We start from the raw sequence: 225,687 nt of genomic DNA, 5'->3' as shown, positions 1-225,687 counted from the left end.
TGTCGATGCCGTCGAAGACGTCGGCCCAGCGCGGGTCCTCGACGAGGTCGTGGCAGGACCGGGCGAAGTCGGCGGGGTTCTGGGCGGCCTGGGTGAAGCCGCCGGACCAGGTCCAGCCGCCGAAGGACCACAGCACCTTCAGGCCCGGGTGGAGCTTCTTGAGCTTGCGGAGCTGGTTGAAGTTGCCGCGCAGCGACTGGTCCCAGGTGTCGGCGACACCGTCGACGCTCTGCTCCGCGGTGTAGGCCTTCTCGTACGCGGGGAACGCTTCGCCGACCGTGCACTTGCCGCCCTGGACGTTGCCGAAGGCGTAGTTGATGTGCGTCAGCTTGTCGGCCGAGCCCGATGTCTCGACGTTCTTGACGTGGTAATTGCGGTCGTAGACGCCCCACTCGGTGAAGTAGCCGATCACTTTGTCGTCGGCCGCAGCGCTGCTGTCGGCCTTGCTGTCGGCGGCCGGCTTCGGGGGCGCCTCGCCGGCGGAGGCGGGGCCTGCGAGCAGCGTCGCGGCGAGCGCGGTGATGCATACGGCGGCGAGGGCGGCGACGAGCGCACGTATGCGAGCGGGGGGACGGTCCGGACGGGGCATGGGGGTCTCCTCGGGTGGGGGAGGGGGACGGGGGAGTCAACCTCGTTGTGGCATGGGCATGTTGAGCGGTTGCCGGAACCGTAGAAGGACTAGACCACTGCGTCAATGGTTCGGACCAATTTACGATGTCGTGGTCCTCGGCGCCGCAGTCACCGAGTCCGCCGAACGGGCACACTCCCTGCGCCACAGCCACTGGTCGGACCGTTCCGCGACCCGGAGCGGCAGCATCGGCTCAGCACGACCCGGCGACGCCGCCCCACCCCAGCGCGCACGCCGCAGCCCCCGACCGGGAGGAGAGCGCCGCGATGCCCGACCACGCCCCGCATCCGGTGGAACGCCAGGCGCCCACCGAGGAGGCCGGAGACCTGTACGCGCTCGTCCGCGACCTGGCCGAGCGCGAGATCGCCCCGCACGCCGCCGAGGAGGAGGCCGCGGGCCGCTTCCCCCGTGACGTGTTCGCGCTGCTGTCGCGGTCGGGGCTGCTCGCCCTCCCCTACGCCGAGGAGTACGGCGGCGGCGACCAGCCTTACGAGGTCTACCTCCAGGCCCTCGAAGAGCTCGCCATGGCACGCCTCACGGTCGGCCTCGGCGTCAGCGTGCACACCCTCGCCTGCCACGCCCTCGCCGCCTTCGGTGCCAAGGAGCAGCGGGCCGAACATCTGCCGCGCATGCTCGGCGGCGGCCTCCTCGGCGCGTACTGCCTCTCCGAACCCACCTCCGGCTCCGATGCCGCCGCGCTGCGCACGCGCGCGGTGCGCGACGGCGGCGAGTGGGTCCTCGACGGCACGAAGGCATGGACGACCCATGGCGGTGTCGCCGACTTCTACACCGTGTTCGCGCGCACGGGCGGCGAAGGAGCGCGCGGCATCACGGCGTTCCTCGTGCCCGGGGACGCCGAGGGCCTCTCGGCCGCCGCGCCGGAGCGCAAGATGGGCCTCAAGGGGTCCCCCACCGCGCAGATCCACCTCGACGGGGTACGTGTCGCGGACTCGCGTCGTATCGGTGACGAGGGGCAGGGCTTCGCGATCGCCCTGGCCGCGCTCGACTCCGGCCGTCTCGGCATCGCCGCCTGCGCGATGGGCGTGGCACAGGCGGCGCTCGACGAGGCGCTGGGGTTCGCCGCGGAACGGCGGCAGTTCGGGCGGCCGGTCGCGGACTTCCAGGGGTTGCGGTTCATGATCGCCGACATGGCGACCGGGATCGAAGCGGGCAGAGCCCTCTACCTCGCGGCTGCCCGGCTGCGGGATGCGGGGAGCCCGTACGGGAAACAGGCGGCCATGGCCAAGCTCTTCTGCACGGATGTCGCGATGCAGGTGACGACGGACGCGGTGCAGCTTCTCGGCGGATACGGCTACACGGCGGACTTTCCGGTGGAGCGGTACATGCGCGAGGCCAAGGCGCTGCAGATCGTCGAGGGCACGAACCAGATCCAGCGGATGGTCGTCGCCCGGCATGTGGCGGGGCCGGAGAGCCCGTAGGCCGCAGTGGCGCAACGGCCCGGTGGCCGGGTCCCGTGGAGGGACCCGGCCACCGTGGCGCACGGACGTCGGTGAGGAGCCGGCGTCGGTGAGGGACGGGAATGCGCTGAAGGTGCCGACACCGTCGTGTGTCCGGACGGCGCGGGCGGCTCAGAAGTCGTAGTCGAAGAAGTCCAGGGCGAAGAGCTGCAGCAGCTCATCGAGAAGGGCGGCTTCCTTCTTCTCGTCGTCCTTCTTGACGAAGGCCTTCTTCTCCAGCGCCTTCTCTTCGTGCGTCTTGGCCGCGTGCTCGTCGTGCTTCCACGCGGTGGCTTCGTCCTCGTGCTTCCACGTCTTCGCGTGGTGCTTCTTCCACTCGGCCACCCACTCGTCCTCGTGGGCCTTCTTCTCCTCGGCCTTGTGCTCCTTCTTGGTGTCCTTCTTCGCGACGGCCTTGTGGTCCTTCTTGTGGTCCTTCTTCCCCTTCGACGGGTGGTCCTTCTTCGCGTCGGCCTTGGGGTCCTTCTTCGCGTCGGTCTTGTGGTCGGCCTTGTGACTCTCCGGCTTCCCGTTGTCCTTGTGCTCGAGCTTCCCCTTGGCTTCCTGGTGCTTCTTCCAGGCGTCCTCGTGGTGCTTCTTCCACTCGGCCTTGTGCTCGTTCTTGTCCTGGTCCTTCTTGCCTTCGTGCTTTTTGCCGTCGTGCTTCTTGTCCTCGTGCTTGCCCGAGTGCTTGTGGTCCTTGGGCTTGTCCTTGCTCTCCTCGTGCTTCTTGTGGTCCTTGGCGTGCTTGCAGTCCTCGTGGGCGCTGTTCTTCTTTGCCTTGGCGTCGTGGTCGGTGCCGGCGGTGTGGGCCGGGGCCGCGTAGGAGGTGCCGGCCAGGGGCGCGACCGCGGTGGCGACGGCGAGACCGGTGACGGCAAGCAAACGCCGAACGGGCAAGGGCATGAGCTTTCCTTTCCTTGAGCGCAAAAGATGACAATCCCCCTAGCTAAGGACATTAAGGGGAGTTGTCTCTCTGCGCTCCTCACGCCACTCCTGCAGCGGCAACCGGATGAGTGAGGGAACGGCGGATCGCGTGATATCGATTCTGACTGTGCCTCAGATGCCCGACGCCCGGCCCGATTCGTCCGGGGCCCACGGCTGTGCCGGCCGGAGTTCGGCGCTCGCGGCCCCGCACCGCATCACCCTCCGACGCGGCGTCAGCCGGCCTGCCCCTCGGCGGGCGTCCGGGCGCCCGGGCCCATACCACTGCCGCCGTCGCCGGGGGTGGCTTCCGGTCCGGTCCCCGCCTTCGCGGTATTCGGCTCTGCGCCGGATGCGGTGTCCGGAGTCTCCCCGCGCCCGCCCGGGAGGTGGTTGAAGAGCACGTTCAGGGCGATCGCGGTGAGGCAGCCCGCGCTGATGCCGCTGTCCATCACCGTCTGGAACCAGTCCGGGAACTTGGCGTAGATGTCCGGTACGCCCACCGGCAGCAGCCCCACCGCGACCGACACCGCCACCACCGTCAGGTTGTGGTTGTCGCGGAAGTCCACGCTCAGGAGTGTGCGTACGCCGCTGGCCGCCACCGTTCCGAACATGACCAGGCCCGCACCGCCGAGCACCGGTGCCGGGATCGCCGCGACCACGGCGCCCAGCTTCGGCAGCAACCCCAGCAGCACCAGCATGCCGCCCGCGGCCGCGACCACCCACCGGCTGCGCACCCGGGTCATGCCGACGAGGCCGACGTTCTGGGCGTACGCGGTGTAGGGGAAGGTGTTGAAGACGCCGCCCAGCACGGTCGAGAAGCCGTCGGCGCGCAGCCCGTCGGCCAGCCGCACCGGCTCGACCCGGCGGTCCGTCATCTCGCCGACGGCGATGAAGTCCCCCGTCGTCTCGGTCATCGTCACCAGCGCGACCACCAGCATCGACACGATCGCCGCGCCCTCGAAGGTCGGGGCGCCGAAGTGGAACGGTGTGCTCACGCCGAGCCAGTGGGCGCCACCGACCCCGTTGAAGTCGGTGTAGCCCAGCGGTATCGCGACGGCGGTGCCCGCGACGATGCCGACGAGGACCGCGACCCGGCTGAGGAAGCCCGGCGCGAAGCGCTGCACCGCGAGGACGGTGAGGAGGACGCCGGCGGCCAGCGCGATGTTCTTCGGTGCGCCGAAGTCGGGGGTCCCGACGCCGCCCGCGGCCCAGTTGCCGGCCACCGGCAGCAGCGAGAGTCCGATGATGAGGATCACCGTGCCGGTCACCAGGGGCGGGAAGAAGCGCAGCAGACGGCCGAAGACGGGGGCGAGAAGGATCATGGCCAGGCCGGCGACGATGACCGACCCGTAGATCGCGGTCAGGCCGCCGCCCCCGGTGCCGATGAGCACCATGGGCGACACCGCCGCGAAGGTGCACCCCTGCATGATCGGCAGCCGTACGCCGAACCGCCACCAGCCCACGCACTGCAGGATCGTGGCCAGCCCGCACACCAGCAGGTCCGCGTTGATCAGATACGCCAGATCGGCCGGCGGCAGCTTCATCGCGCCGCCGACGATCAGGGGTACCGCCACCGCGCCCGCGTACATCGCCAGCACATGCTGCAGGCCGAACGCGCCGAGCCGGCCGGCGGACGGGACCTCGTCCACGGGGTGGGCGGAGCCGGGTGGCAGGAATCGCTGGGTGGCTGTCGACATGGAGACTCCTCGACGCGGGCGGCGAAACGTAGGCCCGATTGTGTGACACCGATGGGCCGCTTGAACAGATTGTTGAAGCAATGTGTTGCGGCGGATGTCCCGGGGTGTTGCGGCCGGATGACGGGAGGCGTGCGCCGTACCGTGGGTGACGCGGAGTCCCTCCGCGTCACCAGGGCGTTTCAACTCCCGCCCCGCATCGCCCACTTCCCCCGTGCGAGGGTGTCTGAGACTCTCCTGTGACCGATCCTGGCCGAGACCGGACCACCCCCTGGAGACGCCATGACCGCAACCCCCTTCACCCGCCGCAACGGCATCAGAGCCGCCGCCGCGGCAGCCCTCTCCCTTCCGGTCGCCGCCCACGCGGCTCCCGAGGCGCGCGCCGCAGGGCCCGCCCCGTCATCGGCCGGGCCGTCGTGGGCGGCCGCCCCGTCGGAGTACACCGAGCAGGAGGAGGCGACCCGTCCCGCCTTCGGGGACGGCGACCGCGAGCTGCGGACGATGACGTTCAACCTCCGCTACGCCAGTGACACCCAGCCCAACTCCTGGGCCGAGCGCCGCCCCGTGATGCGGGAACTGCTGCGCCGTGAGAGACCCCATCTGCTCTGCACCCAGGAGGGGCTGTACGCGCAGCTCCAGGACATCGAGTCCGACCTCGGGCCGCGCCACGACTGGATCGGCACCGGGCGCGAGGGCGGGAGCCGCAGCGAGTTCATGGCGGTCTTCTACGACACCTCCCGCCTGGCCCCGCTGGAGTACGACCACTTCTGGCTCTCCGACACTCCGTATGTGATCGGCTCCAACACCTGGGGCGGCCAGATCCCTCGCATGGTCACCTGGGTCCGCTTCCAGGACCGGCGCACCGGCAGCCGCTTCTACGCCCTCAACACCCACTTCGACCATGTCGGCCAGCACGCGCGGGAGCGGTCCGCCGCCCTGATCTCCGAGCGGCTCGGGCAACTCGACCCCGCCCTGCCCCGCATCGTCACCGGGGACTTCAACGTCCCCGCCCACGCCAACCCCGTCTACGACGCCCTGCTGGGCGGCGGCAAGCTGGTGGACACCTGGGACACGGCGGTGGAGCGCAGCCCGCAGTTCGCGACCTTCCACGGCTACCGTCCGCTCGTCCCGGACGGCGATCGGATCGACTGGATCCTCGCCTCACGGGACGTCCTCACCCCCTACGCCGCCATCAACACCTTCGCCCGCGACGGCCAGTTCCCCAGCGATCACCTGCCCGTGCAGGCGGTCCTGGTCCTCTGACAGTTCGGGGAGCGGCGCGGCTCGCGCCGTCACGGCGTGAAGTCATGGTCGGGCTCCACGGCCACCTCCAGCAGATACGGCTGACCGCGATCCGCGGGGCCGGGCAGCAGCGCGTCGAGTTCCGCCAGCAGTGAGGCGTGGTCCTCGACCCTGCGCGCTTCGGCTCGTACGCCGCGAGAGGCCCCGTTCGTGCGCGGGCGGCTCACCGGTCACGCCGGCTCCCGCGCCGCCGGGACCGGGTGGTGCCCGTACGGATGGCCGAGCAGCCATGTCCACAGCTCGATCGGGTCCGACGCCTCGCGCGTCGCGCCGCAGTGGCAGGTGCCCAGCAGCCGGTCGGTTCCGGGGATCCAGCGCACCCGGTAGATGGTCGTTGCCGTCTTCGTCATGGCGTGGCCGCCCCCGCGGGAAGGATTCCGGCCCCGGCGCCCGCATCGGCGCCCCCGGACCGGCCGTGCGCGTGCGAGGCGTGCGTTTCGCTTCCGGCGGCGGGGCGTGCGCGTGCGGTTCCGGAACAGAGCCGTTCGAGGATGCGCCGTGCAGCAAGGCCACCGGTGTCGATGTTGATGCTCAACTCCTGGTAGCCCTCGGGCTCGGAGGAGATGACCTGCTCGAGAAGGGTCAGGGCGTCGACGTCCTGCATGACCACGGTCCGGTTCTGGTCATGGAGGAAGGTGCTGACTTCCTCGTCGTCCTGGGCGAAGTCGCGTGCCACGGCCCAGAATTCGTACGTCGTGGTCCCGGTCGACGGGGTGATCGCGTGGACGACCTCCACATGGAACGCGTCGCCGTCCTCGCCGTCGGGGCCGGGCAGCACCCCGACCGGGGCGACCCGGCTGTGCAGCACGTACAGGCTCGGGGCGGTGTACTCGATGTCCTGCCAACGGGTGATCCGGCCGGTGATGCCGGTGGACTGTGCGTAGAAGGGCGGGCACGCGGCATCGTCCATGCGCCGGCTCACCCGGACGATCCCCGCGTCCTCGTCGACCTCCGTGGTGATCGGCGTCTCTGCGACCTCCGGGGTGTCGATGCAACCGCCGTGCAGATACGTCTCGTGGGAGAGGTCGAGAAGATTGTCGACCAGCAACTCGTAGCGGGCGTCCAGGGGTTCCATGCCCGAGACCGTCCGCCATTCCGGGTCCGCGAGCCACGGGGCGCGCGGAACGGGATCGGACAGTCCGGGCTCGCGGTCGCCGATCCACACCCAGACGAAGGAATCCTGTTCGACGGCCGGGTAGGAACGGACGTGGGCGGTGCGCGGGATCCGCTTCTGGCCGGGCACGGCGACGCAGGCGCCCCCGGGCTCGTAGGTGAAGCCGTGGTAGCCGCAGACGATGTTGTCCCCGTCCAGGCGGCTCTCGGACAGCGGGTAGCGCCGGTGGACGCAGCGGTCCGCCAGCGCGACGGCGGAGCCCTCCTCCGTGCGGTACAGCACGAGGGGCTCTCCCAGGATCGTCCGGGCCAGCAGCTCCCGGCCGACGTCCCTGCCGTACGCCGCCACGTACCACTGGTTCCTGGCAAAGGTCATGGGGGCTCCTGTCCGTCTGCGGTGGTGTCCCGCTCGCCGCGACTCGGGGAAACCCCCAACCTTTCGAGGGCCGCCGGACGGCGGCAACAGCGCTTCCACCTGATGGAAGCGCGGCTGACCGCGCTGCCGGGAAGGGGCGGGCGGGCTGCCGGGAGGGGGGAGCGTGTCAGGCAGTGCCGCCAGGGCGACCCGGTCGCGTCGCCGCGGTCATGCCTTCGGGGCTATGTCCACGTCCACGCGTGGCCGTTGAGGACGCCGGGGCGGTCGAGTGAGCGCGAGATGCCCCGCGCGGCCACCTGGACCGCGGGGACCAGCGTGCTCGTGCGCGCGTCGTCCGCGCGCACCACCACGGACACCGCGGCCATGACGTCCCCCTGCGGACCCCGGACGGGGGCGGCGACGGAGACGGCGTCGTCGGTGATCTGCCGTTCGCTGATCGCGCAGCCGCGGTGCCGGACCTCGGCGAGAGTACGGCGCAGCAGCGCCGGGTCGGTGATCGTGTGCGGGGTGAAGGCACGGAGCGGTCCCGCGCACACGCGCTCCTGCAACTCCGGTGCGCTGTGGGCGAGAAGGACCAGTCCCACGCCGGTGGCGTGCAGTGGCCAGCGGGCGCCGACCCGGCTGAGTACGCCGACCGCGGAGCGGCCGGAGAGACGCTCGACGTAGACGGTGTCCGTACCGTCGAGCACCGCGAGATGCACGTTCTCGTGGGTGGCTTCGTAGAGGTCCTCCAGGAACGGCAGCGCCGCGTCGCGCAGGCCGATCCCGCGAGGCGCCAGCGCTCCGACCTCCCAGAGCCGGAGTCCGATGTGGTAGTCGCCCGCCCCATCGCGCTCCAGAGCGCCCCAGCTCACCAGCTTGGCCACCATCCGGTGCGCGGTGGCGAGCGGAAGTCCGGCCCTGCGGCTGATGTCGGTGAGCGACAGCGCGGGCCGCTCCAGGTCGAAGGCGTCGAGAACCCTCAGCAGGCGGTCGGCCACGGATCGGTCGCCCTGCCGGGGCGGGGCGACGGTCTCTGTTGCGGCCTCATGCGCGGCGTCATGCATGGGCGACTCCGTCCTTGCTCCCTTGCATCGTGCCCCCGCCCGCGGCGGCGGACAATGCCCGGCGCGGCAGCAGGCGTGACCGCGGGGGAGTGCTGCGTCGCGGGTGTGGCGTACGCGGCCGGAGTGCACGGTGAGGCGCGGGACGGGACCGGCGGAGTGCGCTCGCTCCGGGACCGGGCATCGCTGGCGCGGGCATCGAGGACGCGCGCGAGGGGGATCACGGACCGCTGGGAGCCGACGGGGCCGCGTCCGGCTCGACAACGCCCGCGGCACGGCGGGCGGCGGCTGGTGGTCCGGCGATGTGCGAATACGGTGACGTCAGCCCCCGGTCACCCGGTCACCCGGTCACGCAGGCACCCGGTCACGCAGGCACCCGGTCACGCAGGCACCCGGAGACCCGGGCACGGACACGTACGGAGGTCAGGCGGCCCGGTCCGCCACCGGAGGGAGGCTGCGGACCGGCTGCGAACCGGGGCCGCCCACGTGCGAGAACGGCTGCATGCGCCAGTCCAGCCCCTCCGGGAGCGTGAGCAGCAGCCCGGCGTCCTGCTCGTGCGCGTCGAGCGACGCGTCGGCGGGCGTGGCCTCGGTGACGGCGCGGCCCGTGCCGGGGCAGACCGTGAGGCCGAACGGGTTCCACGGCGTGTGGACCACCGCGTGTTCCGGCAGGACGGTTTCCTCCGCCAGCAGCGCGATCGGCCGGGTGCAGTCGGGGCACACCACCCTGAACATCTCGAAGGTCTCGTCGGTACTGTCCTCGTCGCTCTCGTCCGCCGCGCCGATCTCCGCGGGATCCACGACCGTGTCGGCCGGTACGGACTGGGTGCGGTCGCTGCGACCGGAACGCTTCAGGCTGCGCATGGTGTAACTCCCCCTCGGTTGGGCCGACAAGGCGCTGCGGCCTCGACCACAGCAAGCATTTCCCTGAGCGCGCTCCGGGTAATCGCGGCACTCCGGTGGACAGTTGACGGATGGTGTGGCGTTCGTCACATGCCGCCCACGTGTGCCCGGCCCGGTCGGACACCTCCCCGGCCAGGCCGTTCTCCGACTCCGACTCCGACTCCACCGGGCTCGTGCCCGCACAGCTCGTGGGCGCATCCCGGAGGCGTCCACGGCTCGCGCCCGCAACCCGGGGTCGTCCCGGCCCTCGCCCCGTCCCGAAGGATGCCGCTCATATCTCGGGGACGACGGCCCAGCGTGCATGCCGACCGTCCGCCCGCCGGACGCCTGTCTCGTCGCAGATCGCCTCCACGATCCGCAGCCCTCTGCCCCGCTCGTCCAGATCCCCTCCGGGGAAGATGCCCGGGCACTCCAGCGGGCCCCCGTCCACGACCGTGATCCGCACGACCGGACCGGCCTCCGACAACTCGCGCCCGACCCGTACCGTCACCTGGGGCTTGGCGTGGCATACGGCGTTGGCCACGAGTTCGGAGACCACCAGTACGGCGTGGTGCATCGCCTCGCCGCTCACGCCCCACTGCTCCAGGGCCGCGCGCGTGCGGGTACGGGCGAGAGCAGAGGCCTCGGGATGGTGAGGGACCTCGAAATCTCGGGGGCCGGGAATGTCCACAGTCATGGCCTCCCCTGTGAGGGGATTCGACTCGACCTTGCCCCTCCACGGAATCACCGGCCCGTCCGACCGTCGTGAGCAAGAAATACCCATATCTCGCACCGGTGGCGTACTCACCGTCCGTGTCGGCATACCACTGGCCGTGGCCCCGGGCGGACCTGCGCCCCACCGACCCCATCCGCACCATCGAGGCGTACGCCGGACATCCACCGCCATGACGGCACATGGTCTCGCACCGCAGGGTTCACCACGGGAGGTGCCGGACCTATGCTGAGGGCGTCGTGAGCGTCGCTAGATCCCCCTACGCCTCCGCCGCTGCACGCTGGCCGCTGGTCGCCAGAAGCGGTGAGCTCGATGCAGTGGCGGCCGGCCTGTCCGACCGCCGGTGCCGGGCGGTCATCCTTCACGGTCGGGCCGGAGTCGGTAAGACACGGCTGGCGGAGGAATGTCTCGACCGGGCCCTGGGTGTCGGACACCCCGGTGGCCGGGCGGTCGCGAGTGCCGCCGCGGCGGCCATCCCCCTCGGCGCGGTCGCCCACCTCCTGCCGGGCAAGCCGGTCGCCGACGACCCCGTCGCCGCGTTCGCCCGCGCCGTTGTCACACTGCAGACAGGCCAGGGGACGCGCCGTTACGTCCTGCTCGTCGACGATCTCCATCTCCTCGACACCACCTCGGCCACGCTGATCAGCCAGCTCCTGCAGACCGATCACCTCTTCCTCATCGCCACCGTGCGCGAGGGCGAGCCGCGCACGGCCGCCGTCAGCTCCCTCGACAGCGGCGACCGGGTCCGCCGTCTTTCCCTCGGCCACCTCGGGCCCGGGGACGTCGAAGCCCTCCTCGAGCACGTCCTCGGCGGCCCCGTCGAAGGACAGACGCTGCAGATGCTGTCCGAGGCGAGCGGGGGGAATCTGCTGTATCTGCGGGAACTGGTCCTCGGCGCGATGTCGGCCGGCACGCTGAACGCCTACAACGGGGTGTCCCGCCTGACGGAGCTGCCGGTCGGAACGGGGGCGCTGGCCGACCTCATCGACGTACGGCTGTGCTCCGCCGGGCCCGAGGAGCGGGACGCGCTGGAGATCCTCGCCCTGACCGGCCCCCTCGAACTGCGTCTCGCCGAGGCGCAGATACCCTCCGCCACGCTGGAGCGCCTCGAGACCCGCGGCCTCGTCCAGGTGCGGACGGACGGCGGACGGCACTCCATCGACCTGGCCCATCCGCTCCACGGCCAGGTCCTGCGGCGCCGTATCCCCGGCCTCCGGCGCCGCCGTCTGCTGCTCGCCCAGTCCCAACTCCTGGAGTCCTCCGGCTGCCGCCGCCGCGGTGACCCGCTCCGCGTGGCCACCTGGCGCCTGGAGGCCACGGGCGCCGCCGACCCCGCGCTGCTGCTCCGGGCCGCGTCGCTGGCCCGCTACGCCTTCGACTACCAGCACGCCGCCCGTCTGGCCCGGGCGGCCCTTGCCCAGGAGGAGAGCTTCCAGGCGTGCCTCCTGCTCGGTGAAACCCTCTACGAACTGGGCGAGTTCGAGGAGTCCGACGCCGTGCTGCAACGGGCGGGCACCCTGGCGAAGTCGGACAAGGAGCGCCTCCTCGGCGTACTGCAGCGCGTCAAGAACCTCTTCTGGGGGACTCTGCGGATCCCCGAGGCCCTCGATGTGAACACCCGCGCCCGGGAGTCGCTGACCTCCCCGGGAGCCCGTGACGCGCTGAACGTCTCCGAGGCCACCGTCAAGGCGTTCGGCGGCGCCCCTCACCCGGCGCTGGAGCTCCTGGAGGGGCTCGACGACATGGACCCCCGCAGCCAGGTGATGGGGGCGCTCGCCCGGACCGCGGCGCTCGCCGAGGTGGGCCGCACCGCCGAGGCCCTGGACCTCTCCGAGCGCGCCTACCGCGCCCATGCGGAGGTCACCGACCTGGTGGCCGTCTCCCACCCCTCCTCACAGCTCATCTCCCGCGTCTACGCCCTGTGCGAGGCCGGACGCCTGGATGACGCCGTCGCGGTGGCGGAGCGGGGCTACCGCGACGCCGTCGCCGACCGCGCACCCATCCCGCAGGCCTGGCTCGCCCTCAACCTCGGCCGCAGCCACCACCTCGCGGGCCGGGCGGCCAGCGCCCGTCGCTGGTACGCCGAGGCCGCGCAGATCAGTGCCGTCCACCACTTCACCGCACAGCGCCGGCTCTCCGTGGCCGGCCTCGCCCTCGCCGAGTCCCTGCTCGGCGACGTCGACGCGGCCGACTGCGCCCTTTCGGAGCTGAGCGACCTGACCACCGCGGGATGGGTCCGCCCCGACGCCCGCGTGGCCCCGGCCTGGCGCATGGCGGCCGCGGGCGATCTGACCTCCGCGCGCGAGGTGCTGCGGGACGCGGCCGCCGACGCCCGGGGGCAGGGCCTGTGGACCATGGAGGCCCAACTGCTGTCCGAGATCGCGCGGTTGGGCGATCCGGCAGGCACGGTGGACCGTCTGGCCGAGCTGGCCGAACTGTGCGACGGGGCGTTCGTCCGCGCCCGGGCCGAGCACGCCGCGGCACTGGCCGACCGCGACCCGCACGGGCTGGCGGAGGTGACCTGCCATCTGGAGGACATGGGGGCGCACCTCACCGCGGCCGAGGCCGCCGCCGCGTCCGCCGCCGCGCACCGCCGCCTGGGGGACTTCCGGTCGGCCAACGCCATGTCCGTACGAGCCAGAAAGCTCGCCGCCCAGTGCGAGGGCGCGCGGACACCGGGGCTGGCCTGGCTGGACTCGGCCATGCCGCTGACCGGGCGTCAGCAGGAGATCGCGCTCCTCGCCGCAGGCGGCCTGACGAGCAAGGAGATCGCGGCGCATCTGGTTCTCTCCATCCGCACCGTGGACAACCACCTGCAACGGGCCTACGCCAAGCTCGGGGTCACCTCGCGTGCGGAGCTGGCCGGGGCCCTGGAGATGCCGCCCCCCGACAGTTCGTGACGTCGCCCGCCCGGGTGGTGCGGGCTCGGCCGGAAGGGGCGCGTGCGTGCGTACGCTGGGCACCTCACCGTTATGGGATGACGCCCGAGCACGATCGGAGTCCCGGATGACCGGCGCCGAGTCCGGACAGGTAAGCGTGGAGCTCTACGACGGCAGCCAGGACGCCGCCGAGACCGTCCTCCGTGCCATCGGGCAGGCATTCCCCCCGCCGCACGAGGCGTCGGTTCAGGGCATGATGCGGGACGCGGCCGGGACGGCCCAGCGCTGGTGGTGCACCGTCGAGGCGCGCCGGTCGTCGGTCACCGTCTCCGCCGATCTCGCGCCGCCGGACGCCGGTGACATCACCACGGTCCTCCGAGCGGTCAGGAGCGGCGACGCCGAGCGGGTCGCGAACGAGCTGAAGAGCCAGTTCGCGGTCGACGAGGTCGGCGCGAGCACCCACCCCGACAGAACCGTCGTCCTGCTGTGCATCAGCCCCGGCGCACGTCCGCCCCAGCCGGAGGGCTGACCGGCCGCCCACCGGGCCCGGATGCGGTGCGCTCGGGCGCGTACGGAGACCGCCCCGTACGTAGACGGAGTACGCAGATGATGTACGCGTCGGCAACCCTTCCTCGGAGCCCAGGTGTGCCGAGGCAACCAGGTCGCTGTAGGTTTTTGCGCTGTGGAGGAATTGGACCGGCAAATCGTGGAACTGCTCGTCAAGGACGGGCGCATGAGCTACACCGATCTGGGCAAGGCGACCGGCCTGTCCACTTCGGCCGTGCATCAGCGCGTCCGCCGTCTGGAGCAGCGCGGCATCATCCGTGGCTATGCCGCCGTGGTGGACCCCGAGGCCGTCGGGCTCCCGCTCACGGCCTTCATCTCGGTCAAACCCTTCGACCCCAGCGCACCGGACGACATCGCGGACAGGCTCGCCGACGTGCCCGAGATCGAGGCGTGCCACAGCGTCGCGGGCGACGAGAACTACATCCTCAAGGTGCGGGTGGCCACGCCATTGGAGCTGGAGCACCTGCTCACCCGGATCCGCTCCCGGTCGGGTGTCTCCACGCGGACGACGGTCGTGCTGTCCACCCCGTACGAGTCCCGGCCGCCCCGCATCTGACCCGCCCCGCGCGCCTGCGCCCGCCCCCGCGCGCCTGCGCCGGGCCCCGCGCACTCGTCAACGCGCGCCTGCGCCTTCCGGCCACGCGCGTGTGCGCCGGGCCGCGCCGCAGGCCTCTCCCCGGACCCCGCGCGGTGACCGGCGCCGCGGACGGGAGAAACTGGCCGTCATGAGCGAGAGCCCCGCGAACCAGGACGTCCCCCGCACGGTGCTGCTGCGCGGCGGCACCGTCCACAGCCCCGCCGACCCCTTCGCCACCGCCATGGTCGTCGAGCGCGGCCAGGTCGCCTGGGTCGGCTCCGAGGGAGCCGCGGACGCCTTCTCCGACGGTGTCGACGAGGTCGTCCGGCTCGACGGCGCGCTCGTCACCCCGGCCTTCGCCGACGCCCACGTCCACACCACCGCGACCGGGCTCGCCCTCACCGGCCTCGACCTCACCCGGACCCGTACGCTCGCCGAGGCGCTCGGCCTCGTCCGCGCCCACGCCGCCGCACGCCCCGGCGACCGGGTCCTGCTCGGCCACGGATGGGACGCCACGCGCTGGCCGGAGCAGCGGCCCCCGTCCCGGGCCGAACTGGACGAGGCCGCGGGCGGCCGGCCGCTCTACCTCACGCGCGTGGACGTGCACTCGGCCGTGGTGACCACGGCACTCCTGGAGCTTGTACCGGGGCTCGCGGGCCACCCCGACGCGCCGCTCACGGGCGGGAACCACCATGCCGTCCGCCGTACCGCCCACGCCGCGCTCACCCCGCAGCAGCGCACCGAGGCCCAGCGCACCGCCCTCCGCCACGCCGCGTCCCTCGGGATCGGTTCGGTGCACGAGTGCGCCGGGCCCGACATCTCGGGCGAGGAGGACTTCACCGGGCTGCTCGCGCTGGCCGCCGCCGAGCCGGGTCCGCGCGTCTTCGGCTACTGGGCCGAGCAGGTCGCGGGTCCCACGGACGCGATGCGCATCCGCGAACTCGGTGCGGTCGGCGCGGCCGGGGACCTCTTCGTGGACGGCGCCCTCGGGTCGCACACCGCCTGCCTCCACGCCCCGTACGCCGACGCCGACCACACCGGCACCGCCTACCTCGACGCCCATGCGGTCGCCGCCCACGTCGCGGCGTGCACCGAGGCCGGACTCCAGGCGGGCTTCCACGCCATCGGGGACGCCGCCGTGACCACCGTCGTCGAGGGCGTACGAGAAGCCGCCGGGAAGCTCGGCCTCGCCCGCATCCGCGCCGGCCGCCACCGTGTCGAACACGCCGAAATGCTCACGCCCGGGACCGTCGAGGCCTTCGCCGAGCTGGGGCTCACCGCATCCGTCCAGCCCGCGTTCGACGCGGCGTGGGGCGGCGAGGACGGGATGTACGCGCGGCGGCTCGGCCCCGAGCGTGCGCGCACCCTCAACCCGTACGCCGCCCTGCTGCGCGCCGGGGTCCCGCTCGCGCTCGGCTCGGACAGCCCGGTCACGCCGCTCGACCCGTGGGGCACGGTGCGCGCCGCGGCGTTCCACCGCACGCTCGACCACCGTGTGTCGGTGCGGGCCGCGTTCACCGCGCACACGCGCGGCGGCTGGCGGGCCGTCGGCCGCGACGACGCGGGCACGCTCGTGCCCGGCGCACCGGCCGACTACGCGGTGTGGCGCACCGGCGAACTCGTCGTCCAGGCACCGGACGAGCGGGTCGCCCGCTGGTCGACCGATCCGCGCTCCGGCACACCCGGTCTGCCCGATCTCACCCCGGGCGCCGACCTGCCGGAAGTCGTGCGCACCGTTGTGGGCGGACACACGGTCTTCGCACGGCCGAACGAGTGACGTACCGGGGTGGCGCGACGCGGAACCGGGGGCCGGGGGCCCTCCGCGCTACCTGCGGATCTTTCCCACTGACCTGGCAAATCCTTGAATGTCCGCAGGTCAAACGGCTGTTGACAGAAAGCGGTCGACGGCCGGTAGGTTCGGCCGAGTCCACCACAGGACGTCCGACCGGGGAATTTCCACGGAGTCACCGAACGCCGCTGGGCCATGGGGTGGTGCGCCGCACGGTGCGCCACCACTGGGAGCCAGGTCCAGCGCCCGCGCCACGGGGGCGAAGGAAATTTCCGACCGGCCGGCTGGTGTGACCCGGGTGGGGCCCGGGCGTTCAGTAGACAACGGCTTTCGGTCGACCCGCAGCCAGCGGGTCCCAGGTCGGCCCGAAGGGCGCCGGGCCCCCATCCGTAGCGAACGTCCCCGGGCGAACCCGCTGTTCGACGCGAGCGGGCCGGACACCGGACCACGGCCCACCGCCCGTTCCCGCGGTGCGCACTCTCCCTCCCCGCCCCTCCCGCCCTCCGGCCGACTCGGTGGTGTCCCGGCAGCTCGGGGCGTGGCAGAAGCACCTTCCCGGCTGCCGTCCCCGGTGGGGCGGGCGGCGCGGAAGATATGACTCCGGCGGCTGCGACCGGCCCGGGGTCCGGATCCCCGGCGCGGCGAGGTACCGTCGCTTCACAGCACCGCTCGACCTGCAGGAAGGCCGCGACCTTGCCACCGGGCCCCCACACCACCGCCGCGAACTCCTCCGGCAGTGCGCCGCGCGCCGGCCGCGCGGCGGACACCCAGGGAGGGACGCAGGCCCGTGCGGGCCGGTCCGCAGAAGACGAGACCCGGAGCGAGCCGGTGGCAGAAGCCGGAGCCGGCGACTCCCAGGAGCCCGGCTCCCAGACCCCCGGCACCCCGGAGCCCGCGCATCTCGGGACTCCGAAGCCCGGCTCCGCCAACTCCGGCCCCGCGTCCGAGAAGGCGCATCAGGCCGCGACCGACGACACGCATCAGCCCGGGACCGGCGGCGCGGGCGCCGTCGCACGTCCCGGCCGCGCCGTACGCCTGTACCGGCTCGCGCGTCGCGAGGCACCCCGCACCGGAGCCGCCGCGCTGGCCGGTGCGGCCCTCGCCGTGGCCTTCCCGCCGTACGGCCTGTGGCCGGTGTCCCTCCTCGCCGTCGCGGCGCTCAGCCTGCTGACGCGAGGGAGGACCGTGCGCCAAGGCGCCTGGACCGGGCTCGCGTTCGGGCTGCCGTTCTTCTTCGTCCTGCTGCGCTGGCTCCATGTGGTCGGCTACGACGCGGTGTTCGGCCTCGCCCTGATCGAGGCGCTCTTCGTCGCCGCGCTCGGCGCCGGTCTCGCTCTCACCTCCCGTCTGCCGCTGTGGCCCCTGTGGGCGGCCTGCCTGTGGGTGGCGGAGGAGTGGGCGCGCGACCGCACACCGTTCGGCGGATTCCCGTGGGGCCGCCTGGCGTTCGCCAACACCGGCTCGCCCTTCACACCGCTCGCCGCGCTCGGCGGCGCCCCGCTCGTCACCTTCGCCGTGGCCCTGAGCGGCGCCCTGCTCGCCGCCGCGGCGGTCGCCGCCTGGCGGCTGCGCCACGCCCCGCGCACGGTGCGAGCGGCGCTTCCTGCCGGAGGGGCCGTGGTCCTCGCGGTCGCGGTCGGTGCGGCCGGGTTCGCCGTGCCGGTCCCGACCGCCGCCGACGACCATGTGAACATCGCGGTCGTCCAGGGCGGCGTCCAGCAGGCCGGCATGGACTTCCTCGGCCGGCCCATGATGATCCTCAACAACCACGTCGAGGCGACCCTGGATCTCGCCGAGGACGTGAAGGCGGGCCGTACGGAGAAGCCCGACCTGGTGATCTGGCCCGAGAACGCCTCCGACCTCGACCCGTACCAGTACCCCGAGGCCCGCGCGCGGATCGACGAGGCGGTGAAGGCGGTCGGCGTGCCCGTGCTCGTAGGAGCCCTGGTCGACCACCCGACCAAGAAGGGCTACGTCGAGAACCAGGGCATCGTCTGGGACCCGAAGACCGGCCCCGGCGCCTCGTACACCAAGCAGCACCCGGTGCCGTTCGGCGAGTACGTGCCCTTCCGCGACCAGCTCAGCAAGGTCATCTCGCGGCTGCAGCGGGTGCCGCGCGACTTCTACCCGGGCGATCACAACGGCGTCCTCCAGACCGGGCCGGCGCGCCTCGGCGACGTCATCTGCTTCGAGATCGCCTACGACGAGATCGTGCGCGACACCGTCAACGACGGCGCCCGCGCGATCGTGGTGCAGACCAATAACGCCACCTACGGCCGCACCGGGCAGCCCGAGCAGCAGCTCGCCATGTCCGAGCTGCGCGCCGTCGAGCACGGCCGCGCCATCGTCACCGCGGCCACCAGCGGGATCAGCGCGATCGTGGCCCCCGACGGCACGATCGACCAGCGGACCGAGGAGTTCACCCGCGACGTCCTCACCGCACGCCTCCCATTGCGTGATCACACGACCGTCGCCGACCGCGTCGGCGCCGGCCCGGAGTGGGCGCTCGCTATGGTGGGCCTCCTGTCCTGCGCCGGAGCGATCGTGCTCGGCCGCCGGGACAGGACACGGGGACGCACGGAAGCGAAGGGGCAGCAGTGAACGAGGGCGTACAGAGGAAGTACGGGCCGCTCGGCACGGTCTTGGTGATCATCCCGACCTACAACGAGGCCGAGAACATCAAGCCGATCGTCGGCCGCGTGCGGTCCGCGGTGCCCGAGGCGCACATCCTCGTCGCCGACGACAACAGCCCGGACGGCACGGGCAAGCTCGCCGACGAGCTGGTGGCCGAGGACGACCATGTGCACGTGCTGCACCGCAAGGGCAAGGAAGGCCTCGGCGCCGCCTATCTCGCGGGCTTCCGCTGGGGCATCGACAACGGCTACGGCGTGCTCGTCGAGATGGACGCCGACGGCTCGCACCAGCCCGAGGAGCTGCCCCGGCTGCTCACCGCGCTGAAGGGCGCCGACCTCGTCCTCGGATCACGCTGGGTCCCCGGCGGCCGCGTGGTCAATTGGCCCGCGTCGCGCCAGTTCATCTCGCGCGGCGGCAGCACGTACTCACGGCTGATGCTCGGCCTGCCGCTGCGGGACATCACCGGCGGCTACCGTGCCTTCCGCAAGGAGACCCTGGAACAGCTCGGCATCGACAAGGTCGCCTCCCAGGGCTACTGCTTCCAGGTCGACATGGCCCGCCGCGCGATGAAGGCGGGATTCCGCGTCGTCGAGGTGCCGATCACCTTCATCGAGCGTGAGCGTGGCGACAGCAAGATGAGCCGCGACATCGTCGTCGAGGCGCTGTGGCGGGTCACGGCGTGGGGCGTCGGCGAGCGGGCGGACCGCATCCTGGGACGGAAGCGCTCCGGGCGGTAGGTCCTGCTTCCGCGCCGCGCATGACGCGGGCTTTGCACCGTGTCCGTCGTGAAGGGTTCCGGAGCCCCGCTGAGGTACTGCGGGTTCCGGGCCGCCGGTGAAATGGCATTCCGTGGCGGGGAATTCGGAACACCACCCTTGCGTCCTGCTCATACGATGATGCGTGGAGCGTGCGCTGATGAGCCTTGAGGCAATGGGTAGAGCCTCGCGAAGGGTGGAGCGGAAACGCGACCACCCGGCCGTCGAATCGCCGCAATTGCAGGAGCAGTTTTCTCCGTGTCATTCGACTACCGGCAGCGATGGGTGAAGTTCCGGTGCACCGTCGAGCCGGGGGACATTTCCCGGTCCGGTGAGGCGATGACGTGAACGCACTCCCGTGACGGGCGGCCGCCGCACGAGCCGGGGCCGGCCGCTTCAGCGCTCCCCGGCCGTCGTCGCCGAAGTTCCGCAGCGGGGGCGCGTTCATCGCACACAGTGCGGGCGCGGCAGCGCTCGACCAATTCACGAACGGCCAACGGTTGCGCTGAGCAACGGACCATGCGTCGCTCGACGGCGGGCAACTCCAGTGATCCGGATATGGATTGCTGTCTCATCCGCATTCCTCGGCGCGCATTCCCCATGGGCGTTGTCCGCTTGGCGCGGAGCGGCGCATTTCCGTGAGCCGAGAACGAGCCCAAGTGCGCTGCGCCGGGCGGGTGATGGGGAATGCATCCATCTAGCCCGCCCGGTCCACCGAGCTGCCTACTGGAGGCATCGACAGGTGGACGGCCACTTCCCCCGACGGGGGTCGCAGCCCGCCCGCACCGGCGCGTGATCGCCGGTCCGCGTACCGGCTGCGACACACCGCCGCCCGGGAAGCTCAGGCTTCCCGGGCGGCGCCATGACGTCCACGCCGAGACAGGGGCGCCGTGGTCGAAATCCAGGACACGACCGCCCGGACACACCAGCCCGGACGACCCCCCGTACAAGCACACCTGGACGCCAGGCGTACGTACGGACTCGGTTCGCATACGTGCCCGGCGCGCGGCCCGGCACGGGCAGCCGGTGTGTCAGTCCGTGGGCTCCACCGGCGACGGGCTTTCCTCGTCGCCGTCCTCGTGCGCCTCGGTGCCGCGGCGGCCCGTGCCCGCCTCATCGGTGTCGGGGAGCTCCTCCTCGTTCTGCGCGAGCTCCGCCTCGGCCTCTTCCTTGCGGTCCAGATCGTCGGCGTACCACTGGTCGGGCGTCTTGGCGCCGCCCTCCTGCTGGTCCGGCATGTCGCGGGGGACCTGGCCGGAGTCGGCGGCGCCTTCCGGTGAACGTTCGCTCATGCCTCCATCCTTACTCGCTCGCGGGGATCGTGCCGGACAGCCGGTGCGCCCGGCCGTCGGACCCTTCGGGTACCCGCTGAGCCCCGGGGCATGACCCCGGCCGAAAGGCGGATGTCCCGGCCGGGCGGGGCTGCTCCACGAGCAACAGGCGGTCGGCCAGGCGCACTTCGCGCGCCCGGCTCCTACGGCTGACGGCGACGGGTGGCCGGTGCAGCGGGCGTGTGGCCTGTTGTCCGCCGTATGTGAGGTGCCGGAGGGCAGGGCGCGACCGGCGTGCGGCCGCCGGCACCTGTCTCGGCGAGTGCACCCGCTCGCGAATCGCCGCGCCGCGCCGCTGCCCGACGCCGTCACCGCCGCTGCGTCGCCTCGAGGGCGGCGCGTGCGGTGACGTCGGCGGAAGCAGTGGTAGCGGTCGTGTGCGGCCTGCCCGGCCCTCCGCGCGAAGATCTCCGGCGGGTCTCGTCATGGGCTCAGGCACCCCCTCGGTGGGGAAGGGTGAGCCCGGTGCCACCTGCGGGGTCAGGTCCGCGCCCGCGTGGCACGGCGGGCCGTACGGCGGCGCAGTGCGCGCCGCTCCATCTCCTCCATTCCGCCCCAGACCCCGGAGTCCTGGTTGTTCTCCAGAGCCCATTGCAGACATTCCGGCTGTACCGGACAGCTGTTGCAGATGGCCTTCGCCTGCTCCACCTGATGGGTGGCGGCGGGGCCTGTGGTGCCGATGGGGAAGAAGAGTTCGGGGTCTTCGTCACGGCAGGCGGCGCTCTGGCGCCAGTTCATGAGATCCACTCCTTCCGCGCCCGGGGTCTGGGCGCAGCGTGTTGCCGTACGGGTCGTGGGCGTGATCCGCAGGCCCGCGTACCCGAGAGAACCGTGTCAATGCACACTGGGAGACATGACGACCGGCTCGCCACCCCAACAACCGCCCGCTCGCCCCCGGCGTTCGCGCGCCCGCACCTTCGTTCCGCTGGGCATCGCTGCCTGGCTGGTTCTGGAGATCTGGCTGCTCACCGTGGTGGCGGACGCCGTCGGCGGTCTCACCGTCGTGCTGCTGCTCCTCGGCGGGGTCCTTCTCGGCGGATACGTGATCAAGCGCGCCGGCCGCCGGGCCTGGCGACGACTGGCCGAAAGCGTCCAGGCGGCGCAGGCGGCCGCGTCGGAGGGGCGGCCGATCGACGACGCCACGGGCGGGGACAACACCGGCCACACGCTGCCCATGCTGGGTGGACTGCTGCTGATGATGCCGGGATTCGTGTCCGACGCGATCGGGCTGCTGTGCATCTTCCCGCCGACGCGGGCGGTGCTGCGACGGTCGCTGGAACGGTCGCTGAGCCGCCGTGTCGCGGCGCCGCGGCCGGGCACATTCGGCCAGGCGTACCAGCAGGCGCGCATGCACCGGCCGGACGGCAAGGTCGTCCCGGGAGAGGTCGTTCGCGAGGACCACCCGGGCGGCGAGCCGCCGAGCGACGGGGAGCAGCGCCCGCCGCTGACGCGCTAGCCGAGCGCGGCCGGCGGACGACGCATGGGCGGAAGCGCCGCTCGCGGTTGACGTGCTGGGCGACAGCACTTGCCAACCGCCGGCCACGCTCTTTGATCACCCGGCGTCCCCGTCCACGCGCAGGGCACATCGGCAGTTCCCGCGCCAGGCCGCGCTCGCCGGGCTCGGCCTGGCGCGACCCGCCAGGGAGCGGCGCCGGTTGTTCTGGTTCCCCGCGCGATCATGAGCCATCGGCCATATGCCGGGCCATGGGCCGTCCGGCGGCATCCCAGGCTGGGCACCCGGACCGGGCTCCCGGACGGAGCCCCGGGACCTGGCGGCCCCCGTGCGATCACGCTCCTGGTCGCCCACCACTCCCCGTCGACGCCCGCAGGCGTCCGCTGCACACCCTCGCCGATCGTGCCCCCGGCCGTCCGCTCGTCATCGCGCCCGCCCGACATCGCGCGTCCGCCGCCGCGTCCGTCCGCCGCCGCGTCCGTCCGCCGCCGCGTCCGTCCGCCGCCGCGTCCGTCCGCCGCCGCGTCCGTCCGCCGCCGCGTCCGTCCGCCATCGCGCCCGCTCGTCGGAGGGGCCGGCGGGACCCGACGCCGTCCCGCACGCCATCGCGTCCGTCTCCCGGCATGCTCTGCGCGCCCCGTCGCCGTGGACGTCACGCCCTCGCCGCCCGCACCGCCGCCCGCGCGTCGCCGTGGGACAGCCCCGTGTGCCGCCGTGCACGCGGCCCCGCAACGTCCGCGCGCATAGGACGAGGCCGCGGGCTGCGGTCGACACCAATGGTGTCGACCGCAGCCCGCGGCCTCGCTCTGTACTGTTGTGCCGCTTCGCGCCGCCGGCGCGTTACGCGGACTTGCGGTTGTCGCGCGGATGCACGGCGATGTTCATCGCCCCGGAGCGCAGGACCGCCAGCCGCTCGGCCAGCACCTCCTCGAGTTCCTCGCGCGTGCGCCGCTCCATGAGCATGTCCCAATGCGTACGCGCGGGCTTGCCCTTCTTCTCCTCAGGGCCCTCGCCATCCACCAGGAGTGCTTGGGCGCCGCAGGCCCTGCACTCCCACTCCGGCGGAATTTCCGCCTCTACCGAGAACGGCATCTCGAATCGATGGCCGTTCGGGCATGCGTACTCCACCGCCTGGCGCGGGGCCAGATCGATGCCACGGTCGGTCTCGTAGCTGGTAACCACGAGGCGCGTGCCGCGGAGAGCTCGCTCACTCATGAATCGTGCCTCCCGGGCTTGTCGCCCACAGGACAGGTGTCGCTGTCGTCGTCATCCGGTCAACGTCCGGTCGGCGGTGAAGATTCCCGTTCCGGGACATGCGTCGCCCGTCGTGCCGCCCCTTGTTGTACCCACCAGCGCCCGGTTTGTCACATCTGGCAGCAGATGTCACCCAACGCTTTCGCTTCTTCAGCGTGCAGTAACGGTCCATCCGGTGAGCCAAAGGCGTACACTACCGTCCTTCGGCCCTGGACCCTAAATCGTGCCTAGATCCGGTCCGGTACGGGATTGCCCGCGGCGGCCACGGCGCGCCGCACCGGAACCCTTGTGAGCAGGGCGAATCCCACCGCGAAGAACAGTACGAGCGAGATGATCGCATCCCGGTAGCTGCCGGTGAGCTGGTAAGTCAGTCCGAAGAGAAGCGGCCCGAGCCAGCTCGTCCCGCGGTCGCTCAGCTCATAGGCCGAGAAGTACTCCGCCTCCTTGCCACGGGGCACGAGATGCGAGAAGAGCGACCGGGACAGCGCCTGGCTGCCGCCGAGCACCAGGCCGATGGCCGCGGCCAGAGCGAAGAACCACGCAGGTTCGCCCGCGGGCAGGAACCAGCCGGCGCCGATCGTCAGCGTCCAGGCTGCCAGGGAGCCGAGAATGGTGCGTTTCGCGCCGTAGCGGCGGGCCAGTCGGCCCATGCCGAGTGCGCCCGCCACCGCGAGCACCTGCACCAGCAGAATCGCGGTGATCAGAGTCGTCTGGCCGAGGCGGAGCTCCTCCGAGCCGTAGACCGAGGCCTGTGAAATCACCGTCTGCACACCGTCGTTGTAGACGAGAAACGCGAGCAGGAACATCAGCGTCAGCGGGTAGCGGCGCATGTCCCGCAGGGTCGCGACGAGTTGCCGCCAGCCCCCGCCCAGGGTGGCGCCCTCGCCGCCGGTGCGCGCGACGGCCCGGTCCCGCAGTCGCCGCAGTGGGACGATCGCGAACGCGCCCCACCACAGCCCCGCCGTCGCCAGGCAGATCCGGACCGCCGTGCTCTCGGACACCCCGAAACTCTCGTGGCCGGAGTACAGGACGAGATCGGCGATCAGCACCAGGGCGCCCGCCGCATAGCCGAGCGCCCAGCCGCGCGAGGAGACCGCGTCCCGCTCGTCCGGCTCGGCGATCTGCGGCAGGTACGCGTTGTAGAGCACCATCGAGACCGAGAGCGAGGCATTCGCCACGATCAGCAGCGCGCCGCCCAGCAGATAGCGCTCCCCGTCGAGGAAGAACAGCCCCGTCGTGGCCCCCGCGCCCAGATACGCGAAGGTCGCCAGCAGCGGCTTCTTGCGCCCCGTACGGTCCGCTATCGCGCCCACCAGGGGCATGGCCAGCACGGCCAGCAGGATCGACGCCGACACCGTGTAGGCGAAGAACGAGCCCGCGCGCACCGGCAGTCCGAGCGGGTGCACATAGCCGTCGGCGTCCGCCGCCGCCCGCGCGACCGCCGTGAGGTAGGGGCCGACGAAGACTGTGAGCACGCTCGTCGAGTAGACCGAGACCGCCCAGTCGTAGACGTACCAGCCGCGTTGTTCGCGCCTCCGCTCGGCGGCCGGTCTGCCGGCCGCCTCGCCGCTGATGGTGTCGATCCCCATGCCGGTCCCTCGTTCTCCCCGTGGCCGCACAGGTTTCGGCCGGGGTGCGGGGGAGGAGGGTCAGGCCCAGAGCCCGCGGTCGGTCAGCACGGTGCGCAACGTGTCGATGTGATCGGTCATGATGCCATCCACGCCGAGGTCGAGCAGCGCCTCCATCCGCTCGGCATCGTTCACCGTCCACACGTGCACCTGAAGGCCCCGCGCGTGCGCGGCGCGCAGGAAGGCCCGGTCCACGACGCGGACACGCCCCTGGCGCTCGGGCACCTGCATCGCGACACCGGTCGGGCGCAGCGGGACCCGGATGCCGTACGAGCGCAGCCGCAGAGCGCGCACGCCCTGGCTGCCGTACGAGGTGGCCAGCCGCGGCCCGGCCAGCCGCAGCGTGCGGACCACGCGGGACTCCGAGAACGAGCCGACGCAGACCCGGTCCCATGCCCCTGTCCGCCGTACCAATTCGGCCAGCGGCGCGACCGCTGCCTCGGCCTTGACGTCCACATTCCAGCGCGCGGTGGGGAAGGTCTCCAGCAGCTCCTCGAAGACCGGCACCGGCTCGGAACCGGCCACGCGGGCCTGCCGCACCTCGGACCACGGCAGATCCGCGATCCGCCCCGTCGCGTCGGTGACCCGGTCCAGGGTCGTGTCGTGGAACGCCACCAGCGTGCCGTCGGCGGTGGCGTGGACGTCGGTCTCCAGATAGCGGTAGCCGGACTCGATCGCGTGCCGGAACGCGGCCGCCGTGTTCTCCCGGCCCTCCGCCGCGCCGCCGCGGTGGGCGAAGGGGATCGGGGCCGGGTGGTCGAGGAAGGGGTGCAGTGCGGTCACCGCGGCAGTATCGCGCGCCGCCTCCGCCCTCCGTGAGCCACCACCGCCACCGGTGACGGCGGGGCGTCGGGCAGGGGAACGGCGAATACTCGCAGGAAGATCTGCGCCAGCGGGCCGATGCACAGGGCGTACGCCACCGTGCCCACGCCCACCGAGCCGCCCAGCAGGAAGCCGGAGGTCAGCACCGTCACCTCGATGCCCGTGCGCACCAGGCGAACGGAACGGCCGGTTCGCCGGTGCAGGCTCGTCATCAGGCCGTCGCGCGGCCCGGGCCCGAACCGTGCCGAGATGTAGAGCCCGGTGGCGATGCCGTTGAGCACGATGGCGGCCACGAGCAGAGGGATCCGGACGGCGAGTGCGTGCAGGTCCGGGACGAGCGCCAGCGTGGCGTCCATCGCGACGCCGACGACGAGGACGTTGGACACCGTGCCCAGCCCGGGGCGCTGGCGCAGCGGCACCCACAGCAGCAGCACGAGGGCGCCGACGATGATCGACACCACACCGATCGACAGGCCGGTGCGCTCCGAGACTCCTTGGTGGAGCACGTCCCACGGGCCGAGCCCTAGCGCGGCCTCCACCTGCAGTGCCGAGCTCACGCCGTACAGCGCAAGACCGGCGTAGAGCTGGACGAGGCGCCGGGGCACCCGGCGCGTCCGCCATCCTCCGCGCGATCCGGCTTCTTCCGGCGTCTCGCCGCCTGCGGGCGGCCGGCTGCTGTCCGACAACGGTCCCTCCCCCTGAGATGTTCATGGTGCCTTGCGGCGCCCGGTGGTGAAAGTGGCCTGACCCGTGTCACTCTGTGACACGGGAGTGGACTGCTTCCATGGCCAATTCGGGGAAGGTGGACTGAAAGCGATGGGTGACTGGACCTCGGCTGTGGGTGCCGCGCAGCTCGCCCGGCTGCTCCGCTCCCAGACCCTGACGGCGCACGAGACGGCCGCGGGCCGCAGGCCGCCCGCATACCGCGCGCTCGCCGACGGCGTCCGCCTGCTCGTGCTCGAGGGCCGGGTCCCGGTGGCGGCCCGGCTGCCCGCGGAGCGTGAACTCGCCGCGGCGCTCACCCTCAGCCGTACAACGGTGGCCTCCGCGTACGAGGCCCTGCGCGGCGAGGGATTCCTCGAGTCGCGCCGGGGAGCGGGCAGTTGGACCGCGGTCCCGGCGGGCAGCCCGCTGCCGACCCGCGGACTCGACCCGCTTCCGCCCGAGACGGCCGAATCGATGATCGACCTCGGGTGCGCGGCCCTGCCCGCGCCCGAGCCCTGGCTGGGCCATGCGTTCCAGGGCGCCCTCGACGCCCTCCCGCCGTACGCCCGTACTCACGGCGACTACCCGGCGGGCCTCCCCGACCTGCGCCGGGCCCTGGCCGACCGCTACACCGCACGCGGCATCCCGACCATGCCCGAGCAGATCATGGTGACCACGGGCGCGATGGGAGCCGTCGCGGCCATCTGTCATCTCTTCGCGGCCCGCGGCGAGCGGGTGGCCGTGGAGGCGCCGTCGTACGCCAATGTGCTGCAGCTCATGCGCGACGCCGGGGCCCGGCTCGTTCCCGTCGCCATGGCCGACGGCCTCGCGGGCTGGGACATCCCGGCCTGGCGGCAGGTACTGCGGGATGCCGCGCCGCGCATGGCCTATGTGATGCCCGACTTCCACAACCCCACCGGAGCGCTGGCGGGCGAGGACCAGCGGCGGGAGATGGTCGCCGCCGCCCGCGCCGCCGGGACGGTGCTGGTCGCCGACGAGACGATGTCCGAGCTGCGCCTGGACCCGGGGACCGAACTGCCCCGCCCCGTCTCGGCGTTCGACCCCGCCGGAAGCACGGTGGTGACCGTCGGCTCCGCGAGCAAGACGATCTGGGCGGGGCTGCGGATCGGCTGGGTCCGTGCCGCGCCCGACGTCATCCGCAGCCTCGTCGCCGCCCGCGCCTACGCCGACCTCGGCTCGCCCGTTCTGGAACAGCTCGCCGTGGCCTGGCTGTTGGGGGACGGGGGCTGGGACGCGGCCGGTGACATCCGGCGCGATCAGGCCCGCGGGAACCGCGACGACCTGGTGGCAGCCCTGCGGTGCCATGTACCCGGCTGGGAGTTCACCGTCCCCAGCGGCGGCCTCACCCTCTGGGCCCGCACCGGCGGGCTGTCCGGCTCGCGGATCGCCGAGGCGGGGGAGCGGCTCGGCGTACGGGTGCCATCGGGACCGCGGTTCGGCGTCGACGGGGCCTTCGAGGGGTACGTCCGGCTGCCGTTCACCGTCGGCGGCGCACTCGCGGAGACGGCGGCCACCCGGCTCGCCGCCGCGGCGCACCTGGTGGAGACCGGTGCTCCCGCCGCCGCGGACACCCCCCGCAGCCTGGTGGCCTGACGTCCACGAGGCGGCACACGGGCCGTACGGGAGGCGGCCCATGGGCCGCATAAGAGGTCGGCACACGGCACGTACGCGAAGCGACACAGGACCGCCGGTCGCGCGGGGCTTCGGCCCGCGCGACCGGCGGCGGTCACGACATGTGCAGCTGAAATGCGGAGATGTGACGGTGGGTCAGTCCACCTTCACCCAGTCGAGGCTGCGCTCGATGGCCCGCTTCCAGCCGTCGTAGCCCTCCGCTCGCTGCTCCTCGCTCCACTGCGGCTCCCAGCGCTTCGACTCCTGCCAGTGGGTCCGCAGTTCGTCCTCGTTCTGCCAGAAGCCGGTGGCGAGCCCCGCCGCGTAGGCGGCGCCGAGGGCGGTGGTCTCCGCGACGACCGGCCGGCTGACCGGTACGCCGAGGACGTTCGCCTGGATCTGCATGCACAGATCGTTGGCCGTCACACCGCCGTCCACCTTGAGCACATCGAGGTGCACACCGGAGTCCTGCTCCATGGCGTCGGCCACGTCGCGGCTCTGGTAGCAGATGGCCTCCAGCGTGGCCCGTGCGATGTGGGCGCCGGTGTTGTAGCGGGTCAGTCCGACGATCGCGCCGCGCGCGTCGGAGCGCCAGTACGGCGCGAAGAGCCCGGAGAACGCCGGGATGAAGTAGACGCCGCCGTTGTCCTCGACCGACCGGGCGAGGCTCTCGCTCTCCCCCGCGTCCTTGATGATCTTCAACTGGTCGCGGAGCCACTGAACGGCCGCGCCCGTGACGGCCATGGAGCCCTCGAGCGCGTACACGGCCGGGCTGCCGTCGAACTGGTAGGCCACGGTCGTGAGCAGCCCGGACTGCGAACGGACCGGCTCCGTACCGGTGTTGAGCAGCAGGAAGTTGCCCGTGCCGTAGGTGTTCTTCGCCTCGCCGGGCGCGAAGCAGACCTGGCCCACGGTCGCGGCCTGCTGGTCGCCCAGCACCCCGGCGATGGGGATGGCGGTGCGCAGCGGCCGGGAGGAACGGGTCCGGCCGTACGCCTCCGCGTGGGCGGAGGGGTTGATGCGCGGCAGCATGGCGCGCGGGACGCCGAAGAAGCCCAGGAGTTCGTCGTCCCAGTCGAGGGTCTCCAGGTTCATCAGCATCGTCCGGCTGGCGTTGGTCACGTCGGTGGCGTGGATGCCGCCGTCGGGCCCGCCGGTGAGGTTCCACAGCACCCAGCTGTCCGTGGTGCCGAAGAGCGCGTTGCCGGCCTCCGCCGCCTCGCGGAGGCCGTCGACGTTCTCCAGCATCCACTTGATCTTGCCGCCGGAGAAGTACGTGGCCGGGGGCAGGCCGGCCTTCCGCCGGATGACGTCACCCTTGCCCTCGCGCTCCAGGGCCGAAGCGATCGTGTCCGTCCGGGTGTCCTGCCACACGATGGCGTTGTGGTACGGGCGGCCGGTCCGCGGATCCCAGATGACCGTGGTCTCGCGCTGGTTGGTGATGCCGATCGCGACCAGATCGGAGGCCTGCAGCCCGCCGTTCCGCAGCGCGTTCTGGATCACCGTGTTGGTGCGCTCCCAGATCTCCACCGGGTCGTGCTCGACCCAGCCCGCACGCGGCAGGATCTGACGGTGCTCCAGCTGGTCCCTCGCCACCTCGTTGCCCGAGTGATCGAAAATCATGAAACGGGTACTGGTGGTTCCCTGGTCCACCGCACCGACGAACTCTGGCATCGCTGCCGCCTCTCGTAAGGTCGTACGGGAAGTCCTGGGCCGGACCGCGCAGTTCGGGTCAGGCCTGTTCGCCCTCGGGCGAGGGAACCCGTCCCGGTTCCTGCGGCGGGGGTTCGACGAGGAAGCGGCCGATGACGAACTTGTACACAGCGGCACCGATCAGGCCGCCGATCAGTGGAGCGACGATCGGAATCCAGAAATAGAGGTTTCCGTACTGGTCTCGCCAGGCGCCGTCATATCCGGTGATGAAGCTCGCCAGCCGCGGGCCGAAGTCACGGGCGGGGTTGATGGCGTATCCGGCATCCGTACCCCAGGCCATACCGATGGCCACCACGATGAGACCGATGATGAAGGGAGCCAGGTTGGCCCCGGGCGGGGTGTTGAGGAGGTCCGTGACGGCGAAGACCAGCAGCACCAGGATGGCGGTGCCGATGATCTGGTCGCGGAACGCGCCCCATTCGCTCACCGGCAGCCCCCCGTTGCCGGGGAGGGTGGAGAAGACGATCTGGGTCTTGAGCGTGTGCCCGGGGTCCGCGGCGCCCAGAACCTCGGTGTAGTTCCAGCGCACGAGCAGGGCGGCGACGAAGGCGCCGGCGGTCTGCGCCAGGGCGTAGGGGCCCACCTTGCTCCAGGGGAATCCCTTGAACGCCGCCAAGGAGAGAGTGACCGCAGGGTTGATGTGGGCGCCACTGAGCCGCGCCGCGACATAGATGCCCAGTGTGACACCGAGACCCCAGGCCCAGGCGATGCTGTCGTGGTCACCGAGACCGCCCGGAGGATCGGTCAGGGCACCGCCCGCCACCACCTGCGCGACCACGCCGCAGCCGAAAAGGATGAGGATCATGGTCCCGGCGAACTCGGCGAAGAGCTCTTTGACCAGAGCCGATCTCGGGGGCTTCGCCTGTCCTGTGTTCTCAGCCATTGAATACCCGCCTTCTCGCAGTGTGGAGGGCGGCCGTGAAGGCCTGCATCCGGCTCATCGTGCGCTCCGGCGAGTCGCGTCCGCGCGCTGGGTGGGTCCATTCGGGGGGCAGGTGTCGATCCGGACGTCCGCCCGGCGAGCCGCCGGAGGAACGGTGTCGGGGCGGTCCGGGAGGAGTTCGAGCACCGCGCGCCGGTGTGCCTCGTCGGCGTTGTCGTCGTACGGGTCCGGTGTGTCGGGCACCTGGATGCGGTGGACGGGGCCCGAACCCAGGCGCGCGTAACCGCGGCCGGGCGGCATGCCGGTGGCCGGGGTCGTGTGCGGTGGAGCACCCAGGGCGGCGCGTACCTGCTCGGTCTCCGCGGCCCCCAATACCACGCGCGCCCGCGTGTGTGAGCGCACGGTCTCCGACAGCGCCTCCGCGTGGTCGAGTTGTTCGCCGACGACGACGGTGACACCGGCCGCCCTGCCGTGGCGGAGCGGGATCTGCAGCAACTCCTGCGGATCCTGGCGGCCCTCGGCGGACGCCAGCAGCGACAGCGCGGCGGGCCGGTCGAGCAGGATCCACAGCGCCCGGCGCGTGTCCTCCGGTGCGGGAAGCCCGGCCTGGCGGGCGCGGTTGGCGGAGACCAGTCTGCGTTCGGTCTCGTTGGCGGCCCACTCCAGGCACGCCAGGGCCCCGCCGGGACCGCACTCCACGGCGAGGACGCCGGGCCGCCCGATCAGGCACGCGTACTCGCCGGCGCCGCTGCCGTCGACCACCAGCACATCGCCGTGGGTGAACGCCTGCAGGGCGATCGAGCGCAGCAGCGTGGTGACGCCGGCCGAGCCGTGACCGAGCGCGAGCAGATGCGGCTCGGTCGAGCGCGGCCCCGTCCGCCACACCACGGGCGGGGCGTCGCGCGGCGCGTCGGCGCCCGACACGGGGACGGTGCGCTGCACTTCGCCCGCGTCGGTGAAGCCCAGCACGGTCTCGCCGGGTGCGGTGACGAAGCGCTGGGCGCAGATGTCGGTGGGCAGCGGCGGCAGCACCGTCAGGGACAGCTCGTTGGCTTCCGAGTCCCAGTCGAACCGGTACTCCCGGCCGCGTCCGCACTTCGCGTACAGCAACTGCTCGATACGGGCGCGGGACTGGGGCTCGCCGTCCGTGAAATAGGGCGGGTAGATGAGCTGAAGCCGCGTCAGCCGCCCGTCCTCGTCGAACTCGTAGGCGGACAGGGCCCGTTCCCACTCGGCGCCGTGCGCGTAGAGGGGACTGGGGTCGTCGGAGGTGGAGAAGTACGGCACGAGGGCCTCGTAGATCACCCGCAGCCGCTGGAGTTCGGGCTCGCCCGGCCCGGACGCGGCCGGGGTGCGGTCGTGGCCGGCCCAGGCCGCGGCGCCCATGAGCGCGATCAGCGCCACCAGCGGCCCGTACGGCAGCAGCGCGACCGCCACGACACCGGCCGCGACGGTCAGGAACGCGGTGCCGCGCCGCTCGCTCGGTGTCGCGGACCAGCGGCGCCGGCCCGCGCCCGCGAGCCGGCGCAGCCCCCGGCCGATGACGATCAGGGGATGGAGGACGTCGGTGACGCTGTCGGCGGCCGTGCGCGCGGCGTCGCGGCCACGGGCGATCGGCGCGGTGGCGGTGAGGATTCGGGGCAGTGGACGCCGGGCCACGGTCGTTCTCCTGTTGTCCTGGAGGGGGCCTGCTGCGGGGCGGACGCGCGGCCGCGTCTAGAACTTGATGCCACCCAGAAGGCTGGCGAGGCTCGCGCTGCCCGCCTTGATGCTGGGGGCGATGGCCGTGCCGGCGAGGAAGAAGCCGAAGAGCGCGCAGACGACGGCGTGGGACGCCTTGAGTCCGTCCTTCCGGAGGAACAGGAAGACGATGATGGCGAGCAGGACGACGCCGGAGATGGACAGGATCATGCGGTTCTCCTGAGTGAGGGGGGACGATCTCCGTCACCATGAGTGGCTTGAGAATCGCAGCATGTATCTGTCGGAGGAAAGGTGCAAACGGGCGATTTGTCATGGAAATGGCCCGGTTGGTTGATCGGCACGCCCCCTGTGGCCGTCATGCCCGGCCGGAACCGATCATTGCCGCAGGCGGCCCCGCTCGGGCCCGGGACGCGGCAGTACGCTGGCGAATCACTCGGACGTGCACGTCGATTGCGGGAGGTGGATCGCCGGATGGGTGCTTCGGAGAGCGGTGACGGCGAGGGCCCGATCGACCCCGAGGTCGTCGAACTGGCGACGAAGCTCTTCGGCCTCGCACGGTCGGGCGACGCCGCCGCCCTGGCCGCGTACGCCGACGCCGGCATCCCCGTGAACCTCACCAACGACAAGGGCGACTCGCTCGTCATGCTCGCCGCCTACCACGGTCACGCGCCCGCCGTGGAGGCCCTGCTGAGCCGGGGTGCCGACCCGGACCGGACCAATGACCGCGGCCAGACCCCACTGGCCGGCGCGGTCTTCAAGGGCGAGGACGAAGTGGTGCGCGCACTGCTCGCGGCGGGTGCGAACCCGAGGGCCGGCACGCCGTCCGCCGTGGACACGGCTCGCATGTTCGGCAAGGGCGAGCTGCTCGAGCTCTTCGGTGCCGAGTGATGCCGGGGCGGGGGCGTGAGGCGGGCGGCCCGCGTGCGAGCGCCGGTCCGGAGGTTCAGAACAGGGGGAGCTGGCCCGGGGAGGGCGGGGCGTCCAGGTCGATCAGCGGCGGCTGACTGTCGCCGATCGGCGTGATGCGCCGCGACCCCGGACACGAGATCAGCTCCAGGACGTTCCGCCGGCCCGGAGGGTCGTGCCGGGCCAGCCGGCCCCCTACGACGGCGATCTGACGGCGGCAGACGGGGCAGGCGCGGCGCGGAGTGGACATGGGCTCAGTTTCCCCCATGCGGCCGGGTCGATGGCCGTGATCCCGCCTCGTGCGCGCCCGTTGGGCCCGGATCCCGCGTGCGGCGAGGGGCTCCGTACGGCCGATGCGCGCCGGGATACCGGGCGGTTCTGATTCCTTGCCAAGCAAGGACAAAGTATTTGAACCCCAATCTACCGATAAAGCACTCCAAAGAGCACAATAGAACTGCTTGCCCGTTGCCGGGCACTGCGCGAACAAGGTGTATGGACCGAAGGAGGCGAGTAGGAATGGCCGATCTCTCGCATCGCCCAGGTGATATCGCGACTCACCCGGACGTACACGAAATGCGGGACCGGTACGCACACATGCTCGAAGGGCGGAGCGCGCCAGCCATCGAGGGACTTGCGTTCCTCGCGGGCGTCTACTGCGCCATCTCCCCCTGGACGGTGCACTTCTCGGCTGCCCGTCCCGAGCTGACACTCAACAACCTCGTTCTGGGAATCGCCATCGCGCTGATGGCCGTAGGACTCGCCGCCGTGCCGGAGAGGATTGGAGGGCTCGGCTGGACCTTGGCCCCGATGGGGGCTTGGCTGATCGTTGCGCCGTGGGTGGTCACCCGCTTCCCCGACACGGGGATGATCTGGAACAACGTGATCGTGGGCGGGGTCGTGTGCCTCCTCGGCCTGATCATCGCGGGCGCGGCCATGAGGTCCGTGGGCCGCGAGAGGTGACAGGGCGGAAGGCGGCCGGACACCCCACCGGCGACAACCTCTCCGCTTCCCGAGCGGCAGCCGCTTGAGCGGCTGCCGCTCACTCGTCGACGGCCATCCGCGCGGGAACGGGACGTGTGGTGCGCCGGGACCGGGGCGCGCGTCGCAAGGTGCCGGATCGCCCGACTGCTCCAGGCGTCCGATTCGTTCAAGACCGGTACGCACCCGCTGCCTACGGTGGACACATGGCACCTCGATTCGACCTCATCGGCCTCGTCGTCTCCGACATGGCCGCATCGCTCGCCTTCTACCGCCGGCTCGGCCTCGTCATCCCCGGTGATGCCGACAGCGAGCCGCATGTGGAGGCCACACTGCCCGGCGGTCTGCGGATCGCCTGGGACACCGAGGACACCGTCCGTTCCTTCGACCCCTCGTGGACGCCACCGCGCGACAGCGGTCGTGTCTCGCTCGCCTTCGCCTGCGACGGCCCCGCGGATGTGGACCGGACGTACGACGAACTCGTGGGCGCGGGCTACCAGGGGCACCTCAAGCCCTGGGACGCGTTCTGGGGCATGCGCTACGCGGCCGTCCTCGACCCCGACGGCAACGGGGTGGACCTCTTCGCTCCGCTGCCAGGCGCCCAGAACCCTTGAGTAGCCGTCGCATCCGCCCCGGCCGGGCCCTGCACGGCGGTGCACGTCGCCGTCGTGCACGGGCTCCGGCCTGACGACGGGCATCCGTGCCCGCGGCCCCGACGACCGCCCGCCCGGCGGTGTCCGTCGTCACGGCCCGGCCGTACGGCTACGACAGCAGTTCGCGCATCGGCACCCCGGCCAGGGCCTTGACCTCACGGGCGAGGTGGGCCTGGTCGGCGTACCCGGTGTCCACCGCGACCTCGGCGAACGGCGTCCCCGTCCGGGCCAGGTCCAGCGCCCGGTTCATCCGCAGCACCCTGGCGAGCGTCTTCGGTCCGTAGCCGAACGCGGCCAGAGCGCGGCGGTGGAGCCGGCGTTCCCCCAGCCCGGCTGCCTCCGCCACCGCCGACACCGGTTCGCCAGCGCGCAGCCCCGCCACCACGATGGCGAGGAGCGGATCGGGCCGCGGGGCGTCCGGCAGCCGGTCCACCGCGATCCTCTCCAGCGCGCCCGCGCGGTCCGTCGCGTCCGCCACGCGTTCGGCCAGGCGCCGGACATCGGCGCCGGGCCACAGAGCGGCAAGCGGGACCCGGAGGTCACGCAGCTCGTGGGCCGGGATCCCCAGGAGGTCGGGGCCGCGGCCCGGCGGGAAGCGCAGTCCGACGTAGTGTGCGCCGGGGACGACGGCGGGCACGTACCCGTGCGTATCGGGACCCGCCACGATCAGCTCGCCGTCGAGCCAGATCAGGTCCGTGCAGCCGTCGGGCAGCACGCGGTGCGGTGCCCCGTCCGCCGTCCGCGTCCACAGCACCGCTCCCGTGGGCCGGGAGAACCACTCCTCGTACGCGTCGTGCGTACGGCGTGTGTCGTCCCTGCCGTCCACGCCCTCCACCTCTCCAGCATCGCACCGCATCCCGCGAGAGCACCCGGCACGGCTCCCGGCCCGTCCGGCAGCCCCGCCCCGCGTCCCCGCGGGGGAGTGGCTCACCCGATGGGCGGCGGTCGGGGGAGTCTTTGCGCCGGGCCGGCGGCGGGGCGCGTCACCTGGGCCGTTGCGGCATTCGCAGGACATCTGATGCTCCGTTGGCGGGACGTCTCCCGCCGCTGCGGCGCGTGCGCTTGACGGGGTGTCGGGGTGGCATGGGGTGAGGCACGGACGCCGCCCCTGGCGGCGAGGCACCCCAGCAGCCGTGCCGGAGGAGGGTCTTCATGCGAACCGCATCGCGTCTGCCGACCGCCGCCCCGGCTGGTCCGGACGCCGCCATCCGCCGCCGGATCGGCAACCACACCTGAGTCGCGAGGACATGGCCTCCGCAGCCGCCGGCCTCCGGCGCCCGGACACGGACCCCCGCGGTCGTCCGGGCGCCGGAGGTCTGCGGCATGTGAGGGGCGTTGCCGGGTCCGTCGCGGACCCGGCCACCCCGAACCCGTACGGAAAGGACACTCCAGTGAGTCCGGTAGACATACGCCGCCGGAAATCCCCCGGCACCACCCGCCGCAGTACCGCACGCCCCGGCATCGTCCGGCGTCTCCTCCTGTGCGGCGGTGTCGCAGGGGCCCTCGGTCTGGTCCCCGCCGCGGGCACCGCGTGGGCCCTGAGCGAGGAACCGCCCCCGGCCCACCAGCTGCTCGGCCCCGAACAGCAGGCGCCCGCCATGGACGCCCGCGCGACCGCGACCGACGCCTTCCCCGACAGCCCCTGGGAGCCGGAATCCCAGGCGGACGACTACGACCCGGTCCGGGAGGTCTTCCCCGACTTCGACCGGCTGCCCTACGTCAACGGCTACGGCTTGGAGGACGACTCCGACCCCGAGGACCCCACCGAGGGCATCGGCGAGGACGAGAGCGAGGAAGCGGACGAGGACGAGAGCGAGGAAGCGGAGGACACGAGCGCCGAGCAGAGCTCGGACGAACCGCTCGAGGGACCGCAGGGCGCCTGGACCAAGCCCATCGCCTCCGGTGAGGTCTCCGCCGCGTACGGCATCCCCGGGGACTGGATCGCCGGGCACCACACGGGCGTGGACCTCGCCGTGCAGGTCGGTACCCCGGTCCGCTCCGTCGGTTCCGGCGTCGTGAAGCAGGCGGGCGACGGCGGCGACTACGGGACGATGGTGCTGATGCGCATGGACGACGGGCGCTACACCCTCTTCGGCCACCTCTCCAAGGTGCTCGTCAAGCCCGGCAAGCGGGTCGCCACCGGAACCTTGATCGGCTACTCCGGCAACACCGGCAGATCATCGGGCCCGCACCTGCACTTCGAGGTGCGCAAGACGGCCAAGTACGGCTCGGACATCGACCCCGTGTCGTACCTGGCTTCCAAGGGCGTCCGCCTCTGAGAGCGCGCGGGCGTGACGCCGACGCACAGGCGCCGCCGGCCGGATCACCGGCCGGCGGCGCCTGCCGCGTCAGGCGGACTTCGCTCCGGGTACGGGGCTTTGCGTCAACTCGGTGGCGGCCCGGGTGGGGTACCCCGCTCCGGACCGCCGTCGCCGGTTCTTGCGGGTCAGACCAGCTTCGCTGTGAGCGTGATGGTCGTGCCCGAAAGCGCCTGGCTCACCGGGCAGTTGGCCTTCGCGTCCTCGGCGGCGGAGGTGAACCCCGCCTCGTCGAGACCCGGCACCTGACCCTGCACCGTGAGGTGGATGCCCGTGATGCCGGTGCCGGGCTGGAAGGTGACCTCGGCCTGCGTCCGCAATTGCGTCGGAGGAGTGCCGGCCTTGGTGAGACCGTTCGACAGTGCCATCGAGAAGCAGGCGGAGTGGGCGCCCGCGATCAGTTCCTCGGGGCTGGTCTTTCCGTTCGGCTGCTCGGCGCGCGCGGGCCAGGAGACCGGGTGGTCCCCGATCCCCGAGGAGTCGAAGGAGACGGTGCCCTTGCCCTCGAGCAGGTTGCCGTCCCAGACCGTGTGCGCGGTGCGCGTCGTGGCCACGATGAATCCCTCCTGTGGTGCGGGTGAATGTCACCCCGGCCGTGCGCTCGGCACGGCCGACGGTCCCCGACGCGCCGTACGACTCGCCCCGTACGGCACCTCTCAGCGGTCGGGCCAGGCCGGCCGGCGCATCAGGTTGATCCATTCGCGATCGTACTGCCCCGGCACAGCCCTGCCCTGGGACGCCCAGCTCCGGGCCAGCGCCGCGTAGATCGGAGCGTCCGGGAGCAAGGGAACCGTTTCGCCACCCGACGGCCTGAGCAGGGTCCTGCGTCGCGCCGTCACCCGTCGAAGCTGCATCGTTGTCACAGTCAACCAACGCCGCCGAGGCGGTTCGGTCACCTTCGCGGCCCCGCACTCACCCGCACCGGCGCCACCTCGCACATGTCATCGACGGCCGCCGCGCCGCCGTGATCCCGGGCCGTCACCCGTCGTTGGAGGAGGCCGGACCGGTGGGAACCGCGCCGGATGAGGATGGGCCGGACGTCGCGGCGCCCGCGGCCGGGACACTGAACACCACGCTCGCGCTGGGCGGACCGTGAGTGAGCTTCCGGCCCGGCTTCAGCGTCGTGCCCGGGGCACCGCCGCAGCCGGGGGAGGGGTGGAGCTCGGCGCTCAGTTCGGTGTTGTTCCGGAAGGCGGTGGCCGAGCCGTTGCCGAGGGGGTAGCAGATCCCGGCACGCGGGGTGCCGATGGACTGGGTGGGGTCCCGGTCGCCGAAGTCGAAGGACAGCGCCCCGGCCGTGGGGGCCGGGGCCGGTTCGACGGGCTCCGGTGCCGACACGGCTCCCGTGCCGGCGGGTTCGGCGCCCCCCGTCGCCTGAGCGGCAGTGAGCGCCACCGCCACGGCTCCGGCGGCCGCCGCGATCGACACGCATCGGTGCATCACGCTCATATGCCATCTATGGGCGAGCGCGGCGGAGCCCGCAACCGCTGAGGTCCGGCCCGACGGGGCGTCAGCGAGAGTGCGGGTCGAGGTCTTCGGAGGTCCGGCGCCACTTCTCGTGCACCACGACCTCGCGCAGCCGCCATCCTGCGTCCGTGCGGCGCAGACCGAAGGCGTACCGGCCGCCCGAGGTGAAGTTCGGTGCGGTGGGCAGCGCCTCGTCCTCCGATACGTCGGGCCGTGCCGCCGCGATCGGCTCCGTGTCCAGCCGCATCGGATTGATGTAGTCCGCCAGTACCAGTGCGCTGTCCCCGGCCTCTCCGTCCACGCTCTCGATGCGGACCTGCCGGTTCATGATCAGATGCTGACGTACGGGAAAGAGCAGCATCGTCTCCTCCAGCCAGGCCGATACGTCGGCGGCCGGCCCCTCGATCCCGCCCGAGCCGCGGTAGTCGGCGCGGCCCTCCGGGGTGAAGAGTGCGCGGTAGGCGGGCCAGTCGCCGTCGTCGACGGCTCTCGCGTAGCCCGTGATCAGATCGTCGATGGCCAGCCGGTCCAGGAGTCCCGTGAGCTGAGCGCGCTGCGTCATGCGCTCAGTGTTGGGCAGTCGCGGGGCACCGCCAAGGGGCCGGAAGGAGTTCCGTACGCCGGCGAAACCCGGTGAGGGCTGGACGGCGGATACGACGAGCGGATCGTCACACTCTTTCGAGGGAGGGCGGCGGGTGGTGCACGGGAGGGCAGCCGCCGCGGACGGAGTCTGGAGCGACAACTCGTCGCCAGTGGCGAAAGGATCCCCCATGCCTCTGCCTCAGGCCCTCGGCGCGTCCCATCTGGCCGTCGACCTCGGCACCTCCCGCACCCGGATGCGCGGTCCCAGAGGGGCGTCGTTCCAGGGCGCTTCGATGCTGGCCGTGGACACCCGGGCCGGCAAGATCGTGGCAGTCGGCGACTCCGCCAAGCGGATGGCCGGCCGTACGCCCCCCGCCATCGAGACCGTCGCCCCCATCCGCCGCGGAGTCATCACCGACTTCGATGCCGCGACGCGGCTGCTGTGGCACGCCATCGGACAGCAGAGGCGCGGCCGGTTGCGGTCCTGGCTGCCGCCGAGGGTGGTGGCCGGCGTGCCCGCGCAGGCCACCGCGGTGCAGCAGCGGGCCGTCGCGGAGGCGTTCGAGTTCGCCGGCGCCCGCTCGGTCCATCTGCTGCCGAAGGTGACACTGGCCGCCATCGGCGCGGGTGTTCCCGTGTGGGACGCGACCGGGACGCTGGTCGTCGACATCGGCGCGGGCACGACCGAGGTCGCCGCCTTCGCCTTCGGCAACCTCGTGGCCGCGGAGTCCATCACGACCGCGGGCGACGCGTTCGGCGAGGCGCTCCGCGGATATCTCCACCAGGAGCACACCCTCGCCCTCGGCTTCGAGGCAGCGGAGGAGCTGAAGATCCGCCTCAGCCGCGCGGCCGCCACGGGCAGAACGACGTGCGTGGACGTACGCGGCCGGGACCGCATCAACGACCTGCCCAAGACCGCGATCCTGTCGGCCGGGGACCTCATGCGGATCGTCGCCCCGGAGGTCAAGCGGATCGCCGCCTGCGTGAGTGCCGTCATCGGGCGCTGCCCGGCGAGCGTGGCGGACGACATCGTCGACCGCGGTCTGGTGCTGACGGGCGGTGGTGCGTTGCTCGGCGGCCTGCCCGAGCAACTGGGCCGCAGTGTGGGCATGGCCGTCCACCTCGTCGACTCCCCTCACACATCGGTGCTCGACGGCGCCGTCCGCTGGGTCGCGGACTCCGCGACGCCCTCCGGACTGCAGCCGCTCCTCGCCCCCATCTGATCCCTCGGCGATGAGAACCGTCAGTTCTCTTACGACACAAGAGAACTGACGGTGCGTCGGACAATCCCCGGATGGAGCAGGAACTCGCGGCACCGGCCGCCAACCCTTCCTACCGTGCGGATATGGACACGATGTCTGGACTGAACACGCGGACCGGCGCAGCGGCTGTCGCCGTCGCGTGTCTGGCGGTCGCCTGCCCGGCGGCACCGGCTCACGCGGACGGCGAGGGACAGCACCACGCCGTGCCGGCCGCGGTCGGTGGGCCCCTGCTGAGCCGGTCCGGGGTTCAGGTGCTGCCGGGCAAGGCGGCGCGTGAACTCCCCTCAGGGCTCTCGGCCCTGTCCTGGATGGTCTCCGACGCCCGTACGGGGCAGGTGCTCGCGGCGAAGGACGCGCACCGCAGGCTGGCACCCGCCAGCACCCTCAAGACCCTCTTCGCGGTGACGGTGCTCCCGAAGCTGCCGCAGACCGCGCTGCACAAGGTCACGCGGAACGACCTGGCCGACCTCGGCGCCGGCAGCAGCCAGGTCGGCATCCAGCCGGGCAAGTCGTACGCCGTCTCGGACCTGTGGCGGGGGGTGTTCCTGCGCTCGGGCAACGACGCTGTCTCCGCGCTCGCCTCGATGAACGGGTCGATGACCGAGACGATCTCCCAAATGCGTGCCAAGGCAAAGGCGTTGGGCGCGTACGACACCCGTGTGGTCTCGGCCGACGGGTACGACGCCCCCGGTCAGGTCTCGTCCGCCTACGACCTGTCCCTCTTCGCCCTCGCGGGTCTCGCCAACCCGGACTTCGTCCGCTACAGCTCCACCGGGGTCGCCGAGTTCCCGGAGGGGCGCAAGGCGAACGGCAAGGTGAAGCGTCATTTCCAGATCCAGAACACCAACCGGCTGCTGACCGGGGCGCCCGGCCTCGACCCGTACCGCGGGCTCATCGGTGTGAAGAACGGATACACCAGCCACGCGGGCAACACCCTGGTCGTCGCGGCGAAACGCGGCGGGCGGACGCTGGTGGCCACCGTCATGAACCCCCAGTCCGGCGTTCCGAACGCCGTGTACGAGGAGGCCCGTTCGCTGCTCGACTGGGGATTCTCCTCGGCGGGCCGGGTCGCCGCAGTCGGGCGGCTGCAGAGTCCTCCCAGCGTGGCCGTACGGGATGCGGTCCACCCACCCCGTGTCGAGGAGGCCGGCATGGTGAACGACGTGACGGACCATGTGCCCGGCGGGGGCGGGGCGGTGTGGCTCGCGGGTGCCGCGGGGGCCGTGACCCTGTGCGGGGGCGCGCTGTTGCTGCGAATGCGGCGCGGACCGTTCCGCCGGCGGATGTGAGGGGACGGGCGGACCGGAGGACGGAGGTCCGGCCCGTCCGTCCCGCCCTCTCAGGCGAGTCGACGCCGCCCTCCCCTCCGATGCGCCCGGTCCGGGCCCTCGATCCGGCGCCTCGGTCCGGCCCCTCTTCCGGCTCAGACGCCGGGCCTGTCGCGCGGGATCCGCTCCAGCAGCCCCCGCATGTCGTCGGCGTGCTCCTCCTCCTGCCCGAGGATGTCCTCGAAGATGCGGCGCGTGGTCGGGTCACCGGAGCCGATCCACTGTGCGATCTCGGTGTACGCGGCGATCGCCACGCGTTCCGCCACCAGGTTCTCCTTGATCATCTCGATCAGGTCGGGGCTGGCGTCGTACTCGGCGTGCGCGCGGGTCGTCAGCGTGTCCGGGTTGAAGTCCGGTGCGCCGCCGAGCTGGACGATGCGCTGGGCCAGCATGTCGGCGTGGTGCTCCTCCTCCTGGGCGTGCTCGAGGAACTCGGCCGCCACCGGCTCCGAGTACAGGCCGGTGGCCGTGTAGTAGTGGCGCTTGTAGCGCAGCGTGCAGACGATCTCGGTGGCCAGCGCCTCGTTGAGCACCTGGAGCACCCGGTCGAGGTCGGCGCCGTACACATCCGTCACAGGGCCCTTTTCGATCTCGGTGCGGGCCCGTTCCCTGATCGTCTCGATGTCGGTGAGGAAATCTGCCATGTCGTAACCGCCTCTCTCGGGGCGCGGCTCGCTGCCGTGGCCGCTGCGCGTAGCCCGTGTCCCCCGATCGGCCACTGATGTCACGGGTGTTCAGCCGACCGGCCGTACCGCGTGACGCACCGTGCTCCGGGGCGAGGAACCGCGCACGGTCGCGGGCGCGCCCGCTCGGCTGCCGGCTGTGGGAGCAGGGCTTCTGCTCGTCGGGCCGCGCTCAGGGCTCCGAGACATCCCGGAGCCCCCTGTCCAGGAGGAAGGAGGCCGCGATGCGCAAGGACGACGGCGGCCGGTTCCGCACGCCATGACGACCGCCGGTTCCGCGGTCCCGCTCAACGGTCCGCGGGGGTGCTTTCGCCGCGGTCCAGCGCCACGGGCGGGAGGAACTCGCCCACCGGCTCCCGGTGCCACCACGCCCCCGTCTCCTTCCGCTCCTGTCGCGTCGTGAAGCGGTACTGGTAGAGCCGTGCCCGTACGTGCAATGGCGGCTCGTCGGGGAACGGCGAGCTGCGCAGCAGCTTCAGCGTCGCCCGGTCGCCCCGCAGCAGCCGTTCCACGAACGGCAGGAACCACGGCTCCGCGTAGGCGGGAGACAGCGCCGCGAACCACATCATCCAGTCCAGGCGCAGGTGGTACGGCGCCACTTGAGGGGGCAGGCGCACCGGATCGCCGGGCTTGCCCGTGAACTCGTACGCCCGCCACACCGTGTCCCGCGTGACCTCCGGCTCGTCGGTCCCCTCGACCACGATCTCGCGGCGGGTGCGGCTGATGCTCCCGAACGCCCCGTAGGTGTTGACCAGATGGAGCGGATTGAACGAACGGTTCATCTGCTGGCGGCGCGAGAGGAGGTTGCGGGCCGGCCAGTAGCTGAGCACGACGATCAGCGCGGCTGCCGCGATCACCAGGACTTCGAACCACACGGGTGAGCCACCGGTCTCCGGCGGCGCGGGCAGGCCCAGCGCCTCGGCCGTGGGAAGGCCGCCGATCGCGGGCAGGGCCAGCACGATGGTCAGCCAGTTCAGCCATGCGAAGTTCCCGGACGCCACCAGCCAGAGCTGGGTGACGATGATGAGCCCCGCGGCGATGCCGGCCACCGGCTGAGGCGTGAACAGGGCGACAGGAACGACGAGTTGGGCCACATGGTTGGCGGCCACCTCGACGCGGTGCAGCGGCTTCGGCAGATGGTGGAAGTACCAGCTCAGCGGCCCGGGCATCGGCTGGGTCTCGTGGTGGTGGTACAGGCAGGTCAGGTCCCGCCAGCAGCGGTCCCCGCGCATCTTGATCAGGCCGGCGCCGAACTCGACGCGGAAGACCAGCCAGCGCAGCAGCCACAGCATGAGCACGGGCGGCGCGGTGTCGGCGTTGCCCAGGAACACGGCGAGGAAGCCCGCCTCCAGCAGCAGCGACTCCCAGCCGAAGCCGTACCAGGTCTGGCCGACATTGACGATCGACAGATACAGCAGCCAGAGCGCGAACCACATCAGCATCGACGCCCACAGCGGCACCGCATCGGCCGCACCGGCAACCACGGCGGCGGCGAGCGCGGCACCGGTCCAGGCGAGGGCGGCGAAGAACCGGTCCGAGTAGTGGAAGTGGAAGACGCTCGGCGACCGCCGGAACGGCACGCGCGCGACGAAGGACGGGACCGGCAGGATCCCGCGGGCGCCGATCAGTGCGCGGAACTGGTTGGCGGCGGTGAAGAAGGCGACCAGATAGATCGCCGCAAGAGCCCGCTGGAAGACCAGCCTCCCGAACCAGTAACCGGAATCTCCGAACCACTCCATGCGGGCCGCTCCTCGGGCAGTCCTCCGTCGGACGATCTTCCTCTACGACGCGTACCCCGCGGCACGTCTCCCACGGCGCCGCGCGGCGGGATCACCTCGACCGCCCGGTGCGGGGCGGAACCGTACCGGCATGCGGCGGGGCCGCCCTTGACGCGGCGGGGCCGCCCTTAACGGGGTGGGGCCGCGCCGCTGGGGGCCGGGTCCGCAATGCGGCAGGGGCTGCCCGGCTCCTGACGACTGTCGGTGCGGGGTCCTAGGCTGACGGCATGGCCGGACGACCGCCGACCGTCGACGCCGCAGCCGGGCTCCCGGCACCCGCGGTGCGGCCCTATGTGCGGCGGTATCTCGGCTATCGCTACCTCGGCTTTCCTCCGGGCGTCCATGTGGGCCTGCCGTCGGCCTGGCTGACCGTGGTCATCAGCCTCGACGAGCCCACGCGGGTCGCACAGACCCCGGGAGCGGCCGCCACGGCGTACGCGGCACTGGCCGGAGGACTGGACACACGGCCGGTCGCCATCGCCCACGACGGCGACCAGTACGGCGTACAGCTCGAACTCTCGCCGCTGGGGTGCCGCGGGCTGCTGGGGCTGCCCGCGGCCGGGCTCGCGCGTGCCGTCGCCGACCTCCCGGACCTGCTGGGGCAGGCGCCGGCCCGAGAACTGGCGGAGCGGATGGCGGAAGGGCGCTCGTGGGCGAGCCGGTTCGCCGTACTCGACGAGGTGCTGGGGCGGGCGATCCGCCGCGACGCGGGGGCACCGGCCGCCGAGGTCGAGAGGGCCTGGCGGTGCGTACGGGACTCGGGCGGAGCCGTGGGCATCGGGGAGATGGCGGCCGAGATCGGGTGGAGCCGGCGCCATCTGACCGCGCGCTTCACGGCGGAGTTCGGGCTGACCCCGAAGGACGTCGCCCGTGTCGTCCGATTCGAGCGCGCCAAGCGTCTGCTGAGCGGCACCGCGCGGCCCGGCCTGGCCGAGACGGCGGTTGCCTGCGGCTACTACGACCAGGCGCATCTGGCCCGCGACTGGCGCGAGCTGGCCGGTATGCCGCCCTCGGCCTGGCTCGCGGCCGGAGACCTCCCGCCCGTGGAATTCGGCACCGATGCTGCCGCATCCGTCCGTGCCGGCGCATCCGCCCCCGACCGCGGTGCCTCCGGCCCGCGCTGAGCTCCCCGTCACCGACGCCCTCGCCGCCGTCCCGGTCGTCCACAGAGTCCTCAGCGCCCTCGGCGTGTGCCGGCCCCCGCCGGGCGCCGCGAAAATCGTCCGGAAGCCGCCGACCTGCCGAGTTCCCATTCGTCCAAGCCAGTGCCATTCCCCGCCGCACAGCATGGCCGCATGACCGATGAAACGCTCGAACGCAACCGCACCCGTACATCGATGTGGCCGACCATGACCTATCGGGACGCCCCTGCCGCCATCCGCTTCCTCACCGAGGCCTTCGGATTCGAGACGACGGCGCTCCACACCGGCAAGACCGACGACGAGGTCGTCCACGCCGAGCTCCGCCGCCCCGACGGCGCCGGCATCATGCTCGGCAGCACCCGTCAGGACAGCGCCATCTGCGGCCTGCCCCCGCGCACCGGCTCCGTCTACGTGGTCACCGACGAGCCCGACGCCGTCTTCGCCCGCGCCACGGCCGCCGGTGCCGTCGTGGTCCAGGGCCTGGAGGACACCGACTACGGATCCCGCGGCTTCACCGTCCGGGATCCCGAGGGCGTCTTCTGGAGCTTCGGGACCTACGCCGGGGCCTGATCCCGCCCCGTTCCCGCCCCGTTCCGGGCCCGAACCGGGCCACGCGGGGCCCGATCCTCCGGCCAGGGATGGCGGCGGCGGGCGATCGTGGGTCCAATAGGGGTAACCAGGTGCTCGTCGCCCGGCGGCCCTGGCAGTGGCTTCGGAGGCGAGGAGGCTCGCGCTCATGACTACTGCGCCCCGTTTTCTGCGGTCCTTGCCGGCTGACGCCCGCGACCGCCTGATGGAACTCGCCCGGGAGGTGTCCTTCCCCCAGGACGCCGAGATCTTCCGGGAGGGGGGTAGAGCGGCCGGCTTCTGGATCATCCGCTCCGGGGCGGTCACCCTCGATCTGCGGGTGGCCGACCGGCGGCGAGCGGCCGTGGCAACCCTCGGGCCGGGCGATCTGCTCGGCTGGTCCTGGCTGTTCCCGCCGTACCAATGGGACTTCGGCGCCGAAGCGCTGAGCCCGGTACGGACGTATGCCTTCGATGGCGCGCAGGTGCGGTCGATGTGCGAGGAGGATCCGGCGCTGGGGCTGGTGATGATGCGCACGGTCGCGGAGATCCTCGCCCACCGGTTGCAGGCCGCCCGTACGCGCCTGCTGGAGCTGTCGCCGTACACGTTCACGGCGTGACCTGTTCCTGCGTGACTCTCCGGCATGGCCCGCTCCGGCGTGGTGTCGCGTGGCATCGCGTGGTGTCCGTCCGACCGGTCCGACGTGGCACAAGCCTGTGGCGCCCGCCGGAAGAAGGAACGGGCGCCACAGGGGGCGGGGCAGGAGGGCCGGGGGCTGCTCCGGCCCCTCCGCCACGCGCTCACGTCGGTCGGCGGAGATGCCGCCGACCGGCCGTCGCTCCTTCAACGTGGCGGCCGCGGTGAGGTTGCGGTCTGCTCACGAACGAGTGGTCGCCCGGCTGACGTCGCACCGCTGGACGAGTGACGTTCCACGCGCCTGTCGCCGTATCGGGAGTACGGCTCGCCAAGTTGTCCCCGTGGCTTGGAGCATCTCTTGACCGCCGGCCCCGCGTCCGCGTCCACCCACCGCGCGCACCATCCGCCCGTCGCTCGTTCCACCGCGGTCCGGGCAGGCGGAGGAGGAGCTGCAGGCTGTCTTCCGGGTACGTAGCGGGAGTCCATCGCAGAGATCCGGAGAGGGGTGGCAGTACGCTTCACGCACGGCGACGTCTTCACCGAGCACTACTGGCGCGACCGCTGGTACGCGGTCAAGGAGGTGCGGAGCGCGGACGGCCACCTCAAGGGCTGGTACTGCGACGTCGCCCGCCCCGCAAGCGTGGAGCAGGGCGGGCTCGTCGTCGAGGACCTGTATCTCGACCTGTGGGTGTCCGCGGACGGCGCGACCGTTCTGCGTCTGGACGAGGACGAGTTCCTGGAGAGCGGCCTCCCGGAGCGCGACCCGGCGGCAGCGGGCCGGGCCCGTGACGCGCTGGACGACCTCGAACGCCTCGCCCGCGAGGGCGGGTTCACCGCACTCCTCGACCTGCCGACGGGGCGATGAAGGGGGCGACGGGCGGTCGCTGCCGTCACTTCCGACGGGGTGAAAGCTCCTGTCCCGGCCAGGAGCGGGCAGCAGGGGGGTGCGCCTGGAGCGGGTCCCGTGATGCAGCGGGAGGGCCCTCGCCGTGACCGCGGGTCGGCTCCTCCGGCCGGGACAGGAGTCGTGCCGGACGCCGCAGCACCTCACCAGCGTGTCTGCGAAGCCTTACCAAGTTGATCACATCTGCTGTCCGCGTACGTGCGGAACAGGGCCGCACGTCTCGGTGATTCGCCCGACACGGTGATGACGACCGGCAATTGTACGAATCACTGCAACGGCGTCCGGGTGCCGGAGGCGGTGGCAGATCACCGGCCATCAACCCCGGGACGGGGCCTCGCGTGTGCGCGTCCAGGTCAACAGCCCTTGTTCCGACCAGGTGTTGATGACCCGCTCCGCCGGGACGCCGCACTCGCCCGCCCTCGCGCAGCCGTTCACCTGCCAGTCGAGCTGTCCCGGCGCGTGCGCGTCGCTGTCGATCGCGAAGAACACCCCGGCGTCGACGGCCTGCCGCAGGAGCCGGCGGGGCGGATCCAGGCGCTCGGGGCGGGAGTTGATCTCCACCGCCGTCCCGGACTCCGCGCAGGCGGCGAACACCGCGTCCGCGTCGAACTGCGACTCCGGCCGGCTGCTCAGGAGCCGCCCGGTGCAGTGTCCCAGGACGTCCACGAGCGGATTGCGGACCGCCGCGACCATACGCCGCGTCATGTACGGGCGCTCCATGCGGAGTTTGGAGTGCACCGAGGCGACCACCAGGTCGAGCCGGTCGAGCAACTCCGGCTCCTGGTCCAGGGCGCCGTCGGCGAGGATGTCGACCTCGATACCGGTCAGCAGCCGGAACGGGGCGAGTTCCTCGTTCACGGCGGCGACCACGTCGAGTTGCTCGCGCAGCCGCTCCGCGGACAGTCCGCGGGCGACCGTCAGCCGGGGGGAGTGGTCCGTCAGCACCGCCCACTCGTGGCCCAGTCCTGCGGCGGTCCGGGCCATCACCTCGATCGGGCTGCCGCCGTCCGACCAGTCCGAGTGCAGATGGCAGTCGCCGCGGAGCGCCGCGCGCAGCTCGGCCGCGCCCGCGTCAAGCGGCTCCCGCTCGCTCTCCGTCTCCAGCTTCGCCAGGTAGTCCGGCACCTCTCCGCGCAGGGCCTCCCGAACGACCTTGGCGGTCTTCGGCCCGACGCCCTTGAGGGACTCCAGCGCGCCGGTCCCGGCGCGCCGCTCCACCTCCTCGGGGGGCAGTTCCGCCAGAACCCCCGAGGCCGTACGGAAGGCACGGACGCGGTACGTGGGTGCGCCGGAGCGTTCGAGGAGGAACGCGATCCGGTCGAGGGCCTCCAGCGGATCCATCGCACACCCCCTACGTCCGGGCCGCGCCCGCGAAGTCCGCCGGGCCCAGCTCCGCCGGGTTCTGACCGGTCGAGACGACGTGCAGGGCGATCTCGCGCAGCTTGACGTTGAGGCTCTGCGACGCGCGTACGAGCATGCCGAAGGCCTCGCGCGAGGTCACCCGGTGGCGCTCCATGAGGATGCCGGTCGCTTCCCCGATGACCTGGCGGCTGGCGACGGCGTTGGAGAGGTTCTCGACCGCGGTGGCGGTGGAGAGGGCGATCGCGGCGTGGGTCGCCAGGACGGCCATGGTCTTGGCGGTGTCAACGCTGAAGGCGCCCGGCTCGGTCGACAGCAGGTTGAGGCGGCCCGAGATGTCCCGCTCCTGAGTCAAGCGGCAGCTCAGCATGGAGCCGATGCCCAGGCGGGCCGCCTCGCCCGCGAACCGGGGCCACCGCCGCTCGGCGGTCATGTTCTCGATCCTGACCACCGGCTCGGCGGGGCTGCCGCCGCTCTCGAGGAGGCAGGGGCCCTCGCCGGCCTCGGTCTGGGCGAGGTCCACGGCCGGCACGAGCGGATGGGTGTACGCGGGGCTCTCCAGGGGCCTGCCGCGCCGCAGCAGGGTGACCCCGGCGTACTGGGCGCCGTCCGCGGTGGTCGCGGCCAGCTCCGTGATCTCCTGCAGGACCTGGTCGCGTGAGGGCTGCCCGTGCAGGGCCTCCGCCATGGCCGCGAACGCCTCCGACAACCACAGTGCGGACCCGGCATCGCCCATCCCGGAACCTCCTCGTCGAGAACCGGATATCCAGCCTGTCCATTGGCAAATTACCCAATAGATCACATTTTGCCCCGCAGGTGGCGGGGAGTCCGGCCCGGGACCCTCATGAAGGACGAACGGCGCTCCCTCGCCGGACACCGATCTCACCCCTCCCGGGTGATGCCGTCACTGCCCCCGCATGGCGACGGTAAGCGCATGGACGACTACCCGCTGATCGCCGACCACGGGCTGATCGGGGACCTGCAGACGGCCGCGCTGGTGTCCACGGACGGGACCATCGACTGGTACTGCTGCCCCCGCTTCGACTCGCCCAGCGTCTTCGGCTCCCTGCTCGACCACAAGAACGGCGGCCACTTCCGTGTGCGCCCCGTCCAGGACGAGTACTCCGTCAAGCAGCTCTACCACCCCAACACCGCCATCCTCATCACCCGGTTCATGACCGAGGACGGCGCCGGCGAGGTGGTCGACTTCATGCCGGTCTCGGAGGAGCGCAAGGCCACCCGGAACCACCGCATCGTGCGCATGCTGCGCTGTGTGCGGGGCGAGATGGAGTTCGCGGTGGACCTCGTCCCGCGGTTCGACTACGGCCGCAAGCCGCACCAGCTCCACGCCTTCGAGCGTGGCGCGGTCTTCTCCGGCGACGGCATGGAGCTGACCGTCCACACCGTGCGGGAGCCCGAGGACTCGCGCCCCGCCCGCGTCACCCGCGTCGAGAGCGAGGGCGGCGGAGGCATCCGGGCCTGGCTGCCCCTCAAGGCCGGACAGCAGCGCGGGCTGGTGCTGGAGTCCTACGCGGACGGACCGCCCCGGGAGATCGGCACCGCGGAGTTCCAGAAACTCTTCGACGACACCGTCCATTACTGGCGGAGCTGGCTGCGCCGTTCGCAGTACATCGGCCGCTGGCGGGAGGCCGTGGAGCGGTCGGCGATCACGCTGAAGCTCATGACGTACGCCCCGAGCGGTGCGCTGGTGGCCGCGCCGACCGCAGGGCTGCCCGAGCAACTCGGCGGCGAACGCAACTGGGACTACCGGTACACCTGGATCCGCGACGCCTCCTTCTCCGTCTACGCGCTGCTCAAGCTGGGCTTCACCGAGGAGGCCGGGGCATTCATCGGCTGGCTGCGCGACCGCGTCTCCGAGAAGGCCGGGGGCAAGGAGGGCCCGCTGAGCATCATGTACCGGGTCGACGGCTCATCGGACCTGACCGAGGACGTGCTCGACCACTGGGAGGGCTACCGCGGATCGCGCCCCGTGCGGATCGGCAACGCAGCCTCCGACCAGCTCCAGCTCGACATCTACGGCGAGGCGCTGGACAGCATCTACTTCGCCGACCAGCGAGGCATCCAGCTCGACCACAAGGCCTGGACCTCGCTCAGCACCATCATCGACTGGCTCGCCGAGCACTGGGACCAGCCCGACGAGGGGATCTGGGAGACCCGCGGCGGCCGCCAGGACTTCACGTACGGCCGGCTGATGTCCTGGGTCGCCTTCGACCGGGCGGTGCGGCTGTCCATCGAGCGCGGGCGCCCCGCGTCCCTGCAACGCTGGATCACCGAACGCGATCTGATCTACCAGCAGATCATGGAGCAGGGGTGGAACCCCGACCGGAAGGCGTTCGTGCAGCACTACGGCAGCGATGTGCTGGACTCCTCCCTGCTGCGGATGTCCACCGTCGGCTTCATTGCCCCGCACGACCCGCTGTGGGTCTCCACGCTCTCGGCCATGGACGAGGAGCTGGTCTCCGACAGCCTGGTGTACCGCTACAACCCGTCGGCCTCGCCCGACGGACTGCACGGCGCCGAAGGGACCTTCTCGCTCTGCACGTTCTACTACGTCGACGCGCTGGCCCGGGCGGGCAAGCTCGACCAGGCGCGGCTGGCCTTCGAGAAGATGCTCACGTACGCCAACCACCTCGGGATGTTCTCCGAGGAGGTCGCCCTCACCGGCGAGCAACTGGGCAACTTCCCGCAGGCGTTCACGCACCTGGGCCTGATCGACGCCGCCATCACGCTCGACGCGATGCTGAACCGGGCCGAGCGGACCGCGGTCGGCGCCCCCACGGCACCGCCGGGCATGGCCGCGTGACACCGCCGGCCGCACCGGGCACGTGTCCGGTGCGGCCGGACGTACGCGATGCTCGCCCGATGACCGCTACAGCAGGCCCTGTTCACGGGCCGAGGCGACGGCATCGCGGCGGCAGCCCACCTGCAACTTCCGGTAGATGCTGCGCAGATGGGTCTTGAGGGTGTTGACCGAGACGAACAGATCCGCCGCGATCTCCTCCAGCGTGAGAAGCGAGGGGAGCTGTTGAAGGAGTGCGGTCTCGCGCGGCGTCAGGGTCACGGCCGCGGCGGTCTCCCCGCCGTTGGGCATGATCCGCAGCACCTCGGTCGCGAACGGTTCGAGCGGCCCGGTGCCCGGCAGCGAGCGGACGAGCAACTTCCGCAGACCGGGTGCCGACACACGGAAGGGCCGCAGCGCCTGGCGGGGCCCGGCGAGCTCCACCGCCTCGCGCAGTGCGTGCGCCGCGCGAGGCTCCTCGCCGTACGTCGCGCACAGACGGGCCTCCAGCAGCCAGGCCTCGATGAGCGTGCTGACGACGACCGGTTCCGCCGATCCGTCCAGGGCCCGTCGCAGCGCCGACCGCGCCGACTCGCCCTGCCCCCGGGCCGCCAGGACGGCGGCTTCCAGCACGGTGGTCTCCGCACTGCCGTCCAGCCGGACGCGGGCCCTCTCCAGCGCCTCCACCGCCCACGGGTGACGGCCGGCGGTCAGCGCCATCTCGACCTCCGCCACCGCGCCGAAGGCGACCAGTTCCGGCATGAGCGGCCGGTCCGCGCATCCCGCCCACGCACGGCGGAGGTCGAGCAGGCCCTGGTGGCGCTCACCGAGCTCGTAGGCGGTGACCGCGCCGACCATACGGGCGCCGAACTCCATGCTGGGGTCGGCCTGTCCGCGGACGGACTGCCGCGCCAGCCGCGAGTAGCGCTCGGCGAGGGCGGAGTCCGCCTGCTGCAACTCGGCCCAGGCGGCGGCCTCGTAGGCCGGAGCGCACAGCGCGGTACGTTCCCAGCCGCGCGCCAGGGCGAAGGCCGCGGCCTCCTCGCCGAGGTGCGCGGCGCGCGCGAAGCTGCACTCGGCCGCGGCAACCGCGGCCAGGCAGCTCATGCACTGCGCGGTGAGATGGTCGAGGCCGCGCCGTACGGCAATGGTGAGCGCCGACTCCAGGCCGGCCTTGCCCTGCCCGAGGTGGCCCAGTTCGACATGGACCATCCCGCGGTCCGCCATCGCCAGTGCTGACAGATCGTCACCCTCCAGTGCGCCCAGGGAAATCGTCTCGGCGATGTGCAGCGCCTCCGACAGACTGCCGCCCATCCGGGCCCGCTTGAGCCGGGCGATCTGGCGCAGTGCCCGCACGCGAGGGTCGGCGGGGTGCGGCTCCGTTCGCGCGTGCAGGGCGAGATGGCGGCTGCCGCTGACGACGTCACCCGCGTCCAGGTCCGCCAGGGCGGCGGCCAGCAGGAGCCCGGGCTCGGCGATCATGGCCGGTTCGGGCAGTTCCTCCAGCAGCCGCCGTACGGTCCCTCCGCGGCCGGACATCACCAGCCCGGTGGCGTGCCGCTCCATCAGCGTCGAGGCACGGGCGAGATCGGACGCGGCGAGGGCCTGCCGCACGGCTTCGACCGGCAGGTCGTGGGCCTCGTACCAGTCCGCCGCGATGCGGTGCAGTTCGGGCACCGTGCGGGGGTGGCGGCGGCGCAGCTCCGCGTAGAGATGGCTCCGCAGCAGTGCGTGGTAGCGGTGCCAGGCGGCGCCGGGGCCGGAGCGGCTGATGAGGACGTTGCCCCGGTACAGCCGGTCGAGCATCGCGGCCGCGTCGTGGCGTCCTGTCAGGGCGGAGGCGAGTTCGGCGGAGAGCCGTTCGCAGACGCTCGTACGGAGCAGGAACTCCCGCTCCGCGGGCGGGCTCCGGGACAGGATCTCGCCCGCGAGGTAGTCGGCAACGCTCCGCTCGTCGCCGCTGAACCCGGCGATGAACGCGCTCGGGTCGGGGGCCAGCCGCATCGACACCGCGGCGAGCCGCAGGCCGGCCGGCCATCCTTCGGTGAGCCGCATGAGCCGGGCCAGATCGCGCGGTGCCGGCTCCAGCCCGTACTCCCGCAGCAGCTCGGCGGTCTCCGCCTCGGTGAAGCGGAGCGCCTCCTCGCGTATCTCGTGCAGCAGGCAGGCGAGCCGGAGGCGGTAGAGCTGGAGCGGCGGGTCGCGGCGGGAGGCCAGGACCAGGCGCAGCCAGGCGGGCTGGTGGCGGATCAGGAGTTCCAGCCCGTGCAGGGCCAGCGGGTCGTTCAGGGCCTCGAGCCCGTCGAGTACGAGGACGACCCGGGTCTGCGCTTCGGGTGCCGCGATGTCGCCGGGCGGGACGGCGAGCGAGGCCAGCGCCGGTTCCTGGACGGCCCCGGTCGCGAGCAGGGCCGACCGTACGGCGTGCCAGAGGTGGCGGGGGTCGTTGTCGTCACCGTCGACGCGGACCCAGGCCACGGGGGAGCCGGTGGTGAGTACCCATGCGGCGAGGAGCATGGTCTTGCCGTAGCCGGCGGGGGCGCAGACCAGGGTGACGGGCTGGGCAGCCGCCGTATCGAGGGCGGCGTGCAGCCGTTCCCGGGTGATCAGGGTGGGAGTCGTCCCGGGAACCGTGATCTTCTCCGACGGAATCCGCACCCCCGTGGAGCGCGGACCACGTCTTTCGCCCATATGCCCACGGTATGGCCGCCTCCCCGGGCCCTCAACTCGGACCCGGCGGCCCAGGCGCGCACGGGGGCGCGCCAGGCCCCTGCGCCCGGCCTTCCGCACCGTCCGGCGACTTCACCCCTGACGGGTGAGGACCCCGTGCCCCTGTTCGCGGACGCTGTGATCGGATACGAGTGGCAGGAGGAGAAGATGGACGGCTTCGTGAACCTGGCCTACGACTATCCGGTCCTGGGCGTCTTCTGGACCGTGATGTGGTTCTTCCTGTGGGTGCTGTGGCTCACCGTGCTGTTCCGGGTCATCGTCGACATCTTCCGCGACCGGGACATGAACGGCTGGGCCAAGACGGCCTGGCTGCTGTTCGTGCTCATCGTGCCCTTCCTCGGTGTGCTGGTGTACGTGGTCGCGCGGGGCCAGGAGATGGGCATCCGCGAGGCGCAGCACGCCCAGGATCAGCGCAAGGCCTTCGACGAGTACGTCAAGGAGGCCACCGGCACCGGACACGGCGCGAGCACTGCCGACGAGCTGGCGAAACTTTCCGACCTCAGGGCCAAGGGCGACATCTCGGAGGAGGAGTACGCCCGCGCCAAGGAACGGATTCTGAACTGACCCGGGCCCTCCCGGACCTCTCGGACCCCTCTGGAATCGAGGTAGCACCATGAGCGGAATGACCGAAGGCCGTACCGCCGCCCCCGGCCCTCCTCAGCACGGAACTCAGCATGAGGGGCTGGCCACCGGTCTGGTGGTGTTCGCCGCCGTCATGCTGATCCTCACCGGCCTGCTCAGTGTCTTCCGGGGCATCATGGGCATCGCCGAGGACGACATCTTCGTCACCACGCAGAACTACGCGTTCGAGTTCGACGTGACGGGGTGGGGCTGGATCCACCTGGCCATCGGCGCCCTGGCCGTCCTCGTCGGCTTCGGCCTCTTCACCGGCGCACTCTGGGCCCGTATCGCCGGTGTCGCACTGGCGGGGCTGGCGCTGATCGTCAACTTCCTGTCGATCCCGTACTACCCGTTCTGGGCGATCGTGCTGATGGCCCTGGACGCCTTCATCATCTGGGCGCTGTGCGTGGCCAGAAAACCCCAGTTCTGACGTCCCGTGACTCCACCGGACGACCTTGTGTCGTCCCGGTGACGTCGCATCGGTCGTACGGCCCGGCCGCGCCGGTCAGTGCTTGGCGCGGCTGGGCTGTACGCGCTTGGGCTCGCCCTTCATCTTCGGGTGCTCCGGCGGGTAGGGGAGATCGCCCAGCCCGTGCTCCCGCTCGTCCCGGTTGGCCAGGTCGAGCGCGGCGTCCAGGGAGAACGCGTGCTCCTCCATGTCGGCGTGCACATCGCCGACTTCGGCGTAGCGCACGGGCATCGTCGCCAGATCGAAGTCCTCGGGGCGGGAGTCCGGCAGCTCCTCCCAGCGCAGCGGCGCCGACACCGTGGCATTCGGCTTGGGGCGGACCGAGTACGCGCTGGCGATGGTCCGGTCCCGGGCCGTCTGGTTGTAGTCCACGAAGATCTTCTCGCCGCGCTCCTCCTTCCACCAGGAGGTCGTGATGCGCTCGGGGGCGCGCCGCTCCAGCTCCCGCGCGATGGCGATGGCGGACCGCCGTACCTGGGTGAACGTCCAGGCGGGCTCGATCGGGACGAAGACGTGCAGCCCGCGGCCGCCGGAGGTCTTCGGCCAGCCCCGCAGGCCCAGTCCGTCCAGGACGTCGCGCAGCTCCTGTGCGGCGCGCAGCGCGTCGGCGTAGTCCGTGCCCGGCTGCGGGTCGAGGTCGATGCGCAGCTCGTCGGGGTGTTCGGTGTCCTCGCGCCGCACCGGCCAGGGGTGGAAGGTCAGACAGCCGAGGTTCGCGGCCCACACGACGGCCGCCGGTTCGGTGGGGCAGATCTCGTCGGCGTACCGCCCGCTGGGGAAGGCGATGCGTCCCGTGGGGATCCAGTCCGGGAGATTCTTCGGGGCGCGCTTCTGGAAGAACGATTCGCCTTCTACGCCGTCCGGGTAGCGCTCCATGGTCGTCGGCCGGTCGCGCAGCGCGCGCAGAATGCCGTCGCCGACCGCCATGTAGTAGCGCGCGAGGTCGAGCTTGGTGAATCCCCGCTCCGGGAAGTACACCTTGTTCGGGTTCGACAGCTTCACCGTGCGCTCGCCCACCGTGAGCTCAACCGTCTCTCGCATAGGGCCACGCTAGGCCGGTCCGCGGCCCGCCGCACCCGGCCGTGAGGCCGATTTTCCGGGGTGTACGGCCGTTCCGGCAGGCGCGCGACCGCCGCCCCGACCACAATGAGGAGCCATGGACCTTCCGGTGATGCCTCCGGTCAAGCCGATGCTGGCCAAGTCCGCGGCGAAGATCCCGACCGGCATGCACTACGAAGCCAAGTGGGACGGCTTCCGCGCCATCGTCTTCCGCGACGGCGACGAGGTGGAGATCGGCAGCCGTACCGGCAAACCGCTCACCCGCTACTTTCCCGAGCTGGTCACCGCGTTCCGCGAGAACCTGCCGCCGCGCTGCGTCCTCGACGGCGAGATCGTCATCATCAGCGGAGGCCGCCTGGAGTTCGACCCGCTCCTGGAACGCATCCACCCCGCCGACTCCCGCGTACGGCTCCTCGCCGGGACCACCCCGGCCAGCTTCGTCGCCTTCGACCTGCTCGCACTCGACGACACCTCTCTGATGGACACCCCCTTCCGTGAGCGGCGGGACGCCCTGAACCGCGCCTTGCGCGATGCCGCGGATCCGGTGTTCACCGCGCCGGTCACCGATGACCACGAGGTCGCCCAGCGGTGGTTCCAGCAGTACGAGGGCGCGGGTCTGGACGGTGTCATCGCCAAGCGGCCCGACCTCGGCTACCGCCCCGACGAACGCGTCATGGTCAAGGTCAAGCACGAGCGGACCGCCGACTGCGTCGTGGCCGGCCTCAGACTCCACAAGTCCGGCCCGGTCGTCGGCTCCCTGCTCCTCGGGCTCAACGACGCGTCCGGCCGCCTCCAGCACGTCGGTGTCTGCGCCGCCTTCCCGATGCGGCGGCGCGCTGAGCTCATGACCGAGCTGGAGCCGCTGCGCATGCCCAGCGTCGAGGGCCACCCCTGGGCGGCGTGGGCGGAGGAGGAGGCGCACGCGACCAGCCGTATGCCCGGAGCGCCGAGCCGCTGGACGGGGACGAAGGACCTGTCCTGGGTGCCACTGCGCCCCGAGCGAGTCCTGGAAGTGGCGTACGACCACATGCAGGGGGACCGCTTCCGGCACACCGCCCAGTTCCGCCGCTGGCGCCCCGACCGCGAGCCGGAGTCGTGCACCTACGCTCAGCTCGAAGAGCCGGTCCGCTACGACCTCGGGGAAGTCCTGGGCACCTAGGCAGTGTCGTTCGCGGCGGCCCGGATCGCTGCCGTGTCGCGATCCGGGCCGGGGGCGGTCAGGCGCTGTGCCGGCCGGTGAAGCCGACGATGAGCTGCAGCCACTCCTCGGGGCGTTCGACCATGGGCAGGTGGCCGGTGGCGATGTCCACCAGTTCGGCACCGGGTATCCCGTCCGCGAGCTGACGGTGCAGGCGGGTGGATGTGAACCGGTCCTGGGTGGTGGAGACGACCAGGGTGGGCACCTGGACGCGCGGCAGGTCGTCGCGTACGTCGGCCCGGGGCGCCAGTTCGGCGTGCTCGGGGGTGCCGTCGGCGACACTGGCGGCGGTGAATCCGACGGCCTGCCGGAGCTGCTCGTCCGGCATCGCGTCCAGGGCGTCGGCGCCGACGGCCATCATCGTCAGGTATTCGGCCAGGAGTTCGCGGTCGCCCGAAGCGGCCAACTTGCGCCAGACGGGCAGGGCGAGCGCGAGCCGGTTGTCGCGGTGGGAGAAGGTCGCGGTCAGCACGAGAGCGGTGACGCGCTCGGGGTGGCGGGTGGCCGCGCGGATCGCGACAGGGCCGCCGAGGGAGTATCCGGATACAGCGAAGGTGTCCAGGCCCTCGGCGACGGCGGCCGAGACGAGCTGGTCGGCCAGGTCGTCCAGCGACAGCGGCGTGCCGGCGCGGGGGGTGTCACCACTGCCGGGGTAGTCGACGCCGACGACGGTGTGATGGGCCGCCAGGCCTTGCAGGATCGGGCCGTAGGTGCCGGCCACGCTGCTTCCGGCTCCGTGCGCGAGAGCGAGACCGGGGCCGGAGCCCAGGACCGTGCGGGCGAACGCGGCTTGGGGGAGGGGGTGTGCGGACATGGGTGTTCCGATCTTCGAGGATGACGGGTTCGATGACGGGCTTCAGGTGCGCCCTGGGGACCGGCAGCGACCCGCTCCGGGGCGGGCAGCAGTGCGCGGCCGTCGGCGGTGAGTGTGCGGGTGGCGGTCCCGGGGCGGGAACCGGTCATGGGTGAAGAGCCCGGCGTCGAGGAGTTCACGCAGCCGGTCGGAGCGTCTGGGCGCTCAAGTCTCCGACGGCGGTGCGCAGTTCGCCGAAGCGGGCGGGACGGGCGGTGGTATCGGAGGTCAGGGCAGCAGGACGGCCTTGCCCCGGTTGCGGTGCGCTTCCAGGTCGGCGTGCGCCCTCGCGGCTTCCGCGAGGGGGTAGGTGCGCCAGACCGGGACGGTGAGTCCTCCGGTGGCGGCCAGGCCGACCAGCTCCGCCAGGGCGTCACCGGTGCGGTCGCCGCCGCCCGCGCTGAAGCGGACACCGTGCCGCGCTGCGGACATGTCGGCGATGGTGACGACGTGTGCGCTGTCGCCGGTCAGGGCGACGGACTCGGCGAGCACGCCGGCGCCCGAAGCGTCGAGGACGGCGTCGACACCCTGGGGTGCCGCGGCCTTCACCCGCTCCACCCAGCCGTCGCCGTAGCGGACGGCGTCGGCTCCGAGCGTGGTGAGACGCTCGATGTCGTGTGCGCCGACCGTTCCGACGACGGTGACGCCCCGGGCGACGGCGAGCTGGGCCGCGATGATGCCCACGCTGCCCGCGGCGCCGTGGATGAGCAGGGTCTGCCCGGCCCGCACGTCCAGTTCCGCCAGGACACGGGCGGCGGTCAGGCCGACCGTGACGAGTGAGGAGGCGACGTCCCACGGCACGGCGTCGGGCTTGGCCACCGGCCGGTCGAGCAGGGCGTACTCGCCGTAGCTGCCGCCGGTGGTCGCACCGAGCACCGCGTCGCCCACGGACGCGCCGGCTCCTTCGCCGACGGCATCGACGACACCGGCCGCGTCCAGGCCGGGGGTCACGGGGAAGCGGGCCGGGATGCTGCCGGCCATCAGCCCGGACCGGATCTTCATGTCGAGGGGGTTCACGGAGGCGGCCCGCACGCGGATGCGGACCTGGCCGGGGCCGGGCTCCGGCGTGGTGACCTCCGACAGCCGCAGCACGTCGGGCGTGCCGTACTCGGAGAAGGTGATCGCTGTGGACATCAGGAACTCCCAGGTAGAGGACTTGTCGACGACTGGCGGGGTCGTCAGCCGGTGGGGCCGTTGAGGGCGGGGTAGTCGGTGTAGCCGCGGTGGTCGCCGCCGTAGAAGGTGGACCGGTCCGGCGTGTTGAACGGACCGCCGGCGGCGAGGCGGCGGGGCAGGTCGGGGTTGGCCAGGAACAGCGCTCCGTAGGCCACCAGGTCCGCGCTCCCGTCCTCGACCAGCTTCAGCGCGCCGGGTCCGGTGGTGTCCGGGTAGGTGAAGGGGTTGAGGACGAACGTGCCGGGCCACGCCTTGCGCAGCCGCGGCGTCAGCTCGGCGTCGGGGCCCTCCATCAGGTGCAGATAGGCCAGGCCCGATCCGGCGAGCCGCGCCAGGAGCGCCTCGTAGACCTCGTCGGGGTCGGTCTCGGACATGTCGTTGTACTGATTTCCGGGCGAGATCCGCAGGCCGACGCGCTCGGCGCCGATCGCTTCGGCCACGGCGGCGACGACCTCGACGGCGAAGCGGATACGGCCTTCGGTGCCACCGCCCCAGCCGTCGGTGCGCCGGTTGGTGTGGTCGGACAGGAACTGGTGGATCAGGTAGCCGTTGGCGCCGTGGAGCTCCACGCCGTCGAATCCGGCCTCGATCGCGTGGCGCGCCGCGGTGGCGAAGTCGGCGACGGTCTGCCGGATCTCCGCCTCGCTCAGCTCCTTCGGCGTCACGAACTCCTTGGGCCCCTCGTGGGTGTAGACCCGGCCCTTGGCGGCCACCGCCGAGGGCCCCACCGGGACCAGGCCGTCGGGCAGCAGACTCGGGTGACCGATCCGCCCGGTGTGCATGAGCTGCGCGAAGATCACGCCGCCCTCCTCGTGCACGGCGTCGGTCACCTTGCGCCACGCCCGCACCTGGCCAGTGGTGTGCAGGCCGGGGGTGTCGGGGTAGCCCTGGCCGATCGGCGACGGCTGGATGCCCTCGGTGACGATCAGCCCGGCTGCGGCGCGCTGCGCGTAGTACGTCGCCATCAGCTCCGTCGGCTCGGCGCCGGTCCCGTAGGCACGGCTGCGGGTCATCGGCGCCATCACGATGCGGCTGGCCAGGCGCTTGCCGCCCAGGTCGATCGGATCGAACGCGGAGGTCGCGATAGTCATGATGAGTTCCCTCGGGGTGCGTGGTGGCTGCGCGGCACGGGCACGACGGGGTGCCCGAACCGACAGAGATGCCTGCCTGGACAAGTAAATCACCTGTCCGAACAAGTAACTACCTCGAATCTGTTCCTCGGGGTCATGTGTGAAGTGAGTAACATGACGGCGATGGCGTGGGAGGTGTGGTCTGACCTGGCCATATGAGAGGAGGCGCCAGAGTGGCCCCATCCGCTTCAACTGAGCGGTAGGGTTACCTTGGCCAAGCAGTAAAAGGACGCCGATCGATACAGGGGAGGAAGAGATGACACAGCTCACGCCCGACGACGGGGGCGAGCCTGTGGTGACGGGGCGGGAAGCCACCGTGCCGGTGCCGGCCGCGGCCGGCGGCGGGCCCGTCAGTCACGCGATCTTCCGCCTGGCCCGTCTGCACCGTATGTTCGCCGGCCAGTTGCTGCGCCGCATCGGCCTGCACCCGGGCCAGGAACTGGTCATGATGCACCTGTGGGAACTCGGTCCCCAGCGGCAGATCGACCTGGTGCGACTGATGGATTCCGACGCGGCCACCATGACCCGCACCGTCCGACGCCTGGAGCAGTCCGGCTTCGTCCGCCGCCGGCCCTCTCCCACCGACAAGCGCGCGTCCCTCATCGAGCCCACGGCGGCGAGCCATGCCCTGCGCCGTCAGGTCGAGGAGGTCTGGAGCCAACTCGAGGACATCTCGACGGCCGGCCTCACGGACGACGAGCGCGCGGCCGCCCTGCACACCCTCGAACGCCTGGAGAAGAACCTCGTACAGGCGGCCGCCGACGACCCGACCTGCACGGCGGACGCGGAGCGCTGAGCGCCGTCCGGGCAGTTTGCGGTCGGTGCGGCAGACGGCCCCGGCCGCCGGACCGGCCCCGCCTTGGCCCCGCGAGCCGGACTGAGCCATGCTGGAAAGGGAAGGCGGCCACCCATCCGGAAGGCGGAGAGAAGTCAGCGAGGCCGACGATGAGCGACAGCATGATGGGTGATGAGGTCTACCAGCCGGACGGCTCGGAGCAGCAGGACGACGTCAGTCTCCTGGAGCCCGAGGACACCCTCGACACACGAGGCGTGCCCGAGGTGTACGAGGAGGGCTACTCCCCGCCCGACCGGCCGTGGGCCGTCGAGACCTGCGGCACCACCGCCGGGGAGCAGCACGACGGGGAGAGCCTCGAAGGCCGCCTGTCCCGTGAGACGCCGGACCTGAGCGCACACGACGGCGACGCTGTCGGGGATGTGCCCGGTGGTGAGGGTGAGCCGCTGGACCAGGAGGTCGGGGAGGAGCGGGCCGGCCGGCTCGTGGCCCCCGACGAGGGAGCCCACTCGGACGAGGAGAAGGATCTCGTCGCCCAGGACATCGGCATCGACGGGGCGGCAGCGTCCGCGGAAGAGGCCGCGGTGCACGTGGTCAACTCCGAGGAGCCCGACGAGTGGTGGTGAGGGGCGTCACGCTCCTCCTGAGCGCCGCGCACCATACTCCCGTATCAAGAGTTCGAACAGCCGCTGCTCGCATCGGCGCCATTCATCTACGGAGTTGAGACATGACCACTGCGTCGGCACACATCGGCGTCACCGGCCTGGCCGTGATGGGTCGCAATCTGGCCCGGAACTTCGCGCGCCACGGTCACGTCGTGGCCGTCCACAACCGCACTTCCTCCCGGACGCACAGCCTGGTGGAGGAGTTCGGCCACGAGGGGACTTTCGTGCCGGCGGAGACCGCCGAGGAGTTCGTGGCCTCGCTGGAGAGGCCGCGGCGCCTGGTCATCATGGTGAAGGCGGGCGGCCCCACGGACGCGGTCATCGAGGAGTTCGCGCCGCTGCTCGAATCCGGCGACATGATCATCGACGGCGGGAACGCCCACTTCGAGGACACCCGGCGCCGCGAGGCAGCCCTGCGCGAGCGCGGCATCCACTTCGTCGGTACGGGCATCTCGGGCGGCGAGGAAGGCGCGTTGCACGGTCCCAGCATCATGCCCGGCGGTTCGAAGGAGTCCTACGCCGCGCTCGGTCCGCTGCTGGAGGACATCTCGGCGAAGGCCAAGGACGGCACGCCCTGCTGCACCCACATCGGCCCTGACGGCGCCGGCCACTTCGTGAAGATGGTGCACAACGGCATCGAATACGCCGACATGCAGCTCATCGCCGAGGCGTACGACCTGCTGCGGCACGTGGCCGGGTACGAACCCGCGCAGATCGCCGAGACCTTCCGCACCTGGAACACCGGGCGCCTCGACTCGTACCTCATCGAGATCACCGCCGAGGTGCTGGCCCACACCGATGCCGAGACCGGCAAGCCGTTCGTGGACGTCGTACAGGACCGGGCCGAGCAGAAGGGCACCGGCCGCTGGACCGTCCAGACCGCCCTCGACCTCGGTGTCCCCGTCTCCGGCATCGCCGAGGCCGTCTTCGCCCGCTCGCTGTCCGGCCACCCGGGGCTGCGCGAGGCCGCCCGCACGCTGCCCGGGCCCTCCCGCAGCACGCTGGGCGAGCAGGGCGGCGACGCCTTCGCCGCCCATGTCGAGCAGGCGCTCTACGCCTCCAAGGTCGTCTCGTACGCCCAGGGCTGGAACATGATCAGCGCGGCGGGTCAGGAGTACGGCTGGGACATCGACCTCGGTGCCGTCGCCGCCATCTGGCGCGGCGGCTGCATCATCAGGGCCGCCTTCCTCGACCGTATCCGCGGCGCCTTCGCCGCCGAGCCGAACCTGCCCACCCTCCTCGCCGACAAGGAGTTCGCCGAGGAGATCGGCAACGCCCAGGAGGCGTGGCGCGCCGTCGTCTCCACCGCGGCCGTCCGCGGCATCCCCACCCCCGGCTTCTCGGCGGCGCTCGCGTACTACGACGCACTGCGCGCCGAGCGCCTGCCCGCGGCCCTGACCCAGGGACAGCGCGACTACTTCGGCGCCCACACCTACCGGCGCACCGACCGCGAGGGCAGCTTCCACACGCTCTGGGGCGGTGACAGGACCGAGAAGCCCACGGACTGACGGCTTCTCTCTCCCGTCTCTTCCGTACGCGCGGCGGCCCCCTCGACCCGCACCGGGTCGCGGGGGCCGACTGCTGGTCCGTACAGGGGGGTTACTGCACAACGGGCCTCAGCCTGTCGACGGTGTGCTCGGTGACGTAGTCCTCCATCGTCCCCTCGCGCAGGGCCTTCCACAGTGCGGAGGCCTTCCGGCCGTCGAGCAGGACGACCGACTGACCCTGGATCATGTCCGTGCGGGCCACCGGGGCGTTCATGAAGGTCATGCGTGAGGCGCGCAGGCTCCGCGCGTCCCAGAGCAGGTCCCGCAGCCCGTCGTCGGAGAGGCGGTCGTCCACGCTGACGCTCTCGGTCAGCCGGTCCAACAGGCGTTTGGTCCGCACCGGATGGGAGGCGTTGTCGCCGGAAAGCACCTTGGCGAGCACGTCGCGCAGATAGTTCTGCTGGCGGTGGGTACGGTCGAGGTCGCCACGTGGGAGGTCATGGCGTTCACGGACGTAACTGAGCGCCTGCTCGCCGTTCATGTGCCGTGCGGGTGCTCCGCCGACGGACAGGTCGACCCCGCCGACCGCGTCGGTCAGTTTCCGGAACCCACTCCAGTCGATCACGGCGAGATGGTCGACGCGGACCCTGGTCAGGCGCTGCACGCTGTCGATCAGCAGGGGCGGACCGCCCCAGGAGAACGCCGCGTTGAGCTTCGCCTTGCCGCGGCCGGGCACGGTCACCCAAGTGTCCCGCGGAAGGGACACCACATAGGCTCTGGACCCCTTCGACGGCAGATGCACCAGCATCATCGTGTCACTGCGTTGCGCCCCGGGCTTCCACGGCGCCGCCTTGGCGTTGGTCCCGGTGGTCGGCAGCTCCGAGCGGGAGTCGACCCCGACCAGCAGGAAGTTCTGTCCGCCCTTGTTCGGGCCCGGCCGCTGGTCGGCGGGTACGTCGGTGGGGAAGGCATGCGGAACGCGGTTCACCTTCCCCGTGTAGTGCTCAACGGCCCACCACCCCGTGCCGCCCGCCATCAGGACTCCGGCGCAGAGCAGGATCAATGCCCCCCACAGCACCCGTCGCGCTCTGCGTCTGCCGCTTCTTTCCCCGCCCCTGTCGCTCATCGCCAGTGCCCCCCACTGTTCGCGTGCATGATCCCCGGGCGCAGTGGCCACGGTTGAACGTGTTCTACGCCAGCCGCGGCCGCTCCGCCCCCCTTTCGGTGAAAATGGGAGGAAGGGAACTCCAGGGCGCTGCGGGAGCCGCGGGGAACCCTCGGGGACGCGATCAGCCGGGGGAGAGGGGGAGGGGCCGGTCAGCTCTGCCGCGCGTCGAGCTCATCGAGCATCTTCACCAGGAACGGCAGGGTGGCCACCGGGCGGTCGGCCTCCGCGCTCAACCGGTCCATCACGGACAGGTAGTTGTCCACGTCGTCGCGCTTGTCCAGGTAGAGCGCGCTGGTGAGCTGCTCCAGGTAGACCACGTCGGGGAGGTCGGGCTCCAGGAAGCGCAGGATCGTGACGGGACCGCCCGCCGCGGCCACACCGCCGAGGCTGAACGGCGCGATCTGCAGCGTGATGTGCGGCAGTTGGGTCATCTCGATGAGGTGGTGGAGCTGGGCCCGCATGACCTCGGGGCCGCCGACCGGGCGCCTCAGCACCGCCTCGTCGAGCACGATCCAGAGCCGGGGCGGATCCTCCCGGTGAAGCAGCTCCTGGCGCGCGAGGCGCAGGCTGACGCGCCGCTCGACCTCGGTGGCCGTGGCCCGCGGGTGCCCGAGCTGGGTCACGGCGCGGGCATACGCCTCGGTCTGCAACAGGCCGGGCACGAACTGGTTCTCGAAGGTACGGATCACCGAGGCGGCCTCTTCCAGGCCGAGGTGGGTCTCGAACCAGGGCGCCAGGATGTCCGAGTACTGGTGCCACCAGCCGGGCGCGGTCGCCTGTCGGGCCAGTGCGAGGAAGTCGGCGCGCTCGTCCGGGTCCGTGATGCCGTACAGGGTGAGCAGGTCCGCGACGTCCCGCTCCTTGAAGCCCACGCGGCCGAGCTCCAGCCGGCTGATCTTGGCGTGGGAGCCGCGGATCGTGTCCGCGGCGACCTTGGTGCTGATGCCGCTCGCCTCGCGCAACTTCCGAAGCTGCGTGCCGAGCACGATCCGGAGAGCTGTCGGCCCACCGCGCGAGTGCTCGAGGTAGCGCTGGATCGGACGACGCTCACTGTTCGGCTGAGCGGCGGTCATACTGGCTCCCCTGGGTGCATAGGTGAGAGCACAGTGTTCCACCCGCCGGTCCGCCGCGTACAGCAGCGCTCAGTAATTCCCTACTGAACGGTCAGGATTGGCCGACCATGCCGTCGAACTCGCCGTCCTTTGCGCCATGAAGGAACATGGCGATCTCGTCGCGGGTGTAGACGAGCGCAGGTCCGCCCGGGTCCCGGGAGTTGCGGAGCGCGATGTCGCCGCCGGGCAGCAGGGCGAGTTCCACGCAGTTGCCGCTGGGGTTGCTGTACGTGCTCTTCGTCCAGACCGCGCCATCGATCTGCGTCGCGGGTATTCCATTCGTGAACTCGTGCACAGTGACCGTTCCTTGGGGGGCGGGATCGAGGGGCCAGGGAGCACTCAAGCTCCCTCCGCGTGCAATTGCAAGTGTTCATGCAGACGTACTTGCAGTCGATGGTCGGAAGCGGGGATAGTGACAAGAAGTCAGGAACCAACCGGTAACCCACGCCCGGGGAGTGAACAGCCGTCAGCGGGATGGTCAGGCCAAGCGAGTCACCGCCCGTCGGTCAACTCGCCTTCGACCGGCGGTACGGCCGTGTCGGCATCGTCATGGACGCCCAGGCCGGCCGGGTCTACCTGCGGCGCCCCGAGGGCGGGCGCGAGTGGGAGGCCTCACCCGAGGACGTGCGCCCTGCCCGCTCCGAGGACCGGGGGCGTACGGTGAGGCGCGGTGCGAGCCCGTTGCCGAGGAGGTCGTTGTGAGCGTGTACACCACCGACGGCAGCTGTGGCAGCTGGTCGATGGTCCGTGAACCGGCTCCCGAAGCCCCTTCCGCCGTCTTCGAGATGGAGTGCACGACCTGCGGTCATGCCTCGGGGCCCGCCGAGGAGCGAACGGCCGTGGAGGAGTGGGCCGTTCGTCACGCGGTCGGTGAGCCGGGGCACTCGGGGTTCCGGGAGATCGTGCACCGCTTCTGGCGGGCGCTGCCCGAGAGCGCGTCGGACGACGAAGCCGCGTAGCGGCCAACGGCCCTCCCGGACACGGGACTTCACCCTCTGGTCCTCTACGCCGACCCCCGGGGCTTGACCGCGATGCCGCCCCACTCGATCCATTCCCGGGTGAGCTGCTTCGGGGCGCGGTCCGCATCGGGCCGCCAGGTGGACACCTCCACCAGACCCGGCTCCTGGATCTCCAGCCCGTCGAAGTAGGCCCGCACGTCGTGTTCCTGGCGCACCCGGCCCCAGTTCCCGTGCGTGCCGGCGTTCATGAAGTCGGTGACGAAGTCCCGCGTCGTCCGGTCCTCGCTGACGAGCTGGCAGATGACGAAGACACTGCCGGGCGCGACGCGTTCGGCGATCCGCCGGATCAGACCCGCCGGGTCGTCGCTGTCGGGTATGCAGTGCAGGACCGAGACGAACAGGACGCCGAGCGGCCGGCCGAGGTCGAGGAGGCGCCGCGCCTCCGGGCTGCAGAGAACGGCGTCGGTGTCGCGCAGATCGGCCCGGAGCACCGCGGTGTTCTCGTTCTCCTCCAGCAGGGTCCGCCCGTACGCCTGGACGATCGGGTCGTTGTCGACGTAGACCACGCGTGACCGCGCGTCCACGCGCTGCGCGACCTGGTGGACGTTGTCCTGGGTGGGCAGTCCTGAGCCATGGTCGACGAACTGCCGGATCCCGTAGTCCTCCGCGAGGACGCGTACGACCCTCCGGAGGAACCGGCGGTTGTTGATCGCCAGGATCTGGGTGCTGGGCACCACCTTGAGCAGTTTCTCGGCGGCCTCGTGATCCACCGGGTAGTTGGCCTTCCCGCCGAGGAAGTAGTCGTACATCCGCGCCACGCTGGGCACGGTGGTGTCGACATCGCCGGACAACGGCTCGCCGCCCTGGTCCATCAGACCTCACAGGAGTACGTGCGGCCGACCTCGTACGGGCCGCGACGGCCGTCATCCTAGGAGGCGGATCCGGATGGGAGCAGGCCCCCAACCGACCTTATTCCGAAGGAAGTTGGGGCGGACGGATCCGGCGTGCGTCAGCCGCTCCGCCAGTGGCGGCAGCCCACGCTGATCAGCCGGAGCTGCCGGCGGGCGGTCGCCGCGATCCGCTCCTGTGCAGCCCGCGCGTCCGGCCCGGCGTCGAGGAGCGCCGCCGCCGTGGTGACCATGTGGTCGACGAACAGTTCCGCCAGCATCCTCATGTCGTCCGCGGTCCAGCCCTCGTAGACCGGGCGCGGGGAGAGCGATCCGGCCACCTCCTCGGTGAACCGCCCGAGTTCGGCGGCGATCGCCTCGCGTACGGCCCGTACGCCGCCGTAGCGCTCGCGGGCGATGAAGCGCATATGGGGGCGGTGGCCCCCCACGTAGCGGACGATGGCGTCGACCGCGCTGTCGATCCGGCCGCCGGTCTCGTCCTGCTCGGCGAGTATCGCCCGGATCGCGGTGTGCAGGCTGCCGAAGGACTCCTGGACCAGAGCGACACCGAGGTCGGGGATGTCGCGGAAGTGGCGGTAGAAGGCGGCGGGGGCGACGCCCACCTCTCGGGTGACCTCGCGTAGCCCGAGGCTGCTCAGGCTCTGCTCCGCCAGCAGTCGCAGCCCGGCGTCCAGCAGCGCCTGACGGGTCCTCTGTTTCTGGGCCTGGCGGACCCCGGAGGTGTGACTCATGCCATTCAGTAAACAACCGTTCTCCGGGTCGGTCTACTGTACTATCGAGTCAGTGAACAGTTGTCACTCCAACTGTTCACCAAGAATCCTTCGAGGCTTTCACAGAAAGGCCGGACATGCTGTTCGTAGTCGCAGCCCTCCTCCTCCTGGGAGTCCTCGTCGGCGCCGCAGCCCACCTCCCGCTCCCGGTCACCCTGATCTTCGCGACCGTCATCGGCGGGTGGCTGCTCGCCTTCGGAATCCGCGAGCGCATCGCGCACGGCAGGGGATCCCTGACCGGCGCGGCCGACCACCAGCAAGGGAGCTGAATCGTGAATCTCTCCGTACCCGTGGGACGCCGCCCGGCCGCACCCGGACACCAGGCCGACGGCATGGCCGTCGCCGCCTTCATCCTGGGCCTGATCGGCCTGCTGGCCTTCAATCTGGTCCTGGGGCCCTGCGCCCTCGTCCTGGGCGGCATCGCGCTCGCCCGGGGCACGCGCCGGCGCGGCCGTGCGCTGCTCGGTATCGGACTCGGCGCCGCCGACCTGATCGTCCTGGCCGCTCTCGTGGCGGCCGACAACACCGTGAGCTGGCAACTCACCGGCTGACGCCCGGTCCGGAAGTCGGTGCCCCGGCCGGTGCGCGCACCGGCCGGAGAGGTGCCCGGACAGGCCCGTAGCCCTGACGGCAGGACGCTCCGTCAGGGCTACGAGTCGTTCCGGGGGTTGTGCGCTCCGGCGAGGAGTGCTCCGGCTCAGCCCATCGCGGCCTTGGACTGCTCGCTGTCGTTGAGCGGGCTGCGCTGCACGTCCTTGCAGTACTTGACGAACCCCGTGTTGTCGACGTACTTCGCCGAGACCCAGTTCGGCCGGTCGCGCAGCAGGTACCAGATCTGGTTGCCGTTGATGTTCTGGGCGCGGACCTTGCACTTGAGGCCCACCTGCGACCGGTACTTCAGGAACCCGCGCACCGAGGAGTCGGTGCTGGGGTACTGCCGCTCGTTCACGCCGGACGGGGTGATCACCGTGCCGTAGGGCCGGGCGGGGGTGGGGGGCGGGTAGGCGTGTGCCGGGGTCGCGGCGAGCAGCGAGCCGCCCAGGGCGATCGCCGCGGCGAAGGCGCCCGACCCCGCGGTCAGCCGCGCGCTGCGCATGTTCAGGACTTTGGACATCGTGTTCTCTCCTACTCCTTGCACCACATGGCGCATATGCATATTCCAGCTCTCAACAAGACATAAACGGCATAACACCGCCGAACGGGTGCTGATCTGACGTCCTGTCATCCGCCCGCGCTGTTGCGTTCGATCGCCAGCAGCGCCATGTCGTCGCTGGTACGCCCGCCCGTGTGACCCAGGACGTCCGCCAGCAGTGCGGTCAGCAGCGCGTCGGGATCCCTGAAGGCGCGGCCGGTGAGTACCGCGACCGGGTCGAAGAAGGCTCCCTCCCGGTTTCTGGCTTCGGTGAGTCCGTCCGTGTGGAGCAGCAGGGCTGCCCCTTCCGGGAAGGCCACGGTGTCGATGACGGGCTGTCCGGGGCTCAGGCCGCCCAGTCCCAGCGGCAGTTCGTGCCGCGACGGCTCGGCACGTCGTACCTCGCCCTCGAAGAGGACCAGCGGAGCCGGATGGCCGCGGTTGAACAGCCGCAGCTCCCCGCCGCGGTGCGGGATCTCCGCCAGGACGGCGGTGATGAACCCCTCGACGTCGTCGAGATTCACCCGCCGTGCGGCCTCCCGCTCCAGGGACCGCTCGATACGTGCCGCGAGATCGGCGATCGTGCGCTCGTTCTCCGCCGCCTCGCGGAACGCTCCCAGCACGACGTCCAGCGTCTCGACGGCCTCCAGCCCCTTGCCGCGCACATCACCGACGATGCCCCGCACACCGTGCGGCGTGTCCTGGACGGCGTACAGGTCGCCGCCGATACGAGCACCCGAATGGGCGGCCTCGTAGCGTGCCGCGATCCTCAGAGTGCCGATCCGGGACGGGGGTTGGGGGAGGACGGCGCGCTGCACGGCCAGGGCGATCGTCCGCGCCGAGCGCAGCCGCATGTCGCTGCGGTGGAGGAGACGGTTGATGACGATCGCGACGGCGGAGACCGTCGCCACGGACGCCAGCTCGCTGCGGCCGCCCGGCGAGTCCAGATAGTCGAAGTGCAGGAGCAGCACCACGTCCGTACCGCACGCGGCCAGACCGGTGAGGACGAGCGCGGGCAGCGACAGCACCGGCGCTCCTGCCATGGGCGCCGCCGAGTAGAAGGCGGCGGCGCTGAACTCGGGCGAGGTGAAGTAGTCCACCGCGGCGCCGCCGATAAGGATCAGGACGGGCAGCAGCCGCACCCAGCGCATGATGCCGCGTCCTGCGGCCTTGCGCGGTTCGGTACGTCTCCCCACGTGCGCGCTCCTGCCGTTGCGGGCCGTCCCGCTCCAGCGTCGGCGGGTGCTCCGCGGCGGGCCAGTCCGGCACGCCCGTACGGGGGTAGGAGCCGGCCCTAGCCGCAGTCGAGCGGGAGCGGGGCGTTCGCGCCGACGGGGCCGTTGTTCCGGCAGAGCTGGAAGCCGTCCTGCTCCAGATCGTCGATGATGCCGGGGACGGCGTCGGGGAAGTTGTAGTCGAGGTGGCCGAGGACCACGCCGCCGTACTTGTCCTCCACCGGCGCGTTCCGCACGATCGAGCGGATGCTCGCGATGCTGCGGAAGGACGAGCCGTCCGGCCGCTCCCAGTCCAGGGTGTCGACGGTCCAGGTGCAGATCCGGTACCCCAGCGCGGCGGCCGCGGACTCCTCCCGCGCGCCGAACGCGCCGTAAGGGGGCCGCAGCAGATTGCTGCCCACCCCGTTGCGGATCTCCATGTCGACCTCGTCGTCGGAGAGCACGGGCAGATGCGGATGCGAGAAGGAGTGATTGGCCACCCAGTGACCCTGCTCCCGCAGGGTGGTGACGATGTCGGAGCGCCGGCCGGCGTACTCGCCGATCAGGAAGAACGCGGCCCGGATCTTGCGCGCGTGGAGATACGCGCCGGTGCGTGTGGCGCGGTCGGGGTCGCCGTAGGGCCAGTCGTCGAAGGTCAGCAGGGTGCGCGAGGAGGTGTTTCCGCAGCGCGTGGCGTCGTACCCGGCCGCGGCGGCGGCGGGTGGTGGAGCGGGTGCGGCTCCGGAGGCGGTTGCCGTCATCAGGACATGGGCGAGTGCCGTCACGCCGGCGGCGATCGCGGCCATCGGTCTTCTCACAGTGCGCGCTCCGTGATCGTTCTCGGCGGGCCTTGCGGGCAACGTAGGCACGCGCGGCGGGCCACGGCGCGTCGTGCGGGTCGTACGGGTGACGGGTCGCCAGATACCTGCCGGCGCGGGCCGTTCGGGGCGAAGCTCCGGGCGGGTGACCCCAGGGCGGGTTGCGGCGCGGGTGCCCGGCCCTGACGGGTGGAGCGCGGTGCCGGCGCGTCTCTCGACACCTGGTGGGCGGGCGCCTCGGCGGTCCCGGCTCGCCTCGAGGCGAGCCGGTCGGACCTCCCGGCACGACAGCCCGAAGAGCCGATTTCCGTTTGCATTGAGGATCTGGCGGCTGTCATCCGTATGAGTGGGGGCAGACTCGTCCCCCACTGGAGGTCAGTGAGTTGAACCACCGACGCGTGAACAAGCGGACCGGCGCGATAGCCGGAGCCGGCGCGATCGCCGTTGTGGCAGCTGCCATCCTGCTGCCCAACGCCAACGCGAGCACGGACGATGAGCCCAGCCCCAAGGCTCTGGCTCCCCGGGCCGCGGCGCTGCTGGGCTCCACCCTTGCCCAAGACCTCGGGCAGGACGCAGCCGGCTGGTATTACGAAGGCGGCGAGGACCGCCTGGTCATGAACGTGCTGGACGAGAAGTCCGCGGACGCCGCCCGGGCCAAGGGCGCCGTGGCGCGGCTCGTCGACAACAGCACCGCGGAGCTGCGAGGCGCCACCCGCACGCTCGGTTCCACGGCCTCCGTGCCCGGCACGGCCTGGTCCATCGACCCCAAGACGAACAAGGTCGTGGTGACGGCCGACAGAACGGTCACCGGAGACAAGTGGGACACCCTCACCTCCGCGACCGGCAAGATGGACGGCATGGTCACCGTCAAGCGGTCGGCCGGGGAGTTCAAGCCGTTCGCGGAGGGCGGCGACGCGATCTTCGGCGGCGGCTCCCGCTGCTCGCTCGGCTTCAACGTCACCGTGCAGGGCGCCCCGGCGTTCCTCACCGCGGGCCACTGCGGCAACGCCTCGGAGACGTGGACGAGTGACCAGGGCGGCGCTGAGCCGCTCGGCACGGTCGCCGATTCGCAGTTCCCCGAGAGCGACTTCGCCCTCGTGACCTACGACGACCCCAACACCGACGCGCCCAGCTCGGTCGACCTGCAGGACGGCACCCAGCAGGAGATCACGCAGGCCGCCGAGGCGAGCGTGGGCATGGAGGTGACCCGCAGCGGCAGCACGACGGGTGTCTTCTCCGGCACCGTCACGGGTCTCGACGCCACGGTGAACTACGGCAACGGCGACATCGTCAACGGTCTGATCCAGACCGATGTGTGCGCCGAGCCGGGCGACAGCGGCGGTTCGCTGTTCTCCGGTGACGCGGCGGTCGGGCTCACCTCCGGCGGCAGCGGCGACTGCACGCAGGGCGGTGAGACCTTCTTCCAGCCGGTGACCGCGGCCCTGGAGGCCACGGGTGCCGAGATCGGCGCCGGCGGCGCGGGTCAGGGCGGCGACGGGGCCGGCGCCGGTGACGAGGCCGGCGGCGATCAGGCCGGCGGTGACCAGGTCGGTGGCGGTGACCAGGTCGGCGGCGGCGACGAAGCCGGCGCCGGCGAGGCCGCCGACGGCAGCCTGCTGCCGTAGGAGACGGCACTGTGTCCCAGCCCTTCGACATGGGGCTGCTGCGCAGCACCGCGCACAGCCCGTCCTGGGCCATGCTCAACCGGCTGGCGCCGGACTCCGGCGCCGGCCGGTCGGGCCCGGCCGGCCGCGGTGAGCCGCAGGAGCGGCTCGACTTCTGCATCCCGTGCAACCCCTACTTCCCCACCCCGGAGATGTTCGCGCGGCTGCGGGATTCCCTGGAGTCGACGCTCACGTACTACCCGAGCGACACCGACACCGTCACCGCCGAACTGTGCAGCGTGCTGGGACTGAACCCGCAGACGGTCGCCATGGGCAACGGCTCCACGGAGCTGATCACCTGGATCGACCACCTGCTCGTCAAGGAGAGCCTCGCCGTCCCCATCCCGACCTTCGGCCGATGGACCGACCAGCCGATGGAGACCGGGAAGCGGGTCGACATGTTCCCGCTGCGCGAGGACCAGGACTTCGCCCTCGATCTCCAGGAATACGTCAGGTTCATCCGCCGCCGCGGCTCCCGGGTGGCCGTGGTGTGCAACCCCAACAACCCCGACGGCGGCTACCTCAGGCGCCAGCAGATCCTCTGGCTGCTCGATGAGTTGGTGGATCTCGACCTGGTGGTGATCGACGAGTCGTTCATCGACTTCGTGGACGCCGAACGGGCCGCGTCCGTCGCCTCGGAGGCGGCGATACGACCCAACGTCATCGTGCTCAAGAGCCTCGGCAAGAACTTCGGGCTGCACGGCATCAGATTCGGCTATCTCGTCGCCAACCCGGCCCTGGCGGGCACCGTCCGCAGGGCCCTCCCCAAGTGGAACCTCAACGCCTTCGCCGAGACCGTGGTCTTCATGCTCAAGGACTACGCGGTGCCGTACCGGAACAGTCTGACCCTGGTCTCGCGCGACCGCGCCAACATGTCCCTCGCGCTCGCCGGCCTGCCCGGCATGGTGGTCTTCCTCTCCCAGGGCAACTTCCTCCTGGTCAAGCTGCCCGACGGCATCGACGGGGCCGCGCTGCGCGACCGGCTCCTCGCCGAGCACGGGGTGTTCGTCCGGGAGTGCGGCAACAAGCTGGGCAGCAGCAGCCAGTTCCTGCGGCTCGTGGTCAGACCGTACGAGGACGTGCAGAGGCTGATCACCGCTCTGCAGGCCACGCTCTACCCGGCGCCGCCGGTGTACGGGTACGAGTACGAGACGCAGCAGCCGTTGCGGGCCCTGACGGGTTGACGGGCCGACGGGCTGAGACGGCGGGGCCCGCCGGCCGATCGGCAGGCGGGCCCCGGGGTCGGTCCATTGGCAGGAAGCGCGCGCTCCAACGCCCGTACCCCCACGACCGGTTCTTGCGGTTCGTACCCCTGCGACCGGTCGCTCTACGGCGCGTACAGTGCCTCGATCTCCTTGGCGAAGTCGCGGGTGATCGCCTCTCGCCTGATCTTCATCGACGGTGTCAGCTGCCCTCTCTCCTCCGTGAAGTCGACGGGCAGAATGCTGAACCGCCGGATCGATTCGGCGCGTGAGACCGACTCGTTGGCCTCCGCCACCGCCTGCTGGATCTCGGCGCACAGGGTCGCGTCGAACGCCAGCTCCTCCCGCGACAGTTGCTCCTTCCGGTGGATGATCTGCCAGTGCTTCAGGCCGTCCGGATCGAGGGTGACGAGGGCGATGATGTACGGGCGGTTGTCGCCGATCACGATGCACTGGCCCACCAGCGAGTGCGCCCGCAGCCGGTCCTCCAGCGGTGCCGGAGCGACGTTCTTGCCGCTCGCGGTGATGATGATCTCCTTCTTGCGGCCGGTGATGGTGAGATAGCCCTCCGCGTCGAGCGCGCCGAGGTCTCCGGTGGGAAACCACTGCCGGCGGCTGTCCAGGAGGGCGGCGTCGACGTCGCCTTCGAGCGTGGGCGAGGACGGGGGCAGCCCGACGGTGAACGGCACGGCCGCCCGTAGCTTGGAGTTCCAGTAGCCGGAGAACAACTGGGCGCCGCGGACCAGGACTTCGCCGTCGTCGGCGATCCGGACGGCCGAGCCCGGGAGCGGCCAGCCGACGGTGCCGAGGCGCGGCTTCATTGGGGGCGTGACGGTCGCCGCGGCCGTCGACTCCGTCAGCCCGTACCCCTCGAAGATCTCGATGCCGGCACCCGCGTAGAAGGCGGCGAGACGGTGGCCGAGCGGGGAGCCGCCGGAGATGGCGTACTTGACCTTGCCGCCGAGTGCGGCGCGTATCCGGCGGTAGACGAGCGGATCGTAGAGCGCGCGGGCGGCCCGCAGGCCCACACCGGGGCCGCTGCCCGTGCCGTGCTCCTCCGCCTCGTGTGCCTCGCCCCACCGGCCGGCGATACGCGCGGCACGGTCGAACGACGCGGCGCGGCCTATGCGTTCGGCCGTCGCCCGTGCCGTGTTGTAGACCTTTTCCAGCACATAGGGCACGACCAGGAGGAACGTCGGCTGGAACGCGGCGAGGTCGGCCAGCAGCGGCTCGGTCTTGAGGCTGGGGGTGTGCCCGAGCCGTACGCGGGCGCGCAGGCAGGCGATGGCGACCATCCGGCCGAAGACGTGCGACAGCGGCAGATAGAGAAGCGTGGACGCGGGTTCGTCGGTCACCGACCTGAAGCAGGGGTGCAGCAGCTCGACGGCGTTGTCCACCTCGGCCAGGAAGTTGCCGTGCGTCAGCACGCAGCCCTTGGGGGCGCCCGTGGTCCCCGAGGTGTAGATGAGGGTGGCGACGGAGTCGGGCGAGAGGGAGGCGCGGCGGGCTTCCACCTCGCCGTCCGGGATGTCCCGTCCCGCCTGGGCGAGTTCGTCGATGGCGCCGGCGTCGAACTGCCACAGGTGGGCGAAGCCCGGCAGCCGGTCGAGTTCGGCGTCGATCAGCAGCGCCTCGTCCACACCCTCGACGGCGCAGCCGACGGCTCCGGTGTCCCGGATGATCCAGCGCGTCTGCTCGGCCGAGGACGTGGGGTAGAGGGGGACGGTGATCAGACCTGCGGCCCAGGCGGCGAAGTCCAGGAGCGTCCACTCGTAGGTCGTCGGGGCCATGATGGCGAGCCGGTCGCCGGGGCGGAGGCCGTGCGCGATCAGGCCCTTGGCGGTGGCGAGCACCTCGGCGGCGAACTCGGCCGCGGTCACGTCGCGCCAGGTGCCGTCGGGCTGTTTCCGGCTGAGGACGACCTCGGCCGGGGCCTGGGTCGCGTTGTCGAAGGGGATGTCGGCGAGACTGCCGCTGACGGCCGGTGGCGCGAGCGGGGGGACGGAGACTTCCCGTACCGCTCCGTCCACCACGATCTTCCTGGGCTCCACCAGGACGGGCTGTGCCGGGCTCCGCTGCACGGACACGAGGCGCTCCTCTCCTCTCGGCCGGTCCATTCGGCCGGCTGAGAAAAGGTACGGCGTCGGGGCGCCGGATGCTCAAGCGTGCAACGAAACCGTTTTCCCAGCAGCTCAGGCGGGCGTGTACCAGGACTGCGCGGTGCCGTGGAACAGCATCCGGCGCTCTGCCGCCGTGAGGTCCGAAAAGAGTGTCTCGTACGCCTCCCAGACCGCGTCGAAGCCGGACCGGAGGTGCTCGATGGGCAGGTCGGATCCGAGCATGCAGCGGTCGGGGCCGAAGGTGTCGACGACGGCCGGAAGCCATGAACTGAGCTGCCCCGGCATCCAGTTGCCGAACACCGTGCCCAGGGCGTCGATACGCGTGGCCGTATGGGGATGCTGAGCGATGCGCGCCAGCCGCGCCAGGTGCTCCCGCCGCCCGGACGTGCCGAGGTCGGTGGGCCAGCCGAAGTGATCGACGACGACGCGCAGGCCCGGGTGCTGCTCCACGATCGCGGCCACAGCGCCGAGCTGGTCACCTGTGGCCTCCACGGTGGCGGCCAGACCGCTCTCCGCGAGCAACGCCAGATGCGTACGGACGAGATGGGCATCCCCCGCGGCTCCTCCGTCCCCGGATGCGGCGGTGGCGGCCAGGGCGCCGGCCAGGCGCACCCGCACGCTGGTGATCAGCGGTACCTCGTGGCAGCGGCGCAGGAAGGCGGCGAATCCGGGCGAGGCGGGGTCCCCGAGGGTGACAAGTCCCTTGACCAGCCCGTTTTCGTCCTGCTGGTCCGTCACCCAGGCGGCCGCCGCGATCGGGTCGGCGGCCCCGGCGTCCGACCAGATCACGCCGCTCACCTCGCGTCCGGCGGTGTCGCGCACGTAGTCGTCCAGCGTGTAGCGGTCGGGCAGGTCGTCGTAGTCACCGATGACGTGCCGCAGCATCGTTCGGTCCGAGAGCCAGAAGACGGGGTTCTCGGCCTGGTCCCACAGATGCACATTGCTGTCGAGGAGCGGACCGCGGTCGCGGTCGCGGTCGCGGTCGCGGTCGGGGCCGGTGGACGCCATGCCCGCCATGTTCCGACGGGCCGGTACGCGCCACGGGTCCGCCGCACGGACCGACCGCCGTCGGACGGTGTGTTTCATCCGGTCGCCGGATGCCGCGGCCGAGACCGCACGGATCCGTCCACGGCCGAGCGCCCGGAGATCGTTCCCCGCGCTTTGCCGGCGCCCGCGGAGGCACCCGTTCTACGGTTGACGCGTGCATCTGCTGCTGACCTCCGACACCCACCTGCCCTCCCGGGCCAAAGTCCTCCCGGCCCCGCTCCTCGGCGCGGTCGACCGTGCCGATGCGGTCGTCCATGCCGGTGACTGGGTCGACGCCGCGACGCTCGACCTCCTCCAGGCGCGGGCGAAGCGCCTGATCGCGGTGTACGGGAACAACGACGGCGCCGAGCTGAGGACCCGGCTGCCGGAGGTGGCGTACGCGGAGCTGGGCGGGCTGCGGTTCGGCGTCGTCCACGAGACGGGTCCGTCCCGAGGGCGGGAGCGGCGCTGCGCCGCGCGCTTCCCCGATCTGGACGTGCTCGTCTTCGGGCACAGCCACATCCCGTGGGACACGACGGCCGAGGGCGGGCTGCGGCTGCTCAACCCCGGCTCGCCGACCGATCGCAGGCGCCAGCCGTACTGCACGTACATGACCGTGGAGGCGACCGGGGGCGCGCTCGGCGAAGTCCGGGTGCACCGGCTGCCGCGCCGTTGACCGGGCCGGTGCGCGAGGCCGGTTCAGCGGGTGCGCCCGGTCCTGTCCGGCCTCACTGGAGAGTCCGTTCCGAGGGCCTCACTGCAGAGCCCGCTTCCGGGCCTCACTGCAGAGCTCGGACCGCGGCGCGGAAAACCGGAGGCAGCGCCGATGCCGCGGGCACGATCAGACGGGCCGTCCCCGCCCGCCCGCTCAGCCCCAGCAGCGCACACGTCAACGCGCGGTGCCGACGGGACAGCCTGCGCCACGCGCTCTCGTAGGCGGCCGGCCGCCCGGTGACCAGGCAGCGTACGGCGGCCTCCGACGAGGCGAGCGCCAGGGCGATGCCCTCACCGGTCAGCGCATCGACGTAGCCGGCGGCGTCGCCGACGAGCAGGACGCGCCCGGCGACCCGGGCGCGTACCCGCTGGCGCATCGGCCCCGCGCCCCGCACCGGGGTGGCCGGGCGCGCACCGAGGAGCGGGGCCAGGCGGGGAAAGCGTGCCAGGTGCTCGGCGTAGCCGCACCGCTCACGGCTCAGGACGGCGACCCCCACCAAGTCCTCGCCCACGGGCGTCACATACGCCTCGCCGCGGGGCGACCAGTGCACCTCCACATGGTCCGTCCAGGGCGCGATGCGGTAGTGGCGCCGCAGGCCGTAGCGGCGGGGTGCCTCGGGGTACGGCAGGTCGAGGCCGAGTGACCGGCGCAGCGGGGAGTGCAGGCCGTCGGCCGCGATCAGCCAGCGCGCCCGCAGCCCGGCCGCCGCCACCCATCCATCGCCCTGGTCCGCTTCCCCGACCCGGCGCTCCACCACGCCGACCCCCAGTTCGCGGGCGCGGAGGGCGAGGGCGGCGTGCAGAACGGTCCTGCGTACGCCGAGGCCCGGGCCGCCGGGGAAGGGCGCGTCGGCGGACCGGTGGGCGTCCAGGTAGCGGATGCCGCGGAGACCGTGACCGTCGACCCGGGCGCCGATGGCACGCAGCGCCGCCACACCGCTCGGCATGATGCCCTCGCCGCACGCCTTGTCGACGGGTACGGCGCGGGGCTCGATCACCACGGCCCGCATGCCGGCGAGAGCGGCGTGGATGCCCGCGGCCAGACCGGCCGGGCCGCCGCCCGCCACCAGCACATCGATCACGCGCGGGCGCCCTTCGCGGCCGAGAGGGCGGCTTCCTCGCAGCGGATGCGGGTGCTGAGCAGCGCGGTGTTGCACAGCGTGAAGAGCACGGCGGTGACCCAGGCGCCGTGGACGAGGGGGAGGGCGGTGCCTTCGGCGGCCACCGCCACGTAGTTGGGGTGGCGCATCCAGCGATACGGTCCGCCGCTGACCAGCGGCAGGTCCGGCACCACGATCACCCGGGTGTTCCACTGCCGGCCCAGGGTGGCGATGCACCACCAGCGCAACCCCTGCGCGGCCACCACGACCGCGACCATCGACCAGCCGACCAGCGGCACGAACTCCCTTTGCATCGCCCAGACTTCGAGGAGGCAGCCGGCCAGCAGCCCGGTGTGCAGCAGCACCATGGCCGGATAGTGCGAACGCCCGGACTCCGAGCCGCCGTTCGCCAGGCTCCACCGCGCATTGCGGCGGGCCAGGACCAGTTCGGCCATGCGCTCAGCGGCGACGGCCAGCACCAGAGCCGTGTACCAGATCACCACGTCCCCCTCATCTACCAGCGCAGCAGTACGAGTTCGGAGCAGAAGCCGGGGCCGAGGGCGAGCAGCAGTCCCGGAGTGCCGGGCGGGGGGCGCCGCTCGGCGAGCGTGTCGCGCAGCACGTGGAGCACCGAGGCGGAGGAGAGGTTGCCGATCCGCTCCAGTGACCGCCAGGTGACGTCGAGCGCGCCGTCGGGCAGATCGAGGGCATCGGAGACCGCCTCCAACACCTTCGGGCCTCCCGGGTGGCACACCCAGGAGGCGATGTCGTGGCGCTTCAGATCGTGGTCGCCGAGGAAGGTGTCGACGTCGTCGGCGAGATGCCGCCGTACGACGTCGGGGACGGTGGAGTCGAGCACCACCCGGAATCCGCTGGCCGTGATGTCCCAGCCCATCACCCGTTCGGTGTCCGGATAGAGGCGGCTGCGCGTCGCCATGACGGTCGGGCCCCCGGCCGCGGGCACCCGCTCCTCACCGCAGCAGACGGCTGCGGCCGCGCCGTCGCCGAACAGCCCGCCGGCGACGAGGTTGGCGGGGGAGGGGTCGTCGCGCTGGAACGTCAGCGAGCACAACTCGACGGAGAGCAGCACCGCGACATGGTCCGGCCAGCCGCGGAGATAGTCGTGGAGGCGGCCGAGCCCGGCGGCTCCGGCGACACAGCCGAGCCCGAAGACAGGGAGGCGCTTGACGTCCGGGCGCAGCCCGAGCCGCCCGACGAGACGCGCGTCGACGGACGGCGCCGCGATGCCGGTGACGGAGGTGAACACCAGCAGGTCCACCTCGCGCGGTGAGATTCCCGCCGCGCGCAGCGCACCCTCGACCGCCTCGGCGCCGAGCTCGACCGCCGCCGCGATGAACACGTCGTTGACCGCCCCGAATCCGTCGAGGGCGTCGTACGCGTCGAGGGGAAGCACCGTATGGCGGGTGCTGACCCGGGCGGAGGCGTGGAAACGGTCGAGCACCGCTCGGTCCGCTCCCTCGGGCAGGCACGTCCGGGCCATCAGGTCGGTGATCTCCCGCTGCCGATGGCGGTGCGGTGCCAGAACCCCGTGCACGGCGGCGATACGGCTCATCCGGGCTCTCCGATGGGGCGGCGTTGATCGACCTCAACGGCTTCCCCCGCCCGTCGGCGGGCCATGCCGCCGGTCACCCGTCCGGGCCAACGTCCCGCCATCCGCGCCGCGATGGTGGTATGAGCTCGCCCGGCGCTGTGGCCTGCGCGACTCCCGTTCCCTGCGCCGAACGGAACAGATGTCCGCTGACGCACGCTCACCACCCGCCGCTTTCCCTGTCCTTACGATCCTCCGGTGGCATCCGAAGACCTCCAGATCCATGACGAACCGTCAGCCGGTGTGGGGCCGCACGCCGTGGACACTCCACTCCGGCGTACCGTCGCCCTGCTGATGGCCTGTCACCCCGTGCCCAGCGCCGCGGTGACCCTCCTGGTCACCGCGCTGGCCGTGGGCGCGGGGAGCAGCGCCGCTGGCTGCGCCCTCGTGGCGGGCGCGGTGGCGACGGGCCAGCTCTCGGTCGGCTGGTCCAACGACGCGATCGACGCCGCGCGCGACGCCACCGCGGGGCGGTCCGCCAAACCGGTGGCCTCGGGGACGGTCCCGGCCCGGCTCGTACGGAACGCGGCACTGACCGCCGTCGCCCTCTGCGTACCGCTCTCCCTCGCCTGCGGTCCGCTCGCCGGGGCGGTGCACCTCGCCGGGGTGGGAGCGGCATGGGCGTACAACCTCGGGCTGAAGGCGACACGGTGGTCCTGGCTGCCGTACGCCATCGGCTTCGCGAGCCTCCCGGCGTTCGTCGCGCTCTCCCTGCCCGGCCGTCCGTGGCCTCCGTGGTGGCTCGTGGCATCGGGGGCACTGCTCGGCGTGGGGGCGCATCTGGCCGATGTGCTGCCGGACATCGGCGACGACCTCGAGGCCGGGGTCCACGGGTGGCCGCAGCGGCTGGGTCCGGGACGGGTGCGGCTGCTGCTGCCGGTACCGCTCGTGGTCGCGTCGGCCCTGCTGATCCTCGCGGCGCCCGGGAACGCCGGACGGGCCGGCCCGGTCTGCCTCCTGGGCGTGGGGGGAATCGTGGTGGCCGCGGCGCTGCTGGGAAGGACCCGCCCCCGGGTGCCGTTCCGTGCGGCGCTCGGCGTTGCCGGGCTGGATGTGGTCCTGCTGCTGTGGCGCGGGACCGGTCTCTCCTGAACGGGTGTGATGGCGCGGGGCTGCGGCGGGCTGGGCCGGTGCGGCCCGGCGCAGTGTCGTCCGGCGCGGCGGGGCGCGGGCGCGGGCGCGCAAAGGTGGTCGGCGCGAACCTGCTGTCCGGCAGCATGCTCCGCTGCGCCTGACCCGGGGTGGGCCTGTCCGGCCGGGCACCGCCATGGCAGGCTCGCCGTACGGGGGCGCCTGTACCAGACGACGACGGCGGACGGATGGACCCACATGGCACACCCTCACGCGGGCCGGGCGGATGGCGCGGGCCAGGCGGATGGCGCGGACCCGGCCGACGCGACGGACCCGACGGACCCGTCGGACCCGGCGGACCCGTCGGACGGACCCGACCCGGCCGACCCGGGCCCGGACGCCGTGCTCGGCCTGGACATCGGCGGCACCAAGCTGGCGGCCGGGGTCGTCGGTGCGGACGGCGGTGTGCGCTCGTTCCTGGTGGCGCCCACCCTCGTTCAGGAGGGGGTGCAGGCCGTGCTCAACCGCCTGTTCGACCTCGGGCGGAAGGCCGTCGAGGCGTCCGGCACCGATCCGCGGCACATCGCCGCGACCGGCATCGGCTGCGGCGGTCCCCTCGACCCCGACGCGGGCATCGTCCTCTGCCCGCCGCACCTGCCCGGCTGGATCGACGTACCGGTGACCCGCCTCGCCGAGGAGCGCTACGGGAGACCGGCCGTCCTGGACAACGACGCCACGGCAGCCGCGGCCGGCGAGCACCGCTTCGGCGCCGGCACCGGCGCCCGGCACATGCTCTATCTGACCCTCTCCACCGGTGTCGGCGGTGGCGTCGTCATCGACGGCCGCACCTATCGCGGCGCGGCCGGGAACGGCGGCGAACTCGGCCATGTGACGGTCGACCGCAACGGACGCCACTGTCGTGGATGCGGCCGCACCGGCTGCCTCGAGGCGTACGCCTCCGGCACCTCGATCGCCGAACGGGCCCGGGAAGCCGTCGCCGAAGCCGAGGCCGCGGGCCGCCCGACGGCACTCACCGGCTACGAGCCGCTCACCGCGGCCGATGTGTCCCATGAGGCCGGAGCGGACGATCCCGTCGCGGCCGAGGTGTGGATCGCCACCACGCAGGCCCTGGCCTGCGGCATCACCTCGCTCGTCAATGTCTTCGAACCCGAACGCGTGGTGCTCGGCGGGGGCGTGACCCGCGCCGGCGAGCAACTCCTCGCGCCCGTGCGCCGCCTCGTACGCGAGCAGGCCATGGGACCGGCGGCCCGCGCCGTACGCATCGTGGCGGCCCGTACCGGTGACCGGGTCGGCGTCGTCGGTGCCGCCGCCGTGGCCTTCGAACGCACCGGCTTCCCCGGATACGGCGGCTGAATCGGGCGGTGCCGCCGCACGGCCTCCTCGTACCGTCGCGCCGCCTCAGCTCTTCCCGTACCCCTGCGCCGCCGTACGGTCTCCCGTGCCGCCGCGCTCAGGACGTCGGCCGGCCCGCCTGCCACTCGGGTGCGAGCACCGACCAGATCTCCGTGTCGTGCCGTTCCCCCCGGTAGAGGTAGTTCTCCCGCAGCACGCCGTCCCGCCGCATCCCGAGGCGGCGGGCCACGGCGATGCTCGGCGCGTTTCCCGCCGAGACCCTCCACTCGACGCGGTGGATGCCCCGCTCACGGACGGCCCAGTCGATGAGCACGCGGGCGGCCCGGGTCACCAGGCCCCTGCCCGCCGCCGACGGTTCCAGCCAGCAGCCCGCCTCGGCGGTGCTCTGCTCGACGTCCATCGTCCGGAGGAGGACCCCGCCGACGAGCGAGCCGTCCGACCGGATGCCGTGGATCCGGCCCGTGTCGGTGGCCGCCTTCTCCGCGTAACTCCGGAGGTACGCGCGGCTCGACTCCAGGTCCGTGACGACGTCCGGCAGCCCGATGAACTGCCCGATGAACTCCCGCCCCCGGTCCATGTGGGCCAGGAACTCCTCGGCCTGCCACGGCTCCAGCGGGCGCAGCTCGGCGCCGTCGTCGCCCAGGGGTATCGCGTACATCGTCACCTTCCGCGGTGGGACCGTCCGTGTGCACGGCCACCCGTGCTCACTGCGGGGGATCTTCGCACAGGCAGGCACCGCGGGCGTCCGCGTCAGCGGGCAGTCCGGCGTGCGGATGCCCTGCTAACGTCGGAATTGCGTGCATCACGCAGGAAGTCGCCTCCGATGCCGGGTGGCCCGGCGGAAGCGGAAGGGGACCCTCAGGTGGCCGGTCGGGAGCGCTCCTCCACCAGGAACAGACGGCAGCGCCTCGTGGAACTGCTGAGTGCTGACGACATGAGCGTGCACGCCCTGGCCGACGAGTTCGGCGTCTCGTTGTCCACGATCCGCCGGGACCTGGCCGTTCTCGCCGGTCGCGGCAGCATCACCCGTACGTACGGTGGTGCCGTGGACCCGCGCAGGGCGGCGCGGCGCGGTACGGGCGGAGAGCTGCCCGGCGGGCCCGACGCGGTCGCGGCAACCGCTGCGGCCCTGGTCCGCGGCGGAGCGGTGGTGCTGCTCGACGCCGGGCCCGGCGTCGACCGGCTGGCGCGCGAACTGCGCGACCGCAGCGACATCACCGTCGTCACCAACGGCCTGTCCACGCTCTTCGAACTGGCCGATGCCGCCGTGGACGTCGTCGTCCTGGGCGGCACACTGCGGCGGCCCCACGCGGCACTGGAGGGTACGAGGACGGAGCAGGCGCTGCGCAGGATCAGCCCGGACCTCGCCTTCCTCGGCGCCGACGGCCTCGACCCGGCACGCGGCATCAACTGCCCGGACCCCGAACAGGCCGCGCTGAAAGAGCTGATGGCCGAGTGTGCCCGGGCCACATGGGTGCTGTCGGATCATGCAGGGACCGAAGCCCCCTTCCCCTACTGGGCCGCCCTGCCCCCGGGGACCGGTCTGGTCGCGGCGGGCACCGACGAGGAACTGGCCGCGTTCGCCGCCGCGCACTGGAGGATCCGCAGCGCCGGGGCATTGGTTGACGGCGGTACGTCAGGCCGGACCGAGGGTTAGCGGCCGACGGGCCAACGCCCGAGTCCTGTATGGCAGTTGGTAGGCAGTCGGTGGCATCCGGCCTCCCGCTGGCCCCGGATCGCACCTCCGGCCGTGCCCCGGATCGCACCTCAGGCCGTGGTCCACCGCACATCCTGCCGTGCCCCGGACCGGGCTTACGGGAGCCCCGTCGCTGCCAACCCGGCGGGCCCGCCTGCGCCTCAGCCCGCTTCCGCAGGGGCCTCCAACTCCTCCGCGCGCTCCATGTGGATGGTCAGCTTCCCGTCCGCCACGTCCACCACCACATGGCTGTGCGACTGGAGTCTGCCGCTGAGCAGCAGCCGGGAGAGGTGGTTGTCCACCTCGCGCTGGATCGTGCGGCGGAGCGGCCGGGCGCCGTACTCCGGCTGGTAGCCGCGGTGCGCCAGCCAGTCGACCGCCTCGGGGGTGAAGTCGATGGTCACGTCCTGGGCGCGCAGCCGCCGCCGCGTCTCGTCGAGCAGCATGTTGGTGATGCGCCGGAGCTGCTCGTCGGTGAGCTGACGGAAGATCACGATCTCGTCGATGCGGTTGAGGAATTCCGGCCGGAAGTGCTCGCGCAGCGGGCGCAGAACCCGTTCACGCCGGGCCTCTTCGTCCGCCTCCGCGTCGCCGTCGCCCGGGCCGAAGCCCAGTGTCGCGCCCCGCCCGGATATGGCCTCCGAGCCGAGGTTGCTGGTCATCACGATGACCGTGTTGGTGAAGTTGACGGTCCGCCCCTGGGAGTCGGTGAGCCGACCGTCGTCCAGCACCTGGAGCAGGATGTTGAAGACGTCCGGGTGGGCCTTCTCGATCTCGTCGAGGAGCAGCAGCGAGTACGGGTGTCTGCGCACCGCCTCCGTGAACTGCCCGGCGTCGTCGTGTCCGACGTACCCCGGCGGAGCCCCGACCAGCCGGCTGACCGTGTGCCGTTCCTGGTACTCGCTCATGTCCAGCCGGACCATGCGGTCCTCGCTCCCGAAGAGTGCTTCCGCCAGCGCGCGGGCGAGTTCGGTCTTGCCGACGCCCGTGGGCCCGAGGAAGAGGAAGCTGCCCACGGGCCGGTCGGGGCTGGACAGCCCGGCACGGGAGCGCAGCACCGCGTCCGCGACAGCGGTGACGGCCTCGTCCTGGCCGATGACCCGCTGGTGCAGATGCTCCTCCAGGCCCAGCAGCCGCTGCTTCTCCTCCTGGGTGAGGCTGCTGACGGGGATGCCGGTCTGCCGCGAGACGATGTCGGCGATGTCCTCGACGGTGACCTCGGGAATGCGGTCCCCGGTGGGCTGTTCCTTGCGCTTGCCCTCCTCGATCCGCTTCTCCAACTCGGCGCTGCGGTCCCGTACTTGTACGGCGGTCTCGAAGTCCTCGGCGGCCACCGCCTGTGCCTTGTCCCGGCGCAGCTGCTCCACTTGGTGCTCCAGCGCCCGGAGGTCCGTGCCCCGGGTGGAGGAGCGCAGCCGGACCCGCGCTCCCGACTGGTCCATCAGGTCGATCGCCTTGTCGGGGAGGAAGCGCTCGGTGAGGTAGCGGTCGGACAACTCGACGGCGGCGAGCAGGGCTTCGTCGGTGTAGCGGACCTGGTGGTGTGCCTCGTACCGGTCGCGCAGGCCGCGCAGGATCTCGACGGCCTCCTCCGGGCCGGGTTCTGGTACGAGCACGGGCTGGAACCGGCGGGCGAGCGCGGCGTCCTTCTCGATGTAGCGCCGGTACTCCTCCAGCGTGCTCGCACCGATGACGTGCAGCTCTCCGCGGGCCAGCGCGGGCTTGAGCATGTTGCTCGCGTCCATCGGCCCGCCCTCGGCACCGCCTCCGCCGGCGCCCACGACCGTGTGCAGCTCGTCGATGAAGATGATCAACTCGTCGGAGTGGGCACGGATTTCGTTGATCACGGCGGTCAGGCGCTCCTCGAAGTCCCCGCGGTAGCGGGTGCCCGCGACGATGCCGGACAGGTCGAGCCGTACCACCCGCCGGCCCAGCAGGATGCCGGGGACCTCGCCGTCGACGAGGCGCTGGGAGAGCCCTTCGACGATGGCGGTCTTGCCGACGCCGGCCTCGCCGATGAGCACCGGGTTGTTCTTGCCCCGGCGGGCCAGCACCTCGACGGTCTGCTCGATCTCCTCCTCGCGCCCGATCACCGGGTCGATGCGCCCCTCGCGTGCCAGGGCGGTGAGATCGCGCCCGAACTTGTCGAGCGTCGGCGTGCCGTGGTCGGCCGCGCCCGTACGTTGCTCGGGGGCGCCGGACGGCGCCGCCAGGCCGCCCGGTGGCCGGCCGGGGGCGCCTGCGCGCGGATCGAAGTGGGCGGCGTTGAGGATCTGCCCCGCGGTGGAGTCACGGTTGGCGGCCAGCGCGACCAGGACGTGCTCGGGCCCGATGTACGAGGCGCCGGTGGACCGGGCGATGTCGTGGGCGTCGAGCAGGGCGCGCTTGACCGCTGGGGTGACCGCGATGGATCTGCGCGGCGGGCCCTCGCCCGCCTGACGGTCGATCTCGGCCGCGATGGCGTCGGGATCGGCTCCCGCGCGGGAGACCATGGCCCGCGTCGGCCCCGCGCTGAGCGCGGCCCGCAGGAGGTGCTGGGTGTCGAGGTCGGTGCTGCCGTGTTCTGCGGCGTACGAGGCGGCGGCCGACACGAGCTGCCGCGCGGGTTCGCTCATCAGGCGTCCGAAGTCGTGATAGCCCGAGTCGGGCCGGCGGTTCTTCGGCCCGGTGCCGAGCAGGTGGGAAAGGAAGTCTCCGAGCGGGTCCCGGCCGTATTCCTCGGGACCCGTGTACCCGCTGGTCATAGGCATCCGTCCCGATGGCCCGGAAGGACCGGGCCACGCTGTCGTCGTGGGGTGCGGCTGCGGGGCGGGTTTCCCCGTCCGCGTGGGCGACACGTCGTCGTGGGGCTTCTTCGGTCACTTCGCTCGATGGGCGCCCACCTTTCGCGGTGCTGCCGGGGACCTTCAGTCGACGGGCCATGTGTGTGCGGGGGCGTTGAGGTGCATGTAGTCGATGTACTGCCTGGTCATGCGGCGCAGCGCCTCGTGGTGGCCGACATGGTCGGTGCTCTCGATCCGGTGGTAGGTCTCGGCCTGCCACAGGGCGCCGTTGCGCTGGGTGACGCACCGCTGCTCGATGATGCCGAGCATCGGCTCGCGCCACTCCGCGTCGATGCCGGAGAGCTCCAGCCCCTTGTGCGCGAGGGGCAGCAGCCGCCGCAGCACCAGCTCCGAAGCGGGCACCTCGCCCGTCCCGGGCCAGTAGAGGCGGGCGTCCATGCCGTGCAGTGCGGCGGCGTGCAGATTGTCCTCGGCCGCCGCGAAGGACATGCGCGACCACACCGGCCGCTCCTGCTCCACCAGGGCGCGCAGCAGCCCGTAGTAGAGCGCGCCGTTGGCCGTCGTGTCGGCCATGGTGGGGCCCGCGGGCAGCACCCGGTTCTCGATACGGAGATGGGGCGTGCCGTCGACGACGGCGTAGACGGGGCGGTTCCAGCGGTAGATCGTGCCGTTGTGCAGGGTGAGTTCGGGCAGCTCCGGGATCTCGCCGCGCTTGAGCGACTCCAGCGGGTCCCCTGGCTCGCACAGGGGGAGCAGCGCGGGGAAGTAGCGCACGTTCTCTTCGAACAGGTCGAAGACGGAGGTGATCCAGCGTTCCCCGAACCAGACCCGGGGCCGTACGCCCTGCGCCTTCAGCTCCACCGCGCGCGTGTCCGTTGCCTGCTCGAACAGGGGGATACGGGTCTCGCGCCACAGCTCCTTGCCGAAGAGGAAGGGGGAGTTGGCGGACAGCGCCACCTGGACACCGGCGATGGCCTGCGCGGCGTTCCAGTAGTCCGCGAACTCGTCCGGGCTGACCTGCAGATGGAACTGCGTGCTCGTGCAGGCGGCCTCGGGCGTGATCGTGTCGGCGTAGGTGCGCAGCCGGTCGACGCCGTCGATGGCGATGCGCAGGTCCTCGCCGCGGGCCTGGAAGATCTGCTCGTTGAGGAGGCGGTAGCGCGGGTTGTCGACGAGCGCGTCCTCGGTGACGTCGTTCTGCTGGAGTGTGGGCAGGATGCCGACCATGATCAGATGGGCGCCGAGCGTCGCTGCCCTGTCCTCGGCGTGGTTGAGGGCGTCGCGCACCTCCTGCTCCCAGGCGCCGGGGCCGCCTGCGGTCAGTTGCCGCGGCGGGATGTTGATCTCGAGATTGAACCGCCCCAGTTCACTGGACCAGGCCGGGTCCGCGATGGCATGCAGGACTTCGGAGCCCTGCATCAGGGGCTCGGCCGCATCGTCGACGAGGTTGAGCTCGATCTCCAGTCCGACCTGCGGGCGCTCGGTCTCGAAGCGCTCCTCGCGCAGCATCTGTGCGAATGCGTCCAGGCACCGGTGCATCTTCTGCCGGTACTCGCGGCGGTCTTCGCGGGTGAAGACCCGCGCGGGGACGTCCCGTCCCATCTGTCCTCCCGAGGCCTGCTCGGCGGACACTCCCTTCGCATGTCAGCGTCCCACGACCGGCCCGGGCCTGCCAGCGACCGCCGGGCCCGGTACGTACGGCGAACGCCCGGAAGCCCAGGGTGACCCGGTCGGCGTGCAAGGACGGAATACGGACGCGTGTGCGGGGTGGCGGGGTGCGGGGGCTGAACGGGGCTGGGCAGGCGACGGGGTGTGGGGTGCGGGTGCGGGGGTCTGAACGGGGAACGGGACCGCGGCGTCCGGGACCGCGCGTCACTCCTCGGCGGAGGCTTCCGGCGTCCGGCCGTCGGGTGGGCTGACCCAGCCGCAGAGGCCGCAGACGTAGCGGTTCTGCACCCCGTCGATCTGCGCTCCGCAGGCTGGGCAGGTGGTGGTCGAGTACGTCTCGTTGCTCAACGCTGTGCCCCGCAATTCCCGCAGAGCCAGCCGCCGTTCGGGCTCTGTTGCATCTGACCGCCGCACTGCGGGCATTGATTCCGGGTTTCTGCCGGATCGATTCTCACAGCGAACTCCCGTCGTCCGTTCATTAGTGGAGACGCACGGGAACGTCACAGGTTCCATCCGCCGCTCTCACGGTCAATCTTTGGCCTGAACAATGCTCTCCGTGAGGAAGCTACGGATGGCCGTTCCTGGCCGCTCATCTGACGCTGTGGCGGATCACGGACTGCGACACCTCCGTCACCTGCGGGAACAGTGAGCGTCTCGTCCTGCTCGAGCACTGCCGGCGGGGCGGATGCCCTGTCTTGCGCCGCGCATGCATGGACGACCCGCTCTTCACGTCGTCGGCAGCCGATCCCCTCGTCCTCCCCTCATTCGCCGGCCGCCTCGGCCTCATTCCCTATGCCCGGCTTCGGGCTGATCCAGCCCCCGCGCACGGAGGCCGTCGTGGCCCGGTGCCGTGAGTGCGGAACGGGGGAGGCGGGTGGGGTTCCTGGGATTCGAGCGGCGTCGACGGTGAGCAAAGTCACATGGCGTGGAGCGCCGCCCTCCGCATTTCGTCCCGGTGTACGGAGGGGGAGTTGGGGCGCTCGCGGCTCTCCGGGGGCGAGCGGGCTGGAGGGTGAGCGGGCGGGGCAGGGGGGTGGGCCCGGGAGGGTGTGCTCGGGATTTGGGAGTGGACGGCCTGGGCCTGGCTAGGTGTATAACCCAGTGATATAAGTGGGTTATGGAAATTCGGTCGGCCATCGACGGTGACCTCGCGGCCGAGGACGTGGCAGCAGCGCTGGAACGCCTCTTCCGTCTGTTCCGCCGGCTCGGCACTCCCAGCGAGCTCTCGCTCACCGCCGTATCGACGCTGAGCGCCCTGGAGCGGACAGGGCCCGGCCGGCTCACCGCACTCGCTGCCCGGGAGGGCGTCACCCAGCCCGCGATGACCCAGCTCGTCTCCCGTCTGCAGGAGTCGGGACTGGTGACGCGGGCCTCGGATCCGGAGGACGGCCGGGTGGTGCGCGTGCACATCACCGATGCCGGGCGCGAAGCGCTGGCCCGACGCAGGGCGGCCCGGGCCGACCGCCTCGGCGACCTGCTGGACCGGCTGGGCCCGGACGAGCGTGCGGCCCTCACCGCGGCTCTGCCCGCCATCGACGCCCTGACGCGGCTCGAGCCGGAGGACCGTACGGGCGCCGCTCGACCCGCGCTCTGACAACTCCTGCGGAAATGCCCGGCCTTCACTCCTCGGGATGGCCCGGGGCCGGCACCGCCGGAGCACAGGGCAACCCGGCAACCCCCCACCGCCCGCCGCGCAGAAAGCGATCGAAACGGAGCACCCTGTATGACCGGCCCCTCGACCGGCACCGCCGCGAGCCCGTTCCAGCAGCCGAAGGCCGTCTTCGCCGTCGCCTTCGCCTGTGTCGTCTCCTTCATGGGCATCGGCCTCGTCGACCCGATCCTGCCTGCGATATCCCACGATCTGCACGCCACCCCGAGCCAGGTGACGCTGCTGTTCACCAGCTATCTGGTGGTCACTGCGGTGGCGATGCTGATCACCGGCTGGGTCTCCGGCCGTATCGGCGCCAAGCGCACTCTGCTCGCCGGGCTCACCACGATCGTGGTGTTCAGCGCGCTGGCCGGTACTGCGGACGGCATCGGCGGAATCGTCGGCTTCCGCGCGGGCTGGGGCGTGGGGAACGCGCTGTTCATCGCCACCTCCCTGGCCGTGATCGTGGCCTTCGCCAGCGGCGGTTTCTCAGGCGCGATCATCCTGTACGAGGCCGCCCTCGGCCTCGGTATCGCCGTCGGACCGCTGCTCGGCGGCCTCCTCGGCAACATCAGCTGGCGCGGGCCCTTCTACGGCGTCTCGGCCCTGATGGCCATCGCGCTCATCGCCACCGCCGTCCTCGTCGACCCCCTCCCGCTGCCCCCGCGCAGGACCCGTCTCAGCGACCCCTTGCGCGCCCTGCGCCATCGCGGACTGCTGACCCTTTCGCTGACCGCGCTCTGCTACAACTGGGCCTTCTTCACCGTCCTCGGCTACGCCCCGTTCCCCATGGACCTCGGCGCGGTCCAGCTCGGTCTCGTCTTCACCGGCTGGGGCCTGCTCGTCGCCGTCTTCTCCGTGTTCGGCGCCCCGTGGCTGCAGCGCCGTCTCGGGCTGGCCAGAACCCTGTACGCCAACCTCGCGCTCTTCGCGGTGGTCGTTCTCGTCATCGCGATCTGGACCACACACACTGCCGTCCTGGTCACCGCCGTCATCGTGGCCGGTGTCTTCATCGGCGTGAACAACACCGTCACCACCCAGGCGGTGATGACCGTTTCGCCCGTCGAGCGCCCCGTCGCATCCGCCGCCTACGGCTTCGTCCGCTTCATCGGCGGAGGGCTCGCCCCCTTCGCCGCCGGGAAGCTGGTCGAGGTGACCGATGTGCATGTGCCCTTCTACATCGGGGCGGCCGCCCTGGTCCTCGGCATTGTCATCCTCTCCACCGCGCACGGGCTCCTCGGCCAGGCGGAGCGCGCGCTGGAGGCCGCGGACACGGACGAGGGGGCGTCCGAAACGACCGCGCCCGCGCCCGTCGGCGGCACGCACGACGAGCGGGCGGCGACCACAACTCCCTGACGTCGTACGGACTGACGCCGTACGGGTCTCTCGCACGGCGTACCAGGGTGCGGCCCCTCGGACCAGGGTGTCGCCCTCGGCGGGTGCGAGTGCGGGGCCCTACGGCGGGCCCCGCTCCCCGCCCGTCACATCCCCGTGTCGCAGCAGGTCTCCCGGCGCAGCCGCCGGCCGACCTCCAGCCAGTCCTCCCCGTCGCCGTGCCGGTTCCCGCCCGCGCCCGCGCCCGCGCGGACGTCCGCCCCGGCGAAGTCCCGTACCAGATCGGCCTGTTCGTACGGAACACCGCCGCGCAGCACCGACACCGTCCGGACCATCGTGTCGAAGTCCGTGAAGGGATCGCCGTCCACCACCGTGAGGTCGGCGAGCTTGCCGGTCTCCAGCGTGCCGAGGTCGCGATCCGCGCCGAAGGCCCGCGCCGGCAGCAGGGTCGCGGTGCGCAGCGCCTGGGCCGCCGAAAGCCCATGGCGGTGCAGCGCCCGGAGCCCCAGATGCAGCGCCAGGCCCACCGGCACGAGCGGTGTGTCCGTCCCGAGCGCTACGATCCCGCCGCCGTCGAGCACCCTCCGGTACACGCCCATCTCCGCACGCAGTGTGGCCAGTTCCGCGGCCGTCGGCGGCTTCCCCGCCAACTGCTGTACGAGCGCGGCGTCCCAGGGCGGCATCAGAGCGGTGACCCGCGGGTCCTGTGCGAGCGACGGATCGGTCCCGAGCAACGGCATGGCCGTGAACGGGGTCGCGACGAGCGAGAGGCCCGCGGCGGTGTAGATGTCGACGCCGTCCTCGTAGGCCCGCCCGGTCGCCGTGGTCGCGTGCCCGAACTCCAGCCGCTGCGTTGCCTGCAGATGTGTCGTCAGATCCTGCCCCATCTGCACTCCGGGGGTGCACAGATGACTGCCTGCACGCACACCGAGCCGTGCGTGGGCGAACCGGGCCGACTCCTCCATCACCCAACCCGGCGCCCGTACATACGTCTTGACGAAATCCCAGTCGAGTGCCGCAGCCCGTTCCAGAGAGCGGCGGAGCCCTTCCCGCGTGCGGTGCGCCCTGCCCATGCTGTAGGCGACACGCGCGCCGTCCAGGAGTTCGCCGCCGGCCAGCAGCCGGGGCCCGGCCAGGGCTCCGGCGGCGATCGCCTCGCGCAGCCGCGCCTGTTCGTAGGCGAAGCCGCCCAGTGATACGGCCGTGGTGATGCCGTAGGCGAGCTGGGTCACCGTCTGGCGCCCGCCGTAGGTGTACTGCCAGGGATGCGTGTGCGCGTCCCACAGCCCCGGGACGACGGTGCGCCCGGAGGCGTCGACACGGCGGGTGGCCCGGCGCCTCGCCCGGTGCGGTTCGACGGCGGCGATCCGCCCGTCCCGCACCAGCAGATCGACGTCCTCGCGTGTGGCCTCGCCCGTCCCGTCCCAGAACTTCCCGGCGTGCACGACCGTGTCCTCCGGTGCCGGTCGCCGGTAGTCGAGAGGGATCCGGACCGTACGGGCACGGCCCGTTGCCACGTCGAGGAGCCGCAGCCGGCCCGCCGACAGATGGAGCAGGGAGCGGGAGTCGCCCGACCACGAGGGGTGGTCGGCCGATTCGTCGGTGAGCCGCCGGGGATCGCCGTCGGGGGTTCCGTCCGGGCGTACGGGGAGCAGCCACAGCGCGGACTCGGAGATCAGCGCCATATGGCGGCCGTCCGGGGACCACACCGGCCCGGAGTCGTAGCGGTCGGAGAGCGACTGGTGCGGGGCGATGGCATGCAGCCGGGCGGTGCCGTCGCGGGTGTCGACGACCCGGATGAGGTTGTAGCCCTCGCGGAAACGCTGGTCGATCCGGTTGCGGTCGCAGAACGCGATGAACCGGCCGTCCGGTGACCAACTCGGTCTCCCGGGCAGCCCGCCGGCGCCGAGGGGCTGGGCGAGCACGCGGTCCGTGCCGGCGCCGAGGTCGCGCAGGACGAGGTTCCCGGACATGTCCAGCGAGGCGAGGCGGGTTCCGTCCGGGGAGAGCGCGGGCTGCACGCGGCCGCCTGTGGCGAGCACGGTCTCCTCGCCGGAGGTGAGGTCGTGGCGGCGGACCGCGTAGAGGCCGTCGCGGTCGTCGGCGTAGACCAGCGCGCCTCCGTCGGCGGTCCATACGGGGCCGAGGACGTAGTGGGCCGTGCCGGCCCGGACGATCCGGCGGGGCGCGCGGCCGCTGCCGCCGCCGTCACCCGGAACGGCCGCAACCCAGAGGGAGTTGAGGGCGGCGAAAGCCACCTGCTTTCCGTCGGGGGACAGGGCGGGGAGGTGCACGCCGCGTACGGGACGCACCCCGCTGCCGTCGAAGTCGTACCGCTTGACCGGGTACTTGGGGCGGTCGAGCTGCATCGTGGCGGTGAACGGGATCTCCCGGCCGTCGTCCGGCGCTTCCGGACGCACCACCCGGTAGTGCCCGCCGACCGTCAGCAGCAGCTCGCCGCGCGAGGTCCAGCGCGGCGGCACCGGAGCGACGTCGCCCTCGACGGGGACCGGTCGGCCGTCCACGACGAGCGTGCAGGATGCCTCGGGTGCGGGTGTGGTCCGCAGATACGCCAGGCGCCCGTCGGCCGAGACCGCGGGCGTCATGATCTGCGCGGAACCGGTCTCGCTGTGCTCCACCGTCACCGCACCCGAGCCATCGGCCCGTACGGACGCCACGGTCCGGGCCTCGAGCGCGGTCCCGGTCGCGCGGGCGCGGACGAACAGCACGCGTGCGCCGTCCGGCGACCACGTGGGGTCGAAGTCCTCCCAGGGGCCGTCCTGTGACGGGCCGTCCTGTCCGGGCTCGCCGGTGATGCGGGTCAGACCGCCGGTCCTCAGGTCCAGAACCCAGATGCGGTACGGGCTCCCGGCCACCGGGTCCCCGCCGCGCTCCGAGGAGAAGGCGATCCGTGTGCCGTCGGGCGACCAGGCGGGGCCGCGGTCGTCCCACGGCCCGTCGGTGCGCTGCCGCAGCCCCGAGCCGTCCGGCCGCAGCGTCCAGATGTGGAAGCCGCCGCCGCGGTACGCGCAGACGGCGAGGAGTTCGCCATCGGGGGAGTGGACGGGCCGCGTGGGCTCGAGGTCCGGGGGCGTGAGAGCCACTGCCCTCCCGCCGTTCCCCGGAATCGACCACAGGACGTTCTGCACCTCGGCGATGAGACGGTCCCCGGCGGGGCTGAGGGTGCCGGAGCCGTTGGTGGCGGCGGTGAGCGTGAGGGAGACGGGGGCGGACGGGGCCGCTGCCGCGGCCGCGGCGGGATCGGCAAGGGCGGTACCGGGGCCGGCCGCGGTACCCGCGGCGGCGGTGGTCACCGCGGCGGCCTGGAGAAACCGGCGCCGGGACAGTGCGCCGCGGGTGTCGTCTGTGGTCGCCAACGAACCTCCTGGATCAGGGAGTTGCGGGACGCGCTCGGAGCGCAGCGGGCGGGGACGCCCGGCGCTTGATCGTCGCATCCGCCACCCGGCGGAGGTCAACACCACACCACGCACTCGGTCGACGGTCAGCACCGCTCCGCACACCCTCGGTCAGCGTCGACACTGCGTGAACGCACGCGCCGAGGGTCACACCGTCACCAGGGGTGTACGGCTGCGGGGTTCGCCGCCGCGGGAAGGGGACCCCTGGGCCCGCACCGAGTGCGGAGGGCCGTCGACCGTGAACGGGCCCGTGCCGTCCGCATGCGGTCACGACGGTCAGCGGAAGCGTGCCGCGACCTCCGCCAGCCGGTCGAGTTCGTCCAGCGATGGGCGCTCCGGCAGCGTCGGCAGGAAGAGCAGCACCCGCTCGACATCGAGCCGCGTGTACCCCTCGATCACCTCGGGGTCGCCCGGCACCCCGTACACCGTCACCGGTACGTCCCGGCCCGTCGTCGTGCGCAACTGGTCGATCTGCGGGCCGAGTCGGTCCGGTGGCACGTTGTTGGCGAGCCAGGCGTCCCCGAACTCCGCAACCCGCGGGAAGGCGGCCGTGCCGCCGCCCACGTAGACCGGCGGGTGCGGCCGCCGGACCGGCTTGGGCCAGGAGTACACGGGGTCGAAGTCCACGAAGTCCCCGTGGAACTCCGCCCGGTCCTTGGTCCACAGCTCCCGCATCGCGCCGAGCCGCTCGTCGACCAGCCGGCCCCGGGTGGCCGGATCGGTGCCGTGGTTCTCCATCTCCTCGCGGTTCCAGCCCACGCCGACGCCGAACACGGCGCGCCCCTCCGAGATGAGGTCCAGAGAGGCCACCTCTTTCGCCGTGACGATCGGGTCCCGCTCCACCAGCAGGGCGACGCCGGTCCCCAGGAGCAGCCGCTCGGTGACCGTCGCCATCGCGCTCAGGGCGACGAAGGGGTCGAGGGTGCGGTAGTAGCGCTCCGGAAGCTCCCCTCCACCGGGGTAGGGCGAGCGGCGTTCGACGGGGATGTGGGTGTGCTCGGCGATGAACAGCGAGTCGAATCCGCGGTCCTCCACGGCCAGGCCGAGCGGGGCCGGACGGATTCCCTGGTCGGTGATGAAGGTGGAGATCCCGAACTTCACGGCGGCTCCTGCGGGTCGGGTACGGGCCGATGCGGTGTCCGCCCCTGCTGTACCCGCTCCGGCCGGGTTCACCACGACGATCACACGGGAGGGCGGCCGCCTTCCGCCGTCCGGTGAGCTGTGTGTGACCGCCCGCGAGCCCTTCGCCGGCCGCCCGCGAGCAGTGCGCGTGCCCGCCCGCGAGCCGCCCGCGAACCGTTCGCGAGCAGTGCGTGTGCCCGCCCGCGCGTTCAGAGCCGCTCGGCCTCGACCAGCACCAGGCTCTCCGGGCCCGCCAGCGTAGTTGCCCGTCCGACCGGGGTGACCGATGCGCGCATGACGGCCGTCCTGGTCCGTCGCGCGCGGAGACCCGGCAGCACCGCCCTGGCCGTCAACTCCGCTGGCGGTCACCTCCGCTGACGGTCACCGCCATGCCCTGGCGGTCACCTCCGCCCCGGCCGCCCGCCGCCCCGGCCGGCCCGTGGCGGGGCGGGGCTACGCCGTACGGGGCTGCTCTCCGGGCTGCTGCAGTGCGTGCCGCGGCGCTTCCTGGGAGCGGACCGCGTGCATGACCGACGCCGTCTCGGGGGTCTGCTTCGCGGCCTCCTTCCCGCCCGCCGAGGCGGCGGCCGGGGAGGCTGCCGAGGTGGCGGCCGAGGTGGCGGCCGGGGAGGCCGCCGGGGTGGCCGCGGCGGGGGCGGGGCGAGTGCTCAGCCTGTGGCTCGCGGCCTCGTCGAGACTGATCGGGCGCCCCGTCTGGGCGGCGAGACGGCCGGCTTCGTGGCCCAGGAGGGCGATGTCCTCCCAGCGGAGGCGGAGCACCAGACGGAGTTCGGCCTTGCCGTCCGGGAGAGCTTGCAGTTGAAGGGCGTGCGGTTCGCTCATGCGGCGGTCCTCCAGGGGGGTCGGCAGCGGCGCGGCGGGCAGGGGTCCGACCGTCGGTCCGCGGACGTGTGCCCAGTGATACGGAGCACGGCCACGGCTCGTTCAGCCGGAGGTGCCGTACTACCGCACCGCGGTTTCGCGCGACGCGATCGCCCGGGCGCCGAACGATTCCCCGGCGCGGGCCGTATAGCTGGGGGAGCTCAGGTAGCTGGGGGAGCTCAGGAGCGCCACACGTCAATGGAGCCCGTCATGCGCATGCGCCGTCCCACCCGCGTCCTCGCCACCGTCCTGCTCGCCGCAACCGCGTTCACCACGAGCGCCTGCGGTACGGACAGCGGGGGCGACGCGGCCTCTTCCGGCAAGGCCGAGCCCGCCGACGACGACGAGGCGCGGGCCGGCGACGACGGGGCGCGGGCGTCGGACGACGGTGCCCCGGCCTCCGGCATCAAGGGAGTTCCGGCCACCCTGCGGTTCCGGGGCACCACCCTCGACGGGAAGTCCTTCGACGGCGCGGCGCTGGCCGGGAAGCCGGTGGCGCTGTGGTTCTGGGCACCGTGGTGCGGCAGCTGCCGCGGTCAGGCACCGCAGGCCGCCGAACTGGCCCGGACCTACAAGGGCAAGGTCCATGTCATCGGCGTCGCCGGGCTCGACACGACCGGGTCCATGAAGTCCTTCGTCTCCTCGCGGAAGGTCGGCGGCTTCCCGCACGTCGCCGACGAACAGGGCGCCGTCTGGAAGAAGTTCGGCATCACCCAGCAGAGTTCCTTCGTCCTGCTGGACGGGAAGGGCAAGGTCGTCCACAGCGGAGTCCCCGCGGGACCCGGGGAGTTGGACGACCTTGTCGCGAAGCTCGCCGGCTGACGGCGCCGGTCGCGACCGATGACGGAACTGCCCCTCGCCCTGGCGCTCACCGCGGGCATGCTCGCCGCAGTGAACCCCTGCGGGTTCGCCCTGCTCCCCGCCTATCTGTCTCTGCTCGTCCTGGGAGACGGCACGACCACGCGCGCCGCGGCCGTCGGGCGCGCGCTGACCGCCACCGCGGCCATGACCCTGGGATTCGCCGTCGTCTTCGCGGTCTTCGGCTTCGTCATCGCGCCGGGCGCGGCGCAGGTGCAGCAGCAACTGCCCTGGTTCACGGTGGTGTTCGGGACGCTGCTCGCCGCGGCCGGCGCCTGGCTCCTCACAGGGCGCGCCCTGCCCTCCCTCCTACCGCGCATCCGCCGTGCCCCCGCTGTCACCCGGTCCGTGCCGTCCATGGCGCTGTTCGGCGCCGCGTACGCCGTCGCCTCGATCGGCTGCACCATCGCGCCGTTCCTGGCGATCGTGCTCTCCGCGTTCCGCAGCGGATCGGCCGGGGGCGGCATCCTGCTCTTCCTCTGCTACGCGCTCGGCATGGGCGTGATCACCGGCGCCGCCGCCGTGGCGGTCGCCCTGACCCGTACGGCCGCGGTCGGCGGCATCCGCAGGCTGCGTGCGATGGCCGGACGCCTGGGCGGCGCCCTGCTGTTGGTGGTCGGCGGCTATGTGGCCCACTACGGCTGGTACGAGATCCGGGTGCTGCGCGGCGAGGCGGTGTCCGACCCGGTCGTCGACGGTGCGACCGCGGCCCAGCGGTGGATCGCGGGCGGCCTGGACGACGCCGGTGTCCCGCTGGTCGCCGTGGTGTTCGTCCTGCTGCTGGCCGCCGCCCTGATGCCGTACCGCCGCGGCCGGTCCCTTGAAGGTCCGGGGACCGGCCGCGGCAGTGTGGGGCGGTGGCACGACCCGGCGCGGCGGTGACCGGACCGGGTGAGGGTGTTTCAGCGGCCCCGGAGGGGGCCTTCCGCGGTGCTCGGAGCGAGCACCGTCAGCGTTGTCAGCCGCACTTGCGGCCGCCGTTGATGCACGAAACCGCCTTGCGCATCAGCGAGTTCGACATCACGTTGATGAAGTCGCCGTGGTCGGTGACCGGCTTGTGGAGCTGCTCCGGGAAGCTGTCGACGGCGAAGACGGTGCCCGGCTTCACGTCGTAGGTGATCCGCTGCACGAGCTGCGGGACGGCCCGGAAGCCCTGCGGGCAGGTGCCGTTGCGATCGGCGAAGGCCACATGCGTACGGTGGTTGGCGCTGTCGATGTTGGCGCCGTCCCAGCAGCTCTGGAAGTTGAACGTACGGACGACCCGGCTGCCGCTCGGGCACAGCGGGTACTTGTCCTTGAGCTGCCGGTTCTCGAAGCCGGTGCAGCTCCAGGAGGCATTGGCGTTGGCCGGGCCGTTGGTGAAGGACTTGGCGTCGCCGGTGATGATCCGCAGGAAGCGGGGCATGGCAGTGACCTTGCCGGCCGCGCTGCCCTTGAAGGTCAGTTTCACCGAGGCCGGCTTGAGGATGCGGCCGATGTTGCCGTCCTGTCCGCCGCCCGGCTGGTTGGCGTCCGCCTCCTGCTGGCCGTTGCGCAGGCGGAGCACGGGCCAGTAGTGCGTGGAGCGGTCACCGTTGGTGCAGGTGGTGCCGGCGGCGGCGAGGCTCTCGTTCGTGGAGAACGCGTTGGTGTCGAGATTGCCGACGTAGTCGTGCTTGTGGTGGGCGCCGTTGCTCACGCCCGGGGCCGCGATGACGTTGTCGGAGTTGAAGTGCTTGTTCCCGTTGCGCCCGCAGCGGGTGGCGAAGGTGCCGACGGAGGCGCCGCGCCGCTTGGCGGGCGCCGCCACATTCGGCCGCACCTTCCTGATGTCTACGAAGTCCGACCGGACGGGGCCACTTGCGGGCGGCGCGGAGCTGGAGGCGTTCGGCGCGGGGGCCGTGGCGTTCGGGGCGGCGGTGCCCCGTGCGGAGGCCACCTCGGGGTCGCGCTTGACCTCGCAGGACGCCAGCGAGGCGAGCCATCCCGGACGGTCGCCGGCCCGGTCGAGGGCCGTGCCGATGCGGTCGAGTGCGGTGCGGCGCTGATCGGCCAGCGGGGCCAGCACCCGTATCTTCACCCACTGCCGGTCGCTCGCCGTACGGGAGGTGGCGAGCCGTTGGTACGCGTCCGCGACCTGGCTGTCCATACGTGCCAGTTCCGTGTCCACGGATGACCGCGCCTGCTGCGGCACCCGCGAGAGCCGGATGGTGACGTCCGGGCAGTTGATGGTCGTCCCGGCCTGCTGTCCGGCAGCCGTGGTGGTGGCCGGGGCGGGTGAATTCCCCCAGTCCGCCGAGGCGTTGTCATTGATCAGTACGATCCCGCCTCCGCCCAGCGCCAGAGCGGCCACGGCTGCGATGGCCGTACCGATGACACGGGAGCGTCTGTGGCCCTTGTTTCTCACGGGGGCCCCTTTCCGATCGTCGTCCGCGCCGGATGCCGACGTACGAGGGTCGGGCCCGGCTTGATACGCGCCGAACCGTCCCCTGGCCCAGAGGGGACGGTTCGGTGCAGGGAGATATACGGATGGGGACGCGTTCGTGCTCGATGGTGGAGCAGAGAACTTCGTCGAATTTGTCCGGGGCGCGCGGCGGAGCGTTCGCGCCGGTCGCCCATGGGCGGGAACGGGGCGGACGATCGAGCGCCATGTGCTGAGAGAAAGGCGAGGAACGGTTCGGGGGCGGGTGGTACGGGAGGGGCCGCCGTACGCAACGAACCGGCGGGCCCGCCCGATGGCGGACCCGCCGGTCCTGGCCGGGCAACTCCGCCGGGTGGGAGGGGAGTTGGCGCGGCCGTTCAGGAGATGCTCACGAACCTCAGAAGACGCTCACGCCGTACACGCTCAGCGCTTCGGTGACCGGCTGGAAGAAGGTGGTGCCGCCGGAGGAGCAGTTGCCGCTGCCGCCGGAGGTCAGGCCGATAGCGGTGCTGCCGGCGAAGAGCGGGCCACCGCTGTCCCCGGGCTCGGCGCAGACGTTGGTCTGGATGAGGCCGGAAACGATGTCGCCGCCGCCGTAGTTGACGGTCGCGTTCAGGCCGGTGACGGTGCCGCCGTGCAGTCCGGTGGTGCTGCCGCTGCGCTGTACGGACTGGCCGACGGAGGCATTGCCTGCCCCGGTGATGTCCTGGTAGGTGCCGTTGTAGAGGTAGACCCGGCCGTCGGCGGCGGAGGGGTTGGAGTGCTGGATGATCCCGTAGTCGTTGCCCGGGAAGCTCGACCCGGCGGTCGAGCCGAGCAGCGCGGTCTGGGCCGAGTTGGTGTACCAGGTGCTGCCGATGTTGGTGCAGTGGCCCGCGGTGAGGGCGTAGTACGTGCTGCCGCTGCGGACGTTGAAGCCCAGCGAGCAGCGGCCGCCGCCTGTGTAGATGGCCTCCCCGCCCGCGATGAGCTTGCTGAACGTGCCCTCGGTGCGCTCGATCCTCAGGGCGCCGGCACGGTCGCCCGCGACCTCCTTGATCTCGGCTATCTCGGCCGCGGAGACGGTCTTGTCGACGGTGACGACGACCTTGCCCGACTTCGCGTCGGTGTACCAGGCCGTACCTGCGACGTCCGCATCACGTACGGCGTCGCCGGCCTGGGCGAGCTGCGTGGTGGTCGTCCGGCCGACGTCGGCCGGTTGGGCCATGGCCGTCGGGGTGGCAAGCGCGGAGACGGCCAGCAGACCGGACGCGACGGCGATCAGCCGCGTGCGTCTGGGCACACCGCCGAGGGGGGAGAGGCGCTTGATGCTCACAACATCCTCCGATGGGGGTTGGGGGCCCGCTTGGGTGGACGGGCCCGTCAAGCGCGGTCATGGAACGCGACGGCCTCGAGTTCCGTCGTGCCCCTGACAACCGCACCGAGGGAATAGTCGACTCCGGTTGAACGGTCTACAAGGTTGTCTTTCGGTCGCTCTACGCGCGTTGCCAGGCGCTGTGCCGCGATGGCGCCGCAGGCGCTTTCCCTCCGTCCGTGCACCGATCGTGAAGGGTGTCGCCGTCACCGGGTGGAAGCGTTTGTCACAGCGATGGAGCGCAGGGCGGAGTTGTGGTTCGGGGATGCCCCTCCGTTCCGCCGGTGCATGGGCCCGGCTGGGCGGCTACCCGCGCGCCGGTGGTCGTGTGCGCCCGACGGCACGCCCGAGCGCGGCCTTCTCGTAGTGCAAATCGCGCCACGAGGAGGGCGGGGTCACGGGTGACCCGCGTAGATCTCCCGGACCGCACGGCCGGGATCGCGCGCGGTGGCATCAACGCCCCTCGCGGAGGGCGATTTCGCGGCGATCGCCACCCTTCGCACCACGCCATCGGTTGTCTGGAATTCGACGTTGCGCTGTGGCCGTGGGCGATGAGATGAAGACGCCGCGCAATCGGCGGAGGCGCCGGACGGGCCTCCGGGGCAGGACCGGGACGGGCCTTCGGGATGGGTTCCGGAGGGGCCTCCGGGGCGGGCTCTGCCGGGGGAGGGGGTGGCCGGATCGTGTGGTGTTCCGGCCCGGGGGCGGACATGCGTCGGGGCCGCCGTTGCCACACGCTGGGTACATGAGTGACGCACGGGCCCCGATCGTCGTGTCGCGGGTCATGCCGGGCGAGCCGCCGTTCCGCATCGTGGAAATCAACGGGGAAATGGTGGGGACAGCGCACGACATCCTCGATGTGGTCCGGCTGGCGCAGCGCGCCGGGAGCCGGCACATCGACCTCGACGATCCGGCCGCCGTGAGGTGGGTGGGCGGCGACAAATACACCTGGGCGCTCTGAACCCGCGCGTCGCTCTGACCCGAGGTCGTTCTGAACCGCGCGTCGCTCTGACCCGAGGTCGTTCTGAACCGCGCGTCGCTCTGACCCGAGGGTCGTTCTGAACCGCGCGCCCCGGCACTGTCCACGGATCGGTTCCTGTCCGCGGATCGGGTCCGATCAATCGGTGGCGGGGGAGGCGGCGCCGGCCGGGAAGCGCCAGCGGGTCTGGCTGTACCGGCCCTTGGCGAAGCCAAAGGCCGTCGTCGGTGCGACCCGGAAGACCAGGGCCCGGCCCGCCTCGTGCCGGAAGGCGCCGTCGCGTACGTCGAAGTGCCAGTCCTTGCCGTACTTCGTCTCGTACGCCGTGGCCAGCTTCTGGAGCGCCGCGTCGCCGGTCACCTGGACCGCGTCCCCCTCCACGACCACATCCAGCCCGTCGTCGAGGCCGTTGCACCCGGTGGTCAGGATGCAGTGGGTGTTGGTGCGCAGGTTCTTGGCCTTGCGTTCGTCGGGTCCGGTGCAGAAGTGGAGTGCGTCGTCCACCCAGACCGCCAGGAGAGGGGTGACGTGCGGGCGGTTGTCGGGGCGTACGGTCGTCAGCCAGTAGAGCTCGGCCCGCTCGAGTTGCTCGCGCGCGGTCGGCCACGGCGTCGCGGACACGTCCTTCATGCTGTAGCGCTCGTCCAGTTCGGTGACCGGTTGCCTGGCTGTCATCGTTCTCCCTCTCTCGTGCTGCCCGGAGCTGCCTTGTGCCGCTCCGTGCTGCGCGCGGCTGTGCGGTGCGCGCCGGTGAGCGGCCCGTCGCGGCCGGCCGGAGAGGAGACCGGGTGGGGCCGCCGAAGTCATCGGTGTCCTGACCGGCCATGCCCGGCGAACTTCTCACCAGCGCCGGGGCCTCGTACGGCACAAGCCGGGGCGGCCGGTGTCGGGCCGCCCCGGCTTGCACTGGGGGTGTTACCGACCGGGGGCCGCGGCGCCGGTCTCGCCGAGGTTCGCGGTCTCGTCCTGCTCCGCCTGGCCCGCGGCGTTGTCGCCCTGGTTCTGGCCCTGGTTGGCGCCCTGTCCGGGGCGGCCGCCCTGACCGGGACGTCCGGCCGGGTTCATGGATGTGCTCGACACACAGGACTCGTTCTGCTCACCGAGGCTCGGAAGCAGGCCTCCCAGAATTCCGGGGGTGGTCTGCCGGGAGCACATCTGCATGCTGCCGCCCGGGCCGTCGGCTACTGCGGGAGTGGCGATGAACAGGGCGCCGCACAACCCGGCGCCGACTGCGGACATGCCGATCAACTTGCGCATGAAAACCTCCTGATCGAGAGCGCGTTGTCTCCACCGTGTCGCGGAGATCGGCGAGCCGCACGCGGGCTTACTGCGACTGGAGTGACGGCCCGTCGGGAATGCGAGGCGCGGCTTCCGGGCGGCCCAGGACATTGCACCAGTGATGGAACGTCAGGTTTCCCGTGCCCGAGGAACCTCCGGGAACCGTGGTCTGATGAACCACCAGATGATGAAGCGTCATGATCATGCGTCCCGGCCGCGGCAGGCACGTGGCGGGACCGACAGGAGGACGACGATGAGCCGGTCCCAGGCCGCGCCCGGTGAGGACGGCGGCCCGCCGCCCATCGTGAGCAACGAGCCGGGCACCTTCCCGTACGGAGTCTGGCACGAGCGCCATCCCGCCCTCCTCCGGCGATTGAAGGAGGCCTTCCCCTTCGGCCCCGGTCAGCGCCAGGCTCTCGACAAGCTGCTCGAGGAGACGATCGGCGGAGTGATCGAGCCGCTCCCCGGCACCGCCCGCGACCAGGCGCTGTGGTCGGGGCCGTGGGACCGGGGCCACTACGGCAAGCGCTGGACCGATGCACCGTTCCTGTGGGCGGAGAGCTACTTCTACCGCCGGCTGCTGGGTGCCGTCGGCTACTTCGGGCCGGGGCCGTGGCAGGGCATCGACCCCTTCGGACCGTCCAAGGACGCCGAGTTGAACAGCGAGACGGTCGATGACGAACTCGCCGCACTCGACACCCTCGGCCCCGTGCGCCTGAACCCCGTCGACTCCGCGGCCGCCGCTGCGGATTCCGACGACGGTCCGACCGATGCACTGCTCCACGCCGCGCTCTGGGGAAACCGCGCGGACCTCGGGTTTCTCCTCACGGCAGGCGACTCGGGGCAGGCGGACGGTGGCACGTCCCTCGTCGCCGACGATCGCGAGACCCTCCACACCCTGCTCACGGCATCGGCACGGCAGGGCGGACGTATCGTCATCGTCGCCGACAACGCGGGCCGCGAGCTCATCCCCGACCTCGTCCTCGCCGATCACCTGCTCGCCGCCGGCCGGGCGGCCACGATCACGCTGCAGATCAAGCCGCACCCCTACTACGTATCCGACGCCACGACCGCAGACGTCCTGGCGAGCCTGCGGAGGCTGGCGGATGCCCCCGGCCGAGCGGGAGGCACCGGCGAGCGGCTCAGGGCTGCGATGCGGGAGGAGCGGCTGACCATCGGCGCGCATCCCTTCTTCTGTGCTCCCTTGCCGTACGAGGACATGCCCGCCGACCTCAGACAGGACTTCGCTTCGGCATCACTCACGATCCTCAAGGGCGACCTGAACTACCGCCGTCTGGTGGGCGACCGTCACTGGCCCGCCACCACGCCCTTCGCCGATGTCACCCGCCACTTCCCCGGACCGGTCGCGGCCCTGCGGACCCTGAAGTCGGACGTCGCGACCGGGCTGTCGGACGAGACCGTCGCCGCGCTCGATGCCTCGGGTGAGGCGTGGCGCACGAACGGCCGCCATGCGCTGATCCAGGCCCGGCCCTGACGGTGCGGCAGCCACCCATGCGGCCCGGCCGAGGGGGCGAGGGCCTCTCACGGCAGAAGCCGGGGCGGCCGCGTCGCGGCCGCCCCGGCGGGTGGGAAGGTGGCGTGCGATTACCGGCCGGGGTTGACGGAGCTGCTGCTGACGCAGGACTCCGACTGGTTGCCGGCGTTCGGCAGGAGCCCGCCGAGAATCCCCGGGGTGATGTGCTTCGAGCACATCTGCATCGAGCCGTTGGGGCCCTCGGCCATGGCGGGCGAGGCGAGCACCAGGGCGCCGAAGAGCCCGACGCCGACGGCGGACACGCGGATGACGTTGCGCATGGAAAACCTCCTGTGAGAGCGCGTGAGACCACGGTGTCCCGTTGATCAACCCGTCGCACCCGGACGTACTGCGACCGGGTTGCGGAGGTGACGGTCCGTCGGCGTGTCGGATGACAGACCGTCAGGAAACACTTCGCTTTCCGGCCTCGGGGGTGCGCGTGACACCTCGTTCGGCCCATGCGTTGCCTCGTACGGCGTACGGAGGCGGCCGAGGGTCGGCGTAGGGCGGGCTCCGGGCTCCGGGCGGTGTGGCCCCTGCGGGAGGCGGTTGCGGTTCGGCGTTTTACGGAGGCGGCAGGCCTCAGGCGTCGTCGATGGGCGTGCCCTGGTGGAAGTACAGCCGCCAGCCGTCGTCCCTCAGACGCCAGATCGAGCTGCGCCGCGCCCGCCGCCCGTCGGTCTCGGTGATGAAGGTCAGATGCACGACCCCGGGGGCCAGGACCACTCCGGACATCTCGCTCGCGATGATCGGCGCGCCTGCTCCGTCGGGGCCGGGGCCGGGGCCGGGGTCGGGGCCCAGGACGGACAGGACCGTGTCGCGATCCCAACGGCGCCCCGAGGCACCGAACTCCACGAACTCGGGGTCGAGGAGTTCCCGGACCTGTACGGGGGAGTCCCGCACCTCGGGGTCGAGAAGCCACAACTCCCGCTCGGACGCGATCCGGACGGCCTGCTCGTCCCGCTCCCGCTTGTGCTTCGCCGGCTCGTGCCGCCCTCGAACGTCCCGCTCCCCGTCGTCCCGCCCCCGGTCCCCTCCCCGCCCCCTTGTGTCAGCCATGCCGGACACCCTAGGCAGCGACAAGGACGCTCCGCAGGGAGTGACGGCAGCGGCCCCGCCCAGTAAATTCGTAATTAAAGACGTCCGGACGTGGTGCCGGTCCCGGGACCGAGCCCCTCTGCCAGCGAAGGAGCCCCCGTCCCATGAGCGGACCGGCACACCGGCACGGCGCCCGCTTCACCGGTCGCGTGGTCGTGGTGACCGGTGGGGCGTCCGGCATTGGTGCGGCCACCGCCGCCCGTCTGGCCGGTGAGGGCGCGGCCGTCGTCATCACCGATGTCGCGGCCGAGCGTGGCGAGGGTGTCGCGGAGGAGCTCCGCGTGAACGGTGCCCGCGCCGCGTTCGTGGCGGCCGACGTCGCCGACGAGGACGACTGGGGGCATGTCATGGACGCCGCTCATGCCCTGGGCCCGGTCGGCGTGCTCGTCGGGAACGCGTTCGTCGATGACGTGACACCGGCCCACCACACGTCCCGCGCCTCCTGGGACCGGCAGCTCGCGGTCAACCTGACGGCCGGCTTCCTCGGCGTCCGCGCCGCCCTGCCCGACCTCCGCGAACGCGGCGGCGCCGTCGTGCTGACCTCCTCCGTCCATGCGCACCACGGCATTCCCGGCCATCCCGCGTACGCGGCGGCCAAGGGCGGACTGCTCTCCCTGTGCCGCCAACTGGCTGTCGAATACGGGCCCGAGGTGCGGGTCAATGCCGTACTGCCGGGTCCCGTCCTGACGCCCGCGTGGGAGCGTGTGGGGGACGAGGACCGGCGGCGCAGCATTGCCGGGACCGCGGCGCGCCGCTTCGGCACGCCGGAAGAGGTCGCCGCGGCCATCGCGTTCCTCGCGTCCGACGAGGCGTCCTACATCACGGGAGCGAGCCTGGTCGTCGACGGGGGCTGGAGTGTCGTCAAGGCATCGGCCTGAGCGCGGAGGTGGGAGCACGTGACGCCGTACGGTCGCAGAGAGACGGGTCCGTCATGACGCCGTACGCGCGGCGCGGGATCCACGGCCAGACCGTGGAGACACTCGCGCGGCGGGTGCTCAGCGGCGAGATCCCCGAGGGCGCGACGCTCGATCTCCCCTCGCTCCAAAGGGAGTTGGACGTCAGCCTCACGGTCCTGCGCGAGTCATTGAAGGTGCTGGCCGCCAAGGGCCTGGTCGACGCGCGGCAGAAGCGTGGGACGTTCGTACGCGCCCGTGCCGACTGGAATCTGCTCGACGCGGACGTGCTGCGTTGGCAGTTCGCGGCCGGAGGCCCGGTCCACGACGAGCAGCGCATGCTGCACCACCTCGCCGAGGTCCGAGCCGTGATCGAACCCGCTGCTGCGCGCCTCGCGGCCGTCCGCCGCACCGACGCCGACCTGGCCGCCCTGGGCGCCGCGCTCGCCGCGATGGGGGAGGAGGACGCGGACGCGGAGGACCTCGCGCACGCCGTCGCCGCGGACCTCGCCTTCCACCGGGCTCTTCTGGCCGCCACCCACAACGAGTTGCTGGTGCGGATGGAGATGGTCGTCGAGCCCGGTCTCGCGCACCGTGACCGCATCGTCCACAGCTCGCCGCACCACGACGACCCGGTGCCCAGCCACCGGGCCGTACTGGATGCCGTACGGGACCGGGATCCGGACCGTGCGGAGGCGGCCGTGCGGGTGCTGCTCGACCAGTCCCTGCGCGATCTCGGCCAGGCGCTCCGTGACCCCGGCCGAACTCCGGACGGCGCGCCGGGCCCGGCCGGTGACCCCGGCGCGGTGGGCAGCGGCACGGGCGGGACGGGTGGCATGGACGGGACGGGCGGTACAAGCGGCATGGGCCTCACGGGCGGGACGCGCAGCAAGGGAGGCAAGGGCGGCAAGGGCGGCAAGGGAGGCAAGGGAGGCAAGGGAGGCAAGGGCGTGACGGCGCACGAGAAGGGAGGCGGCAGATGAGGATCGCCCGGATCGAGACGTTTCTGGTGCCGCCCCGCTGGCTGTTCTGCCGTATCGAGACCGACGACGGCGTCGTCGGCTGGGGCGAACCGGTGGTGGAGGGGCGCGCAGAGGTCGTCCGTGCGGCGGTCGACGTCCTCGCCGAATACCTTGTCGGACGCGACCCGTTGCGCATCCAGGACCATTGGCAGGTCCTCAGCAAGGGCGGCTTCTACCGCGGCGGCCCGGTCCTCTCCAGCGCCGTCGCCGGACTCGACCAGGCGCTGTGGGACATCGCGGGCAAGACGTACTGTGCTCCCGTCCACGCGCTGCTCGGCGGCCCCGTACGGGACACCGTCCGTGTCTACGCCTGGGTCGCAGGCGATGAACCGGCCCGGCTCACCGAGCAGATCACCGCACAGGTCGAGGCGGGCTTCACCGCGGTGAAGATGAACGCGGCGGGCCGGGTCACGCCGATCGCCACCCCCGCCGAGACCGCCGCCGTCGTCGAACGCGTGGCGACGGCCCGCGAGGTGCTGGGCCCGCACCGGGACGTGGCCGTCGACTGCCACGGCCGGTTCACCCCGGCGAGCGCCCGGCGTGTCCTGGCCGAACTCGCCCCGCTGCACCCGCTGTTCGTCGAGGAACCGGTGCTGCCCGAGCAGACACATCTGCTCCGCGACCTGGTTGCTGCGAGCTCGGTGCCCATCGCCACCGGCGAACGGCTCTACGACCGCGCGGGCTTCCTGCCCGCGCTCACGGCCGGTATCGCCGTCGCCCAGCCGGATCTCTCGCACGCGGGCGGAGTGACGGAGGTCGTCCGCATCGCGGCGCTGGCGGAGACCTACGGCGCCCAGCTCGCCCCGCACTGCCCGCTCGGTCCCATCGCGCTCGCCGCCGGGCTCGCCGTGGCCTTCACCGTCCCGAACTTCCTCATCCAGGAGCAGAGTCTGGGCATCCACTACAACAAGGACGCCGATCTGCTGTCGTACGTCGTCGACCCGGAGCCGTTCCGGTTCACCGAGGGGCACGCCCGGCGGACCGAGCTGCCCGGGCTCGGCGTCACGGTCGACGAGGCGGCGGTCCGCGCGGCCGACCGGAGCGGTCATGCCTGGCGCAATCCGGTATGGCGCCACACCGACGGGTCCTTCGCCGAGTGGTGACTCGCACCCTCCGAACGGTGACGTGTCCGTCGTGGACGCCCAGTATTCGCCGCCTTCCGGCTGCATCCCGAACGGTGACGGCGCTCGCCGCATGCCGACGCGCGACGACACCCCTGGAGCGGACACCATGACCGACACCGCGAACCCACCCCGGCCGTGCTGGACCGACCGGCTCGAACTCGGCGAAGGGATCCGCTGGTTCGACGGTCGCCTCGTCCTCGTCGACATCCTCGCCGGACGCCTCCTCCAGGCGCCTGACGAGCGCAACGCGGCCCCCGAGGGCGCCCTGCGCGAACTCCTCCGTCTGCCCATGCCGTTGGGCGCAGTCGCTCCGGTCTCCGGACGACCGGGGTGGTGGATCGCCGCCGCGGGCACCGGAGTCTGTCTGATCCGGCCCGATGGTGGTCTCGACTGGCTCGCCAGGCCCGAGGACACCAGACCCCTGCGGACGCGTATGAACGACGGCGTCGCCGACCCGCACGGCCGTTTCTGGGCGGGCAGCATGGCCTACGACGCCACCGAGGACGCCGGATCGCTGTACCGCGTCGGGCCCGACGGCGCCGTCACCCGTGTCCTCGACGGCATCACCGTCCCCAACGGCCCGGCGTTCACCGCCGACGGAACCGTGATGTACCTCGCCGACAGCGCCCGCGGCATGATCCGCCGCTACGCCGTGGACGCCGCTTCCGGAGCCGTCGGGGCAGTTGAGACGTTCGCCGTGGTCGACAACCCGGCAGCCCCCGACGGGATGACCGTGGACCGGCGGGGCGGCCTGTGGGTCGCCGTCTGGGGTGCGGGAGCCGTGCACCACTACCGGGAGGACGGCACGCTCGCCCGCATCGTCCCCGTACCGGCGGTCCAGCCCGCCGGGGTCTGCCTCGGCGGGCCGGACCGGCGGACGCTGTTCATCACCAGCGCGCGGACCGGGCTGAAGGACCCCGGAGCATTGGACGGCGCGGTCTTCGCCCTGCGCGTGGACACCCCGGGGCTGCCCGCACCCTCCTTCCGCCTCGCTGCGCCCCGTTGACCGGAGCGGCTCCTCGACCACTCGCCCGTCTGCTCGCTCGCGCCTTGTCCGGCCGTCCTCCCCATGGACTGCGCCGGAGTCCTCCACGAACCCCACGGACCGCGCCGGAGTCCTCCACGGACCCGCTCACGATGAGCACCTGCCCCACGCATGGCGGCCCGCACGCTCGGCCCGCAGCGCGCCCAGCATCGAGTGGGCGCGCTCCACGCTCTCGATGTCCCGGTGCTCGATGCCCCGGCGCAGCGCACTCAGAGCGTCCACCGCGGCGTACGAGAGGCAGGCACGGTGCTCGGCGTCGGTCAGCTCGCGTCCGTAGCCCTCGTAGAACGCGGACCGCAGGCCCGAACGGGCCCGCAGGGAGCCGTACTCCAGGCCCGCGAGATCGCGGCGGGCCGCCGGCTCGACACAGGTCCGATCGAAGCCGATGAGGCGCAGAAGCTGCCGCTGCTCGTCCCACAGCCAGTTCCGGGGCTGGAAGTCGGCGTGCACCGGCACGGCAGGCAGCGGCGGCGGAGGCTCCTCCGCGATGCCACGGAGCAATGCCTCGTCCTCCGACGCCAGATACAGGGCCGCTCCGTTGAGCATCTCCTCGACATCCGCGGCCCAGGTCGCCGCCGCCCCCGGCCCCGCAGGAGCCGCCCCGGACGCGGTCTCCGTCGCTGCCGGGGCGCCCGCCGATGCGGAGTGCAGCCGCGCGAGCAGCACCCCCGCCTGCCGGTACGCCTCGCGCTCCTGCTCCGGTGAGGGTCTGCGGGCACTGACCGGGTGGCCGGGGAGCGCGGTGAGCACGATCGCCCCCACCTCGGCGTCGGCCGCGGCCAGTTGAGGCGCGCGCCCCTCTCCGAGGCACCCGGTCCATCTGCGGTACGCGGCGACCTCCCGGTCGTGGGACTCCGACTCGGCGTGCAGCTTGGCGAACCACTGCCGCCCGTCGAGCCCCTTCACATCCCAGCCCGTGGCAATGCCGAGCCCTCCCCACGCATGCTCGGCGACCGTGAACTCGCCTGCCACGGAACCCACCAGGTGACGGATCTCCCTGGGCATCTCGGACATGACCTCTCCCCCTTGCGATCAGACAGCCGACCGGGCCGCCTCTGCCGCCAACACGACGCTTCTGCGTGACGCGCCGGGCACCCGTGGTCACCGGGTGCTGACAGAAGGATGCCAACCGGCACTGACATCCGGGGGCAGTACGGCGCTGTTGCTACCGCGAAGTCCGGATCTGTCCCGTCGTCCGGCGCGTCTTGTGCCCGGTGTTCCGTGCCCGCCCCGCACGCTCTGTGCCCGGTGTGCACCGACGTCCCCGCCGGTGCCGCCGCCCCGAGCCCTGCCGGTGCCGCCGTTCCGAGCCCTGCCGGTACAGGCGCCCCGAGCCCTGCCGGTACAGGCGCCCCGTACCGATGCGCCGACGCCAACCGGGTCCGGTACACCGGCCCGGGATCTGACGCTCTATCGTGTACGCCATGTCCGCCCCAGAGCTGATCCGTATCGTCTCCCGTTCCTCGCCCATGGCCCTGGCCCAGGTCGAGCGGGTCCGTACCGAACTGGCCGCCCTGCACCCCGGAATCCGTACCGAGGTCGTGCCGGTCACGACATCGGGCGACCGCTGGATGGGCGATCTGGCGAAGCTCGGCGGGAAGGGCGCGTTCACCAAGGAGGTGGACGCCGCCCTGCTGGCGGGCGAGGCGGACCTCGCGGTCCACTGTGTCAAGGACGTGCCCGCGGACCGGCCGCTCCCGGCCGGTACGACGTTCGCGGCCTTCCTCAAGCGCGACGACATCCGCGACGCACTCATCCACCCCGGCGGACTCACCCTCGACGAGCTGCCCCCGGGCACGCGGATCGGTACGTCCTCGGTGCGCCGGGTGGCCCAACTGGCCTCCTCCCACCCGCATCTGGAGTGCGTCCCGATGCGCGGCAACGCCAACCGGCGTCTGGAGAAGCTCTACGCGGGCGACGCCGACGCCCTGCTGCTCGCGGTGTCCGGGCTCGAACGCATCGACCGTACCGACGTGATCACCGAGATCCTGTCGGTGGAGACGATGTGCCCGCCGATCGGCGCCGGGGTCCTGACGCTGCAGTGCCGCGAGGACGACACCGCCACGATCGACGCCGTGAGCGGGCTCGGCGACCCGGACACGCACCGCGAGAGCACAGCGGAGCGCATGTTCCTGCACGTACTGCAGGGCCACTGCAATTCGCCCATCGCCGGTTACGCCCGTGCCGAGCGCAACGGCGGACTCTCCCTGCGCGCCCGTGTGTTCACGCCGGACGGCAAGACGGTGCTCGACGCCCACGAGTGGGCCGGGCCTCTCGACCCGGCGACGCTCGGCACGTCCGTGGCCGTCGCACTGCTGCGCCAGGGTGCACGCGAGCTGATCGACGGCATCGCCTCCCACTGAGCCGGCGCCGCCGCCGGTGAGACGCGACGCCGCGTCTCACCGCACCTCGCCCGGTCAGCGGTACACGGTCCGATCAGGGTGCGAGGGGTCCACGGCCCGATCGGGTCACCGCGCGTGGACCTGCCGGCTCAGCCAGTCGTCCGACCAGGTCGGAGAGGATCCGGTGGCCCGGCACACCGCGACGTACAGAAGGATCGGGTGCGTGTACGGCATGGTGTCGTCCGGCCAGTGGATCAGCCGGGGCGCACCGGGCCGCCCGCCCGCCTGCTGCTGCCGCCGCGGCGCGGACACGTATCCTCCGACCGCGTAGCGGGCCTCCGGCGGCCAGGTGACCCCCTGGTGCGAGCCGGACGGTACGACCCACCACCATCGCTCGCCGTCGTCGAAGACGCATCCCGTCCTGGGCAGGGCCTCCAGGATCCGCGGTCCGAGATGCCGAGAGACTCCCACGGCGTCGCATCCGAGCGACAAGGGCAGCGAGGACGGAACATCCAGGCGTCGACGGGGAGTTGGCGCCGGACGGGTCCTCCGGTCGCCGAGCAGCCCGCGGGAGAGCAGGGAGACCAGATCCCTGGCGGTGTACGGCTTGGGCTGATTCATGCGCCGTTCCCGTCACGGAACCGAGCGTTCCGGGCCCTCTCGTCCGTTCGGCGTGTCGAGGCCCTCTTGTCCGTACGGCGTTCGACAGGCATCCTCACTCGGGCCTCGCGGCCGGCGGCTCACGGCGAACGCCGGAGCCGGAGAAGGAAGGTGTCGTCGTACGAGTCGTCATTGCCCGAGCGAAGGCCACGGCGGCTCCTAACGGTGGGGGTGTGCCGCACTCTCTGTGCCGCGGCGACGTGAACTGCACGAACGTCACCAAGACCAATATGGTTGTGTCCGCTGACACTTGGCAAGACCCACTCTGAACATTGCAGAGTCGAGATTGCAGTGTGTCCACGCCCAGCCGGGCCGTGGCAGACTGCGGACATGAACGTGTGGGGAGATCCCGCGTGAGCGAGCCGCGCTCCGCGCCGACCGTCGGCCAGGTCGTTCTCGGCAAGCGCCTCCAGGACTTGCGGGAGCGGGCGGGGCTGAAGCGGGATCAGGCCGCGCGTGTGCTGCGCGTCGCGCCCGCCACGGTCCGCAGGATGGAGACGGCCGAGGTCGCCCTCAAGGTCCCCTATGTGCGGATGCTGCTCGAGGCGTACGGTGTCGCCGGGGACGAGGCCGATGCCTTCATCGAGCTCACCGAGGAGGCCAACAAGCCGGGCTGGTGGCGGCGGTTCCACGACATCCTGCCGGACTGGTTCAGCCTGCACGTCAGCCTGGAAGGGGCGGCGAGCCTGATACGCGCCTACGAGCCCCACTTCGTCCCCGGCCTGCTCCAGACCGAGGACTATGCCCGCGAGGTCCTGCGCTCCGGTGCGCTCGGCGAGTCCAGGCCCGAGGACCTCGAGCGCCATGTGGCGCTGCGCATGGAGCGCCAGAATCTTCTCTCCCGGCCGGGTGGTCCGAAGTTCTGGGTCGTCATGGACGAAACGATTCTGCACCGCCCGGTGGGCTGCTCCGAGCTGATGCGGGCGCAGGTGGACCGGTTGCTGGAGGCGGCTTCCCTGCCCCATGTGACCCTGCAGATCGCGGAGTTCGCCTCCGGACACCACCCGGGCACGTACGGGCCCTTCGTCCTCTTCCGCTTCGCCCTCCCCGAACTGCCCGACATGGTCTACGTCGAATACCTGACGGGCGCCGTCCATCTCGACGAGCGGCGGGAAGTCGCCTCCCACCTCGAGGTCCTGGACCGTATGGCGGCCCAGGCCGCGACCGCACAACGCACTCGGGACATCCTCAGGGAATTCCGCAAGGAGATCTGAATGGATCGCGAAGGCATCTACAACGGTATGCGCGCCACCGACCTCGGCACCGAGGGCTGGCAGAAGCCCTGGAGCGGCGGCAACGGGGGCAACTGCGTCGAAGCCCTGAAGCTGGAGGACGGCCGGGTGGCGCTGCGCCAGTCCAACGACCCTGAAGGCCCCGCCCTCATCTGCACAGGCGACGAGATCCTGGCGTTCGTCCTGGGGGCGAAGGCGGGGGAGGCCGACTTCCTTCTGTCCTGACGCAGCCTCAGCGGCGAGGCTGTCACCGCACGCACGCACGCACGCACGCACGCACGCACGGCACGCACGCACGCAACGCACGCACGATCAGGACTGTCCTCAACAGACCCTCACCCACCGGGACATCACCCACAGGAGCGCCCCCATGACCGCACGAGAGGCCGACGCCGGCCGGATCGACACCAGCAGGCCGCATCCGGCACGCGTCTACGACTGGCTTCTGGGCGGGAAGGACAACTACCCCGTCGACGAGGCGCTCGCGCAGCAGGTCCTCGCCGTCGACGCGCACGCCGCCGGCAACGCCAAGGCCAACCGCTGGTTCATGCATCGCGCCACCCGGTGGCTCGCACGGAACGGAATCCGCCAGTACCTCGACATCGGCACCGGGATCCCCACCGAGCCCAATCTCCACCAGGTCGCGCAGGGCATCGCTCCGGAATCCCGCATCGTGTACGCGGACAACGACCCGATCGTCCTCCGCCACGCCGAAGCGCTGCTGCGCAGCGCACCCGAGGGCGCCACCGACTACATCCAGGCCGATGTGCGCGAGCCCGGCAGGCTTGCCGAACTGGCCGGAGACGTACTGGACTTATCGCGTCCCGTCGCCCTGTCGCTGATCGGCCTGATGCACTTCGTCCCGGACGAGGACGACGCGTACGGGCTGGTGCGCAGCCTCCTGGACGCCCTGGCGCCCGGCAGTCATCTCGTTCTCTCCCACGTCACAGGCGACTTCGACCCCGCGTCCGCGGAGCGCGTCGTCACCCTCTACGGAAAGGGCGGTGTCACGCTCAGGCCGAGGACGCGGGCCGAGGTCGCAGCCTTCTTCGAGGGCCTCGAACTCATCGACCCCGGGCTGACATCGGCGCCGCAGTGGCACCCGGAACCGGGCTCCGGTCAGCCGGACCCTGCCGGCCGGCCGGTTCCGGTGTACGCGGCGGTGGCCCGTAAGCCATGACCGGTGCCGGGCAGTTGCGGCGCTTCCCGCGGCCTGCGGTTGGGGGCACGCGTCTGCGCGGAGCCTGCCCGGTGTGCGCGCCCGCGGTCAGCGGTGCCTCAACTGCCCTGCGGCAGGCGTTCGATGGCCAGCAAGGCGGCGTCGTCGTCGAGGTCGCCGCCGGCGTGCCGCCGAAGGTCCGCCCGCACGTGGTCCACGAGCTGGTCCAGCGGGTGGCCGCTCCACCGTGCCGTGCGTTCGGGCAGCGGATAGAACCGGCCGGATCCGTCCCGCGCCTCTATGACCCCGTCGGTGTAGAGCAGCAGGCGGTCTCCGCCGTCGAAGGGGACGGTCTCCACCACCGGTCCGCCCTCGACGAGTCCCGCCAGCCCGATCGGCGGGCCCGGCTCCGCGGCGCCGCAGCCGTGGACGACGCCGTTCCGGATGGCCAGCGGCTCCGGATGCCCGCAATGCACGAGGCGCACCACGGGCTCGTCCGGAATCTCCACGAGCAGCGCCGTGGCGAATCGCTCGGTGAAATCCTCCCCGTACAGCCTCTGGATGTTGCGGTGCGCGCTGCCCTCCAGCCAGCGCGCCACATCGGCCAGGCACGGCTCGTGGTGGGCGGCCTCCCGGAAGGCGCCCAGCAGCGCGGCGGACGCGTCGACGGCGGGCAGGCCCTTGCCGCGCACGTCGCCGATGAGCAGGCGGACGCCGTGCGGCGTGTGCAGGACCTCGTAGAAGTCGCCACCGATGCGGGCCTCCGACTCGGCGGCCATGTACGTGCCCCGGAGCAGTACGGAGTCCACGCGGCCGGGCAGCGGGCGGATCAGCGTGCGCTGTGCCGTTTCGGCCACGGAGCGCACCTGCGTCAGCTCCCGCTCGCGGCGCTGCCGGATGGAGCTGGCCAGGAGGCTTGCCAGGCCGACGGCCACCAGCGCGATGTTGAGGATCTGGGACGTGGACGAACCCCACCGATGGTCGGCCAGGTCGAGCAGTGCCTTCACCCCGATCGTCGACGCGGCGACGGCCGCGGTGGCGCGAACCCCGCAGATCGCGGCCGCGAGGACGGGCGCGGCGGCGAGCACGGGGCCCAGCCTCAGCCAGTCCGGCGTGGCCAGCTCCACCAGGGCGATCACGGCGAGGAGTGCGAACGGCGACAGCGGTGTCAGCCGGTGCAGCCAGGCGTACGTCGCGGTATCCGCGGCGGGGGACGCCGTGCTCTCGTACACGGTGGTCTTCCTCCAACCGCGGGGTGAAGCGGAACGTTTGTGGACGTCAGTGACGCGACCACGCTAGACGGGCCCGGATGAGGGCGGACCCGGCCGAACGGCCGTGACGACCGGGCCGAAAGTCCCGAAGGCACCCGGGACCCCGGACCGACGAGTCGCGGGAAAATCACCTGACCTGCGATGACGCGGCACCGTACGGGTTCGCTCGCCGCGCAGCCGATGAATCCGGCATCCGGGCGCGGTCCTACAGAGCGGGGCCCTGGAGAGCAGGGAGAGCCCCCGACCGTACGCAGAAGGAGGCTGGAACCATGACCACCGACATCTCCGCCGATGTCGCGGCCATCCACGAAGTGATCGACGCGCGCACGCAGGCCCTCCGCGAGAAGGACCCCCAAAGGATCATCACTCATTACGCGCCGGCTGTCGTCGCCTTCGATCTCGCCCCTCCACTGGCGACGACCGGAGTCGACGCGCAGGCCATCGGCGCCTGGCTCACCACCTGGGACGGGCCACTGGGCTACGAGGTGGAGCAACTCGCCGTGTCCGCGGCGGGCGACGTGGCCTTCACCCACAGCCTGGACCACATGCACGGCCGCCAGTCAGGAGCCACGACAGATCTGTGGTTCCGGACGACGCTGGGGCTGGAGCGTATCGGCGGCCGCTGGCTGATCACCCACGAGCATCAGTCGACGCCGTTCTACATGGACGGCTCCGGGAAGGCCGCGCTCGATCTCGCCCCCTGAGCGGCGCGCCGTCCCCACGATGCGTTGAGCCCGCTGATCTCCGCTGCTGGCTGCCGGCCGCTCGCCGTGCGCCGTGCGCGTGGTCGGGTCGGGTCGGTCACCGGGAACGGCCGGGCAGCAGGCCGGAGAGCAGGCTGATCACTGGGTCCAGACCGGCCACTCGCCTGGACTGGTCGGTCGTCACGGTGATGTGATCGTGGACGACGACGTACTGGATCATGTCCCGGGCCTGTTCGTTGATCGTGCGCCTCGGAAGGTGCGGAAAGTCGGCGGAGGCCAGTGCCTGGCGCAGCGAGCGCAGCGCCGACGCGTCCAAGGTGCCGCCCGGCCCGCTCTTCCCCTTGTTGACGGTGGTGTACGTGCCGTCGTCGAGAACGTGGAGTTGCTCCTGCCGCCCGGCGAAACCACCACTGACGACCATCTCGACCAGAACCGGAGCGGGCACCTTGCGGTCCTCGGAGACGGACGAGGAAGCGGACGGCGCCCCGGACGCGGACGGCCCGGGCTGTCCGGCGGAGGGCGAGGCGGCGGACGGGGACGTGGCGGTCGAGGGCCGGTCCGGTGAGGCTGTCGGCGTCGCGGAGGCGTCCGGGCCGTCGCCGCAACTCGATGCGAACAGGATGCCGGCCGCGGCCAGCGCGACTGCGGTACTGGTCCGGAATCTGACGGTCACGGCCACTCCTTGAGATGGCGTCAGGGGGATCGAGCCGAACTCTGCCTCGTTCCGGGCCTGGAGGAAAGGAGGCTGCGCGGACGCGAATCCGTAGACCCGCGGATGGGCTCCTGCCCCGGGCTGGGGAGTACGCCATCCGCGCTGCCCACGCTGCCCGTCTTGTACGGGGTGACGTCTCCGTCCTCGTCGGGGGTGATGGTTCGTCCTCGTGCGGGGTGACGTCTCCGTCCTCGTCGGGGGTCACGGTTCGTCCTCGTCCGGGGTGATGGTTCGTCCTCGTCCGGGGTTACGGTCCGTCCTCGTCCGGGGTGACGGTTCGTCCTCGTGCGGGGTTACGGTCCGTCCTCGTCCGGGGTTACGGTCCGTCCTCGTCCGGGGTGACGGTTCGTCCTCGTGCGGGGTTACGGTTCGTCCTCGTCCGGGGTTACGGTCCGTCCCTGTCGGGGGTGACGGCTCGTCCCCGTGCGGGGTGACGTTCCGTCCCCGCACCCCGTGACGCCCCCTCCGCGTCCACGCCCCTCGCTTTCCGCTTCCCGTGCCCCGGGCGGACCCCGTGCGATCATGACCGGCGTCCGCACCGGACGAGGCCCCCAAGGCGCGGCCCGGACCGGCCGCCGCGACGGGAGGAACCTTCATGGAGCCAGGTGTGGTGGACAACCCGGAGCGCTCGCGGTTCGAGATCCATGAGGGCGACGGCGGCGACGTCGCCGGCTTCGTCGCGTACGAGCTCCAGGGCGATGAGATCATCTTTCTCCACACCGAGATCGATGCGCGCCACGAAGGCCGTGGTCTGGGCGGCCGATTGGTCCGCGCCGCGCTCGACGCCGCCCGCGATGACGGCTTGTCCGTACTGCCGTACTGTCCGTTCGTCCGGGGATGGATCGAGCGGCATCCCGCGTACATGAGCCTGGTCCGCGAGGAGCAGCGGTCGCGCTACGGCTGGTGAGTCCGTCCGGACGGACCGCTCCCGGCGCCTCCTGACCCCGACGGGCCATGTGCCCGGAACACCGCGGTGCGGGACGGGTGCCTCGACGGAGTACCGGGGCAGGTGGGGCAGTTGGGATTCATGCCGGACGGACCGCCAAAGCCCCGGAGTTCCCAGCTTGGACACCGGTCAAACCTGGACAGGATATTGGGGCGGCATCCGTATTGTCGGCTCGCCCCGGGGTCTCTAATCTCTGGGGTTCCGACCCCGGAGAGGCCATCCCCTCGTGACGGCTCCGTGTGACGGCTCCATGTGACGGCAGCGCCAGCACCAAGGGAGAAGGCGGATGACCATCCTGACCGTACCGGTCATGATCACTTTCGGGCTGTTCCTGCTCGCCATGATCCTCGTGGGTATCTGGACGTACCAGGAGACCACCACCTTCTCCGACTTCGCGCTCGGCGGCCGTCGTCTGAGCGCGCCGGTGGCCGCGCTGTCTGCGGGTGCCAGTGACATGTCCGGCTGGCTCTTCCTCGGCCTGCCCGGCGCCGTGTACGCGACCGGCATCGGCGCCACGTGGATCGCCGTCGGACTCGTCATCGGCACCTACCTCAACTGGCTTCTGGTGGCGCCCCGTCTGCGCACATACACCGAACTGGCGGGCGACTCCGTGACGCTCTCGGCGTACCTGGAGGAGCGTTTCGAGGACAACACCCGGCTGCTCCGCGTCATCTCGGCGGCGGTCATCGTCGTCTTCTTCACCGTGTACGTCGCGAGCGGCCTGATCGCGGGCGGCGTGCTGTTCGAGGAGATCTTCGGGGGCGGCTTCGAGTTCGCGCTCACCGTCTTCGCCGTGGTGATCGTCGCCTACACCATCCTCGGCGGCTTCCGCGCGGTGAGTATGACGCACACCGTGCAAGCGACCGTGATGTGTTTCGCGGCGGTCGTCCTCCCCGCGGTCGGTATCGGACTGCTGGGCGGCTGGACCGCGTTCCAGAACGTGATCAACGCCAATACCCCCGCTCTGTTCGACATGGGGGCCGAGGCGAGCTTCGACGGAGGCCAGTGGTCGTCCGGCAAACCGCTCACTGTGGTCGCGGTGGTCTCCCTGCTCGCCTGGGGCCTCGGCTACTTCGGCCAGCCCCACATACTCGTCCGCTTCATGAGCATCCGCAGCACCCGCGAGATCCCTCTCGCCCGCCGCATCGGAACGACCTGGGTGATCATGGTCCTGGCCGGAGCCTCGCTGGTGGGCCTGGTCGGCATCGCCTCGCTCGACGAACCGCTGGACAACCCGGAGACCGTGTTCATCGCGCTGTGCGCCCAGTTGGTCAACCCGTGGTTCGCGGGCGTGCTCCTGGTGGCGGTGCTCGCCGCCATCAAGTCGACCGCCGACAGCCAGCTTCTGGTGTCGGCGACCGCGCTGACCGAGGACTTCTACCGGGCATTCCTCAAACGCCACGCCCCGGACGCCACGCTGGTGCTCGTGGGCCGGGCCACCGTCGTCGTCGTGGCGCTCGTCGCGTACGCCATCGCCCTCAGCGGCGGCGCGGTGCTGGACATCGTCGCGTACGCGTGGGCGGGCTTCGGTGCGGCCTTCGGCCCGGTGCTCATCCTCTCCCTCTACTGGTCGCGCATGACCTGGGCCGGGGCGCTGGCCGGCATCGTGACGGGCGCTCTGACCGTCGTCTTCTGGAAGGACATCGACCCTCTCCTCGGTCCCTTGCAGACCGGTGTCTATGAGATGGTGCCGGGCGTGCTCGCCGCCACGCTCGCCGCGCTGTTCTTCGGCCGGTTCGTCGGCCGTCCGCCGATGCGCGAGTGGACGGGCGCGATGGAGAACAGGAGCAGCACGAAGGTGATGGTGGGCTGACCCGGGGACGGCCCCGCCCGGCACGGATGCGCGGTGGCCCGGAAAGCCCGACGCCTCAAGTCCCTCAAGTCCCTCAAGTCCCTCAAGTGCCCGACGTCTTCCGAGCCCCTCCAAGCCGTCCCCGGGCCCTCAAGATCTCAGAGCAGGTCCCGCAGGACGCGTTCCTCCTTCTCCGGGTCCAGGCCGACGGCGATACGGTCGGGCCGCTGAGGTGCAGGCGCCCCCAACTCCCGCAGCCAGGCCCATGTATCGGCCACCGTCTCCTCGACGGGCCGGCAGTGCAGCCCGGTCGAGAGGGCCTTCGACACGTTGCCGCCGTGCAGGGTGTCGTGGAGTTCGCCCGGCGGCAGCCAGAGCGGGAGTTCCGTCCACGGCTCGATGCCGGCCGCGACCACGGCCTCCGGGGCCAGCCAGCGGAGCCGGACGTCGCCGCCCGTCACGCGCGTGCAGGCGTCCAGCAGTTCGCCCATGGTGGTGTGGCCGGGCGGGCTGACGAGGTTGTACGGCCCGCTCAGCTCCGCGTCCGCGGCGTCCAGGATCCAGGAGGCGAGATCGCGCGCGTCGATGTACTGCAGCGGCAGATCGCGGGGACCGGGAGCGAGGACCTGGCCGCCGCGCGCGATCCGGTTCAGCCACCAGGGAAGCCGTCCGACGTTCTCCCAGGGACCGAGGATCAGCCCCGCTCGCGCCAGCAGCCCACGGTCGCCGAACGCGTCGGTGACGGCCATCTCCCCGCCCCGCTTGGCCTGTGCGTAGTCGACGTCACCGAGGCCGGGGGCGGCGTCCACCAGCGGCCCGTCCTCGTCCAGTCCGGCCGCGCTCGGGAAGCGGTACACGGAGCGGCTGGAGACGTAGACGTACCGGTCGGTGCGACCGGCCAGCAGCCGGGCGGCTTCGCGCACGGCCGACGGCGCTCCCGACCATGTGTCGACGACGACATCCCAGGCGCCGTGCTCCAGGGCCGCCGGACCGCCGGGGGCCCGGCGGTCGCCGCGCAGGACGGTCACGCCGTGCGGCGGCGCGTGGTGTCCGCGGTGGAACACCGTCACCTCTACGCCCCGGGCCAGGGCCTCTTCCACGACGGCGCGGCCGACGAATTCCGTTCCGCCCAGCATCAGGAGCTTCATGCCGCAGACTCTGCCCGACGCCTACGGCGCCGTGAACGTCTCACTGCTGTCAGCAGATTCGCCGACGGCGGAAGGGTCGCGTTCGGGGGAGCGAAGGTGGAAGCCGCCTCCGCGCGCGGCGCCACGGAACAGTGGTACGGAACCATCAGCGGAAGGGCGCCCCCGGAAGGGCGCCGTGGGTTCACCGGATGGACGGACGGGGGGGCGGGGGAGTTGCCGGACGGAGGGGGTCGCGGGTCAGTTGCCGGACAGGCCGCCGACCAGGCCACCGACCACGTCGTCGAGCGTGCCGCCGACACCGTCGACGACATCGTTCACCAGACCTTGATCCCCGCCCTGGTCTCCTCGGCTGTCCGGCCGCCCGCCGCCCGGCTCGCCGGAGGAGGTGGGATGCACCGTGCCGGGAGCCTCGGCGGTCGAGGAGCTCATGCCGGCCTTCGGGGCGGTGGAGTGTGCAGCCGGTGCGGAGTCAGTGGTGGCGGCGCTCGGCGTGTCCACCGTGCCGGGCGTACTCGCGTCGTTCGGCGTGGGCGACGCGGACCGGTTCGTACGCGCTCCGTCGCCGCGGTCCTGGAGGAGCTTCGGCTCTGCGGAGTTCGTGGGTGCCAGGGCCGGGTGTGCCGGGGCGGTGTCCGCCGTGGTCGGCTCGGTCCCGGGCACTTCGCCCTGGCGGGAGTCGAGGCCCGGGCGTGCCTGGACGGGCTCGTCGTCGCCCGCGGTGGAGTGGAGGGCGAAGGCGATGCTGCCCGCCGCGCCGAGGGCGACGGCGGTCTTGAGCGCGGTGGAGCGCGCGTGTTCTCTGCGGCTGGGTCTGCGGTGTCTGCCCATCTCGCTCGTGTCTCCCGGTGACTCGCTGGGCCCGGCGGCGTTGCGGCGCCCCAGTAAAGCCTGGCGAGAGCGCCGAACGCCGTTCCGAGACGGAGTCGTTACGGGCCGGGGAACGAAACGGAGTATTTCCTTCCGCCAGCGGGGGCAGGTGGTGGAAGCACTGCGGCGTATGCGCGATTTCGGCGACTCCGGGAGCTTTGGAGACTTCGGAGGCCTTCAGGGCACTTCAGAGCGCGCGATACATGATGTGCAGCCCGACGTGGCCACGCGTCGGATGCCGGAACCCTTCCGGGACCGTGCCGATCACCTCGAAGCCGAGCGACTCGTACAGCTTCACCGCGAGCTCGTTCGTCTCCACGACGGCGTTGAACTGCATGCCGCGGAAGCCCGCGGCACGGGCCCACTCCAGTGTGTGCTCGACCAGTGCCCGGCCGACTCCATGCCCGCCGTGCTCCGGGTCGACCATGTAGCTGGCGCTGGCGATGTGGGAGCCGTTGCCCTTCTGGTTGCGGTTCATCTTGGCCGAGCCCAGGACCGTGCCGGCGTCGTCGACGGCGATCACTGTGCGGTCGGGCGGGGAGAGCAGCCACCAATCGCGGCCCTCCTCCTCTCCCAGGTCCGGTGGAAAGGTGAAGGTGTCGCCCGCGGCGACGATGCGATGGAAGAAGGGCCAGATGGTCTGCCAGTCCGCCGCAGTGGCTTCCTTGATCAACATGCGGTCAAGCATGGCGGTGCGCGACCTCGGCAGCCAGTGCTTTCTCCTTCGGGGTTCCTGTCGGGATTCCTGTACTGAGCGCCTCTCCGGCGCTCCTGCCCGGTGTCGGCCTTGGTGGTCGGGCCTGATGGCCGGGCGCACGGGCTTGGTCGCTTCGGCAGACGCCCGCTTGTTCGCCCGGGAGTGCGGAATTTCAACCCTCATCATTTCGCCGTGCAATGAATCGTTATCGGTGACCGGGGGAAAGGGGGGAACTCCGGGGCATTGGTCCAGCCGCATATGATTCGCGCCACAGGGCCGAAGTCGCTGTTACGCACCGTGTGTTGACGGGTCCTCTGCTACGCAGGGTAACGCAATCCGGGCGATTCAACCCTGAACCATCGTGTGAACACAACGTCCACAAGTGCCGCCATCCGCTGATCTCCTGGTGACTCGGTGCAGTTCGGTGCGGCATACAGGAGCGTCGCGGAAACGGTCAAGAGGGACTGGCGGCAGCCCGTGTCCGGGGGTTGTGGATCTTCGGGTGAACTGCCATCCTCACCACGGCATCCATTCCCGATGCCGGGAAACAGTTGAACAAGTGAAGGCTCCGGCGGGTCCATGGCGCGCGCCCACGTCAACTGATCGACGAGGAGACAGGCTCTTGTGGTCCGACTCAGTCCCAAGAGCCGAGCGTGCGGCACAATTGCCCAGTGCGGTGGCCGAGGATTCCGCTATCCCTTCGCCGGCGCCTTTCTTCATGGGCCGAACGCCGGAATCACCATTCACCGAACGAAGCGCGGGGCGACATGGCGATGCGTAGTGGCCCCGAGAAATTCCCGGCCCGGGGTCCGGCCCGGCCGGACACGTTCGGAATTCCGCGAGCAGGGAACACGATGACGTATGCAGGGCGGCAGGAGGTGGCCTGATGGAAGGTCAGAAGGTCATGGAGTGCTTCTGCAGCGACGACGAGCCCGACGCCGGGGAACTGCTCCCGATGTTCATGACGGCGATGGGCCCGCTCGTGGGCGGCAGAGGGCTCCTGGAGGAGGAGCACGACGTCTGCGGTGAGAGCCACGCGACGCTGCTGCGCCATGCGGAGGGCCGGGGAGCGGAGCACACCGATACGGTCGTGGGCGCCGCCTTCGAGGTCTTCGAGCGCCACAGCCTCTCGGTCTACCGTGAGGACCAGCTGCTGACCGACAGCTACTGGTCGCTCGAGGAGCAGCTCCTCGACGCCGTCGCGCCCTCCCGGCTTCTGTGCGCCCGGAGTTCGACCGTGGCCGACCGTCGGAGAGCCGATGCCGTACCGCGCTCGTGGGTCGGGGGCGTCTCCCTCTCGACCGGATCCGACTGCCTCGTCCCGGCCCAGTCCGTCCACCTCCCGTACTTCGCGCCCGAGGGGGAGGGATATTTGCGCGACCCCGTCGCCACCGGTGCCGCCTCCGGCCTCTCCTGGTCGGCGGCCGCGCGCCGCGGGCTCCTCGAAGTGATCGAGCACGACGCGCTGATGATCATGCACTATCTGCAGCTCTCACCCGACCGGCTCGACCTCGGCCGGTGCGGTGAGGGGCGGCTGGGCGAACTCCTCGCCGCGGCACGGCGGGACGGCCTGGAGGTCCGCCTGTTCCGTGCCCCCACCGACCTGCCTGTCCATGTGGCCATGGCCCAGGTGACCGACCCGTCGGGCATCGGCCCGGAGATGACCCTCGGCGCCAAGGCGTCGCTGTCGCTGAACGACGCCATGGTGGGGGCGGTCCTCGAGGCTCTCTGCTTCCGTCGCGGCCTGCGGGATCGCTACGAGGACGTGCGGCGCTGTGCCGACGAGTGGCTCACCACCGGCATGGACATCGGCTGCCGGGAGGACCGTGTCGGCTACTGGGCACAGCCCGGCCGGTCGCGCGACCTCCCGTATCTGCATCAGGAGGGCCCCGCGCTGGATCCCGCCGACCTCGAACCCCGAGCCGGGTCGATGCGGCGGCTGGTCGCCCATGTCCTCGACCGTGTCGGGGACATCGTGGTCTGCGATGTGACGACCGACGACCTGCGCGACATGGGCGTCTCCGTGGTAAAGGTCGTGGTCCCGGATCTGCAGCCCCTGCATATGGCCGAGCCTCTGCGGGTGTTCACGCCTCGCCTGCTCCGCTTCGGGGCATCCGGCGGCTACGGGAGCATCCTTCCCGGCGGCGCGCCGCACCCCTTCGTCTGACCTTCGCTCGACGTTCGCCCCGCGCCCCCACCGGCCTCCAGGGGCCCTGGTGTCTTCCGGCGGCCCGATCTCCGCGCGGCTCGCTGTCGGTCCGCGACCCGCATTGGGGGCACATCGCACGCGGGCGCGTGGGGCTTCTGCGCCATACGTCTACTGGCAGGGGTCGTCAACTCGTCATATCTGGCCGGAACTTGACGATCCTTCACCTCGACTGCACCACGACAGCCGTCCGGATCCGTATCGTGGAGGCGACCCTGCAAGATCGATCTCACACCGGTCGGCGGCGCGTCGGGAGTTCATGAGGACCGGGCGTCCTCACGCACTCCGTACGGGGAGCGCGCGTGCCACGGCCCGCCCTCCGCTCCCGTCCGAGGAATTGATGACACCCATACCGGACGCACCGATCTGGCTCCTGCTCCCGGGCCTGGCCGCTGCCGGTGCGGCCGCTCTGCGGTACCGGAGCATCGCCGTCGCCCGCGCGAAGCGCATCAAGGCCCTCGAGGCAACCATCGAGGATCGCGAACAGGCCATCCGCATGCGCGATGCCGAGGCGCGCCATCTGGTCGAGCATCGCGTACCCGCCCTGATGAAGGGGCTGTGGCAGGGGCAGCCGACCGAGGCTCCCGGCCTGCTGCACGACGAACTCGCGGGTACGCCGTTCGCGCAGGCCCAGTACACGGTGCTCGAGATGTTCGGCGGCGTGCCCGCGGAGGCGTCCGAGCGAGCGGAGTCCGCGGCGCGCGCCGCGGTGAGGACCGTGACGCGGTCGATGGAAGCGCTGCTCAACGAACAGCAGCGCGCCATCCTCGACATGCTGGAGCGGCACCACGACGCAAAGGTGCTGCACGACGCGAACGCCATCGACCACGCCAGCAGCCAACTCAGCCGCAGGACCCAGGTCATCGGCGTCCTCACCGGTTCCAGACCACTGCGCCAGCGGACCAACTCGCCGCTGGAGGACGTCGTGCGCGGCGGCATCTCCCGTATCCGCGACTACCAGAGGGTCAAGGTCACCGGGCGGCCGGCGGCCGCGGTGGTCAGCCGGGTGGTGGAGCCCGTGGTGCTCGCCGTCGCCGAACTCCTCGACAATGCCGCCCGGCATTCCGAGCCGGGCTCGGACGTACGGGTGTGGTTCGTGGAGGGCCACAACGGGGTCAGCATCGTGATCGACGATGCCGGGGTCGGACTGAAGCCCGAGGACCGGGAGTTGGCGGGCCGTCAGCTCTCCGGCCGGGAACCGGTCCTCCTCACTCAGCTGCGCAACCCCCCGAAGTTCGGCTTCTCGGCGGTGGGCGTGCTCGCCGCCCGCTACGGATTCCGAGCCAGCGTCGAGCAGGAGTCGGACTACGGGGGTGTACGGGCGGTCGTCTACCTCCCCAAGGACCTCCTGACCACCGACACCGATCCGCAGCCGGCCGCCACGCGGGCCCGGCCCGCCCCTGCCGAGACCGGGCTCCTGCTCACCGGCGATTCCGAACCCGTACGTGCCGAACCCGTACGTGCCGAACCCGTACGTGCCGAACCCGTACGTGCCGAACCCGTACGTGCCGAGGCCGGGCCCGAGAGCGTCGGGCCCGTGAGCGCTGCGGCCGAGCCCGCCCGTGCCGAGCCCGTATCTGTCGAGCCCGGCCCCGTATCTGCCGAGCCCGGGCCGGCAAGCGCCGGTTCCGGGCTCGCTCCGGCCGGTGGGGTGTCCGAGGATGAGGAATCCGCGAGGGAGGGCGTCGCCGCCGGGCGTGACGCCGGGGAAGCCGCACGCGAACCGACAGCACCCGCACCCCCACGCGAACCGACCGCACCCGCACCCGCACCCGCACGCGATGCGGCCGCGCCTGCACGCGATGCGGCCGCGCCTGCACGCGATGCGGACACCACCGCCCACCCGGCAGAGGAGCCGATTGCGCCGGAGGAGGTCGTACCCGACCGCCGGCCCCGGCTTTCCGAGGTCACCTCCGAGCCGCAGTCCGCGGCCCGTGCGCGGGAGTTCACGGTCGCCGAGCCGGAACCCGAGTCCGCAGAGCCGGAACCCGAGCCCGCAGAGCGGGAGCCCGAGTCCGTCGAGCGGGAGTCGGGAGTCACTCACGCTCCTCAACCCGCGGTCACCCCCGAGCCGTCGTCCGACGCCGCGCCGACCGCCCCCGCCGCGGCCGGTCCGTCGTTCCCCCTCCGCCCCGACGGCCTTCCGCAGCGTCGCCGGAACCAGCCGCGTCGTCCCGCCGCGCCGTCCAGGCCCGCGATGCAGACGCCGTCGAATCCGGCAGGCAGCGTGGGCGCGGTCGTAAGGGGCCGCCGCCGAGCCGCACAGCGACAGCAAGACCAGAACGAAAGGAACCCGGAGTCATGACCACCCCCGGCACCGACCTCAGCGGCCTCGGTTGGATCCTGGACGAGAACATCCTCAGACTGCCGCACACGCTCCGCGCCGTGCTGCTGTCGGCCGACGGTCTGACCGCCGCCTCGTCCGAGGGCGTCGAGCGTGACATGGCCGATCGCATGGCCGCAGCGGTCTCCGGGATGCAGTCCCTGAGCCGCGAGGCGGCCGAATTCGCCGACTGCCAGGAATCGCCCTGGGAATTGACGATGATTCAGTACACCGACGGATTCATCTTCACCATGGCCGCGGGGCCGGGCACCTTCCTCGCCGTGGCCACCACTGCGGACGCGGACGTCGAGGCCGTGTCGTACGCGATGGAGAAGGCGATCGACCGGCTGGGCCATGAGATGAGCCTCCCCGCACGGGACTCCGCCGGCAGCTCGGCGTGACCCCTCCCCGGCGCGGCCGGGACAGGGGTCTGGTGCGGCCGTACGTGGTGACCGGCGGCCGGTCCGCACCCAGCCGTCGACATGTCGACCTCATTACGCTCGTGATGTCCAGGCGCGACGCGGCGACCTCCGGGCTGACCCCCGAAGAGCGCCGCGTCGTGGACCTGTGCCTGCCCGGGGCACTGTCGGTGGCCGAGATCAGCTCTCATCTCGGCCTCCCGCCCAGTGTCCTGCGCGTCGTACTGGCCGATCTGCTGGACAGCGGCCACATCACCTCCCGTACCCGCACCCGGAACCCGTCCACCGGGGCCGCCGGGCCGATCCGCAACCGAGAGCTTCTGGAGGCAGTCCTCAGTGGACTCCGCGCACTCTGACCCAGCCGCCGGCACCTATCTGCGCGGCGATGAGACGGCCGCGAAGATCGTGATCGCCGGCCATCTGGGCGCCGGCAAGACCACGTTCGTCGGCACGCTCTCGGAGATACGCCCGCTGCGCACCGAGGAGCGGATGACGGAGGCCGGTGTGGGAACCGACCACCTCTGCGGTCTGCCCGACAAGACCGAGACCACCGTCGCGATGGACTTCGGCCGGCTCTCGCTCGGCGACACCCATGTCCTGTACCTCTTCGGCGCGCCCGGCCAGCCCCGGTTCTGGTCCGTGTTCGCCGATCTCACCCGGGGCGCCATGGGGGCGCTCGTCCTGGCCGACACCCGCCGCCTCGTGGACAGTTACCACATCATGGGCCTGCTGGAGGATCTCTCCGTCCCCTACGCCATCGCGATCAACGACTTCGACGAGGCACCGGACTACGGCACCGAGCAGCTCCGCGAAGCGATGGACCTCGAAGGGAACACCCCGTTCGTCATCTGCGACGCACGCGACCGCGACAGTTCCAAGGAAGCGCTGATCCGGCTCGTCGAGTATCTGCTCACCCTTGAGCCGGAGCCGGAGCCGGAGCCGGAGCCGGAGCCGGAGCCGGAGTTTGAGCCCGACCCCGACCCCGAACTCGCCCGCTGACCGGGTGACGTGCGTTCCCCGTCCCGAGCCCGTTCGTTGACCGGGCTGTCTCCCAACCACGGCCTGCCGCCCGTCCGTTGACTGTCCCGTACCGGTACTTCTGCTCCCAGCCCGCCTGTTGACCGTGTTGTGCCCGCCTCGCGACCCGGAGCCCGCCCGATGACCACCCCGCCGCCGTCCCGCCTTCCGGAACCGCTCCCCACCGTCTGCCCCCGCAGCGGCCCCCGGCCCCCGGCATCCGCACCCCCGGCATCCGGACCCCCGGCGTCCGCACCCCCGGCGTCCGCACCCCCAATCCCCATCCACGGACCGGAGTTCAGCGCCGACCCCCGCGCCACCTACGCCCGGCTGCGCGCCCTCGGCCCCATCGCCCCCGTCGAGATCGCCCCGCATGTCCATGGCCGCATCACCACCACCTACCGCGCGGCGCTGCACCTCCTCCGCAACACCCCCGGCCGGTTCGCCAAGGATCCCCGCCACTGGCAGGCGCTGCGTGAGGGGCGCGTACCGGCGGACAGCCCGGCCCTGATGATGATGCAGCCGCGGGACAACGCGCTGTGGATGGACGGCTCCGCGCACGCCCGGCTGCGCGAGTCCATCACCGGCAGTCTCGACCTCGTCGACACCCATGCGCTCGCGGACACCGTCACACGTATCGCCGACACGCTTGTCGACGGGTTCGCCGCCGACGGACAGGCCGACCTCGTACGCGACTTCGCGGCCCCGCTGCCCATGCGGGTGCTGATCAGCATGTTCGGCAGCCCGCCCGAGGTGGGACGGCGCATCGTCCTCGCCATCGCGAAGCTCTTCGACACGGCCCGGGACGCTGCCGTCGCCAACGCCGAACTCGAAGCGGCCTGTCTGGAACTGACACAGCTCAAACGCCGATGCCCCGGCGCCGACATGACCTCCTGGCTGCTGGCCCATCCGGCGGGGCTCACCGACGCCGAGATGATCCAGCAGATCCTGCTCGTCGTCGGCGCCGGTACGGAGCCGAGCACCAATCTGATCTCCAACGCCCTGCTGCTGATGATCGACGACGACCAGTTCGGCGGGAACGTCCACGACGGGGTCCAGCCCGTCGGCGAGGCGCTGGACCACGTGCTGTGGGAGGACCCGCCGGTGGCCACCTTCTGTCCGCTCTATCCGCGCAACCACGAGACGTACGAGGGCATTTCGCTGGAGCCCGGCGTGCCCGTCCTGGTCAGCTTCGCCGCCGCCAACAGCGATCCCGCGCTCGCCGTCGGCCGGGACCGGCGCGGGGGCAACCGGGCACATCTCGCCTTCAGCGCCGGCGTTCACGGCTGTCCCGCGCAGGACCTGGCACGGGTCATCTCCGAGACCGCGGTCGAGCGCCTCCTCGACCGCCTGCCCGAACTCACCCTCGCCTGCCACCGCGACCGACTCACCCGCAGGCCGGGCACGTTCCACTCCGGGTGGACCGCTCTGCCCGTCACCTTTCCGCCCGTCGCATCCTCATCTGGAGAGACCCCATGGACGACAACCGGCGCACATCCGGATGCCCCTTCCGGCTCGACCCCCGGGCCGCGGACATCCATGGTGAGACCGCACGCCTTCGCGCCGCGGGTGCCGCGACGCGGGTAGAGCTGCCCGGCGGGGTGCAGGCGTGGTCGGTCACCGACACCGGCCTCATCAAACGGCTACTCACCGATCCGCGCATATCCAAGGACGCCCACCGGCACTGGCCGGACTACATCGCCGAACGGATACCCGCGGCCTGGCCCCTGCGGCCGTGGGTGGACGTCCGCAACGCCCTGACCGCGTACGGCGACGAGCACACCCGTCTGCGCCGCCTGATCGGTTCGGCCTTCACCACCCGTCGCGTCCGGGCGCTCGTGCCGACGATCGAGTCCATCACCTCCGGCCTGCTGGACGGGCTGGAGGCCGAACCGGCCGACGCGGAGGTGGACTTGCGGGCCCGGTTCGCCTGGGTGCTGCCGCTGCTGGTCGTCAACACCCTGCTGGGCGTGCCCGACGAGACGCACCAGGACTTCCGGCACGCCATCGGCGGTCTGTTCGCCACCGACCTCTCCGAGGAGGAGGCCACCGCGAACGCCGTGGCGGTCTACGAGCTGCTGGACGGCCTCGTCGCCGCCAAGCGCCGCACACCAGGCGACGACGTCACCAGCGCACTGATCGACGCCCACGACGACGAGACCGACTCGCGCCTCTCCCACCAGGAACTCCTGGACTCGCTCCTGTTGTTGATCGGCGCCGGGCACGAGACCACCGTCAACCTCCTCGACCACGCCGTGGTCGATCTGCTCGGCCATCCCGGGCAGCTCGCCGCGGTGCGCAGCGGAGAGGTCGCGTGGAGCGATGTGGTGGAGGAGACCCTGCGCCACCAGGCCCCGATCGCCAACATCATCATGCGGTTCCCCGTCGAGGACGTCCACGATGCCGACAGCGGGCTGACGTTCCGTCAAGGCGAGGCGATCGTCATCAACTACTCCGCCGTCGGCCGTGACCCGAACCTCCACGGGGAGAGTGCCGACCGCTTCGACAGCACCAGGGCCACGCGCCGTGAGCACATGGCGTTCGGGCACGGCGTCCACTACTGCCTCGGCGCGGAACTCGCCCGCCTGGAGGGCCGGATCGCGCTGTCCGCGCTGTTCGACCGCTTCCCCGGCCTGACCCTGGCGGTCGGAGCCGAGGAACTGCGCCCGGTGGCCTCCTTCATCTCCAACGGGCATCAGGTCCTGCCCGTACGTCTGCGCGGGAGCGGGAGCGGGAGCGGGAGCGGGGTCCAGGGGTCCGTCACGTAGAGGACCGCACCGGCCGCGTGGAACCGGCTGCGTGGAACCGGCGGGCGGAACCGGCTGCGGGGGAGCGGTGGCGCCCCGCCCGCGCCGCCGGTGACCGGGCCCGTACGGTGCCGGAAATCCTCCCCTTCAGGATGGCCGTACGCAGGTGTTGGTGACCGCACCATGACGTGTTTCAATGGCCGCCCTCACCCGGATTCGAGCAGGCCGGTGGCCTGCCGCTCCCGGGGGTGCACGGCGCAGTACAGGGGGGCGATCGCATGGCCGGATCGGCGCAGGCCCGGTGGAGCGCGCTGCTGGAGAAGGCCACGCGGGACGGCAGGATCGAGGTCGAGGCGGCGGCGGCCGATCTGGGGGTCTCCGCCGCCACCATCCGCCGAGATCTCGACGAACTCGCCCGGCAGCAGATGGTCACCCGGACGCACGGCGGAGCCGTGATCCACGCGATCGCCTACGACCTCCCCCTGCGCTACAAGGCCTCGCGGCACGCCCGCGAGAAGGAACGGATCGCCCAGGTGGCCGCGGGCCTGGTCGGCGCCGGGGCGGTCGTGGGCCTCAACGGCGGCACCACGACCACCGAGGTCGCCCGCGCGCTGGCGACCCGGCGCGACCTGCTGGAGTCCGAGTCGGACCCCTCGCTGACCGTCGTCACCAACGCTCTCAACATCGCCAACGAGCTGGTCGTACGCCGCCATGTGAAGCTCGTCGTCACCGGAGGGGTGGCCCGCCCGGCCTCGTACGAGCTGATCGGCCCGCTCGCCACCGAACTGCTCGCAGAGATCACCCTGGATCACGTCTTCCTCGGCGTCGACGGCCTCGACGCCGCGCACGGGGCGACGGCTGGGCACGAGGGCGAGGCGAGCATCAACCGGGCCCTGGCGAGCCGCGCCGGGCAGGTCATCTGCGTCGCCGACACCTCCAAGCTGGGGGCGCGGGCCTTCGCCCGGATCTGCCCCGTGGGGGACATCCATGTGCTGGTGACGGACAAGGACGCGCCCCGGGAACTCACCGACCCGTTCGCCGCGACCGGCGTCGAGATCATCCGCGCCTGAGCGCCGATCACCGCGCGGCCCCGCGATCCGGCATCGGCCCTTCTTCGCCGCCGATGCGGCGCCCGGTCGACCACCCACCCCTATCGCACCCGAAGGTGCGCTCCTGTGCGCCCCGGGCGTTCCCGCGTCCGCCCCCCTGACCGCACCCCTGATCGCCCGTGCGCATCCCCCTGCCCGGACCTTGCCCGAACGGCGGGCACCTGCACGAGACCCCCTGATGCTTGTTTCTGCGTGAATTGCACTGGAAACAAGCAAGGTTGTTCACCCATGATCGAGGGGTGCGGCGAGACGAGGTACACCACGACGGCCGAGACGGGAGTGCCCAGCCATGAGCCGGACCGAGACCGAGATCGCCACCCAGCCCGAATGCTGGCGCCACGCCGTCGAGTTGGCGGGACGCACCGACGGTCCCGCCCGTACCGGTATGCCACGTCCCGGCGAGCGGGTCGCCGTCCTGGGGTGCGGCACGTCCTGGTTCATGGGGCACGCCTACGCGGTGCTGCGCGAGATCGCGGGCCAGGGGGAGACCGACGCCTTCCCGGCCTCCGAGGTCCCGCCCGGCCGGAGTTACGACCGCGTGGTCGTGCTGAGCCGTTCCGGAACCACGACGGAGGTGCTGGACGCGGTTCGCCGGCTGCGCGGGATGACACCGTGCGTGGCGATCACCGCCGACCCGGCAAGCCCTCTGGCGGCACTCGCGGACGTGGCGGTGGTGCTGGACTTCGCCGACGAGGACTCGGTCGTCCAGACCCGTTTCGCCACCACCGAGTTGGTGCTGCTGCGCGCTCTGCTCGGGGAGGATCTCGGCCACCTGGCGGGCCAGGCCGCACAGGCGCTGTACGAGCCCCTGCCCGTGCCCGGGCCCTTGTCCGAGGGGCAGGGCGGGGCCGGTGCGCTCCACGGCCTGCTCGCCGCCGAGCAGTTCACCTTCCTCGGCCGGGGCTGGGCCTACGGGATCGCCCAGGAGGCCGCGCTGAAGATGCGCGAGGCGGCATGCGCCTGGACCGAGGCGTACCCGGCGATGGAGTACCGGCACGGGCCGATCAGCATCACGGGACCGGGCCGGGTGGTCTGGTGGTTCGGCGACCGTGCAGCACTCCCCGCCGGACTCGCGGACGACATCGCCCGCACAGGCGGCCGGCTGATCGCCCTCGGACGCGATCCCCTGGCCGACCTGATCGTGGTACACCGGCTCGCGGTGGCCCTCGCGGCGGCACGCGACCTGGACCCGGACCGTCCCCGTCACCTCACCCGCTCGGTCATCCTGGCCTGACCGCCGTGGTTCGGAGGAGCCGTACGGCGGGGAAGTCGTATGCCGTGTGAGCCGTAAGTCAGGTGGTCCGTACGCCGGGGGAGCCCTGAGAGGCGTCCGGGCGGCGACCGAGAGGAGCGGGAGTCCGCATGCCCTACGACATCGATGCCGTCCGCGCGCAGTTCCCGGCGCTGCGGTGGGGTTCGGCCTTCTTCGACGGGCCGGGCGGTACCCAGACGCCCCTGCCGGTCATCGAGGCCATCACCGACGCGCTGGCACAGCCCCTGTCCAACCGCGGGCCCGTCACACCGGGGGAGCGCAACGCCGAGGCGCTGGTGTCCGGGGCCCGGGAGGCGCTGGCCGATCTGCTGGGCGCGCACCCGTCCGGCATCGTCCTCGGGCGCAGCGCCACCCAGCTCACCTACGACTTCTCCCGGACCCTCGCCGAGACGTGGTCGCCCGGTGACGAGGTCGTGGTGACGCGCCTGGACCACGACTCCAACATCCGGCCGTGGGTGCAGGCCGCGGCCCGTGCCGGGGTCACCGTGCGGTGGGCCGACTTCGACCCCGCCACCGGCGAGCTCACGGCGGACGCCGTCCGCGGCGTGCTGTCCGAGCGGACCCGGCTGGTCGCCGTCACCGCCGCGTCGAACCTGATCGGCACGCGCCCGCCGGTCGCGGAGATCGCGTCGTCGGCGCATGAGGCCGGCGCCCTGCTGTACGTCGACGGCGTGCACTACGCGGCGCACTCCCTCGTCGACATCGACGCGCTGGGCGCGGACTTCTTCGTCTGCTCCCCGTACAAGTTCCTCGGGCCGCACATGGGAGTCCTCGCGAGCCGCAGCGATCTGCTGGAGACCCTGCGGCCGGACAAGCTGCTGCCCGCCACGGACGCGGTGCCGGAGCGATTCGAGCTCGGCACACTCCCGTACGAGTTCCTGGCAGGTGCCCGTGCCGCGGTCGACTTCCTCGCCGGTCTCGGTCCGGGGAGCGCGGGCGGACGGCGCGAACGGCTGGCCTCCTCCTACGCCGCCCTGAACCGGCACGAGGACGGGGTGCGGCGGAGGATCGAGGACGGGCTCGCGGCGCTGGACGGCGTCACCCTCCACGCGCGGGCCGCCGACCGTACGCCGACCCAGTTGCTGACCCTCGACGGGCGCAGCACCGTCGACGCCTGTCACCATCTGGCGCGCGGCGGCATCAGCGCCCCGTCCGGATCCTTCTACGCGCTGGAGGCATCGCGAAGGCTCGGCCTCGGGGACCACGGGGGGCTGCGCGTCGGACTCGCTCCATACACGAGCGCGGACGACGCGGACCGATTGCTCGGCGCGCTGGCGGACTTCCTCACGCAGTGACGACAGGCCGGAGGCAGGTCGTGGGTGATGGGGTGGTCGTGCGGCGATGGTGACGGGCGGGCGCCGGTCGTCGGCGGCGGGCCGGTCATGCCGTGGCAGGTGACCGGCTCCGCCCACGCTACGTACGCGCGCCATCGGCCGAGCGTGAGACGCCGGCCCGCTCCGCCCGGCCCGCCCCCGCTCGCGTAGCAGGGGCAGCGGCATCGGCGCATGCTGGAAGGAACGAGCGGCTTCAGCGGTGTTCCGGCTGTCGACGCCCTTCAGCGGGCGCTCCTCCGAACCGACCAGTGAGCAACCGAAGCGACGTCACGGAGCTGTTCACAGGGAACTGCAGAGCCCGTGCAAGGAGTTCGAGATGGACACGGCAATCCGTGAGTCGCTCAACGACACCATCCGCGGTCCCGTCACCGCGCCCGGGGAGCCGGGCTACGACGAGGCTCGCGCGATCTACAACGCAATGATCGACAAGTGTCCCGACGCCATCGTGCAGTGCGTGGACGCCGGTGACGTCATGACGGCGGTCCGGTTCGGCGCGCGGAACGGTCTGGACATCGCCGTGCGCGGCGGAGGCCACAGCGGCGCCGGTCTCTGTCTGACCGACGGCGGGATGACCATTGACCTCTCGGCGATGCGGGGGGTCCGTGTGGACCCGGTCGCCGGAACCGCACAGGTCGCCGGAGGAGCCCAGCTCGGCGATCTCGATCACGCCGCCCACGCCTTCGGCCTTGCCACGCCCAGCGGCATCAATTCGACCACCGGAGTCGGCGGTCTCACCCTCGGCGGCGGACACGGCCACCTCACCCGCACGTACGGGCTGACCGTGGACAACCTGCTGTCGGCGGACGTCGTCCTGGCGGACGGAAGCTTCGTCACGGCGGACGAGAACCGGGAAGCGGACCTGTTCTGGGCCCTGCGCGGCGGTGGCGGCAACTACGGTGTCGTCACCTCCTTCACCTACCGACTGCACCCCGTGGACAACGTCGGGGTCGGCATCACCGTCTGGCCGGTGGAGCGGACGCCCGAGGTGCTGCGCTGGTACCGGGACTTCCTGCCGCAGGCGACCGAGGACCTGAACGGCTTCTTCGCCATCCTGGTCGTTCCGCCCGGCCCGCCCTTCCCGGAGGAGCTGCACGGTCGGAAGGTGTGCGGCGTGGTGTGGTGCTGGGCGGGGGAGCCGGAGCAGATCGACAAGGAACTCGCCGGGGTGAGCGACGCGGGGCAGCCGGCCTTCCACTTCACGACGCCGATGCCGTACCCCCAGCTGCAGACCATGTTCGACGCGCTGCTCCCGTCGGGGCTGCAGTGGTACTGGCGCGGGGCCTTCTTCGACCGGATCACCGACAAGGCGATCGAGGAGCATGCCCGTTACGGGGACGCGATCCCGACAGGGCTGTCGACCATGCACCTCTACCCCGTCGACGGCGCCGCCCACCGGGTCGGTCCCGACGACACGGCCTGGAGCTACCGCGACGCGCTCTGGTCGGGCGTCTTCGCCGGGATCGACCCGGACCCCGCCAACGCCGGGGCGATCAAGGACTGGTGTGTGGGGTACTCGGAGGCGCTGCAACCGGAGTCGATGGGCGGGGCGTACGTCAACTTCATGATGGACGAGGGGCAGGAGCGCGTACGGTCCACCTACCGCCATCACTTCGACCGGCTCTCCCGGATCAAGCGCGCGTACGACCCGGACAATCTGTTCCACGCGAACCAGAACATCGAGCCGGCCTGAGTTCTGTCTCTCCGGTCGGAATCGGGACCCGGATGAGGGCGGCGGTGTCCGCCTGACCGTCGCCCTCATGGATGTCCGCCTTCCCGTCGCGCCGGCAGACGTACGAGTGCACGGTGCGGCCGGGGATGTGGAGTAGCTGCCGGCGGTGGTCGGTCAGCACCACGATCATCAGGGAGGCACCGTCGGCATTGATGCCGATCGCCCAGGTCCCGGCCTGCCGTCGTTCAGCGCGAGGGCATCGGCGGCCAGTTGGGTCCCGTCTGGGCCACCCGTGCGCAGTTTCCGCCTGCCGCCAATGTCGATCACCACGCATGATGCTCGGCCGAGCCACCCCACACGCCGGATCAATACGGCCGGAGTGACCTCACCGCGCCACGGATCACTCGATGGCGAGATTCGGGTGAGGCCACTGCCTTCTGTCGCTGAAATCCGCCGGCGCCGGGCAAACACTCTGGATTCACTAGATCCGGCAATGGGCCGTTGACCTTTATACGTTCGGCGGCAGTATCGTCGGCCGTCAGGTCAACTCCGCGTGCCTGTTCTTCCCGCCGTGCAGGAGCAACTCTCTGCAGAGAGGCTCAGGGGTGCAGAACGGGTCACCCTCCGCCGATCCAGGAGCAGCAGTGACCGCTATTCCCACCCCTCACGGGCCGCCCTCTCCGTCCCGATCCATACCCAAACCGGGTCTCATGGGGCTGAAGGAGATGCTCAAGCCCAGGAAGAATGTCCCGCGCTTTCTGGTCGCACTGCGGGATGAATACGGGCCCGTGGTTCGCGTCCCGATGGGAAAGACCAACGCTTTCCTCATCAGCGATTTCGGCATCGCGCAGGACGTATTCATGGCCTCCAGCCACCGTTTCGCCAAGAGCTCCCCCAGCACTCTCGAACGTGTCGTGGGCAACGGCCTGGCAACCAGCGTCGGTACGTACCACCGCAGGCAGCGCAGGCTCATCCAGCCCGTTTTCCACCGTCAGCGCATCGCCGGGTACGGCTCCACGTTCGCCTCCATCGCGGACGAGGCGTCGGCCGGCTTCACCGAGGGGGAGCGGCTCGACTTCCACGAGGCGATGTACGAGCTCGCCCTCGGCATGGTCACACGCACCCTCTTCGATGTCTCCCTGGAAAGCGAGGCCGCTGCCCGTATCCGTACCGCCTTCCCTCGGGAAGGTGGGCCGTTGCGCTGGGAGTTGAGCCCGTTCGGGAAGATCCTTCTGCGCCTTCCGCTGCCTGCGAACCGTCAGTTCGAGCGGGGCCTGCAGGCCGTGGACGACATCGTCCACGGCATGATCGAGGACCGACGCAGAGGTTCCGGCGACGGCCAGGACCTGCTGTCGGTCCTGCTCCAGGTAACGGACGCGGACACCGGCGAGCACCTCACCGACCTGGAGTTGCGGGACGAGGCCATCACCTTGCTGATGGCCGGGCACGAAACCTCCTCCGGCTCCCTGACCTGGGCGTACTACCTGCTCGGCACCCACCCCGAGATCCGCGAGCGGATGCACGCCGAGATCGACTCGGTCCTCGGGGACCGGCTGCCCACGGTCGAGGACCTTCCCCGTCTGGAGTTCACCGACGCCGTGTACTCCGAGACGCTGCGCCTGTACCCGCCGGCCTGGGTCCTCGTGCGCCGGTCCCTGGAGGACTACCGGGTGAACGGGCATGACATCCCCCGCGACAGCCTCATCATGATCAGCCCGTACGTTCTGCACCGTGACACCACCTGGTGGCCCGAGCCGGAACGGTTCGCCCCGCAACGGTTCCTGCCCGATCCCGACCCGTCCGATCAGATCCATGGCCATGCCAAGGCCCCGGGCCGCCCGAGGCTTGCGTACCTGCCTTTCGGCGCTGGGCCGCATCAGTGCATCGGCAACGTCTTCGCCCGAATGGAAGGCGTCATGACGCTGGCGACCATCGGCCGCCACTGGGAGTTCGAGCCCGTCGGTGATCCCCCCGGGGTCACGAGCGACTTCGCACTGCACCCGCGCGGCGGACTCAGGATGGTCGCCCGGCAACGGCGATGCGCGCACACTGGCCGCGACTGAACCGCCGCGGACATGACGGTCGATCCCTCCACTGAAGGTCTTCCCCGAGCGGCTGGCTCGGCCCAGGAGTCCGCCGAACCCGGGGTCCCGCAGCCCCGCTGGCCGGCAGTCCCGCCCGGGGAGCGGCGGTGGTGGTCGATAGGTTGGGGAGCCGGCCACCACCAACGGCGGGGAGCGGGATGGATCTTGAGCAGGCACAGCGGCGGGCCCTGCGGGTCCACGCCCTCTACGACGAGCTGAACCGGCGTGAGCACGGGCGGGTCTGGACGCGCGAGGAGTTCATGCTGGGTTTCGTCGGGGACGTCGGGGATCTGGCCAAGCTGGTGATGGCCGAGGAGGGTGCCCGGGACGTCCCGGGCGGACGGGCGGCGCTGGAGCACGAGTTGGCCGACTGCCTCTGGTCCGTGCTCATTCTGGCGCGACTCCACGGGGTCGATCTGGCTGCCGCCTTCGATCGCACGATGGACGAACTGGAGGCTGCCGTCTCGGGGCAGTTGGACTCCGGTGGTGCCCGCTCGGGTCGTCCGGGCCCTGCCCGTCCGGACTCCATCGGCATCGGCCCCGCCGGTCCGGACTCCGTGGGTCCGGACCCTGCCGGTGCGGATCCCAAGGGGCCTGTCCGTGTGCACCCGGGCGGGCCGGATTCCGTGGGTCCGGACTCCACCTGTCCGGACCTCGATGGTTCGGATCCGGGCGGGCCCGCGTCCGCGCCCTGAGTGCGCTACTGCTCCCCGCCCGCCCGCTGTTGCCCCTGTCCGACGGTCGAAATCGGGGCGGAGCGGACGGCTCCGCCGTGCTGTGAAGGATGGGGGCGGGGGTGCCTATGAGACTGCCGGGGTGGGGCAGTACTGTGCGCTCGCACGGTCACTCGACCGACGTACCTGCGCGGAGGATTCATGAGCGTATCCAGCAGATCATGGCGGCGTTCCGCCGCTGTGATGACGGCCGCGGCGGCCGGCCTGATCGGGGTCGGACTGACCGCCACGCCGGCGTCAGCGCACACCCCCAAGTGGACGGTGGACTGCTCCGAGGTGAGCGTCGACCTCACCGCCTACAACGACAAGGTCACCAACACCGTGACCATAACCGTGGACGGCAAGGACCTGCTGCCCGCGGAGACCTTCGGGCGCGAGTTCCACAAGAAGCTCGAGATCCCGACTCACAGCAGCGAGGCGCAGGTGCGTCTCGTGGTGAAGGCCGGCGACGGCGACAAGTTCTCGCGTGACGAGACCAAGGTCTCGCCGGTGTGCGAGGACACCCCGACTCCGTCGGCGACGCCCCCGTCGCCGTCCGAGACGCCGTCGGAGACCCCCTCGGAGCCCTCCGAGGAGACCCCGGAGGCCAGCGACACGCCCTCGGCCGAAGCTCCGGCCCCCAGCACCTCCGCGCCGGGCGACCTCGCCGAGACCGGCGCATCGAGCAACACCCCGCTGATCGCCGGCGCGGCCGCTGTCGTCGCGCTCGCCGGTGGCGGCATCCTCTTCGCCACGCGCAAGCGTCGCAGCGCGCGCTCCTGAACCATCGAGGCACTGCGCCCGCCGGTCCGGTGGTCAACCCCCGGGCCGGCGCGGCACTCGTGCCGGGCCGGGAACGTGCCTCCCGCGCATCCATGACCCCGTGAAGACGCCGGGGTCTTTTCGTCTGCCCGGCGACGTGCATCCCGCATCGCCGTGTCCATGATCCGGCGGCGGTTGCCCCTTCCTCGTGCCGCTGGCCCCTGGCTGCCGACCGGTCTTCCCTTGACACCGCACCCTCCTGTACGGTCACATTCATGGGTACTCAATTTAGTGACTATCCATGAGTGTGACCAGAGGGAAGGAGTGAGGGGCATGGCCCTGCGCCACGCGGTGCTGGCGGCGCTGCTGGACGGCGAGTACAGCGGTTACCAACTGGCCAAGGCGTTCGACACGGGCGTAGCCAACTTCTGGCACGCCCTGCCGCAGCAGCTCTACCTGGAACTCGGCAAGTTGGAGAAGGAAGGACTGGTCGCCGGGCGGCAGGTCATCCAGGAGACCCGGCCCAACAAGCGCCTGTTCACCGTCACCGACGCCGGCGTCGCCGAGCTGGAGCGATTCGCCGCCTCCGCCTCCAAACCCTCCTTCATCCGCGACGATCTGCTGGTCAAGGTCCAGGGCGTCGACCGCATCGACGCCGGGCCCGTGATCGAGCAGCTCGAAGAGCGGGCGCTCATCGCCTCGGCCAAGATCGAGATCTACGGCAAGACCCTGCGTTATCTCCGCGGCGACCACCCCGAAGCGGAGCTTCTCCGCAACGGCGAGCGCATCGGCCCGTATCTGACCTGCCAGCGGGGCCTGGAGTTCGAGGAGGAGCACCGCGACTGGTGCCTGCGGGCGGCGGCGATCATCCGTGCCCGGGAGGTCGCGCGCGCCGGACAGTGACCGCGTACGCCCGCACCGCGCCGCGTACGGCAAGCCCGCACCACAACGAGTACGCCACCCGTACCGCGAACCCGTACGGCGAGTGCGCCCCGCGCCCTGACGCGCATCCCTGACAAACCCGCGCGGCACACGACCGCACGGCAGGGCCGACCCGGGACCGGATCGGCCCAAGAGCGCGAGGAGGCGCTGACCTTGACCGAGTACCCCCACCTGCTGAGCCCGCTCGACCTCGGCTTCATGACCCTGCCCAACCGCGTGCTCATGGGGTCGATGCACATAGGTCTGGAGGAGGTCCCCCAGGGCTTCGAGCGGATGGCCGAGTTCTACGCCACCCGCGCCCGCGGCGGCGTCGGCCTCATCGTCACCGGAGGCATCGCCCCCAATCCCGAGGGGCGCCCCTTCGAGGGCGGGGCGATGCTGACCGACGAGGCAGAGGCGGAGGAGCACCGCAAGGTGACCGCGGCCGTCCACGCCGAGGGCGGCAGGATCGCGCTGCAGATTCTCCACTTCGGCCGGTACGCCTACCACGCCGACCTGGTGGCGCCCAGCGCCCTCCAGGCCCCCATCAGTCCCTTCACGCCCCGCGCTCTGAGCGACGAGGACGTGGAGCGGACCATCGAGGACTTCGTACGGGCCGCGGAGCTGGCGAAGTCCGCGGGCTACGACGGCGTCGAGGTCATGGGCTCCGAGGGCTACTTGATCAACGAGTTCATCGCCGCGGCCACCAACCACCGGGACGACCGCTGGGGCGGTTCGTACGCCAACAGGATCCGCTTCCCGGTCGAGATCGTCCGCCGCGTCCGCGAGCGCGTCGGCCCGGACTTCATCCTCATCTACCGGCTGTCGATGCTCGACCTCGTGCCGGGGGGATCGTCCCTGGACGAAGTGATCACCCTGGCCCGGGAGATCGAGGCGGCCGGCGCCACGATCATCAACACCGGCATCGGGTGGCACGAGGCACGCATCCCGACCATCGCGACATCGGTGCCGCGGGGTGCCTTCACCTGGGTCACCAAGAAGCTGATGGGCTCCGTCGGCATCCCCCTGGTGACGACCAACCGCATCAACACCCCTGAGCTGGCAGAACAGTTGCTCGCCGAGGGGCACGCGGACATGATCTCCCTGGCCCGCCCGTTCCTGGCCGACCCCGACTTCGTCGCCAAGGCCTCGCGCGGAGCCTCCGACACCATCAACACCTGCATCGGCTGCAATCAGGCGTGCCTCGACCACACCTTCAGCGGCAAGATCACCTCATGTCTGGTCAACCCCCGGGCCTGCCACGAGACCGAACTCGTCCTGTCCCCCACCCGCAGGGTCAAGCACATCGGCGTGGTCGGGGCGGGACCGGCCGGCCTGGCCTGTGCCGTCTCCGCCGCCGAGCGGGGGCACCAGGTGACGCTGTTCGACGCGGACAGCGCCATCGGCGGGCAGCTCAACCTGGCGCGCAGGGTTCCGGGCAAGGAGGAGTTCGACGAAACGCTGCGCTACTACCGGCGCCGCCTGGAGGACTTGGGAGTCGACGTCCGGCTCGGCGCCACCGCCACTGCCGAGGACCTGATCGCGTACGGCTTCGACGACATCGTCCTCGCGACCGGCGTCACCCCGCGGATCCCCGAAATCCCCGGAATCGGCCACCGCAGCGTGGTGAGCTACCTCGATGTGCTGCGCGACGACGCGAAGGTGGGGGAGCGCGTCGCCATCCTGGGAGCCGGAGGCATCGGATTCGACGTCGCGGAGTTCCTCACCGACGAGGGCCACGACGGCGGTCTCACGGCGGAGTCGTTCTTCGAGCAATGGGGCGTCGACACCGAGTACCGTACGCCGGGTGCCCTGCAGCAGCCTCGCCGTACGAAGCCGTCGCGGACCGTGCATCTGCTCCAGCGCAAGACCACCAAGGTCGGCGCGGGACTGGGCAAGACCACCGGCTGGATCCATCGCGCCGAACTCCGCCACCGCGGCGTGACGACGGTGGCCGGGGCGACGTACCACGAAGTCGACGAGGAGGGCCTGCACGTGACGATCGACGGGGAACGCCGCGTCCTGGACGTGGACACGGTCGTGGTGTGCACCGGACAGGAGCCCCGCCGCGACCTGTACGAGGATCTGCGCGCCAGGGGCCGCGAAGCCCACATCATCGGCGGCGCGGACGTCGCGGCGGAACTCGACGCGAAGCGCGCCATCCTTCAGGGCACGGAACTGGCGGCCTCGCTCTGAACGCCGCGCGGGCCGAAAGCGGCGGCGGCATCGCCGTACGCCCGGTCCGGCGCGAGGAGTTGGGCGCCGTGGCCGGGCTCCGGTGGCAGTGGGTGCGGGAGATCGGAGGAACTCCCGCCACCATGCGCGAGGAGTTCGTACGGCACTTCGCGATCTGGGCGGAGGAGAACGCGGCCTCGCACCGCTGCCTGGTCGCGGTCCGCGACGCCGCCGTCATCGGCATGGGCTGGCTGGCGGTGACCAGCCGCGTACCGAGCCCGCGCGCCCTGGAACGCGCCTCGGGTGACGTGCAGTGCGTGTACGTGGTGCCGGAGGAGCGGAACACCGGCCTCGGCGCCGTCCTCATCGACGCACTCCTGGAGTGCGCCCGGGAGTCGGGGCTGGAACGCGTCACGGTCCACTCCAGCACCCGGGCCGTTCCCGCGTACGCCCGCAGCGGATTCGCGCAGTCACCGCGGCTGTTGCAGACCGACCTGGCCACCTCGCCTTCCTGAAGGCCCGCCGTGTACGGGCTCTCTGAGGCGGCGACAGGCAACCCCGCGACAGGCAGCCCCGGACCACCACGATCGCTGACCTGACGCGCCGTCATCCCGAAAGCCGGTCGGCCCGTCGGTCCGTCATTCCGCCGGACCGGGGGACGACCCGTTCCCCGGCCGTGCGGGTCCCGATGACGACGGTGGCGCTCAGGTCCTCACAGCGACTCACGCGCGGGGCCAGTCCGTTGCGGGAGAACGATGTGACGGTCCCGGCCACCTGCCGCTCGCTCGTCTCGACGAGCAGATGGCCGCCCGGCGCCAGCCACGCGCGCGCCTCGGCCGTGACCCGCCGCTGAACGTCGAGCCCGTCCGCGCCACCGTCCAGCGCCACCCGCGGCTCGTGCAGCCGCGCCTCCGGCGGCAGCAGCCCGAACTCGTCGGTCGGGACGTACGGGGCGTTGGCGACCAGCACATCGACCCGGCCCCGCAGCCGCTCCGGCAGCGGATCGCAGAGGTCTCCCTCGTACACCTCCGCCCCCGCGCCGAGGTTCCGGCGGGCACAGTGCACCGCCGCGGGCTCGATGTCGGCGGCGTGCCACTCCACCCGGTCGCCGTCCACCGCCGCCCGCAGCGCGGCTGCCACCGCACCGGACCCGCAGCACAGGTCGACGACCACCGCGCGCCGCCGTGGTCCGAGCGCCTCGCGCAGCAGTGCAACGGCCTGCCCGACCAGGAACTCGGTCCGGCGGCGCGGTACGAACACACCGGGCTCCACGGCGATCCGCAGACCGCAGAACTCCGCCCAGCCGAGCACCTGTTCCAGCGGGACCCCCGCGGCGCGCCGCTCCACCATGGCGGCGAGTTCGACGGGCGTACGGGCGGTGGAGAGGATGAGCCGCGCCTCGTCCTCCGCGAAGACGCAGCCGGCGGTGCGGAGCCGGGAGACGACGGCGGAAGGGGAGGAGAACAGCGACGGGAGAGACGGGGAAACCGACATGAGAGCCTTCCGGGTTACCGAAGGGCGCCCTCACGGCCACCTAGACGAGGTGAGCCGTACGGCTGAGAGGTGAGAGCACCCGGCCAACGGCAGCGGTGATCGGTCCCACCTCCTCGGAAGTTCCTGCTGGGGCCCGCAATCGTACCCGACAGGGCGCGGCTGCGCCGGTCCACCTGGCCGATCGTCACCCCGGCCGCACCCGCGGTCACCGGACCCAGCAGGATGGTCCGGCACCCGAGGAGAGGGATGAGCCGATGCGCGTGATGACGTGGAATGTGTGGGGGCGGTTCGGCCCGTGGAAGGAACGACAGCCGGCCCTCCTCGGCACGTTGCGCGACACACGGGCCGACATCATCGGTCTGCAGGAGGTCTGGGCCCGCGGCGAGGACAACCAGGCGTCGTGGCTCGCCGGGCAACTCGGCATGCACTGGACCTGGGCCCCTTCCGAAGCGCCGGAGCGGTGGCGGGACCGCCTCGGGGATCCGGAGGTCGACATCGGCAATGCCGTGCTGAGCAGATGGCCGATCATGGACCGTGCCGCGCTGCGACTCCCGGCGGACGGGAACCGGGACGACGGGCGCGCTGCCCTGTACGCGCTGGTCGACGCGCCGGCGCACCCGGTCCCGTTCTTCACCACGCATCTGACCTCCGCGATCCATGCCTCGGCACTGCGCTGCCGGCAGGTCGCGGCACTGGCCCGGTTCGTCGCCGACCACCGGGGCGGGACGCCGTTCCCGCCGGTGGTCACCGGAGACTTCAACGCCTGGCCGGACTCCGACGAGATCCGGCAGTTCGGCGGGTACAAGACCGCTCCCGCCGTCCCCGGCCACATCCTCCTGGACGCCTGGGAGTACGCCGACCCCGCGGCGCCGTCTGCCACGTGGAGCGCGGCCAACCCGTTCGTCGCGGCGAGCTTCAGCCCCAGTGTGCGCATCGACTACATACACGTCGGGCTGCCCGGCCCGGACGGGACCGGCCGAGTCACGTCCGTACGGCGCGCGGGGGACCGGGCGGTCGACGGCGTGTGGCCCTCGGATCACGCCGCGGTCGTCGCGGAACTGGCGGCAGGACCGCCCAAGGCCCCCTGACGCCCGGGCGGTTCCTGGCTGCGATCCAGCAGCAGTCGAAGGCTGTGCTACTCATGGGCGGTGACGGCTTCCGAGAAAGAACGCCGGCAGGGAGGGCTTATCGCCGTGCGGGTCAGGCGCCGACGGACTCCCGTACGGCATCGATGAGACGGTCGGCCCGTTCGTCGCCCGGACCGCCCATCAGATTGGCGGTGTAGGCGAATCCGATGCCGAACGCGTCGTCGCCGAAGGCGATCTGGCCGCCGGCGCCCTCGTTCGCGAAACTGCGCGGGCCGAGCAGCCGCCGGGAGGGGCAGTCGAGCACGAACCCCGTGCCCCAGCGCGCGCCCAGGTCCGGCAGGCCCGACCACGAGGGTCCGCCCGACTGCGGAGCCACCGCGTCGGTGACGGTTTCCGCGGTGAGCAGGCGGTCCGAACCGTCGACCCCCGTGGCGGCCGCGGCGTAGAGCGTGGCCAGGCCGCGTGCCGTGGACACGGCGCCGGCGCCCGGGAATTCGGCCCCCAGCAGCGCGTACGCGTTCCAGCCGTGCGGATCGTCGACACCCGGGAAGACCAGCACGCCGTTCATCGTCACCGACCGTACGAGCAGCGAGTCGGCGTCCGGCATCGCGGCGCGCTCCTCACCCTCGGCGATCCGGGCCAGCCGCGGGAACTCCTCCTCGGGCACGCCGAGCCAGGTGTGCAGCCCGAGTTCGTCGGCGACGGCCTCGCGGAAGAGGCCCCCGGGCGTGGAGCCGGTGATCCGCCGGATCACCTCGCCGACGATGAAGCCGAAGGCGTGCGCGTGGTATTCGTACGCGGTTCCGGGCTCCCACAGGGGCTTCTGCTTCTCCAGGGCGCGGACGACCGGATCCCACGCCGTCAGCTCGCTCATGCTCAGCGCCGCCTCGACATGGGGGACTCCGGCGGTGTTCGCCAGCACCATGCGAGTGGTGACGGTCTCCTTGCCTCGCTGCCCGAATTCCGGCCAGTACACGGCCACAGGGGCGTCGAGGTCGAGACGTCCATGCTGCGCGAGGAGGAGCGCACAGACGCTCACGACGACCTTGCTGCAGGAGAAGACCGGAAGCGCGGTGTCCCGCTCCCAAGGGCGGCCCGTGCGGCGGTCGGCGGTGCCGCCCCACAGATCGACGACCTTGCGTCCGTCCACGAACACGGCCAGGGCCGCGCCCAGTTCACCGCCTTCGGCGAAGTTCCGGGCGAACGCGTCTGCGACGTTCGCGAAGCCCTCGTCGGCCCATCCGTGGTGCTGCACCGTTCTCTCCCCCTGTCAGGTGCACGGCCCCCCCGGTCAGGCCGTCGGCCGGGTCACGATAAGTGGCGCGTCCGAGCGGGGGCGAGTGAATTTCGCCTTCGAGCGGGTGCGATGGCAGGGGAGCGCGCGGCTCAGGACAGGTCCGGGAGAGCCAGCCACTCGTCCCAGGACAGGTCGCGGCCGAGGTAACGCGGCCGCTCGAACGGCCAGTCCTCGGCGATCCACCGGGGGACGAGCGCGTCGAGTGCCTGCTCCAGCTCCGAGCCGACCCGGTCGTCGACCACCCACCAGGCGATCTCCGCATCGGCGCCGGGCTTCTCGGGCGGGTCGATGTAGACACAGCCGAGCAGCGCGGACTCCGCGGCGTCGAACAGCGCGTAGTTGAAGGACTGATGAGCGGCGATCTCGACCGCGTGCCGCTCCAGATCCTCACGGTCCTGCTCGTACGTCATATGGGCGGGAGGCCAGCCCCACGCCTTGCCGTAGAGGGACCACAGCCGTTCTCGCGAGCCCATCACGGCCGGGTAGTCAAGGTCGACATCGGCGCCGGCGATGGGGCGCAGATGGTGGCCGCCGGGGACGTCGACGCGGACGGGGTGGACGAAGTCAGCAGGCAGCCAGGTCATGGCCGGAGGCTAGTCGAGGGCCCGGCGGACGCGCACCGGAATTGATTCCGCTCGGGGTCCGGTGCCCGAAGCCCGCCCGGAGTCCGGTGCGAAGCTGTTGTGGCGGGGCCCCGGTGGCTTCAGGGTGCCGACCCTGAAGCCCTGGACCCGCCGCCCACTCCGGGGTCTCCCTTCGCCGGCCTCCCGGTCTTCCGACGTCGGCCTCCCGGTCTTCCGACGTCGGGTCAACCGCGCCGGGCCTTCAGGCGCTGCGGCGCGGACCGTGCCGCACCCACACATTGGGCTCGACGTAGACCGCGTAGTCGTGCTCCATGTGGCAGCGCACGGGGAGGAGGGCGCCCGGCACCTCGACGTCCCCGTCGCGGTCGAAGGGCAGCCCGGTCCACTCCCGCCACTGGGCCAGTGACCCGCTGACGGCCATCGACGCCGGGGCGACCTTCTCGACGGTCCCCCCGGCTCTGACGTGGACGCGCAGCCAGGGATCGGTGGGCAGGCCGTCGTCGCGCACCCGGCGGACGTAGTCGCTCATGGGCACATGCGGCTCCAGGTGCTTGGCGGTCGGGCGGACGGGTGCGAGCAGGGTGTCGTACCCCTGCCGCGCCGAGGCGTCCTTGAGCGCGGACAGCATGCGGGGCGACAGCCCGCGACCGAGGTACGCGGAGTCAAGCGTGATCTCGAGCGCGCTGGTCACCGTCGGGGCACGCCGCTGCTGCCGGTCGGCGAACGCCCACGTCAGCACGGTGTCCCACCCCCGGTCCGGGGTCTCCTCGCGGTCGGGCGGATCCGTGCGGAAAGGCACGCTGAGCCCCTTCGCGACGACGCGGTCGCCGTCGGTCGCCACCACGCAGAACTCCGGGAATTCCTCGGGGACCCGGTGCAGCAGTGAGCCGGCGACCGGGTCCTGTGAGATGAACCGGGGCCAGGTCTCGGTCATCTCATGGAGACGGGCGGCCAGTGCCGGACGCTCGGCGAGCGCGGTGATCTCGATGCTGTCGATGGCTGTCACGCTGCGGACCCTGCCATCGCCTCCCGGGCGGCGCGACCGATTAATGCGGTCGCGGCTGTGGGGCGTGTCGCGCTACACAGGCGTCATGGTGGACAGCCTGTTCTCCGACCCGGATCTCGTCGCCCACTACGACGCGCTGTGCGCGGGGCGGGACGACCTCGACTTCTATCTGCCCATGGTCATGTCCGCAGGGTCCGTGCTCGATGTCGGCTGCGGCACGGGTGTGCTGCTGCACCGCGCCCGCGAGGCCGGCCACACCGGGTGGCTCTGCGGGCTGGACCCGGCCGCCGCGATGCTCGACCGGGCTCGCCGCCGTACCGACAACGACTGGGTGCTCGGCGACCTCGGCTCGGTGGCATGGAACCGCGCGTTCGACCTGGTCGTGATGACCGGCAATGCCTTCCAAGTGCTCGTCGGGGACGACGAACTGCGCGCCGCACTCGCCGCGATCCGCTCGGCGCTCACCGACGACGGCCGTTTCGCCTTCGAGACACGCAACCCGCAGGCCAGGGAGTGGGAGAGCTGGACCCCGGACGACGTGTTCGAGGTGCCCGACGGCGCGGGCGGTGTGATGCGCTACTGGCGCGAGGTCTCGACTCCCGTGGAAGGGGACGTCGTCAGCTTCTCGCACACCTTCACCGGCCCCCGGTGGGACATGCCGCGCAGAAGCCGCAGCACGCTGAGATTCCTGTGCGCCGAGGCGCTGTTGTCGTTCCTGACCGAGGCCGGTCTCGAGATCGAGGAGCAGTACGGGGACTGGCGCGGCGGACCGCTGACCGATGCGAGCCTGGAGATCATCACGATCGCCCGGAAAGCATCTCGGTGTTGAGGAGAATTCCATACCACAAGGGCGGAGATCGCAGAGCGCGCATGCCCGCCGCCGCACGACGGTATTCCTTTGCGCGACCGTGAAGTGGGTCTCCCGCCGTGACCGATTGAGGTGCGCCCGGGAGGGCACCCGAAACCGGCGACAGACCAATGCGCCGTACAGCGCCGGACGGTGTGTACGGCACCGAGGGAAGGAGCCTCCGAACATGGGCATGGTGCGTGAGTCCGTAGAGGTCGAGGTCCCCGTGCAGATCGCCTACAACCAGTGGACGCAGTTCGAGGAGTTCCCGAACTTCATGGAAAGCGTCGAGCGCGTCACCCAGGTCGACGCGAGCCACAATCGCTGGACGACGAAAATCGCCGGTGTACAGCGGGAGTTCGACACGGAGATCATCGATCAGCTCCCCGACGAACGCATCGCCTGGCGCACGACGAGCGGTGATGTCAAACAGCGCGGACTGGTCACCTTCCAGCCCCTGGACGACACCCGCACGCGCGTCGATCTGGTGATGGACGTGGAGCCGGCCGGTATCACGGACAAGGCCGGGGACATGCTCGGCGTGCTGGACCGGCGTACGAAGGGCGATATGAAGCGGTTCAAGGAATTCATCGAGCACCGCGGAGCCGAGTCCGGAGGCTGGCGGGGCCGCATTTCTCCGGGCTGAGCCACGGCGGAGCGACATACCCGCTGTACCCAGGGGCCGGGCCGAACAACGGCCCGGCCCCTGGGACATGACGGCCAGTCATGACGAGAAACACATGGGGCGAAACAAAGGCCACAGGAAACAGGTGCTCGTGAAATCCGCGAGGGCACGAGGGTGGGGGGATGGGTCCCCAGCGCCCAGCCGCTGGGGACCCATCCCCCCACCCTCGTGCGATATTGACGCGTCGGACTCGCATACGCGTCATGGGCCGGCGCGGAGAGGCCGGCCGTCATCGCAGGAACGTCCCGTCATCGCAGGAACGTCAGCGCTTCACCGCATCCCTGAGCTTCAGCACCGCCTCGCGAAGGTCGCCCTTGCTGCGCTCCGTACGACCATCGGCCTCGGTGCGCTTGTGGCCGGAGAAGCGGCCCGCAATTTCCTTGGCCATTCCCCTGGCCTGCTCGAGCTTCGCCTTGTTCTTGTCCGTCGAGCTCATGGACGCTCCTCACCCTGGAGATCTTCGGTCTTCCTTCGGCTATCCGCCCATTCCCCGCCCAAACCCGTTGTCCCGCATATCGCTTGAGCCGTCGCGGCCGGCGCACCGCGGGCGTGCCGGCCGGGTCCGGGGGTATCCGTTCGGGCAGCACGCGGGCGCCCGCCTGCGGGGGAGGGAGAGGGAAGCGCGATGAGCGTCGCCAAGACATGTGTTCTCGTTCTCGACTGCGCCGAGCCGGAAGCGCTGGCAGAGTTCTACGCCCGCCTGCTGAACGCCGAGACCCGGCGCGGGACGGACCCCGACTACGTCGAGATTGTCGGTCACGAAGGCGTGCGCCTTGCCATCCGACGCGACCACGGACTGACACCGCCGAGCTGGCCCCGCCCCGAGGACTCTCAGCAGTCGCACCTCCAAGTCCTCGTGTCGCAGGACGACATGGACGAGGCGGAGCGCGAGGCGATCGGCCTCGGTGCGACCCCCGTGGAAGCCAAGGACAACATGGGGCCGCGCGACATACGCGTCTACTCCGACCCTGCGGGCCATTCCTTCACGCTGGTGGCGGGCGAGGGGCGGCTGGCGGAGTAGTAGCGCGCGCGGAGGGGCCGCGGTCGACAGGTTCGGCGGGACGCTGGGGCGGCGCGCGGCGCCCCGAAGCGGAAGGGGCTGATGGGCCACCGAGGGGTGGCCCATCAGCGGACCACTCTCATGTGGTTGACGTGTCAATCGTACCGTGCCTATCGTGCGACTCGGTCACACACTCCCCGCACCGGCCCGGGGCGGGGCGGCCGCTGCACGGGAGGCGCCATGAACGAACCGACACCGCCGGGGAAGGCGTACCGGGGCGAGGGCGTCACCGTCCACTACGACGCCGGCCGGTGCGTGCACTTCGCGGAATGCGTACGCGGTCTGCCCGAGGTGTTCGACCCCCGCCGCCGACCGTGGATCCTCGCGGCGCACGCACCGGCCGCGCGCGTGGCCGAGGTGGTACGGCGCTGCCCTTCCGGGGCACTCCACTACGTGCTGGACGACGGCCCGGCCGAGCGGCCCGAGACGCCGACAGCCGTACGGGCCGCCGAAGAGGGCCCGCTCCTGGTCCGTGGGGATCTGCGCATACAAGGGCGTGGCGATGAGTTCGGCGAGACCCGTGCGGCGCTGTGCGCCTGCGGGGCGGGCGCCAACGAGCCCTTCTGCGACCGCAACGGAACCTGTTTCGACCGGCCGGGAGCCGCGTAGCCCACCCGTCACCGGTTGCTCCGCGGGCTGTGTCACCTCACTCCGCGGGCTGTGTCACCTCATTCCGCGCGCTGCGCGAACCTCACTCCGCGCGCTGCGTCACCGGTGCACTCGTCTCGTCGCCCAGAAACTCGTACCAGCGCCGTTGCAGGCATGGGTAGAGCGTGTCCGCCTCGACCAGGTCGAGGAAGGACACCACCGTCGCCGTGAGCCGCTCCCGAAGCCCGGCCTCGGTCAACTCGCCGTTCTCCGCAAAGGCTTGATGCGCCTTGGCCAGGCTGAACATGTCCGGGTAGACGCGGGCTCCCAGGTGTTCCAGCGGTACGCGCAGTGCCCACAGCCCGCGGTTGCCGCCCACCATCGACGGTGACGCGGAGACGAGCAGCGCCTGCTTGTCCTTGAAGGGCTGGGGTCGCAGTCGCGACACCCAGTCGATGGCGTTCTTCACCACCCCCGGTACGGAGGCGTTGTACTCGGGCGATGCGATGACGACGCCCTGGGCCGCCTCGATGCGGTCGCGCAACGCCACGGCGCCGTCGGGCGGGCCGTCCGCGGTCTCGGCGTCGCCGTCGTAGGGCGGCATCGCGAAGTCGCGGAGGTGGGCGAGCTCGGCCGTGGCGCCGGTCGTGTCGACGATTCCGGCGACGACAGCGGCCAGACGCGCGTTCACCGAACCGGTCCGCTGCGACCCGGACAGGACGAAGACGCGCAGCGCTTGCCGGTCGGCGTGGAAGGGTGCGCCGCCGGTGCCGTCCGGTGCATCGGGTACGCGGGGGAGTCCCGTCATGATCCGCCCTTTCTCGTGGTGGTCTCGTGGCCTCGTACGGTGCCTGTGTCGCACGCATCGGACCGGCGCGGTGCCGGGCCGGACAGCGCGAACTCGCACCAGAGTTGTTTCCCTCCCGTGCGGGCCTCCTGCCCCCACCGGTCGGAGAGTGCTTCGACGAGCAGCAGCCCGCGCCCGTGCTCGTACTCGTCGTCCTCGGGGCGGCCGTCCCGGCGGGCGGGGAAGGGGGAGTCGTCGGAGACCTCGACGCGGAGAACGGCGTAGGGGCGCCGTCCGGTGAGCGGGTGGCTGCCGGCGTACGGGGACAGGGAGAGCACGAGCTCGATCCGGCCGTTGCCGTGGGCGACGGCGTTGGTGATGAGTTCGCTGGTGAGCAGACGCAGCGTGTCCGCGATGTCGCCGGGGGTGCACCACTCGTCCAGCACGGCATCGATGAGGCGCCGGGCGGAGCGCGGTGCGGTGGCGGTCCGGGGCAGCCGGAACCGGGCTCTGCGGCGCACGGCCTGGGTGCATGTGGGGGAGGCGTTCATGGTGGTGCCGATCGGAGGGGGCATGGGCTCCACTGTGGGCGAAATGTCCACTACGGGCACGGTAGCACTTTAGGTTGACGTGTCAACCGACCTGATGATGCTCCCCTTGGGGCGACCGGACGGCACCCGATCTCTCGCCGTGGGGCGGCGCTCACCCGCAGGAGTCAGCGGCGGCCCTGCCGGGCGGCCGGGGCGCTCTCCCCGCTCTCGAAGACCTCGTTCCAGCGCAGCGTCAGGCGGTACCGCCGATCGGCTTCGACCGCGTCGAGAAAGCCCCCGACCATCCCCGCCAGGCGCTCATACCGCCCGGGGTCGGCGAGGTCGCCCGCGTCCGTGAAGCCCTCGTGCGCATGGGCAAGACTGAACATGTCCGGGTGCACGCGCGCGCCCAGCGACTCCAGCGGAACGCGCAGTGCCCACAGTCCCCGATTGCCGCCGACCGCCGAGGGCGACGCCGATACGAGCAGAGCGTGCTTGTCCCGGAACGGCTGCGGGCGGGATCGGGACACCCAGTCGATCGCGTTCTTCACCGCGCCCGCCATCGACGCGTTGTACTCCGGGGACGCGATGACGAACCCCTGGGCGGCCTCGATGCGGTCGCGCAGCGCCACCACGCCCCGCGGCTGGCCCCGTTGGGCCTCCGAGTCGCCGTCGTACGGCGGGATGTCGAAGTCGCGAAGCCCGGCCGACTCGGACGTGGCGCCGGTGCGGTCGACGAGTCGGGCGACCACGGCGGCCAGGCGCGAGTTGACCGAGCCGGCCCGCTGCGATCCGGACAGCACGAACACGCGCAGGGAGTCGGCGTGGGAGCTGATGGCCATACTGCTGAACCTTTCGTGGAATGCGGAAGGAGGGTCTGGAGAAGGGGAGTTGAACGCAGGGGCGCATCGCGCACCGCGGATCGCCCACGTGTACAGGCCTGCTGAAGCGGTGTCATGTGCCGTGGAGCGACGGCTCCTTGGGCGCTGGGACCCATGCTGCGGCAGACCGGGGAGCGGTGGGCCTCCGCGAACTGCCCGCTCCGCGTGCCCTACGGGGCTCCCGGCTCACCGATGAGGCTCGAGCGGGGTAGCGTCGATCGAGCAGAACGCGCGGTGCCGCGGCGCCGCGCCCCGTTCGGCGTCGCCCCCGGGACTCGTCGGCCCCTTCGTCCCCTCCGCCGCGTCACCCGTGACCGCCTCGGACCCCGGTGGGTTGCGGACCAGTGCCCAGGACAGAAGCCCGCCGACCGCGAGCACCGCAGCGGTCAGCAGCACCGCGACACGGAACGCCGCGTCGAATGCGGTCTGTTGCCGGTAGTCCTCCGCGGACAGACCGGTGGCGAGCGGCAGCACCGCCACCGCGACGAGACCCGCCGTCCTCGCGACCGCGTTGTTGACGCCCGACGCCAGCCCGGAGATGTGCGTCGGTACGGCGGCCAGGACCGCCGCCGTCAGCGGCGCGACGGTGATGGTCAGTCCGAGGCCGAACACCGCCATCGCCGGGAGGACATCGGTGGTGTACGAGGCGCCCGGCCCGACCCGCAGCAGGAGCAGGGCGCCACCCGCGCTCACCAGCGGCCCCACGGTCATCGGCGCCCTGGGCCCGATCCGTCGTGCGAGCGCGCCCGAACCGGGCGAGCCCAGCAGCATGATCGCCGTCACCGGGAGCAGCGCGGCGCCCGCGGCCAAGGGCGAGAATCCGGCGACCACTTGCAGGTCCAGCACGAGGATGAAGAAGATTCCGCCGAGCGCCGCGTAGACGGCGAAGGTCACGACGTTGGCCGCGCTGAACTGCCGGGAGGAGAAGATGCCGAGAGGCATCATCGGGCTGCGGCTGAACCGTTCCGTCGCGATGAAGGCCGCCAGCCCCGCCGCGCCGGCCCCCGCGCTCACCCACACGCCCGCGGACGCCCCGTTCTCCGCGGCGGCGATCAGCGCGTACGTCACGCCGGCCAGGCCCAGGGCGCCGAGCAGTGCCCCCGCGATGTCGGGGCGGGGAGGGGCGTCGGGGTCGGAGCTCTCCGGTACGCGGAGCAGTGCCACCGTGATCGTGGCGAGCGCAACCGGCAGATTGATGAGGAAGATCCAGCGCCAGCCGACGCTTTCGACGAGATAGCCGCCGAGGAACGGCCCGACCGCGGCGACAACGCCGCCCAGTCCCGACCAGGCGCCGATGGCGCGGCCCCGGTCGTCCGGATGGAACGTCGCCGCGATGATCGCAAGGCTGGACGGGGTCAACAGGGCCCCGCCGACGCCCTGCAGGGCGCGTGCCAGTACCAGCAGTGTCGCGTCCGGGGAGATCGCGCACAGCAGGGAAGCCAGGGCGAAGAACGCGGCTCCCAGCACGAACACGCGCCGGTGGCCGTACCGGTCGCCCAGTGAGCCGCCGAGGAGGATGAACGCCGCGAGGGTCAGTGTGTACGCGTTGACCGTCCACTGCAGCCCCGCCACGTCCACGTGGAGGTCGCTGCCCAGGGCGGGCAGCGCGATATTGACCACGGTCGCGTCCAGCATGGCCATACCGGATCCGAGGACCGTCGCCAGCAGGGCCCAGCGGCCGCGCGGTTCCCCGAGTCGTAGGCCGCCCGCGGTCGGTGGCTGCCCCGCGGGCGCCGTAGGTGCGTCGTGCTGTTGTGGGGGCTGGTTCATGGTGTCTTCCGGGTCAGTCGGCGAGCCGGCCGCGGTGGGCGGGGTCCACGATCTCTGCGTACTGGGGGTTCCTGCGGATGTAGTCCGCGATGAACGGGCACAGCGGAGTCGCCGTCAGCCCTCGCTCGCGTACGTCGTCGAGCGCGGCGCCAGCGAGCGCGCGAGCCAGCCCTCGCCCCTGGAACGCGGGGTCGATCTCGGTGTGGGTGAAGACGATGCGGCCGTTCCTGGCGCGGTACTCCGCGAAGCCCGCCAGATCCGCTCCCACCCGGACTTCGTAGCGCGCCTTGTCGGCGTTCTCGGTCACCTCTGCGGACGGTCCGGCCCCGGTCATGGGCGCCTCCTCGGGCCGGCGCGGGGGATTGCGCGGGCCCAGCTCTGAAAAGTGATGTGACAACCATAAGCATTGTCGTTGACGTGTCAACAGACATGTCATGAGGTCCGCGGAGGGAAGGGTGCACGGAGCGTGCGCCGTCTCACGGGAGCAGGTGAAGCCCGGAGCGGGCATACGTCACGGGGCCCGCTCCGGGCCCCGTGACGTGCCGATACGTGCGGCAGTCGCCCTACTTCGTGACGAAGTCCAGGAACAGCGGGTTGAGGATCTCGGGGTGGGTCCAGCCGATGTTGTGCGGGCCCTCCTCGACCTCGTGGTACTCCAGCCCGTCGATGAGGGCGGGCAGTCGCCGTCCGGTGTTGTCGATCGGGAGGATGCGGTCCTTGGTGCCCTGGACGACCAGAAGCGGAACGCTCGACAGCCCCGCGATGTCCCCGCGGAAGTCGGTGAGCCAGGCGTCGACACACTTCAGCGTGCCGATGGCCGACGCGGCGACCGCAACGTTCCAATTGCCCTGCCACGCCTGGTCGCTGATGCGCGTCCCGGCATACACGTCCACGTTGAAGAAGTCGTCGAGGAACTCCTTCTGGTAGGCGAACCGGTCGGTGCGGATCGCGTGCTTGATGTCCTCGAAGACCTTTCCCGGAACGCCTTCGGGATTGTCGTCCGTCTCCAGCAGATACGGCGCGAGCGGCGCGAACAGGGCCGCCTTCGCCACGCGCTCGGAACCGTGGGACCCGAGGTAGTGCGTGACCTCACCCGTGCCCATGGAGAAGCCGGCCAGGATGACATTGCGCAGATTGAGCGTCTCCAACAGGGTCTTGAGGTCGTTCGTGAGCGTGTCGTAGTCGTATCCCTCAGTCGGCTGGCTCGACTTGCCGAAGCCGCGCCGGTCGTAGTGGATGACGCGGTATCCCGCTTCGAGCAGCATGGGAATCTGCCGTTCCCATGAGGAGCCATCGAGCGGGAATCCATGGATGAGCACCACCGGTTGTCCGGAGCCGTGGTCCTCGTAGTAGAGGTCGATGTTCCCGGAGTTCTCCGTGCCGACCGTGATGAAGGGCATGGTGAGGTCTCCTTCGAGGAGTAGCGTGCGTATGGGGCTGTGAGGCCGCGGGTCCGCCCGACCGGAGGCGTTCGGCAGGCTGACGGCCTCTCCCGGCCGGGTCCGCGATCCGTTACGTCCGCCCGACCCGCCGGGTGCGGCCGTCCCCTCCACTCCTCGAACGTCGTTCGCTCCGGGGGCGGTTGACCGAGGTGGTTGACCGTCCGTCAGATACATTCGGCCGACCGGACCGGACGGAATGGCGGCCCTGTGCCGCAGCGCCGCGGCGACCGTACCGACCTGCGCGTACGGCGCCGATACGCCACTTCACCATGCTCGCACCGGGCGCCTGGGCCTGCATCCGGGCGGGACGGCGTCGTCCGCGCTTCACGCGCCCGCGGGGAGCCGTCCTCATCAGGCCCGGCCCTCCACCCGTACGGCGACGAGCCGGTGATGATCCCTTGCCCCGCTCACCGAGCAGCTGCCGCATGGCCACCACGGTCTTGTCGCGCCGCGTGACGACGGAGCGCATACGGGGTGTGGCGGGCGGTCAGTGTGTTGACGGCCTTCGCGACACCGCCGGTCCCCCCCTGCGCCGATCCATCGGGCCGGCGCCGCCCCCCGACCAGCACGTCCTGGGTCGCCACGACGGCGTCGCCCGAGCGTGCGGGGGCGCACGGCTCGTAGAGGGGCAGGCCCGCGGGGGCTGGGAGATGGCTGCCATCCCGGTCGAGATGGACGTTCGCGGAGCAGAACCCGGCGACGTACGCCCCGCCTCCCGGGACAGCAGTGCGGTCCCCGAAAGGTGGGCGTACGAGGTCGGAGCAGGGTGTGGTCAGCGCGTAGGAATGGCCTGGGGAAAGCGGAAGACGCGCCCCGGGTCGTAGGCCGCCTTCACCTCGGTCAGACGGTCGAGGTTGGCGCCGTAGTACGCCTTCTTCCAGTCGGTCAGCCGCGGGTCGAGGTAGTTCTGGTACGCGTGCCCGCCGGCGTGCGGCCGCATCGCCTCGTGCAGCGTGTCGAGCCAGGCCCGGCTGTGCTTGATGCCCGTGGAGGACGCGCCGCTCGGCCAGTTGGCGATGTACTGCGCGAGGAAGAGCGCATTGCGGTGCACAAAGGCCGTGTCCTGCGGCTTGACCCGGTTGGTGGCTCCGCCCAGGGCGTCGAAGGCGATGCTGCCGCTGCCACCGGACGGAGCGATGCGCGCATAGCGTTCGACCTGCTTCAACAGCGCCGCGATCCCGGTGGCCGACAACGGCCGGGTGTAGAAGTCCGAGCGGGCGGCATACGAGGCCCGTGCCGTACGGCCCTTCGGGTCCTGGCCCGGGAGCTTGCCCGGCAGATGGCACTCGGCGGACGTCCACCCACTGGCCCCCGCCATCACCAGCATCGTGTCGTAGTGCGAACGCGTCCGCACCACCGAGGACGTGGGCTGCGCGCCCACCGCGTCGACCAGCCGGTCCAGGTGGTTCCGCAGGCCGGACTGCGTGCCGAGGTAGTTGGCGCCGATCCCCACGCGCGGGGTGCCCGCGGTGCCCGTCAGGTGCAGATTGGCCCAGAGCGCGTCGGGGGCGTTCGGCGCCCACTTCTGCCAGGCGCGGATGACGGCCGCCGCCTTCGACCACGGCCAGGACAGGAACGCGTAGCTGCAGTCGGGCGCGGCGTGGGTGCGGAAATGCAGTTCGGTGACGATGCCGAGATTGCCACCGCCGCCGCCCCGCAGCGCCCAGAACAGGTCGGCGTGGTGGCGCGCGTCGACCTCCAGGACGCGGCCGTCGGCGGTCACGATCTCCGCACCGGTCAGGCTGTCGCACGTCAGCCCGTACGCACGGCTGGTGACCCCGACGCCGCCACCCAGCGCGAGACCGGTCACCCCCACGGTGGGGCAGGAACCGGCAGGGATCGTCCGCCCGTTGCGGTTCAGCCCGGCGTACACATCGATCAGGCGCGCCCCGGCGCCGATGGTGGCGGTCGAGCCGGAGGACACCTTCTTCATGGCGCTGACGTCGACGACCAGGCCGGAGCCCGAGGACCAGCCGGCGTAACTGTGCCCGCCACCGCGGACGGCGACGGGTATGCGATGGCGCTTGGCGAAGGCCAGACAGGTCTGTACGTCCTCACGGTGCGACGGGTAGGCGACACCGGCCGGTTTGATCGCGTCGAACTGCGGCTGGAACAGGCGCCGCGCCGCGTCGTACTGTCCCTGACCGGGGCGCACCAGCAGACCGTCCAGATCCCGGGCGAACCCGGACCAGTCGGGCCCGGCGGAGGCGGCCGAGGCGCGGGTGGTGCACGCGGGCACCCAGGCCGCGGCGGCGACGCCCAACCCGGCGCGCAGGACGTCCCGTCGCCTGCTGCCGGAGCCGGGGCGTGAGTCGGTGCGTGCACCGTCGCCGGAACCGCCGGCCGCGGACGCGGGGTCGCCCGGGGCCTGTGCCGGGAGCGCGGGAAAGTGCTGCAGGTCGGTACGGGCTGCGCTGTCGGACACGCGAGGTCCCCTCCCCGTGAGGAACGATCCAGGCCTCTCCGTGGCCGACGCGGGTGTCGCGCAACGGAGTTGGCCGGTGGCTTGCCGCGGCCGCGGGAGGACGGTTCGACCTGCGCCGATGTCCTCGTACCGGGTCGCACTCAGGGGGATGGGAGATTGCGCGCGGGGGTTGCGGGAAGGCGGCCACGATTTCCCGGGCGGGCGGGCCCGTGGGAAGTCGCCGGCGTGGCAGCGGTCAGCAGCATCCAGGGGTCGCCGAACGGCCGCGCATGGCGCCGGTGCACAACATGGTCCCAGACGAACAGCGCGTCCCGGCCCGCCTGGTCGGCCGCTCGAGCCGCTTTCGCCACGGTCCGGGGATCAGAGAAAGTCACCGAAGTTCGGAACGCTCACCGAGAAGCGGCGCTCGGGCATGGTGGCCGCCCGCGATACCGGCGGCAACCGCACTACGGCACGACGGGTCGCCCTGCTCTCAGTGGCGAGCTTCGGCGGCGTCGCGCTCGGCGAGGCGTTTGAGCGTGAGCAACTGCTTGCGCATCATGACCAGATCGCCCCAGGCGAGGAGCCGTCTGAGCACCCGGTGGTGCGGCGCGGTGCGCGCTTCGGCAGCCACCTTGACCACAAGACGGCACCCGCCGGCACCGCGAGCGCTCACCGCGTAGGTCACGGCCATCCGCCCATGCCGGGGAACCAGACGCTCCGGCAGGACACCGGTGATGTGCCGGTCGGCCTCGAACTCCACGATGTCGAAGACCAGGAAGTTCTGCCCGACGGCCGGCGGCGGCAGGTCCGGCGTGAGACGGTCGGGACTCTTCTGGCCGCGGAAGTCGATCCAGTCGTAGCTGTACGGCGCGATGGTGAGCTGCTGAAGCCAGCGGTAGACGAGGTCGCAGGGTGCGGACACGTCCACGGCCCGGGTCCAGCCCTCGCAGGGGACCTTCAGGACGGCGTCGCAGGGATACTTCGCTTGCTGTTCTGATGGAGTGGCGCCCCATACCCGCCCGTTCACGTGCATGGGCCGACAGTACTTGATCGCGTATGGCGACTTGATCGAGCCCATGGGCCGGTCCGGCCCGATCCCGATCGCATCCCGTCACCGGTCCACCTGCCGCAGAAACGCCATGACCGTCCGCACGAACCCGGCCGGATCGTCGAGCCACGGATAGTGGCCCGCACCCCGCTGGACCGTCACCTCGGCCCGGGGGAACGACTCCGCGATGCCGGCCGCGATCCGGGGGAGCGGCCCGCTGTCCAGCTCACCCGCCAGGATGAGGACCGGCGCGTCCAACGCCTCTACGGCGGCCCGGGCCCCCGTAGAGGCGAAGGCGCCGGCCGAGGCGTACCTCTCCGCCGCCTCGTCATTGCTCTGCTCCACCTCCGACGCCGCGTGCTCCTGGGCCACCGCATCCCAACGGCCGTAGAAGAAGGGCGCCATGGCGTCCCAGTCGGCGTCGGTCGCCGTCCCGGCCCAGGCCTTCTCGTACGCGGCATACGCGTGCTCGAACCATGGCTCGCCGCTGCGCAGCGCGGCCGCCTCCCGGCGGTGCTCCTGGGTGAAGTCGATACCGAGCGCCCGTGCGCGGGCGGTGACCAGAGTCAGGGAGCGGATGCGCTGAGGGTGGCGTGCCGCATGGAGGATCGCGAGATCGCCGGCCGCGGAATGCGCGAGCAGATCGATACGGTCCAGCCCGAGGTGCGCGCGGAGCGCCTCGACGTCGTCGACCTGGCGGTCGCAGCGGTAGGTCGACGGGTCGGTGGGAACGCCGGATCCGCCGGTGCCGCGGAGGTCGAGCATGATCAGGGAGCGCCGGGTCGAGAGCCCTCCGAGATCGCCGAGGTACGCCGAGGCGCGCATCGGGCCCCCGGGCAGGCAGACAAGCGGCTCGCCCTCGCCCACGACGCGATAGGTGAGTTCGGTTCCGTCGGGGGCGATGAGTGCGGGCATGGTGCCATCCTCATGATCGCTCGGTCGTCATGGCAAGGGATTTCGGGCGCATGCCGATCGCCGGCGGCAGGAACTGGATGGGTGATGCAGGCAAACCACTGGCGATGCTAGTTAACGTTCACTAACATCATCCCCGTACGGGCTCGCTGAACCGCTGGACGCTGGACTGAGGGAACGCGCATGACCACCGGCATGGATGTGACGTATCGCGGGACGGTCTACCCCTGGCACTGCGATCACATGGGGCACATGAACGTCATGTGGTACGTCGGGAAGTTCGACGAGGCCACCTGGCAGCTCGTCTCCGGCATCGGGATAACGCCGGAGTATCTGCGCACGAGCGGCCGCGGCATGGTGGCCGTGGACCAGAGAATCTCCTACCGCAGGGAACTGCGCGCCGGGGATGTCGTACTGGTCCGATCCGGCTTCCTGGAGGTGCGCAGCAAGGTGATCCGCTTCTGCCATCAGATGGAGGACGCGGCGACCGGAGAGGTCGCGGCCGTCGCCGTGCTGACCGGCGTCCACATCGACGCGAAGGAGCGGCGCTCCTCCCCGATGCCGGAGGAGTACGTCGAGCGGGCCCGCAAGTTGGTGACCGACTTCGACCCCGGGTTCACATAGGCCGCACAGTCGGCCTGCGCCGCGCGAGCAGCGCGCGGCGGTGCGGGTGTGCGTGCGGGCTGCGCGGGGCGGGCGGGATGGGGACGCGAGACAGACGCGAGACAGGGGTCTTGCGCCCGCGGGTGACCTGTCCACGCGGTCAGGTGACCTGTCCACGCGGTCAGGTCAGCTGTCTACGCGGTCAGTTCACCGGTCCACGCGAGCAGCCCCAGCAGCCGCCGGGCTTGGCGGTCGACGCTGCCGGGCGGGTTCGGCGAGGGACTCCGTCGTCGAGGGCGGGGAGAAGAGCCGGATCAGCGCGAGAAGCCGTCGGCAGTGCCCGGTCGTACTGACTCGGCTGCGTTCGGATCGAAGTGACCGAGGGGGTCGACGACATCGCAGGGCCTCTCCACCCAGCTCCCCACACGTTCGGTGATCTCGGTCGGCTCGAAGGCGCGATCGCTGCGGGACCCGAAGCCTCGAAGTCGACGATGCGAACGCGGGAGCCGTCCCGGGCGCAGTTCTGACCTTGCCGTTCCCGTCGCCGAAGACGGGCGGAACACCGGCGTCGCCCCGGCCCGTCCAGGGGGACGCGGCGAGCCAGCCAAGGCCGCCGTCCATCCTCGCTCCACCACCCCTCGCCGACCCCGGGGCGTACGCGCTGGGTTCGCGACCGGATCCGTTCGATTGGGCCGGCGCGTGGCCGGGGCCGCGGCACGTCCGCGCAGGAACATCCGCGCAGGAACGTCCACGCAGGAACATCCGCGGGAACGGCTTCGTGAAGGGTCCGCACGGTGTGCCAGGGCCTGATCCGCTCACCGTCGAGCATGCGTCCGCACAGAAGCTCCCCGATGAGGCGGGGCATCACCACCTCCGGTCCAGCGGCCGTGAGCCGCCTCAAAGTCTTCCGGTGCCGGACCGGGCGCCTACGTGGAATGCAATGCGAGCGCGCGCCATTCGCGCTCGCTCTCACCGGGTCGCTTTCCCCTGAACCGCTTGACCACACGCACCGGCTCGAGTTCGGCCCGATGCGAATCACCGGGCTCCGCGCCCATGCGCCCCGATCCCGTCGGGCGGTCTGCCAGGTGGTCTAGCCAGGTGGTCCGTGGTCCGGGTCGTACGGGAATGGCCTCGCGTTCCCCGACCGCCGACACCCGCGCGAAGTCCGTCGGTTCGCTGATGGAACCTCGGCGTCCGATATTCGCTCTTGACGATTGACGCCAATATGGTCAGTCTCTTGTCTCCACAACTTGCAGCTCCAACCCCCCACTTCAGGAGCCAACAGTGTTCACTGCAAAGAAAGTGCGCCGTGGTGCGCTCGCAGCCGGTACCTCCGCGGCGCTGGCGGTCGGAATCCTCAGCGCAGCGGTCGGAGCCCAGGCCACCGACGCTCCCACCGTCAAGGCCGCGCCCGACATCGACGTCGCGGCCGTCCAGGCCGATCTGGCCGAGTTCCAGAAGATTGCCGATGCGAACGGTGGCAACCGCGCGCACGGTGAGCCCGGTCACAAGGCCTCGGTCGAGTACATCAAGGGCAAACTGGACGACGCAGGCTTCAAGACGAGCCTTCAGGAGTTCGAGTCGGGCGGCGCCAAGGGCTACAACCTCGTCGCGGACTGGCCCAAGGGTGGTGGCGACAAGGTCGTGATGGCCGGGTCGCACGTCGACTCGGTCCACGACGGCCCCGGCATCAACGACAACGGATCCGGCTCGGCCGGGATCCTCGAGGTCGCGCTCGCCGTCGCCAAGGCCGACCTCAAGCCGTCCAAGCAGCTCCGCTTCGCCTGGTGGGGCGACGAGGAGGACGGCATGGTCGGCTCGCAGCACTACGTCGACAGCCTCGAGTCCGGTGACCTGTCGAAGATCGACGCCTACCTCAACTTCGACATGATCGGCTCGCCGAACCCCGGCTACTTCGTCTACGACGACGACCCGGAGCTCGAGAAGGTCTTCACCGAGTACTACAAGGGCAAGGACCTCAAGACCGAGCCCGAGACGGAGGGCGACGGCCGTTCCGACCACGCCTCCTTCAAGGACAAGGGCGTCAAGGTCGGCGGCATCTTCTCCGGCGCCGACTACAAGAAGACCGAGGAGCAGGCGTCCGGCTGGGGCGGCAAGGCGGGCGAGCCCTTCGACGCCTGCTACCACCAGGCCTGTGACGACAAGTCCAACATCGACGAGAAGGCGCTCGACATCAACACCGATGCGATAGCCAACGCGATCTGGAAGCTCAGCTCCTGACCCGCGCAGCCACAGTTGCGCAGTGACCACCGCGCGGTGACATCTGTGCAGTGACACGGCCCAGCGGCCCGGGCGCCGGACCACCGGCGTCCGGGCCGCACGTCGTGTGCGGCTCCCCCCGCCCGCCATGGCTCCGCACCCTCGCACGCCCGCGCCCCATGGTGCGCAGTCCCGTCGTCCTACGGCCCCCGTGACCGCACGACTCCACGGCGTACGGCTACGGGCGCGCGCCCGTAGCCGTATCCACCACCGGGCGGGCCCGCCCCGTCATCCGCCCCGCCATCCGCCCGTCAGGCGGCGGGCTGCTGCTGCGTCGAGCAGTGGATGCCACCGCCGCCCTCCGCCAGCATGTTGATCTCCAACGGCACGACGACACGCCCCGGGTGGAGTTCCCGGAGGAGGGATGCCGCGCGGTCGTCCGTCCTCGCATCGCCGAAGCGCGGCACGATCACCGCGCCGTTGACCACGTAGTAGTTGGCGTAGCAGCCCAGGAACTCCGAGCCGCGCTGCCCCAGTTCGCCGGGGTCGGGCTCGTCGAGGTCGATGATCTCCAGCTTCTTCCCCCGGGCGTCCCGCGCTTCTTCGAGCACCCCGCGGGCCTGTTCGTAGGCGCGGACCCATACGCGCGGGGTCCCGGCGGACGGCCGGCTCAGCAGCACCACGCCCGGTTCGGCGAACCGCGCCAGGGCGTCCACGTGGTAGTCGGTGATGTCCCGGCCCCGTACGCCCTTGAGCCAGATCACCGTGGAGACGCCGAGCGGTTCCTTCAGGTGACCCTCGATCTCCGCCCGGGACATGCCCGGGTTGCGGTTGGCGTTGACGAGCGAGCTCTCGGTGACCAGGAGCGTGCCCGCGCCGTCCACCTCCAGTGCGCCTCCCTCGGCGGTGATCCCCGCTGACGTCCGGGGGACGCGGTGGCGCTCCAGGACTCGGCGCGACACCAGGGCGTCGCGCTGGTGCTCCTGCTTGCCGCCCCACCCGTTGAAGTGGAAGTCGAGGGCCGACACCCCGTCGGACCCGGTGACGAACGTCGGTCCGCTGTCGCGCATCCAGAGGTCGTCGACCGGAACCGGTACGACGTCGACTCCCGCGCCGCACGCACGCTGCGCGCCCTTGACCTCCTCGGGGGAGGCGGCCAGTTCAACGGGCTCGTGCTCGGCGATGGCCCGGGCTATGCGGGCGATGTCGCGCCGGACCGCGGGGGTGTCGCTGCCCCAGACCGAGTCCCGGGGCGGCCACGCCATCAACGTCCGCTCGTGCGGCCGGCTCTCGGCCGGCATGCGGCCGCGGGGGCGCGATCGCGAGGACGGCGAATCCCTTGCCGCCTCCGATCCTTCCGCGGGGGCGGACCGGCATGCGGAGGCGAGCAGCCCCGCTCCGCCCAGTGCCGCCGCGGCACCGGACCTCAGTACTGCTCGCCGTGGGTATGCGCTCATGACTTCTCTCCTGACGCCGGACCGGACGAAACCCTCGGTGGATCCCGCCTGGATTCCTGACTGAAATTTCAGTCAGGAATCCAGGCTAGCACCGGCCACCCCGAACGCGCGGGTACGGTGTGTGACTGTGTCCGATCGCCGAACTCTGATCCTGCAGGCCGCCACCCGCGTCATCGCCCGCCGCGGCGTCCGCGGTCTCCGCGTGGAGGAACTCGCCGCGGAGGCAGGGGTCTCCACCGCGCTCATCTACTACCACTTCGGCGGCCGCGCCGGACTGATGCGGCACACGCTGGAATTCATCAGCAACCGCGCCGAGCGGTACACCGAGCCCGAGGCGTGCCCGGAGTCCGAACCGCGCGCCCATCTGGAGGAGATGCTGCTGCTCGAACTCCAGGAAGCACCGGACGTCGTGGAGAACAGCACGGCATGGGGCGAGTTGAGGGCCACGGCCGTCTTCGACCCGTCCCTGCGCGAGCAGCTCCGGGAGTCCACCGAGGAGTGGATCGAGTACGCCACCGGCCTCATCCGGCAGGCGCAGGAAGCGGGAACGGTCGCGGACCATGTGGTCGCGGTGGACGCGGCGGAGCGTCTCACCGCGCTGGTGGAGGGCCTCAGTGAACGCTGGCTCAGCGGCTCGGCGACCCTGACCCGTGTACGCGAAGTGCTGGGCGGCGCGTTCGAGATGGAGCTGGGCCCCGCACCGGACCGGACGTAGGCCGAGCCGCGCTCCGGCGACGACCCGCCCGCGGGCTGCTCCCGGCGAAACGGCGTACCTGTACCAGTCGATCCGCCCCACCTGATCGCCTCCCGCCCCGGGAACCGAATGCGAGGCTCCGAGCCGCGGAATCCGGGGTGACAGGGGATTCCGCGGCGGGTGCGGGTTCGGCGACGCGGGCGGGGAGTTCCGCCGCTGCCGGTGGGAGGGCGCCCTGCCGCCGGCACCGGACGCCGGGCACCACCACGTCGGGCGTTGTCGAGGCTCAAGTCGGCACTGCCCGGGCCCTGTTCGGGCGAGGCGCGCCACGCTGACGCCGCGGGACGGGGCCCACGCCCGGGCCGCGCCGGTGCCCGGGGACACCGGCGCGATACGGCGTCAGCGCGCTGCCGAGCCCGTCGTACGGGACGGCGCGCCCGCCGTCACCGAACCCGCCGACAGCGGCGGGGCGATGTCCTCCAGCGACCGCCCCTCCGCCCGTACGGCGAGGCAGGCGGCGACCAGCCCGGCGAGGGTCATCAGCGTGGCGCCGATCCGAAAGGCCAGAACGGTGTCCCCGACGATGCCCGACTCCGTCAGCTTCGCGAAGATCAGTGGCCCGCTGATGCCGCCGGCCGCGGTGCCGATCGCGTAGAAGAAGGCGATCGCCATCGCCCGGGTCTCCATCGGGAAGACCTCACTGACCGTCAGGTACGCCGAACTCGCGCCCGCCGAGGCGAAGAAGAGCACGACGCACCAGCACGCTGTCAGCGTCGAGGCCGACAGATGGCCGGCGTCGAAGAGCCAGGAGGTCACGAAGAGCAGGATGCCGGAGAGCAGATACGTGCCCGAGATCATGATCCGGCGCCCGAGTGTGTCGAAGAGCTTGCCGAGCAGCAGCGGGCCGAGAAAGTTGCCGACCGCGATCACGGCGAAGTAGTAGCCCGTCGAACCGGCCGGCACGTCGAAGAATGTCGTGAGGATCGCACCGAAGCCGAAGGTGATGGCGTTGTAGAGAAACGCCTGCCCGACGAAGAGTGCCAGCCCGAGGAAGGCGCGCCTGCGGTACGTCGAGAAGACCGTACGGGCGACCAGGCCGAAGCCGATGCTCGTGCGCGTACGGACGATGATCTCACCCTCGGCGGGCGGCAGTTGACGGCCCTTCTCCTCCGAGACCCGTGCCTCGACACCGCTCACCAGACGTTCCGCCTCGTCGCCGCGTCCATGGATGAACAACCATCGAGGACTCTCCGGCACATTGCGCCGTACCAGCAGGATCACCAGGCCCAGGACGACCCCGAGTGCGAACGTGAGGCGCCAGCCGATGTCGGCCGCGAAGATGTCGGTGTCCAGCATGACGACGGACAGCAGCGAGCCGCCGACCGCGCCGAGCCAGAAGCTGCCGTTGATGATCAGGTCGACGCGCCCGCGGTAGGTCGCCGGAATCAGCTCGTCGATGGCGGAGTTGATCGCCGCGTACTCGCCGCCGATGCCGAAGCCCGTGAGGAACCGGCACAGGAAGAACCACCAGCTGTGGAACGACACGGCGGTCAGCGCGGTGGCGGCCAGATAGACCGCGAGCGTGATGAGAAAGAGCTTCTTGCGCCCGAATCGGTCGGTGAGCCAGCCGAAGAAGAGTGCGCCCGCACAGGCGCCCGCGACATACAGGGCGGCGGCCAGCCCGGTGACCTGCGCCGAAGAGATGGCGAGCCCGCTGCCCTCCTCAGACAACCGGCCGGCGATATTGCCGACGACCGTGACCTCCAGGCCGTCGAGTATCCAGACGGTGCCCAGCCCGATCACGATCGTCCAGTGCCATCGCGACCAGGGCAGTCGATCCAGTCGTGCGGGCACGGAGGTACGGATCTCGCCTGTGCCGGCCGTCGCCCGTAGAGGATCCGTGGCGCTCATCACCGCTCCCTTCAGCCGTCGGGCGGGGCTGCCGCCCCGCTGCGCGTCCCGGCGTCTTCCCCGGGTGCCGGAGGCGACACCGGCGCGAGGAACGGAGTTGGGAAGGGAGGAGCGGTGAGGGAGAGGGGGGCGGTGCGACGCACCGCCGGGCGATCAGTCCGCGAAGTGACGCACGTACCGCCGCTGCCAGGGCGTCTCCACTGCGTGGGCGTCGTACCGGCGGCGGACGAAGGCCACCGCCTCGGAGGGCGGAACTCCGTCGAGGACGGCGATACACGCGAGGGCCGTGCCGGTCCGCCCGCGGCCACCGGCGCACGCGATCTCGACCAGGTCGGTCTCCGAGCGGTTCCACGCCTCACCGAGTACGGTCTTGGCGTCCTCGCGGCTGCTGGGCACCCGGAAGTCCGGCCAGCGGAGCCAGCGGGCCTCCCACGGAACCTGCGGCGGCTCCTTCCCGAGCAGATACACGCCGTAGGTCGGCTGCGATCCGGAGGGCAGCGGGTCGCGGAGGCCGCGCCCCCGCACCAGACGACCGGAGGGGAGGCGCAACACACCGGCGTCAAGGGATGTCCATGTCACGGTCACAAGATCACCGTAGGGGCTCGAACGTGAGGATGCGGTGCCGATACATACTGTTGAGTAGTGGCCACTCTCACGTGGTGAATCCGGTCTCATACCGGTACGTACGACCCATGGTTGCCGCCGCTGTTCCGACCGGCAATCCGGGGAGCGGATCGGGATCGCGAGACTGATCAGACGCCTGTACGCGCGGGCACCTGCCGGTCGTCCCCGATCAGCGCGTGGAGATGCATGTCGTGCCATCCATCGAGGTGGAGGAGCGCATTGCGCTTGGTGCCCTCGTGCGCGAAACCTGCCTTGACCGCGACCCGGCACGAGGCCGGATTGGCCACCGAGTGCGCGAGTTCGAGGCGGTGGAATCCCACCTCGTCCAAGGCCCAGGCGGACAGCGCCGTCACCGCCCGCGGTGCGACGCCCGAGCCGCGGGCAGAGGCCACGGTCCAGTACGCGCACTCGGCGAGGCCGTCGACGAGTGACATGGTGCGCAGGGCGACACGGCCGTGCAGTGCGCCGTCATCCGCCCCGACGATGGCCCAGTGTGCGCCCGTCTCCGACCGCCATTCCTGTCGCCACCGCGCGATCCACTCACCGGCCTCCTCATCGGAGTCGGCCCGGCGCGCATGCCACTGCTGGATCGCGGGATCCGTGAACGCCGCGACGACGGCGGCGGCATCCGTGAGCAGCCATGGGCGCAGGAGCAGCCCGCCGGGGACGGCCAGGGACGGCTGCTCCGACCGTCCCAGCCGGCCGGCGGGCACGACGGGCGGGATCAGGGAGGGCATGACCGCATCGTCTCAGTGACGGTGGGTGCGGCGCAGCGGGTTTGCGGCCGCTGCGACTTCGCTCCTCCGCTGTTGTGCTCGTCCGCTGTTCGGTGAGCTGGTCCTGCGCTCCCGCTGCGGCACCGGCCGTCAGCAGCCGTAGCGGTGGAAGAGCGCCTGCAGATAGTCCTCCAGCCTGGCGGTGAGCCGGGCCGGGGTGAGGTCCGTACGGCCGAGTTCGCGCCAGGGGCCCGCGACCTTCTCGGCATCCGGGGCAAAGGCCAGGGCGTCCAGCACGCGCCAGTACAGGTGCGCCGCCGGGTCCGGGTCCAACAGGCCGCCCGCCGCGGCGTATTGATCGGCCAGCTCCATGCCCGCAGGGGCGCCGTGCAGCAGTGCGAGGGCGGAGGAGCAGTGCGCCACGTCCAGGTCGGCAGGTCCCCATGACGTCTCGACCCAGTCGACCAGGCCGCTGACCCGCAGCCCGTTCCCGTGGCCGGTGAAGAGGACGTTGCCGGGGTGGAAGTCGCGGTGCAGGAAGCAGCCCCGGTACGGCGGCGGTTCGCGGCGCAGCACATCCATCGCCCGCTCCCACAGCTCGGGCCGCCCGGTGATGTCGGGCAGGCGCACCGTCTCCGGAGAGGTCCACGGCTGGTAGGTGCGCGGGCGATCGGTGTCCGGTACGCGTACCTGGTGGACCCTGGCCAACTCCTGCGCCAGGAGGGCCGAACGCTGCTCCGCCTGCTCGTCGTCCAGCCGTACGCTGCCGGGGAGGAGTGACATCAGCAGCGAGGGGTGCTCGCAGAACTCGGCTGTCGCGTCGACGGCCTGGAGGTGCGCGACCGGGAGGCCCGTGTCGCGAAGGAGCCCCAGCATCCGGGCCTCGCGCGTCAGCAGTCCCTCGGCGTGGCGGACGAAGAACGGCCTGACGAAGGACCGCAGGACGAGCCACCGGCTTCCGCCCGGCCCGGTCACGTGCAGGCGGCTCATCTCCGAGGTCCACCCGCCGCGCAGGGGCTCCACACCCGCGATCCGGTCCCCGTCGGGAAGCTGTTTGTCCACCCAGGCACGTGTGGGGGACAGACCCCATTCGTCCACTCCGGATTCGTCCACTTCGGCGCCCAGGAAATCGATCGTCCCGCTCTCGGCCATCCCGGCACCATACCCATCCCGGCGGGGCCGTTCGGCCCGTTCGCGGCGGCCCGTCGGACCGCGGGGCGGCGAACCGCCGCGTCACCTGGGCAGAGTCCGCGGAGCCCGTCCGGCTGTGGTTCTCGTCACCGACGGCGATGGGGTGGCCGAACGGATCTGTCGAGGCGTCAATATCCTCTGAAGGCAAAGGAGTTGGGTCACAGCAGGCTGGTGTGTGCGGGTCTCTACTGCCCGTCGGTGGGAGAGGGTTCGCCGAGGGCGACTCCCGACACCAGGTTCTGATCGGCGGCGTTGTAGACGTTGACCGTGGCGTCGGTCCTGGTCTCTTTCCAGTCGGCGTACGCCCAGGCAAGCGTCATGCCCGGTGAGGTCTCCAGCTTCCCGTCCTGTTTCAGCAGCGTCGGATCGTCGTCGAGATCCGTCCCGATGTGCACGTCCCCGTCCCGCGTGTCGATCATCGAGATGATCGTCAGGACATGCCCGGCGGCCTTCTTCTGCTCGGCCGTCCCCTTCGTCCTCAGGTGGTCGCGGAACTCGCGCGCCGACTCCATGGCGAAGTCCGGGCTCTCGATCCGTGGCATGCGCCGGTGCGCGCCGCTCTCCTCGGTGTCGCTCCAGCCGGAGGAGAGGAGGCTCAGCGGTGTCCACCCGAACATCAGGAACAGAACGGTGAACGGCACCAGCGCGAACAATCCGGCCAGGGCCCAAGGGCGGTGTGGCTGCGATCGCACGTCTTTCCTCCGCGGGTCAGGCGGTCCAGTCCCGGGTCGGGGCTTCCGCGACAGACGGGCTCGCGGTGCGCATCGAGGCGCCTCACGGCTTCTCGGCACTGTGCCCTGGCGGGTCCGGGGCGATGAAGGGCTGCGGCTACTCAAGTCCGCGTCACGTCGCGCATGTGCGCGTGGCCGCCGGCGCGAGGTCACGCACGGGGCCACGTGCGAGAACCGAAGGCCGGACGGAGAGCGATGGTCAGGTGCGTGCCGGCGGTTCGGGGGCGGAATCATGGGCGCCACGGCGGACGATGCGGGCGGGGCTGGGCCGTTGGGGTGGTCGGGGTTTGTTACGTGTCCCGGGTGTGTCGCTCCTCGGCGGTGAACGCACCTGCCGGAGTGCGGTTCGTGGGGCTGCGCCGACGGCCCCGGGCGCGCCTGGATGGGTGTATCCGACACGGGTGTTGTGCGGCCTGGGCCCCGAGCCCCGTGTGATGACGAGCAGTTGTTCCGTAAATGTCTGTGTTGTGTAACGTCAAGTGGTTGATCGATGAACGGCGTGGCGGTGGCGTCACTGTGGTCTCGCCCCGGGTCGCTCGGCCCGGGTTGACCACCGGTCACAGCCGCTTCCGTGCGGCTGGGCCTCTCCAGAAAGCTGGGGGATCGCCATGTCCCGCACTTCTCGTACAGTCACCGCCACCGCTCTGATCGCAGGTGCGCTCCTGTCCGCTGCCGTTGTGCCGGCGGCCGCGCACGAGGACCGCCACCCTCACCGGGGGGTGGAGATCGGGCAGATCCAGTTCGACGCTCCCGGGCCGGACCGCTTCAGCAACCGGTCCGTGAACGGCGAGTACTTCACCGTCGTCAACAACTCGCGGCGCCCCGTTCAGCTCCGCAACTACACCGTCTCCGACGGCCGGCGCACCTACCGCTTCGACCGGCTGCGTCTGTGGGGAGGGCAGGAGGTCGTCGTTCACACCGGATACGGCCGCGATCAGCGGCTGGTCCGCTTCCAGGACCGCGACCGCCACGTCCTCAGCAATGTCCGCGGGGGCCTGGTCCTCCGTAACGGCGACGGCGCGTCCGTCGACCGCTGCTCCTGGAGTTGGAGGGACCGCGGCCACACCGGCTGCTGATCCCGGAACCGGCAGGTGACACCGCTGCCCCCGTCCCCTCATCCAGGGGCGGGGGCAGCGGTACGCCTGACGCGGGTCCGGCTCCACGGTCCGAGGGCCTGAACGAGTGCACCTTGCGCCGTGCTCCTCCGGCCGGCCGCCGTGATCGGGGCTCTGCGCCGGCGGCCGGGTTAAGGTCCGCCTGGAACCGCCGCTTTGCATGCGGTTCTCTCCGTTCCGCCGGTGTTCTTGGAGGCTCGCCGGGTATGCCCTGTTCCTCAGGCCGACCGGCGACGCACCGACGCGGCTTCCCGGCCGGTCCCTCGCCGAGAGCGGGCGCCCTGCTCGCGACCGCTGTCGTGGTCCTGACCGCACTCCTCACGGGCACACCGGCCGCGGCGGCCGTACCGGCCTGTCGCGTCGGGGCCTACGTCACCGACCTCTACGCGCTCGATCCCGCCCGGCAGACCGTTGACGCGGACCTGTGGCTGTGGAGCGTGTGTCCGCGGAAGGACCTGGATGCCGTACGGCGCGTCGAGTTCACCAATGCGACACGGACGACGCTGACCGAGCGGACCACCGAGAAGGTGGGCAGCGAGTACTGGGCACAGATCAAGGTGGCAGGCACCTTCCGGCAGGACTTCGACCTGACGGACTTCCCGTTCGACCGGCAGACCATCCGGATCCGGATCGAGGAGGCCGAGCTCGACGACTCGCGGTTCGTCTACCGCGCGGATCTGAAGAACTCCGACTACAACCACCGGATCCGGCTGGCCGACTTCAAGATCACGAAATTCCGGATCGGCGTCGTGGACAGCACCTACCGGACGAACTTCGGCGACCCCCGGCTCGAGAACGGCGGCGGCAGCCGCTACTCCCAGCTCGTCCTCCAGTTCCAGGTCACCCGGCAGGACATCACAAGCTTCGTCAAGCAGGTCCTGCCGGTGTACGTGGCCTTCCTCATCGCCCTCATCTCGTTCCTGATCTGGTCGAAGGACGATGTGGTCATCCTGGTCGCACGGCTGGGCATCCTCGGTGCCGCCCTCTTCACCATCGTGATCAACATGCGCGCGTCCGACCAGGCGCTGGGCACCGTCCTCGGTGTGCCCCTCGTGGACCAGGTCCACCTCATCAGCCTGCTGTACGTGCTGACGGGCGTCGCGACGACCACCTACATCCTGCGGTTGTGGACCGATCCACTCGTTCGGCCGGCGGTGCGGCGCGTCAACTACCGCATCCTCGTGGCCGCGACCGCTCTCTATCTGATCGCCAACATCGGCGCCGTCGCGATCGCCGTATCGCTCTGAGCCGTCGCGCTGCGAACGGCCCGTCCAAGGTCCCTCCAAGTCCGGGCGCTCCGAGCCATGCCCTTGCGGGCGCGACGGTCCGGCGCCGTGCCCGCCGCCGCGACACGGCGGAAATGGGCGGGCCGAATGGCTTGCACATGCCGCAACGTCATCTGATGGGGTGGAGGCGGTGAAGAACGAAAGGCCGTCATTGCCATGAACACCCCCCGCAACCGCACCGTCAAGATCGGCGAAGCCGCGAAGCTGACCGGCACGACCCCGCGGGCGATCCGGCACTACCACCAGATCGACCTGTTGCCCGAGCCCGAACGCGGCCACGACGGACGACGTCGCTACGGCTACGACGCGATCGTGCGCATCCTCTGGATCCGCCGCATGACGGAACTCGGGATGCGGCTCGAGGACATACGCACCGCGCTCGCCGCCCGGAACGACCAGGACCGCAAGGCGCTGCTGGACGAACTCGACGAGACCCTGGCGACACAGGAGGAGACGATCCGCCGCCAGCGCCAGGCCCTGCGCCGACTGCGCGAGACGGGCAGCGACCTGGGCCTCCTCGCCCCGAACGTCACGGATCTGCTCACGGAGCTCGGTGCCGGGGCGCTGAGCCAGGAGGACCTCGACCGGCTGCTCGTCACGGAGCATCTCTTCGGCGCCGAGGCCGCGGCCTGGCAGGCCCAGGGGCACCACATCCTCGCCACACACGAGGAGTTGCGCGCCGAGCGTGACCGTATCGACCGGAAGATGGCCGACCTCAGGCATGCCGAGGCGGACGATCCCCGCGTCGAGGAACTGGCCGCACAGTTCTTCGCGCACATCCAGGAGATGGTCGAGATCGAACGGGCCGCCGGATTCCCGCAGCCCGAGGAGTCCGGACTGCGCGTCGAGGTGGACGCGGAATCGGGGCAGGTGAACCTCCCGGACCTGGAGCCGTTCGGCAACCTTCCCACCGACGAGTCGCCCGCGCAGCGGCGTTGCGCCGAACTGATCGGCCTCAAGCTGGCCGGATGGCCCCCGGCCGAAGGCGGAGCGGTGTAGCGGAGGAACGCGCCCGCGCCCGCGCCCGCGCCGCCTCCGCGCGCGGGCGCGGAAACCTGTGCGGCTGTACGGGCGCGGATAGCCGTGCGGCTGTACGGGCGCGGGACCTGCTATGCGCGCGGACGCGGGAACTCCGGGGCTCACGGCGCGGGTCGCCCAGCGTTCACACGTGCGGAACCCGGGGCGGTCGCCCAGGGTTCCGCACGTGCGGAACCCTGGACATATGGAACCTCCCCCGGCCCGAGGTGGGGGGTCTGGTCGCGGGCCGGAGGAGGTGCAAGGGGGCCCCTGTGAAGGGCGGGGCCGTGCAGCGCGCAGCGTGGGACCGGCTATCGATCCCGCAGGTCGGCGCTCAGGAACCCTGGATCGGGTAGTGGTCGGAGTAGTCCCGGTACGTCGTGCCGTCCAGCTCCCACGGCGGCGACGCGGGCGTCAGCCCGGTGTTGCGCCAGCCCGAGGGCCGTGCGTGCCGGCGGTCGTAGAGGATGTAGTCCAGCCAGGCCTGCGGCTCGCCCTCGTACCGCTCGCGGGCCACGCCGTTGGCGACCGGGTCCATCGTGTACGGATGGCCGTCGTAGGCCGGCGCCTCGGCGTCCAGGCTGCCGAGCATCCCCGCGTACTCGGAGCCGTAGCGGTCGACGTTGAGGTCGCCCGCGAACAGCACCGGTTCACTCTGCGGAATGTTCAAGCCGTCGACGAACGAACGCAGTTCCCGGAGCTGCGAGGTGCGGATCTCCGCCGCCTCCCCGTCACTGCACATCGAGTCGTCGGCCTGCAGATGCGTGCCGAGGACATGGACCGGCGAGCCGCCCACGTTCAGTCGCGCGTAGGCGAACCCCTTCTGGGACAGGGAGTCCGTACCGCACGCCTCGTCGTAGATGTACTGGATGCGCTTGGTGATGGGCCAGCGGCTGACGATGGCGACACCGCCGTCCTCCGGCGCGAACATCGAGTAGTCGCCCTGGGTGTCGTCCCAGCCGTCCTTCGACCGTCCCACCACCGGCGTCCGGTACGGGTAGCCCTGCAGCTTCTCCATCAGGATGTCGGAGGAGCTGTTGTCCATGAGCTCCTGGAACACCACGACGTCATGGCCCTGCACATGCGGCGCGGAGCCCATGAGGGCGCCCCGTTCGTCCTGCGCCCAGCCGTCGGTGATGAACGAAGGCAGAAGCATCGCGTTCATCGAAAGCACATTGAGCCGTGGAACAGCGGCCGAACCCCCGGCCGCGGCGGCGGACTTGCTCGACGCGGGGGACGTGCCCGGCTCCGGGGCCGCATTCGCGGACGCGGCAAGCATCGACGAACCCGCGAGCACGCTCACGGCCGTGAGGATGGCAGCGGCTGGCAACCGCATGGACGAGCCTCCCTGATGTTGTCGCTCGGTCTCGTCCTTGAAGTGTCTACTCCCCGGTACGAAAGGTCATGAGTAGTCGCCACTCTCTTCCGGCCGCATCTTTCTCGCCGCGCCCGGCGCACCGGAACGCGAGGCCCGGATCTCGGCCTGGCCGGCCAGCGCCGCCGGGAGCTGGGTGCGGGAGGCGATCCCGAGCTTGGCGTACGCGCGCAGCAGATGGTTGTCGACCGTACGGATCGAGAGCACGAGCCGGTCGGCGATCTCCTGGCTGGTGAGACCGCCCGAGGCCAGCACCGCGATCTCGGACTCACGCCGCGTCAGCGGGCGGGCCCTGCCGTCGCTGAGCCCCGGGGTCCTGGCACCGCCGCAGCGGGCCAGTGACCGGCCCGCGAGGACGGCCGCCGCCGCGGCCGCCCTCGGGTCTCCCTCCCGCTCCGCGGCCCTCGACGCCTCGCATGCGGTCTCGGCGGCGAGGAGTTCCGCGCCGGCGAGCAGACACAGGTCCGCCGCGACGCGCAGTTCGGCGGCGGAGCCCGTGACGTACGCGCGGGCGGACTCGGCCCTGGCCCGGGTGAGTTCGCTGTCGCTCGCGTCCGCGAGCTCCGCAAGACGCTCGTGCGCCTCCGGGGCACCCCCGAGGCGGGCCATGTCGCTCAGCAGCCACGCCTCGTACGAGAACATGCTCATGCTCCGGGCCCGACGGGCGGTTTCCGCCAGGATCGAGCGGGCCTTCGCCATGCTCCCGCCGGCGGCCTCGACCCAGGCACCGGCGAGGCTCGTGATCAGCCCCACGGCCTGCTGCTGGTCCGGCGGTGCCTCGCGGGCGGCCTCCAGCGCCTTCCGGGCGTCACCGACCGACCCCCGCTGCGCATGCACCGCGGCGAGTCCGGCGCAACTGAACGCCAGCGGACGGGAGAAGGCGTGCGCGCGGGCGAGCGAGACGGCTTCGGCGAACCAGTCGCGGGCCTGTTCCAGGCGGCCCGCCATCAGTTCGCAGCGCCCCATGTGCGTCGCGATCCACGCCTGGAGATGCACGGCCTGGGCGGCCACGGCGCATGCGAACGCGTCGTCCCCCACCACCCGCGCCTCATTGGTCCGTCCCGCCTCGGACAGGGCGACGACGCGGTAGATGGCGGGGCCGCTGCAGTGCGACGAGGGGTCCGACCGGCCTTCTCCCCGGTCGGCCTCCCTCATCTCCTCGTGCACGCGCCGGCTCAGGTCCGACGCGTCCCGGGTCCGCCCGAGGTAGGACAGGGCCAGCGACCGCTGGAGCTGACCCCACATCCGCAGCCGCGGCACCGGCACCTCTTCGGCGTCCTCGAGCAGGTGCAGCACGGCGCGGATGTCGTCGCAGTACATCCGGTATCCGGCCTCGTTGATGCGCAGCACCCGGCGTCCGGACTCCCCGAGCCGCTCGCAGGCCGCACTGTTGACCGCCAGCGTGCGCGCCATGTCGCCGTACCCCCAGAACAGGTTCTGGGTGCGTTCCATGGTCGCCGTCAGGATCTCCCGGTCCCCGAGCGCGATGTCCCCGGCGTTGAGCAGGCATTCCTCGGCGCGCTCCCACTGCGCGGTGTGGTGGTACGCCTCACCGCGCATCAGCCACACCTCGAACGACTCCGAGCCCTGCGGCAGACCGGACAGCAGCTCCAGCACCGTGGGGAAGTCCCGCACATGGCGCGCCATCGCGGCCGCGGACACCAACAGGGCGTGCTCCACGGGGAGTTCGGCGGCGAGCTGCCAGGAGGCGAGGCGCAGCGCGTCCTCGCGGCGCCGGACCCCGTGCTTCTCCAGGGACCGCACCTGCGAGGTGTAGATCTCGCGGCGGCGCTCGGGGGCGATGCGGTGGCGGACCACCTCGCCGTACAGAGGGTGACCCAGCGTGTAGTACGTCCTGCGGCCGGTGGTGTGGAGCTGGATGAGGCCGCGTTTCTCCAGCCATTCCAGATCCGTGGCGTCGGCGTTTCCGTTGCGGAGCGCGCCCAGTGGCAGGGGCTCGCACAGGGCGACCAGTTCGACCAGCGCCTCCCGGGCGGGGGAGAGGCCCTGCAACCGCTGCCGGACGATGGCCGTGAGCCGGCGGGTGCCGGTCGGCTTGCCGGTCAGGCGCCACAGTCCGTCGCCGAGTTGCAGGGTTCCGTCGTCGACGGCGCCGGTCACCAGCTCGTACAGGAAGAGCGCGTTGCCGCGGGACCAGGTGAACAGGGCGTCCAGGGCCGCGTGTTCCACCCGGTGGTCGAGGCGGCGGTTCAGCACTTCGCGCACCTGGAACCGGCTGAAGGGGTGCAGCGCGATACGGCGCGTCGTCTCGGCGCGGTCGAGCGCCGCGACCGCGTCCGAGGGAGGAGCGCCGTCGCGCACGGTGGCGATGAGGAACACCGCCCGTGCCCACAGGAGATGGCCCAGGAGCACCGCGGAGGCGTTGTCCAGCAGATGCAGATCGTCCAGTAGGAGCACGGTCCTGCGCTCCGACGACCTGCCGTCGGGGCCGGTGTCCGTGCGCATGCCGAATGCCTTCGCCGCCGCGTGGAAGGCGGTGACGGGATCGTGGGCGACCGCGTCGGGCGGCAGCAGATGGGCGAGCGCGCCGAGCGGGAGGGCGGCCGCGGACGAGGTCGCGACCGCCCGCTCGACTCGGTGACCCTTGCGTGACGCGAGCCGCAGAGCCTCATGGGCGAGGCGGCTCTTGCCCACTCCCGCTTCGCCGTGGATGAGCACAGCGGTGGTGGACGGGTCGTCGAGGCAGGCGGCTACGGCGTCGAGCTCCGCCTCCCGTGCGGTGAACGGCCAGCGTTCACGGCCGGAGGGCGGTGGCCCGACCGGACGGCTCGCGGGGATCTGCGCGGGCCTCGGGTACGTACGTGTGGACGGGGTGGGCTTCACGTGCTGCTCCAGGCCGGCGCGATATGCGAGTGTGCGCCGCGCCGTACGATTACTGCCAACCCTTGCAGAGCTTGATGGTCCGGATCGCTTGTGCGCATGAGCAGTCCTTACTCATCCGGGCCCGCGGGGGCGTTCCTCCGTCCGGACCGGTGATCCGGACGCATCCTCAGCAGGCAGTACGGTTCCGGGGAGCCCACCGGATCCCCGGTCGTGGGGAGGATCGGGCCGGGTGCCGTCGAGCACCGGCGCAGCACGGAACGGCACGGCATGGCGCCCGGCCGGCCGTGCGCCGCCGACGACCCCCGCCCTGCTCCGTTCCGGGCCTCACCCCCGCCCTGGACCTCACCCCCCGCCCGTGGCGCTCACGCCCGGCCCGGGACGAGTGGCTCGCGCCGCAGGGCGTCGCGCAGGAGCCGCCGGTCCCGTATGCCGATCTTGGAATAGACGCGCTGCAGGTGGTTGCCAACAGTGCGGACGGACAGCAGCAGTTGCTCGGCGATCTGTGCGTTGCCCAGGCCGTTGGCGGCGAGCAGCGCGATCTCCATCTCCCGGCCGGTGAGGCTGTCGCGCACCGTGTGCGGCGTCAGCCCCGGCGTTCTCGCCCCGTCGCACAGCGCCGCCAGCCGCTCGGCCTCCTCCCGGCACCGGGCGGACCTGCGGTGCGCTCCGGGACCGCGCTGGGCACCGGCCGCTGCCGTACGGGTCTCCGCCGCGACCAGCAGCGCTCCCATCTCCTCCCACTCCTGGGAGCAGCGCTCCAACTCCTCACCGCTGCCTGCCGCGAGAGCCCCGGCCGTACGGGCCCTGAGGTCCACGCAGGGGTTGGGCGAGTGGAGGGCGAGCTGGGCGAGCTGCTCGTGGACGGCGTGCGGGTCGCCGAGCCGGGCGACGTCGAACAGCAGATGCGACCGGAGCACGAGAAGCCCCGTACGGGCTGCCGACCGCGCCCCGCCCAGCAGCAGCGACCGCGCCTGGCTGACCCGGCCCAGGGCTGCGCTCCGCCATGCCTGGACGAGCTGGGCCTCGGGCCGCAGCCACGCGTCGCGCCGCAGCGCCCGCGCCGCGGCCCATGACTCGTCGGAGGACTCGAGGTCGCCGGTCACGGCGTCCACCAGCGCGCGTCCGGCCAGTCCGGCCCAGAGGCCGGAGAGGAAGCCGTGCTCGCGCGAGACGGAGACGACCGAGGCGAACCAGCAGCGCGCCTGCACCATCTGGCCGCGCAGATAGCAGATCCAGCCCAGGTCGGTGGCGGCACGGACCTGCGCGGAGCCCGCCCGGCTGTCGACGGCGCTGTCGTACGCCTCGTGGGCCATGCGCTCGGCCTCGTCGAGCCGTCCGGACTCGGCGAGGGCGCGCGCTCCCGCGGTGAGCAGGCGTGCCGGGTGGGCGATGCTGTTGGCGCGGGTGCAGGGCGACCGCGCACTGTGTTCGGCCATGACGGACAGTGCCTCGTCGGACCGACCCGACTCGGTCAGGCAGTACACCGACGGCACGGCGGCGACGATCGCCGGGCGGTCCGACTCGTGCTCCATGGCGCTCTGAAGGCGGGCGCTGGCGCGATCGATCTCCCCGGCCAGCGTCCACAGCGCCGCCTCGTTCGCCCGCAGCACGGCCTGGATCTCGGTGTCCGTCGTGCCGCGGACGGCGGCCGCGTTGACGTCGAAGGCCTCTCCGAGGCGCAGCAGGCCCTGGGCGAGGTTCTGGGTCCGCAGGACGACGCCGAACAACCGCTCCTCGTCGGTCGTGGCGAGTTCCAGGGCCCGGGCGAGCGCCTGCTCGGCGTCCTGCGGGCGGCCGCATGCGTGCCGGAACTCTCCCAGCAGGAGGTAGGAGTGGGCGTCCGCGCGTGCCCTGACCAGTGCCTCGGCGAGGCCGAGCGCGGCGGGGAAGTCGTGGTCGGCGCGGGCCAGTTCGACGGCTTCGGACAGCCGCTCGGCGGGTACGGCGTCGGCCGCCTCGACCCGCCAGAGCGTGCACCGCAGGCGGGCGTCGTCCCCCTGGCCGCTGCGGGCCTCGGTGCGCTCGGCGCGCGAGAGCAGGATCCGCCGGGCCCGCTGGACGGGCACGGTGGTCCGCAGGACCTCCGCGTGCAGCGGGTCGGCGACCGCGGCCACACGTCGTTCGCCCCGGCGATCGGTACGGACCAGGCCCTCGGCCCGCAGCCGCGACAGGGTCTCGGCGGGCAGGACGTCCGGGTCCTCGGGGCCGCAGAGGGCGAGGTCCTCCAGCACGGCGCTGTCCTGCTCGGGAACGGCGGAGAGCCGGTACCGGACGAGCTCGACCAGGCGCTGGGGCGGGGCGGGGTCGCCGGTCAGCCGCCACAGGCCGGTCTCGCAGACCAGCTCGCCGCCCGCCAGCGCGCCGCTGACCAGTTCGCGGAGGTAGAGCGGCCGGCCGCCGCCGACCGTGTGGAGCCCGCGCAGGGTGCGCCGCTCGACGGGCCCGCGCAGCACCTGCTCCAGCAGACGGCCGACCGCGGCCACGGACAGCGGCCGTACGGGTACGGGGAGGAGTTCCTCGACGACTCCGGATCCGGGGTTCCCGGCCGTCCCCTCGTCGCTCGCCGTCCCGATGAGCAGCAGCTCCCGGGACGCCAACAGGGGCCTGAGCAGGTCCACGGACGCGTTGTCCAGAAGATCCACGTCGTCGATGAGCAGCACGGTGGGGAGCCGCCGCGAACCGCCGGTCCGCGGCTGCCGGAAGTGCAACGACGTGCCGCGGCCGTGGGCCCGCGGGGTGAGCAGGGGCGCCAGCGCTCCGAGCGGTACGGAACGGGACGCGCGGGTGGCTGCGGTGCGGATGCCGGGGTGACCGCGCTGCACGGCGCGCTTCCAGCATTCGTACGCGAGTCTGCTCTTGCCGGTACCGGTGGGTCCGGTGACGACGATGCCGCGGGCATCGGGGGCGGTCAGCAGCCGGGTGGCCGTGGCGAGTTCATCCGCCCGCCCGACGAGCGGCCACTCCGGGGGGAAGGAGCGGGTGGTCATGAGGTGCGGTTCTCCCTCTGCGGTGGGACGGACGACGGTGGTGCACGTTCCTGACGCCCGGTCACATCGGTGGGGGGTGTGTGCGGGGGCTGTGGGGAGCGGCGCAGCGAGTGGGGGCAGGGCGCCGGTGGCGGCGCCGGGGCTGTTGTCGGCAGCCTGGTCCGTGGCGGACCCGTGGGGCGGGTCGCGTCGTACGGTCCGGTGGCGGGTGGATTCGGCGCGGCCGGGGTGCGTCCGGGGATTCCGGAGGCCCGGCGGGAGCCCGTCAGGGCTCGTGTGGGGGGCGCGCCACCCGTCGGAGAGGTAGCGCAGCTAGACCCAGCCGATCGCGTACCGGAAGGCCATCGTCTCCAGGACCGGAGCGCGCCAGGGACGGGAGACGGCGAATTGTCCCCAGGTGTCCGATGCCGGGAAGAACCCCGAGCACAAGGACATGATTCAACTCCTCCGTGCTGCGAATCCGTATCGTGCTAGTGGCTCAGTGGTCCAGCCACTTGGTGACCGCCCAAGTCATGCACACCTCACTAGAAAGCGTCAAGATTCGTGCATGATCGGATGTGGGACATCCGGGCTGCCTCGGGCATTGCTTGTGCAGTGACTGAGCCACTGCGAGAATCGATGTCCGACATGCGGAGTGAAGGGGCTGAGGGCAGCGGTGGCAGTGGAACCCATACCGCGGGATACCGCGGTGGACGCGCTGGAGCGGCACCTGCGTGACGACATTCTCGACGGCCGGTACGCCGTCGGCAGCCTGCTGCCCCCGGAACGCGAACTCGCGGCACGGTATGGCGTCAACCGGACCACACTCAAGCACGCTTTCGTCCGGCTCGTGCATTCCGGACTGGTCGAAACGCGTCACGGCATCGGCACCCGGGTGCGGGATTTCATGCGGGTCGGCAGCGTGGATCTGCTGCCCGCGCTCGTGGTCAAGTACCCGGGCTGGATGGCCGAGGTGTTCGAGGTCAGGCAGAGTGTCGGCGCACTGATCGCGGTGCGCGCCGCGCACCACCACGGCGAGGAGGACCGCAAGGCGCTCCGGGATCAGGTGGAGATCGTCGCGGGCGGAAACTCCACGGACGACATCCAGCTCGCGGACGCGGATTTCCACCGCATCCTGGCGGTCGCGTCCCACAATCGCGTCTACTCGCTGCTCACCAATACGTTCCTCAACTCCTATATGCCGGTACGCCAGTTGCTCGCCGATCCGTTCCGTGATCCGGAGGTCGCGGCGGGGCGCCTGCGGCCGCTGTCGGAGGCGGTATGCGCGGGTGACGCGGATGCGGCGCGCAAGGCGTCGGAGACATATATGGCCGAAACCGAGAGCATCATGATGGCGGCCCTGCCCTCGCGGCACTGACGCGTTTCTCTCCCGGCTTCTCCCGGCCCGGCGATCCGCGGCCGCGGGGCGACTCCGCCCGGAATATCGAGTGGAGGACCGCAGCCGCGCCGTGTTACCCATTCCGGGGTGCGCGATCGCCGATCGTGACGCTTACGAAGTCCGGGGAGGCGCGGTGCTCGGAGATCTGGTGATATTGCGGGCGATGGACGCGGGGGACGCCGAGGCGCTGTGGCGCTGGAACAGCGACCCCGAGGTCATGCGCTGGCTCAGCGACGGATACCCGGATACGCGGGAGCAGGTCAGGAAGTGGCTGGAGGACCGGCCCCGCAACGCATACGACGACGTGCTCTTCGGGATCGAGGTCCGCAGCGAGGGCACCCTCATCGGCCTGGTCCGCCTGCACGGCGCCAAGGCGGAGACGGGGTGCTCCGAACTGGACATCTACCTCGGTGAGAAGGGGTTCTGGGGGCGCGGCTACGCGACCGACGCGATGCGCACCGCCTGCCGCTACGGCTTCGAGAAGATGCGGCTGCACAAGATCAAGCTCACGGTCGTGACCGAGAACCACGCCGCCCATCACGTCTACCGGAAGGTCGGTTTCGTCGAGGAGGGCAGGCTGCGCCAGTGCTTCCGGCGCGACGGGGACTGGTACGACATGTTCACGATGGGCCTGCTGGAAGGCGAGCTCCGCTAGCGCCGTACCGCCAGGGCCGTAGCCGAAGCCGAAGCCGAAGCCGGCGCCGTACCGCCCCGGCCGGAGCCGAAGCGGCCATCGGGCTCCCGGGCCGTCCTGGTTCCGTAGAGCGGACATGGCCGTCTCGCCCTGCGGGATCAATACGTGTATCCCGTGGCGCCCGTGCGGTACCGATGAATCACGGGCGCCGCCGCGGTCCTCATGGGTGTGGGCGACAGGACGCCCACAGAGACCGCCGATCCCGCCACCGAGCGGCACCGCGGAAGGGAACCCATCGTGGCCGACGACACGACACAGATCCGGACCCTCATCGAGCGCTGGGCGGCAGCCGTGCACGAGGGCGACCTCGACACGGTTCTCGCCGACCATGCCGACGACATCGTGATGTTCGATGTCCCGCCGCCCGAGAACGGCGTACGGGGCATCGGCGCCTACCGCGAGACCTGGCCGCCCTTCTTCGAGTGGCAGCGTCAGGGCGCCGCCTTCGAAATCCTCTCCCTCGACGTCACCGCGGGAGACGACGTCGCCTTCGCCCATGCGCTGCTGCGCTGCGGGACGCCGAAGGAACTGGAGGAGGACCCGGCGAACCGGTTGCGCCTGACCGTCGGACTTCGCAAGGACGACGGACGCTGGATCGTGACGCATGAACATCACTCGTTCCCGGACAAAACTTGACGGAACGGACGCGGAATCCCCGGGTCTCCGCGGCGCGACGGCCATGACCACCTGAAGGCACCTGGCCGAATGCCCCTCGGACGCACCCGCCTGAGCAACGCCTGCTCAACTCTTCGCTCCATGCGCCTCCCGGGACGCCCGGGCGCGCCGACGGCAATAGCCTCGGTGGCGTCCGGGTCGGCCGCGGGGAGGGTGTGGCCGGTTCGGGCCGACCACCACCCGGGCCAGGAGGCGTAGCGCCCGGCGCGGCCCCCATTGGATGTCGAGGAGAAGCATGCGCAGAGCAGGGACACAACGCCGGCCCCTCATGGCGAGCGCGGCTGTGGGAGCGATGGCGCTGACGCTCCTGACCGGCTGCGATGACGACGCCGGGAGCAATGCCGCGGACGAACGCCCGGCGGCCTCCCAGTCCCCGACCCGGGAAGCCAAGACGGCGGGATCGGCCGCGCGCAAGAGCACACCGTCCGCGAAGCCCAAGCCCAAGCCGAAGCCCGCGAAGAAGCGCGCGGCGGTCGCCAAGGCCGACGGTCAGTGCGCGACCTCCCTCGCCGACAGCTTCTGGCGCGCACCGGCCGCCGGGCTCCCCGTGCACGCGAAGTCCTCCGCGTACGTCTCGGCGATCGGCCCGGGCGACAACGTCCACCCCGACTTCGGCTCCGGCCTCATCGACGGCAAGCCGTTCGGCATCCCCGTCACCACCGTCGACGAGGACGTCGCCCCGTCCGACATCTCGTTCGACTACGCCGACGAGAGCGACAAGTCCGGCTACCGCATCCCGCAGGACGCCAAGGTCGAGGGCGGCCGGAACGGCGACGGCGACCGGCACGTGATCGTCTGGGACCGGCAGCGCTGCAACGCGTACGAGCTGTATGACGCCAAGCCGAACGGCGGCACCTCCTGGCACGCGGGCTCCGGCGCCGTCTTCGATCTGAAGGACCACAAGCTCCGCCCGGACGGCTGGACCTCGGCGGACGCCGCCGGTCTCGCGATCCTTCCCGGACTGGTCCGTTACGACGAGGTGGCCGCGGGCCGGATCGACCACGCGATCCGTATGACGGTGCCGGAGTCGGACCGCTCGTACGTGTGGCCCGCCCGGCACCAGGCCGGCGCCGAGGACAACAAGAACCTGCCGCCCATGGGTCTGCGCCTGCGGCTGAAGAACGGCGTCGACACCTCGGGCATGCCCGCGCAGGCCCATGTCGTGGCCGAGGCGCTGAAGAAGTACGGCGCGATCGTCGCCGACAACGGATCCTCCTGGTACCTCTCCGGCGACCAGGACGACCGGTGGGACAACGAGCAGCTGAACGCCCTGAAGGACCTCAAGGGTTCGGACTTCGAGGCGGTCGACGGCTCCGGGCTCATGGCCGACCCCGACTCCGGCCGTGCGGGTTGAGGCCCGGTTCCGTGAAGACCCAGCGGCTGCGATGGCCAGCCACCATGCAGCGCGGCCGCTGACGCCCGGCCGCAGCCGTCCCTGACGGCCGGGCAAAAGATGCCCGCCCGTCCGCCCCAGGAGCGAGGGGTGGACGGGCGGGCTCCGTCATGCGGGGCCCGGCGTCATCCGGAGTGCCTGCGGTGCGGGGCCCGTCGGGACATCGCGGATGTCCCTGCCGCGAAGGCGCGGTGTCTCAGAAGCGCGACGCGAAACCGCGGAACAGCTTGTCCCCGTGGACCGGCCCCGCCCCGTCCCACTCGTACGTGCGCTCCGAGACGCTGTCGCTGTTGTGACCCGTGTTCCCCTCGACGGTCGTGACCGTGGTCCCGGAGACCTCGACCACCACGCCCACGTGGCCCTGCGCGGCGTTGTCCTGGTTCGTCCACACCAGGACGTCACCGACCTGCGGCAGCACATCGGAGGCATAGGCGTGGAAGCGTTCGCCCAGGCTCGTACGCCAGGACTGCGATCCCCGGTAGTGCTCGGGCACGCCCTCGTGGTCCCACATGTCGGCGGCGAAGTAGCCGCACCAGGCGAGGCCGTTGAAGTCGTTGTACGTGTTGCGGTCGGTATTGCTGCCGTCCTGCCCCAGATAGTTGTTGCCCTCCGGCTCTCCCGGCCGGCTCAGCAGCGTCTCGCCCTCCGCGGTGAGGCGGAACTCCAGGGGGGTCGTCAGGGCGGCCCGGGCCCGCTCCGCGATCGCCGTCCGCTCATCCTCCTGTGCTTCTGCGGGCACCGATGCCGCCATCGTGCGGACCTCGGTCCGCGGCTGCGTCGCGACCGCGACGGGAGCCGCGGCGGCGCAGAGGACGACGACACATCCCAGGGTCGTCAGTCGGCTGTGCAGGGGTGTGGAGAACACGAGTCGCCTTTCGTTGTGGGGGAGAGGCATCGCCGGGAGCCCGGCACGGGTCGAATATCGAGCGCGTCGCCGCGTCGCCGCCGAGCGTGCGCGTGGCCCCCCGCGATACGGAACGTAGTGATCCGTTACACCCGGGTGCGTGAGCCTGGACTACTCAGCTCGAACCCGGTTTCGATCCCTCCCGGCCGCGAGGGAGGTCAAGGACGCTTTTGCGCAGGTGAGTTGAGTAGCCGGTGCTCTCTCCTCGGAGCCTCGCGAAAAGTGATGATCTTTTCCATCAGATCCGCATATGGCCGGGGGCCGGGGGCCAGGTCCCCGGTTTCCCGAGGGGGAAGCATGAACAGACGCAGCATCACTTCGGGAGCGGCCGGCGCGGCCGCCGCCCGGATGGTCCTGTGTCATCGCGGAGTCGCGTCGGCGGCGGAGAAGCCCGGCGCCGGCAAGCCCGGTGAGCGGCGCCTCGACACCGCGAACCGGCACGTGACCGCGGGCACGGCGAGCGAGGCGGACCTCGCCGTCACCAAATGCGATCCGGTGCCGGCCCGTACTGTGCCGGTTCGTGTGAAGGTCGGCAAACCCGGGTGCACCAAGGCGGCTCCGCCGACCGGATGTACCGCGGCGGGTGCGCGGACCTCGGCGAAGGCGCGTTCCAACGCTGCCGCGTCCGCGGACCCGCAGGCTCTTCCGCGCGCCGATCGGTCTCCACAGCATGGGCGCCGGATCGCGCTTCCACGCCGACATGGCGCGGTCGGTGAACCCGGGTTTCACCCCGTACGGCTGCCGGGCCGACGGCCTTCCGCAGAGCAAGCTCACCCTCGGCCGCGACAACGTGGCCGTGGCACTGACCTCACCGCTGTAGCGCCCGGACCGGATACCTGGTCGTGGTGTCCGGTACGAGCCACCGGCGGTGAGCCGGTCCGGCCCCGGCTGCCCCCGGGGCCGGGCCGGGACTTCGCGTCATCGTGCGCGCCCGAGGGGCCGTGCCACTACGGAGGGGTGGCACGGCCCTGTCGTGGGTTCGGGCAGGGCCCGGCCCCCACCGCAAGGCGCCTCGACCACGGGGAACACCACCGCGAACACCACCGCATGAGCAACCGACGAACCCGATCAGGTGCGGCACGGCCGCCCGGGCGTGCGGCGCCTGGTCCTTGCGACAAGGGAAGAGGACCTGTGCCAAGAAATCCCGCCATCACCCGCCGCGGCGCCCTGCGCGCCGCGGCAGCAGTCGCTGTAGCGGCAGGAGCCGGCGGCGCACTCGCCGGTACCGCCTCGGGAGCGGCGCCCGCCGCCGCGCCGAGCCCGGACCCCCGTATGTCCCAGTGGTACGTGAAGAACGAACATGTCTGGGACAACGAGGACTACAGCGAGGAGCTGCAGGGCATCACTGCCGGCACGGAGTACTGGTACATCGCCAACAACTCCGACGACTCCGGCGAGGGCATCTGGCGGGTCACCCATGACTTCGCCCAGCGCACCCTCATGATCAAGAACCCGGCGCGCGACCACCATCTCGGAGACATCGGCTTCGACTTCGCCCGGAACCGGATCTACGCCGCCCTCGAACCCGCCAAGGTGTGGGAGATCGCCGTCGACGGAGCCCAGGGGGCGACCGTACGGATCGTGCCCCTCGGCGGCAACGGTCCCCGCCCGCAAGGCGATTCCATGCCCTGGTGCGCTGTCAACCCGCGCGACGGACTCCTCTACAGCTCGGCGTTCGGCGACTCCGGGCAGTCCATCCCCCAGGTGACGCAGGTGCACGCCTACGACCCCGCGGACGGCTTCCGCCTGGTGCGCACCATCGCCCTGCCGCACGCCATACGCCGCGTCCAGGGCGGCGCGTTCTCCCCGCTCGGCCGCCTCTACGTGAGCTCCGACGCGACCAAGGACGTCCGCGGCTACGCCCTGCCCGGCGCGGGCGGGGGGCCGGCCGCCTACCTCGGCTCGTGCGCCCTCAACGCACCCGACCTGGAGGTCGAGGGCCTGGTGGTGGGCTACCCGAAGAACCACGCGACCCAGGCGGGCGGGCACATGTGGGTGCACGCGGTCTGCCTGGACAACGACTGGCCGAGCGGTGACGACGCCTACGTGAAGCACGTCTCCGTACCCGACGCAATGACCGTGTGACGCACCGCAGTTGCCCCGTACGGCAGTTCAAACCCCGTCGGTGCGATATGCGTAGTCGTTACTCATGGCAGGCGGTCCCGATCCGGCCACGATAGGACGCCCGCGGGGGAGAGCCGAACGCACGCCGGGTGCCGGCCATCGCGCCACCGACCAGGCGACGATGCACGCATGCGGCTCTCCCCCTCTTACACCATGAATACCGGCATCCGTGCCGGCTGGGGGATAACAAAATGACAGATCCGATCCACGCCGGGGGCGAGGACACCGTCGGAGCCGCAGGTGGCAACGGGGCCGAAAACCGACCTGCGGACGGATACGACGGACACGGGGGCAGTGGACACGGAGAGGCGGCCGGTTGGCACGGCATGTCCGAGGGGGACGGCGTGGCCGGTTGGCATGGCACGGCGGAGGGGGACGGCGTGGCCGGCTGGGAGGGGACAGCCGGATGGGACGCCGGTGCTGTGGCGGCAACGGAGGCCGAGGGATGGGCCGTTCCCGGCTACCGGCCGATCCGACCACTGGGCCGTGGCACGACCGGCCGGGTCGTCCAGGCCGTCCACGAACTGACGGGCACCGCCGTGGCCGTCAAGTATCTGAGCGACGACACCTGGCGGGACCCTGAGCTCCTGGGGCGCTTCCGCGCCGAGGCCCGGACCCTGGAGACGTTCGATTCCCCGCACATCGCCGCGCTCTACGAGTACGTGGAGACCGCCGGCGGCGTCGCGCTGGTGATGGAGTACGTCGACGGTGTCGACCTCGGCACACTGCTGCGCAAGCACGCACCGCTGCCGCCCGAGGCGGCGCTCGCCGTGCTCAAGGGCTCGCTGCTCGGTCTGGCGACCGCGCACCGCTGCGGGCTCGTCCACCGCGACTACAAGCCGGGCAATGTGCTCGTCACCTCAGAAGGCTCCTCCGTCCTCGTGGACTTCGGCATCGCCTTGCGGCAGGGAGACGAGGCTCCGGCCGCCGGAACCCCGCTCTACATGGCGCCCGAGCAGTGGGAGGGACGCCCCGCGTCGCCGCGCGCCGATGTGTACGCGGCGACCGCCACCTTCTTCGAGTGCCTCACCGGCGCACCTCCCTTCCCGGGCGTGACCGTGCCGGAACTGGCCGTGCAGCACGTCAGCGCACCGGTGCCGGTCTCCGCGATCCGCGAGGAACTGCGCGGTGTCGTCCTGCGCGGGATGGCCAAGGCGCCCGGCGACCGACCGGCAACCGCCGAGGAGTTCGTCGGCGAGGTCGAGGCGGTGGGCCTGTCACTCGGCGGACGCGACTGGGAGGAGCGCGGCCGTCGCACGCTCGCCGCGCTGGTCTCCCTTTTCCACCTGCTGCCGGACGGGGAGAGCGGCACCTCCCACGACGCCGACTCGGCGACGACGTCGCTGGCGCCGCCGGAGGATGCGGTCACGACCGGCGCACCGGTCCTGGGCAGTTCAGGGGCGTCGCTGATCCGCCGGCCGATCACCCGGAAGGCACGGGCCGCTCTGGCGGCGGGCTCCGCCGTGGTCGCGCTCGGCGCGGTCGTCTCGCTCGCGGGCCCGAACGACGGGAGGCGTCCCACGGATCACGCCGCGGGCAGCGCCGACAACCACGCCTCGTCGCGGCCGGGGAGTGCGGACGCCGATCCGGACAAGACCCCCGGCAGGACGCCGCAGGAGTCCGGTTCGCCCTCGGTCGGCGCCTCCGCCTCACCGGACGACGAGGACCCCGGCGACGGCAAGACGCCGGACGGGATCCAGGTGACGGTCGCCCCGGGGGAGACCCCGGACAGCACCGAGCCCGTTCCGGCCGACCCGGGACCGACGACGTCCGCCTCCACGGACCCCACCGAGCCCGAGGAGCCGGGCGCGGAGAGCGCGCCCGCCCCGGCGGCGGTGGAGTCGGTGTACGTCACCGACTTCCAGCCCGGTCACGGATCCCGGGCGTCGGCACGGTTCGAGGTCAGCACCGACACCACGGGCCCGGTCCAGCTCAGGGTCACGTGGTACGACTCCAGCCGCGGCAGCGCCGCCTCGAACCCGGGCTCGCCGGACGGCGCGACCCAGACCTTCTACCTCAGCGGCAAGACCAGCTATGTGATCGACGCCGAGCACTCCTTCGACGGGTCCAACTGCTCGGACTACCGCGGCGTCCTGGCGTCCACGTCGCCGGGAGCCGAGACCGGCCGCCCGTACAGAAACGGTTACACCGACGCATGTGTCCCGAGATGAACGGCGCGACCGGCCACGGCCCCGCGACCGGACACGGCGGCAACGGGGGCAATCGCGGAGACGGCAGCAACGGCGCACGGTACGGGGACACGCGGCACACCACCCGGGTGTGGGGGCAGGGAGGGGAACCGCCGCTTCACGGCACCTGGCAGCCGGGCGACCCGCCCATGGAGCTGGAGGCGGACACCTCCCTCGACGTCACCGTCGAGCTGGAACAAGTACGGCTCATGCCGGAGCACGAGCGCGCACGGTCCATGGCGGACACCGAACGCGTCGGCAGCACGGCCGTGTCCACGCTTCGGTTCGCCGACGCGAAGCGGTCCATGGACGCGGCGCGCGCCACCGGCGCGGCGCGGGCGTCCGACGCGGCGCGGGCGCCCGATGCGCCGCGGGTCTCCGGCGAGACCCCGGTCCCCGACGAGGCACGGCTGCGCTTCGGGCCTGGCGTGCCGACGGGGGAGGCCGCGGCGTCCCGGCAGCGCGGCCGCAAGCGGGCGCGGCGCCGCGGTTTCGGGGAACGGCTGCGCATCGCGGCGCCGTACGTGGTGATTCTGGCGCTGCTCGGACTGCTGGCGGCCGAGCGCTGGCCGCTGAACCGGGACTCGCTGACGGTCAGCGGTGTCGACGTGGCGGTGGACTCCGGGCAGGCGGGGTGCGGCAGCACCGTCACCGTACGGGGGGTCGTCAGGACCAACGGGGAGGCGGGGGAACTCACTTACCGGTGGCGGCGCAGCGACGGCACTGTGTCGCCGCCGAGGAAGGAGAGCGTGGAGGACGGGCAGCGGACCGCTGTCGTCGAGATGAGCTGGTCCTTCGACGGCGAGGGCACGCTCAAGGCCCGGGCCCACCTGGAGGTCACGTCCCCGGGGCCGGACCGGCGCGACTCGGTCGGCTTCGTCTACCGGTGCACGAAGAAGGATCGCTGAGAAGAGCGCGGGGAGGAACGGGGCGGGGCCGGGGAGGAGTTCGGCGAGGTCCGGAAGCTGGTGGTGCCGTGGTGTAGTCCTGCCGATGTGTCGCCACGTCGGTCCGCCCGTATCTGAATCATGAGGCGCATCACCGGCGTTCCTGTCGAGCGGCAGGTCGAGCGGCAGGTCGAGCAGCCGGTCGATGAGCGGGCCGAGGAGAAGGCCGGCGCGGACAGCGGCGCTCCCTCACGGACGGACCGCGGGCGAGTGTCGACGCTTCCGGCGGATCAGCGAGCCCGCCATTCCCCCCACGCCCATGGGTGCCGGGTCGCCGAGTGTGGTTGCGGCCGCCGGGCGCGGGTCGGCATGACGGCTTCCTGACCTCGGCGCGGACGTACGACCGGTCCCGGACCCGTATCCGCAGGGCCTCGCCTGTCGGGACAGGGCCCGTTGAACTCCGGTACCGATGGGTGGAGTTGGCCGCGAGCCCACTGTGTCGCCCGCGAACCCGAGGCGTACTCCGCATCCCCAAACTCCGTACGACGGCGCCGGGACGCGCTCCTCGTCATGGGACCGAGAGAGAACAGACCGCTGTGGCCGGGCGATCCGGGCCGTTCCGCCGGCCTGCCGGAGGAGCTGTCAGTCGCGCGGATGCATGCTCTCCACACGGCCCTTGAGGTCCGCGGTGAGAAATGCGGCGCCGTAGTCGTCCGTGAGGTAGATCCGCAACGAGGCGACGTGCGAAATGATGTCCGTGTCGACGATGATGTAGCGGTTCGTCGGCTTGGCGACGCCCAGCTCCTTCTCCGCCTTCTTCATCAGCTTCGGCAGGACGTCCCAGTCGATCTTGCGGAGGTCGACCGTCACGTCGTCGGAGTCCAGGGTGCTGCCCGGCCCGGTGCGCGTTGCGACCTCCTCCCGGAACTGGTACTCGTCGTACACCCGCGAGCGGGACTTCGACGGGATCGACGCCATCGCGTACTCCGGGTAGACCGTCAGGTCCACGACGTCCGGACGGCCCGACGCCGAGCGGAAGGCCTTGACGGCGTCCCGCATGCCGGAGGGGGTCAGCAGGTCGCGCCGCTTGCCGGGAGTGACCGGCTCCTCCGGTTCGGACTTCTCGCCGTCCGGTTTCGCGGAACGGTCACCCGTCGCGCCGGACGTTTCGCTCGCCGCCGGGCGCTCCTTGCCGTCGGCGGCGTCGGCGGAGTCGTCGCGCGGCAGGAAGACCAGGGCGCCGGTCACCGTGGCCGCCACGGCGACCGCGGCCAGTCCGACGACCAGGGGCCGGCGGGGCTTACTGCGCGTCGGCGGAGGCATCGGGGGCGGCGTGGGGCCCGGGGCGGGGCCGAAGACGCCGGGCGGCGGTACCCGGTCCGCCGGGGGCTGCGCATACGGATTCTGCGGGGCGGGCGGCGGCGTGGCCAGTACCGGCCGGGCCGGTACGTGCGGGACCTGGAAGGGCGGAACCGCGTCGTTCACCTCGCCGCTTCCCGCGCCGGCGGCGAAACCCGCGGGCATCGCGTCCTGCACGGTGCCCGCCGCCCGCTCCGCGTTCCCCAGCAGCACCTCGAGGCGCGCCGCGTCCGCACGGTCGGCGACGTCGCGTACGAGCAGCTCAGCCAGCACGGGCGCCAGCGGCCCGCACCGCACGGGCGGAGGGATCGGATCGTCGAGTACGGCGACGAGCGTGGCGAGGCTCGTCGCCCGCCGCAGGGGGTGGGAGCCCTCGGCGGCGACGTAGAGCAGCATGCCGAGGGACCACAGGTCCGAGGCGGGATCGCCTTCGACGCCCCGGATGCGTTCGGGGGCGATGTACTCGGGCGAGCCGATGAGGTCGCCGGTCGCCGTCAGGCTGGTCGACTCCCGGAGCGCGGCGATCCCGAAGTCCGTGAGCACCGGGCTGCCGTCCACGCGCAGCAGGACGTTGGCGGGCTTCACATCGCGGTGGTGGATGCCCGCCGCGTGGGCGGCGCGGAGGGCGGAGAGCACGCCGCGGCCCAGCCGCAGGACCTCGGGCGTCGGCATCGGGCCCTGCGCCAGCAGGTCGGCGAGGGAGCCGCCCCGTACGAGCTCCATCACGAGCCAGGGGTGCGAACCGTCGACGGGCTCGACGATGTGATGGATCGTGACCACATGCGGGTGGTCCAGGCGCGCGAGTGCGCGCGCCTCGCGCAGTACGCGCTCGCGCGCCGTTCTGACGAGGTGCGGATCGCCCTCGGCCAGAGCGGGGTCGGGCGGCCGGACCTCCTTGAGTGCCACTTCCCGGTGCAGCGCCGTGTCGCGGGCGCGCCACACGGTCCCCATGCCCCCGCTGCCCAGTCGTGCGATGAGCTCGAAACGGCCGTCGACAAGCCGTCTGCCGGCCCCCCTGGTGTTCATGGCTGGTCAGCGTACGGGGCCATGGGGCGCCGCAGCCACCGAACTTATGGGTAGTCGCTACTCATTCGTGAGCCGGTGCGTCGGTCGCTTACGTGCCCGGCGCTCCTCGTCGCCCCACGCCCGGAGACGACTCCCGGAGGCCGAATCCGACACCGCCGGCGTGCCGCGCTCACCGGCGCCGGAGGGACCGACCCAGCGGTCCCGGACCTCCGCTTCCCTTCCCCCGCTTCCCGTCTCCGGCATCGACGGCTGACGGCCGATGCCGGACCGGATGACCGACCGGCCTCAACCGGCCCGAATGGGTCCCCATATGCTGAAACCGTGACCGGTCGGCGCGTGCCCGGAAGTGCGCGCCGCGACCTCGACGACGCGGGAGACCATGTGACGGAGCCCCAGGATCCGATCGTCCTCGACGGGCCCTTCGTCACGGACCCCCATGGCAGCTACGCGAAGCTGAACGGTGCGGCGGCCGTCCACCGGGCGGTCACCCCGGACGGGTCGCCGGTACGGCTGGTCACCGGATACCGCGAGGTCCGTGCGGCCACCACGGATCCGGGGCTGTCGCTCGACAAGTGCCATGCGGCCACCACCGGCAGCCATGGCGCTTCGATGCCTCCCGAACTCGACGCCCATCTGCTCAACACCGACCCGCCCGAGCACACCCGGCTGCGGCGGTTGGTGGCCACGGCGTTCACTCCCCGCCGTATGGAGGGACTGCGGGACTCCGTGCAGCGGGTGACCGACGACCTGCTCGGCCGGATGGCCCCCCTGGGACGCGCGGACATCGTGGCCGATCTCGCCATGCCGCTGTCCATGGCGGTGATCTGCGATCTGCTGGGGGTTCCCGAGGAGGACCGCCCCGACTTCCGGGGCTGGACGAACACACTCAACTCCCCGGCGCCCGACGCCGCGGTGCGCTCGCGCGAGGCCATGCGGAGCATGCACGGATACCTGACCGGGCTCGTCGGGCAAAAGCTGCGCAAGCCCGCTGGGGACCTGCTGTCGGCCCTGGTCGCGGCCCGCGACGACGGGGACCGGCTGAACGAGGACGAGCTGGTCGCCCTGGCCTTCCTCCTGCTCTTCGGCGGCTACAACAACTCGGCCACACTGATCGCCACCACGGTGCTGGCCCTTCTCACCCACCCCGAACACCTCGCCGCCCTCCGGATGGGCGCGTTGGGCATGGATGCGGTGACCGAGGAGGCGCTGCGCTGGAACTCCCCGACGATGGTGGCGGTGAGGCGCTTCGCGCGGGAGGACGTCGACCTCGGGCCGATGACGGTACGCGCCGGTGAACGCATATGGCTGTCCTGGGGTTCGGCCAACCGCGACCCGGACCTCTTCGCGTCGCCGGAGGTCTTCGACCCCACCCGTGCGGACAGCAACGGCCACCTCGCCTTCGGCCACGGTGCCCACTACTGCCCCGGCGCGACCCTTGCCCGCCTGGAGAACAGCATCGCCGTGAGCGCCCTGATCCACCGCTTTCCGGCCCTGACTCCGTCCGTCCCCGCGGGCGAACTGCGCTGGACCGAATCACTGCGCGTCCGAAGCCTGAGCGCCCTGCCGGTTACGTTCTGAGCAGGCGGTCTCGTTCTGAGCGGGCGCCGGGCCCGAGCCGGGCATGCCGAGCCCATGGACCGCGGTGCCACGCACCCGGGCCGCATGCGGGTCCGGTCCCGGGCGTCCGCCCCGCCGGGGATTGCGGGACAGCCCTCAGGCGGCCGTTCGCAGGGACGGCGTGAGCAGCAGGGCTATGACCGCGAGGTTGGCCACGGTGCCGAACGGCAGATACCAGAGGCCGAGAAGAGCGAGCACCGCCACGGCCCACCAGCTCCCCGGCACCCTCGTGACATACGCGACGCCCGCGGCCAGGTACGCGCCCGCATACCCGACGAAGACCAGCTCGACCGGCGCCGATCGCGGTTCGAGGCCGACCCCCGAGACAACATGCGCCCACGGGCCGAGCTGCCCCGCGTGCGACCCGCTGCGGGGCGTGACGAAATCACCGGTCACCAGCGCGTGGACGCCGTCGAACAGCATCCATCCACCGATGATCACCACCAGGGCCAGTACGACCCACCCCGTCCAGTGCACGGCTGCTCCCCTCCTGATGCACGGTCTCGTGCCGACGGACCGACATCACTGGACGCTAGTGCCTCCCTCTGACATCACGGCTGTCCCGATGGCACACCACTGCTGACACGGACACGGACAGGGGAACGGGGCCGGACAGGGGAACGGGGCCGGACAGCACGGCAGCAGGACAGCAGGACAGCACCGAGGGCCCGTCAGCCGCCTGACGGGCCCTCGATGATGGTCCGGCGCCGGGCCGCGTACGGGGGTCAACTCGCGTACGGGGGCGGGCGCCGCGCAAGGGCCGGACCGGATGACGGGGCAGGTCGCATCACGGTCGGACCGCACGACGGATCAGGCCGCGTAAGGGGTCTGCCAGCCGAAGGCCGGCCACCAGCCGACGCGGTACTCGGTGCCCCACGTGCCCTGGAGGCCCGTCGGGCTGTAGCGGAAGCGTGCGTAGCACGAGGTGGCGCCGTACGGGCGCCAGGCGACCGCGGTCCTGATCGGGTACTTCAGATTGATCGACGAGGCGTTGTCGCACACGATCTGTGCCGTCACCTGGCCGCCGTTGAACTTCGACGCACAGCTCGACGACGTGGCCGTCGCGTCCGTGACCGCGTTGAGGACCTCACCCCCGCCGTCGTACGAACTCCAGGCGCTGACGGTGTAGTTGCAGCCGTTGGCGTAGTCCCACACCGTGGCCGTGGTGCTCGACTCCGCGGCCTGTGAAGGCGTGGCGAACAGTACGGTTCCGCCGAGTGCGGCGAGCGTCACGGCAGTTCCGGCGATCGCTCTCGCCCTGAGTTTTCTGGACAAGTGGCCCCCCTGTATGAATGACGCGGCGGTATGCGCCTGCGTCTGGAATGTCCGGATGAGTCATCAGAGCACGGAGGCGTCGCGCAGAGCGTGAGCAGCAGGTACTCCATGCCCTTGCGGCAGAAGCGCCCATGCCGTGGCGGTGCATGACGTGCGGTGGCGCGTGATCCGTGGCGGCCTGACATGCGGCGGCGCGTGATGCGCGGCGAACGGCCGGGCCTCAAGACCCGGCCGTTCGGGGGCATTTCGGTGCGCAGGTCTCACCCTGCCGCGTAGACGTCCTCCACGTACCGCCCCTCCGCGATCAAGCCGTCCAGCCACGTCGCGGCGGCATCGGGCGCCGCGCCCGTCCCCGCGGCGAAGAGCGCGCGGAACGCCTCGCGCACCCCCGGGGCCATGTGCGCGCCGTCGCCGCACACGTACACCCGCGCGCCGCGCTCCAGCAGCGACCACACCTCCTCGCCCTCCGCCTCGATGCGGTGCTGGACGAACCGCTGGCCCCGCTCCGGCCGGGCACTGAACACCGGACGCAGCGAGACCGCGCCCAGGGCGTCCGCGGCCCGCAGGTCCTCCGCGTGCAGGAAGTCGCCGTCCGGGTCGTCGCAGCCGAAGTAGCAGAGCGCGGGCGCCAGTTGCTCTCCGCGCTCAGTGCGCACCCGCCGGTCGGCGACCGCTCCGCGGAACGGCGCAAGACCCGTACCCGCCGAGACCAGGATCAGCGGCGTGGCCTCGTGTTCCGCCACCCGGAACGCCTCCCGGCACGGCTGGATCCGGGCGAGCACGGTGTCGCCGGGTTGCAGCGCGGCGAGGAAACCGGACCCCGCACCGGTGAACTCCCCGCGTCCGGAACGTGCCGGGGCGCGCAGCAGAGAGACCATCAGATCCGCGTGGCGCGGGTCCACGGCCGGTGAGGAGGAGACCGAATAGTGGCGCGGGCGCCGGGGCGGCAGCAGTTCCAGCAGTACCGGCCAGGTCAGGGCCTCGCGCAGCGCCGGATGGTCCTCGACGATCTCCACCAGCGTCCGCGGATCGGCGGCACGCGCCTCCGGATCGTCGGCCAGCGCCTGCAGCGCGATGCGCTCCGGCGGGCACGGGTTGATCTCGGCGAGCTGCGCCAACTGCCCTGCCGCGGGCCGGTCCTGGAGTTCGACGAAGCGGCCGAGCAGGGTCCGTACGGTCACGGGGCGGTCGACCGGCAGCGCGCTCCGGGCCGGGCGGCTCGCGCGGATGTCGAGGACCGCGTCCGGGTTCGCGCCGAACGCCGCCGCGGCGCGCTCCACGAGAGCCGGGGCGTTGACCGGCAGGACCGTCAGATGGTCGGCGGTGCGGTAGGTGACCCCTTCCGGCAGGGCGAGCCGCAGGAACTGCTTGACCCGCGGGTGCCCGGGAGCGGTGAGCGGACGGGCCTCGGTCACCGTCATCCCCACCATGCCGTGGCGCGCGGCCAGGGCGTCGAGCGGGCCACCGGCCAACTCCGTGACGGTGAAAGCCGGTTCGGCCTGCCGCGGAACTGCCCCCGGACCGGCCGCCCCCTCCGCCACCTCCACCCCCTCCGTCGTCCCGCTGCCGTACTGCTCCAGGAGCGCGCGCGAGAGACGCTCGGTGAACTCGCCGACCGCGCCCGCCAGATCGCTGGACGCGTCCGCCGCGCCGCGCTCGATCAGGCGCGTGCCGCCCAGTTCCGCAAGGCGTTCGTCGATGAGCGTGGGTACGCGCTGATAGGTGGCGGCCCAGTTGCGGTCACCGACGCCCAGCACCGCATACGTCACACCGTCCGCCGCGCCGGGCTCCGCCGTCTCCAGCCATGCGGCGAAGGCCGCCGCGTCGTCCGTGGGCCTGCCGTTGTAGGAGGCCGCCACGATCACCACGGCCCGGTCGGTCGGCAGCCGGTCCGCGTAGTCGTCGAGGGGCGCGGTCGCGGGCGGGCGGAAGCCGAGATCCTCGGCCTCATCGGCGAGTTGCCGCGCGAAGCCGCGGCAGGTGCCGTAGTTGGAGCCGTGCAGAAGCAGCAGTTCGGTTCCCGGTGCGACCCGTACGGGCAGCGCACCGCCCCCGCCCGGCGTCGCGCCTGCCGTTGAGTCCCCGACCGCCCGGGGGGAGCCGGCGGGGCGGGACTCCGGGAGCGCCGTACGGTCCGCGGCGCGGTCGGCCGGGGTGCGCGGAGCGAGCGTGATGCAGAAGCCGTCAGGCTTCAGCGTCAGCGTCTCCTTGATCTCCAGCCGGTAGTCGGTGTGGTCGAGGAGGCGGTACCGGTGCACCAGCAGCCCCAGCAGCATGACCGCCTCGTGCAGCGCGAACTGCCGCCCGATGCAGGCGCGTTCCCCGGTCCCGAAGGGCTTGTACGCGTGCGGGGACCGGGCCGCCTGCGCCTCGGGCGTGAAGCGCGAAGGGTCGAACAGCTCGGGGTTGGCGCCCCACACCGGATCGCGGTGCAGCATCGGGGTGAGAACGATGGCGGGCTCTCCCGCGCGCAGCGGGATGCGGCCCCCGAGGAGGACGTCCTCGCGCGCCTCACGGCCGAACGCGGCCGCCGTCGGCCACAGGCGCAGCGCCTCGCTGATCACCTGGCGGGTGTACCGCAGTTTCCCCACGTCCTCGAACGACGGGTCGGGGTCGGTCTCGTCGCCCCACAGCTCGTCTGCTTCCCGCTGGACGAGCCGGAGCGCCGTGGGGTCCTTCAGAAGGTGGTAGAGCGCGAACGAGAGGGCGCCCGAGGTCGTTTCGTGACCCGCGATCAGGAACGTGATGACCTGGTTGCGGATGTTGGCCAGGTCCAGGGTGGTGCCGTCGGAGGGATGCGGGGCGCCCAGCATGAGCCCGAGCAGATCGTCACCGCCCGGGCCACCGCCTTTGCTCCGCGCGCCGATGACGTCGTCCACGACACCGGCGAGATAGTCCGCGTCGACGCGGAACGCCGCGTCCTGCACGCCGTAATTGCCGTCAGGGGCGCGGCCGAGCCGGGTCATGGCCCACTCCAGGCAGCGGACCATCGCCGCGACGAAGGGGTGCGCCTCGCTCCTCGCGAACGACTCGAAGTCGTAGCCGAATCCGGCCAGTCCGATGGTGTCGAGCGTCATCCGGGTCATGTCGTCGGGCACGTCCACCGGCCGGCCCGCCGCCGATGCCGTGTCCCAGGAGGCGATGAGCCGCCGGGCTACCCGCAGCATCACCGGGTGGTAGGCGCGCATGGAGCCGAGGGCGAACGCGGGCATCAACACATCATGAGCTTTGCCCCAGTTGGGCTCGTCGTTGTACGCGGTGAACAGACCGTCCGCCGTCATCTCGCGGACGTTCTCCAGCGCGGGCCCTACGTACTTGGTGAACCCGGTCTCGTCCGACAGCTCCGTGACCAGGTCGAGCGAGCTGACGAACAGGGTCTCCATCCCGTGCAACCGGCGCCGGAAGACCGGGCCATGACGGCGAGCCAGGTCCATGGCCTGCTGCAACGGCTTGTTCGTGGGACCGGTCCGGGAGATGTCCACAACGGGGATGTCGTCGTGGTGCGGGAGGACTGTCGTGTCGGTCGTCATCACCAGTACTTCTTCCGGTGGGGGCTCGATGAGGCGGCGCGCGGCGGAGCCACCGGCACCGCGTCGTTCGCTGCGCGGTCCGTCGGCCCGAGGGCGCCTGACTCCAGCCTGTCCCCGGTGGCGTACGGTTCCGTGGGCGCCGACTGCAGGAACGTGTAGCTGTTCCCCGCGGTAGGGGCTTGCGCGGGCGAGCGCGCGCTGATCCGTGGGACCGGCTACCGCTCAGCGCACCGGACGCGGGGCCGCGTACGGGACCGCGCGGTCCGGTGCGCACGCGGCGCGGGCACGGAGCGGGAGAAGCGGCGGGCAGGGGCATGGAGAAGGGGAGCGATGCTGTGCCGGGATGCACGGACTCGCCCGAGGAGCCGGCGGAAGCCGCGGCGGACCTGAGGGCGGCCGCCGCGAAGACCGAGGAGCCGGGGCGGACCCGCTGCGCCGAGGCCATCGCCTGGCGCAACCGGTTCCTCATGCTGTTCGACCGCATGCCGCTGGCCATGGCCCTGTGCCGGACGGACGGCGAGATCCTGCTCGCCAATCCGGCGCTCGGCGCCGAATGGGGGCGGCCCGCCGGGCAGCTCACCGGCCGCAATGTGCTGGACCTCTTCCGCCCGCGGACCGCGGCCCAGTTGGAGCGGATCGCCGAGGCGCTCCGGGTGGGCCGCCGCTCGCGCTACCCGGTGGCGGTGGGTTGGACGTCCGGGGGAGCGGACCGGCGCGGCGAGCTGACCGTCGACCCGGTCAGCGAGGGCACCCACGAGGTCCCCGCGCTGCTCGTCGTGCTCCGGACCGCCGACGCCGTACCGGACGGGGCCGCGGAACCGGGCAGCCCGCTCCGGGAGGACGGAGACGTCGACCCGGTGGGACGAAGGGTGCTGTCCCTGGCCGCCGCGGGGCTCACCACCGCCGCCATCGCGAAGACGATGGGCCTGACCGTGGACGGGGTGAACTACCACGTCACGCGGCTCTCCCGACGCTGGCGGACCCCCAACCGTACGGCGCTGGTGGCCAAGGCCTACGCGCTGGGCATCCTGTCGCCGGGCCACTGGCCGCCCGGAGCGGGGCACGCGGACGCCTGACCCGCTGGTGCGGGCCGGAGCCCTGACCCGCTGGGGGGCAGTCGGAATGCGAGCCCCGTCCGCTCACGGCCGTCGGCCGAGCCGCCCGGCCCCCGACCCCCGTACCGCGAAAGGTCACCCATCGGCGGGCTGTGCCGCGTCCGGCTGGGTCGCCGTCACCGCGTCGGTCGGTGACGCCACCCTCCGGGCGGCGGGCCTGGGTGGTGTGGTCGTTGCCCACGAGCTGCGAGGCCGCGGGCTCGCCCCGTTCGTGGTGAACGCCGCCATGGGCGATGCCCACGGCCGGGGTCTACGGCTGGGGCTCCTGTTCTGCCGACCGGACCGGGTGTCCGTGTATCGGCGGCTGGGCTGGACACCTCTGGCATCCGCGGTCGCCGTGGAACAGCCCGGGGGCACCGTCACCATGCCGCTGCCGGGCATGGCGAAGGCATTGCACGACACCGCTCGATGGCCCTCGGGTCCGGTCCGGCTCCACTCCTTGCCCATGTGACCGTCGCCGTCGCCACCTCCGTACGGACCGTGGCCGACCGGTCACTCCGGGATGCCCGCACGGCATCCTGATCCAGTCCGCCCCGCGCGAGGCCGGATTCCGCTCTCACGTGGCGCTCGCCGACCGAGGCGAATGACGCACCGGGTGCGTTATCGCCCCATTTGTACCGGGCCTGCTCGAAGAGCATGCTGAAGGCGTAGGGCCTGGTGTCGGCCCAGTGATGTCCAGGCCATCCCGGTTCCATCGGACTGAGGCAGGGCGGTATGAACACCGAAGACGCCCTTCTCCATGGCCGGGAATCGCGTGGAGGGGACTCGGCGCGCTGGGCCACCTTCATGATCGGTGAGGACGGGGTCGTCACCGGATGGAGCCCCGACGCCCAGCGGCTCCTCGGCCACGCCGGACGGGAGGTCATCGGGCGGGCCGCCACGGAGTTGTTCGTACCGGGCGCGGACCCGCCCTTCTGGACGCCACCACGGGATCAGGACGACTGGGTGGGCGAGGTGACCGCGCGGCACGCCAGCGGCCGCCTTCTGCACTTGGCGGCACAGGGCTTCCGCTTCCTCCCCGACGGCAGTACGCAGCGCGAGTGGCTCGTGACGGCCGCCCTGCCCGGGAACTTTCTGCTCCTGGGGGAGGAGCAGGCCATGCTGGACTGGCTCTACAGCCGTTCCCCGGTAGCGATGACGGTCTACGACACGGACATGAGGTGCGTGCGCCAGAACGAGGCGATGGCGCGGCTGACCGGCGTATCGGAGGTCGACCGGCTGGGGAAGCGCCTGCCGGAGATCCTTTCCGGTCCGGACGCCGTGGTCTGGGAGCAGCGCATGCGGCGGGTCCTGGAGACCGGCGAACCGGCGTACTCAGGGGAGATGCGCGGCCGTATGCCGGTCGATCCCGAGCACGACATGGTCCTCTCCGCCGCCGCCTCCCCGCTCCAGGGCCGCGGCGGACGGATGCTCGGTCTCTGCGCGACGGTCATGGACATCACGGAACAGGTGCGCAGCCGCGAGCGGCTGAACCTGCTGAACGAGGCCAGCAAACACATCGGCAGCACCCTGGACGTCACACGCACCGCCGAGGAACTCGCGGAGATGGCTGTCCCCCAACTCGCCGACTGGGCTCATGTGGACCTGCTGGAGACCCTGCTGCAGGGGGAGGAGCCGGGCCCGTTCACCGGTGGCGTGGCGCTGCGGCGCGTGGCGAACGAGTCCGTCAACCCCGGTGCCCCGGAAGCCCTGTTGCAGCCCGGGGACGTGGACGTCTATCCGGCCCAGTCGGCCCCCGTGCGCTGCATGGCGACCGGCCGGTCCGTGCTGCAGCTGGTGGAGGACCCGGCAACGCAGGAATGGCTGGCCGACGACCCCGTACGCACGGTGGGCTTCGCGCAGTCGGGCTTCCAGGCGATCATGGGTGTTCCCATCCGCGCGCGGGGTACGACGCTGGGCGTCACCCTCTTCCTCAAGCGGTCGAAGGTTCCCTTCAGCGACGACGACCGGCTCCTGGCCGAGGAGTTGGTGGCGCGGGCCGCCGTATGCCTGGACAATGCACGCCGGTTCATGCGCGAGCACACCGCTGCCCTGACGCTGCAGCAGACCCTGCTGCCCCAGCGGCTTCCCACGCAGACGGCGGTCGATGTCGATTCGCGCTACCTGCCGGCCGGCGGGAGGTCCGGGGTCGGGGGCGACTGGTTCGATGTGATTCCGCTGTCGGGCAGGCGCGTCGCCCTGGTCGTGGGCGATGTGGTGGGGCACGGGATCCACGCGGCCGCGACGATGGGCCGCCTCCGTACGGCCGTCCGTACCCTCGCCGACGTCGACCTTCCTCCGGACGAACTGCTCACCCACCTCGATGACTTGGTGATCCGCCTCGCCACCGAGGACGAACTCACCGAGACCCAGGCAACGGATCTGGGCGCCACATGCACGTACGCGATCTATGACCCGGTCTCGCAGATCTGTTCCATCGCCCGCGCGGGACAGCCGCCCCCGGCCGTCGTCCACCCGGACGGCGCGGTGGAGATCCTCCAGCTGCCGGCCGGGCCTCCGCTCGGCTTCGGCCATCTGCCGTTCGAGTCGGCCGAGGTGATCCTGCCCGAGGGCAGCCTCCTGGCCCTCTACACCAACGGCCTGCTCGACTACCGGGAGCGGGGCATCGACGAGGGACTCGACAGCCTGCGCCGGGCGTTCGAGAAGCCCGCGTCGTCGCTGAGCGCGCGATGCGAGAACGTCCTCGACGCCCTGCTGCCCACCCGCCCCCCGGCCGACGACGTCGCCCTCCTCATCGCCCGTATGCGGTCCCTGGGCTCGGACCATGTCGCGGTGCTCGACGTGCCGGCCCAACCGGAGTCCGTGGGGTACGCGCGGTCCTGGGTCACCGACCAACTCGCCGCGTGGGGACTCGAGCACGCGGCCTACATCACCGAGTTGGTGGCCAGCGAACTGGTCACCAACGCCATCCGCCATGCCCAAGGCCCCATCCAGCTCCGGCTGTTGCGGGACAGCACGCTCATCTGCGAGGTGTCCGACTCCAGCAACACCGCCCCGCACATGCGGCGCGCACGCCTGTCCGACGAGGGCGGACGCGGACTCCTCCTGGTCGCCCAGCTCACCCAGCGGTGGGGCACCCGCCACTCGCGCGAGGGCAAGACGATCTGGTGCGAGCAACTCCTCGTGGAGGAGTGAAGCGTCCCGGACGAGGAAGCTCGGTCGAGGGCGTCCGGTCGAGGAAGCTCGGTCGAGGACGTCGCTCACGAAGCGGATTGCCGGACACCTTCTGGGCGCCTCTTGTGCGGAGGCGTCCGCACCAGGACCTCTGGATGCCAGAATCCAGCCATGCTGAGCATGGGATCGGTGGTGATGGGCGCCGCCGATGTGCACCGGGCGGCCGCCTTCTGGATGCGTGCGCTGGGCTACGTCCCCCGCGACGGGGACGTCGAGGACGACTGGACCGTGCTCGTACCGGCGGAGGGGCGCGGCACCGCGGTGTCGCTGGGTCTGAGCGAGACGCCCGTACAGGAGCATCCGCGTGTGCATCTCGACTTGTACGCCACGGACCAGGCGGCGGAGGTCGAGCGGTTGATCGCTCTCGGCGCGGAGCGGGTCGACTGGGACCTCTACGGGGGCGACTGCTACTTCGTCGTGCTCGCCGACACCGAGGGGAATCGGTTCTGTGTGATCGACAAGAGCTGACGCACGCGCATGCGCGCGCGGGGTCGCGGGTGCGGTGGAGCCGTGACGGGGTCGTACGCCGGGGTCAGCGCTCGATGAGCTTCCGCTTGGCCAGGGCGAACTCCTCGTCCGTCAGGGCGCCGCGGCCGTGCAGTTCGGCGAGGCGCTCGATCTGGTCGATCCAGGACGGCCCCTCCTGCCGCGCCTGCCGCGGCACAGGCGTTCCGTCCGGATCCCCGGCCGCGCCGCCTTTACCGCCGACCGCCGTACCCGCATCCGGATCAGGCCTCCGGGCCGCGGCGTTCGCGACCGCGGTGCGGAGCGCGTCGCAGAACGTCTCGATGTCGTCGACGTTCTCCCACCTGTGGGCCCCCGACATCGTCGTGACCTTGAGAAGCGGGCCGATCAGCCGGGACTTGACGGTCTGCACGTCCGTGATGCCGGCCAGCGGTACGGGTACGGCGGCACGGCCCTCCTTGACGTGCAGGAGCCGGTGTGTGGTCAGCACCAGGGTTCCGTTCGTCCATTCCTGACGGGCGCGGGCCGAGGTCACCGCGAGCGGTGCCTCACCCGGCATGGCCGTGTCGTCGACGGCGGCTTCGACCCGGTTCCTGCTGTCCCCGAGCCGGTCGAACGCGATCTCCGCGAGGTCATTCCATTCCATGGGGGCACTCTACGCAGATGTCGCGTCTTCTTGACACCTCTGGGCGATGTCGCGTCTTCTTGACACGTGCGAAACAGCGTGCGGGACCGGAGGGCGGCCGCCGGACTGTCCCAGGCAGCGCTGGCGGAGCTGATCGGGGTCTCCCGTCAGACCGTCAACGCCATCGAGACCGGCAAGTGGGATCCATCGCTCCCGGTCGCCCTGAAACTCGCCCGGACCCTGAGCACCACCGTGGAGGAACTCTTCGATGACACCGAAGACACCGAAGTCACCTGAGACGCCCGGGAACCCGGAGGAGCCCGGTGCACCTGCGCCGCCCAAGTCCCGGAGAGTGCCGAGGAGTCCCGCCATGGTCGCCGTCGCCGCCCTGGCCGGAGCGCTCGCGCTCGGCTGCGCGCTCGCCGGTGCCGTCGGCGGGCAGTTGTGGGGCGGACTGGCCGGTGCTGCCGGATTCGGCTTCCTGGCCTGGGCCTGCGCGAGCGGTGGCCGGGGGGAGGCCGGGCGCATCGTGGCCGGGGGCGACCCGCGGGAGCAGGAGATCGACGTCCTGGCCATGGCCGTATGCGACGGCGTGATCACCGTCGTTCTCGGGGGGTGGCTGATCGCCGCCCTGGCCACGGATGGACCCGCCTGGATCCCCGGCGGCCTGCTGCTGTTGTCCGCAGCCACCTACCTCGTGGCCATCGAAGTCCTGCGCCGCCGGATCTGACCGCCGCACGGGGCCGTGCCCCGCGCCCCTCCCTGTGCCGCCGCACTCGCCGCCGACGCGTCACGCGGGCCGCTCCGGCCTGCCCGAAACCGTCAACGCGCCTCCTCGGAACGGCAGGAGAGGCATCGTCATGCCCGCGAACAACCCTTCCGAGGTGCCGCCGCCCTGGCGGCGCCGCACACCACCCGCCCGACCGGCCCCAACTCGCCCGCACCGCCCGGCGGGTGGCCTCACGCAAAGGTGGCTCACGCAAGGTGGCCTCACCGAAGATGGGCGCACGCAAGGTGGGCGCACGCAAGGTGGGCTCACGCCGGACGTGCCGCGGGCCTCACGCCGCCGCGGGCGTACGGCTGCCGTCGAGGATCACCCGTGCGACGAGCGCCGGGTCATCGCTCATCGGCACATGCCCGCAGCCCGGCAGTCGTACGAGACGCGCACCGGGGATGGCCTCCTTGGCACGGACGCCCTGACGGGGAATCAGCAGACGGTCGCGCGTGCCCCACCCGATCGTGACCGGCATGTCGGGGATGTCGTCAGTGAACACCACGGGGCGACCGGCCGCGAGCGTGGGCCAGAACGCCGCCGCCTCCCGCAGTGCCAGGGTCTCGGCCGCCGCGCCCTCCGCCGAACGCCTTCCGGGCCGCGCGTAGATGGAACTCACGAGCACCGCCCGCCCCGCGGTGGAACGGGACAGCCGTTCCACCACGGTCGGCGGCAGTATCCGGGCTCCGGCGCGCATGCCGCGGAGCAGGCCGAAGGCGTAACGCCGCTCGGCGGGGGACCAGAAGCCGGCGGGGGCCAGGGCGGTCACGGACCGGACGAGCCGGTCGCGGCCCATCGCCAGCGCGAGCAACCCGCCCAGTGAGTTCCCCGCGACATGGGGCCGGCCGAGCTCCAGTGCCTTGCACAGTCCGCCGAGCACCGGCACGACCGTCGCCAGATCGTGCGGTACGCCCTCGGGCAGTGCGGGGGACTCCCCGAAGCCCGGCAGGTCGACGGCGATGACGTCGCGCTCCGCGGCGAGGATGTGCAGCACCGGATCCCAGCCCTGGCGGTGGTGCCCGATGCCGTGCAGGAGCAGCAGCGGCTCGCCGGAGCCGCGCCGCTCGTACACCACCGACACCGGGTGCTTGCCGGTGGGGGATTCGACCGTGAAGGAAACCGTGGCTGGCATGTGGTGCTCCTGACCGTCGCCGTGCGACGCCGGTGGACGGGTGTGCGGTAGACAGGATGTCAGGAACAATTACCGTTCGGTAGCCCGGAGTTCAAGGGCCGCTGCGCGAACGCCCCCCGAATCAGGTCAAAACGGTCGCGACGCGCCGATGTCGCCTGGACAGGGGCCCCGCGGTCGGGTGGGATTGGCGCCGTGGCGAGCGAGAGCGCAACCGATGTCTTCGAAGAGCACCGACCGGTCCTGACCGGCGTCGCGTACCGCATGCTCGGTCGCGTCGCCGATGCCGAGGACATCGTCCAGGAGGCGTGGCTGCGCTGGTCGGGCGCCGACCACGCCACGGTCCGCCAACCGCGAGCCTTTCTCGTACGGATCACCACCCGTCTCGCCATCGACCGGCTGCGGCAGGTGCAGTCGCGGCGTGAGGCCTACGTCGGTCCCTGGCTGCCCGAGCCCATCGCGACCGACTTCGCCGATACGGTCCCGGACGCCGCCGAGCGGGCCGTGCTGGCCGAGTCGGTGTCCTTCGCCGTGCTCGTCGTCCTGGAATCCCTCTCACCGCTGGAGCGCGCCGTGTTCGTGCTCCGCGAGGCGTTCGGGTACCCGTACGCGGAGATCGCCGGGGTCCTCGACCGCTCCGAGCCCGCCGTACGGCAACTCGCCGGCCGGGCGCGGCGTCATGTGGAGGAGCGCAGGCCGCGGTTCCCCGTCGACCCGCAGGAACAGCGCGACCTCACCGAGCGATTCCTCGCCGCGGCGACGGGCGGCGAGATCGACGAGCTGCTGGCGCTGCTCGCGCCCGACGTACGCCTGGTCGGCGACAGCGGCGGCAAGGCCAAGGCCCCATTGCGCGTCATCGAGAGCGCGGACAAGGTCGGCCGCTTCCTGTTCGCCGTGTCGCACGAGCCGCTCGAGGATCTGCGGGTCGTCTTCCGCGAGATCAACGGTGTCCCCTCGATGCTGATGCTTGTCGGGGGGAAGCCGGACACCGTCATGTCCCTGGACCTGACGGAGGACGGCCGGATCGCGTGCGTCTACATCGTGCGGAACCCCGACAAGCTCGCCGCCCTTGCGCCGTGAGCGGTCTCCGAGGTGTGCCGGGCCCCGGACCGTACCGGTCGGCTTCGGCGGGACTGCCGGCTCCGGCCGATCTACAGCCCGCCCGAGACCCGCAGCACCGCGCCCGTCGTGTACGAGGCCTCGGCGGAGAGCAGCCAGGCGACCGCGGCCGCGACCTCGTCGGGCTCGCCGGGGCGGCGCACCGGTACCCGCTCCGGATTCCGCCAGGGCCGCTCCGGATCGCCCATCGAGGCGTGGATGTCCGTGAGGATCATGCCGGGCTGCACGGAGTTCACCCGGACCCCCTCGGGGCCGAGTTCCTTGGCGAGGCCGACCGTCATGGCGTCCACGGCAGCCTTGGCGGCGGCATAGTGCACGTACTCGCCCGGGCTGCCCAGCGTGGCCGCGGCCGACGAGATGTTGACGATCGCCCCGCCGCTGCCGCCGTACCGCGTCGACATCTCGCGTACGGCGCGACGCGCACAGAGCATGGCGCCCGTCACGTTCACATCCACCACGCGGCGCATCACCTCGGGCGAGGTGTCCGCGAAGCGGCCGAGCGGTCCGGTGATGCCGGCGTTGTTGACGAGTCCTGTGACCGGCCCGAGTGTCTCCCCGACCCTGTCGAAAAGGGTCTCGACCTGCTCCTCGACCGTCGTGTCCGCCTGGACGACGACGGCTTCCGAGCCCGCGTCCCGTACGGCGGCGGCCGTCTCCTCGGCGGAGTCCCGGTCCCGCTCGTATCCGATGCCGATACGGTGCCCGGTGCGCGCCAGCCGCACGGCCACGGCGGCTCCGATCCCGCGACTTCCCCCGGTGACCACGGTGATCCGGTCCATGGTGCGTCGCCCCCTTCCGCCGGTGACGCCTGCCGCTCCGGCGATGATCGCCGACGCTACACGGCGCGACCCTCCGGTCACCGGGCCGGACCCTCGCGAACGCCGTGTGAACGCTGTGCGGCGGTGCCGCGGGAGCCGCGCAACGGACCGAGGATTGGTCTTGACCAAGGCTGGGGCCCGCCCTATCGTCGCAGAGATAGTGCAAGAACCTTTAATAAACAAGGGCGTTAATATCCCCTCCCCCCGGCTCCGCCAGGGGGACCCCGGGGACACGGAGATCGTGGAGGACTGGGTGGGGACCACGCAGCTTGAATCAGTTCCGGAGCCCAAGTACTGGCACCTGAAGACCGTGCTCAGCGAGGCGCTGGACTCCGAGTTCGAGGTGGGCGAGATCCTGCCCAACGAGCGCGAACTCGCCGCCCGGTTCGGCGTCGCGCGTGCCACCCTGCGCCAGGCGCTCGAGCAGCTCGAACTCGAAGGCCGGCTCCAGCGGCGCCGCGGCGTCGGCACCACCGTGGCCCCGCCTCGCATGGGCGTCAACGTCGGCCCCGAGGATCACGCGTGGCCCGGCTCGGGCGTCGACGCCTGGCAGCCGGTCGACTGCGAGATGGCCACCCCTCCCGCTCTCGTCGGACGCCTGCTCGACACCGACCCCGAGGAGCAGGTCCACGGCGTGCGCCGTACCCGTGGGACGCACGGCCAGCAGGTCGCCGCGGAGCTGCTCTACGTCCCTGCCGGATCGGTGCCCGGACTCACGGCCATCGACCAACTCGGCGGCGCCGCGCGGGCGCGCGCCGTGCTGCGCGAACTGCAGCGCCTGGAGCTGGAGGGGCAGGACCGCTCCGTCGAACTCGGCTCGGCCCGCGCAGAGGACGCCAAGCAGCTCGACCGCCTGCCGGGTTCGCCCGTACTGGTCGTCACGGCACGCTACTTCGCGGAGGGCCGTACGGTCGCGGTCGGCGTGGCCACGTACCGCGCGGACACCTGCCGGCTGACCTTCGGTGAGACGGGGTCCGTGCAGATCGGCCACCCGGACGAGGAGCGCCGCGCCTCCTGACCCGTAGGGCACGTGCTGACCCTCTGGAGGGCATGTGCCGTCTCCTTGACGCGATGGGCGGTCAACGGGCCCTGCCGCCGCCGGACATGGCGGTGACAGGGCCCCTTTCGGCGAGCTGCCGGGCGCGTTCACGGCTTGGAGGGATGGGTGCCGGGACGTACGTGTGCCAGGGCGTGCCGGCCCGCCGCGCAGCCTCAGCGACGTCAGCTGTCCGGAGAACCCCCGCGGTGCCGTGCTCGCGATGATCGACAGCCGGGCCGTCGGACAGGGAGGTGCCCGGTTGCGTCGTGTTCGTGACCTCCGTGACCTCCGTGACCGCCTCGGCCGCGCCGCGCCCGGTGACCACCCGTACGGTGTCGCCGTCGCTGAGACCGCGCGCGAGCGTCCTGGGAGGCTGACGCGCGGTGCGCCTGCGGCGTCCCGGCGGCGCCGGTTCGGGTCACGGTCCCGCGGCCGGGCGGGTTCAGCGGCGGGCGGTCACCGTGCGCTCGACCGCGAAGAGTTGCTCCTCGACATGGTCCAGGGCCAGGCGCAGTGCGCCCGTCGACACGGCCGCCTCGCCCAGCATCGACAGCTCGACCCGCGGCGGTCGCAGGCAGTAGCGGGCGAGTTCGCTCCGCAAAGGGTCCAGTACCCCGTCGAGTCCGGCCGCCCAGCCACCCACGATCACCAGCTCGGGGTCGAGGGCCAGCACCAGGGCCGCCACGTCGTGCACAAGCCGCCGGATGAACCGTTCCACGGCCTGCCGCGCCCGCTCGTCGCCGCTCCGGGCCTGCGCGAACACCCGCGTCACGGCGGCCTCGTCGAGCGGGGGCAGGGGTTCGCCGGTCGGCGACAGTACCTGCTCCGGCGTCGCCTCCCGTCCCAGCAGGTGCAGCGCGCCGATCTCGCCCGCCGCCCCGCCGTAACCGCGGTGCAGACGGCCGCCGATGAGCGAGCCCGCGCCGGGACTGAGACCGGCGAGGACGAAAACGATGTCATCGGAGCCGATGCCCGCACCCTTCCAGTGCTCGGCGACCGCGGCCGCGTTGGCGTCGTTCTCCACCAGTACGGGGCAGCTGAAGGACCTTTGCAGCCGCTCGCCGAGCGCCAGTTCCGTCCACCCGGGCAGCGCGGTGCACAGCCGCACCGTCCCGTCCGCCTCGACGATGCCGGGGGAGCCCACGCCGACGGCACGCAGCGAGCCGCGCGCCACACCGGCCCTCCGCAGCAGATCGGCGACCGCCGCCCGGACCCGTTCGAGCCGCTCGTCGGCGGACGCCGTCTCCGGTACGTCGCGTACCACCGACCCGGCCACGCTTCCGCTCAGGTCGGAGAGCACGGCTGCTACCCGGTGCGGGCCGATCTCGATGCCGAGAAGGTGCCCGGCCTCGGCGTGGAAGCGGAAACGGCGCGCGGGGCGGCCCTGGCGCCGCGCTTCGCCCTCGGCGGCGGGCGCCTCGCGCACCAGGCCGATCTCGATCAGCCCCTCGACGACTCCCTCGACGGTCGGCCGCGAGAGGCCGGTGATCTGGACGAGGTGGGTCAGCGTGGCCGCTCCGGCGTCCCGCAGCGCGTACAGCACCACCGCCGAATTGATCCGTCGCAGCAGGGACGGGTCCCCACCGGTGAGCCGCGCCAAGACCCGGGCCTCCCTCCAGTCCGTGTGAGCCGGATCGTAGCCGCTGGGCTGCGGGGCGGCGAGCCGCGCGGCGCCGCCTCTCGGGGATCGGCCGCCCCGGCCCCGCACGCGACCGCCGGCAGGGCCGGAACCCGGGGCACCGGCCCCGGATGCGCGTACGGAGCGGGGACACGTGCGGCACCGGGCCACGTCAGCCCGCTGCCGGTGCGGGGATCGTTGCAGGGACCTGCGGCGGAATTCGTCCTGACGCTTCGCCAATTGTCGGCAGCGCCGGGTTTACTGACGTTATGGACAGCACCACCGCTCACCTGGCCGCCCTCGATCGCCTGCGCGTCCTCCCCTTCCCCGCGCGGCGGAGCGCGGAACACGGCGTCGAGAGCGGTCCGGGTTTCCATGTCGCCCAACTCGAGTACAGCGACCGGTTCGGCGACGACGACGTCACCGTCGTACAGGACGCGCGGGAGGAGTTCGAGTCGGAACTGCAGGTGCTCGTCCAGGTGCTGACCTACCGGTGGGGTGTGCCCGAACGCCTGGGACTCGATGGGTACTTGGAGCGTTCCGCGATGGGCGAGCCGGTGCCGGAGCCGCTGCGCACACTGAGCGCGTTCGTCGGGGAGGTGCACACCTGGAGCGTCGACGGCCGGTGGGTCGCGCTCGGGATCAGCCGGGACGAGCCTCAGGCGCCCCAGCGCGTCCAACTCGTCGCCGCCATAGGGGGAGTGGCCCTGACAGCGTCGGGATGACGCCCTGATGCGGTGCCGGGCCGGCGATTGCGGCGCCGGGGCCAGGGGGTGCAGGGTCCGCGATACGGCGGCGGGTGTCAGCCCCGGCCATCCGGCCGGGCGTCCGGCAGGCCGGCCGCCTCGCGGAGCCGGGCGAACTCCTCTGCCATGGCGGGCAGCGTCCAATGGGCGTTCAGACCACTCGGGTTGGGGAGCACCCAGATGTGCGTACCGCCGATCACCGGCTCCTGCCGACCGATCTTCGCCCTGCGGTCGCCGAAGGCGACGCGATAGGCGGTCACGCCGACCACGGCCAGCCACCGCGGCTCGTACCGCTCCACCTTGTCCCGCAGGACGCGGCCGCCCTCACGCAGCTCCTCGTCGGTGAGTTCGTCGGCCCGTGCCGTCGTGCGCGCGGCGACATTGGTGATGCCGAGTCCGTGGCCGAGCAGTTCGCGCTGTTCCGCGGGGGCCAGCTGCCGCGGGGTGAAGCCCGATGCGTGGAGTGCGGGCCAGAACCGGTTGCCGGGACGGGCGAAGTGATGGCCCGTCGCGCCGGACATCAGCCCCGGGTTGATGCCGCAGAACAGAACCCGCAGGCCGCCGGCGAGCACGTCGTCGAGCGTGCGGTCGCGGGCGGCCTCCAGCTCCTCGGGAGTCGGGCGGGTCAGAGGATCGCTCCGGGTGCGTATCCGGCGGCCCCCGGGTGCTGCTCCAGAACCTGCTCGATACGGCGGACGACGGCGGCCACCTGGTCGGCCGCGGCGCCCGTGAAGGACAGACGGTCGGCCATCAGCGCGTCCAGCTGCGCCCGGTCCAGCGGAATGCGCTCGTCGTCGGAGAGGCGGTCGAGCAACTCGTTGCGCTCCACGCCCTTCTCCCGCATGGCGAGTGCGGACGCGACCGCGTGCTCCTTGATCACCTCGTGCGCGATCTCCCGGCCGACGCCGGCCCGCACCGCACCCATCAGCACCTTGGTCGTGGCGAGGAACGGCAGGTAGCGGTCGAGCTCACGCGCGACGACCGCGGGGAAGGCTCCGAACTCGTCCAGCACGGTCAGGAAGGTCTCCAGCAGCCCGTCGAAGGCGAAGAAGGCGTCCGGCAGCGCGACGCGGCGCACCACCGAGCAGGAGACGTCGCCCTCGTTCCACTGGTCGCCCGCCAGCTCGCCGGTCATCGAGGCGTAGCCGCGGAGGATCACCGCGAGACCGTTGACGCGCTCGCAGGAGCGGGTGTTCATCTTGTGCGGCATCGCGGACGAGCCGACCTGGCCGGGCTTGAAGCCCTCGGTCACCAGCTCGTGGCCGGCCATCAGGCGGATGGTCTTGGCGAGGGAGGACGGCGCGGCGGCGAGCTGGACGAGCGCGCTGACCACGTCGTAGTCCAGGGACCTCGGGTAGACCTGTCCGACCGAGGTGAACGCCTGGGAGAAACCGAGGTGTTCGGCGATCCGGTGCTCGAGGTCCGCCAGCTTCTCGGTGTCGCCGCCGAGCAGGTCCAGCATGTCCTGCGCGGTGCCGACGGGGCCCTTGATGCCGCGCAGCGGGTACCGGCCCAGCAGATCCTCCATGCGCCCGTACGCCACGAGCAGCTCGTCCGCCGCGGTCGCGAAGCGCTTCCCGAGGGTGGTGGCCTGCGCGGCCACATTGTGCGAACGGCCCGCCATCACCAGCTCGGCGTGCTCGGCCGCCAGCCGGCCCAGGCGCGCCAGCACGGCGACCGTGCGGTCACGGACGAGCTCCAGGGAAAGCCGGACCTGGAGCTGCTCGACGTTCTCGGTGAGATCCCGGGAGGTCATCCCCTTGTGCACGTGCTCGTGCCCGGCCAGGGCGTTGAACTCCTCGATCCGGGCCTTCACGTCGTGCCGGGTGACCTTCTCGCGCTCCGCGATCGAGGCGAGGTCGACCTGGTCGAGAACGCGCTCGTAGTCGGCCAGGGCCTGCTCCGGAACCTCGATGCCGAGGTCCTTCTGCGCGCGGAGCACGGCCAGCCAGAGCCGCCGCTCCAGGGTCACCTTGTACTCGGGGGACCACAGCACGGCGAGCTCCGCGGAGGCGTAGCGGCCGGCGAGGACATTGGGGATGCGGGGCTTGGAGGTCACGTGACCAGATTCTACTGGGCGTTCCCGCAGGCCAGCGCCCCGGCCCGGTGCGCTGCTCCGACGCAGGCCCGGGCGCCGTTTCGTAGGTCCGTACAACCGCGGTACGGGGCACGGTGCCGCCCGGGGGATGCTCTTGGGGCCGTCTCCTCGCGCCGCTCCTTCCCTCAGGCCTCGTACGGCAGGAGCTCCGCGCGCTTGGGCGGGCGGCCGTCACCGGAGGAGCGGCCCGACAGCCGCCGCCCGACCCACGGCACGAGATGCTCGCGAGCGAAGCGGGCGTGCCCGGCCTGCCGTACGTGCCAGGGCGCCGGGGCGGCAGGGGGCAGCGGCTTGCGCCAGTCCCACTCCGGGGTGTGACCCAGCGCCTGCCACACCGCTTCGGTCACCCGCCGGTGCCCCTCGGCGTTCAGATGCAGGCGGTCGGCCGCCCACATCCGGGGATCGCCGAGCACCGTGCCGCCGAAAAGGTCCACGAGCACCGCGTCGTGCCGCTCCGCCAGATCCTCGAGGATGGCGAACAGCTGGTGCATACGCGGCAGAAAGCGCGTACCGAAGGGCCCTTGCCGCGCCGGGCTGCGCATGAGGACGAGCCGGCGGCAGTTGGGGGTGAGCTTGGTGACGGCCTGTTCGAGGCGGTCGCGGACCATGCCGAAGTCGCAGGAGGGACGCAGCGCGTCGTTGAGCCCGCCGACCAGAGTGATCACATCCGCGCCCATCGCGGCGGCGTGGTCCACCTGCTCGTCGACGATCTGCCCGATCAGCTTGCCGCGCACCGCGAGGTTGGCGTACCGGAAGCCGGGGGAGCGCGCAGCGAGGCGTCCCGCGAGGAGGTCGGCCCAGCCGCGGTAGGTGCCGTCGGGCAGGCCGTCCGACATGCCTTCGGTGAAGGAGTCGCCGACCGCGACAAGACTGGTGTAGGGGGCATTGGTTTCCATGGCGCGGGGATCCTATCCGGCGCCGTTTCGCGGCCTGCACCCGGATGCCCCTGTGGCGCGGGACCGCCGTCCGGTGGCGGGCTCGTGCCGGCCCCGGAGTCGGTCGCCCGCGGAACGCGCCCCGCATTCGGCCGACTTGGGCACAGGAATTGACGGTGAACCGACCCGGCGGCGCCGGATGGCGTACAAGTAATCAGCCGATTTCCGCCGACGGAGCCGCTCCGTCGATTTCCCCGACCCGTGCAGGATCGATGTGCCGCAGTGCGGAGACCGTGAACGCCGTCGCGAACTCTCCTGCCGTCGAAGCGTCGAGTGAATCATTCGCGAGTGCATAGCGAGCACCCTCGAGCGTCAGTCCCACGATCATCGAAGCGCACAGTTCCGCACTCACACCCCAGCGGCCCCTTCCGTGGCGTTCGGTGAAGTCGCGAATGCGTACGGCGATTTCCGCGGTGGTGACACGCGCGAGCCGGTCCCGGGTGGTGGTCGCGGGGCCCACGGGGTCGGTGCCGAAGAGCAGCAGGAATTTCGGGGGGTGCTGGGCCGCGTAGCCGAAAAGCGTGGTCATGCCCGCTCGGATCTGGCCTTCCAGGGGGAGCTCGGCGGCAGACGCGAAGGCATCGGAGAGGTGAGCACCGAGTGATTCGGCGGACCACTCAGCGCATCGCCGATAGAGATCGTCTTTGTTGCCGAAATGGGCATAGAGAGTCGGCTTGCTCGTTCCGGCTCGGGCTGCGATGTCGTCCATCGTGGCTGCGCGGAAGCCGAGTTCGGCGAATACCGTGCAGGCGACATCGAGCATGTCCTCGTCACTCGGTCGACCGATCATGTACCGCACTTTACTTCTCGGTAAAGCCAAATTAGGGTTTACCGGGCAGTAGACCAGTCACAGTGATACGTGTCATTTTCCCGATACGGGAAGCGCCTCACCGTTTGGTCGCACCGGGCCGGCGTCTCCGCGCCGCCGGCCAAGGCCGTACTGGAGACCCGATGCACCACCCACCCATATCCGGGGCCCCGGAGGAAGCCCCTCCGCACAGAGCGGAGGGCAGCGTCCTCGCGAGTGTGCCCCGACAGGACGGCCACCGAGCCGGACCGTGGCATCTTCCCAGTGACCCCGCGGCCTGCCGGAGCGCCCGGCGAGCAGTACGCGCCGTCCTCGCCGACTGGGAGCTCGAACACCTCACGCACACCGCCGAGCTGCTGGTGAGCGAGCTCGTCGGCAACGCACTTCTGCACACCGACGGCCCCCTCCGCCTCACGGTCGAGCGGCGCAAGACCCTGCGCTGCCGCGTCGAGGACCGGAGCCGGGAAATGCCGCACCGGCGAGCGGCGGCTCCGGAGGACGAGAACGGCCGCGGGCTGGAACTCGTCCACCGCATGTCCACGAACTGGGGTGTGGAGCAGACCCGGGACGGCAAGTCGGTCTGGTTCGAACTCGGCTGAGCCCCTGAGCCCCTGAGCCCCTGAGCCCCTGAGCCCCTGAGCCCCTGAGCCCCTGAGCCCTTAAGCCCTGAGCCGGTGAGCCGCTGAGGCCCCGGGCCCTGCCCCTTCAGCCCCGCTCCTCGGGGCCCGCAGCGCTGAGACCAGCCGTCACGAACGCCCGCACCGCCTGAGCCCGGAACCCCCGAGCCCGGAACCCCCTGAGCGCGGAACCCCCTGAGCCCGGAACCCTCTGACCCCGGATCCCTAGAGCCCTGAACCTCTGGAGCGCGGATCCCCCTGAGCGCGGATCCCCCTGAGCCCGGAACCCTGGAGCTGGGGCACATGGAGCGTTACGCACTCCCGCCCGGCCCCGCCTCAGCCGTCCTGCGGCAGCAGCCGCCCCTCCGCCATCTCCCGCCGCGTGCCGGTGAACCGGGACCGCAGGCGGCGGTCGTGCGACACCACGACGAGCGTTCCCGCGTACCCCGCGAGCGCCTGCTCCAGTTCCTCCACCAGCCCCAGTGACAGATGGTTCGTCGGCTCGTCCAGCAGCAGCATCTCCACGGGCCGGGTCAGCAGCCGGGCCAGGGTGAGCCGTCGGCGCTGGCCCACCGACAGCCCGTTCACCGGGACCTGGAAGTCTTCCTCGCGGAAGAGCCCCAGTGCGGCGAGGTCTTCGGCGTGTTCCTCCGGATCGCCGGCCCGTCCCTCGGCGAACGCGGCCAGCAGCGGCCGCCGTGAGGCGATGGCAGGAACCTCCTGCGGCAGTCTGCCGATCCGCTGCGGCAACCGGACATCGCCCCGGTCGGGCGCCAGCTCGCCGGCGAGCACCCGGAGCAGCGTCGTCTTCCCCGCGCCGTTCGGGCCCATCACCAGCAGCCGTTCGCCCGCGCCCAGTGCGAGCCGCTCCACCGACAACCGGCCGTCGACCGTCACATCCGCCAGTTCGGCGACAGGCTCCTCGGCATCCGCTCCGGGACCGTTCTCCGCCTGCCCGCCCCGGATGGCCACAGTGAAGCGCAGCGGGTCCGGCGGGCGCGGCACCGGCTCGGCGGCCAGCCGCTTCAGCCGCTCACGGGCATTGCGCACCCGGCCCGAGAGCTGGCTCTCCACCGACCGCTGGTGCTTGGTCCACGCGGGCCGTTCGCTCATCCGCCAGCCGGTCGTCATACGTGCCGAACCCGCCGAGGCCAGCTCCTCCTGCCGTGCGATCTCCTCCCGCCAGTCGCGGTAGCGCTGCTCCCAGCGGTTCCGTTCCGCGGCCTTCTGCTGGAGGAAACCGGTCCAGCCGCCGCCGTAGCGCGCGACCGACAGCCGGTCGCCGTCCACCTCCACCACCGTGTCGGCCACCCGGTCCAGGAACTCCCGGTCGTGCGTGACCGCCACGAGCGTGCCCTTGTGCACCCGTAGCCTCTCCTCCAGCCAGGCGACCGCCTCCTCGTCCAGATGGTTCGTCGGCTCGTCGAGCAGCAGCAGTTCGGGCGAGGAGGTCAGGACGCAGGCGAGCGCGAGCCGTGACTGCTCGCCGCCCGAGAGCGTGCCGAGCAGCCGGTCCCGGTCCAGGCCGGGGAGGCCGAGGGCGTGCAGTGCGGTGTCCAGCCGGGTCTCGGAGAGATAGCCGTCCCGCACCTCGTACGCCGTGACCAGATCGCCGTACGCCGCCACCTCCTGCCCGTCCGCGGTGCCGAGGGACGCCTCCGCCTCGCGCATCCGCCGCTCCAGGTCGCGCAGATCGGCGAGCGCCTCGTCGATCACCTCGCGGACCGTGGAGCGGGCGGGCAGTTCGAGGCTCTGCGGGAGGTAGCCGACGCCACCGTCGGCGGTGACGGTGACCCGGCCTTCGTCCGGGGCCTGGCGGCCGGCGATGATCCGCAGCAGGGTCGACTTTCCCGAGCCGTTGTCGCCGATGACGCCCACGTGCTCGCCGGGAGGGACGCGCAGGGACACCTGCTCCAGCACCGGCCGGCCGGGGTAGCCGACCGAGACCGCGTCCACCACGAGCTGGGACGTCATCCGCGATCCTTCCTCAGGTGGTGCACGATGCCGGTCCCCGCGGTCGGGCGGCACGGCCGGGTGCCCGGGTCCGTACGACCGAGTGTCCCGGCGCGTACGCCCGCATGTCCGCTCCGCAGGGAACATGTCCGGTCCGCGGGGAAGGGGCCTGCTCAGGCGGAAGGCGCCTTGCCGACCAGTTCCCGCAGTACGTCCTCCATGGTGACCATTCCGTCCAGCCTGCCGTCGTCATCGATCACCACCGCGACATGCGTGCCACTGCTCCGCAGCGCGCCCAGGGCGTCGTCCAGCGGCATCGACGCGGTGACCCGCGCGATCGGCCGCAGCGCGCTCCCGTGGAACGGCTTGTCCCGGGCCCGGACGTCGAGTGCGTCCTTGACGTGCAGATAGCCCAGGATCTGGTCGCCGTCGACCACGGGGAACCGCGAGAATCCGGATTCCGCGGACAGCCGCTCCAGCCCCTCCGGCGTCACCGTGACCGAGGCCGTGACCACGCGCTCGACCGGGACCACCACCTGGCGTACGGGCCGGCGGCCCAGCTCCAGGGCGTCGCGCAGCCGCTCGGTGGCGCGGTCGTCGAGCAGTCCGGCCTGGCTGGAGTCGGCCACCATACGGGCCAGCTCGTCGTCCGAGAACGTCGCCGGCACCTCGTCCCGAGGCTGGACGCGCAACAGCTTCAGCAGGGAGTTCGCGAAGGCGTTGACGGCGAAGATCACCGGACGCACGGCGCGCGTCATCGCCACCATCGGCGGGGCCAGCAGCAGCGCTGCGCGGACGGGCTCCGCCAGCGCCACGTTCTTCGGCACCATCTCGCCCAGCAGCATGTGCAGATATGTCGCCACGGAGATCGCGATGACGAACGAGATGGGGTGGATCAGCCCGCCCGGCAGGCCCACCGCGTGGAACAGCGGCTCCAGCAGATGGGCGATCGCCGGTTCCGCGACGACACCGAGCACCAGCGTGCTCAACGTGATGCCGAGCTGGGCCGCGGCCATCACGACGGTGATGTGCTGGAGGCCCCACAGCGCGCTGCGCGCCCGCCGGTCGCCCCGCTCGGCGAGCGGCTCGACCTGGCTGCGGCGGACCGAGATCAGTGAGAACTCGGCGCCGACGAAGAAGGCGTTGGTGACCAGCGTCAGCAGGCCGATGAAGAGCTGCAGAAGGATCATCGGTCGGCGCCTTCCTCGTGACCGGACCCCGACGGGGCGTCCGGCGGCTGGTGCAGCCGCACTCGTGCGGCCCGGTGGCCCGTCGCGTCCACGACCTCGATCCGCCAGTCGGCCACCTCCACGACGTCGCCCTGCTCCGGGATCCGGCCGAGCTCGGTGGCCACCAGTCCGGCGAGCGTCTCGTACGGCCCCTCGGGCGCGTGCAGGCCGATGTCCTCGAGCTGATCCGTACGGATCGCGCCGTCCGCGTCGTACTTCGCCCACCCGTCGGCGTCGATGCCCGCGGGCGCCAGGTCCGGCACCTCGAGCGGGTCGTGCTCGTCGCGGACCTCGCCTACGACCTCCTCGACGATGTCCTCCAGAGTGACGACGCCCGCCGTACCGCCGTACTCGTCGATGACGACGGCCATGGCGTGCTTGGGGGAGAGCCGGTCCAGCAGGCGGTCCACGGTCAGTGACTCGGGGACGAGGACGGGCTCGCGCATGATTTCCGAGACCGGTCGCGACGCGCGCTGGTCGGCCGGAACGGCCACGACGTCCTTGATGTGGGCGGTGCCGATCACGGTGTCGAGGTTGTCGCGGTAGACGGGGAAGCGCGAGAGGCCGGTGGCCCGGGTGGCGTTGGCGATGTCCTCCGCCGTGGTCCGTATGTCGAGGGCGACGACCTGGACCCGCGGCGTCATGACGTTCTCCGCCGTCAGTTCGGCGAGGCGGAGCATCCGGACGAACAGCTCGGCGGTGTCCCCCTCCAGGGCACCTTCCTTGGCCGAGTGCCGTGCGAGCGCGACCAGTTCCTGCGGTCCGCGGGCGGACGCCA

General features: G+C 71.6%; 205 protein-coding genes and 3 pseudogenes (2 of these 208 only partly in view). 101 read left to right on the top strand and 107 right to left on the bottom strand.

What is annotated here, in order from left to right:
* Positions 1–589, bottom strand: the start of a protein-coding gene (locus ACGFNH_RS05890) for a glycoside hydrolase family 18 protein (RefSeq protein WP_393651791.1). The gene continues 680 nt to the left of window position 1, outside the view; the window shows 589 of its 1,269 coding nt (coding positions 1–589); the start codon lies at positions 587–589; the stop codon falls past the left edge of the window.
* A gap of 305 nt (positions 590–894) precedes the next feature.
* On the opposite strand from ACGFNH_RS05890, the gene ACGFNH_RS05885 reads away from it, so the two are divergent.
* Positions 895–2,067, top strand: a complete 1,173-nt coding sequence (locus ACGFNH_RS05885; protein ID WP_393651790.1) for an acyl-CoA dehydrogenase family protein — start codon at positions 895–897, stop codon at positions 2,065–2,067.
* A 150-nt stretch (positions 2,068–2,217) separates the two neighbouring features.
* Here the strand turns inward: ACGFNH_RS05885 and ACGFNH_RS05880 are convergent, their stop codons facing one another.
* A complete protein-coding gene (locus ACGFNH_RS05880; RefSeq protein WP_393651789.1) occupies positions 2,218–2,991 on the bottom strand; it encodes a hypothetical protein in 774 nt (257 codons plus the stop codon).
* 254 nt (positions 2,992–3,245) lie between these two features.
* Positions 3,246–4,709 carry a nucleobase:cation symporter-2 family protein gene (locus ACGFNH_RS05875; protein WP_393651788.1) on the bottom strand — a complete coding sequence of 488 codons (1,464 nt, stop codon included), beginning with the start codon at positions 4,707–4,709 and terminating at the stop codon, positions 3,246–3,248.
* Positions 4,710–4,988: 279 nt separating this feature from the next.
* Here ACGFNH_RS05875 and ACGFNH_RS05870 point away from each other — a divergent pair, with 279 nt between their 5' ends.
* Complete coding sequence (locus tag ACGFNH_RS05870; RefSeq protein WP_393651787.1) at positions 4,989–5,969, top strand: endonuclease/exonuclease/phosphatase family protein; 981 nt, start codon at positions 4,989–4,991, stop codon at positions 5,967–5,969.
* A gap of 29 nt (positions 5,970–5,998) precedes the next feature.
* On the opposite strand, the gene ACGFNH_RS05865 is transcribed toward ACGFNH_RS05870, so the two are convergent.
* The 6 genes from ACGFNH_RS05865 to ACGFNH_RS05840 all read right to left on the bottom strand — a co-directional run bounded on the left by ACGFNH_RS05865 (position 5,999) and on the right by ACGFNH_RS05840 (position 10,119).
* On the bottom strand, positions 5,999–6,175 hold the full coding sequence (locus ACGFNH_RS05865; protein WP_393651786.1) for a hypothetical protein: 177 nt from the start codon (positions 6,173–6,175) through the stop codon (positions 5,999–6,001).
* 3 nt (positions 6,176–6,178) lie between these two features.
* Entirely contained in the window at positions 6,179–6,358 is a 180-nt protein-coding gene (locus ACGFNH_RS05860) for a hypothetical protein (RefSeq protein WP_393651785.1), read from the bottom strand.
* Positions 6,355–7,497 carry a Rieske 2Fe-2S domain-containing protein gene (locus ACGFNH_RS05855; protein ID WP_393651784.1) on the bottom strand — a complete coding sequence of 381 codons (1,143 nt, stop codon included), beginning with the start codon at positions 7,495–7,497 and terminating at the stop codon, positions 6,355–6,357. The genes ACGFNH_RS05860 and ACGFNH_RS05855 overlap by 4 nt, the downstream gene beginning before the upstream one ends.
* Positions 7,498–7,718: 221 nt before the next feature.
* Positions 7,719–8,543 (bottom strand): IclR family transcriptional regulator, encoded by an 825-nt coding sequence (locus ACGFNH_RS05850; RefSeq protein WP_393651783.1) that lies wholly within the window; start codon positions 8,541–8,543, stop codon positions 7,719–7,721.
* A gap of 420 nt (positions 8,544–8,963) precedes the next feature.
* Positions 8,964–9,404: a hypothetical protein gene (locus ACGFNH_RS05845; RefSeq protein ID WP_393651782.1), complete on the bottom strand. Its 441-nt coding sequence runs from the start codon at positions 9,402–9,404 to the stop codon at positions 8,964–8,966.
* A gap of 310 nt (positions 9,405–9,714) precedes the next feature.
* Positions 9,715–10,119: an ATP-binding protein gene (locus ACGFNH_RS05840; RefSeq protein ID WP_393651781.1), complete on the bottom strand. Its 405-nt coding sequence runs from the start codon at positions 10,117–10,119 to the stop codon at positions 9,715–9,717.
* A gap of 275 nt (positions 10,120–10,394) precedes the next feature.
* On the opposite strand from ACGFNH_RS05840, the gene ACGFNH_RS05835 reads away from it, so the two are divergent.
* The 6 genes from ACGFNH_RS05835 (at position 10,395) to ACGFNH_RS05810 (ending at position 19,338) form a co-directional block, all read left to right on the top strand.
* Positions 10,395–13,055: a LuxR C-terminal-related transcriptional regulator gene (locus ACGFNH_RS05835; RefSeq protein ID WP_393651780.1), complete on the top strand. Its 2,661-nt coding sequence runs from the start codon at positions 10,395–10,397 to the stop codon at positions 13,053–13,055.
* Between the two features lie 106 nt (positions 13,056–13,161).
* Complete coding sequence (locus ACGFNH_RS05830) at positions 13,162–13,563, top strand: hypothetical protein (protein ID WP_393651779.1); 402 nt, start codon at positions 13,162–13,164, stop codon at positions 13,561–13,563.
* Positions 13,564–13,716: 153 nt separating this feature from the next.
* Complete coding sequence (locus ACGFNH_RS05825; RefSeq protein ID WP_393651778.1) at positions 13,717–14,157, top strand: Lrp/AsnC family transcriptional regulator; 441 nt, start codon at positions 13,717–13,719, stop codon at positions 14,155–14,157.
* A gap of 169 nt (positions 14,158–14,326) precedes the next feature.
* Entirely contained in the window at positions 14,327–15,955 is a 1,629-nt protein-coding gene (locus ACGFNH_RS05820) for an amidohydrolase (protein ID WP_393651777.1), read from the top strand.
* An 840-nt stretch (positions 15,956–16,795) separates the two neighbouring features.
* Positions 16,796–18,568: an apolipoprotein N-acyltransferase gene (gene lnt / locus ACGFNH_RS05815; RefSeq protein WP_393651776.1), complete on the top strand. Its 1,773-nt coding sequence runs from the start codon at positions 16,796–16,798 to the stop codon at positions 18,566–18,568.
* Positions 18,565–19,338, top strand: a complete 774-nt coding sequence (locus ACGFNH_RS05810) for a polyprenol monophosphomannose synthase (RefSeq protein ID WP_393651775.1) — start codon at positions 18,565–18,567, stop codon at positions 19,336–19,338. Before lnt ends, ACGFNH_RS05810 begins: the two co-directional genes overlap by 4 nt.
* Positions 19,339–20,387: 1,049 nt before the next feature.
* Here ACGFNH_RS05810 and ACGFNH_RS05805 read toward each other — a convergent pair.
* Together ACGFNH_RS05805 and ACGFNH_RS05800 are read right to left on the bottom strand one after the other, a co-directional pair.
* Entirely contained in the window at positions 20,388–20,648 is a 261-nt protein-coding gene (locus ACGFNH_RS05805; RefSeq protein WP_393651774.1) for a hypothetical protein, read from the bottom strand.
* Between the two features lie 519 nt (positions 20,649–21,167).
* Complete coding sequence (locus ACGFNH_RS05800) at positions 21,168–21,425, bottom strand: WhiB family transcriptional regulator (RefSeq protein ID WP_393651773.1); 258 nt, start codon at positions 21,423–21,425, stop codon at positions 21,168–21,170.
* Between the two features lie 115 nt (positions 21,426–21,540).
* Here ACGFNH_RS05800 and fxsA point away from each other — a divergent pair, with 115 nt between their 5' ends.
* A complete protein-coding gene (fxsA, locus tag ACGFNH_RS05795) occupies positions 21,541–22,143 on the top strand; it encodes an FxsA family membrane protein (RefSeq protein WP_393651772.1) in 603 nt (200 codons plus the stop codon).
* Between the two features lie 837 nt (positions 22,144–22,980).
* Here fxsA and ACGFNH_RS05790 read toward each other — a convergent pair.
* From ACGFNH_RS05790 to ACGFNH_RS05775, 4 genes are all read right to left on the bottom strand, one after another.
* Positions 22,981–23,355 (bottom strand): RNA polymerase-binding protein RbpA, encoded by a 375-nt coding sequence (locus tag ACGFNH_RS05790; RefSeq protein WP_055472566.1) that lies wholly within the window; start codon positions 23,353–23,355, stop codon positions 22,981–22,983.
* A gap of 266 nt (positions 23,356–23,621) precedes the next feature.
* Positions 23,622–24,983: an MFS transporter gene (locus tag ACGFNH_RS05785; protein ID WP_393651771.1), complete on the bottom strand. Its 1,362-nt coding sequence runs from the start codon at positions 24,981–24,983 to the stop codon at positions 23,622–23,624.
* A 60-nt stretch (positions 24,984–25,043) separates the two neighbouring features.
* Complete coding sequence (locus ACGFNH_RS05780; protein ID WP_393651770.1) at positions 25,044–25,805, bottom strand: glycerophosphodiester phosphodiesterase; 762 nt, start codon at positions 25,803–25,805, stop codon at positions 25,044–25,046.
* Positions 25,802–26,449 carry a YitT family protein gene (locus ACGFNH_RS05775; RefSeq protein WP_393652222.1) on the bottom strand — a complete coding sequence of 216 codons (648 nt, stop codon included), beginning with the start codon at positions 26,447–26,449 and terminating at the stop codon, positions 25,802–25,804. Before ACGFNH_RS05775 ends, ACGFNH_RS05780 begins: the two co-directional genes overlap by 4 nt.
* A gap of 211 nt (positions 26,450–26,660) precedes the next feature.
* Here ACGFNH_RS05775 and ACGFNH_RS05770 point away from each other — a divergent pair, with 211 nt between their 5' ends.
* The gene (locus tag ACGFNH_RS05770; RefSeq protein WP_393651769.1) at positions 26,661–28,163 is read left to right on the top strand and encodes a PLP-dependent aminotransferase family protein; all 1,503 of its coding nucleotides are present in this window, start codon (positions 26,661–26,663) and stop codon (positions 28,161–28,163) included.
* Between the two features lie 174 nt (positions 28,164–28,337).
* Here ACGFNH_RS05770 and glpK read toward each other — a convergent pair whose 3' ends face one another.
* The 4 genes from glpK to ACGFNH_RS05750 are packed head-to-tail and all read right to left on the bottom strand — an operon-like array spanning position 28,338 to position 32,688.
* Positions 28,338–29,855 (bottom strand): glycerol kinase GlpK, encoded by a 1,518-nt coding sequence (glpK, locus tag ACGFNH_RS05765; protein ID WP_393651768.1) that lies wholly within the window; start codon positions 29,853–29,855, stop codon positions 28,338–28,340.
* A 58-nt stretch (positions 29,856–29,913) separates the two neighbouring features.
* A complete protein-coding gene (locus ACGFNH_RS05760; RefSeq protein ID WP_393651767.1) occupies positions 29,914–30,777 on the bottom strand; it encodes an MIP/aquaporin family protein in 864 nt (287 codons plus the stop codon).
* A 54-nt stretch (positions 30,778–30,831) separates the two neighbouring features.
* Positions 30,832–32,436, bottom strand: a complete 1,605-nt coding sequence (locus ACGFNH_RS05755; protein WP_393651766.1) for a hypothetical protein — start codon at positions 32,434–32,436, stop codon at positions 30,832–30,834.
* Between the two features lie 57 nt (positions 32,437–32,493).
* On the bottom strand, positions 32,494–32,688 hold the full coding sequence (locus ACGFNH_RS05750; RefSeq protein WP_360854640.1) for a hypothetical protein: 195 nt from the start codon (positions 32,686–32,688) through the stop codon (positions 32,494–32,496).
* Positions 32,689–32,949: 261 nt separating this feature from the next.
* Between ACGFNH_RS05750 and ACGFNH_RS05745 the strand changes: the two genes are divergently transcribed.
* A complete protein-coding gene (locus ACGFNH_RS05745; protein ID WP_393651765.1) occupies positions 32,950–33,366 on the top strand; it encodes an ankyrin repeat domain-containing protein in 417 nt (138 codons plus the stop codon).
* 55 nt (positions 33,367–33,421) lie between these two features.
* On the opposite strand, the gene ACGFNH_RS05740 is transcribed toward ACGFNH_RS05745, so the two are convergent.
* Positions 33,422–33,634, bottom strand: a complete 213-nt coding sequence (locus ACGFNH_RS05740; protein ID WP_393651764.1) for a hypothetical protein — start codon at positions 33,632–33,634, stop codon at positions 33,422–33,424.
* Positions 33,635–33,900: 266 nt separating this feature from the next.
* Here ACGFNH_RS05740 and ACGFNH_RS05735 point away from each other — a divergent pair, with 266 nt between their 5' ends.
* A complete protein-coding gene (locus ACGFNH_RS05735) occupies positions 33,901–34,344 on the top strand; it encodes an SPW repeat protein (protein ID WP_393651763.1) in 444 nt (147 codons plus the stop codon).
* A gap of 224 nt (positions 34,345–34,568) precedes the next feature.
* Positions 34,569–34,976: a VOC family protein gene (locus ACGFNH_RS05730; protein WP_393651762.1), complete on the top strand. Its 408-nt coding sequence runs from the start codon at positions 34,569–34,571 to the stop codon at positions 34,974–34,976.
* A gap of 148 nt (positions 34,977–35,124) precedes the next feature.
* Here ACGFNH_RS05730 and ACGFNH_RS05725 read toward each other — a convergent pair whose 3' ends face one another.
* Positions 35,125–35,841 (bottom strand): helix-turn-helix domain-containing protein, encoded by a 717-nt coding sequence (locus ACGFNH_RS05725; RefSeq protein ID WP_393651761.1) that lies wholly within the window; start codon positions 35,839–35,841, stop codon positions 35,125–35,127.
* Between the two features lie 565 nt (positions 35,842–36,406).
* Here ACGFNH_RS05725 and ACGFNH_RS05720 point away from each other — a divergent pair.
* Positions 36,407–37,294, top strand: coding sequence for a M23 family metallopeptidase (locus ACGFNH_RS05720; protein WP_393651760.1), 888 nt, complete (start codon positions 36,407–36,409; stop codon positions 37,292–37,294).
* Positions 37,295–37,461: 167 nt separating this feature from the next.
* On the opposite strand, the gene ACGFNH_RS05715 is transcribed toward ACGFNH_RS05720, so the two are convergent.
* From ACGFNH_RS05715 to ACGFNH_RS05705, 3 genes are all read right to left on the bottom strand, one after another.
* Positions 37,462–37,887 (bottom strand): OsmC family protein, encoded by a 426-nt coding sequence (locus ACGFNH_RS05715; protein WP_393651759.1) that lies wholly within the window; start codon positions 37,885–37,887, stop codon positions 37,462–37,464.
* A 424-nt stretch (positions 37,888–38,311) separates the two neighbouring features.
* Complete coding sequence (locus tag ACGFNH_RS05710) at positions 38,312–38,782, bottom strand: hypothetical protein (RefSeq protein ID WP_393651758.1); 471 nt, start codon at positions 38,780–38,782, stop codon at positions 38,312–38,314.
* Between the two features lie 61 nt (positions 38,783–38,843).
* Positions 38,844–39,362: a nuclear transport factor 2 family protein gene (locus ACGFNH_RS05705; RefSeq protein ID WP_393651757.1), complete on the bottom strand. Its 519-nt coding sequence runs from the start codon at positions 39,360–39,362 to the stop codon at positions 38,844–38,846.
* Between the two features lie 208 nt (positions 39,363–39,570).
* Here ACGFNH_RS05705 and ACGFNH_RS05700 point away from each other — a divergent pair, with 208 nt between their 5' ends.
* Positions 39,571–40,605, top strand: a complete 1,035-nt coding sequence (locus ACGFNH_RS05700; protein WP_393651756.1) for a rod shape-determining protein — start codon at positions 39,571–39,573, stop codon at positions 40,603–40,605.
* 122 nt (positions 40,606–40,727) lie between these two features.
* Positions 40,728–41,933 carry a D-alanyl-D-alanine carboxypeptidase family protein gene (locus ACGFNH_RS05695; RefSeq protein ID WP_393651755.1) on the top strand — a complete coding sequence of 402 codons (1,206 nt, stop codon included), beginning with the start codon at positions 40,728–40,730 and terminating at the stop codon, positions 41,931–41,933.
* A gap of 134 nt (positions 41,934–42,067) precedes the next feature.
* Here ACGFNH_RS05695 and ACGFNH_RS05690 read toward each other — a convergent pair whose 3' ends face one another.
* On the bottom strand, positions 42,068–42,616 hold the full coding sequence (locus tag ACGFNH_RS05690) for a bacterioferritin (protein ID WP_393651754.1): 549 nt from the start codon (positions 42,614–42,616) through the stop codon (positions 42,068–42,070).
* A gap of 326 nt (positions 42,617–42,942) precedes the next feature.
* Positions 42,943–44,394 carry a lipase maturation factor family protein gene (locus ACGFNH_RS05685; protein ID WP_393651753.1) on the bottom strand — a complete coding sequence of 484 codons (1,452 nt, stop codon included), beginning with the start codon at positions 44,392–44,394 and terminating at the stop codon, positions 42,943–42,945.
* Positions 44,395–44,660: 266 nt separating this feature from the next.
* On the opposite strand from ACGFNH_RS05685, the gene ACGFNH_RS05680 reads away from it, so the two are divergent.
* The 4 genes and pseudogenes from ACGFNH_RS05680 to ACGFNH_RS05665 all read left to right on the top strand — a co-directional run.
* Positions 44,661–45,557, top strand: coding sequence for a helix-turn-helix domain-containing protein (locus ACGFNH_RS05680; RefSeq protein ID WP_393651752.1), 897 nt, complete (start codon positions 44,661–44,663; stop codon positions 45,555–45,557).
* Between the two features lie 171 nt (positions 45,558–45,728).
* The gene (locus ACGFNH_RS05675) at positions 45,729–46,145 is read left to right on the top strand and encodes a VOC family protein (RefSeq protein WP_393651751.1); all 417 of its coding nucleotides are present in this window, start codon (positions 45,729–45,731) and stop codon (positions 46,143–46,145) included.
* A gap of 166 nt (positions 46,146–46,311) precedes the next feature.
* Positions 46,312–46,761, top strand: coding sequence for a Crp/Fnr family transcriptional regulator (locus tag ACGFNH_RS05670; protein WP_393651750.1), 450 nt, complete (start codon positions 46,312–46,314; stop codon positions 46,759–46,761).
* Between the two features lie 528 nt (positions 46,762–47,289).
* Positions 47,290–47,643: pseudogene (locus ACGFNH_RS05665) on the top strand (DUF402 domain-containing protein); the annotation flags it as partial.
* 354 nt (positions 47,644–47,997) lie between these two features.
* On the opposite strand, the gene ACGFNH_RS05660 reads toward ACGFNH_RS05665, so the two are convergent.
* Positions 47,998–49,023 (bottom strand): PHP domain-containing protein, encoded by a 1,026-nt coding sequence (locus ACGFNH_RS05660; RefSeq protein WP_393651749.1) that lies wholly within the window; start codon positions 49,021–49,023, stop codon positions 47,998–48,000.
* A 10-nt stretch (positions 49,024–49,033) separates the two neighbouring features.
* Positions 49,034–49,777 carry a GAF and ANTAR domain-containing protein gene (locus tag ACGFNH_RS05655; RefSeq protein WP_393651748.1) on the bottom strand — a complete coding sequence of 248 codons (744 nt, stop codon included), beginning with the start codon at positions 49,775–49,777 and terminating at the stop codon, positions 49,034–49,036.
* 198 nt (positions 49,778–49,975) lie between these two features.
* Here ACGFNH_RS05655 and ACGFNH_RS05650 point away from each other — a divergent pair, with 198 nt between their 5' ends.
* Complete coding sequence (locus ACGFNH_RS05650) at positions 49,976–51,865, top strand: glycoside hydrolase family 15 protein (RefSeq protein WP_393651747.1); 1,890 nt, start codon at positions 49,976–49,978, stop codon at positions 51,863–51,865.
* 66 nt (positions 51,866–51,931) lie between these two features.
* On the opposite strand, the gene ACGFNH_RS05645 is transcribed toward ACGFNH_RS05650, so the two are convergent.
* Positions 51,932–54,532: a LuxR C-terminal-related transcriptional regulator gene (locus ACGFNH_RS05645; protein ID WP_393651746.1), complete on the bottom strand. Its 2,601-nt coding sequence runs from the start codon at positions 54,530–54,532 to the stop codon at positions 51,932–51,934.
* A 186-nt stretch (positions 54,533–54,718) separates the two neighbouring features.
* On the opposite strand from ACGFNH_RS05645, the gene ACGFNH_RS05640 reads away from it, so the two are divergent.
* Together ACGFNH_RS05640 and ACGFNH_RS05635 are read left to right on the top strand one after the other, a co-directional pair.
* Positions 54,719–55,135, top strand: a complete 417-nt coding sequence (locus tag ACGFNH_RS05640) for an SHOCT domain-containing protein (RefSeq protein ID WP_393652221.1) — start codon at positions 54,719–54,721, stop codon at positions 55,133–55,135.
* Between the two features lie 58 nt (positions 55,136–55,193).
* On the top strand, positions 55,194–55,622 hold the full coding sequence (locus ACGFNH_RS05635; protein WP_393652220.1) for a hypothetical protein: 429 nt from the start codon (positions 55,194–55,196) through the stop codon (positions 55,620–55,622).
* Positions 55,623–55,697: 75 nt separating this feature from the next.
* Here the strand turns inward: ACGFNH_RS05635 and ligD are convergent, their stop codons facing one another.
* Positions 55,698–56,702: a non-homologous end-joining DNA ligase gene (gene ligD / locus ACGFNH_RS05630; RefSeq protein WP_393651745.1), complete on the bottom strand. Its 1,005-nt coding sequence runs from the start codon at positions 56,700–56,702 to the stop codon at positions 55,698–55,700.
* A 115-nt stretch (positions 56,703–56,817) separates the two neighbouring features.
* On the opposite strand from ligD, the gene ACGFNH_RS05625 reads away from it, so the two are divergent.
* The gene (locus ACGFNH_RS05625) at positions 56,818–57,879 is read left to right on the top strand and encodes an ATP-dependent DNA ligase (protein ID WP_393651744.1); all 1,062 of its coding nucleotides are present in this window, start codon (positions 56,818–56,820) and stop codon (positions 57,877–57,879) included.
* A gap of 58 nt (positions 57,880–57,937) precedes the next feature.
* Here ACGFNH_RS05625 and ACGFNH_RS05620 read toward each other — a convergent pair whose 3' ends face one another.
* The 3 genes from ACGFNH_RS05620 to ACGFNH_RS05610 all read right to left on the bottom strand — a co-directional run bounded on the left by ACGFNH_RS05620 (position 57,938) and on the right by ACGFNH_RS05610 (position 61,038).
* Positions 57,938–58,732, bottom strand: a complete 795-nt coding sequence (locus ACGFNH_RS05620; protein WP_393651743.1) for an alpha/beta fold hydrolase — start codon at positions 58,730–58,732, stop codon at positions 57,938–57,940.
* A gap of 267 nt (positions 58,733–58,999) precedes the next feature.
* Complete coding sequence (locus tag ACGFNH_RS05615; RefSeq protein ID WP_393651742.1) at positions 59,000–59,905, bottom strand: NADP-dependent oxidoreductase; 906 nt, start codon at positions 59,903–59,905, stop codon at positions 59,000–59,002.
* A gap of 44 nt (positions 59,906–59,949) precedes the next feature.
* Complete coding sequence (locus tag ACGFNH_RS05610; RefSeq protein ID WP_393651741.1) at positions 59,950–61,038, bottom strand: alkene reductase; 1,089 nt, start codon at positions 61,036–61,038, stop codon at positions 59,950–59,952.
* 295 nt (positions 61,039–61,333) lie between these two features.
* Here ACGFNH_RS05610 and ACGFNH_RS05605 point away from each other — a divergent pair, with 295 nt between their 5' ends.
* The 3 genes from ACGFNH_RS05605 to gndA all read left to right on the top strand — a co-directional run bounded on the left by ACGFNH_RS05605 (position 61,334) and on the right by gndA (position 64,043).
* On the top strand, positions 61,334–61,873 hold the full coding sequence (locus ACGFNH_RS05605; RefSeq protein ID WP_393651740.1) for a MarR family winged helix-turn-helix transcriptional regulator: 540 nt from the start codon (positions 61,334–61,336) through the stop codon (positions 61,871–61,873).
* Positions 61,874–62,022: 149 nt separating this feature from the next.
* Positions 62,023–62,496, top strand: a complete 474-nt coding sequence (locus ACGFNH_RS05600; protein ID WP_393651739.1) for a DUF5709 domain-containing protein — start codon at positions 62,023–62,025, stop codon at positions 62,494–62,496.
* A 101-nt stretch (positions 62,497–62,597) separates the two neighbouring features.
* Positions 62,598–64,043 (top strand): NADP-dependent phosphogluconate dehydrogenase, encoded by a 1,446-nt coding sequence (gene gndA / locus ACGFNH_RS05595; RefSeq protein ID WP_393651738.1) that lies wholly within the window; start codon positions 62,598–62,600, stop codon positions 64,041–64,043.
* A gap of 91 nt (positions 64,044–64,134) precedes the next feature.
* Here gndA and ACGFNH_RS05590 read toward each other — a convergent pair whose 3' ends face one another.
* The 3 genes from ACGFNH_RS05590 to ACGFNH_RS05580 all read right to left on the bottom strand — a co-directional run bounded on the left by ACGFNH_RS05590 (position 64,135) and on the right by ACGFNH_RS05580 (position 66,597).
* On the bottom strand, positions 64,135–65,100 hold the full coding sequence (locus ACGFNH_RS05590; protein WP_393651737.1) for an LCP family protein: 966 nt from the start codon (positions 65,098–65,100) through the stop codon (positions 64,135–64,137).
* A gap of 239 nt (positions 65,101–65,339) precedes the next feature.
* Entirely contained in the window at positions 65,340–66,263 is a 924-nt protein-coding gene (locus tag ACGFNH_RS05585) for a helix-turn-helix domain-containing protein (protein ID WP_393651736.1), read from the bottom strand.
* Positions 66,264–66,354: 91 nt separating this feature from the next.
* Entirely contained in the window at positions 66,355–66,597 is a 243-nt protein-coding gene (locus ACGFNH_RS05580; RefSeq protein WP_393651735.1) for a DUF397 domain-containing protein, read from the bottom strand.
* Positions 66,598–66,776: 179 nt separating this feature from the next.
* Here ACGFNH_RS05580 and ACGFNH_RS05575 point away from each other — a divergent pair, with 179 nt between their 5' ends.
* Both ACGFNH_RS05575 and ACGFNH_RS05570 read left to right on the top strand, forming a co-directional pair.
* Positions 66,777–67,004 (top strand): hypothetical protein, encoded by a 228-nt coding sequence (locus ACGFNH_RS05575; protein WP_393651734.1) that lies wholly within the window; start codon positions 66,777–66,779, stop codon positions 67,002–67,004.
* Positions 67,001–67,261: a hypothetical protein gene (locus ACGFNH_RS05570; RefSeq protein WP_393651733.1), complete on the top strand. Its 261-nt coding sequence runs from the start codon at positions 67,001–67,003 to the stop codon at positions 67,259–67,261. Before ACGFNH_RS05575 ends, ACGFNH_RS05570 begins: the two co-directional genes overlap by 4 nt.
* Positions 67,262–67,305: 44 nt before the next feature.
* Here ACGFNH_RS05570 and ACGFNH_RS05565 read toward each other — a convergent pair whose 3' ends face one another.
* On the bottom strand, positions 67,306–68,133 hold the full coding sequence (locus ACGFNH_RS05565) for an SAM-dependent methyltransferase (protein WP_393651732.1): 828 nt from the start codon (positions 68,131–68,133) through the stop codon (positions 67,306–67,308).
* 137 nt (positions 68,134–68,270) lie between these two features.
* Positions 68,271–68,900: a TetR family transcriptional regulator gene (locus ACGFNH_RS05560; RefSeq protein WP_393651731.1), complete on the bottom strand. Its 630-nt coding sequence runs from the start codon at positions 68,898–68,900 to the stop codon at positions 68,271–68,273.
* 116 nt (positions 68,901–69,016) lie between these two features.
* Between ACGFNH_RS05560 and ACGFNH_RS05555 the strand changes: the two genes are divergently transcribed.
* Complete coding sequence (locus tag ACGFNH_RS05555) at positions 69,017–69,208, top strand: hypothetical protein (protein ID WP_393651730.1); 192 nt, start codon at positions 69,017–69,019, stop codon at positions 69,206–69,208.
* A 63-nt stretch (positions 69,209–69,271) separates the two neighbouring features.
* Positions 69,272–69,490 (top strand): DUF4190 domain-containing protein, encoded by a 219-nt coding sequence (locus tag ACGFNH_RS05550; protein ID WP_393652219.1) that lies wholly within the window; start codon positions 69,272–69,274, stop codon positions 69,488–69,490.
* A gap of 146 nt (positions 69,491–69,636) precedes the next feature.
* Here the strand turns inward: ACGFNH_RS05550 and ACGFNH_RS05545 are convergent, their stop codons facing one another.
* The 3 genes from ACGFNH_RS05545 to ACGFNH_RS05535 all read right to left on the bottom strand — a co-directional run bounded on the left by ACGFNH_RS05545 (position 69,637) and on the right by ACGFNH_RS05535 (position 72,091).
* A complete protein-coding gene (locus ACGFNH_RS05545) occupies positions 69,637–70,053 on the bottom strand; it encodes an SH3 domain-containing protein (protein ID WP_393651729.1) in 417 nt (138 codons plus the stop codon).
* Between the two features lie 107 nt (positions 70,054–70,160).
* Positions 70,161–71,267, bottom strand: coding sequence for a PP2C family protein-serine/threonine phosphatase (locus ACGFNH_RS05540; protein ID WP_393651728.1), 1,107 nt, complete (start codon positions 71,265–71,267; stop codon positions 70,161–70,163).
* A 98-nt stretch (positions 71,268–71,365) separates the two neighbouring features.
* Positions 71,366–72,091 carry a polysaccharide deacetylase family protein gene (locus ACGFNH_RS05535; protein ID WP_393651727.1) on the bottom strand — a complete coding sequence of 242 codons (726 nt, stop codon included), beginning with the start codon at positions 72,089–72,091 and terminating at the stop codon, positions 71,366–71,368.
* Between the two features lie 410 nt (positions 72,092–72,501).
* On the opposite strand from ACGFNH_RS05535, the gene ACGFNH_RS05530 reads away from it, so the two are divergent.
* Positions 72,502–73,728: a S1 family peptidase gene (locus tag ACGFNH_RS05530; protein WP_393651726.1), complete on the top strand. Its 1,227-nt coding sequence runs from the start codon at positions 72,502–72,504 to the stop codon at positions 73,726–73,728.
* Positions 73,729–73,739: 11 nt separating this feature from the next.
* Positions 73,740–74,951, top strand: coding sequence for a pyridoxal phosphate-dependent aminotransferase (locus ACGFNH_RS05525; protein ID WP_393651725.1), 1,212 nt, complete (start codon positions 73,740–73,742; stop codon positions 74,949–74,951).
* A 143-nt stretch (positions 74,952–75,094) separates the two neighbouring features.
* Here the strand turns inward: ACGFNH_RS05525 and ACGFNH_RS05520 are convergent, their stop codons facing one another.
* Both ACGFNH_RS05520 and ACGFNH_RS05515 read right to left on the bottom strand, forming a co-directional pair.
* A complete protein-coding gene (locus tag ACGFNH_RS05520) occupies positions 75,095–77,086 on the bottom strand; it encodes an AMP-dependent synthetase/ligase (RefSeq protein WP_393651724.1) in 1,992 nt (663 codons plus the stop codon).
* Between the two features lie 75 nt (positions 77,087–77,161).
* Positions 77,162–78,097, bottom strand: a complete 936-nt coding sequence (locus ACGFNH_RS05515; RefSeq protein WP_393651723.1) for an amidohydrolase family protein — start codon at positions 78,095–78,097, stop codon at positions 77,162–77,164.
* A 193-nt stretch (positions 78,098–78,290) separates the two neighbouring features.
* Between ACGFNH_RS05515 and ACGFNH_RS05510 the strand changes: the two genes are divergently transcribed.
* On the top strand, positions 78,291–78,791 hold the full coding sequence (locus ACGFNH_RS05510) for a metallophosphoesterase family protein (RefSeq protein WP_393651722.1): 501 nt from the start codon (positions 78,291–78,293) through the stop codon (positions 78,789–78,791).
* Between the two features lie 103 nt (positions 78,792–78,894).
* Here the strand turns inward: ACGFNH_RS05510 and ACGFNH_RS05505 are convergent, their stop codons facing one another.
* Genes ACGFNH_RS05505 through ACGFNH_RS05495 form a run of 3 tightly spaced genes read right to left on the bottom strand, consistent with a single transcriptional unit; the run spans position 78,895 to position 81,502 of the window.
* Positions 78,895–79,911 carry an NAD(P)/FAD-dependent oxidoreductase gene (locus ACGFNH_RS05505; RefSeq protein WP_393651721.1) on the bottom strand — a complete coding sequence of 339 codons (1,017 nt, stop codon included), beginning with the start codon at positions 79,909–79,911 and terminating at the stop codon, positions 78,895–78,897.
* Positions 79,908–80,429, bottom strand: a complete 522-nt coding sequence (locus ACGFNH_RS05500) for an isoprenylcysteine carboxyl methyltransferase family protein (RefSeq protein WP_393652218.1) — start codon at positions 80,427–80,429, stop codon at positions 79,908–79,910. The genes ACGFNH_RS05505 and ACGFNH_RS05500 overlap by 4 nt, the downstream gene beginning before the upstream one ends.
* Before the next feature lie 14 nt (positions 80,430–80,443).
* Positions 80,444–81,502, bottom strand: a complete 1,059-nt coding sequence (locus ACGFNH_RS05495; RefSeq protein ID WP_393651720.1) for a type III polyketide synthase — start codon at positions 81,500–81,502, stop codon at positions 80,444–80,446.
* Positions 81,503–81,736: 234 nt separating this feature from the next.
* Between ACGFNH_RS05495 and ACGFNH_RS05490 the strand changes: the two genes are divergently transcribed.
* Positions 81,737–82,630, top strand: a complete 894-nt coding sequence (locus tag ACGFNH_RS05490) for a UbiA family prenyltransferase (RefSeq protein WP_393651719.1) — start codon at positions 81,737–81,739, stop codon at positions 82,628–82,630.
* Positions 82,631–82,867: 237 nt separating this feature from the next.
* Positions 82,868–83,983: an ROK family protein gene (locus tag ACGFNH_RS05485; RefSeq protein WP_393651718.1), complete on the top strand. Its 1,116-nt coding sequence runs from the start codon at positions 82,868–82,870 to the stop codon at positions 83,981–83,983.
* Positions 83,984–84,080: 97 nt separating this feature from the next.
* Here the strand turns inward: ACGFNH_RS05485 and ACGFNH_RS05480 are convergent, their stop codons facing one another.
* On the bottom strand, positions 84,081–84,641 hold the full coding sequence (locus tag ACGFNH_RS05480; protein ID WP_393651717.1) for a GNAT family N-acetyltransferase: 561 nt from the start codon (positions 84,639–84,641) through the stop codon (positions 84,081–84,083).
* Between the two features lie 204 nt (positions 84,642–84,845).
* Here ACGFNH_RS05480 and ACGFNH_RS05475 point away from each other — a divergent pair, with 204 nt between their 5' ends.
* Complete coding sequence (locus ACGFNH_RS05475) at positions 84,846–85,640, top strand: DeoR/GlpR family DNA-binding transcription regulator (RefSeq protein ID WP_393651716.1); 795 nt, start codon at positions 84,846–84,848, stop codon at positions 85,638–85,640.
* Positions 85,641–85,840: 200 nt separating this feature from the next.
* Here ACGFNH_RS05475 and ACGFNH_RS05470 read toward each other — a convergent pair whose 3' ends face one another.
* The 3 genes from ACGFNH_RS05470 to ACGFNH_RS05460 all read right to left on the bottom strand — a co-directional run bounded on the left by ACGFNH_RS05470 (position 85,841) and on the right by ACGFNH_RS05460 (position 90,478).
* Positions 85,841–88,423: an ATP-dependent Clp protease ATP-binding subunit gene (locus tag ACGFNH_RS05470; RefSeq protein ID WP_393651715.1), complete on the bottom strand. Its 2,583-nt coding sequence runs from the start codon at positions 88,421–88,423 to the stop codon at positions 85,841–85,843.
* 162 nt (positions 88,424–88,585) lie between these two features.
* Positions 88,586–90,064: a glutamate-cysteine ligase family protein gene (locus tag ACGFNH_RS05465; protein ID WP_393651714.1), complete on the bottom strand. Its 1,479-nt coding sequence runs from the start codon at positions 90,062–90,064 to the stop codon at positions 88,586–88,588.
* Between the two features lie 270 nt (positions 90,065–90,334).
* Positions 90,335–90,478, bottom strand: coding sequence for a hypothetical protein (locus ACGFNH_RS05460; protein WP_393651713.1), 144 nt, complete (start codon positions 90,476–90,478; stop codon positions 90,335–90,337).
* A 769-nt stretch (positions 90,479–91,247) separates the two neighbouring features.
* Between ACGFNH_RS05460 and ACGFNH_RS05455 the strand changes: the two genes are divergently transcribed.
* Positions 91,248–91,724: a MarR family winged helix-turn-helix transcriptional regulator gene (locus ACGFNH_RS05455; protein ID WP_393651712.1), complete on the top strand. Its 477-nt coding sequence runs from the start codon at positions 91,248–91,250 to the stop codon at positions 91,722–91,724.
* Positions 91,725–91,853: 129 nt separating this feature from the next.
* The gene (locus ACGFNH_RS05450; protein WP_393651711.1) at positions 91,854–93,134 is read left to right on the top strand and encodes an MFS transporter; all 1,281 of its coding nucleotides are present in this window, start codon (positions 91,854–91,856) and stop codon (positions 93,132–93,134) included.
* A 125-nt stretch (positions 93,135–93,259) separates the two neighbouring features.
* On the opposite strand, the gene ACGFNH_RS05445 is transcribed toward ACGFNH_RS05450, so the two are convergent.
* The 3 genes from ACGFNH_RS05445 to ACGFNH_RS05435 form a co-directional block, all read right to left on the bottom strand.
* Positions 93,260–96,490: an amidohydrolase family protein gene (locus ACGFNH_RS05445; protein WP_393651710.1), complete on the bottom strand. Its 3,231-nt coding sequence runs from the start codon at positions 96,488–96,490 to the stop codon at positions 93,260–93,262.
* 315 nt (positions 96,491–96,805) lie between these two features.
* Positions 96,806–97,630: an LLM class F420-dependent oxidoreductase gene (locus tag ACGFNH_RS05440; protein WP_393651709.1), complete on the bottom strand. Its 825-nt coding sequence runs from the start codon at positions 97,628–97,630 to the stop codon at positions 96,806–96,808.
* Positions 97,631–98,104: 474 nt separating this feature from the next.
* Complete coding sequence (locus ACGFNH_RS05435) at positions 98,105–98,494, bottom strand: hypothetical protein (RefSeq protein WP_393651708.1); 390 nt, start codon at positions 98,492–98,494, stop codon at positions 98,105–98,107.
* Between the two features lie 249 nt (positions 98,495–98,743).
* Between ACGFNH_RS05435 and ACGFNH_RS05430 the strand changes: the two genes are divergently transcribed.
* The gene (locus ACGFNH_RS05430; protein ID WP_393651707.1) at positions 98,744–99,355 is read left to right on the top strand and encodes a redoxin family protein; all 612 of its coding nucleotides are present in this window, start codon (positions 98,744–98,746) and stop codon (positions 99,353–99,355) included.
* Positions 99,356–99,373: 18 nt separating this feature from the next.
* A complete protein-coding gene (locus ACGFNH_RS05425) occupies positions 99,374–100,273 on the top strand; it encodes a cytochrome c biogenesis CcdA family protein (protein WP_393651706.1) in 900 nt (299 codons plus the stop codon).
* A 76-nt stretch (positions 100,274–100,349) separates the two neighbouring features.
* On the opposite strand, the gene ACGFNH_RS05420 is transcribed toward ACGFNH_RS05425, so the two are convergent.
* Entirely contained in the window at positions 100,350–101,777 is a 1,428-nt protein-coding gene (locus ACGFNH_RS05420; RefSeq protein ID WP_393651705.1) for a DUF1996 domain-containing protein, read from the bottom strand.
* Between the two features lie 412 nt (positions 101,778–102,189).
* Positions 102,190–103,107, bottom strand: a complete 918-nt coding sequence (locus ACGFNH_RS05415) for a S1 family peptidase (RefSeq protein ID WP_393651704.1) — start codon at positions 103,105–103,107, stop codon at positions 102,190–102,192.
* Positions 103,108–103,891: 784 nt separating this feature from the next.
* On the opposite strand from ACGFNH_RS05415, the gene ACGFNH_RS05410 reads away from it, so the two are divergent.
* Positions 103,892–104,107, top strand: coding sequence for a hypothetical protein (locus ACGFNH_RS05410; protein ID WP_393651703.1), 216 nt, complete (start codon positions 103,892–103,894; stop codon positions 104,105–104,107).
* A 156-nt stretch (positions 104,108–104,263) separates the two neighbouring features.
* On the opposite strand, the gene ACGFNH_RS05405 is transcribed toward ACGFNH_RS05410, so the two are convergent.
* Positions 104,264–104,800 (bottom strand): pyridoxamine 5'-phosphate oxidase family protein, encoded by a 537-nt coding sequence (locus ACGFNH_RS05405; RefSeq protein WP_393651702.1) that lies wholly within the window; start codon positions 104,798–104,800, stop codon positions 104,264–104,266.
* A 240-nt stretch (positions 104,801–105,040) separates the two neighbouring features.
* A complete protein-coding gene (locus ACGFNH_RS05400) occupies positions 105,041–105,382 on the bottom strand; it encodes a hypothetical protein (RefSeq protein WP_393651701.1) in 342 nt (113 codons plus the stop codon).
* 274 nt (positions 105,383–105,656) lie between these two features.
* Between ACGFNH_RS05400 and ACGFNH_RS05395 the strand changes: the two genes are divergently transcribed.
* A complete protein-coding gene (locus ACGFNH_RS05395) occupies positions 105,657–106,898 on the top strand; it encodes a damage-control phosphatase ARMT1 family protein (RefSeq protein WP_393651700.1) in 1,242 nt (413 codons plus the stop codon).
* A gap of 110 nt (positions 106,899–107,008) precedes the next feature.
* On the opposite strand, the gene ACGFNH_RS05390 is transcribed toward ACGFNH_RS05395, so the two are convergent.
* Both ACGFNH_RS05390 and ACGFNH_RS05385 read right to left on the bottom strand, forming a co-directional pair.
* Positions 107,009–107,218 carry a hypothetical protein gene (locus tag ACGFNH_RS05390; protein WP_393651699.1) on the bottom strand — a complete coding sequence of 70 codons (210 nt, stop codon included), beginning with the start codon at positions 107,216–107,218 and terminating at the stop codon, positions 107,009–107,011.
* A 301-nt stretch (positions 107,219–107,519) separates the two neighbouring features.
* Positions 107,520–107,996 (bottom strand): DUF4440 domain-containing protein, encoded by a 477-nt coding sequence (locus tag ACGFNH_RS05385; RefSeq protein WP_393651698.1) that lies wholly within the window; start codon positions 107,994–107,996, stop codon positions 107,520–107,522.
* Between the two features lie 143 nt (positions 107,997–108,139).
* On the opposite strand from ACGFNH_RS05385, the gene ACGFNH_RS05380 reads away from it, so the two are divergent.
* The 4 genes and pseudogenes from ACGFNH_RS05380 to ACGFNH_RS05365 all read left to right on the top strand — a co-directional run bounded on the left by ACGFNH_RS05380 (position 108,140) and on the right by ACGFNH_RS05365 (position 112,080).
* Positions 108,140–108,913, top strand: a complete 774-nt coding sequence (locus tag ACGFNH_RS05380) for an SDR family NAD(P)-dependent oxidoreductase (RefSeq protein WP_393651697.1) — start codon at positions 108,140–108,142, stop codon at positions 108,911–108,913.
* Positions 108,914–108,966: 53 nt separating this feature from the next.
* A pseudogene (locus ACGFNH_RS05375) lies at positions 108,967–109,716 on the top strand (FadR/GntR family transcriptional regulator); the annotation flags it as partial.
* 191 nt (positions 109,717–109,907) lie between these two features.
* Positions 109,908–111,053, top strand: coding sequence for a galactonate dehydratase (dgoD, locus tag ACGFNH_RS05370; RefSeq protein WP_393651696.1), 1,146 nt, complete (start codon positions 109,908–109,910; stop codon positions 111,051–111,053).
* Between the two features lie 127 nt (positions 111,054–111,180).
* The gene (locus ACGFNH_RS05365; RefSeq protein ID WP_393651695.1) at positions 111,181–112,080 is read left to right on the top strand and encodes an SMP-30/gluconolactonase/LRE family protein; all 900 of its coding nucleotides are present in this window, start codon (positions 111,181–111,183) and stop codon (positions 112,078–112,080) included.
* Positions 112,081–112,206: 126 nt separating this feature from the next.
* On the opposite strand, the gene ACGFNH_RS05360 is transcribed toward ACGFNH_RS05365, so the two are convergent.
* Positions 112,207–113,133: a phosphotransferase gene (locus ACGFNH_RS05360; RefSeq protein WP_393651694.1), complete on the bottom strand. Its 927-nt coding sequence runs from the start codon at positions 113,131–113,133 to the stop codon at positions 112,207–112,209.
* 410 nt (positions 113,134–113,543) lie between these two features.
* Here ACGFNH_RS05360 and hemC point away from each other — a divergent pair, with 410 nt between their 5' ends.
* Positions 113,544–114,482, top strand: coding sequence for a hydroxymethylbilane synthase (gene hemC, locus ACGFNH_RS05355; RefSeq protein WP_393651693.1), 939 nt, complete (start codon positions 113,544–113,546; stop codon positions 114,480–114,482).
* A 105-nt stretch (positions 114,483–114,587) separates the two neighbouring features.
* Here the strand turns inward: hemC and ACGFNH_RS05350 are convergent, their stop codons facing one another.
* Complete coding sequence (locus ACGFNH_RS05350) at positions 114,588–115,082, bottom strand: hypothetical protein (RefSeq protein ID WP_393651692.1); 495 nt, start codon at positions 115,080–115,082, stop codon at positions 114,588–114,590.
* 392 nt (positions 115,083–115,474) lie between these two features.
* Here ACGFNH_RS05350 and ACGFNH_RS05345 point away from each other — a divergent pair, with 392 nt between their 5' ends.
* The 3 genes from ACGFNH_RS05345 (at position 115,475) to ACGFNH_RS05335 (ending at position 117,533) form a co-directional block, all read left to right on the top strand.
* Entirely contained in the window at positions 115,475–116,335 is an 861-nt protein-coding gene (locus ACGFNH_RS05345; RefSeq protein WP_393651691.1) for a helix-turn-helix domain-containing protein, read from the top strand.
* The gene (locus ACGFNH_RS05340) at positions 116,336–116,578 is read left to right on the top strand and encodes a DUF397 domain-containing protein (RefSeq protein ID WP_393651690.1); all 243 of its coding nucleotides are present in this window, start codon (positions 116,336–116,338) and stop codon (positions 116,576–116,578) included.
* A gap of 145 nt (positions 116,579–116,723) precedes the next feature.
* Positions 116,724–117,533, top strand: coding sequence for an SAM-dependent methyltransferase (locus ACGFNH_RS05335; RefSeq protein ID WP_393651689.1), 810 nt, complete (start codon positions 116,724–116,726; stop codon positions 117,531–117,533).
* 98 nt (positions 117,534–117,631) lie between these two features.
* On the opposite strand, the gene ACGFNH_RS05330 is transcribed toward ACGFNH_RS05335, so the two are convergent.
* On the bottom strand, positions 117,632–118,744 hold the full coding sequence (locus tag ACGFNH_RS05330) for a PP2C family protein-serine/threonine phosphatase (RefSeq protein ID WP_393651688.1): 1,113 nt from the start codon (positions 118,742–118,744) through the stop codon (positions 117,632–117,634).
* 308 nt (positions 118,745–119,052) lie between these two features.
* Here ACGFNH_RS05330 and ACGFNH_RS05325 point away from each other — a divergent pair, with 308 nt between their 5' ends.
* On the top strand, positions 119,053–119,487 hold the full coding sequence (locus ACGFNH_RS05325) for a YybH family protein (RefSeq protein WP_393651687.1): 435 nt from the start codon (positions 119,053–119,055) through the stop codon (positions 119,485–119,487).
* A gap of 97 nt (positions 119,488–119,584) precedes the next feature.
* On the opposite strand, the gene ACGFNH_RS05320 is transcribed toward ACGFNH_RS05325, so the two are convergent.
* Positions 119,585–120,160 (bottom strand): hypothetical protein, encoded by a 576-nt coding sequence (locus tag ACGFNH_RS05320; protein ID WP_393651686.1) that lies wholly within the window; start codon positions 120,158–120,160, stop codon positions 119,585–119,587.
* Between the two features lie 634 nt (positions 120,161–120,794).
* Between ACGFNH_RS05320 and ACGFNH_RS05315 the strand changes: the two genes are divergently transcribed.
* Both ACGFNH_RS05315 and putP read left to right on the top strand, forming a co-directional pair.
* On the top strand, positions 120,795–121,106 hold the full coding sequence (locus ACGFNH_RS05315) for a GNAT family N-acetyltransferase (protein ID WP_393651685.1): 312 nt from the start codon (positions 120,795–120,797) through the stop codon (positions 121,104–121,106).
* 325 nt (positions 121,107–121,431) lie between these two features.
* Entirely contained in the window at positions 121,432–122,958 is a 1,527-nt protein-coding gene (gene putP / locus ACGFNH_RS05310; protein ID WP_393651684.1) for a sodium/proline symporter PutP, read from the top strand.
* Positions 122,959–123,095: 137 nt separating this feature from the next.
* Here the strand turns inward: putP and ACGFNH_RS05305 are convergent, their stop codons facing one another.
* From ACGFNH_RS05305 to ACGFNH_RS05295, 3 genes are all read right to left on the bottom strand, one after another.
* Positions 123,096–124,085 (bottom strand): NAD-dependent epimerase/dehydratase family protein, encoded by a 990-nt coding sequence (locus ACGFNH_RS05305; RefSeq protein ID WP_393651683.1) that lies wholly within the window; start codon positions 124,083–124,085, stop codon positions 123,096–123,098.
* A 237-nt stretch (positions 124,086–124,322) separates the two neighbouring features.
* Positions 124,323–124,913: an extensin gene (locus ACGFNH_RS05300; protein WP_393651682.1), complete on the bottom strand. Its 591-nt coding sequence runs from the start codon at positions 124,911–124,913 to the stop codon at positions 124,323–124,325.
* 226 nt (positions 124,914–125,139) lie between these two features.
* Entirely contained in the window at positions 125,140–125,628 is a 489-nt protein-coding gene (locus tag ACGFNH_RS05295) for a GNAT family N-acetyltransferase (protein WP_393651681.1), read from the bottom strand.
* A gap of 907 nt (positions 125,629–126,535) precedes the next feature.
* Between ACGFNH_RS05295 and ACGFNH_RS05290 the strand changes: the two genes are divergently transcribed.
* The 17 genes from ACGFNH_RS05290 (at position 126,536) to ACGFNH_RS05210 (ending at position 146,916) form a co-directional block, all read left to right on the top strand.
* A complete protein-coding gene (locus ACGFNH_RS05290) occupies positions 126,536–127,816 on the top strand; it encodes a YcaO-like family protein (RefSeq protein WP_393651680.1) in 1,281 nt (426 codons plus the stop codon).
* A 379-nt stretch (positions 127,817–128,195) separates the two neighbouring features.
* Positions 128,196–130,160 carry an ATP-binding protein gene (locus ACGFNH_RS05285; protein ID WP_393651679.1) on the top strand — a complete coding sequence of 655 codons (1,965 nt, stop codon included), beginning with the start codon at positions 128,196–128,198 and terminating at the stop codon, positions 130,158–130,160.
* Positions 130,157–130,579 (top strand): roadblock/LC7 domain-containing protein, encoded by a 423-nt coding sequence (locus ACGFNH_RS05280; protein ID WP_393651678.1) that lies wholly within the window; start codon positions 130,157–130,159, stop codon positions 130,577–130,579. Before ACGFNH_RS05285 ends, ACGFNH_RS05280 begins: the two co-directional genes overlap by 4 nt.
* Positions 130,576–130,953 carry a DUF742 domain-containing protein gene (locus ACGFNH_RS05275; RefSeq protein WP_393651677.1) on the top strand — a complete coding sequence of 126 codons (378 nt, stop codon included), beginning with the start codon at positions 130,576–130,578 and terminating at the stop codon, positions 130,951–130,953. The genes ACGFNH_RS05280 and ACGFNH_RS05275 overlap by 4 nt, the downstream gene beginning before the upstream one ends.
* A complete protein-coding gene (locus ACGFNH_RS05270; RefSeq protein ID WP_393651676.1) occupies positions 130,934–131,596 on the top strand; it encodes an ATP/GTP-binding protein in 663 nt (220 codons plus the stop codon). The genes ACGFNH_RS05275 and ACGFNH_RS05270 overlap by 20 nt, the downstream gene beginning before the upstream one ends.
* A 159-nt stretch (positions 131,597–131,755) precedes the next feature.
* Positions 131,756–133,201 (top strand): cytochrome P450, encoded by a 1,446-nt coding sequence (locus tag ACGFNH_RS05265; RefSeq protein ID WP_393651675.1) that lies wholly within the window; start codon positions 131,756–131,758, stop codon positions 133,199–133,201.
* Positions 133,090–134,382, top strand: coding sequence for a cytochrome P450 (locus ACGFNH_RS05260; RefSeq protein ID WP_393651674.1), 1,293 nt, complete (start codon positions 133,090–133,092; stop codon positions 134,380–134,382). Before ACGFNH_RS05265 ends, ACGFNH_RS05260 begins: the two co-directional genes overlap by 112 nt.
* 257 nt (positions 134,383–134,639) lie before the next feature.
* Positions 134,640–135,431: a DeoR/GlpR family DNA-binding transcription regulator gene (locus ACGFNH_RS05255; RefSeq protein ID WP_393651673.1), complete on the top strand. Its 792-nt coding sequence runs from the start codon at positions 134,640–134,642 to the stop codon at positions 135,429–135,431.
* 328 nt (positions 135,432–135,759) lie between these two features.
* Positions 135,760–136,704, top strand: a complete 945-nt coding sequence (locus tag ACGFNH_RS05250) for an SIS domain-containing protein (RefSeq protein WP_393651672.1) — start codon at positions 135,760–135,762, stop codon at positions 136,702–136,704.
* A gap of 128 nt (positions 136,705–136,832) precedes the next feature.
* A complete protein-coding gene (locus ACGFNH_RS05245; protein WP_393651671.1) occupies positions 136,833–138,038 on the top strand; it encodes a cysteine desulfurase-like protein in 1,206 nt (401 codons plus the stop codon).
* A gap of 355 nt (positions 138,039–138,393) precedes the next feature.
* Positions 138,394–139,767: an FAD-binding oxidoreductase gene (locus ACGFNH_RS05240; RefSeq protein WP_393651670.1), complete on the top strand. Its 1,374-nt coding sequence runs from the start codon at positions 138,394–138,396 to the stop codon at positions 139,765–139,767.
* A 689-nt stretch (positions 139,768–140,456) separates the two neighbouring features.
* Positions 140,457–141,809, top strand: coding sequence for a cytochrome P450 (locus tag ACGFNH_RS05235; protein WP_393651669.1), 1,353 nt, complete (start codon positions 140,457–140,459; stop codon positions 141,807–141,809).
* 179 nt (positions 141,810–141,988) lie between these two features.
* Positions 141,989–142,525 carry a MazG nucleotide pyrophosphohydrolase domain-containing protein gene (locus ACGFNH_RS05230; RefSeq protein ID WP_393651668.1) on the top strand — a complete coding sequence of 179 codons (537 nt, stop codon included), beginning with the start codon at positions 141,989–141,991 and terminating at the stop codon, positions 142,523–142,525.
* Between the two features lie 180 nt (positions 142,526–142,705).
* Positions 142,706–143,326 (top strand): LAETG motif-containing sortase-dependent surface protein, encoded by a 621-nt coding sequence (locus ACGFNH_RS05225; protein ID WP_393651667.1) that lies wholly within the window; start codon positions 142,706–142,708, stop codon positions 143,324–143,326.
* Positions 143,327–143,638: 312 nt separating this feature from the next.
* Positions 143,639–144,208, top strand: a complete 570-nt coding sequence (locus ACGFNH_RS05220; RefSeq protein WP_393651666.1) for a PadR family transcriptional regulator — start codon at positions 143,639–143,641, stop codon at positions 144,206–144,208.
* A gap of 192 nt (positions 144,209–144,400) precedes the next feature.
* A complete protein-coding gene (locus ACGFNH_RS05215; RefSeq protein WP_393651665.1) occupies positions 144,401–146,422 on the top strand; it encodes an FAD-dependent oxidoreductase in 2,022 nt (673 codons plus the stop codon).
* Between the two features lie 68 nt (positions 146,423–146,490).
* A complete protein-coding gene (locus ACGFNH_RS05210) occupies positions 146,491–146,916 on the top strand; it encodes a GNAT family N-acetyltransferase (RefSeq protein ID WP_393651664.1) in 426 nt (141 codons plus the stop codon).
* 91 nt (positions 146,917–147,007) lie between these two features.
* Here the strand turns inward: ACGFNH_RS05210 and ACGFNH_RS05205 are convergent, their stop codons facing one another.
* Entirely contained in the window at positions 147,008–147,895 is an 888-nt protein-coding gene (locus tag ACGFNH_RS05205; protein WP_393651663.1) for a putative protein N(5)-glutamine methyltransferase, read from the bottom strand.
* Between the two features lie 254 nt (positions 147,896–148,149).
* Between ACGFNH_RS05205 and ACGFNH_RS05200 the strand changes: the two genes are divergently transcribed.
* Positions 148,150–148,983: an endonuclease/exonuclease/phosphatase family protein gene (locus ACGFNH_RS05200; RefSeq protein ID WP_393651662.1), complete on the top strand. Its 834-nt coding sequence runs from the start codon at positions 148,150–148,152 to the stop codon at positions 148,981–148,983.
* 112 nt (positions 148,984–149,095) lie between these two features.
* Here ACGFNH_RS05200 and ACGFNH_RS05195 read toward each other — a convergent pair whose 3' ends face one another.
* The 3 genes from ACGFNH_RS05195 to ACGFNH_RS05185 all read right to left on the bottom strand — a co-directional run bounded on the left by ACGFNH_RS05195 (position 149,096) and on the right by ACGFNH_RS05185 (position 151,798).
* Positions 149,096–150,238: a serine hydrolase domain-containing protein gene (locus ACGFNH_RS05195; protein WP_393651661.1), complete on the bottom strand. Its 1,143-nt coding sequence runs from the start codon at positions 150,236–150,238 to the stop codon at positions 149,096–149,098.
* Between the two features lie 131 nt (positions 150,239–150,369).
* Positions 150,370–150,864, bottom strand: a complete 495-nt coding sequence (locus tag ACGFNH_RS05190; RefSeq protein ID WP_393651660.1) for a GNAT family N-acetyltransferase — start codon at positions 150,862–150,864, stop codon at positions 150,370–150,372.
* 241 nt (positions 150,865–151,105) lie between these two features.
* Positions 151,106–151,798 carry an N-acetyltransferase gene (locus ACGFNH_RS05185; RefSeq protein WP_393652217.1) on the bottom strand — a complete coding sequence of 231 codons (693 nt, stop codon included), beginning with the start codon at positions 151,796–151,798 and terminating at the stop codon, positions 151,106–151,108.
* A 157-nt stretch (positions 151,799–151,955) separates the two neighbouring features.
* On the opposite strand from ACGFNH_RS05185, the gene ACGFNH_RS05180 reads away from it, so the two are divergent.
* Both ACGFNH_RS05180 and ACGFNH_RS05175 read left to right on the top strand, forming a co-directional pair.
* Positions 151,956–152,699 carry a class I SAM-dependent DNA methyltransferase gene (locus ACGFNH_RS05180; RefSeq protein ID WP_393651659.1) on the top strand — a complete coding sequence of 248 codons (744 nt, stop codon included), beginning with the start codon at positions 151,956–151,958 and terminating at the stop codon, positions 152,697–152,699.
* A 205-nt stretch (positions 152,700–152,904) separates the two neighbouring features.
* Positions 152,905–153,363, top strand: a complete 459-nt coding sequence (locus ACGFNH_RS05175) for an SRPBCC family protein (protein ID WP_393651658.1) — start codon at positions 152,905–152,907, stop codon at positions 153,361–153,363.
* Positions 153,364–153,664: 301 nt separating this feature from the next.
* On the opposite strand, the gene ACGFNH_RS05170 is transcribed toward ACGFNH_RS05175, so the two are convergent.
* Positions 153,665–153,838 carry a CsbD family protein gene (locus ACGFNH_RS05170; protein ID WP_393651657.1) on the bottom strand — a complete coding sequence of 58 codons (174 nt, stop codon included), beginning with the start codon at positions 153,836–153,838 and terminating at the stop codon, positions 153,665–153,667.
* 189 nt (positions 153,839–154,027) lie between these two features.
* Between ACGFNH_RS05170 and ACGFNH_RS05165 the strand changes: the two genes are divergently transcribed.
* Both ACGFNH_RS05165 and ACGFNH_RS05160 read left to right on the top strand, forming a co-directional pair.
* Positions 154,028–154,423, top strand: coding sequence for a VOC family protein (locus tag ACGFNH_RS05165; RefSeq protein ID WP_393651656.1), 396 nt, complete (start codon positions 154,028–154,030; stop codon positions 154,421–154,423).
* Between the two features lie 219 nt (positions 154,424–154,642).
* Positions 154,643–155,071, top strand: coding sequence for a (4Fe-4S)-binding protein (locus ACGFNH_RS05160; RefSeq protein ID WP_393651655.1), 429 nt, complete (start codon positions 154,643–154,645; stop codon positions 155,069–155,071).
* A gap of 82 nt (positions 155,072–155,153) precedes the next feature.
* Here the strand turns inward: ACGFNH_RS05160 and ACGFNH_RS05155 are convergent, their stop codons facing one another.
* The 10 genes and pseudogenes from ACGFNH_RS05155 to ACGFNH_RS05110 form a co-directional block, all read right to left on the bottom strand.
* Complete coding sequence (locus tag ACGFNH_RS05155; RefSeq protein ID WP_393651654.1) at positions 155,154–155,858, bottom strand: NADPH-dependent FMN reductase; 705 nt, start codon at positions 155,856–155,858, stop codon at positions 155,154–155,156.
* Complete coding sequence (locus ACGFNH_RS05150; RefSeq protein WP_393651653.1) at positions 155,855–156,412, bottom strand: ATP-binding protein; 558 nt, start codon at positions 156,410–156,412, stop codon at positions 155,855–155,857. The genes ACGFNH_RS05155 and ACGFNH_RS05150 overlap by 4 nt, the downstream gene beginning before the upstream one ends.
* A gap of 140 nt (positions 156,413–156,552) precedes the next feature.
* Positions 156,553–157,209 (bottom strand): NADPH-dependent FMN reductase, encoded by a 657-nt coding sequence (locus tag ACGFNH_RS05145; protein ID WP_393651652.1) that lies wholly within the window; start codon positions 157,207–157,209, stop codon positions 156,553–156,555.
* 225 nt (positions 157,210–157,434) lie between these two features.
* The gene (locus tag ACGFNH_RS05140; protein WP_393651651.1) at positions 157,435–159,018 is read right to left on the bottom strand and encodes an MFS transporter; all 1,584 of its coding nucleotides are present in this window, start codon (positions 159,016–159,018) and stop codon (positions 157,435–157,437) included.
* Positions 159,019–159,031: 13 nt separating this feature from the next.
* Positions 159,032–159,352 carry a GNAT family N-acetyltransferase gene (locus ACGFNH_RS05135; protein ID WP_393651650.1) on the bottom strand — a complete coding sequence of 107 codons (321 nt, stop codon included), beginning with the start codon at positions 159,350–159,352 and terminating at the stop codon, positions 159,032–159,034.
* A gap of 229 nt (positions 159,353–159,581) precedes the next feature.
* Positions 159,582–160,418 (bottom strand): alpha/beta fold hydrolase, encoded by an 837-nt coding sequence (locus tag ACGFNH_RS05130; protein ID WP_393651649.1) that lies wholly within the window; start codon positions 160,416–160,418, stop codon positions 159,582–159,584.
* Positions 160,419–161,232: 814 nt separating this feature from the next.
* Entirely contained in the window at positions 161,233–162,885 is a 1,653-nt protein-coding gene (locus tag ACGFNH_RS05125) for an FAD-binding oxidoreductase (RefSeq protein WP_393651648.1), read from the bottom strand.
* Positions 162,886–163,097: 212 nt separating this feature from the next.
* A pseudogene (locus ACGFNH_RS05120) lies at positions 163,098–163,299 on the bottom strand (LLM class flavin-dependent oxidoreductase); the annotation flags it as partial.
* A gap of 58 nt (positions 163,300–163,357) precedes the next feature.
* The gene (locus tag ACGFNH_RS05115) at positions 163,358–163,900 is read right to left on the bottom strand and encodes a hypothetical protein (RefSeq protein WP_393651647.1); all 543 of its coding nucleotides are present in this window, start codon (positions 163,898–163,900) and stop codon (positions 163,358–163,360) included.
* A gap of 78 nt (positions 163,901–163,978) precedes the next feature.
* Entirely contained in the window at positions 163,979–164,830 is an 852-nt protein-coding gene (locus tag ACGFNH_RS05110; RefSeq protein WP_393651646.1) for an alpha/beta fold hydrolase, read from the bottom strand.
* A 180-nt stretch (positions 164,831–165,010) separates the two neighbouring features.
* On the opposite strand from ACGFNH_RS05110, the gene ACGFNH_RS05105 reads away from it, so the two are divergent.
* Both ACGFNH_RS05105 and ACGFNH_RS05100 read left to right on the top strand, forming a co-directional pair.
* On the top strand, positions 165,011–165,451 hold the full coding sequence (locus ACGFNH_RS05105; protein WP_393651645.1) for an acyl-CoA thioesterase: 441 nt from the start codon (positions 165,011–165,013) through the stop codon (positions 165,449–165,451).
* Positions 165,452–166,714: 1,263 nt separating this feature from the next.
* Positions 166,715–167,671: a M28 family metallopeptidase gene (locus tag ACGFNH_RS05100; protein WP_393651644.1), complete on the top strand. Its 957-nt coding sequence runs from the start codon at positions 166,715–166,717 to the stop codon at positions 167,669–167,671.
* Between the two features lie 290 nt (positions 167,672–167,961).
* Here the strand turns inward: ACGFNH_RS05100 and ACGFNH_RS05095 are convergent, their stop codons facing one another.
* Entirely contained in the window at positions 167,962–169,107 is a 1,146-nt protein-coding gene (locus tag ACGFNH_RS05095; protein WP_393651643.1) for an agmatine deiminase family protein, read from the bottom strand.
* A 127-nt stretch (positions 169,108–169,234) separates the two neighbouring features.
* Here ACGFNH_RS05095 and ACGFNH_RS05090 point away from each other — a divergent pair, with 127 nt between their 5' ends.
* Positions 169,235–169,822, top strand: a complete 588-nt coding sequence (locus tag ACGFNH_RS05090; RefSeq protein WP_393651642.1) for a TetR/AcrR family transcriptional regulator — start codon at positions 169,235–169,237, stop codon at positions 169,820–169,822.
* Between the two features lie 378 nt (positions 169,823–170,200).
* On the opposite strand, the gene ACGFNH_RS05085 is transcribed toward ACGFNH_RS05090, so the two are convergent.
* From ACGFNH_RS05085 to ACGFNH_RS05065, 5 genes are all read right to left on the bottom strand, one after another.
* Positions 170,201–171,712, bottom strand: coding sequence for an MFS transporter (locus ACGFNH_RS05085; protein WP_393651641.1), 1,512 nt, complete (start codon positions 171,710–171,712; stop codon positions 170,201–170,203).
* Between the two features lie 153 nt (positions 171,713–171,865).
* Positions 171,866–172,297, bottom strand: coding sequence for a protein phosphatase (locus tag ACGFNH_RS05080; RefSeq protein WP_393651640.1), 432 nt, complete (start codon positions 172,295–172,297; stop codon positions 171,866–171,868).
* Positions 172,298–172,464: 167 nt separating this feature from the next.
* Entirely contained in the window at positions 172,465–173,073 is a 609-nt protein-coding gene (locus ACGFNH_RS05075) for a GNAT family N-acetyltransferase (protein ID WP_393651639.1), read from the bottom strand.
* Positions 173,074–173,202: 129 nt separating this feature from the next.
* Positions 173,203–174,204, bottom strand: a complete 1,002-nt coding sequence (locus ACGFNH_RS05070) for a phosphotransferase family protein (RefSeq protein WP_393651638.1) — start codon at positions 174,202–174,204, stop codon at positions 173,203–173,205.
* Between the two features lie 224 nt (positions 174,205–174,428).
* On the bottom strand, positions 174,429–174,935 hold the full coding sequence (locus tag ACGFNH_RS05065) for a hypothetical protein (protein ID WP_393651637.1): 507 nt from the start codon (positions 174,933–174,935) through the stop codon (positions 174,429–174,431).
* A gap of 647 nt (positions 174,936–175,582) precedes the next feature.
* Between ACGFNH_RS05065 and ACGFNH_RS05060 the strand changes: the two genes are divergently transcribed.
* The 3 genes from ACGFNH_RS05060 (at position 175,583) to ACGFNH_RS05050 (ending at position 178,374) form a co-directional block, all read left to right on the top strand.
* Positions 175,583–176,050 carry a lamin tail domain-containing protein gene (locus ACGFNH_RS05060; protein WP_393651636.1) on the top strand — a complete coding sequence of 156 codons (468 nt, stop codon included), beginning with the start codon at positions 175,583–175,585 and terminating at the stop codon, positions 176,048–176,050.
* Positions 176,051–176,295: 245 nt separating this feature from the next.
* Positions 176,296–177,336, top strand: coding sequence for a hypothetical protein (locus ACGFNH_RS05055; protein WP_393651635.1), 1,041 nt, complete (start codon positions 176,296–176,298; stop codon positions 177,334–177,336).
* 195 nt (positions 177,337–177,531) lie between these two features.
* Complete coding sequence (locus ACGFNH_RS05050) at positions 177,532–178,374, top strand: MerR family transcriptional regulator (RefSeq protein ID WP_393651634.1); 843 nt, start codon at positions 177,532–177,534, stop codon at positions 178,372–178,374.
* Positions 178,375–178,726: 352 nt separating this feature from the next.
* On the opposite strand, the gene sph is transcribed toward ACGFNH_RS05050, so the two are convergent.
* The 4 genes from sph to ACGFNH_RS05030 all read right to left on the bottom strand — a co-directional run bounded on the left by sph (position 178,727) and on the right by ACGFNH_RS05030 (position 186,033).
* The gene (sph, locus tag ACGFNH_RS05045) at positions 178,727–179,728 is read right to left on the bottom strand and encodes a sphingomyelin phosphodiesterase (protein ID WP_393651633.1); all 1,002 of its coding nucleotides are present in this window, start codon (positions 179,726–179,728) and stop codon (positions 178,727–178,729) included.
* Positions 179,729–179,794: 66 nt separating this feature from the next.
* Complete coding sequence (locus tag ACGFNH_RS05040) at positions 179,795–182,611, bottom strand: AAA family ATPase (protein ID WP_393651632.1); 2,817 nt, start codon at positions 182,609–182,611, stop codon at positions 179,795–179,797.
* A gap of 362 nt (positions 182,612–182,973) precedes the next feature.
* Positions 182,974–185,598 carry a LuxR C-terminal-related transcriptional regulator gene (locus tag ACGFNH_RS05035; RefSeq protein WP_393651631.1) on the bottom strand — a complete coding sequence of 875 codons (2,625 nt, stop codon included), beginning with the start codon at positions 185,596–185,598 and terminating at the stop codon, positions 182,974–182,976.
* Positions 185,599–185,910: 312 nt separating this feature from the next.
* Positions 185,911–186,033, bottom strand: a complete 123-nt coding sequence (locus tag ACGFNH_RS05030; RefSeq protein ID WP_393651630.1) for a hypothetical protein — start codon at positions 186,031–186,033, stop codon at positions 185,911–185,913.
* A gap of 253 nt (positions 186,034–186,286) precedes the next feature.
* Between ACGFNH_RS05030 and ACGFNH_RS05025 the strand changes: the two genes are divergently transcribed.
* The 4 genes from ACGFNH_RS05025 (at position 186,287) to ACGFNH_RS05010 (ending at position 189,699) form a co-directional block, all read left to right on the top strand.
* A complete protein-coding gene (locus ACGFNH_RS05025; protein WP_393651629.1) occupies positions 186,287–186,955 on the top strand; it encodes a FadR/GntR family transcriptional regulator in 669 nt (222 codons plus the stop codon).
* Between the two features lie 154 nt (positions 186,956–187,109).
* Positions 187,110–187,631, top strand: coding sequence for a GNAT family N-acetyltransferase (locus tag ACGFNH_RS05020; protein ID WP_393651628.1), 522 nt, complete (start codon positions 187,110–187,112; stop codon positions 187,629–187,631).
* 276 nt (positions 187,632–187,907) lie between these two features.
* Entirely contained in the window at positions 187,908–188,306 is a 399-nt protein-coding gene (locus ACGFNH_RS05015; protein WP_393651627.1) for a nuclear transport factor 2 family protein, read from the top strand.
* Positions 188,307–188,637: 331 nt separating this feature from the next.
* The gene (locus tag ACGFNH_RS05010) at positions 188,638–189,699 is read left to right on the top strand and encodes a hypothetical protein (RefSeq protein WP_393651626.1); all 1,062 of its coding nucleotides are present in this window, start codon (positions 188,638–188,640) and stop codon (positions 189,697–189,699) included.
* Between the two features lie 235 nt (positions 189,700–189,934).
* Here ACGFNH_RS05010 and ACGFNH_RS05005 read toward each other — a convergent pair whose 3' ends face one another.
* The gene (locus ACGFNH_RS05005) at positions 189,935–190,603 is read right to left on the bottom strand and encodes a CHAP domain-containing protein (protein WP_393651625.1); all 669 of its coding nucleotides are present in this window, start codon (positions 190,601–190,603) and stop codon (positions 189,935–189,937) included.
* A gap of 709 nt (positions 190,604–191,312) precedes the next feature.
* On the opposite strand from ACGFNH_RS05005, the gene ACGFNH_RS05000 reads away from it, so the two are divergent.
* From ACGFNH_RS05000 to ACGFNH_RS04985, 4 genes are all read left to right on the top strand, one after another.
* The gene (locus ACGFNH_RS05000; RefSeq protein WP_393651624.1) at positions 191,313–191,462 is read left to right on the top strand and encodes a hypothetical protein; all 150 of its coding nucleotides are present in this window, start codon (positions 191,313–191,315) and stop codon (positions 191,460–191,462) included.
* A gap of 311 nt (positions 191,463–191,773) precedes the next feature.
* A complete protein-coding gene (locus tag ACGFNH_RS04995; protein WP_393651623.1) occupies positions 191,774–192,727 on the top strand; it encodes a hypothetical protein in 954 nt (317 codons plus the stop codon).
* Positions 192,728–193,110: 383 nt separating this feature from the next.
* Entirely contained in the window at positions 193,111–194,937 is a 1,827-nt protein-coding gene (locus tag ACGFNH_RS04990; protein ID WP_393651622.1) for a protein kinase, read from the top strand.
* Positions 194,934–195,863, top strand: coding sequence for a hypothetical protein (locus ACGFNH_RS04985; RefSeq protein ID WP_393651621.1), 930 nt, complete (start codon positions 194,934–194,936; stop codon positions 195,861–195,863). The genes ACGFNH_RS04990 and ACGFNH_RS04985 overlap by 4 nt, the downstream gene beginning before the upstream one ends.
* Positions 195,864–196,484: 621 nt before the next feature.
* On the opposite strand, the gene ACGFNH_RS04980 is transcribed toward ACGFNH_RS04985, so the two are convergent.
* Positions 196,485–198,227 (bottom strand): serine/threonine-protein kinase, encoded by a 1,743-nt coding sequence (locus ACGFNH_RS04980; RefSeq protein WP_393651620.1) that lies wholly within the window; start codon positions 198,225–198,227, stop codon positions 196,485–196,487.
* 321 nt (positions 198,228–198,548) lie between these two features.
* Between ACGFNH_RS04980 and ACGFNH_RS04975 the strand changes: the two genes are divergently transcribed.
* Positions 198,549–199,805 (top strand): cytochrome P450, encoded by a 1,257-nt coding sequence (locus ACGFNH_RS04975; protein ID WP_393651619.1) that lies wholly within the window; start codon positions 198,549–198,551, stop codon positions 199,803–199,805.
* A gap of 135 nt (positions 199,806–199,940) precedes the next feature.
* Here ACGFNH_RS04975 and ACGFNH_RS04970 read toward each other — a convergent pair whose 3' ends face one another.
* The 3 genes from ACGFNH_RS04970 to ACGFNH_RS04960 all read right to left on the bottom strand — a co-directional run bounded on the left by ACGFNH_RS04970 (position 199,941) and on the right by ACGFNH_RS04960 (position 204,649).
* Positions 199,941–200,321: a hypothetical protein gene (locus ACGFNH_RS04970; protein ID WP_393651618.1), complete on the bottom strand. Its 381-nt coding sequence runs from the start codon at positions 200,319–200,321 to the stop codon at positions 199,941–199,943.
* A 333-nt stretch (positions 200,322–200,654) separates the two neighbouring features.
* Complete coding sequence (locus ACGFNH_RS04965; RefSeq protein ID WP_393651617.1) at positions 200,655–201,077, bottom strand: hypothetical protein; 423 nt, start codon at positions 201,075–201,077, stop codon at positions 200,655–200,657.
* Positions 201,078–201,379: 302 nt separating this feature from the next.
* Complete coding sequence (locus ACGFNH_RS04960; RefSeq protein ID WP_393651616.1) at positions 201,380–204,649, bottom strand: bifunctional cytochrome P450/NADPH--P450 reductase; 3,270 nt, start codon at positions 204,647–204,649, stop codon at positions 201,380–201,382.
* A gap of 335 nt (positions 204,650–204,984) precedes the next feature.
* Here ACGFNH_RS04960 and ACGFNH_RS04955 point away from each other — a divergent pair, with 335 nt between their 5' ends.
* The 4 genes from ACGFNH_RS04955 (at position 204,985) to ACGFNH_RS04940 (ending at position 209,406) form a co-directional block, all read left to right on the top strand.
* Positions 204,985–205,725 carry a PAS domain S-box protein gene (locus ACGFNH_RS04955; RefSeq protein ID WP_393651615.1) on the top strand — a complete coding sequence of 247 codons (741 nt, stop codon included), beginning with the start codon at positions 204,985–204,987 and terminating at the stop codon, positions 205,723–205,725.
* A 46-nt stretch (positions 205,726–205,771) separates the two neighbouring features.
* Positions 205,772–206,215, top strand: a complete 444-nt coding sequence (locus ACGFNH_RS04950) for a GNAT family N-acetyltransferase (protein WP_393651614.1) — start codon at positions 205,772–205,774, stop codon at positions 206,213–206,215.
* A 263-nt stretch (positions 206,216–206,478) separates the two neighbouring features.
* Positions 206,479–208,899, top strand: coding sequence for a SpoIIE family protein phosphatase (locus tag ACGFNH_RS04945; RefSeq protein ID WP_393651613.1), 2,421 nt, complete (start codon positions 206,479–206,481; stop codon positions 208,897–208,899).
* A 150-nt stretch (positions 208,900–209,049) separates the two neighbouring features.
* Positions 209,050–209,406, top strand: coding sequence for a VOC family protein (locus tag ACGFNH_RS04940; protein WP_393651612.1), 357 nt, complete (start codon positions 209,050–209,052; stop codon positions 209,404–209,406).
* 64 nt (positions 209,407–209,470) lie between these two features.
* On the opposite strand, the gene ACGFNH_RS04935 is transcribed toward ACGFNH_RS04940, so the two are convergent.
* Positions 209,471–210,049 carry an SHOCT domain-containing protein gene (locus tag ACGFNH_RS04935; RefSeq protein WP_393651611.1) on the bottom strand — a complete coding sequence of 193 codons (579 nt, stop codon included), beginning with the start codon at positions 210,047–210,049 and terminating at the stop codon, positions 209,471–209,473.
* 66 nt (positions 210,050–210,115) lie between these two features.
* On the opposite strand from ACGFNH_RS04935, the gene ACGFNH_RS04930 reads away from it, so the two are divergent.
* Positions 210,116–210,325, top strand: a complete 210-nt coding sequence (locus tag ACGFNH_RS04930; RefSeq protein WP_393651610.1) for a helix-turn-helix transcriptional regulator — start codon at positions 210,116–210,118, stop codon at positions 210,323–210,325.
* 73 nt (positions 210,326–210,398) lie between these two features.
* The gene (locus tag ACGFNH_RS04925) at positions 210,399–210,758 is read left to right on the top strand and encodes a hypothetical protein (RefSeq protein ID WP_393651609.1); all 360 of its coding nucleotides are present in this window, start codon (positions 210,399–210,401) and stop codon (positions 210,756–210,758) included.
* A 328-nt stretch (positions 210,759–211,086) separates the two neighbouring features.
* Here ACGFNH_RS04925 and ACGFNH_RS04920 read toward each other — a convergent pair whose 3' ends face one another.
* Entirely contained in the window at positions 211,087–211,932 is an 846-nt protein-coding gene (locus ACGFNH_RS04920) for an alpha/beta fold hydrolase (RefSeq protein WP_393651608.1), read from the bottom strand.
* Between the two features lie 192 nt (positions 211,933–212,124).
* On the opposite strand from ACGFNH_RS04920, the gene ACGFNH_RS04915 reads away from it, so the two are divergent.
* Positions 212,125–213,009, top strand: coding sequence for an RNA polymerase sigma-70 factor (locus ACGFNH_RS04915; RefSeq protein WP_393651607.1), 885 nt, complete (start codon positions 212,125–212,127; stop codon positions 213,007–213,009).
* A 71-nt stretch (positions 213,010–213,080) separates the two neighbouring features.
* On the opposite strand, the gene ACGFNH_RS04910 is transcribed toward ACGFNH_RS04915, so the two are convergent.
* Positions 213,081–213,827 (bottom strand): SDR family oxidoreductase, encoded by a 747-nt coding sequence (locus ACGFNH_RS04910; RefSeq protein ID WP_393651606.1) that lies wholly within the window; start codon positions 213,825–213,827, stop codon positions 213,081–213,083.
* 292 nt (positions 213,828–214,119) lie between these two features.
* Here ACGFNH_RS04910 and ACGFNH_RS04905 point away from each other — a divergent pair, with 292 nt between their 5' ends.
* Positions 214,120–214,884 carry a GntR family transcriptional regulator gene (locus ACGFNH_RS04905; protein WP_393651605.1) on the top strand — a complete coding sequence of 255 codons (765 nt, stop codon included), beginning with the start codon at positions 214,120–214,122 and terminating at the stop codon, positions 214,882–214,884.
* Between the two features lie 463 nt (positions 214,885–215,347).
* Here ACGFNH_RS04905 and ACGFNH_RS04900 read toward each other — a convergent pair whose 3' ends face one another.
* Positions 215,348–216,505: an ROK family protein gene (locus ACGFNH_RS04900; protein WP_393651604.1), complete on the bottom strand. Its 1,158-nt coding sequence runs from the start codon at positions 216,503–216,505 to the stop codon at positions 215,348–215,350.
* 287 nt (positions 216,506–216,792) lie between these two features.
* On the opposite strand from ACGFNH_RS04900, the gene ACGFNH_RS04895 reads away from it, so the two are divergent.
* Positions 216,793–217,248: a hypothetical protein gene (locus ACGFNH_RS04895; protein WP_393651603.1), complete on the top strand. Its 456-nt coding sequence runs from the start codon at positions 216,793–216,795 to the stop codon at positions 217,246–217,248.
* 77 nt (positions 217,249–217,325) lie between these two features.
* Here ACGFNH_RS04895 and mug read toward each other — a convergent pair whose 3' ends face one another.
* From mug to ACGFNH_RS04875, 4 genes are all read right to left on the bottom strand, one after another.
* A complete protein-coding gene (gene mug, locus ACGFNH_RS04890) occupies positions 217,326–217,898 on the bottom strand; it encodes a G/U mismatch-specific DNA glycosylase (RefSeq protein ID WP_393652216.1) in 573 nt (190 codons plus the stop codon).
* The gene (gene purB, locus ACGFNH_RS04885) at positions 217,895–219,328 is read right to left on the bottom strand and encodes an adenylosuccinate lyase (protein WP_393651602.1); all 1,434 of its coding nucleotides are present in this window, start codon (positions 219,326–219,328) and stop codon (positions 217,895–217,897) included. The genes mug and purB overlap by 4 nt, the downstream gene beginning before the upstream one ends.
* Before the next feature lie 164 nt (positions 219,329–219,492).
* Complete coding sequence (locus tag ACGFNH_RS04880) at positions 219,493–220,263, bottom strand: SGNH/GDSL hydrolase family protein (protein WP_393651601.1); 771 nt, start codon at positions 220,261–220,263, stop codon at positions 219,493–219,495.
* A gap of 193 nt (positions 220,264–220,456) precedes the next feature.
* A complete protein-coding gene (locus tag ACGFNH_RS04875) occupies positions 220,457–221,092 on the bottom strand; it encodes a TetR/AcrR family transcriptional regulator (RefSeq protein WP_393651600.1) in 636 nt (211 codons plus the stop codon).
* 236 nt (positions 221,093–221,328) lie between these two features.
* On the opposite strand from ACGFNH_RS04875, the gene ACGFNH_RS04870 reads away from it, so the two are divergent.
* Positions 221,329–221,709 carry an ATP-binding protein gene (locus tag ACGFNH_RS04870; protein ID WP_393651599.1) on the top strand — a complete coding sequence of 127 codons (381 nt, stop codon included), beginning with the start codon at positions 221,329–221,331 and terminating at the stop codon, positions 221,707–221,709.
* Positions 221,710–222,063: 354 nt separating this feature from the next.
* Here the strand turns inward: ACGFNH_RS04870 and abc-f are convergent, their stop codons facing one another.
* The 3 genes from abc-f to ACGFNH_RS04855 form a co-directional block, all read right to left on the bottom strand.
* Positions 222,064–223,701 carry a ribosomal protection-like ABC-F family protein gene (gene abc-f / locus ACGFNH_RS04865; RefSeq protein WP_393651598.1) on the bottom strand — a complete coding sequence of 546 codons (1,638 nt, stop codon included), beginning with the start codon at positions 223,699–223,701 and terminating at the stop codon, positions 222,064–222,066.
* Positions 223,702–223,853: 152 nt separating this feature from the next.
* The gene (locus ACGFNH_RS04860; RefSeq protein WP_393651597.1) at positions 223,854–224,870 is read right to left on the bottom strand and encodes a hemolysin family protein; all 1,017 of its coding nucleotides are present in this window, start codon (positions 224,868–224,870) and stop codon (positions 223,854–223,856) included.
* Positions 224,867–225,687: the 3' portion of a hemolysin family protein gene (locus ACGFNH_RS04855; RefSeq protein WP_393651596.1), read on the bottom strand. 526 nt of this gene lie beyond the right edge of the window; the window shows 821 of its 1,347 coding nt (coding positions 527–1,347); its start codon lies beyond the right edge, outside the window; its stop codon occupies positions 224,867–224,869. The genes ACGFNH_RS04860 and ACGFNH_RS04855 overlap by 4 nt, the downstream gene beginning before the upstream one ends.

Source organism: Streptomyces sp. NPDC048639 (genome assembly GCF_043199075.1).
GTDB lineage: Bacteria > Actinomycetota > Actinomycetes > Streptomycetales > Streptomycetaceae > Streptomyces.
This window is presented reverse-complemented; position numbering and strand designations above follow the sequence as displayed.

Coding starts and splice junctions, on each gene's coding strand:
- ACGFNH_RS05885 (WP_393651790.1), top strand. CDS start 895: ATGCCCGACCACGCCCCGCATCCGGTGGAACGCCAGGCGCCCACCGAG.
- ACGFNH_RS05880 (WP_393651789.1), bottom strand. CDS start 2,991: ATGCCCTTGCCCGTTCGGCGTTTGCTTGCCGTCACCGGTCTCGCCGTC.
- ACGFNH_RS05875 (WP_393651788.1), bottom strand. CDS start 4,709: ATGTCGACAGCCACCCAGCGATTCCTGCCACCCGGCTCCGCCCACCCC.
- ACGFNH_RS05870 (WP_393651787.1), top strand. CDS start 4,989: ATGACCGCAACCCCCTTCACCCGCCGCAACGGCATCAGAGCCGCCGCC.
- ACGFNH_RS05860 (WP_393651785.1), bottom strand. CDS start 6,358: ATGACGAAGACGGCAACGACCATCTACCGGGTGCGCTGGATCCCCGGA.
- ACGFNH_RS05855 (WP_393651784.1), bottom strand. CDS start 7,497: ATGACCTTTGCCAGGAACCAGTGGTACGTGGCGGCGTACGGCAGGGAC.
- ACGFNH_RS05850 (WP_393651783.1), bottom strand. CDS start 8,543: ATGCATGACGCCGCGCATGAGGCCGCAACAGAGACCGTCGCCCCGCCC.
- ACGFNH_RS05845 (WP_393651782.1), bottom strand. CDS start 9,404: ATGCGCAGCCTGAAGCGTTCCGGTCGCAGCGACCGCACCCAGTCCGTA.
- ACGFNH_RS05840 (WP_393651781.1), bottom strand. CDS start 10,119: ATGACTGTGGACATTCCCGGCCCCCGAGATTTCGAGGTCCCTCACCAT.
- ACGFNH_RS05830 (WP_393651779.1), top strand. CDS start 13,162: ATGACCGGCGCCGAGTCCGGACAGGTAAGCGTGGAGCTCTACGACGGC.
- ACGFNH_RS05820 (WP_393651777.1), top strand. CDS start 14,327: ATGAGCGAGAGCCCCGCGAACCAGGACGTCCCCCGCACGGTGCTGCTG.
- ACGFNH_RS05805 (WP_393651774.1), bottom strand. CDS start 20,648: ATGAGCGAACGTTCACCGGAAGGCGCCGCCGACTCCGGCCAGGTCCCC.
- ACGFNH_RS05800 (WP_393651773.1), bottom strand. CDS start 21,425: ATGAACTGGCGCCAGAGCGCCGCCTGCCGTGACGAAGACCCCGAACTC.
- fxsA (WP_393651772.1), top strand. CDS start 21,541: ATGACGACCGGCTCGCCACCCCAACAACCGCCCGCTCGCCCCCGGCGT.
- ACGFNH_RS05790 (WP_055472566.1), bottom strand. CDS start 23,355: ATGAGTGAGCGAGCTCTCCGCGGCACGCGCCTCGTGGTTACCAGCTAC.
- ACGFNH_RS05785 (WP_393651771.1), bottom strand. CDS start 24,983: ATGGGGATCGACACCATCAGCGGCGAGGCGGCCGGCAGACCGGCCGCC.
- ACGFNH_RS05770 (WP_393651769.1), top strand. CDS start 26,661: ATGGGTGACTGGACCTCGGCTGTGGGTGCCGCGCAGCTCGCCCGGCTG.
- glpK (WP_393651768.1), bottom strand. CDS start 29,855: ATGCCAGAGTTCGTCGGTGCGGTGGACCAGGGAACCACCAGTACCCGT.
- ACGFNH_RS05760 (WP_393651767.1), bottom strand. CDS start 30,777: ATGGCTGAGAACACAGGACAGGCGAAGCCCCCGAGATCGGCTCTGGTC.
- ACGFNH_RS05750 (WP_360854640.1), bottom strand. CDS start 32,688: ATGATCCTGTCCATCTCCGGCGTCGTCCTGCTCGCCATCATCGTCTTC.
- ACGFNH_RS05745 (WP_393651765.1), top strand. CDS start 32,950: ATGGGTGCTTCGGAGAGCGGTGACGGCGAGGGCCCGATCGACCCCGAG.
- ACGFNH_RS05740 (WP_393651764.1), bottom strand. CDS start 33,634: ATGTCCACTCCGCGCCGCGCCTGCCCCGTCTGCCGCCGTCAGATCGCC.
- ACGFNH_RS05735 (WP_393651763.1), top strand. CDS start 33,901: ATGGCCGATCTCTCGCATCGCCCAGGTGATATCGCGACTCACCCGGAC.
- ACGFNH_RS05730 (WP_393651762.1), top strand. CDS start 34,569: ATGGCACCTCGATTCGACCTCATCGGCCTCGTCGTCTCCGACATGGCC.
- ACGFNH_RS05710 (WP_393651758.1), bottom strand. CDS start 38,782: ATGAGCGTGATGCACCGATGCGTGTCGATCGCGGCGGCCGCCGGAGCC.
- ACGFNH_RS05705 (WP_393651757.1), bottom strand. CDS start 39,362: ATGACGCAGCGCGCTCAGCTCACGGGACTCCTGGACCGGCTGGCCATC.
- ACGFNH_RS05700 (WP_393651756.1), top strand. CDS start 39,571: ATGCCTCTGCCTCAGGCCCTCGGCGCGTCCCATCTGGCCGTCGACCTC.
- ACGFNH_RS05695 (WP_393651755.1), top strand. CDS start 40,728: ATGGACACGATGTCTGGACTGAACACGCGGACCGGCGCAGCGGCTGTC.
- ACGFNH_RS05690 (WP_393651754.1), bottom strand. CDS start 42,616: ATGGCAGATTTCCTCACCGACATCGAGACGATCAGGGAACGGGCCCGC.
- ACGFNH_RS05685 (WP_393651753.1), bottom strand. CDS start 44,394: ATGGAGTGGTTCGGAGATTCCGGTTACTGGTTCGGGAGGCTGGTCTTC.
- ACGFNH_RS05680 (WP_393651752.1), top strand. CDS start 44,661: ATGGCCGGACGACCGCCGACCGTCGACGCCGCAGCCGGGCTCCCGGCA.
- ACGFNH_RS05675 (WP_393651751.1), top strand. CDS start 45,729: ATGACCGATGAAACGCTCGAACGCAACCGCACCCGTACATCGATGTGG.
- ACGFNH_RS05670 (WP_393651750.1), top strand. CDS start 46,312: ATGACTACTGCGCCCCGTTTTCTGCGGTCCTTGCCGGCTGACGCCCGC.
- ACGFNH_RS05660 (WP_393651749.1), bottom strand. CDS start 49,023: ATGGATCCGCTGGAGGCCCTCGACCGGATCGCGTTCCTCCTCGAACGC.
- ACGFNH_RS05655 (WP_393651748.1), bottom strand. CDS start 49,777: ATGGGCGATGCCGGGTCCGCACTGTGGTTGTCGGAGGCGTTCGCGGCC.
- ACGFNH_RS05650 (WP_393651747.1), top strand. CDS start 49,976: ATGGACGACTACCCGCTGATCGCCGACCACGGGCTGATCGGGGACCTG.
- ACGFNH_RS05645 (WP_393651746.1), bottom strand. CDS start 54,532: ATGGGCGAAAGACGTGGTCCGCGCTCCACGGGGGTGCGGATTCCGTCG.
- ACGFNH_RS05640 (WP_393652221.1), top strand. CDS start 54,719: ATGGACGGCTTCGTGAACCTGGCCTACGACTATCCGGTCCTGGGCGTC.
- ACGFNH_RS05635 (WP_393652220.1), top strand. CDS start 55,194: ATGACCGAAGGCCGTACCGCCGCCCCCGGCCCTCCTCAGCACGGAACT.
- ligD (WP_393651745.1), bottom strand. CDS start 56,702: ATGCGAGAGACGGTTGAGCTCACGGTGGGCGAGCGCACGGTGAAGCTG.
- ACGFNH_RS05625 (WP_393651744.1), top strand. CDS start 56,818: ATGGACCTTCCGGTGATGCCTCCGGTCAAGCCGATGCTGGCCAAGTCC.
- ACGFNH_RS05620 (WP_393651743.1), bottom strand. CDS start 58,732: ATGTCCGCACACCCCCTCCCCCAAGCCGCGTTCGCCCGCACGGTCCTG.
- ACGFNH_RS05615 (WP_393651742.1), bottom strand. CDS start 59,905: ATGTCCACAGCGATCACCTTCTCCGAGTACGGCACGCCCGACGTGCTG.
- ACGFNH_RS05610 (WP_393651741.1), bottom strand. CDS start 61,038: ATGACTATCGCGACCTCCGCGTTCGATCCGATCGACCTGGGCGGCAAG.
- ACGFNH_RS05605 (WP_393651740.1), top strand. CDS start 61,334: ATGACACAGCTCACGCCCGACGACGGGGGCGAGCCTGTGGTGACGGGG.
- ACGFNH_RS05600 (WP_393651739.1), top strand. CDS start 62,023: ATGAGCGACAGCATGATGGGTGATGAGGTCTACCAGCCGGACGGCTCG.
- gndA (WP_393651738.1), top strand. CDS start 62,598: ATGACCACTGCGTCGGCACACATCGGCGTCACCGGCCTGGCCGTGATG.
- ACGFNH_RS05585 (WP_393651736.1), bottom strand. CDS start 66,263: ATGACCGCCGCTCAGCCGAACAGTGAGCGTCGTCCGATCCAGCGCTAC.
- ACGFNH_RS05575 (WP_393651734.1), top strand. CDS start 66,777: ATGGTCAGGCCAAGCGAGTCACCGCCCGTCGGTCAACTCGCCTTCGAC.
- ACGFNH_RS05565 (WP_393651732.1), bottom strand. CDS start 68,133: ATGGACCAGGGCGGCGAGCCGTTGTCCGGCGATGTCGACACCACCGTG.
- ACGFNH_RS05560 (WP_393651731.1), bottom strand. CDS start 68,900: ATGAGTCACACCTCCGGGGTCCGCCAGGCCCAGAAACAGAGGACCCGT.
- ACGFNH_RS05555 (WP_393651730.1), top strand. CDS start 69,017: ATGCTGTTCGTAGTCGCAGCCCTCCTCCTCCTGGGAGTCCTCGTCGGC.
- ACGFNH_RS05550 (WP_393652219.1), top strand. CDS start 69,272: ATGGCCGTCGCCGCCTTCATCCTGGGCCTGATCGGCCTGCTGGCCTTC.
- ACGFNH_RS05545 (WP_393651729.1), bottom strand. CDS start 70,053: ATGTCCAAAGTCCTGAACATGCGCAGCGCGCGGCTGACCGCGGGGTCG.
- ACGFNH_RS05535 (WP_393651727.1), bottom strand. CDS start 72,091: ATGGCCGCGATCGCCGCCGGCGTGACGGCACTCGCCCATGTCCTGATG.
- ACGFNH_RS05520 (WP_393651724.1), bottom strand. CDS start 77,086: ATGGACCGGCCGAGAGGAGAGGAGCGCCTCGTGTCCGTGCAGCGGAGC.
- ACGFNH_RS05515 (WP_393651723.1), bottom strand. CDS start 78,097: ATGGCGTCCACCGGCCCCGACCGCGACCGCGACCGCGACCGCGACCGC.
- ACGFNH_RS05495 (WP_393651720.1), bottom strand. CDS start 81,502: ATGAGCCGTATCGCCGCCGTGCACGGGGTTCTGGCACCGCACCGCCAT.
- ACGFNH_RS05485 (WP_393651718.1), top strand. CDS start 82,868: ATGGCACACCCTCACGCGGGCCGGGCGGATGGCGCGGGCCAGGCGGAT.
- ACGFNH_RS05480 (WP_393651717.1), bottom strand. CDS start 84,641: ATGTACGCGATACCCCTGGGCGACGACGGCGCCGAGCTGCGCCCGCTG.
- ACGFNH_RS05470 (WP_393651715.1), bottom strand. CDS start 88,423: ATGACCAGCGGGTACACGGGTCCCGAGGAATACGGCCGGGACCCGCTC.
- ACGFNH_RS05465 (WP_393651714.1), bottom strand. CDS start 90,064: ATGGGACGGGACGTCCCCGCGCGGGTCTTCACCCGCGAAGACCGCCGC.
- ACGFNH_RS05455 (WP_393651712.1), top strand. CDS start 91,248: ATGGAAATTCGGTCGGCCATCGACGGTGACCTCGCGGCCGAGGACGTG.
- ACGFNH_RS05450 (WP_393651711.1), top strand. CDS start 91,854: ATGACCGGCCCCTCGACCGGCACCGCCGCGAGCCCGTTCCAGCAGCCG.
- ACGFNH_RS05435 (WP_393651708.1), bottom strand. CDS start 98,494: ATGAGCGAACCGCACGCCCTTCAACTGCAAGCTCTCCCGGACGGCAAG.
- ACGFNH_RS05430 (WP_393651707.1), top strand. CDS start 98,744: ATGCGCATGCGCCGTCCCACCCGCGTCCTCGCCACCGTCCTGCTCGCC.
- ACGFNH_RS05425 (WP_393651706.1), top strand. CDS start 99,374: ATGACGGAACTGCCCCTCGCCCTGGCGCTCACCGCGGGCATGCTCGCC.
- ACGFNH_RS05410 (WP_393651703.1), top strand. CDS start 103,892: ATGAGTGACGCACGGGCCCCGATCGTCGTGTCGCGGGTCATGCCGGGC.
- ACGFNH_RS05405 (WP_393651702.1), bottom strand. CDS start 104,800: ATGACAGCCAGGCAACCGGTCACCGAACTGGACGAGCGCTACAGCATG.
- ACGFNH_RS05400 (WP_393651701.1), bottom strand. CDS start 105,382: ATGCGCAAGTTGATCGGCATGTCCGCAGTCGGCGCCGGGTTGTGCGGC.
- ACGFNH_RS05395 (WP_393651700.1), top strand. CDS start 105,657: ATGAGCCGGTCCCAGGCCGCGCCCGGTGAGGACGGCGGCCCGCCGCCC.
- ACGFNH_RS05390 (WP_393651699.1), bottom strand. CDS start 107,218: ATGCGCAACGTCATCCGCGTGTCCGCCGTCGGCGTCGGGCTCTTCGGC.
- ACGFNH_RS05385 (WP_393651698.1), bottom strand. CDS start 107,996: ATGGCTGACACAAGGGGGCGGGGAGGGGACCGGGGGCGGGACGACGGG.
- ACGFNH_RS05380 (WP_393651697.1), top strand. CDS start 108,140: ATGAGCGGACCGGCACACCGGCACGGCGCCCGCTTCACCGGTCGCGTG.
- dgoD (WP_393651696.1), top strand. CDS start 109,908: ATGAGGATCGCCCGGATCGAGACGTTTCTGGTGCCGCCCCGCTGGCTG.
- ACGFNH_RS05365 (WP_393651695.1), top strand. CDS start 111,181: ATGACCGACACCGCGAACCCACCCCGGCCGTGCTGGACCGACCGGCTC.
- ACGFNH_RS05360 (WP_393651694.1), bottom strand. CDS start 113,133: ATGTCCGAGATGCCCAGGGAGATCCGTCACCTGGTGGGTTCCGTGGCA.
- hemC (WP_393651693.1), top strand. CDS start 113,544: ATGTCCGCCCCAGAGCTGATCCGTATCGTCTCCCGTTCCTCGCCCATG.
- ACGFNH_RS05350 (WP_393651692.1), bottom strand. CDS start 115,082: ATGAATCAGCCCAAGCCGTACACCGCCAGGGATCTGGTCTCCCTGCTC.
- ACGFNH_RS05340 (WP_393651690.1), top strand. CDS start 116,336: ATGGATCGCGAAGGCATCTACAACGGTATGCGCGCCACCGACCTCGGC.
- ACGFNH_RS05335 (WP_393651689.1), top strand. CDS start 116,724: ATGACCGCACGAGAGGCCGACGCCGGCCGGATCGACACCAGCAGGCCG.
- ACGFNH_RS05325 (WP_393651687.1), top strand. CDS start 119,053: ATGACCACCGACATCTCCGCCGATGTCGCGGCCATCCACGAAGTGATC.
- ACGFNH_RS05315 (WP_393651685.1), top strand. CDS start 120,795: ATGGAGCCAGGTGTGGTGGACAACCCGGAGCGCTCGCGGTTCGAGATC.
- putP (WP_393651684.1), top strand. CDS start 121,432: ATGACCATCCTGACCGTACCGGTCATGATCACTTTCGGGCTGTTCCTG.
- ACGFNH_RS05305 (WP_393651683.1), bottom strand. CDS start 124,085: ATGAAGCTCCTGATGCTGGGCGGAACGGAATTCGTCGGCCGCGCCGTC.
- ACGFNH_RS05300 (WP_393651682.1), bottom strand. CDS start 124,913: ATGGGCAGACACCGCAGACCCAGCCGCAGAGAACACGCGCGCTCCACC.
- ACGFNH_RS05295 (WP_393651681.1), bottom strand. CDS start 125,628: ATGTTGATCAAGGAAGCCACTGCGGCGGACTGGCAGACCATCTGGCCC.
- ACGFNH_RS05290 (WP_393651680.1), top strand. CDS start 126,536: ATGGAAGGTCAGAAGGTCATGGAGTGCTTCTGCAGCGACGACGAGCCC.
- ACGFNH_RS05285 (WP_393651679.1), top strand. CDS start 128,196: ATGACACCCATACCGGACGCACCGATCTGGCTCCTGCTCCCGGGCCTG.
- ACGFNH_RS05280 (WP_393651678.1), top strand. CDS start 130,157: ATGACCACCCCCGGCACCGACCTCAGCGGCCTCGGTTGGATCCTGGAC.
- ACGFNH_RS05265 (WP_393651675.1), top strand. CDS start 131,756: ATGACCACCCCGCCGCCGTCCCGCCTTCCGGAACCGCTCCCCACCGTC.
- ACGFNH_RS05260 (WP_393651674.1), top strand. CDS start 133,090: ATGGACGACAACCGGCGCACATCCGGATGCCCCTTCCGGCTCGACCCC.
- ACGFNH_RS05255 (WP_393651673.1), top strand. CDS start 134,640: ATGGCCGGATCGGCGCAGGCCCGGTGGAGCGCGCTGCTGGAGAAGGCC.
- ACGFNH_RS05250 (WP_393651672.1), top strand. CDS start 135,760: ATGAGCCGGACCGAGACCGAGATCGCCACCCAGCCCGAATGCTGGCGC.
- ACGFNH_RS05245 (WP_393651671.1), top strand. CDS start 136,833: ATGCCCTACGACATCGATGCCGTCCGCGCGCAGTTCCCGGCGCTGCGG.
- ACGFNH_RS05240 (WP_393651670.1), top strand. CDS start 138,394: ATGGACACGGCAATCCGTGAGTCGCTCAACGACACCATCCGCGGTCCC.
- ACGFNH_RS05235 (WP_393651669.1), top strand. CDS start 140,457: ATGGGGCTGAAGGAGATGCTCAAGCCCAGGAAGAATGTCCCGCGCTTT.
- ACGFNH_RS05230 (WP_393651668.1), top strand. CDS start 141,989: ATGGATCTTGAGCAGGCACAGCGGCGGGCCCTGCGGGTCCACGCCCTC.
- ACGFNH_RS05225 (WP_393651667.1), top strand. CDS start 142,706: ATGAGCGTATCCAGCAGATCATGGCGGCGTTCCGCCGCTGTGATGACG.
- ACGFNH_RS05220 (WP_393651666.1), top strand. CDS start 143,639: ATGGCCCTGCGCCACGCGGTGCTGGCGGCGCTGCTGGACGGCGAGTAC.
- ACGFNH_RS05205 (WP_393651663.1), bottom strand. CDS start 147,895: ATGTCGGTTTCCCCGTCTCTCCCGTCGCTGTTCTCCTCCCCTTCCGCC.
- ACGFNH_RS05200 (WP_393651662.1), top strand. CDS start 148,150: ATGCGCGTGATGACGTGGAATGTGTGGGGGCGGTTCGGCCCGTGGAAG.
- ACGFNH_RS05190 (WP_393651660.1), bottom strand. CDS start 150,864: ATGACCTGGCTGCCTGCTGACTTCGTCCACCCCGTCCGCGTCGACGTC.
- ACGFNH_RS05185 (WP_393652217.1), bottom strand. CDS start 151,798: ATGACCGAGACCTGGCCCCGGTTCATCTCACAGGACCCGGTCGCCGGC.
- ACGFNH_RS05180 (WP_393651659.1), top strand. CDS start 151,956: ATGGTGGACAGCCTGTTCTCCGACCCGGATCTCGTCGCCCACTACGAC.
- ACGFNH_RS05175 (WP_393651658.1), top strand. CDS start 152,905: ATGGGCATGGTGCGTGAGTCCGTAGAGGTCGAGGTCCCCGTGCAGATC.
- ACGFNH_RS05170 (WP_393651657.1), bottom strand. CDS start 153,838: ATGAGCTCGACGGACAAGAACAAGGCGAAGCTCGAGCAGGCCAGGGGA.
- ACGFNH_RS05165 (WP_393651656.1), top strand. CDS start 154,028: ATGAGCGTCGCCAAGACATGTGTTCTCGTTCTCGACTGCGCCGAGCCG.
- ACGFNH_RS05160 (WP_393651655.1), top strand. CDS start 154,643: ATGAACGAACCGACACCGCCGGGGAAGGCGTACCGGGGCGAGGGCGTC.
- ACGFNH_RS05155 (WP_393651654.1), bottom strand. CDS start 155,858: ATGACGGGACTCCCCCGCGTACCCGATGCACCGGACGGCACCGGCGGC.
- ACGFNH_RS05150 (WP_393651653.1), bottom strand. CDS start 156,412: ATGCCCCCTCCGATCGGCACCACCATGAACGCCTCCCCCACATGCACC.
- ACGFNH_RS05145 (WP_393651652.1), bottom strand. CDS start 157,209: ATGGCCATCAGCTCCCACGCCGACTCCCTGCGCGTGTTCGTGCTGTCC.
- ACGFNH_RS05140 (WP_393651651.1), bottom strand. CDS start 159,018: ATGAACCAGCCCCCACAACAGCACGACGCACCTACGGCGCCCGCGGGG.
- ACGFNH_RS05135 (WP_393651650.1), bottom strand. CDS start 159,352: ATGACCGGGGCCGGACCGTCCGCAGAGGTGACCGAGAACGCCGACAAG.
- ACGFNH_RS05130 (WP_393651649.1), bottom strand. CDS start 160,418: ATGCCCTTCATCACGGTCGGCACGGAGAACTCCGGGAACATCGACCTC.
- ACGFNH_RS05115 (WP_393651647.1), bottom strand. CDS start 163,900: ATGCACGTGAACGGGCGGGTATGGGGCGCCACTCCATCAGAACAGCAA.
- ACGFNH_RS05110 (WP_393651646.1), bottom strand. CDS start 164,830: ATGCCCGCACTCATCGCCCCCGACGGAACCGAACTCACCTATCGCGTC.
- ACGFNH_RS05105 (WP_393651645.1), top strand. CDS start 165,011: ATGACCACCGGCATGGATGTGACGTATCGCGGGACGGTCTACCCCTGG.
- ACGFNH_RS05095 (WP_393651643.1), bottom strand. CDS start 169,107: ATGAGCGCATACCCACGGCGAGCAGTACTGAGGTCCGGTGCCGCGGCG.
- ACGFNH_RS05085 (WP_393651641.1), bottom strand. CDS start 171,712: ATGAGCGCCACGGATCCTCTACGGGCGACGGCCGGCACAGGCGAGATC.
- ACGFNH_RS05075 (WP_393651639.1), bottom strand. CDS start 173,073: ATGCCCTCCCTGATCCCGCCCGTCGTGCCCGCCGGCCGGCTGGGACGG.
- ACGFNH_RS05070 (WP_393651638.1), bottom strand. CDS start 174,204: ATGGCCGAGAGCGGGACGATCGATTTCCTGGGCGCCGAAGTGGACGAA.
- ACGFNH_RS05060 (WP_393651636.1), top strand. CDS start 175,583: ATGTCCCGCACTTCTCGTACAGTCACCGCCACCGCTCTGATCGCAGGT.
- ACGFNH_RS05055 (WP_393651635.1), top strand. CDS start 176,296: ATGCCCTGTTCCTCAGGCCGACCGGCGACGCACCGACGCGGCTTCCCG.
- ACGFNH_RS05050 (WP_393651634.1), top strand. CDS start 177,532: ATGAACACCCCCCGCAACCGCACCGTCAAGATCGGCGAAGCCGCGAAG.
- sph (WP_393651633.1), bottom strand. CDS start 179,728: ATGCGGTTGCCAGCCGCTGCCATCCTCACGGCCGTGAGCGTGCTCGCG.
- ACGFNH_RS05035 (WP_393651631.1), bottom strand. CDS start 185,598: ATGACCACCCGCTCCTTCCCCCCGGAGTGGCCGCTCGTCGGGCGGGCG.
- ACGFNH_RS05030 (WP_393651630.1), bottom strand. CDS start 186,033: ATGTCCTTGTGCTCGGGGTTCTTCCCGGCATCGGACACCTGGGGACAA.
- ACGFNH_RS05010 (WP_393651626.1), top strand. CDS start 188,638: ATGGCGCTGACGCTCCTGACCGGCTGCGATGACGACGCCGGGAGCAAT.
- ACGFNH_RS05000 (WP_393651624.1), top strand. CDS start 191,313: ATGGGCGCCGGATCGCGCTTCCACGCCGACATGGCGCGGTCGGTGAAC.
- ACGFNH_RS04985 (WP_393651621.1), top strand. CDS start 194,934: ATGAACGGCGCGACCGGCCACGGCCCCGCGACCGGACACGGCGGCAAC.
- ACGFNH_RS04980 (WP_393651620.1), bottom strand. CDS start 198,227: ATGAACACCAGGGGGGCCGGCAGACGGCTTGTCGACGGCCGTTTCGAG.
- ACGFNH_RS04960 (WP_393651616.1), bottom strand. CDS start 204,649: ATGACGACCGACACGACAGTCCTCCCGCACCACGACGACATCCCCGTT.
- ACGFNH_RS04950 (WP_393651614.1), top strand. CDS start 205,772: ATGCGAGCCCCGTCCGCTCACGGCCGTCGGCCGAGCCGCCCGGCCCCC.
- ACGFNH_RS04945 (WP_393651613.1), top strand. CDS start 206,479: ATGAACACCGAAGACGCCCTTCTCCATGGCCGGGAATCGCGTGGAGGG.
- ACGFNH_RS04940 (WP_393651612.1), top strand. CDS start 209,050: ATGCTGAGCATGGGATCGGTGGTGATGGGCGCCGCCGATGTGCACCGG.
- ACGFNH_RS04935 (WP_393651611.1), bottom strand. CDS start 210,049: ATGGAATGGAATGACCTCGCGGAGATCGCGTTCGACCGGCTCGGGGAC.
- ACGFNH_RS04925 (WP_393651609.1), top strand. CDS start 210,399: ATGGTCGCCGTCGCCGCCCTGGCCGGAGCGCTCGCGCTCGGCTGCGCG.
- ACGFNH_RS04920 (WP_393651608.1), bottom strand. CDS start 211,932: ATGCCAGCCACGGTTTCCTTCACGGTCGAATCCCCCACCGGCAAGCAC.
- ACGFNH_RS04910 (WP_393651606.1), bottom strand. CDS start 213,827: ATGGACCGGATCACCGTGGTCACCGGGGGAAGTCGCGGGATCGGAGCC.
- ACGFNH_RS04895 (WP_393651603.1), top strand. CDS start 216,793: ATGGACAGCACCACCGCTCACCTGGCCGCCCTCGATCGCCTGCGCGTC.
- ACGFNH_RS04880 (WP_393651601.1), bottom strand. CDS start 220,263: ATGGAAACCAATGCCCCCTACACCAGTCTTGTCGCGGTCGGCGACTCC.
- ACGFNH_RS04875 (WP_393651600.1), bottom strand. CDS start 221,092: ATGATCGGTCGACCGAGTGACGAGGACATGCTCGATGTCGCCTGCACG.
- abc-f (WP_393651598.1), bottom strand. CDS start 223,701: ATGACGTCCCAGCTCGTGGTGGACGCGGTCTCGGTCGGCTACCCCGGC.
- ACGFNH_RS04860 (WP_393651597.1), bottom strand. CDS start 224,870: ATGATCCTTCTGCAGCTCTTCATCGGCCTGCTGACGCTGGTCACCAAC.